The sequence below is a fragment of the Roseococcus thiosulfatophilus genome, assembly GCF_017311575.1.
Classification (GTDB): Bacteria; Pseudomonadota; Alphaproteobacteria; order Acetobacterales; family Acetobacteraceae; genus Roseococcus; species Roseococcus thiosulfatophilus.
In genome coordinates this window covers 56,314-249,377 of sequence record NZ_JAFFQY010000044.1, presented here as the reverse complement: position 1 = coordinate 249,377, position 193,064 = coordinate 56,314, and the positions used below count along the sequence as shown (strand labels likewise).

Annotated in this window: 185 protein-coding genes, 1 tRNA gene and 1 pseudogene (1 of these 187 running past the window's edge); 73 read left to right on the top strand and 114 right to left on the bottom strand. The window is 71.4% G+C overall.

Annotated elements, in window-relative coordinates; translation table 11 throughout:
* Positions 1-339, top strand: a 339-nt coding sequence (locus JTN19_RS14475) for a transposase (RefSeq protein WP_206934056.1), incomplete at its 5' end; no start/stop codon positions are given.
* 246 nt (positions 340-585) lie between these two features.
* Here the strand turns inward: JTN19_RS14475 and JTN19_RS14470 are convergent.
* The 16 genes from JTN19_RS14470 to JTN19_RS14395 form a co-directional block, all read right to left on the bottom strand.
* Positions 586-9,426 carry a GH36-type glycosyl hydrolase domain-containing protein gene (locus JTN19_RS14470; protein ID WP_242531151.1) on the bottom strand — a complete coding sequence of 2,947 codons (8,841 nt, stop codon included), beginning with the start codon at positions 9,424-9,426 and terminating at the stop codon, positions 586-588.
* Between the two features lie 275 nt (positions 9,427-9,701).
* The gene (locus JTN19_RS14465) at positions 9,702-10,166 is read right to left on the bottom strand and encodes a TspO/MBR family protein (RefSeq protein ID WP_206934054.1); all 465 of its coding nucleotides are present in this window, start codon (positions 10,164-10,166) and stop codon (positions 9,702-9,704) included.
* Positions 10,163-11,167 (bottom strand): dihydropteroate synthase, encoded by a 1,005-nt coding sequence (folP, locus tag JTN19_RS14460; protein WP_206934052.1) that lies wholly within the window; start codon positions 11,165-11,167, stop codon positions 10,163-10,165. The genes JTN19_RS14465 and folP overlap by 4 nt, the downstream gene beginning before the upstream one ends.
* 1 nt (position 11,168) lies before the next feature.
* Positions 11,169-13,097, bottom strand: a complete 1,929-nt coding sequence (gene ftsH, locus JTN19_RS14455; RefSeq protein WP_340643334.1) for an ATP-dependent zinc metalloprotease FtsH — start codon at positions 13,095-13,097, stop codon at positions 11,169-11,171.
* An 89-nt stretch (positions 13,098-13,186) separates the two neighbouring features.
* Entirely contained in the window at positions 13,187-14,338 is a 1,152-nt protein-coding gene (gene tilS / locus JTN19_RS14450; protein WP_206934048.1) for a tRNA lysidine(34) synthetase TilS, read from the bottom strand.
* A 44-nt stretch (positions 14,339-14,382) separates the two neighbouring features.
* Complete coding sequence (locus JTN19_RS14445; RefSeq protein WP_206934046.1) at positions 14,383-15,222, bottom strand: tetratricopeptide repeat protein; 840 nt, start codon at positions 15,220-15,222, stop codon at positions 14,383-14,385.
* A gap of 2 nt (positions 15,223-15,224) precedes the next feature.
* A complete protein-coding gene (pal, locus tag JTN19_RS14440) occupies positions 15,225-15,707 on the bottom strand; it encodes a peptidoglycan-associated lipoprotein Pal (RefSeq protein WP_223880834.1) in 483 nt (160 codons plus the stop codon).
* 167 nt (positions 15,708-15,874) lie between these two features.
* Entirely contained in the window at positions 15,875-17,242 is a 1,368-nt protein-coding gene (gene tolB, locus JTN19_RS14435; RefSeq protein WP_340643333.1) for a Tol-Pal system beta propeller repeat protein TolB, read from the bottom strand.
* A 112-nt stretch (positions 17,243-17,354) separates the two neighbouring features.
* Positions 17,355-18,518 (bottom strand): cell envelope integrity protein TolA, encoded by a 1,164-nt coding sequence (locus JTN19_RS14430; protein WP_206934042.1) that lies wholly within the window; start codon positions 18,516-18,518, stop codon positions 17,355-17,357.
* 2 nt (positions 18,519-18,520) lie between these two features.
* Entirely contained in the window at positions 18,521-18,982 is a 462-nt protein-coding gene (gene tolR / locus JTN19_RS14425) for a protein TolR (RefSeq protein WP_191085219.1), read from the bottom strand.
* A 4-nt stretch (positions 18,983-18,986) separates the two neighbouring features.
* Positions 18,987-19,679: a protein TolQ gene (tolQ, locus tag JTN19_RS14420; protein ID WP_206934091.1), complete on the bottom strand. Its 693-nt coding sequence runs from the start codon at positions 19,677-19,679 to the stop codon at positions 18,987-18,989.
* 38 nt (positions 19,680-19,717) lie between these two features.
* Positions 19,718-20,158 carry a tol-pal system-associated acyl-CoA thioesterase gene (gene ybgC, locus JTN19_RS14415; RefSeq protein ID WP_206934040.1) on the bottom strand — a complete coding sequence of 147 codons (441 nt, stop codon included), beginning with the start codon at positions 20,156-20,158 and terminating at the stop codon, positions 19,718-19,720.
* Positions 20,151-21,176 carry a Holliday junction branch migration DNA helicase RuvB gene (ruvB, locus tag JTN19_RS14410; protein ID WP_206934038.1) on the bottom strand — a complete coding sequence of 342 codons (1,026 nt, stop codon included), beginning with the start codon at positions 21,174-21,176 and terminating at the stop codon, positions 20,151-20,153. Before ruvB ends, ybgC begins: the two co-directional genes overlap by 8 nt.
* Positions 21,177-21,231: 55 nt before the next feature.
* The gene (ruvA, locus tag JTN19_RS14405) at positions 21,232-21,852 is read right to left on the bottom strand and encodes a Holliday junction branch migration protein RuvA (protein WP_206934036.1); all 621 of its coding nucleotides are present in this window, start codon (positions 21,850-21,852) and stop codon (positions 21,232-21,234) included.
* Positions 21,849-22,361, bottom strand: a complete 513-nt coding sequence (gene ruvC / locus JTN19_RS14400; protein WP_206934089.1) for a crossover junction endodeoxyribonuclease RuvC — start codon at positions 22,359-22,361, stop codon at positions 21,849-21,851. Before ruvC ends, ruvA begins: the two co-directional genes overlap by 4 nt.
* Before the next feature lie 3 nt (positions 22,362-22,364).
* Entirely contained in the window at positions 22,365-23,111 is a 747-nt protein-coding gene (locus tag JTN19_RS14395; RefSeq protein ID WP_206934087.1) for a YebC/PmpR family DNA-binding transcriptional regulator, read from the bottom strand.
* A 69-nt stretch (positions 23,112-23,180) separates the two neighbouring features.
* On the opposite strand from JTN19_RS14395, the gene JTN19_RS14390 reads away from it, so the two are divergent.
* A complete protein-coding gene (locus JTN19_RS14390; RefSeq protein ID WP_206934034.1) occupies positions 23,181-23,807 on the top strand; it encodes an MSMEG_1061 family FMN-dependent PPOX-type flavoprotein in 627 nt (208 codons plus the stop codon).
* On the opposite strand, the gene JTN19_RS14385 is transcribed toward JTN19_RS14390, so the two are convergent.
* The 6 genes from JTN19_RS14385 to JTN19_RS14360 form a co-directional block, all read right to left on the bottom strand.
* Positions 23,804-24,994, bottom strand: coding sequence for an MFS transporter (locus tag JTN19_RS14385; protein ID WP_206934032.1), 1,191 nt, complete (start codon positions 24,992-24,994; stop codon positions 23,804-23,806). The two genes, JTN19_RS14390 and JTN19_RS14385, sit on opposite strands and share 4 nt — an antisense overlap.
* The gene (locus JTN19_RS14380; protein ID WP_206934030.1) at positions 24,991-25,683 is read right to left on the bottom strand and encodes an ArsR/SmtB family transcription factor; all 693 of its coding nucleotides are present in this window, start codon (positions 25,681-25,683) and stop codon (positions 24,991-24,993) included. The genes JTN19_RS14385 and JTN19_RS14380 overlap by 4 nt, the downstream gene beginning before the upstream one ends.
* Before the next feature lie 52 nt (positions 25,684-25,735).
* Positions 25,736-26,254, bottom strand: a complete 519-nt coding sequence (locus tag JTN19_RS14375) for a GNAT family N-acetyltransferase (protein WP_206934028.1) — start codon at positions 26,252-26,254, stop codon at positions 25,736-25,738.
* A gap of 158 nt (positions 26,255-26,412) precedes the next feature.
* Positions 26,413-28,092: an energy-dependent translational throttle protein EttA gene (gene ettA, locus JTN19_RS14370; protein WP_206934026.1), complete on the bottom strand. Its 1,680-nt coding sequence runs from the start codon at positions 28,090-28,092 to the stop codon at positions 26,413-26,415.
* A 63-nt stretch (positions 28,093-28,155) separates the two neighbouring features.
* Complete coding sequence (locus JTN19_RS14365) at positions 28,156-28,659, bottom strand: nucleoside deaminase (protein WP_242531150.1); 504 nt, start codon at positions 28,657-28,659, stop codon at positions 28,156-28,158.
* Positions 28,660-28,687: 28 nt separating this feature from the next.
* Positions 28,688-29,545, bottom strand: a complete 858-nt coding sequence (locus JTN19_RS14360; protein ID WP_206934024.1) for an NmrA family NAD(P)-binding protein — start codon at positions 29,543-29,545, stop codon at positions 28,688-28,690.
* A 78-nt stretch (positions 29,546-29,623) separates the two neighbouring features.
* Between JTN19_RS14360 and JTN19_RS14355 the strand changes: the two genes are divergently transcribed.
* Complete coding sequence (locus JTN19_RS14355; RefSeq protein WP_206934022.1) at positions 29,624-30,553, top strand: LysR family transcriptional regulator; 930 nt, start codon at positions 29,624-29,626, stop codon at positions 30,551-30,553.
* Positions 30,554-30,566: 13 nt separating this feature from the next.
* On the opposite strand, the gene JTN19_RS14350 is transcribed toward JTN19_RS14355, so the two are convergent.
* Positions 30,567-30,640 (bottom strand) — tRNA-Ile (locus JTN19_RS14350).
* A gap of 49 nt (positions 30,641-30,689) precedes the next feature.
* Positions 30,690-31,256 (bottom strand): inorganic diphosphatase, encoded by a 567-nt coding sequence (gene ppa / locus JTN19_RS14345; RefSeq protein ID WP_206934020.1) that lies wholly within the window; start codon positions 31,254-31,256, stop codon positions 30,690-30,692.
* 218 nt (positions 31,257-31,474) lie between these two features.
* Here ppa and JTN19_RS14340 point away from each other — a divergent pair, with 218 nt between their 5' ends.
* From JTN19_RS14340 to JTN19_RS14325, 4 genes are all read left to right on the top strand, one after another.
* Complete coding sequence (locus JTN19_RS14340) at positions 31,475-33,592, top strand: sodium-translocating pyrophosphatase (protein WP_206934018.1); 2,118 nt, start codon at positions 31,475-31,477, stop codon at positions 33,590-33,592.
* Positions 33,593-33,802: 210 nt separating this feature from the next.
* Positions 33,803-35,860, top strand: a complete 2,058-nt coding sequence (locus JTN19_RS20425; RefSeq protein ID WP_278008545.1) for a protein-disulfide reductase DsbD family protein — start codon at positions 33,803-33,805, stop codon at positions 35,858-35,860.
* 19 nt (positions 35,861-35,879) lie between these two features.
* Positions 35,880-36,425: a DUF4269 domain-containing protein gene (locus JTN19_RS14330; protein WP_206934013.1), complete on the top strand. Its 546-nt coding sequence runs from the start codon at positions 35,880-35,882 to the stop codon at positions 36,423-36,425.
* Positions 36,426-36,638: 213 nt separating this feature from the next.
* Positions 36,639-36,935 (top strand): hypothetical protein, encoded by a 297-nt coding sequence (locus JTN19_RS14325; protein WP_206934011.1) that lies wholly within the window; start codon positions 36,639-36,641, stop codon positions 36,933-36,935.
* Here JTN19_RS14325 and JTN19_RS14320 read toward each other — a convergent pair whose 3' ends face one another.
* From JTN19_RS14320 to JTN19_RS14300, 5 genes are all read right to left on the bottom strand, one after another.
* Complete coding sequence (locus tag JTN19_RS14320; RefSeq protein WP_206934009.1) at positions 36,936-37,505, bottom strand: GNAT family N-acetyltransferase; 570 nt, start codon at positions 37,503-37,505, stop codon at positions 36,936-36,938. It lies immediately after the preceding gene.
* A gap of 9 nt (positions 37,506-37,514) precedes the next feature.
* Positions 37,515-39,422 carry an RNA polymerase sigma factor RpoD gene (gene rpoD, locus JTN19_RS14315; protein WP_206934007.1) on the bottom strand — a complete coding sequence of 636 codons (1,908 nt, stop codon included), beginning with the start codon at positions 39,420-39,422 and terminating at the stop codon, positions 37,515-37,517.
* A 53-nt stretch (positions 39,423-39,475) separates the two neighbouring features.
* Positions 39,476-41,257 (bottom strand): DNA primase, encoded by a 1,782-nt coding sequence (dnaG, locus tag JTN19_RS14310; RefSeq protein ID WP_206934005.1) that lies wholly within the window; start codon positions 41,255-41,257, stop codon positions 39,476-39,478.
* Positions 41,258-41,317: 60 nt separating this feature from the next.
* Positions 41,318-42,001: a C40 family peptidase gene (locus tag JTN19_RS14305; RefSeq protein WP_206934002.1), complete on the bottom strand. Its 684-nt coding sequence runs from the start codon at positions 41,999-42,001 to the stop codon at positions 41,318-41,320.
* A 130-nt stretch (positions 42,002-42,131) separates the two neighbouring features.
* On the bottom strand, positions 42,132-44,099 hold the full coding sequence (locus tag JTN19_RS14300; protein ID WP_206934000.1) for a vWA domain-containing protein: 1,968 nt from the start codon (positions 44,097-44,099) through the stop codon (positions 42,132-42,134).
* An 85-nt stretch (positions 44,100-44,184) separates the two neighbouring features.
* Between JTN19_RS14300 and JTN19_RS14295 the strand changes: the two genes are divergently transcribed.
* The 9 genes from JTN19_RS14295 to JTN19_RS14255 all read left to right on the top strand — a co-directional run bounded on the left by JTN19_RS14295 (position 44,185) and on the right by JTN19_RS14255 (position 52,816).
* Positions 44,185-44,889: a helix-turn-helix transcriptional regulator gene (locus JTN19_RS14295; protein WP_206933998.1), complete on the top strand. Its 705-nt coding sequence runs from the start codon at positions 44,185-44,187 to the stop codon at positions 44,887-44,889.
* 154 nt (positions 44,890-45,043) lie between these two features.
* Positions 45,044-45,808 (top strand): alpha/beta fold hydrolase, encoded by a 765-nt coding sequence (locus JTN19_RS14290; RefSeq protein WP_206933996.1) that lies wholly within the window; start codon positions 45,044-45,046, stop codon positions 45,806-45,808.
* A gap of 250 nt (positions 45,809-46,058) precedes the next feature.
* The gene (locus JTN19_RS14285) at positions 46,059-46,637 is read left to right on the top strand and encodes a GbsR/MarR family transcriptional regulator (RefSeq protein ID WP_206933994.1); all 579 of its coding nucleotides are present in this window, start codon (positions 46,059-46,061) and stop codon (positions 46,635-46,637) included.
* A gap of 6 nt (positions 46,638-46,643) precedes the next feature.
* A complete protein-coding gene (locus tag JTN19_RS14280) occupies positions 46,644-48,002 on the top strand; it encodes a cytochrome ubiquinol oxidase subunit I (RefSeq protein ID WP_242531149.1) in 1,359 nt (452 codons plus the stop codon).
* A 5-nt stretch (positions 48,003-48,007) separates the two neighbouring features.
* Positions 48,008-49,018, top strand: a complete 1,011-nt coding sequence (locus JTN19_RS14275; protein ID WP_206933992.1) for a cytochrome d ubiquinol oxidase subunit II — start codon at positions 48,008-48,010, stop codon at positions 49,016-49,018.
* Between the two features lie 221 nt (positions 49,019-49,239).
* Positions 49,240-50,220, top strand: coding sequence for a CobW family GTP-binding protein (locus tag JTN19_RS14270; protein WP_206933990.1), 981 nt, complete (start codon positions 49,240-49,242; stop codon positions 50,218-50,220).
* Positions 50,220-51,245: a WD40 repeat domain-containing protein gene (locus tag JTN19_RS14265; protein ID WP_206933988.1), complete on the top strand. Its 1,026-nt coding sequence runs from the start codon at positions 50,220-50,222 to the stop codon at positions 51,243-51,245. The genes JTN19_RS14270 and JTN19_RS14265 overlap by 1 nt, the downstream gene beginning before the upstream one ends.
* Positions 51,246-51,304: 59 nt before the next feature.
* Positions 51,305-52,135, top strand: a complete 831-nt coding sequence (locus tag JTN19_RS14260) for an aldo/keto reductase (RefSeq protein ID WP_206933986.1) — start codon at positions 51,305-51,307, stop codon at positions 52,133-52,135.
* Between the two features lie 267 nt (positions 52,136-52,402).
* Positions 52,403-52,816, top strand: coding sequence for a DUF3775 domain-containing protein (locus JTN19_RS14255; protein WP_206933984.1), 414 nt, complete (start codon positions 52,403-52,405; stop codon positions 52,814-52,816).
* A gap of 12 nt (positions 52,817-52,828) precedes the next feature.
* Here JTN19_RS14255 and JTN19_RS14250 read toward each other — a convergent pair whose 3' ends face one another.
* The 4 genes from JTN19_RS14250 to JTN19_RS14235 form a co-directional block, all read right to left on the bottom strand.
* Positions 52,829-55,630 carry a hybrid sensor histidine kinase/response regulator gene (locus JTN19_RS14250; protein WP_206933982.1) on the bottom strand — a complete coding sequence of 934 codons (2,802 nt, stop codon included), beginning with the start codon at positions 55,628-55,630 and terminating at the stop codon, positions 52,829-52,831.
* Positions 55,631-56,710, bottom strand: coding sequence for a TRAP transporter substrate-binding protein (locus JTN19_RS14245; protein WP_206933980.1), 1,080 nt, complete (start codon positions 56,708-56,710; stop codon positions 55,631-55,633). It abuts the gene before it with no gap.
* Positions 56,711-56,866: 156 nt separating this feature from the next.
* On the bottom strand, positions 56,867-60,364 hold the full coding sequence (gene metH / locus JTN19_RS14240; RefSeq protein WP_206933978.1) for a methionine synthase: 3,498 nt from the start codon (positions 60,362-60,364) through the stop codon (positions 56,867-56,869).
* A gap of 32 nt (positions 60,365-60,396) precedes the next feature.
* Positions 60,397-61,335, bottom strand: coding sequence for an ArsR/SmtB family transcription factor (locus tag JTN19_RS14235; protein WP_206933976.1), 939 nt, complete (start codon positions 61,333-61,335; stop codon positions 60,397-60,399).
* A gap of 40 nt (positions 61,336-61,375) precedes the next feature.
* On the opposite strand from JTN19_RS14235, the gene JTN19_RS14230 reads away from it, so the two are divergent.
* The gene (locus JTN19_RS14230) at positions 61,376-61,732 is read left to right on the top strand and encodes a hypothetical protein (RefSeq protein ID WP_206933974.1); all 357 of its coding nucleotides are present in this window, start codon (positions 61,376-61,378) and stop codon (positions 61,730-61,732) included.
* On the opposite strand, the gene JTN19_RS14225 is transcribed toward JTN19_RS14230, so the two are convergent.
* Positions 61,729-62,187 (bottom strand): MarR family winged helix-turn-helix transcriptional regulator, encoded by a 459-nt coding sequence (locus JTN19_RS14225; RefSeq protein WP_242531148.1) that lies wholly within the window; start codon positions 62,185-62,187, stop codon positions 61,729-61,731. The genes JTN19_RS14230 and JTN19_RS14225 overlap by 4 nt on opposite strands.
* A gap of 54 nt (positions 62,188-62,241) precedes the next feature.
* On the opposite strand from JTN19_RS14225, the gene JTN19_RS14220 reads away from it, so the two are divergent.
* From JTN19_RS14220 to JTN19_RS14200, 5 genes are read left to right on the top strand one after another with little or no spacing between them, the layout of a single operon-like run.
* Positions 62,242-63,390 (top strand): homogentisate 1,2-dioxygenase, encoded by a 1,149-nt coding sequence (locus tag JTN19_RS14220; RefSeq protein ID WP_206933969.1) that lies wholly within the window; start codon positions 62,242-62,244, stop codon positions 63,388-63,390.
* A 10-nt stretch (positions 63,391-63,400) separates the two neighbouring features.
* The gene (locus tag JTN19_RS14215; protein WP_206933967.1) at positions 63,401-64,378 is read left to right on the top strand and encodes an MBL fold metallo-hydrolase; all 978 of its coding nucleotides are present in this window, start codon (positions 63,401-63,403) and stop codon (positions 64,376-64,378) included.
* A 1-nt stretch (position 64,379) separates the two neighbouring features.
* The gene (locus tag JTN19_RS14210) at positions 64,380-65,903 is read left to right on the top strand and encodes an FAD-dependent oxidoreductase (protein ID WP_206933965.1); all 1,524 of its coding nucleotides are present in this window, start codon (positions 64,380-64,382) and stop codon (positions 65,901-65,903) included.
* On the top strand, positions 65,900-66,106 hold the full coding sequence (locus JTN19_RS14205; protein ID WP_206933963.1) for a DUF2783 domain-containing protein: 207 nt from the start codon (positions 65,900-65,902) through the stop codon (positions 66,104-66,106). The genes JTN19_RS14210 and JTN19_RS14205 overlap by 4 nt, the downstream gene beginning before the upstream one ends.
* Positions 66,103-67,263: a M20 aminoacylase family protein gene (locus JTN19_RS14200; RefSeq protein WP_206933961.1), complete on the top strand. Its 1,161-nt coding sequence runs from the start codon at positions 66,103-66,105 to the stop codon at positions 67,261-67,263. Before JTN19_RS14205 ends, JTN19_RS14200 begins: the two co-directional genes overlap by 4 nt.
* Positions 67,264-67,457: 194 nt before the next feature.
* Here the strand turns inward: JTN19_RS14200 and JTN19_RS14195 are convergent, their stop codons facing one another.
* A complete protein-coding gene (locus JTN19_RS14195; RefSeq protein WP_206933959.1) occupies positions 67,458-68,123 on the bottom strand; it encodes a dienelactone hydrolase family protein in 666 nt (221 codons plus the stop codon).
* A gap of 51 nt (positions 68,124-68,174) precedes the next feature.
* Between JTN19_RS14195 and JTN19_RS14190 the strand changes: the two genes are divergently transcribed.
* The 4 genes from JTN19_RS14190 to JTN19_RS14175 all read left to right on the top strand — a co-directional run bounded on the left by JTN19_RS14190 (position 68,175) and on the right by JTN19_RS14175 (position 72,944).
* Entirely contained in the window at positions 68,175-68,366 is a 192-nt protein-coding gene (locus JTN19_RS14190) for a DUF4169 family protein (protein WP_206933957.1), read from the top strand.
* A gap of 35 nt (positions 68,367-68,401) precedes the next feature.
* Positions 68,402-69,136 carry a VIT1/CCC1 transporter family protein gene (locus JTN19_RS14185; RefSeq protein ID WP_206933955.1) on the top strand — a complete coding sequence of 245 codons (735 nt, stop codon included), beginning with the start codon at positions 68,402-68,404 and terminating at the stop codon, positions 69,134-69,136.
* Positions 69,137-69,207: 71 nt separating this feature from the next.
* Positions 69,208-71,430: a putative bifunctional diguanylate cyclase/phosphodiesterase gene (locus JTN19_RS14180; protein ID WP_206933954.1), complete on the top strand. Its 2,223-nt coding sequence runs from the start codon at positions 69,208-69,210 to the stop codon at positions 71,428-71,430.
* Between the two features lie 119 nt (positions 71,431-71,549).
* Complete coding sequence (locus JTN19_RS14175; RefSeq protein WP_206933952.1) at positions 71,550-72,944, top strand: M23 family metallopeptidase; 1,395 nt, start codon at positions 71,550-71,552, stop codon at positions 72,942-72,944.
* A gap of 253 nt (positions 72,945-73,197) precedes the next feature.
* On the opposite strand, the gene JTN19_RS14170 is transcribed toward JTN19_RS14175, so the two are convergent.
* Entirely contained in the window at positions 73,198-74,439 is a 1,242-nt protein-coding gene (locus JTN19_RS14170) for a Zn-dependent hydrolase (protein WP_206933950.1), read from the bottom strand.
* Positions 74,440-74,528: 89 nt separating this feature from the next.
* On the opposite strand from JTN19_RS14170, the gene JTN19_RS14165 reads away from it, so the two are divergent.
* Positions 74,529-75,311, top strand: coding sequence for an aldolase (locus tag JTN19_RS14165; protein WP_206933948.1), 783 nt, complete (start codon positions 74,529-74,531; stop codon positions 75,309-75,311).
* 8 nt (positions 75,312-75,319) lie between these two features.
* On the opposite strand, the gene JTN19_RS14160 is transcribed toward JTN19_RS14165, so the two are convergent.
* The 6 genes from JTN19_RS14160 to JTN19_RS14135 all read right to left on the bottom strand — a co-directional run bounded on the left by JTN19_RS14160 (position 75,320) and on the right by JTN19_RS14135 (position 83,424).
* Positions 75,320-75,520 carry a DUF4170 domain-containing protein gene (locus JTN19_RS14160; protein ID WP_191085264.1) on the bottom strand — a complete coding sequence of 67 codons (201 nt, stop codon included), beginning with the start codon at positions 75,518-75,520 and terminating at the stop codon, positions 75,320-75,322.
* Positions 75,521-75,736: 216 nt separating this feature from the next.
* A complete protein-coding gene (locus JTN19_RS14155) occupies positions 75,737-76,141 on the bottom strand; it encodes a VOC family protein (protein ID WP_206933946.1) in 405 nt (134 codons plus the stop codon).
* A complete protein-coding gene (locus JTN19_RS14150; protein WP_206933943.1) occupies positions 76,138-80,442 on the bottom strand; it encodes a DUF4011 domain-containing protein in 4,305 nt (1,434 codons plus the stop codon). Before JTN19_RS14150 ends, JTN19_RS14155 begins: the two co-directional genes overlap by 4 nt.
* A gap of 15 nt (positions 80,443-80,457) precedes the next feature.
* On the bottom strand, positions 80,458-82,008 hold the full coding sequence (locus tag JTN19_RS14145; protein ID WP_206933941.1) for a Na+/H+ antiporter: 1,551 nt from the start codon (positions 82,006-82,008) through the stop codon (positions 80,458-80,460).
* Between the two features lie 25 nt (positions 82,009-82,033).
* Positions 82,034-82,654, bottom strand: coding sequence for an MlaC/ttg2D family ABC transporter substrate-binding protein (locus JTN19_RS14140; RefSeq protein ID WP_340643332.1), 621 nt, complete (start codon positions 82,652-82,654; stop codon positions 82,034-82,036).
* Positions 82,651-83,424, bottom strand: coding sequence for an MlaA family lipoprotein (locus JTN19_RS14135; protein WP_242531147.1), 774 nt, complete (start codon positions 83,422-83,424; stop codon positions 82,651-82,653). Before JTN19_RS14135 ends, JTN19_RS14140 begins: the two co-directional genes overlap by 4 nt.
* Positions 83,425-83,611: 187 nt before the next feature.
* Here JTN19_RS14135 and metF point away from each other — a divergent pair, with 187 nt between their 5' ends.
* The 3 genes from metF (at position 83,612) to JTN19_RS14120 (ending at position 86,524) form a co-directional block, all read left to right on the top strand.
* Complete coding sequence (metF, locus tag JTN19_RS14130; RefSeq protein ID WP_206933940.1) at positions 83,612-84,556, top strand: methylenetetrahydrofolate reductase [NAD(P)H]; 945 nt, start codon at positions 83,612-83,614, stop codon at positions 84,554-84,556.
* A gap of 129 nt (positions 84,557-84,685) precedes the next feature.
* Complete coding sequence (locus JTN19_RS14125) at positions 84,686-85,633, top strand: tripartite tricarboxylate transporter substrate binding protein (protein WP_206933938.1); 948 nt, start codon at positions 84,686-84,688, stop codon at positions 85,631-85,633.
* Between the two features lie 3 nt (positions 85,634-85,636).
* The gene (locus tag JTN19_RS14120; RefSeq protein WP_206933936.1) at positions 85,637-86,524 is read left to right on the top strand and encodes an ABC transporter substrate-binding protein; all 888 of its coding nucleotides are present in this window, start codon (positions 85,637-85,639) and stop codon (positions 86,522-86,524) included.
* A gap of 12 nt (positions 86,525-86,536) precedes the next feature.
* Here the strand turns inward: JTN19_RS14120 and JTN19_RS14115 are convergent, their stop codons facing one another.
* The 3 genes from JTN19_RS14115 to JTN19_RS14105 all read right to left on the bottom strand — a co-directional run bounded on the left by JTN19_RS14115 (position 86,537) and on the right by JTN19_RS14105 (position 88,923).
* A complete protein-coding gene (locus JTN19_RS14115; protein WP_184383410.1) occupies positions 86,537-86,926 on the bottom strand; it encodes a RidA family protein in 390 nt (129 codons plus the stop codon).
* Between the two features lie 14 nt (positions 86,927-86,940).
* Positions 86,941-87,906 (bottom strand): Bug family tripartite tricarboxylate transporter substrate binding protein, encoded by a 966-nt coding sequence (locus tag JTN19_RS14110; protein WP_206933934.1) that lies wholly within the window; start codon positions 87,904-87,906, stop codon positions 86,941-86,943.
* Between the two features lie 63 nt (positions 87,907-87,969).
* Positions 87,970-88,923 carry a hypothetical protein gene (locus tag JTN19_RS14105; protein WP_206933932.1) on the bottom strand — a complete coding sequence of 318 codons (954 nt, stop codon included), beginning with the start codon at positions 88,921-88,923 and terminating at the stop codon, positions 87,970-87,972.
* 43 nt (positions 88,924-88,966) lie between these two features.
* On the opposite strand from JTN19_RS14105, the gene JTN19_RS14100 reads away from it, so the two are divergent.
* Positions 88,967-91,165: an ATP-dependent helicase gene (locus tag JTN19_RS14100; RefSeq protein WP_340643331.1), complete on the top strand. Its 2,199-nt coding sequence runs from the start codon at positions 88,967-88,969 to the stop codon at positions 91,163-91,165.
* Entirely contained in the window at positions 91,162-92,049 is an 888-nt protein-coding gene (locus JTN19_RS14095) for a 50S ribosomal protein L11 methyltransferase (RefSeq protein WP_206933929.1), read from the top strand. The genes JTN19_RS14100 and JTN19_RS14095 overlap by 4 nt, the downstream gene beginning before the upstream one ends.
* Positions 92,050-92,305: 256 nt before the next feature.
* On the opposite strand, the gene JTN19_RS14090 is transcribed toward JTN19_RS14095, so the two are convergent.
* Positions 92,306-93,304 carry an Acg family FMN-binding oxidoreductase gene (locus JTN19_RS14090; RefSeq protein ID WP_206933927.1) on the bottom strand — a complete coding sequence of 333 codons (999 nt, stop codon included), beginning with the start codon at positions 93,302-93,304 and terminating at the stop codon, positions 92,306-92,308.
* Positions 93,305-93,374: 70 nt separating this feature from the next.
* On the opposite strand from JTN19_RS14090, the gene JTN19_RS14085 reads away from it, so the two are divergent.
* From JTN19_RS14085 to JTN19_RS14035, 11 genes are all read left to right on the top strand, one after another.
* Positions 93,375-94,169, top strand: coding sequence for a dienelactone hydrolase family protein (locus tag JTN19_RS14085; RefSeq protein WP_206933925.1), 795 nt, complete (start codon positions 93,375-93,377; stop codon positions 94,167-94,169).
* Between the two features lie 99 nt (positions 94,170-94,268).
* The gene (gene rpiB, locus JTN19_RS14080; protein ID WP_206933923.1) at positions 94,269-94,703 is read left to right on the top strand and encodes a ribose 5-phosphate isomerase B; all 435 of its coding nucleotides are present in this window, start codon (positions 94,269-94,271) and stop codon (positions 94,701-94,703) included.
* A 77-nt stretch (positions 94,704-94,780) separates the two neighbouring features.
* Positions 94,781-96,079, top strand: a complete 1,299-nt coding sequence (gene glyA / locus JTN19_RS14075) for a serine hydroxymethyltransferase (protein WP_206933921.1) — start codon at positions 94,781-94,783, stop codon at positions 96,077-96,079.
* Positions 96,080-96,233: 154 nt separating this feature from the next.
* Positions 96,234-96,686 carry a transcriptional regulator NrdR gene (gene nrdR / locus JTN19_RS14070; RefSeq protein WP_206933919.1) on the top strand — a complete coding sequence of 151 codons (453 nt, stop codon included), beginning with the start codon at positions 96,234-96,236 and terminating at the stop codon, positions 96,684-96,686.
* 1 nt (position 96,687) lies between these two features.
* A complete protein-coding gene (gene ribD / locus JTN19_RS14065) occupies positions 96,688-97,794 on the top strand; it encodes a bifunctional diaminohydroxyphosphoribosylaminopyrimidine deaminase/5-amino-6-(5-phosphoribosylamino)uracil reductase RibD (protein WP_340643330.1) in 1,107 nt (368 codons plus the stop codon).
* Positions 97,794-98,396, top strand: a complete 603-nt coding sequence (locus JTN19_RS14060; protein WP_206933917.1) for a riboflavin synthase — start codon at positions 97,794-97,796, stop codon at positions 98,394-98,396. Before ribD ends, JTN19_RS14060 begins: the two co-directional genes overlap by 1 nt.
* Positions 98,393-99,520 (top strand): 3,4-dihydroxy-2-butanone-4-phosphate synthase, encoded by a 1,128-nt coding sequence (gene ribB, locus JTN19_RS14055; protein ID WP_206933915.1) that lies wholly within the window; start codon positions 98,393-98,395, stop codon positions 99,518-99,520. The genes JTN19_RS14060 and ribB overlap by 4 nt, the downstream gene beginning before the upstream one ends.
* A 46-nt stretch (positions 99,521-99,566) precedes the next feature.
* On the top strand, positions 99,567-100,061 hold the full coding sequence (gene ribH, locus JTN19_RS14050; RefSeq protein WP_206933913.1) for a 6,7-dimethyl-8-ribityllumazine synthase: 495 nt from the start codon (positions 99,567-99,569) through the stop codon (positions 100,059-100,061).
* Positions 100,058-100,552: a transcription antitermination factor NusB gene (gene nusB / locus JTN19_RS14045; protein WP_206933911.1), complete on the top strand. Its 495-nt coding sequence runs from the start codon at positions 100,058-100,060 to the stop codon at positions 100,550-100,552. Before ribH ends, nusB begins: the two co-directional genes overlap by 4 nt.
* Positions 100,549-101,490, top strand: a complete 942-nt coding sequence (gene thiL / locus JTN19_RS14040; protein ID WP_206933909.1) for a thiamine-phosphate kinase — start codon at positions 100,549-100,551, stop codon at positions 101,488-101,490. The genes nusB and thiL overlap by 4 nt, the downstream gene beginning before the upstream one ends.
* Positions 101,487-102,677 carry an MFS transporter gene (locus JTN19_RS14035; RefSeq protein WP_340643329.1) on the top strand — a complete coding sequence of 397 codons (1,191 nt, stop codon included), beginning with the start codon at positions 101,487-101,489 and terminating at the stop codon, positions 102,675-102,677. Before thiL ends, JTN19_RS14035 begins: the two co-directional genes overlap by 4 nt.
* Here JTN19_RS14035 and JTN19_RS14030 read toward each other — a convergent pair.
* The 10 genes from JTN19_RS14030 to secB form a co-directional block, all read right to left on the bottom strand.
* Entirely contained in the window at positions 102,674-103,723 is a 1,050-nt protein-coding gene (locus tag JTN19_RS14030) for a methylated-DNA--[protein]-cysteine S-methyltransferase (RefSeq protein ID WP_206933907.1), read from the bottom strand. The genes JTN19_RS14035 and JTN19_RS14030 overlap by 4 nt on opposite strands.
* A 68-nt stretch (positions 103,724-103,791) precedes the next feature.
* Positions 103,792-105,447, bottom strand: a complete 1,656-nt coding sequence (locus tag JTN19_RS14025; protein ID WP_206933905.1) for an EAL domain-containing protein — start codon at positions 105,445-105,447, stop codon at positions 103,792-103,794.
* Positions 105,448-105,493: 46 nt separating this feature from the next.
* Entirely contained in the window at positions 105,494-106,024 is a 531-nt protein-coding gene (locus JTN19_RS14020) for a carboxymuconolactone decarboxylase family protein (protein WP_206933903.1), read from the bottom strand.
* Between the two features lie 157 nt (positions 106,025-106,181).
* Positions 106,182-106,757 (bottom strand): peroxiredoxin, encoded by a 576-nt coding sequence (locus JTN19_RS14015; protein ID WP_191085289.1) that lies wholly within the window; start codon positions 106,755-106,757, stop codon positions 106,182-106,184.
* Positions 106,758-106,895: 138 nt separating this feature from the next.
* On the bottom strand, positions 106,896-108,044 hold the full coding sequence (locus JTN19_RS14010; protein ID WP_408901881.1) for a DegT/DnrJ/EryC1/StrS family aminotransferase: 1,149 nt from the start codon (positions 108,042-108,044) through the stop codon (positions 106,896-106,898).
* A 114-nt stretch (positions 108,045-108,158) separates the two neighbouring features.
* Positions 108,159-110,093: a polysaccharide biosynthesis protein gene (locus JTN19_RS14005; RefSeq protein ID WP_206933899.1), complete on the bottom strand. Its 1,935-nt coding sequence runs from the start codon at positions 110,091-110,093 to the stop codon at positions 108,159-108,161.
* 23 nt (positions 110,094-110,116) lie between these two features.
* A complete protein-coding gene (locus JTN19_RS14000) occupies positions 110,117-111,223 on the bottom strand; it encodes a glycosyltransferase (RefSeq protein ID WP_206933897.1) in 1,107 nt (368 codons plus the stop codon).
* Positions 111,220-112,425, bottom strand: coding sequence for a glycosyltransferase family 4 protein (locus JTN19_RS13995; RefSeq protein WP_206933895.1), 1,206 nt, complete (start codon positions 112,423-112,425; stop codon positions 111,220-111,222). The genes JTN19_RS14000 and JTN19_RS13995 overlap by 4 nt, the downstream gene beginning before the upstream one ends.
* 6 nt (positions 112,426-112,431) lie before the next feature.
* Entirely contained in the window at positions 112,432-113,613 is a 1,182-nt protein-coding gene (locus JTN19_RS13990) for a DegT/DnrJ/EryC1/StrS family aminotransferase (protein ID WP_242531145.1), read from the bottom strand.
* Between the two features lie 340 nt (positions 113,614-113,953).
* Positions 113,954-114,454 (bottom strand): protein-export chaperone SecB, encoded by a 501-nt coding sequence (gene secB, locus JTN19_RS13985; protein WP_206933891.1) that lies wholly within the window; start codon positions 114,452-114,454, stop codon positions 113,954-113,956.
* 213 nt (positions 114,455-114,667) lie between these two features.
* Between secB and JTN19_RS13980 the strand changes: the two genes are divergently transcribed.
* Entirely contained in the window at positions 114,668-115,258 is a 591-nt protein-coding gene (locus tag JTN19_RS13980; RefSeq protein WP_206933889.1) for a DUF2889 domain-containing protein, read from the top strand.
* Between the two features lie 110 nt (positions 115,259-115,368).
* Here JTN19_RS13980 and JTN19_RS13975 read toward each other — a convergent pair whose 3' ends face one another.
* Entirely contained in the window at positions 115,369-115,644 is a 276-nt protein-coding gene (locus tag JTN19_RS13975; protein ID WP_206933887.1) for a BolA family protein, read from the bottom strand.
* Between the two features lie 64 nt (positions 115,645-115,708).
* On the opposite strand from JTN19_RS13975, the gene JTN19_RS13970 reads away from it, so the two are divergent.
* The 6 genes from JTN19_RS13970 to JTN19_RS13945 all read left to right on the top strand — a co-directional run bounded on the left by JTN19_RS13970 (position 115,709) and on the right by JTN19_RS13945 (position 121,375).
* A complete protein-coding gene (locus tag JTN19_RS13970; protein WP_206933885.1) occupies positions 115,709-116,293 on the top strand; it encodes a J domain-containing protein in 585 nt (194 codons plus the stop codon).
* A complete protein-coding gene (locus tag JTN19_RS13965) occupies positions 116,293-116,976 on the top strand; it encodes a DUF2459 domain-containing protein (RefSeq protein ID WP_206933883.1) in 684 nt (227 codons plus the stop codon). The genes JTN19_RS13970 and JTN19_RS13965 overlap by 1 nt, the downstream gene beginning before the upstream one ends.
* Before the next feature lie 61 nt (positions 116,977-117,037).
* Positions 117,038-118,039 (top strand): cobaltochelatase subunit CobS, encoded by a 1,002-nt coding sequence (gene cobS, locus JTN19_RS13960; protein ID WP_206933880.1) that lies wholly within the window; start codon positions 117,038-117,040, stop codon positions 118,037-118,039.
* A 7-nt stretch (positions 118,040-118,046) separates the two neighbouring features.
* On the top strand, positions 118,047-118,364 hold the full coding sequence (locus JTN19_RS13955; RefSeq protein ID WP_206933879.1) for a hypothetical protein: 318 nt from the start codon (positions 118,047-118,049) through the stop codon (positions 118,362-118,364).
* Position 118,365: 1 nt separating this feature from the next.
* A complete protein-coding gene (gene cobT / locus JTN19_RS13950; protein WP_206933876.1) occupies positions 118,366-120,231 on the top strand; it encodes a cobaltochelatase subunit CobT in 1,866 nt (621 codons plus the stop codon).
* A gap of 94 nt (positions 120,232-120,325) precedes the next feature.
* Positions 120,326-121,375 (top strand): esterase-like activity of phytase family protein, encoded by a 1,050-nt coding sequence (locus JTN19_RS13945; RefSeq protein WP_206933874.1) that lies wholly within the window; start codon positions 120,326-120,328, stop codon positions 121,373-121,375.
* A 9-nt stretch (positions 121,376-121,384) separates the two neighbouring features.
* Here the strand turns inward: JTN19_RS13945 and JTN19_RS13940 are convergent, their stop codons facing one another.
* From JTN19_RS13940 to JTN19_RS13925, 4 genes are all read right to left on the bottom strand, one after another.
* Positions 121,385-122,155 (bottom strand): sensor histidine kinase, encoded by a 771-nt coding sequence (locus JTN19_RS13940; protein ID WP_206933872.1) that lies wholly within the window; start codon positions 122,153-122,155, stop codon positions 121,385-121,387.
* A 134-nt stretch (positions 122,156-122,289) separates the two neighbouring features.
* Positions 122,290-122,586 carry a 50S ribosomal protein L28 gene (rpmB, locus tag JTN19_RS13935; protein ID WP_206933870.1) on the bottom strand — a complete coding sequence of 99 codons (297 nt, stop codon included), beginning with the start codon at positions 122,584-122,586 and terminating at the stop codon, positions 122,290-122,292.
* 122 nt (positions 122,587-122,708) lie between these two features.
* Complete coding sequence (locus tag JTN19_RS13930; protein WP_184383447.1) at positions 122,709-122,951, bottom strand: hypothetical protein; 243 nt, start codon at positions 122,949-122,951, stop codon at positions 122,709-122,711.
* Between the two features lie 285 nt (positions 122,952-123,236).
* On the bottom strand, positions 123,237-125,111 hold the full coding sequence (locus tag JTN19_RS13925; RefSeq protein ID WP_206933868.1) for an ABCB family ABC transporter ATP-binding protein/permease: 1,875 nt from the start codon (positions 125,109-125,111) through the stop codon (positions 123,237-123,239).
* A 62-nt stretch (positions 125,112-125,173) separates the two neighbouring features.
* Here JTN19_RS13925 and JTN19_RS13920 point away from each other — a divergent pair, with 62 nt between their 5' ends.
* Together JTN19_RS13920 and JTN19_RS13915 are read left to right on the top strand one after the other, a co-directional pair.
* On the top strand, positions 125,174-126,025 hold the full coding sequence (locus JTN19_RS13920; protein ID WP_242531144.1) for an NUDIX hydrolase: 852 nt from the start codon (positions 125,174-125,176) through the stop codon (positions 126,023-126,025).
* 91 nt (positions 126,026-126,116) lie between these two features.
* The gene (locus tag JTN19_RS13915; RefSeq protein ID WP_206933866.1) at positions 126,117-126,902 is read left to right on the top strand and encodes a nitrilase-related carbon-nitrogen hydrolase; all 786 of its coding nucleotides are present in this window, start codon (positions 126,117-126,119) and stop codon (positions 126,900-126,902) included.
* A gap of 3 nt (positions 126,903-126,905) precedes the next feature.
* Here the strand turns inward: JTN19_RS13915 and JTN19_RS13910 are convergent, their stop codons facing one another.
* Together JTN19_RS13910 and purD are read right to left on the bottom strand one after the other, a co-directional pair.
* On the bottom strand, positions 126,906-127,115 hold the full coding sequence (locus JTN19_RS13910; RefSeq protein ID WP_206933864.1) for a hypothetical protein: 210 nt from the start codon (positions 127,113-127,115) through the stop codon (positions 126,906-126,908).
* 77 nt (positions 127,116-127,192) lie between these two features.
* Complete coding sequence (purD, locus tag JTN19_RS13905) at positions 127,193-128,461, bottom strand: phosphoribosylamine--glycine ligase (RefSeq protein ID WP_206933862.1); 1,269 nt, start codon at positions 128,459-128,461, stop codon at positions 127,193-127,195.
* Positions 128,462-128,505: 44 nt separating this feature from the next.
* On the opposite strand from purD, the gene xseA reads away from it, so the two are divergent.
* Both xseA and JTN19_RS13895 read left to right on the top strand, forming a co-directional pair.
* Positions 128,506-129,939, top strand: a complete 1,434-nt coding sequence (gene xseA / locus JTN19_RS13900) for an exodeoxyribonuclease VII large subunit (RefSeq protein WP_206933860.1) — start codon at positions 128,506-128,508, stop codon at positions 129,937-129,939.
* Positions 129,936-130,721 carry a M23 family metallopeptidase gene (locus tag JTN19_RS13895; RefSeq protein ID WP_206933858.1) on the top strand — a complete coding sequence of 262 codons (786 nt, stop codon included), beginning with the start codon at positions 129,936-129,938 and terminating at the stop codon, positions 130,719-130,721. The genes xseA and JTN19_RS13895 overlap by 4 nt, the downstream gene beginning before the upstream one ends.
* Here JTN19_RS13895 and JTN19_RS13890 read toward each other — a convergent pair.
* The 13 genes from JTN19_RS13890 to hpnI all read right to left on the bottom strand — a co-directional run bounded on the left by JTN19_RS13890 (position 130,666) and on the right by hpnI (position 142,358).
* A complete protein-coding gene (locus JTN19_RS13890; RefSeq protein WP_242531143.1) occupies positions 130,666-132,072 on the bottom strand; it encodes a hypothetical protein in 1,407 nt (468 codons plus the stop codon). The two genes, JTN19_RS13895 and JTN19_RS13890, sit on opposite strands and share 56 nt — an antisense overlap.
* Positions 132,066-132,509, bottom strand: a complete 444-nt coding sequence (locus JTN19_RS13885) for a molybdenum cofactor biosynthesis protein MoaE (RefSeq protein ID WP_206933856.1) — start codon at positions 132,507-132,509, stop codon at positions 132,066-132,068. Before JTN19_RS13885 ends, JTN19_RS13890 begins: the two co-directional genes overlap by 7 nt.
* Positions 132,510-132,513: 4 nt before the next feature.
* The gene (gene moaD / locus JTN19_RS13880) at positions 132,514-132,765 is read right to left on the bottom strand and encodes a molybdopterin converting factor subunit 1 (protein ID WP_206933854.1); all 252 of its coding nucleotides are present in this window, start codon (positions 132,763-132,765) and stop codon (positions 132,514-132,516) included.
* Positions 132,766-132,770: 5 nt separating this feature from the next.
* Positions 132,771-133,373, bottom strand: coding sequence for a hypothetical protein (locus JTN19_RS13875; RefSeq protein ID WP_206933852.1), 603 nt, complete (start codon positions 133,371-133,373; stop codon positions 132,771-132,773).
* On the bottom strand, positions 133,370-133,972 hold the full coding sequence (gene pgsA / locus JTN19_RS13870) for a CDP-diacylglycerol--glycerol-3-phosphate 3-phosphatidyltransferase (protein WP_206933850.1): 603 nt from the start codon (positions 133,970-133,972) through the stop codon (positions 133,370-133,372). Before pgsA ends, JTN19_RS13875 begins: the two co-directional genes overlap by 4 nt.
* Before the next feature lie 5 nt (positions 133,973-133,977).
* The gene (gene uvrC, locus JTN19_RS13865; protein WP_206933848.1) at positions 133,978-135,873 is read right to left on the bottom strand and encodes an excinuclease ABC subunit UvrC; all 1,896 of its coding nucleotides are present in this window, start codon (positions 135,871-135,873) and stop codon (positions 133,978-133,980) included.
* Between the two features lie 427 nt (positions 135,874-136,300).
* The gene (gene folB / locus JTN19_RS13860; protein ID WP_206933846.1) at positions 136,301-136,684 is read right to left on the bottom strand and encodes a dihydroneopterin aldolase; all 384 of its coding nucleotides are present in this window, start codon (positions 136,682-136,684) and stop codon (positions 136,301-136,303) included.
* 31 nt (positions 136,685-136,715) lie between these two features.
* Positions 136,716-137,501, bottom strand: a complete 786-nt coding sequence (locus JTN19_RS13855) for an SDR family oxidoreductase (RefSeq protein ID WP_206933844.1) — start codon at positions 137,499-137,501, stop codon at positions 136,716-136,718.
* A 40-nt stretch (positions 137,502-137,541) separates the two neighbouring features.
* The gene (locus JTN19_RS13850) at positions 137,542-138,510 is read right to left on the bottom strand and encodes a lysylphosphatidylglycerol synthase domain-containing protein (RefSeq protein WP_206933842.1); all 969 of its coding nucleotides are present in this window, start codon (positions 138,508-138,510) and stop codon (positions 137,542-137,544) included.
* Positions 138,507-139,364, bottom strand: coding sequence for a hopanoid biosynthesis-associated protein HpnK (gene hpnK, locus JTN19_RS13845; protein ID WP_206933840.1), 858 nt, complete (start codon positions 139,362-139,364; stop codon positions 138,507-138,509). Before hpnK ends, JTN19_RS13850 begins: the two co-directional genes overlap by 4 nt.
* 13 nt (positions 139,365-139,377) lie before the next feature.
* Positions 139,378-139,710, bottom strand: a complete 333-nt coding sequence (locus JTN19_RS13840) for a hypothetical protein (protein WP_206933838.1) — start codon at positions 139,708-139,710, stop codon at positions 139,378-139,380.
* Positions 139,711-139,768: 58 nt separating this feature from the next.
* Entirely contained in the window at positions 139,769-141,202 is a 1,434-nt protein-coding gene (gene hpnJ / locus JTN19_RS13835; RefSeq protein WP_206933836.1) for a hopanoid biosynthesis associated radical SAM protein HpnJ, read from the bottom strand.
* Position 141,203: 1 nt separating this feature from the next.
* Positions 141,204-142,358: a bacteriohopanetetrol glucosamine biosynthesis glycosyltransferase HpnI gene (hpnI, locus tag JTN19_RS13830; RefSeq protein ID WP_206933833.1), complete on the bottom strand. Its 1,155-nt coding sequence runs from the start codon at positions 142,356-142,358 to the stop codon at positions 141,204-141,206.
* A gap of 51 nt (positions 142,359-142,409) precedes the next feature.
* On the opposite strand from hpnI, the gene JTN19_RS13825 reads away from it, so the two are divergent.
* Complete coding sequence (locus JTN19_RS13825; RefSeq protein ID WP_206933832.1) at positions 142,410-143,135, top strand: MlaA family lipoprotein; 726 nt, start codon at positions 142,410-142,412, stop codon at positions 143,133-143,135.
* A gap of 39 nt (positions 143,136-143,174) precedes the next feature.
* Here JTN19_RS13825 and JTN19_RS13820 read toward each other — a convergent pair whose 3' ends face one another.
* Complete coding sequence (locus JTN19_RS13820) at positions 143,175-143,765, bottom strand: ABC transporter substrate-binding protein (RefSeq protein WP_206933830.1); 591 nt, start codon at positions 143,763-143,765, stop codon at positions 143,175-143,177.
* A gap of 62 nt (positions 143,766-143,827) precedes the next feature.
* Between JTN19_RS13820 and hpnA the strand changes: the two genes are divergently transcribed.
* The 4 genes from hpnA to JTN19_RS13800 all read left to right on the top strand — a co-directional run bounded on the left by hpnA (position 143,828) and on the right by JTN19_RS13800 (position 149,017).
* The gene (gene hpnA, locus JTN19_RS13815; RefSeq protein ID WP_206933828.1) at positions 143,828-144,820 is read left to right on the top strand and encodes a hopanoid-associated sugar epimerase; all 993 of its coding nucleotides are present in this window, start codon (positions 143,828-143,830) and stop codon (positions 144,818-144,820) included.
* Complete coding sequence (locus tag JTN19_RS13810; RefSeq protein WP_206933826.1) at positions 144,817-145,938, top strand: glycosyltransferase; 1,122 nt, start codon at positions 144,817-144,819, stop codon at positions 145,936-145,938. Before hpnA ends, JTN19_RS13810 begins: the two co-directional genes overlap by 4 nt.
* A gap of 97 nt (positions 145,939-146,035) precedes the next feature.
* Positions 146,036-148,039, top strand: a complete 2,004-nt coding sequence (gene shc / locus JTN19_RS13805) for a squalene--hopene cyclase (RefSeq protein WP_456315800.1) — start codon at positions 146,036-146,038, stop codon at positions 148,037-148,039.
* A 69-nt stretch (positions 148,040-148,108) separates the two neighbouring features.
* On the top strand, positions 148,109-149,017 hold the full coding sequence (locus JTN19_RS13800) for a DUF808 domain-containing protein (RefSeq protein WP_206933824.1): 909 nt from the start codon (positions 148,109-148,111) through the stop codon (positions 149,015-149,017).
* 33 nt (positions 149,018-149,050) lie between these two features.
* Here JTN19_RS13800 and hisS read toward each other — a convergent pair whose 3' ends face one another.
* The 6 genes from hisS to JTN19_RS13770 all read right to left on the bottom strand — a co-directional run bounded on the left by hisS (position 149,051) and on the right by JTN19_RS13770 (position 155,632).
* On the bottom strand, positions 149,051-150,301 hold the full coding sequence (gene hisS / locus JTN19_RS13795; protein ID WP_206933823.1) for a histidine--tRNA ligase: 1,251 nt from the start codon (positions 150,299-150,301) through the stop codon (positions 149,051-149,053).
* 45 nt (positions 150,302-150,346) lie between these two features.
* Positions 150,347-150,994, bottom strand: coding sequence for a molybdate ABC transporter substrate-binding protein (locus JTN19_RS13790; RefSeq protein WP_206933821.1), 648 nt, complete (start codon positions 150,992-150,994; stop codon positions 150,347-150,349).
* A 4-nt stretch (positions 150,995-150,998) separates the two neighbouring features.
* Positions 150,999-152,138, bottom strand: a complete 1,140-nt coding sequence (gene ispG, locus JTN19_RS13785) for a flavodoxin-dependent (E)-4-hydroxy-3-methylbut-2-enyl-diphosphate synthase (protein ID WP_206933819.1) — start codon at positions 152,136-152,138, stop codon at positions 150,999-151,001.
* A 70-nt stretch (positions 152,139-152,208) separates the two neighbouring features.
* Positions 152,209-153,183: a RodZ domain-containing protein gene (locus JTN19_RS13780; RefSeq protein WP_206933816.1), complete on the bottom strand. Its 975-nt coding sequence runs from the start codon at positions 153,181-153,183 to the stop codon at positions 152,209-152,211.
* 63 nt (positions 153,184-153,246) lie between these two features.
* Entirely contained in the window at positions 153,247-154,287 is a 1,041-nt protein-coding gene (locus JTN19_RS13775) for an NAD(P)H-dependent flavin oxidoreductase (RefSeq protein WP_242531142.1), read from the bottom strand.
* Between the two features lie 127 nt (positions 154,288-154,414).
* Positions 154,415-155,632, bottom strand: coding sequence for an aspartate kinase (locus JTN19_RS13770; protein WP_206933814.1), 1,218 nt, complete (start codon positions 155,630-155,632; stop codon positions 154,415-154,417).
* A gap of 69 nt (positions 155,633-155,701) precedes the next feature.
* Between JTN19_RS13770 and ubiG the strand changes: the two genes are divergently transcribed.
* Positions 155,702-156,430, top strand: coding sequence for a bifunctional 2-polyprenyl-6-hydroxyphenol methylase/3-demethylubiquinol 3-O-methyltransferase UbiG (gene ubiG, locus JTN19_RS13765; RefSeq protein ID WP_206933812.1), 729 nt, complete (start codon positions 155,702-155,704; stop codon positions 156,428-156,430).
* 169 nt (positions 156,431-156,599) lie between these two features.
* On the opposite strand, the gene JTN19_RS13760 is transcribed toward ubiG, so the two are convergent.
* From JTN19_RS13760 to JTN19_RS13750, 3 genes are all read right to left on the bottom strand, one after another.
* The gene (locus tag JTN19_RS13760; protein WP_206933810.1) at positions 156,600-157,088 is read right to left on the bottom strand and encodes a DUF1178 family protein; all 489 of its coding nucleotides are present in this window, start codon (positions 157,086-157,088) and stop codon (positions 156,600-156,602) included.
* Between the two features lie 69 nt (positions 157,089-157,157).
* Positions 157,158-157,415 carry a glutaredoxin 3 gene (gene grxC, locus JTN19_RS13755; RefSeq protein WP_206933808.1) on the bottom strand — a complete coding sequence of 86 codons (258 nt, stop codon included), beginning with the start codon at positions 157,413-157,415 and terminating at the stop codon, positions 157,158-157,160.
* A 33-nt stretch (positions 157,416-157,448) separates the two neighbouring features.
* Positions 157,449-157,679 (bottom strand): hypothetical protein, encoded by a 231-nt coding sequence (locus JTN19_RS13750; protein WP_206933806.1) that lies wholly within the window; start codon positions 157,677-157,679, stop codon positions 157,449-157,451.
* Positions 157,680-157,890: 211 nt separating this feature from the next.
* On the opposite strand from JTN19_RS13750, the gene rpsD reads away from it, so the two are divergent.
* Positions 157,891-158,532 (top strand): 30S ribosomal protein S4, encoded by a 642-nt coding sequence (gene rpsD / locus JTN19_RS13745; protein WP_184383668.1) that lies wholly within the window; start codon positions 157,891-157,893, stop codon positions 158,530-158,532.
* A gap of 87 nt (positions 158,533-158,619) precedes the next feature.
* Complete coding sequence (locus JTN19_RS13740; RefSeq protein WP_206933804.1) at positions 158,620-159,534, top strand: DUF1796 family putative cysteine peptidase; 915 nt, start codon at positions 158,620-158,622, stop codon at positions 159,532-159,534.
* Positions 159,535-159,584: 50 nt separating this feature from the next.
* Here the strand turns inward: JTN19_RS13740 and JTN19_RS13735 are convergent, their stop codons facing one another.
* The 18 genes from JTN19_RS13735 to JTN19_RS13650 all read right to left on the bottom strand — a co-directional run bounded on the left by JTN19_RS13735 (position 159,585) and on the right by JTN19_RS13650 (position 172,216).
* Complete coding sequence (locus JTN19_RS13735; RefSeq protein WP_206933802.1) at positions 159,585-160,391, bottom strand: sulfotransferase family 2 domain-containing protein; 807 nt, start codon at positions 160,389-160,391, stop codon at positions 159,585-159,587.
* A 132-nt stretch (positions 160,392-160,523) separates the two neighbouring features.
* A complete protein-coding gene (gene grxD / locus JTN19_RS13730) occupies positions 160,524-160,859 on the bottom strand; it encodes a Grx4 family monothiol glutaredoxin (protein ID WP_206933800.1) in 336 nt (111 codons plus the stop codon).
* 28 nt (positions 160,860-160,887) lie between these two features.
* On the bottom strand, positions 160,888-161,121 hold the full coding sequence (locus JTN19_RS13725; RefSeq protein WP_191085337.1) for a BolA family protein: 234 nt from the start codon (positions 161,119-161,121) through the stop codon (positions 160,888-160,890).
* A 4-nt stretch (positions 161,122-161,125) separates the two neighbouring features.
* Positions 161,126-163,318 (bottom strand): phosphoribosylformylglycinamidine synthase subunit PurL, encoded by a 2,193-nt coding sequence (gene purL / locus JTN19_RS13720; protein ID WP_206933798.1) that lies wholly within the window; start codon positions 163,316-163,318, stop codon positions 161,126-161,128.
* 77 nt (positions 163,319-163,395) lie between these two features.
* Positions 163,396-163,947: a transposase gene (locus JTN19_RS13715; protein ID WP_206933796.1), complete on the bottom strand. Its 552-nt coding sequence runs from the start codon at positions 163,945-163,947 to the stop codon at positions 163,396-163,398.
* 182 nt (positions 163,948-164,129) lie between these two features.
* Positions 164,130-164,510, bottom strand: a complete 381-nt coding sequence (locus JTN19_RS13710) for a hypothetical protein (protein ID WP_206933794.1) — start codon at positions 164,508-164,510, stop codon at positions 164,130-164,132.
* 136 nt (positions 164,511-164,646) lie between these two features.
* Positions 164,647-165,318, bottom strand: coding sequence for a phosphoribosylformylglycinamidine synthase subunit PurQ (gene purQ, locus JTN19_RS13705; RefSeq protein WP_206933792.1), 672 nt, complete (start codon positions 165,316-165,318; stop codon positions 164,647-164,649).
* 7 nt (positions 165,319-165,325) lie between these two features.
* Positions 165,326-165,553 carry a hypothetical protein gene (locus tag JTN19_RS13700; protein ID WP_206933790.1) on the bottom strand — a complete coding sequence of 76 codons (228 nt, stop codon included), beginning with the start codon at positions 165,551-165,553 and terminating at the stop codon, positions 165,326-165,328.
* Positions 165,547-165,804 carry a hypothetical protein gene (locus tag JTN19_RS13695; RefSeq protein ID WP_206933788.1) on the bottom strand — a complete coding sequence of 86 codons (258 nt, stop codon included), beginning with the start codon at positions 165,802-165,804 and terminating at the stop codon, positions 165,547-165,549. Before JTN19_RS13695 ends, JTN19_RS13700 begins: the two co-directional genes overlap by 7 nt.
* Positions 165,801-166,043, bottom strand: a complete 243-nt coding sequence (purS, locus tag JTN19_RS13690) for a phosphoribosylformylglycinamidine synthase subunit PurS (RefSeq protein WP_206933763.1) — start codon at positions 166,041-166,043, stop codon at positions 165,801-165,803. The genes JTN19_RS13695 and purS overlap by 4 nt, the downstream gene beginning before the upstream one ends.
* Before the next feature lie 158 nt (positions 166,044-166,201).
* Positions 166,202-166,966 carry a phosphoribosylaminoimidazolesuccinocarboxamide synthase gene (purC, locus tag JTN19_RS13685; RefSeq protein WP_191085345.1) on the bottom strand — a complete coding sequence of 255 codons (765 nt, stop codon included), beginning with the start codon at positions 166,964-166,966 and terminating at the stop codon, positions 166,202-166,204.
* A 47-nt stretch (positions 166,967-167,013) separates the two neighbouring features.
* The gene (locus JTN19_RS13680) at positions 167,014-167,754 is read right to left on the bottom strand and encodes an NRDE family protein (protein WP_206933755.1); all 741 of its coding nucleotides are present in this window, start codon (positions 167,752-167,754) and stop codon (positions 167,014-167,016) included.
* A 45-nt stretch (positions 167,755-167,799) separates the two neighbouring features.
* Complete coding sequence (locus JTN19_RS13675) at positions 167,800-168,084, bottom strand: hypothetical protein (RefSeq protein ID WP_206933743.1); 285 nt, start codon at positions 168,082-168,084, stop codon at positions 167,800-167,802.
* Between the two features lie 74 nt (positions 168,085-168,158).
* Positions 168,159-168,461, bottom strand: a complete 303-nt coding sequence (locus tag JTN19_RS13670) for a hypothetical protein (protein ID WP_206933741.1) — start codon at positions 168,459-168,461, stop codon at positions 168,159-168,161.
* Positions 168,462-168,492: 31 nt separating this feature from the next.
* On the bottom strand, positions 168,493-169,299 hold the full coding sequence (locus tag JTN19_RS13665; protein ID WP_206933739.1) for an ABC transporter substrate-binding protein: 807 nt from the start codon (positions 169,297-169,299) through the stop codon (positions 168,493-168,495).
* A 76-nt stretch (positions 169,300-169,375) separates the two neighbouring features.
* Positions 169,376-169,705, bottom strand: a complete 330-nt coding sequence (locus JTN19_RS13660; RefSeq protein ID WP_206933738.1) for a hypothetical protein — start codon at positions 169,703-169,705, stop codon at positions 169,376-169,378.
* A 115-nt stretch (positions 169,706-169,820) separates the two neighbouring features.
* A complete protein-coding gene (gene purB / locus JTN19_RS13655; RefSeq protein WP_206933737.1) occupies positions 169,821-171,158 on the bottom strand; it encodes an adenylosuccinate lyase in 1,338 nt (445 codons plus the stop codon).
* 65 nt (positions 171,159-171,223) lie between these two features.
* The gene (locus tag JTN19_RS13650; protein WP_206933736.1) at positions 171,224-172,216 is read right to left on the bottom strand and encodes a dienelactone hydrolase family protein; all 993 of its coding nucleotides are present in this window, start codon (positions 172,214-172,216) and stop codon (positions 171,224-171,226) included.
* Positions 172,217-172,309: 93 nt separating this feature from the next.
* On the opposite strand from JTN19_RS13650, the pseudogene JTN19_RS13645 reads away from it, so the two are divergent.
* The 3 genes and pseudogenes from JTN19_RS13645 to JTN19_RS13635 form a co-directional block, all read left to right on the top strand.
* A pseudogene (locus JTN19_RS13645) lies at positions 172,310-172,900 on the top strand (TerC family protein); the annotation flags it as partial.
* Between the two features lie 249 nt (positions 172,901-173,149).
* Positions 173,150-173,749: a hypothetical protein gene (locus JTN19_RS13640; RefSeq protein WP_206933734.1), complete on the top strand. Its 600-nt coding sequence runs from the start codon at positions 173,150-173,152 to the stop codon at positions 173,747-173,749.
* A gap of 86 nt (positions 173,750-173,835) precedes the next feature.
* Positions 173,836-175,239 (top strand): amidase, encoded by a 1,404-nt coding sequence (locus JTN19_RS13635; protein ID WP_206933733.1) that lies wholly within the window; start codon positions 173,836-173,838, stop codon positions 175,237-175,239.
* Positions 175,240-175,367: 128 nt separating this feature from the next.
* On the opposite strand, the gene radC is transcribed toward JTN19_RS13635, so the two are convergent.
* From radC to JTN19_RS13610, 5 genes are all read right to left on the bottom strand, one after another.
* Complete coding sequence (gene radC / locus JTN19_RS13630) at positions 175,368-176,084, bottom strand: RadC family protein (protein ID WP_242531141.1); 717 nt, start codon at positions 176,082-176,084, stop codon at positions 175,368-175,370.
* Positions 176,085-176,119: 35 nt separating this feature from the next.
* Entirely contained in the window at positions 176,120-176,929 is an 810-nt protein-coding gene (gene map / locus JTN19_RS13625) for a type I methionyl aminopeptidase (RefSeq protein WP_206933730.1), read from the bottom strand.
* Between the two features lie 64 nt (positions 176,930-176,993).
* Positions 176,994-177,182: a hypothetical protein gene (locus JTN19_RS13620; protein WP_206933722.1), complete on the bottom strand. Its 189-nt coding sequence runs from the start codon at positions 177,180-177,182 to the stop codon at positions 176,994-176,996.
* A 33-nt stretch (positions 177,183-177,215) separates the two neighbouring features.
* Entirely contained in the window at positions 177,216-178,244 is a 1,029-nt protein-coding gene (locus tag JTN19_RS13615; protein WP_206933720.1) for a YeiH family protein, read from the bottom strand.
* 80 nt (positions 178,245-178,324) lie between these two features.
* Complete coding sequence (locus JTN19_RS13610) at positions 178,325-179,353, bottom strand: LLM class flavin-dependent oxidoreductase (RefSeq protein WP_206933718.1); 1,029 nt, start codon at positions 179,351-179,353, stop codon at positions 178,325-178,327.
* Between the two features lie 30 nt (positions 179,354-179,383).
* Between JTN19_RS13610 and JTN19_RS13605 the strand changes: the two genes are divergently transcribed.
* Positions 179,384-179,848, top strand: coding sequence for a nucleoside deaminase (locus JTN19_RS13605; RefSeq protein ID WP_242531140.1), 465 nt, complete (start codon positions 179,384-179,386; stop codon positions 179,846-179,848).
* A 4-nt stretch (positions 179,849-179,852) separates the two neighbouring features.
* Here JTN19_RS13605 and JTN19_RS13600 read toward each other — a convergent pair whose 3' ends face one another.
* Positions 179,853-181,847 (bottom strand): methyl-accepting chemotaxis protein, encoded by a 1,995-nt coding sequence (locus JTN19_RS13600; RefSeq protein ID WP_206933716.1) that lies wholly within the window; start codon positions 181,845-181,847, stop codon positions 179,853-179,855.
* Positions 181,848-181,967: 120 nt separating this feature from the next.
* Between JTN19_RS13600 and JTN19_RS20550 the strand changes: the two genes are divergently transcribed.
* On the top strand, positions 181,968-183,074 hold the full coding sequence (locus JTN19_RS20550; RefSeq protein WP_206933714.1) for a glycosyltransferase: 1,107 nt from the start codon (positions 181,968-181,970) through the stop codon (positions 183,072-183,074).
* Between the two features lie 51 nt (positions 183,075-183,125).
* Here the strand turns inward: JTN19_RS20550 and JTN19_RS13590 are convergent, their stop codons facing one another.
* The 4 genes from JTN19_RS13590 to JTN19_RS13575 all read right to left on the bottom strand — a co-directional run bounded on the left by JTN19_RS13590 (position 183,126) and on the right by JTN19_RS13575 (position 187,300).
* Positions 183,126-183,788, bottom strand: coding sequence for a hypothetical protein (locus JTN19_RS13590; RefSeq protein ID WP_206933713.1), 663 nt, complete (start codon positions 183,786-183,788; stop codon positions 183,126-183,128).
* Between the two features lie 496 nt (positions 183,789-184,284).
* On the bottom strand, positions 184,285-185,418 hold the full coding sequence (locus JTN19_RS13585; protein ID WP_206933711.1) for a bifunctional 2-methylcitrate synthase/citrate synthase: 1,134 nt from the start codon (positions 185,416-185,418) through the stop codon (positions 184,285-184,287).
* A gap of 147 nt (positions 185,419-185,565) precedes the next feature.
* Positions 185,566-186,531, bottom strand: a complete 966-nt coding sequence (locus JTN19_RS13580; RefSeq protein WP_340643328.1) for an L-threonylcarbamoyladenylate synthase — start codon at positions 186,529-186,531, stop codon at positions 185,566-185,568.
* Between the two features lie 4 nt (positions 186,532-186,535).
* Entirely contained in the window at positions 186,536-187,300 is a 765-nt protein-coding gene (locus tag JTN19_RS13575) for a 3'(2'),5'-bisphosphate nucleotidase CysQ family protein (protein WP_242531139.1), read from the bottom strand.
* Positions 187,301-187,387: 87 nt separating this feature from the next.
* Here JTN19_RS13575 and JTN19_RS13570 point away from each other — a divergent pair, with 87 nt between their 5' ends.
* The 6 genes from JTN19_RS13570 to JTN19_RS13545 all read left to right on the top strand — a co-directional run.
* The gene (locus JTN19_RS13570; RefSeq protein WP_206933699.1) at positions 187,388-188,860 is read left to right on the top strand and encodes a leucyl aminopeptidase; all 1,473 of its coding nucleotides are present in this window, start codon (positions 187,388-187,390) and stop codon (positions 188,858-188,860) included.
* 5 nt (positions 188,861-188,865) lie between these two features.
* Positions 188,866-190,251, top strand: coding sequence for a leucyl aminopeptidase family protein (locus JTN19_RS13565; protein WP_206933697.1), 1,386 nt, complete (start codon positions 188,866-188,868; stop codon positions 190,249-190,251).
* A gap of 16 nt (positions 190,252-190,267) precedes the next feature.
* A complete protein-coding gene (locus tag JTN19_RS13560) occupies positions 190,268-191,248 on the top strand; it encodes an NADPH:quinone reductase (RefSeq protein WP_206933695.1) in 981 nt (326 codons plus the stop codon).
* 110 nt (positions 191,249-191,358) lie between these two features.
* Positions 191,359-191,799, top strand: a complete 441-nt coding sequence (locus JTN19_RS13555; RefSeq protein WP_206933693.1) for a DNA polymerase III subunit chi — start codon at positions 191,359-191,361, stop codon at positions 191,797-191,799.
* An 87-nt stretch (positions 191,800-191,886) separates the two neighbouring features.
* The gene (locus JTN19_RS13550) at positions 191,887-192,648 is read left to right on the top strand and encodes a TerB family tellurite resistance protein (RefSeq protein ID WP_206934062.1); all 762 of its coding nucleotides are present in this window, start codon (positions 191,887-191,889) and stop codon (positions 192,646-192,648) included.
* 280 nt (positions 192,649-192,928) lie between these two features.
* Positions 192,929-193,064: the beginning of a flavin-containing monooxygenase gene (locus JTN19_RS13545; RefSeq protein ID WP_206933691.1), read on the top strand. 1,370 nt of this gene lie beyond the right edge of the window; the window shows 136 of its 1,506 coding nt (coding positions 1-136); the start codon lies at positions 192,929-192,931; the stop codon falls past the right edge of the window.

Here is a 193,064-nt window from a genome sequence, read left to right as displayed (position 1 = left end):
CCACCCGCCAACGTCCAGGACCGCGACGGCGCGCCGCCACTCATGCGCATCTCGCGCGGCCGCTGGCCCTTCGTGCAACTCGCCTTCATGGATAGCGGCTACACAGGGGACCGCGTCGCCCGTGCCACCGCGATCCGCGTCGAGATCGTGCGCAAGCCGAAGGATCAAGTCGGCTTCGCCGTTCATGCCCGCCGCTGGGTGGTCGAACGCTTCTTTGCCTGGATCGGCCGCAACCGACGTCTCGCCAAGGACTTCGAGGCCACCATCGCCTCCGCCAACGCCTTCCTCTACGCCGCCTCCGTCATCATCCTGCTACGCCGTATCGCACGTTCCGCATGAGATTCGAGACAGACTCTTAGAGAAGCTTATGTCGCGAACGCCAAGGAGGTGTTGCGGGGCGCAACGCCACTGTACCGTCACGGAAAGTCGCGCCGGGGGAGACGTGGCTGAATTCACAGGCTCTGCGCGGCGCCGCCCGCACCATCACCCCTGCCGAAACCGAACCGTGCCACCGGGATCAGAGCGATGCGCCGGACATGGTCGCGCTCCCTCGGAACCCCATACGCTCCAGGAATACTGAAGCGGTCACGACCTCCCCTCGGGCTTCAGATGCTTCTGCGATCCCAGGCGCACGGCCACCAGGTGGTAGGCGCCATCATCTTCCAGGTGCAGGCGCAAGGGTCCGCTGCCGAGAGGCACGCCATCGAGGCTGGCTTGAGCGATGCCACGCTCGAAGCCTTCGGGGTTCTCCACGCGAATCTCGTAGCTGGCCGCGCCATGCCGCAACGTCACCTCGAAGCCCGGCCACTCCGCCGGGATGCAGGGATCGAACAGCAGCGTCCCCGCCTGCAGGCGCAGGCCGATGATGCTCTCCATGCCGGCACGCTGCATCCAACCGGATGAACCGGTGTACCAGCTCCAGCCGCCACGCCCCGCATGCGGTGGCTTGGCGCTGATGTCGGCCGCCACGACATAGGGTTCCACCTTGTAGCGCAGCACGTCGTAGCGTGTGCGCGCGTGGTTGATCGGGTTCAGCATCGCGAAGAGTCGCCCGGCCTTGCCGCCTTCACCCAGCGCGGCGAAGGCCATCACCAGCCACAGCCCCGCATGGGTGTATTGGCCGCCATTCTCGCGCACGCCAGGCGGATAGGCCTTGATGTAGCCGGGGTCCTGCGCGGTCTTGTCGAAAGGGGGGGTGAAGAGCAGCGCCAGGCGCTCCGCCGGGCGGATCAGTTCCCGCTCGGCCGAGGCCATTGCATGGGCGGCGCGCACAGGGTCGCCCGCACCGGACAGCACCGCCCAGGACTGGGCAATGGAATCGATGCGGCATTCCTCGGCCGAGGCCGTGCCGAGTGGCGTGCCGTCATCGTAGAAGCCGCGCCGGTACCAGTCGCCGTCCCATGCCCTGTGTTCCAGTGCGGACCGCAGGGCGGCGGCGTGAGCCTGCCAGGTGGTGGCGCGCCCCGCCTCGCCGCGCAGCGCCGCGCGGGGGTGGAAGGCGGTGAAGGCGCCGTACAGCATCCAGCCGAGCCATACGCTCTCGCCCTCGCCCTTCTCGCCTACGCGGTTCATGCCGTCGTTCCAGTCACCCGTGCCCATCAGCGGCAGGCCGTGCCGGCCGGCCTGCATGCTGGCGTCCAGCGCCCGGGCACAATGCTCGAACAGCGTCGCGGTGGTGGGTGAGGTCTCCGGCTGGAAGAAGCGCTCATGCTCGCCAGGGACGAGGGGTGCTGCGTCCAGGAAGGGCACCTGCTCGTCCAGGACGCCGGCATCGCCGGTGGCGGTGACGTAGTGGTCCACCGCCAAAGCCAGCCAGCCGCGATCGTCGGAAATGCGCGTGCGCACGCCCTGGCCGGAATGCGGCAGCCACCAGTGCTGCACGTCGCCCTCCAGGAACTGGCGCGATGCGGCGCGCAACAGGTGCGCGCGGGTTTCCATGGGGCGGGAGGCGACCAGCGCCATGCCGTCCTGCAACTGGTCGCGGAAGCCATAGGCGCCGCTGGCCTGGTAGAACCCGGCCCGCGCCCACACGCGGCAGGCCAGCGCCTGGTAGAGCAGCCAGCCATTCAGCATGATGTCCATCGGCCGGTCTGGTGTGCGAACCTGGATGCGGCCGAGCACGTCGTTCCAATGCGCCGCGACCTCGGCGGCCACGGCATCGAGGTCCGCCGCGCGATACCGCGTGACCAACGCGCGCGCGGAGATGGCGTCGTCGGCCTGGCCCAGGAAACACACGATTTCCACCCTGCCGTGCGCCGGCAAGGTGACCCGTCGGCGCATGGCGCCGCAGGGATCGAGCCCGCCGCCCACCGTCTTGGAAAGAGGCGCCGCGCCAAGCACTCCGGCCGGCGCCGTCAGCGCGCCGTTGCGACCGAGGAACTCCCGCCGATCGCCCGTCCACTCCGTCTGCTCGCCTGCCAGGTCCAGGAAGGCCACGCGGGAACCGAAGGGGATGTTCCACGGGTTGCGCGCGAACATGGCGCCGGTCTCGGCATCGATCGCCGTGGTCACGAAGGGCAGCGTGGCCGACCGAGACGGGCCGAGCACCCATTCGACATAGGCCGTCACGCTTAACTGCCGCACGCGGCCAGAGAGATTGGTCAGCACGAGGCGCGAGATCTTGAGGCTGTCGCCGAGCGGCACGGACTGCGCGAGCTCCGCGCGGATGTCCTGCGCCTCATGCTCGAAGCGGCTGTAGCCTTGGCCATGCCGCGCCACATAGGTGAGCCCCGCGTCGCGGATGGGCAGCGCGGTGGGGGTCCAGACCGCCCCCGTCTCCTCGTCGCGCAGATAGAAGGCCTCCCCCGGACGATTGGCGACGGGGTCGTTCGACCAGGGCGTCACCTGGTTCTCGCGGCTGTTGACCGCCCAGGTGAACCCGCCGCCCTCCGTCGGCACATGGAAGCCGAAGGCCGGGTTGGCCACGACGTTGATCCAGGGCGCAGGGGTCGATTGGCCGGGACCCAGGATGGTCACGTATTCCCGGCCATCCTTGTCGAACCCCCCCAGCCCGTTGAACAGTTCGAGCGCCGGCGCGGTCCGCGTCCGCAGCGGCGGCGGGGAGGGACTTGCCGGGCCGGCTGGCGATGGCTGCGGCGACGGCATGGTGGCGGCCCTCGCGAAGGTCGAGACACGGTTTATCTGGTCGGCAAGGCTGCCGCGCCGCGCCAGCAGGACCACCCGCGCCGCGGCCATCAGCTGCGCGCGGGCCTCGGTCGAGACGAGGTCGGCCCGGAGGACGTGGATGCGGCCAAGCCTGGGGTCGGCGCTCTGCTGCATGCGGCTGGGCCGCACCAGAGCCTCCAGCGCGTCCTGCAGGTCCTGGACATAGGAGGAATGCCGGTCGTTCAGGAACACGATGTCCACGGCAAGCTGCTTCGCACGCCAATACTCGAAGGCCCGGAGCAGTTCCCGCGCCACGCCCAGGTGATCGGTCTCGCCGATCCGCAGCACCAGGATCGGTAGATCGCCCGAGATGGCCATGGGCCAAAGCCCCGATTGCGCGCCCCCGCCGCGGCAGATCACCTCCGAACTCGCCCGCATGGCCTGCGTGGCATGGACCAGATGCCCGGCCAGGCGCTGGAACAGCGCGGCATGCCCGGGGAGGATGCCCAGGTGGTGCATCTGCACCTGCGCCTGCGTCCAGGCCAGCGTCGCGGCACGCGCGAAGGCGCCGGCGTCTCGTTGCTTGTCCACGGTGTCGAGCAGCGCCTCGCGCGTTGCCGCCGCCATCGTCCAGAAGGCGACGCGCACGACCGCGCCGGGCGCGACGCGGATCCGCCGGCGCAGCGCGAAGATCGGGTCCAGCACGGTGCCCACGGTGCCGGACAGCCTCCGGCCGCGCCCCATCGCGGCCGGCCCGTGCACGTCATGGCCGCGGCCAAGGAAGCGGGCGCGGTCGGTCTCGAACTGAGGCACGATGTCCGCCTCGCCTTCCACCACGCTCAGATGCGCCGCCCAGATGCCGGGATCGTCCGGCCCCCTCTTGCGCCGCGTGGCCAGCAGCGCCCCGAGTTCAGGAAGGTACTCCGTCTCGACGAACAGCTTGGAGAATGCCGGGTGCGCGATGTCGTCCGCCTGCCGGGCCAAGGCCAGTTCAGCGTAGGACGTGACCTCGATCTCGCGGGGGGTCGCGCCGGCATTCGTCACCGAGACGCGCCGCACCTCGGCATCATGCTCGGAGGAGACGATCACCTCGAGCGTGGTGGTCAGCGTGCCATCGGCACGGCTGAATTCGGCGCGGTCCTCGTGGAAGGTCACGCCGTATTGGTCGGGTTTCGCACCCATGGGCTGTGCTGTCGCCGACCACAGCTCGTCAGAGCCGAGGTCGCGCAGGTAGACATACAACCCGGCATCGTCGCAGGTCGCATCCTCCCGCCAACGCGTGATGGCGAGGTTTCCCCACCGCGTGCTGCCGGACCCGGCGGCCGTCAGCATGGTGGACAAGCGACCATTCGACAGCAGGTGGGTGGCCGGCACGGCCTGCTGGGCCGAGGTGAAATGACGGGCGCCCAGGATATCCGGCGCCGTGGGGCGGTCGGCGGATTTCACCTCCACGGCAAATGGCCTGACAACCGCGACCTCGCGTGGCATGCGCTCCTGAAGAAGCAGTTCGGTGGCCTGCACCATGGGCTCCGCATGGAAGCGCCGTCGCATCGCGCCGCCATCCATGGCGGTCGCCAGCGCCACGATCGTCATTCCCTGATGGTGCGCCATGTAGGCGCGGACCAATGCGCTGCCCGCGCCCTTGGGCAAGCGTGTCCTCGTATAGTCCACCGCCTCGTAGAAGCCGAAGCGGCCGCGCGCGGCCCCCTGTGCCAGCACGGCGAGGTTGGCGCAGGCCGCCGCGGGGTCGATCATCGCGGCAAGCGCGGTGGCGTAGGGGGCGATGACCTGGTTTGCGCTCAGCCCGCGCTTCAGCCCGAGGTTCGGTACGCCGAAATTCGAATACTGATAGGTCAGCTCCAGGTCGCGCGCATTGTAGGCGGATTCGGAAATCCCCCATGGGATGCGCAGCGCCGCCGCGTACTCGATCTGCCGGCGCACCACCAGGCGGTTGGTCTGCTCCAACAGGCTGCCATCGGGCGCGCGCATCACCAGCGAGGGCATCAGGTATTCGAACATCGAGCCGGACCACGACACCAGGGCCGCGCTGTGGGCCACGGGCACCATGCCACGGCCCAACCGGAACCAGTGCCGCGCCGGCACATCGCCCTTGGCGATGGCGAAGAAGCTGGCCAGCCGTGCCTCGGAGGCGAGCAGGTCGTAGCAGCTCGAATCCAGGACGCCCTCCGGAACCAGGTAGCCGATCGACAGCAGCGTGCGCTCGGGGTCGAGCAGGAAGCCGAACTCCATCGCCATCGCCATGCCGCGTGCGGCCTCCGCGACGGCGTCAAGTCGCATGGCGAGCGCGGCCCGCGCCGCCTCGTCCAGTTCATGGTCGCGGCGGTGGCTGCGGATCGCCGTGCGGCATGCTTGTGCCCAGAACAGCAGGTCGTCGCCCGCGCCGTTGCCCCGTTCGAACGCCAGGGCCCGGGCGATGTCGAGGACCGTGTCCGCCTGGACGATGGCCGCGGCATGGTCCGGGCTTGCCGGTGCGGTTGCCGCTGCCCCGAGTGCCAGCAGCGCGGCATCGAGCTCCTGCCAGGTGGTTGTCTGGGTCTGGTAGCCATCGTTCAGCCGCGCGGCTTCCTCCCGCGCGAGATCGATCGCATCCATGATCCCTCTCGGGGAGGGCGGCGGCGCCTTTGCGAACTCCTTGCAGGCATTCGCGAGCGCGATGAGATGCCCGGCGAGATTGCCGCTATCCACGGAGGAGATATACCGGGGCGCCAGTGGGCGCAGCGTGCCTGTATCATACCAGTTGAAGAAATGGCCGCGGCAGCGCTCCATCCGCGCCATGGTGGCCAACGTCGCCTCCAGTCGCTCGGCCCCCTCGACGCTGCCGATCCAGCCGAAATCGCGTGCGCTGACGACGGAGAGAAGGTAGAGGCCGATATTCGTCGGGGAGGTGCGCCGCGCCAACACCGGAGCCGGGTCTTCCTGGAAATTGTCCGGCGGCAGCATGTGGTCAGCCTCGGTCACGAATGCCTCGAAGAACCGCCATGTCCGCCGGGCCGTCAGGCGCAGCGCATCGCGTTCGGATGGCGAGATCGCAAGCCGAGCCGCCGTGCGCGGTGCGGAACTCGCCCAGCGCGCCACCGCGGGTGACGCACACCAGAGCAGGGCGAAGCCGCCAGCCAGGAGCCAGTGCTGCGACAGAAGCGCGACGAGGCCGGCCACCGCACCGATGAACACCCCGCCGCTCATCATGCGGAGCAGACCGCCCAGGCCGGGCTTGCGGCGGCGTGCGGCCTCCGCCGCCGGAACCCACTGCAACAGGTGCCGGCGCGAGGCGAGGAGCCGCCAGAGAGTGCGCAGGATCGCATCGCCCATGAGCCAGGCCTGATGCGCAAGGAAGGTGACCAGCAGGCCCGACAGGGCGAGCGCGGTCCCCAGGTCGCGCGCCAGGGCACGGCCGTGGCTGGCGAGGGTCACGCCGCTTCGCCACGGCGCGATGGCGGCGACGACCGGCACCAGCGTAGGCAGGCAGATCGTCGCGAGGATGAAGATGGTCCAGACCATCGCGGCGGCCGGGAGCGGGAGCATCCAGCCGACCAGCAGCGCCACAACCGCCAGCGGCGCGGAGAGCGAGCGGCGAAGGTTGTCGATCATCTTCCAGCGGCCGATCGCCGGCATGGCGAAACGGTCGCCCGCGAGGGCGGGCAGCTGGCGACCCAGGATCCAGGGGAGCAGCTGCCAGTCGCCGCGCGCCCATCGGTGATGGCGCTGCGCGCCCACATCGTATCGCGAGGGAAACTCCTCGACGAGCTCGACATCGGAAGCGAGACCCGACCGGGCGTACACGCCCTCGAACAGGTCGTGGCTCAGCATGGTGGAATCGGGAATCCGCCCCGACAGCGATGCCTCGAAGGCATCGACGTCATAGATGCCCTTGCCGCTGTAGGATCCCTCGCCGAACAGGTCCTGGTAGACGTCGGACACCACCAGCGCGTAGGGATCTATGCCGCCGAGGCTCGAGAAGATGCGCTGAAACACCGACCCCTCGCTGCCGATAGGCTGGGACGGCGTGACGCGCGGTTGCAGCACGGCGTAGCCTTCGACCACCCGGCCGCGCGCGGCATCCATGCGCGGGGCATTGAGGGGATGGGCCATCTTTCCGACCAGCCGGGCCACCGTGTCGCGCGGTAGCCTCGTATCGGCGTCGAGCGTGATGACATAGCGCACGCCTGAAGGCAGGCGCGGCAGGGCGCCGGCGGGGGCGATGAAAGTGGTGTCGCGCGCGCCGCGCAGCAGCCTGTTCAGCTCATGCAGCTTGCCGCGCTTGCGTTCCCAGCCCATCCAGCAGGCCTCGCCGGCGTTCCAGACGCGACGGCGATGCAGCAGGAAGAAGCGGTCGCCATCGGGGCCGGGACCGACACGGCGGTTCAGCTCCGCGATGCCCGCCGCGGCGGTCGCGAGCAGGGTCTCGTCATCGGCCGCGTGCTCGCCCGGCGCATCCGTCCAATCGGTCAGCAGCGCGAAGTGGACGCAGCCCGCAGCGCTGGCCAGGTAATGCACCTCCAGCCGCTCGACCAGTTCGGCGATGGCGGAGCTGGATGTCAGCAAGGTCGGCACCACGACCATGGTCCGAAGCCCGGACGGCACGCCATCCAGCAGTTCCAGCCCCGGGAGAAGTCGCGCGCCGAAGCCGGTCGTGACGGCACGATTGACCAGGGATACGGCCAGGTCCAGGGCCGGGATGGCACCAAGCGCGGCGAGGACCAGCAGCCAAGCCCATCCCAGCCCCGTCGCCGCCATCGCGAGCAGCGCAAGCGTGAGCAGCAGGACCGTCGTGAACGCCACGACGGTGGCATATCCGCCAATGCCCAGGGCACGGCCGAGGCGTGCGAGGCGGGCGTGCAGAGGCGGGCGAAAGCCCAGGGTGATCTCGAACTCACGACGGCCGCCGGCCAGCAGGTGATAGCCGGGATCGGATTTGCGCGGATCGTCGGGCGAGCGCCGCGCCGCGGCCAGGGCGTGGCGCGCCACGTCCAGCTCACTGCTGGTGCATCGCGCGGACAGTTCCTCGATGGCGCCGCGGTAGAGGTTTCGCGTGGCAAAGTCCATGCTGGCGAAGGCGGTGCCGTCCGCCAGGATCTTGTCGACGAGGCTGACGCTCTCGAACATGTCGTTCCAGTTCACGTCGGCGATCAGGCGCATGCTGGTGATGATGTTGCGCACGGTGACGTTCGCGGCGCCTTCGGTCCGGTGCATGTCCTGCACCATCGTCTCGGGGTTCAGGCCCTGCCCTTGCAGGCGCGCATCCAGCCAAGCCAGGGCGGGCATGACCGAGGGGTCCTGATCGCGCAGCCGATGCAGCAACTGCACGGCGAAGGCCTCCGGAAGCGGTCCAGCCCCGACCTCCGCCAATGCGGTGGACGATGGCTCACCAGGCTGTCCGTGCAAACCGAGTAGCCGGTCGGCGATGCGATCGGCTTCCCGTTCGGCGCGCCGCTTGGCGAGCATCCGCTCGGCCAGTCGCCGCAGGTTCTCGATCAGTACGATACGCAGCGTGAGGGAACTGGCCCACAACTCGCCGATGGTGAGGGGCTGCACGCCTTGGTAAGCATTGAGGTAGCGGGTGAACCCGGCAGTCTTGAAGCTGCTGTCGGTATGGGCGACGTAACCCCACGCCACGCCGAAGATGCGAGGGTAGCCTGAGAAAGGGCCGTTGGCGAGCTTCGGCAGCTTACGGTAGAACGTCGGTGGCAGATGAAGCTGCACCTCACGGATCTGTCGTTCGACGAGGTGAAAGTTATCAATCAGCCACTCAGCCGCCGGGGTTATGTAGGAGCCCTGGTCAACTGCTTTTGCAATGACCTTATAACATTCAAGTAACTGGATGGCGTTTTCGGCCAGACGCTTGCCAAGCGGGTCGTAGCGGCCGGTAAGTTTCGTTATGGCCTGTGTGGCCGCCAGGCTTCGTCCATGCGCTTCTAGGCGTTCAATACCGAAAGTTTCCGCTCGCACTGGGTTACCGTCATCCCAGACAGACGCTGAGGCGGGCATCATCCATTCGCGGAGCATGAGCGGGTTGCTCCAATCACCAATGTTCCAGAGGGTAACTCGGTCGGCATGGCTGAGTTGCACGATCGAAACATTTCGGCGAAGCGTGTGTTGACCTTCTCGTTTGAAGAACGTCAGGTCGCGCGGACAAACCGCACTCGTGGCGGCTGTCGGCTTGTCCACGCGGCTGCAGTTGACCCGCTTGCGGGCGATGGCCGCGCGCTCGGCCTCCACGCGTGGCTCGCCGGAGGTGCCTTGCGAAAAAGCGGCGTGGATCGTGTGGATCCTGCGGCAACAGGGCCGCGTCGGTCGCGGCATGGGCCGAAGCTGGACGGCCGCGTCATACCTAGTGGCCGGACACCGGGACGCCGAGGACGCGGGCGCCGGCCATGGTGGCGGTGGGATGTCAGGCCTGGTGCGCGCTCATGAGCTCGAAGACCCGCGGGCGGTCCTCCCTCCCTACGAAGCAGGCCGCCGCCTTTGCCAGAATGTCGCGCTCCGGGCGCAGGTGACGTTTCCGAGCCCGGAGCTTCGCCAGCTTCTCTCACCCGGGGCTGGTCACGCCGCCGTCCTTGCGACCCGCGCCGTCGCGCTCAGGCCGGGCGTGGGCCGTTCAGCCGCCACATGGTCAGGTTTAGCACACCCGCGAAGCTCACCCAGGCCAGGTAGGGCACGAAGAGCCAGGCAGCGGCGGCGCTGACGGGCGCGAAGAGGGCGATACAGGCGGCGATGCTCACCCACAGGGCACAAAGCTCCCAGAAGGCGAGGTCCGGACGGCGCAACCCGAAGAACAGCCAGGACCAGGCGAAGTTCAGAACGAGCTGGATGCCATAGACCGCCAGCGCCAACCCAAAGCCCACCTCGCGCCAGACCAGCCAGCCCGCGACCGCGATGCAGCAGAACAGCACACCCCAGGCCGGCCCGAAGAGCCAGTTGGGCGGGCGCCACCAGGGCTTGCGCAACCCGTCATACCAGGCGCCGGGCGTGAATATGGCGCCCGACGCCGCAGTGGCGAAGCAGGCGGCGAAGAAGCCCAGCAGAGGAAGCCAATCGCTCATTCCGTCCAGCCCATGGTCACGGCCTCCTGGATTTTCAGCGCCTCGACGGTGGCGCCCACATCATGCACCCGCAGGATATGGGCCCCGCGCCGCGCCGCCTCCAGGGCCAGGGCGACACTTCCCGCAACCCGACGCGAAGGCTCGGCCACGCCCGTGATACGCCCGATGAAGCCCTTTCGCGATGCCCCCACCAGGATCGTGCAGCCCAGCCCCGCCAGCAGCGGCAGCCGCGCCACAAGGTCCAGGTTGTCCTGCACCCGCTTGCCGAAGCCGATGCCGGGGTCCACCGCGATGCGCGCGCGGGGAATGCCTGCTTCCTCGCAGGCGGCGACGCGGCGGGCAAGGTGCCCCGCCACCTCGCGCGGGGCATCCGTGTAGGCGACGCCCTGCTGCATGGTGCGCGGATCGAGGGTCCGCATGTGCATCAGCACGACCGGGCAGCCGGCGGCGGCGACGGTGGCGAGGCTCTCCGGATCATGCGCCAGCGCGCTGACATCGTTCACGATGCCGGCCCCCGCGGCAAGCGCTGCGCGCATCGTGGCGGCGTGGCGGGTGTCCACGCTGACAGGGCCCCCCAGGGCCAGCGCCGCGATGACGGGCAGGATGCGCGCCTGCTCCTCCTCGGGCAGGACGGGGGCGGCGCCGGGGCGGGTGCTTTCGCCACCCACATCCAGGATGTCCGCGCCCTCGGCGCGCAGCGCGTGGCCATGGGCGATGGCGGCCTCATGGGCCGCACGTCCATCGCCCGAGAAACTGTCCGGCGTGCAGTTGACGATGCCCATGACCAACGGCCGGAAGCCGTGGCGCGCAATGCCGGCGAAGGCGGGCGGCGGCGTGGTCAGCGCGGCGGGCGCGGCGGCAAGCGGCAGGGGCGCGCCGGCATGGTCGCGCAGCCCCATGAAGGCAAAGGGCCCGCCCTGCAATGGCAGGGCGAGCCCCTTACGGATCGCCTCCTGCGCCGCCGGCCCGTCAAGCAGGCCGTGCGGCTCGATCAGCGTCAACTCAGCCCGCGGGCTGGGGCGAGAGCCCGCCCCCCGTGTCCGGCCGCGGCGTGCGCCCGCCGCCCGAGCTGGGAACGCTGCCACGCCCCGCGCTGGTGGGCTCGTCGGGGCGCACGCGCACCACCGGCTCGCCCCGCAACACCTGGCGGATTTCGTCGCCCGAGAGGGTCTCGTATTCCAGCAGCCCCTTGGCCAGCCGCTCCAGCTCCTCCCGGTTCTCGGTCAGGACCTGCTTGGCACGGGCATAGGCGCTGTCGATGATGCCCCGGATTTCGCTGTCGATGATCCGCGCGGTTTCCTCCGAGAGGTTCTTCGACTGCGTGACGGAGTGGCCAAGGAAGACCTCCTGGCTGTTCTCGCCATAGGCCACCATGCCGATCTTGTCGGACATGCCCCACTCGGTGACCATCATCCGGGCCATGTTGGTGGCCATCTTGATGTCACCCGAGGCGCCGTTGGACACCTTGTCGGAGCCGAAGACGACCTCCTCCGCGACGCGGCCGCCCATCGCCATCGCAAGCTCGGCCTTCATCTTGGACTTGTGCTTGCTGTAGCGGTCACCCGCCGGCAGCGACATGACGAGGCCGAGCGCCCGGCCGCGCGGAATGATCGTGGCCTTGTGCACCGGGTCGCACTCCGGCTCATGCATGGCGACGAGGGCGTGGCCGGCCTCGTGATAGGCCGTCATCCGCTTCTCGTCCTCGGACATGACGAGGCTGCGGCGTTCCGAGCCCATCATCACCTTGTCCTTGGCGGCCTCGAACTCCGCCATGCCCACGGTGCGGCGCCCGGTGCGCGCGGCCAGCAGCGCCGCCTCGTTCACCAGGTTGGCGAGGTCCGCGCCCGAGAAGCCCGGGGTGCCGCGCGCGATCGTCTTGGGGTCCACGTCGGAGGCGAGCGGCACCTTGCGCATGTGCACGCGCAGGATCTTCTCGCGCCCGTTCACGTCGGGGTTGGGCACCACCACCTGGCGGTCGAAGCGGCCGGGGCGCAGCAGCGCGGGGTCCAGCACGTCCGGCCGGTTGGTGGCCGCGATGATGATGACGCCCTCATTGCTCTCGAAGCCGTCCATCTCGACGAGCATCTGGTTCAGCGTCTGCTCGCGCTCGTCATTGCCGCCGCCCAGGCCCGCGCCACGGTGGCGGCCCACGGCATCAATTTCGTCAATGAAGATCAGGCAGGGGGCGTTCTTCTTGCCCTGCTCGAACATGTCACGCACGCGGCTCGCGCCCACGCCCACGAACATCTCCACGAAGTCGGAGCCCGAGATGGTGAAGAAGGGCACGTTCGCCTCGCCGGCGATGGAGCGCGCCAGCAGCGTCTTGCCGGTGCCCGGCGGGCCGACCAGCAGCACGCCCTTGGGGATCTTGCCGCCCAGGCGCTGGAACTTCTGGGGGTCGCGGAGGAAGTCCACGATCTCCTCCAGCTCCGCCTTGGCCTCGTCGATGCCGGCGACGTCCTCGAAGGTCACGCGGCCATGCTTCTCGGTCAGCAGCTTGGCCTTGGACTTGCCGAAACCCATGGCCCGCCCGCCGCCGCCCTGCATCTGGCGCATAAAGAAGATCCAGACGCCGATCAGCAGCAGCATCGGGAACCAGGAGATGAGGATCTGGAAGAGCGGGTTCACGTCGCTCTCCTCCGGGCGCGCCACCACGCGCACGCCGCGCTCGGTCAGGCGCGAGACGAGCTGCGGGTCCTCCGGGGTGAAGGTGGTGAAGCTCCGCCCATCGGTGAGCTGGCCCGACACGGTGCGGCCCTGGATGACGACGTCGCGCACCTGGCCCTGGTTCACCTCGTTCAGGAAGTCGCTGTAGGCCACCTGGAGTTGGGTGCGGTTCTGTCCGCCCGAAGGCTGGAACAGGTTGAACAGCGCCACCAGCAGCAGCGCCACGATCACCCACAAGGCCAGGTTCCGGCCGAAATTGCTCACGATCCGCATTCCCCTTCACCGGCGACCTTGGCCGGCTGGTCCTTGAGATAGTATCTACGCCCGGTTCGGAAATGGCCGCCGGGAAAAACTCAACCCGCGAGCGGCCCGCCGATGGGCATGAAGCGCGCGGCGGACAAACCCGCGCGCAACGTCTCACGGTAGGGGAGATGGGCGGCCTTGGCCAGCATTGCATCCCCCCCGCGCATGGCCGGAAGCGCGGCGAGCGCAAGGCTCGGCAGATGGCGGTGGCGGGCGCGCAGCCGCGCCGCCGCGGCGGCTCCCAGCGCGGCCACCTGCCCAGCTTCGGCTGGCATGTCGCGGGGCAGGCGGAACCTTCCATCCCACAGCGCGCCGGGCTGGGCGGGGATGGATGGGCCGCCCACCTCGCGCGCCAGCCAGCCGGCCCGCCAGACGGCCCCGCCCAGGCTGCCCTGCCCCGCTGCCAGCAGCCGCGCCACGGCGGCGGCGGCGGGCGCGTGCGGCCGGCCACCCACCATCCGCACCAGTGCGGCCAGCAGGGCGCGGGCGGTGGCGTCCCGGCCCAGGCTCGGGCGGTCGAGGAAGGCACAGCCCTCCGGCAGCAGACGCAGGCAGGTCACGGCGCGCGCCAGCACCGCCGCCTCCTCCCTCTCGCGCCGGGCGGCGAAGGCGGGTGCGGCGGCCAGCACAGCCTCCAGCCCGTCCACCTGGCGCAGCCGGGCACGGGCGAAGCGCGGGTCGGTGTTGGAGGGGTCCGTCACCGGGCGCAGCCCCGCCGCCGCGCAGGTGGCGGCCAGGCGCGATGCCGGCATGTCCAGCAGGGGGCGCAGCAGCAGCGCCTCGGCCGCCACGGACAGCGGCGCCATGCCAGCGAGCCCCCGCGCGCCACTGCCGCGCAGGGCACGGAAAATGATGGTCTCGGCCTGGTCGCGCGCATGGTGGCCCAGCAACAGATGCACGGCGCCCGCCATGTGGGAGGCCTCCAGCAGCGCGGCCCGCCGCGCGGCCCGGGCGCGCGCCTGCAAGCCCGCGCCGCCCGGCAGGCGCAGCGTCAGCACCCGCGCCGCGATGCCGTGTGCGGAAAGTTGGGCCGCGACACCGGCCGCCTCGTCAGCGCTCTCGTCCCGCAGCCCATGGTCCACGATGAACGCGATCGCCCGCCCGCCGGCCCAGCGATGGGCCAGCCAGGTGAGCGCCAGCGAATCCGGCCCGCCCGAGCAGGCGATGGCGATGGGGAAGACGAAGGGGCCGAGCGGCGCCATCCGCGCGGCGAATTCCGCCGCGCCGATGGGCTCGGCCGGCGTGGTCAGCGGCAGCCGGCCCGCTGGCGCGCCGCCGCGGCCTGCTCGGAGAGCGGCGGGCGCAGGTTGGGGAACTGGCTGCGCAGGTCGTTCAGCGTGTCGCAGGCCTCGCGCCGGCTGTTCAGCGAGGTGAAGGAATTGGCGAGGCCGATCAGCGCCTCGGGCGCACGCGGCCCGGTGCGGGCGCGCACATAGGCCTCATTATAGGCGATGGCCGCATTGGCGTGGTCGCGCCGCCCGGACAGGGCATCGGCCAGCAGCAGCTGGGCGGACACCTGCTGGGGCGCCGCGCGGCTCGCGATCACTTCGCGCGCGGCCGCCTCGGCCGTCTGGAAGTCACGCCGGGCCAGCGCGGTCTGGCCTTCCTGCAGGGCACGCTCCGGCGTGCGGGGCGGACGGGCGGCGGGCTCGGCGGCGGCGGGTGCCGGCGCGGAGGGGCGGGCGGGTGCGGCTGCCGGCGGGGCGGCGGCCGGCGCGCCCTGCTGGCTGAAGCGGAACTCCATGTCGCCCTGGAGCTTTTCCAGGTCCTCGCGCAGGCGGGTGTTCTGGTTTTCCAGCACGTCGGTGCGGCCGCGCAGGCGGCGCACCTCCTCCTCCAGCACATTCACCCGGTCGAGCAGCCGGGCCACGAGGTCATTGGCGGAGCCCGTCATGGGCGGGGCCATGGAGGGCCCGGCCATCGGCGGGGCCGCCCCACGGCCGCGAAGGGCCTGCTCCATCTCCTGCCGCAACTGCAGGATCTGGTTTTGCAGCGCGATGCCCTCGCGGCTTTCCATCTGCGCGGCCGCCGGCCCGGCCAGGAGGGTGAACCCCAGGAAGAAGGTGGCGGCCACGCGCATGGTCATGCTCAGCGCACCACGGTCACGGCGCGGCGGTTCTGCGCCCAGGCGTCCTCGTTGGAGCCCAGCGCCTCCGGACGGTCCTTGCCGTAGCTGATGGTCTGGATGCGCGCGGGGGCGACGCCGCCGGCCACCAGCACGTCACGCGCGGAATTGGCGCGGCGCTGGCCCAGCGCCAGGTTGTATTCGCGCGTCCCGCGCTCATCCGCATGGCCTTCGACCGTCACCTGCACGGCGGCGTTCTGCTGCATCCAGGCCGCCTGGCGGTCCAGCACGGTGCGCTGGTCGGCGCGGATGGTGCTGCGGTCGGTGTCGAAGAACACGCGGTCGCCGACATTGGCGACGAGATCCTCCTGGCTGCCCGGGCGAATCTGGCCGGCGCCGCCGGCTCCCGCACCGGCGGTCACGGCGGCCTGTTCGGTGTTCGAACAGGCCACCAGCAGGCCGGTCGCGGCCATCAGGGAGAGAAGGGTCTTGGCGGTGGACATCATGGACTCCTGTCTAGCAGCGCGGGGCTGCGCCGCGCACCCCCGGACCATCCCGGGGGCGGCGGCAGAAATGCGCGGCAACCTCTAATCAATCGTGGCCACTGGTGCGCGGGCATGGCGCAAACATGGCGGGAAGACGGCGGCGTGCCGCGATTGTGTAACCATCGGTGTCAGCTCAGCAGCGGCGACCAGGAGGGGTCGGTCGCGTCATTGGGCGTCACCACCTGGCGCTCATTGAAACCGGCGATATCAATGGACGAGATCCGCGCCGAGAAGCCCGCGCCACGGGCATCCCGCGCCGGGGTCTCGCGGTAGAACATCAGCACGCGGCCATTGGGGGCGAAGGTGGGGCTTTCCATGGCCCAGCCCTCACTCAGGATACGCTCGCCGGAGCCGTCGGGGCGCATCACGCCGATGGCGAACTGCCCGCGCCCGATGCGCGTGAAGGCGATCAGGTCCCCGCGCGGCGACCACACGGGCGTCGCATAGCGGCCATTGCCGAAGCTGATGCGCCGCACCCCGCCGCCATTGGCGTCCATGACGTAGAGCTGCTGGTCCCCGCCGCGATCCGAGTTGAACACGATCTGCTGCCCATCCGGCGAGAAGCAGGGGGACACGTCGAGGCCCGCCGCATTGGTCAGCTGCCGCTCCCGCCGCGAGGCCAGGTCCACCACGAAGATCGAGGCATCGCCGCCGCGGATGGCCGACAGGATCACGGACCGCCCATCGGGAGAGAAGCGCGGGCTCAGCGTCATGCCGCCGAAATTGCCCAGCACCTCCTGACGGCCGGTCTGGAGGTTGAACAGATAGACCCGCGGCTCGTTCCGCAGGTAGGACATGAAGGCGATCTGGGTGGCGTTCGGGTGGAAGCGCGGCGTCAGGGCCTGGAACTGGCCATCCGTCAGGAAGCGGTGGTTCTCGCCATCCTGGTCCATGATGGCGAGGCGCCGGGTGCGGCGGTCGCGCGGGCCGCTCTCGCTGACATAGGCGACGCGGGTGTTGAAGTAGCCATCCTCGCCCAGCAGGCGCTTGTAGATGTCATCCGAGATGATGTGCGCGATCTGCCGCCAGTTCGAGGCGGTGGCGTTGTAGGCGGTGCCCAGCGCCTGCTGCTCCGGCAGGATGTCCCACAGGCGGAACTCCACCCGCAGCCGGTCACCGGACAGCTCCACCCGGCCCGTGGTCAACGCCACGGCGCCCAGCACGCGCCAGTCCTGGAAGCGCGGCGCCTGCGCGGCGGCCTCGGGCGTCTGGATGAAGGCCGCGCGCTCGATCGGCCGGAACAGGCCGGAGCTGCGCAAATTGTTCACGATGACGCGGGCGATGTTCTGCCCCATGCGCTGCGCGTCCGGCCCCGCCCCCGCCATGTCCGGCACGGCGATGGGGATGGGCTCGGTCCGGGCGCGCGTGATGTCGATCACGGTGCCGCCCGTTCCCTGCGCCGCGGCGGGGAGTGGCGTGGACCAGATGCCAGGGGCCACCAATGTGGCGGCCGCGCCGGCGAACAGGGCACGGCGATGGATGGCGGGTGTATTCACCGGGACGGAACTCCAACCACGTTCACTCTCCGCCCGCAATTCGGCCGCTCCTGGGCGTGGGTCAAGGGGCGTGTCTGTAACGCTTTCGCTCCGCCCGCGTTGCAGCCCGCCTTCAGCGCATTCCCACATCGCGCGGGTTGAAGCGGAAGACAGCGTCGCGCAGCGCGGCCAGGCGGTCGGGCGGGAGGGGCATGGGGTTGCAGCGCGGGTCGAGCAGGGCGCGGCGGGCGGCCTCGAAGACCATGCGGGCGCGCGGGTCGGAGGGGATGGCGCCGTTGGGCGTCACCACGCGCACGATGCCCTGCGCGTCCACCTGCACGCGCAGTTCCACCACGATGTCGCGCAGGTTGGGCGCGCCCGCATCCACCACCCAGCATTCCGCGATGCGGTCGGCGATGCCCGTGCGCTCGCCCGCCGTGAGCGGCGCGGAGCCGGTCGGCGCGCCACCACCACGCTGCGGGGCGCCCTGGGGCGGGCTCGGCCGGGCGCGGGGCGGTTCCTGCTGCTGCTGTTGCTGGCGCAGGCGTTCGAGGGTGTTCAGCACGCTCTGGCTTCGTTCCTCCGGCCGCGCCACGGGCGGCGTGCGGCCGGTGCCCGGCGTCTGGGCCGGCTGGGGCGGCGGCGGGGTGGGCGGCGGCGGCGTGGGCAGCGGCGGTGCCGGCGTGGGGCGCGCGGCGGCCGGCGGCGGCGGCGGGGTGGCCGGGCGCGGCGGCGTGGGCGTGGGGGTGGGCGGCGTGGGCTCCGGGCGCGGCGGCGTGGGCGCGGGCGGGGCCGGCGCGGGCGGCGGCGGCATGGGCAGCGCCTCCGCCACCTGGGCGGGCGCGGGGGCCGGGGTGGGCGGCGTGGGGGTCGCGGGCGTGGGCGGCGTCGCGGCCGGGGCGGGCGGCGTGGGCGTGGGCGGCGGCGGGGCCGGCAGCGCCACCGTCGGCGCGGGGGGCGTGGGCGCGGGCGGCGCGGCCGAGGCGGCGGGGGCAGGCGGCGGCGGGGGCGGAGGCGGCGGCGGGCTCGGGGTCGCCTGGGTCACCTCGGGCGCGGGCGGCTCCGGCGTGGGGGGCTGCGGGACGTTCTGCGGGGGTGCCGGGCTGGGCGGGGGCTCATCGCCCTGCGCCACCTGGGCGGGGGCGATGAGCTCCACCGCGATCGCCGTCTCGCGCGGCTCCTCCAGCCGGCGCGAATCGAACTGGACCAAGGCGAGGCCAAGCAGCGCCAGGTGCAGGGCGAGCGACGCCCCGACCCACAGGCGAAACCGCCCTTCCTCCGTGGTCCCGAACGGCATGATCAGCGGCGCGGCGCCGGCGCGGCCTGCTGCTGCTCGGCCAGCAGCGCCACGCGGCTGAACCCGCCCGCGCTGATCGTGCCCATCACCTCCATGACGCGGCCATAGGAGATGGCACGGTCACCGCGGACGAAGATGCGCGGCTCCGGCGTGCCCTCCGGCCGCGCCTGGGCGATGGCCTGCAGTCGCGCCACGAGGCCATCCAGCGGCACCTCGGTTTCCTGGAGATAGATGGCGCCCTCGCTGTTGACCGAGATGGTCAGCGGCTCCTGCTCCTGGTTCAGCGGTTGGGCGGCCGTGCGCGGCAGGTCCACGGGCACGCCCGTGGTCATCATAGGCGCGGCCACCATGAAGATGATCAGCAGCACCAGCATGACGTCCACGAAGGGCGTCACGTTGATGTCCGACATGGGGCGGTAGCGGGAGCGGCCACCGCCGCCGCGCTTCATCAGGGGGCCCGCCATGGCGTTAGTCCGCCGCGGCCCGGGGCGCCTGGGCGGCGGCCTCGGTCTGGCGGGCCAGGATGGCGCCGAATTCGGCCGCGAAACCCTCCAGCCGCCCGGCGAACTTGGCCGATTCGGAGGAGAGGCTGTTGTAGAGGATCACGGCCGGGATGGCGGCCACCAGGCCGATCGCGGTGGCCAGCAGCGCCTCCGCGATGCCGGGCGCCACCACGGCCAGGTTCGTGCTCTGCATGCCCGCGATGGCGGTGAAGCTGTTCATGATGCCCCAGACCGTGCCGAACAGCCCGACGAAGGGCGCGGCGGAACCGGTGGAGGCCAGGAAGGTCATGCGCTTCTCGATCCGCTCCATCTCGCGCTGGATGGTGACGGACATGGCGCGCTCCACCCGCTCCTTCGTGCCGACCACGAGGAAGGGGCTGGTGCCGGCCTCGGTGCTGCGCCGCCATTCGCCCATGCCGGCCGAGAAGACGGCGGCGAGCGGATGGGTCGGCGCCTCGCCGTGGCGCTTGTAGAGCTCATCCACGCTGCCGCCCTTCCAGAACTCGTCCTCGAAGGTGTCGGCATCGCGCTTGGCGCGGCGAAGCTGGCCGTATTTGTCGAAGGCGATGGCCCAGACGATGATGGACGCCAGCAGCAGCCCGATCATGACCGACTTCACGACCCAGTCGGCCATCATGAAGAGGCCCAGCACCGACATGTCGTGCGTGGCGCCGAGCGCTGCGGTGGTCACGTTGTTCACGGCGCGAGGCCTCCTTCGGCGGAACAGTCGGATATGCGGGCGCGGAGCGCGCCCAGCCAGGGTTCGGGCAGCCGGCGCGCGGACAAGGTGGCCTGGTCCACGCAGGCCAGCTTCACCTCGATGCGCACCAGCCTCTCCTCCCCCCGCCAGGCCTGCTGGTCGAGCAGGAGCGAGGCGGCCGCGCGGCGGATTCGGGTGATGATCACCAGCGAATCGTCGAGCCGCGCGGGCCGCTCATACTCCAGCGCGGCCCGTTTCACCACCAGGAAGCAGCCATGTTCTTCCTGCATCCGCGAATGCGGCAGGCCGATGTCACGCAGGGCCTCGGTTCGCGCCCGTTCGGCGAACCGGAGGTAGGCGGCGTGATAGACGATGCCGCCCGCATCCGTGTCCTCGTAATAGACGCGGAGCGCGTGGCGATGGGCGAAGTCACTCATCGAGCAGGTCCGGCTGGATGGTGGTGCCGGCGGGTGGGGTCAGGCCCAGATGCCGCCAGCCAGGCTCGCCCAGCATGCGGCCGCGAGGGGTGCGCAGGACGAAACCCTCCTGGATCAGGAAGGGTTCGATCACATCCTCCAGCGTGTCGCGGCTTTCGGACAGCGCGGCGGCGAGCGTCTCGACGCCCACCGGCCCGCCATTGTGGTGCTCCGCGATGCGGCGGAGGTAGCGGCGGTCCATCGCGTCCAGCCCCTTGGCGTCCACCTCCAGCCGGTCCAGCGCCATGTCCACCAGCGCGCGGTCGGCCACGCGCCCGCCCACGGCCGCGAAGTCCCGCACGCGCCGCAACAGCCGCCCCGCGATGCGCGGGGTGCCGCGCGAGCGGGTGGAGATCTCGCGCGCGCCCTCCTCGCTCAGCGCGAAGCCGAGTTTCACGGCGCCGCGTTGCAGGATGCCGAACAGCTCCTCCGGCGCGTAGAGGTTCAGCCGCAGCGGAATGCCGAAACGGTCGCGCAGCGGGGTGGAGAGCAGGCCCGAGCGCGTGGTGGCCCCCACCAGGGTGAAGGGCGGCAGATCAATGCGCACGGTGCGCGCGGCTGGCCCCTCGCCGATGATGAGGTCGAGCTGGAAATCCTCCATGGCCGGGTAGAGGGTTTCCTCGATGACCGGTTGCAGGCGATGGATCTCGTCCACGAAGAGCACGTCGCGCGGCTGCAAATTGGTCAGGATGGCCGCCAGGTCGCCCGCGCGCTGCAGCACGGGGCCGGAGGTGGCGCGGAACCCCACCCCCATCTCCCGCGCCACGATCTGCGCGAGCGTGGTCTTGCCGAGGCCAGGCGGCCCGTGCAGCAGGACATGGTCCAGCGCCTCGCCGCGCGTTGAGGCGGCCTGGATGTAGACGGAGAGGTTCTCGCGCAGCCGCTGCTGGCCGGTGAATTCGGAGAGGCGCTGCGGGCGCAGCGAGGCCTCGCCCGCGTCCTCATCCTGGCGTGTGCCGGAGGTGAGGCGTTCGTTCATGCTCGCCTCCGATGCGCGGAGGCGCGAAGCGGCCGGAGCGCTGAATCGGTGGCGCTCATCTTGCGCTCTCCCGGAGCGCCAGGGTGATCAGCGCGTTCAGCTCAACCCCCTCCCCCAGCAGCGCCTTGGCCCGCGCCACCGCGCGCTCCGCCTCGGGCCGCTTGAGGCCCAAGTTGGACAGCGCGCTGACCGCATCCGCCTCTACGCCCTGCGCCGGCAGGGGCGCGGCCAGCGCGGCCTCGCCCCCCTCCTCCGGCGTCGCGCGGCCCACGGCCCATTTCTGCATGGCGGGCTCGTCAATGATGCGGTTGGCGGTGGTCGGCCCCACGCCCTTGGCGGCCGAGAGTGCCTTGCGGTCCTTGGCCGCGATCACCCGCGCCAATTGCTCGGGCGAAAGGGTGGACAGGACCGCCAGCGCCGTCTTGGCGGCCACGTTCTTCACCTCGTTCAGGGCGCGGAAGGCCTCGCGCTCGGCGGCGTCGAGGAAGCCATAGAGGGTGAGGCCCGTCTCGGCGGCGAAGCGCGCCTCCACCAGCAGGCGCTGCGTGCCCTCGCGCGCCGTCAGCCTATCCAGCGTCTTGCGCGAGCAGGCGACGAGATAGCCCACGCCGCCCACCTCCAGCACGCATTGCCCCTCGCCCGTGGACTGCACCGTGCCGGTCAGCGAGGCGATCATGACAGCGCTGCCATCCGTGCCAGCGCCGCGCGCGTGCCACGGTGATGCGCGTGGCAGATGGCAATGGCCAGCGCATCGGCGGCATCGGCGCGCTTCAGCACCGCGCCCGGCAGCAGGCGCTTCACCATGTCCTGCACCTGCACCTTGTCGGCATGGCCCGTGCCCACCACGGCGCGCTTCACCTCCATGGCCTGGTATTCCGCGACGGGCAGCCCCGCCAGCGCGGGGGCCAGCAGCACCACGCCCCGCGCCTGGCCGAGCTTCAGCGCGGCGGCGGGGTTCTTGTTCACATAGGTGTGTTCCACCGCCGCCTCATCGGGCGTCCATTCGCCGATCAGCGCCGCCAGTGCGCGATGCAGCACCACCAGCCGCGCGGAGAGCTCCTCCCCCGCGCTGGTGCTGATGGCGCCGGCCGCGATGAAGCGCAGATGCGAACCGGCACTCTCCACCACGCCCCAGCCCGTATGGGTGAGGCCAGGGTCCAGCCCCAGGATGCGGACGGGCGGCAGCGGTCAGCCTTCGGAGAGCTTGGCCAGCACGGCGTCGCTCACCTCGAAATTGGCGTAGACGTTCTGCACGTCGTCATGGTCGTCCAGCGCCTCGATCAGCTTGAAGACGGCGGCCGCACCTTCCTCGTCCAGCGGGACGGTCAGGTTCGGGCGCCAGTCGAGCCGGGCCGAGAGCGCCTCGCCGAAGCGGGCCTCCAGCGCGTCGCGCACCGTGTTGAGGTCTTCGGGGGCGGAGAGGATTTCATGCGCCTCCTCCCCGCTGATCACATCCTGCGCGCCGGCCTCGATGGCCGCTTCCAGCACCGTGTCGGCATCGGCCACGCTGGCGGGGTAGCGAACGACGCCCAGCCGGTCGAACTGGAAGGCCACCGTCTCGCCCAGCGCGCCGCCATGCTTGCTGAACATGGAGCGCACGTCGCTCGCCGTGCGGTTGCGGTTGTCGGTCAAGCCCTCGACGATCAACGCCACGCCGGCCGGGCCGCGGCCCTCGTAGCGGACCTCGGTGTAGTCCTCGCCCTGGCCCGCGCCGGTGGCCTTCTTGATGGCACGCTCCACCGCGTCCTTGGTCATGTTCGCCTGGCGGGCGGCGATCAGCGCCGCGCGCAGGCGCGGGTTGAAGGCGGGGTCGGGCTGACCCATCCGGGCGGCGACCGTGATCTCGCGCCCCAGCTTGGAGAAGATGCGGGCGCGCTTCGCGTCCTGCGCCCCCTTGCGGTGCATGATGTTCTTGAATTGCGAATGGCCGGCCATGGCAAACTTCAGATATTGGTGGAAGAGATTGATATAGCGGCCCCGGCCCCATTGCGCCACCATGCGCCCATGGACGCGCACATCCCCGACCCGCACCGCATCTCCACCCTGGCCGAGCTGGAGGCGCTCTACGGCCCCGTCTCCGAGATCGCGCAGAACAAGGTGACGGACCGGGTGGATGCCAAGACCGCCGCCTTCATCGCCGCCAGCCCCTTCATGCTGCTGGGCACCAGCGGGGCGCGCGGCCTGCACATCACCCCGCGCGGCGACGCGCCGGGCTTCGTGACCGTGGCGGACCCGCACACCCTCATCCTGCCCGACCGGCGCGGCAACAACCGCATTGATGCCCTGCGGGACCTGATGGAGGACAACCGCGTCTCCCTGCTGTTCCTCGTGCCGGGCGTGCCCGAGACGCTGCGCGTGCACGGCACCGCCCATATCACCACCGACCCCGCCCTGCGCGCCTCCCATATGGCCCAGGGGAAGGAGCCGGCCACGCTGCTCGTGATCGCCGTGCAGGACCTCTTCATGCAATGCGCCAAGGCGCTGATGCGCTCGAAGCTGTGGGATGGGCGCAAGCGGCCGGAGGGCGTGCCGACCATGGGGCAGTTGCTCGCCAGCCAGATGGCCGGGCGTGTGGCGGCGGATGAGGTGGACGCCAGCTATCCGGAGCGCATCCGCACCACCATGTACTAGGCGCGCGGCAGGAAGCGATACCCCGCCATGCCCGCCGCCAGCGCCGCCCCCAGGAGCAGGAAACCCGCCTGATAGCCCGCCGGCGTCAGGCCGAACCCGTCCAGCGCCATCCCCACCACCACCGGCAGCAGCGCCGAGCCCAGCACCTGCGCCAGGTTGACCGTGGTGACGCCCCGCCCCACCCGGTGCTCCGGGAAGAGCCCCCTGCCCTGCGTCACCAGCAGGATGGGATAGGCCGAGAAGAAGCAGACCCCCACCAGCAGCGCCGCCGCTGGCCAGAGCGCCAGGCCCGGCCAAGCCAGGCCCAGCAGCGCCGCAAGGGCCAGGCCCGCCATGGACAGCACGGTCCGTTCCCGCCCCAGCCGCCGCTCGATCATGGGCAGCGCGAGCTGCCCCGCCGGCACCGCGATGCCCATGGCCAGCAGCACCGCCCCCCGCGCGGCGGGGTCCAGCCCATGCACGTCATTCAGATAGGGCCCTGCCCACAGCGCCAGCAGCGTCGCCATCACGCCATAGCCCACCATGTGCAGGGCGAGGATGCGCGGCAGGCCCGGCGTGGCCCAGACCTGGAACTGCCCGGCCAGCACCTCGCCCAGCGTCTCGCGCGGCGGGGTGCGGGGCGCGGCGCCCGGCGGGTCATCGGCCGCGAAGCGCCACCAGAGCAGCCCCAGCAGCAGCGTGACGCCCGCCGACGCCGCATAGGCCCCGCGCCAGCCGATCACACCCGAGACCACGGCCAGCGGCGCCCCCGCGGCCAGGATGCCGAGCTGGCTCCAGGCGAAGATGCGCGCCACCGCCCCCGTCATGGCCGGACCCTGGTGCCAGCGCCCGGCCAGCACCACCACCGACATGAAGCTCGCCGCGCAGCCCAGCCCTAGCAGGAAGCGCGCCGCCAGGAATTGCGCGCCATCCTGCGCCAGCGCCTGCAGCAGCGCGGCCGGCACGGCCAGCGCCGTCAGCCACAGCACCAGCCGCCGCGGCCCCAGCCGGTCCAGCGCCACGCCCACGGGAATCTGCGCCAGCAGCAGCGCGCCGAAGAAGGCGGTGTTGGCCGCGCCCAGCGCGCCCGGCCCCATGCCGAGATCGGCCGCCAGTTCCGGCGCCACCACCCCCACCGCCGCGCGGTGGAATTGCGACACCACCGTCATGCCCGCGAGCGCCACGCCCAGCCGCGCCGAAGGACTCACGCCGCCAGCCCGAATTCGGCGGCGAGCGCCCGCCGCCCCTCGGGCGTGCATTCCAGGCGGCGGCGGCGCAGGGCCTCGTCCGACCGGGGCTCGATGCGGTTCAGCCAGCGCCGGCGCAGCAGCAGGGCCGTGATCTCCCGGCCCAGCCCGCCCGAAAGGTGCGGCCGGCGTTCCGACCAGTCCATGCAGTCACAGGCGAAGCGCGGCGCGGCGCGGGCGGCGGCGAGGTCCACGCCGAGTTCCGTGAAGCGCGCCTCGCCCCGCGGGGTGGTGGCCCAGCCGCCGGGGGCCGGTTCCAGCCAGCCATCCCCGGTCAGCCGCACGTGCAGCGCGACGCCCAGCCGTCCCGCCAGATGGTGCCAGCATAGGCGCCCGGTGCGGAAGGCCTCGCCATGCGGCCAGGGGGGCCGCACCGAAACGGCCGGGCGGGCCAGGCAAAGCAGGGTCTCCAGCGCCGCCGCCACCTCTTCCCCACCCAGGGCGAAGTAACGGTGACGGCCCTGGGCATGGACGCGCAACAGCCCCGCCTCGACCAGCGCCTTGAGGTGCGAGGAGGCCGCCGGCGCGCCGATACCGGCCACGCGGGCGAGTTCGCCCGCGGTCAGCGCCTCGCCCGGCAGCAGGGCCTGGAGCATGGCGGCGCGGGAGGGGTCGCCGATCAGGGCGGCGATGGCGGCGAGGCTGGACATGTGCGGAGCATAGGATGCGCCCCACGCGCCTGTTTCGGCCAGCCCCGAAGCCTCAGGCGAGGCTTTCGTAGACCAGCATGTTGTGGCCGCGATGCGGGAATTCGGCGCAGAGCACCATCCCGCAATCGCTCAGGACGGCGCGGGAGGCAAGGTTCGTCTCGCGCGCCACGCCGATGATGCGCGCCAGCCCCGCCGCATGGCCGAAATCCAGCGCCGCGCGGGCCGCCTCGCGCGCATAGCCCTTGCCGCGGCAATGCGGCCAGAGGGCGAAGCGCACGGCCACGCCACGCCCATCGGGCCGTTCCATAAGGCCCGTGATGCCGAGGAACTCGCCCGTGCCGCGTTCGAAGACCGACCAAGTGCCGTAGCCGCGCACCTGCCAGAAATCCATGTCGTCCTCGAGTTCCTCGCGCGTTCGCTCGGCCGTGCGGGTGCCGTGCAGCATGTAGCCGAAAACGGCCTCATCGGCCTTGAGGCGGATGAGATCCGGCAGATGCTCCGGCCCCGGCGGCAGCAGGGACAGGCGCGGCGTCGTGACCGTGCGCGGCGCACGGAAAAGCTGGTGCGTCATGACGTCCCCAGAGGAACAGAAAAGAACAGGCGGGCCCCACCCACGCGCCCGCGGCGGAAGGCGGCGCGGCTTCGCCGCGCCAACTGGTGCGCCTGAGCATGAAAGGCGCCAAACCGGGGCCCCCGCGAAAGCGCCAAAGGCGATTTCGCGGGGAGCGCTTAGCGCTCCAGGGGCCGGTACTTGATGCGGTGCGGCTGGTCCGCATCCTTGCCCAGGCGCCGCTTCTTGTCCGCCTCATAGGCCTGGAAGTTGCCCTCGAACCATTCGACATGGCTGTCGCCCTCGAAGGCCAGGATGTGGGTGGCCAGGCGGTCCAGGAACCAGCGGTCGTGGCTGATGACGACCACGCAGCCCGCGAACTCCATCAGCGCCTCTTCCAGCGCGCGCAGCGTGTCCACGTCGAGGTCGTTGGTCGGCTCGTCGAGCAGCAGCACGTTGTGCGGCGTGCGCAGCATCTTGGCGAGATGCACCCGGTTGCGCTCACCGCCCGAGAGAACGCCCACGCGCTTCTGCTGGTCCGCGCCCTTGAAGTTGAAGGCGGCGGTGTAGGCGCGCGACGGAATGGAGCGCTTGCCGATGTTGATCACATCATCGCCGCCCGAGATTTCCTGCCAGACCGACTTCTTGTCATCCAGGCTGTCGCGCGACTGGTCCACATAGCCCAGCTGCACCGTCTCGCCGATGCGCAGCGTTCCGGCATCGGGCTGCTCATTGCCCGTGATCATGCGGAACAGCGTGGTCTTGCCCGCGCCGTTCGGCCCGATCACGCCCACGATGCCGCCGGGCGGCAGCTTGAAGGAGAGGTCGTCGATCAGCAGGCGGTTGCCATAGGCCTTCCGCAGCCCCTCGGCCTCAATGACCGTGTTGCCCAGGCGCGGCGGCGGCGAGATGAGGATTTCGAGTTCCCCGGGCCCACGCTCCTGGCTCTTTTCCAGCAGCTCCTCATAGCGCTGGATGCGCGCCTTGCTCTTCGCCTGGCGGGCCGAGGGCGAGCGGCCGATCCACTCCTGCTCCTGCGCCAGCGCGCGGATGCGGGCCTGGTCCTCGCGGTTCTCCTGCTCCAGCCGCTTGCGCTTCTGGTCGAGATAGGCGGAGTAGTTGCCCTGGTAGGGGAAGCCGCGGCCGCGATCCACTTCCAGGATCCAGTTCGTCACATTGTCCAGGAAGTAGCGGTCATGGGTGACCACCAGCACCGCGCCCTGGTATTCGCGCAGGGTCGTTTCCAGCCAGGAGACGCTCTCCGCGTCCAGGTGGTTGGTGGGCTCGTCCAGCAGCAGCAGGTCGGGCTTCTCCAGCAGCAGGCGGCACAGCGCCACGCGCCGGCGCTCGCCGCCCGAGAGGTTGGTCACGGCACTCTCGGCCGGCGGGCAGCGCAGCGCGTCGAGCGCGATGTCCACGCGGCGGTCGAGGTCCCAGCCATCGGCGGCGTCGATCGCCTCCTGCAGGCGGCCCTGCTCGGCGAGGAGGTCGTTCATCTCGTCCTCCTCCATCGGCTCCGCGAATTTCTCGCTGATCTCGTTGAAGCGCTTGAGCTGGGCTTCAAGCTCGGTGAAGGCGGCACGCACGTTTTCGCCCACGGTCTTGTCGGGGTCGAGCTGCGGCTCCTGCGACAGATAGCCCACGCGCGCGCCATCGGCCGCCCAGGCCTCGCCGCCATAATCCTTGTCCATGCCCGCCATGATCCGCATCAGCGTGGACTTGCCGGCGCCGTTCGGCCCCAGCACGCCGATCTTGGCGTCGGGCAGGAAGGAAAGGGTGATGCCTTTGAACACCTCGCGCCCACCCGGATAGGACTTGGTGAGATCCTTCATCACGTAGACATACTGGTAGGCGGGCATGGCAATTCCTGTCGGCGCGAAGGGGGGGTAAGCGCCGTTAGATACAGGCCAGGGGGATGGGCTTCAATGGGAGCCGGGTGGCCGCTCCCAGACCCCATCATGCAGGGCGGCCGCCTCGGGGTCGTCCTCCAGCAGCGGGCCGATCACCTCCACCGGGCGCTGGCCGGAGGCGAGCACCACGCGGCAGGGCAGGTCCAGCGTCAGATTGTCGGGGTGCGGGCCGATGATGCGCTTCAGCTTCTCCTCGCTCATCGCGTAGACGAGGCGGCCGATGCCGGCCCAGTAGAGGGAGCCCGCGCACATGGCGCAGGGCTCGGCGCTCACATACATCGTGGCGCGCGCCAACTCCTCGGCGCTGAAGGCGGCGCAGGCGCGGCGGGACAGCACCGTCTCGGCATGGCCGGTGCGGCCCTCGGTGTCGAAGGCATTCTCCTGCTCCATCAGCACCGTCCCGTTTTCGTCCACCAGGGTGGCGCCGAAGGGGTGCTTGCCATTCGCCCGCGCGCGGCGGGCGACGGTGAAGGCGTGGCGGAGATGGGCGATGTGGTGGGCGTCCGGCATGGCCATGAGGCTGCCATGCCGGTGCCGTGCGCCGCTACACCCAGCCCCGCATGGTCTCGGCCAGGTTGGTGGGGCCAGTGCGCAGCGGCGCGGCACCGCTGAAGCCCAACTGCCCGGAATTGATGCCGTCATAGAGGCCGATCAGCAGCCGGGTGTAGTTGGCGCCCATTCCGGCGCCGCGCAGGATGCCCTCCCAGGCCTCGCGCGGCGGACGCACCACCTGGACTTGCCGGCCCAGCACCTCGCCGGCCGCGGCGGCGGCATCGGCGTCCGTGGCCTGGATGGCGCTGGTGAATTCCACCACGGGGGGCGGGGCGGCTTCGGTCAGCAGCCGCGCGGCCTCGGCGCCGATGTCGCGCGTCGCGACCATGCCGCGCGGCGGCGCCTGCGGCGGGTGGAAGGAGGGCAGCACCCCCTCGTGCCGAGCCGCGTCGAACACGCCGCGCCAATTCTCCTGGAAATAGGAGGGACGGAGGAAGGTGACGCTGGGCGCCGCGTCGGCCAGCAGGGCCTCGGCCACGTGCAGGGCGCGCACCGCGCCGGTGCCCGAGGCCAGGTGCGCGCCCTCGGAGGAGAGGAACACCAGGCGCGGCAGCCCCGCCGCGCGGGCGGCGGCGCGGATGCTGGTCGCGGTCTCGATGTAGTCGCCGATGACATCATCGGACTGGACGGGGGCCGCGATCAGCAGGTAGGCGCCGGCCACGCCGCGCAGCGCCTGGGTCAGCGCGGCCGTGTCGCGCAGGTCGGCCGTGGCGAGCTCGACGCCTTGCCGCGCCCAATCCTCGGCGCGCGACGGGTCGCGGACCAGGCCGCGGATGCGCTGGCCCGATTCCAGCAGGGTGCGGGCGGCGGCGGCGCCCGTGTTTCCGGTGAGTCCGGCGATGAGGAACATGGCTTGGGTTCTCCTGTGCTGACGCCAGGAATGCCGAAAGGCTGGACATGTTTCCAATGCATGTTCGTTAATAAGAACATGCACGAAGTGAAACTCCGCGGCGTGGACCTGAACCTCCTGACGGTGCTGGGCGCCCTGCTGCGCCACGCCTCCGTCACCCGCGCCGCCGAGGAGCTGGGCATGAGCCAGCCCGCCGTCTCCCGCGCGCTGGGGCGGCTGCGGGCGCTGCTGGGCGATGCGCTGCTGGTGCGCGGGCCCACGGGCGCCCTCATCCCCACGCCGCGCGCCCAGGCCCTGGCCCCACGCCTGGAGGCCCTGTTGGCCGAGACGGCCGAGCTCGTCTCGCGCGAGGGCTTCGACCCCGCGCGGCTGCAGGCCGTGATGCGGCTTGCCGCCACCGACCATGACACGTTGATGCTGCTGCCCCGCCTGGTGCCGCTGCTGGCCGCGGAGGCGCCAGGCCTCGCCCTGCGCGTGCTGCCCATCACGGGCACCACGGTGGAGGAATTGGCGGCGGGGCGGCTCGACCTGGCCTTCTCCGTCCTGGGCACCCCCCTGCCGGCCAGCCTGCGGCAATTGTCCCTCTATCACGACCGGCTCGTGACGGTGCTGCGGGCCGGCCACCCGGCCCTGGCCGGCTGGTCGCTCGATGGCTTCTGCGCGCTGGACCACATCCTCGTCTCCATCACCGGGCGCGGCACGGGGGCGGTGGATGACGCGCTGGCGGGGCTCGGGCGGCGCCGGCGGGTGGCGCTCTGGCTGCCGCATTTCCACGCGGCGCTGCGGATGGTGGCGCAGACGGAGATGGCCGTGACCCTGCCACGCAGCCTGGCCCTTGAACACGGGCCGGCGCTGGGGCTGGAGGTGCGCGAGGCGCCCCTGCCCCTGACAGGCTTTACCGCGACCGCGATCTGGCCCGAGGTGCTGGGCGGCGCCCCCGCCCATCGCTGGCTGCGCGGGCGGGTGGTGGCGGCGGCGCGCGGCCTGCCGCATGTCGCACCGCCATAGAAGAGAAATGACTTGCGCCCGGCAGGACTTGAACCCGCAACCAAGCCGTTATGAGCGGCCCGCTCTAACCAATTGAGCTACGGGCGCATGGGGGCGCGAAGATGCAGAGAGCCGCGCGCCCCGTCCAGTGCGCGCGTCAGGGCGTGGGCTTGCGCCGCTCATGCATGGGCCAGGACACTTCCTTGCCGCGCTCGATGGATTCGAGGATGTAGCGCTTGGCTTCGTCCGCATCGCCCCAGCCGGTGATCTTCACCCACTTGCCGGGCTCGAGGTCCTTGTAGTGCTCAAAGAAGTGCCGGATCTGCTCGATCGTGATCTTGGGCAGGTCCGTGTAGTTGAACACGTTCTCGTAGCGCTTGGTCAGCTTGGGCGAGGGCACGGCGATGATCTTCTCGTCCATGCCGCCATCATCTTCCATCTTCAACACGCCCACGGGGCGGACATTGATGACGGCGCCGGGCGCGATGGGGCGGGTATTGGCGACCAGCACGTCCAGCGGGTCGCCATCGCCGCACATGGTGTGGGGCACGAAGCCGTAATTCCCGGGGTAGCGCATGGGCGTGTAGAGGAAGCGGTCCACGAAGAGCGTGCCGGCGTCCTTGTCCAGCTCATACTTCACCGGCTCCCCGCCCACGCCCACCTCGATGATGACGTTCAGGTCCTCGGGCGGGTTCTTGCCGATGGGGATGGCGTCGATGCGCATGGGCTCTGGGCTCCGGTTTGGGAAGGCCCGGCTTTCCACCACAAAATCCGGGCCGGCGCGAGGGGGGATGCGCGCGGCCCGCTCCCATCCCCCGGGAAAATAGCGCGAAACCCGCCTCATGGGGCTTGCACGCCCGTGGACGCTGCCCGTGCGATAGTTCTAGGCTTTCAAAACGATCGCCGATTACCGCGACGGAACAATAAACATGGGAGAGCAAAGTGATCACAGCGACGTTGCTGCTGGTCATCCTGCTGGGCGCGACTTCCATCGCCTATGGCTGGATCACGACCAAGGAAATCATGGCGAAACCCGCGGGCGACGCCCGCATGCAGGAGATCGCCCGCGCCATCCAGGAAGGGGCCTCGGCCTATCTCCGTCGGCAATACATCACCATCGGGGGCGTGGGCGTCGTGCTCATGGCGCTGGTGTGGGTGCTGCTGGGCGGGCCCGTCGCCATCGGCTTCCTGATCGGCGCGGTGCTGTCGGGGGCGGCGGGCTTCATCGGGATGAACGTCTCGGTGCGCGCCAATGTCCGCACGGCGGAAGCGAGCCGCCAGGGCCTGGCCGCGGGGCTGGACCTCGCCTTCAAGTCGGGCGCCATCACCGGCATGCTGGTGGCGGGCCTGGCCCTGATGGGGGTCGCGGTCTACTTCTTCATCCTGGTCGTCATCGGCGGGCACCCCATCAACTCCCGCATCGTGATCGACAGCCTGGTGGCGCTGGGCTTCGGCGCCAGCCTCATCTCGATCTTCGCCCGCCTGGGCGGCGGCATCTTCACCAAGGGCGCCGATGTGGGCGGCGACATGGTGGGCAAGGTCGAGGCCGGCATCCCCGAGGACGACCCCCGCAACCCCGCCACCATCGCCGACAATGTGGGCGACAACGTGGGCGACTGCGCCGGCATGGCGGCCGACCTCTTCGAGACCTATGCCGTCACCGCCGTCGCCACCATGGTGCTGGCCGCCATCAGCTTCACCGATGCGGGCCGCGCCTCGGGCATGCTGTTCCCGCTGGCCATCGGCGCGGTCTGCGTCATCACCTCCATCATCGGCACCTATTACGTGAAGCTGCCGGCCAACAACTCCATCATGGGGGCCATGTATCGCGGCCTGATGGTGACGGGAGCGCTGTCGCTGGTCGCGATCCTGCCGCTGGCCTTCATCTTCTTCGGCTTCTCGGGGGTCGAGGCGGGCGGGCGCACCATCGGCGCCTTCAGCCTCTGGCTCTGCGCCGCCATGGGGCTGGCCGTCACGGCCGCCATCGTCTGGGTGACGGAATACTACACGGGCACGGGCTTCCGCCCGGTGCGCTCCATCGCCGAGGCCTCGCAGACCGGCCATGGCACCAACGTGATCCGCGGCCTCGCGGTCAGCATGGAGAGCACGGCGCTGCCCGCGCTCATCATCATCGCGGGTGTCATCACCACCCATGCGCTGGCGGGCCTCTATGGCATCGCCATCGCCACCACCACCATGCTGGCGCTGGCCGGCATGATCGTGGCGCTGGATGCCTTCGGCCCCGTCACCGACAATGCCGGCGGCATCGCGGAAATGGCGGGCCTGCCGGCCGAGACGCGCGTGACCACCGACGCGCTGGACGCGGTGGGCAACACCACCAAGGCCGTGACGAAGGGCTATGCCATCGGCTCGGCCGGCCTGGGTGCCCTGGTGCTGTTCGCGGCCTACACGCAGGACCTGAACTACTTCATCGCCCGGCCCGAGGCCTATCCGTACTTCGCGGGCCTGGGGGCGATCGATTTCAGCCTGGCCAACCCCTATGTCGTGGTGGGCCTGCTGTTCGGCGGCCTGCTGCCCTACCTGTTCGGCGGCATGGCGATGACGGCGGTGGGGCGCGCGGCGCAGTCCGTCGTCGAGGAGGTCCGCCGCCAGTTCCGCGAGAAGCCCGGCATCATGGCCGGCACCGAGAAGCCCGATTACGGCCGGGCGGTGGACATGCTGACCAAGTCCGCCATCCGGGAAATGATCCTGCCGTCGCTGCTGCCGGTGCTCAGCCCCGTGGTCTGCTACTTCGTGGTGCTGATGATCGCGGGCAAGGCCGCGGCCTTCTCCGCGCTGGGGGCGATGCTGCTGGGCGTCATCGTCACGGGCTTCTTCGTGGCCGTCTCCATGACCACGGGCGGCGGCGCCTGGGACAACGCCAAGAAGTACATCGAGGAGGGCCATTACGGCGGCAAGGGCAGCGATGCCCACAAGGCCGCCGTGACGGGCGACACGGTGGGCGACCCTTACAAGGACACCTCCGGGCCGGCCGTGAACCCGATGATCAAGATCACCAACATCGTCGCACTTCTGCTTCTGGCGATCCTGGCGGCATAACTCATTCCCCACGAAATCGCCTTTGGCGCTTTCGTGGGGGCCCCGATCAATCCCCATGAAGCTGCGCTTCATGGGGGCCCCGGTTTGGTGCCCATCCTCTCGGGTGGGCACCGCCTGCCGTGGCAAAGCCACGGCAGGGCACCGGGGGGCCACCCTTCCATGCACGCTTTGCCCTTGTCGCGCGGACGGTTTGGGGCCTTTTATCCCCGCATGGCCCGCCTGTTCTTCGTTCTGCTGCTGACATTCTTCGCCCTGCCGGCACGGGCCGCCGATTCCGTGCCCGTCGTGTCACCCCGCGCCACCGTCACCCTCCACGCCGACCGCGCCGCCATCGCCCCGGGGGAGGAATTCCGCGCGCTGCTTCGCATCCGCCTCGCACCAGGCTGGCACACCTACTGGTCCAATGCGGGCGATGCCGGCGCGCCGCCCGAACTCGACCTGGCCCTTCCGGAGGGCTGGCAGTCCGGGCCGCTGCAATTCCCCGCCCCCAGCCGCATCCCCTTCGGCCCGCTGATGAATTTCGGCTATCTGGGCGAGGCCGCCTTCCCCTTCACCCTCACCGCGCCCACCACCCTGCGCCCCGGCGACACCGTCACCCTGGACGCCACCGGCATCTGGCTCGCCTGCGCCGATGTCTGCATCCCGGAGGATGGCGCCTTCCGCCTCACCCTGCCCGTGGAGGCGAGCCCCCGCCCGGCCAACCTGCCCCTCTTCCTCGCGGCCGAGGCCGCCCTGCCCCGCCCCGCCCCCTTCACCGCCCGCTTCGCCCGCGAGGGCGGCCGCGCCGCGCTGACCGTGGAGGGCGAGGGGCTGAACCCCACGAGCCTGCGCGAGGCCGTCTTCTTCCCCTTCGCCCAGAACCTGATCGAGAACGCCCCCGCCCAGCCGCTGACGGTGCGCGAGGGCGCCCTGACCCTGGCGCTGCCCCCCGCCGAAGCCCCCTGGCCCACGCGGTTGGACGGCGTGCTGACCCTGACCGATGCGGCCGGCGTCCGCGGCGCCTACCTCATCTCCGCCGAGCCCGGCGGCGCCCTGCCTGCCCTGGGCCTGCCGCTGTGGCAGGTGCTGGGCCTCGCCCTGTTGGGCGGGCTGATCCTGAACCTGATGCCCTGCGTCTTCCCCGTGCTGGCCATGAAGGCCATGGCGCTGGCGCGGCTGGGCGGCGCGGCCCGCGGCGCCATCCGGGCCGAGGCCGCGGGCTATACGGCCGGCGTGCTGGTGACGTTCCTCGCCATCGGCGGGCTGATGCTGGGGCTGCGCGCGGCAGGGCTCGCCGCCGGCTGGGGCTTCCAGTTCACCTGGGCGCCCTTCGTGGCCGGCATGGCCTGGCTGATGCTGGCGGTGGGGCTGAACCTCTCGGGCGTCTTCGCCGTGCGGGGGCCGGTGCTGTCGGGCCATGCGGGCGGCAGCTTCGGCACGGGCGTGCTGGCCGTGCTGGTGGCCACCCCCTGCACGGCGCCCTTCATGGCAACGGCCATCGGCGCCTCGCTCACCCTGCCCGCGCCGGCCACGCTGGGTGTCTTCGCCGCACTCGGCCTGGGGCTGGCCCTGCCCTATGCGCTGCTGGGGGTCTTCCCCGGCCTGGCCCGCGCCCTGCCACGCCCCGGCCCCTGGATGGAGCGGCTGCGGCAATTCCTAGCCTTCCCCATGTATGGCGCGGCCGCGTGGCTGGTCTGGGTGCTGGCCCAGCAGGCGGGGCCCGATGGCGTGCTGATGGTGCTGGTGGGCGGTGTGCTGGTGGGGCTCGCCGCCTGGGCCTTCGGCACGGCGCAGGCCAGCGGCGGCACAGGGCGGCTGGGCCGGACCACCGCTGCGGTCGCGGTGATCGCCGCCCTCGCCCTGCTCCCCCTGCTCTCGACCGCGCCCACGGCCAGCGCCGCCGTCTCCGGGAACGCCGAGCCCTGGTCCGCCGCGCGCGTCGCCGAACTGCGCGCCGAGGGCCGCCCCATCTTCGTGAACCTGACGGCGGCGTGGTGCATCTCCTGCAAGGTGAATGAGCGCATCGCCATCCACACGGAGGCGACGCAGCGCGCGATGGGCGAGGCGGGCATGGTGCAGCTCACCGGAGACTGGACGCGCGGCGATACCGCCATCACCGCGCTGCTGCGCGCACATGGGCGCGACGGCGTGCCGCTCTACCTGCTTTATCCCGCCGGCGGCGGCGCGCCCCTGATCCTGCCGCAAATCCTGACGGAGGGAATGCTGCGGGAGGCGATCAGCCAGGGGACGGGCCGCGCGACGCCGGGGGCCATCGCCTCGCCTGGCTGACCGCCGCCGGGGCCACGGCATGAAGATGGACCATGACGCCGCCGTGCGGGCGATCGGCATCCTGCATGTCCTGCGGGAGTTCGACGCGCGCCTCGCGGGCACCCCCCCGCTCGACCTCGACCTCCCGGGGAGCGACATCGATGTGCTGTGCCACGCCCCGGACCCCATCCGCTTCGCCGCCATCCTGTGGCGCGAATGGAGCCTCTGCCCCGGCTTCTCCCTGCACCAGTGGACGAGCGCTGGGCGGCCGGTCGTCGCGCGTTTCCATGCCCATGGCTGGGAGTTCGAGGTTTTCGGCCAGGCCGTCCCGGTGGACGGGCAGATGGGCTGGCGGCACTTCGTCGTCGAGCGGCGCCTGCTGGAACGGGGCAGCCCCGCCCTGCGCGCGGCCGTGATGGCGCGGCGCCGGTCCGGCGCGAAGACCGAGGCCGCTTTCGCGCAGGTGCTTCGCCTCGACGGCGATCCTTTCGAGGCGATCGCGGCACTGGCCCTCGCACCCGATGAGGAGATTGATCGCCACCTCGCGAGGGCCGGCTACGCGCCGGGCGCCGCCCCGTCCCCGTGAGCCTCAACGCGGCCAGGTGCATCTCCCGCGAGGAGGGTTACCACCACTTGAAGCGCGGCCGTGGCGGAACCATTCCTGCTGTCGTGGTTCGGGCCCCTCTGGCGCCGGCATCCCGTGTCCGGGGGCCGGCGCGATGTCGAACCCTCCGACACGGAATGAGGGAATCGACATGACACCGCCCATCACCACCCCGCGCCCGCGCGAGGCTGCCCCATGCTGAACGACCTTCTGGCCTTCCTGCTCAGCATCTTCCTCATCGCGCCGCTGCAATCGGAATTCGCCTCGCGCCTCGAGAACGCGCCGCGCCAAGTGGTGACCGATGTCACGGCCTGCGTCACGCAGGCCACGCCCGCCCTGCTCGCCCGCGCCAGCCAGGACCCGTGGTGGGCGATCAGCACCGGGATCGGGATCTGGATCGGCCGCCTGCCGGCGGAGGCCACGCTGCGCGACGCCGCCTCCGGCTGCGGGCCGGCACTGAACGCGGCCCGGCCCTTCCTGAACCAGGGCTGATCAGGCCCGAAGCCGCTCCGGGATGGGCAGGCCCAGCCGGTCGGGAATGGGCCACTCCTCCCGAACGGTCCGCAGCACCCGGAAGCCCGCCTTCACATAGTTGGGCAGGGCGCGCGGGTGGTCGGCCGTGCAGGTGTTGACCGTGAGCGCGCTGCACCCCTCGGCCCAGGCGGTGCGGATGGCGTGGTGCAGGAAGGCGATGCCCACCCCGCGCCCGATCGCCGCCGGCATCAGCCCGAAATAGGCCAGGTTGATGTGCGGCCAGTTGCGCCGGTCCAGCTCGTAGAAGCCCAGCTCCTCGCCCTGGTCGTGCAGCAGGTGGACGCTGATGGCGCGGTCACCCAGCACGGCGTCCAGTTCGGCATCCGACAGAGTGCGGCGCAGCCACCACAGATAGTCATGGCCCACGCCGTCATAGAGGCGGCGATACTGCGCCACCTCGCAGCGCGGCCGCAGCCACTCGACGGCCAGGGGGGCCGGCAGGGCGGGCCCCGGGTCGGCCGGGGCGCGGTCCATCCGCAGGAAGGTGACATCCACCGTGACCAGGGTGGATGGCTCCTTGGTCCACATCGCCGGCCGTCAGGTTTCGAGGAAGCTGCGCAGCTTGCGCGACCGGCTGGGGTGCTTGAGCTTTCGCAGGGCCTTGGCCTCGATCTGCCGGATGCGCTCGCGCGTCACGTTGAACTGCTGGCCGACCTCTTCCAGCGTGTGGTCGGTGTTCATCCCGATGCCGAAGCGCATGCGCAGCACACGCTCCTCGCGCGGCGTCAGGCTGCCCAGCACCCGCGTGGTGGCCTCGCGCAGGTTCGACTGGATGGCCGCGTCCAGCGGGATGATGGCGTTCTTGTCCTCGATGAAGTCGCCGAGGTGGCTGTCCTCCTCGTCGCCGATGGGCGTTTCGAGGGAGATCGGCTCCTTCGCGATCTTCAGCACCTTCCGCACCTTCTCGAGCGGCATGCCGAGCTTCTCGGCCAGCTCCTCGGGCTGCGGCTCGCGGCCAATCTCGTGCAGCATCTGGCGGCTGGTGCGGACCAGCTTGTTGATCGTCTCGATCATGTGCACCGGGATGCGGATGGTCCGCGCCTGGTCCGCGATCGAGCGGGTGATGGCTTGGCGGATCCACCAGGTCGCGTAGGTGCTGAACTTGTAGCCGCGGCGATACTCGAACTTGTCCACCGCCTTCATCAGGCCGATGTTGCCCTCCTGGATCAAATCCAGGAACTGCAGGCCGCGGTTCGTGTACTTCTTGGCGATAGAGATCACGAGGCGGAGATTGGCCTCGATCATCTCCTTCTTCGCCTGGTTCATGTCGCGCTCGCCGCGGCTGACCGTGGCGTAGACGCGGCGGAACTCGCTCACCGGCAGGCCCGTGGCACCCGCCACGGCCGAGATTTCCACCCGGATGCGCTCCAGGTCCTCACGCGACTTGGACGAGAAATTCTGCCAGGCCTTGCCCTTCATCAGGGCCGCGCGGTCCATGAAGGCCTGGTCCAGCTCGGACCCCTTCCACAGCGGCAGGAAGTCCTCGCGCCGCACCTTGTGGCTTTCCGCGAGGCGCAGCACCTGCCCGTCCAGCGCGTTCAGCTTGCGGTTCAGCTGCTTGAGCTGGTCCACCAGCTCCTCGATGCGGTTGTTGTGGAGGTGCACCTTCTCCACCAGCGCCACCAGCTCCTGGCGCTGCTTCTCGTAGTTCTTCTCGCTGCGCCCCGCGAAGTCGCCGCCCGAGGTGTAGGCGTCCATCCGCTTGGACGAGATCTTGTTCAGCTTGGAGTAGATGCCCTCGATGGCCTCGAAATTGGCCAGCACCTCGGGCTTCAGCTTCTCCTCAAGCGCCGAGAGCGACAGGCCGGCACCTTCGCCTTCCTCGCCCTCCTCGAATTCCTCGGGCTCGGCCGGGGCGCCATCGGGGTTGTCGGCGTTGTTGGTGGCCTCGAGGTCGATCACGTCGCGCAGCAGCATGCGGCCTTCGCGCACGGCGTCATGCCAGGCGACGATGGCCTTGAAGGTCAGCGGGCTTTCGCACAGCCCGCCGATCATCATGTCGCGGCCGGCCTCGATGCGCTTGGCGATCGCGATCTCGCCCTCGCGCGAGAGCAGCTCAACGCTGCCCATCTCGCGCAGATACATCCGCACGGGGTCGTCGGTGCGGCCGAGGCTTTCCTCGTCCACATTGCCGCCGCTCTCCTCGTCCTCCTCCTCGCCCTCGGCCTTGGCGGGCTTGGGCGTGCCGTCCTCCTCGGTCTCCTCGGCCTCGACGACGTTGATGCCGGCTTCGGACAGCGAGGAGAGGGTGTCCTCCATGAATTCGGGCGAGACCTGGCCCTCGGGCATGGCGGCGTTCACCTCGTCGAAGGTGACGTAGCCACGCTCCTTGCCGCGGGCGATGAGCTTCTTCACGGCCGCAGAGGTGATGTCGAGCAAGGCGCCCTCCACCGCTTCCTCGCGCGCCTCGGCCGTCTCGCCCGCCGCTGCCGTTTTGCTCGCCATGCCTCACTCCATGCTTGCGGGGAGAAAAACCCCCCTACCCTATGCCACCGCCCTCAGGCGGGGGAGAATTCATCCTCGACCTCGCCCCGGCGCAGCGCGTCCAGCGCGGCGCGGAGGCGGATCAGCCGCGCCTGGGCGGCCGGGTCGTTCGACCCCGCGAAGGCGACCTCCGCCGCCCGCGCATCCTCTGCCAGTTCCGCCTCGCCGCGGAGAAAGCCGAATATCTGCCAGAAGGCGTCCAGCGCCTCCTTCGGTTGGGCCCCGGAACGGGCTTCCATGGGCAGCCCCGCGGGGCGGAGCACCCAGGCGCTGGCGGCCGAGACGGGACTCTGTGCGAGGTGGGCGATCAACTCCACGGAGTCAAGGCGTTCGGCCCGGGGAATCCAGGCCAGCAGGGCATCCCTGACCTGCTTCGCCGGACCATCCGGCAGATCCAGCAAGGCAAGCGGCTCCTCAACCTCGCGTAGCAGGTCGGGGTGATGCAGGCATATCGCGAGGATAATCCGCGCCCGCTGCGCCTGGATGGACGCCGCATCCGGCACCGGGCGCGGGTGGCGGGGGGCCGTGCGGGCACCCGGGCGTCGGGACTGCGCGAAGAAGCGGTTGAACAGCGCGCCCCGGAACTCCGCCGCCAAGGCCTTGTCCGGAATGGCGGCCGCGGCGGCGGCCAGGCGGTTGCGGATGGCGGCCCGCGCCTCCGGCCCCTCGGGCAGTTTCGGCCCGGCGATCAGGCCGAACAGGGCATCGGCCAGGGGCTGGGCGTCATCCAGCACGCCCTGCATCCTGCCCGGGCCGGATTTGCGGATCAGCGTGTCCGGGTCATCGCCCGCGGGCAGGGTGGCGAAGCGCAGGGTGCGCTCGGGCGCCAGCAGGGGCAGCGCCACCTCGGCCGCGCGGCCGGCGGCGCGGCTGCCGGCGGCATCGCCGTCGAAGCAGAGCACGGGTTCGGGGCTGACGCGCCACAGCGCCTCCAGCTGTTCGGGCGTCAGCGCGGTGCCGAGCGGGGCCACCGCCCCCGTGAAGCCCGCCTGGTGCAGGGCGATCGCGTCCATATAGCCCTCGGCCACGATGAGGGTGGCGCCGCGAAACACGCCCTCCCGCGCCAAATCCAGGCCATAGAGGTTGCGGCGCTTGGAAAACAGCGTCGTCTCCGGCCCGTTCACATATTTGGGCTGGCCCTCGCCCAGCATGCGGCCGCCGAAGCTGATGGTGCGGCCGCGCCGGTCGCGGATGGGGAACATGACGCGGTTGAAGAAGAGGTCGGAGGCGCCGCCCTCCTCGCGCGGCTGCATCAGCCCGGCCTCGATGAGTTGCGCGGGCGTGATGCCGAGCTCCCGCAATTCCGCCGCCAGCGCCCCGCGCCCGCCGCCCGACCAGCCCAGGCCGAAGCGGGCGATCGTCTCGTCGGTCAGGCCGCGCTTTCGCAGATAGGCCAGGCCCTCGGCGCCCTCGGCGCTGTGCAGGCGGCGGCGATAGGCGGCCTCGGCCGCTTCCAGCACGCCGTGCAGGTCGCGGGCGCGGGCCTCGCGCGCCGCGGCCTCGGGGGTGGATTTGGGGACCTCGAGCCCAGCCTCGCCCGAGAGGCGCTCCACCGCCTCCATGAAGCCCAGCCCCTCGGCGCGCATGACGAAGGCGAAGGCATCCCCATGCGCGCCGCAGCCGAAGCAATGGAAACTGTCCTCATAGACGTAGAAGGACGGGGATTTCTCATTGTGGAAGGGGCACAGCCCCTTCCAGTTCCGCCCCGACTTGGCCAGCCGCACCCGGCGCCCCACCAGCGAGGGCATGGGGGTGCGGGCGCGGAGTTCGTCGAGGAAGGACGGAGGCAGGGCCATGGGCGGGCGCACACTAGCCGAGGACCCGCGCGACCGCATCGCCCTCCATGGGCCAATGCCTCAGGAGTACTCCGCCGGGTCCATGACGCCCACGAGATCAAGCGTGATGTCCCGCGCCCCGGGCCGCTGGCGCGCCGCGGTCACGGCCAGGGCCCAGAGATCCCGCGCGCTCGCGACCGACCTCATGGTGGCGGGGTCCGCGCAGAGCGCGATGTCCCCCGGGGACATGTTGTGCGGGTCATCCCGGCTGAGCGGCAGGCCGACCGAAGCCCAGGCCGCCGCGCAGAAGGAACTGCAGACGACCATGCCCTGCACCTCCTCCTGGCGCAGCCGCGCGTTCAGCCGGTTGAGGCCCATCCAGACCGAGACGACATAGTGGACGTCCACCGGCCGAAAGCCCTGCACCATCTTCCGGGCATTGATCAGCACCTGTGGCCGGTTCTTGCCGTTGGAACCGCGCCGGCGAAACACATGGGCCACCGCCGGCAGGTCCCGCCCCCCATCCGTGAGCGCATCGCGGAGGGACTTCTCCTTCATGGTCTTGCGGAACTCGATGACGCGCCCCGTCTCGGCGGCCAGGATGGCGTGCGAATAGGCCGACACGGTCGCGACATTGATGAAGTTGTTCTCGATCGCGGGGGCCAGGGCGGACTGGAACGAATCGCCCGACCCCAGCCGGGTCCGCATCGAGGTGAGGATGATGTCGCCGCGATAGAGATCGGGCGCGCGCAGATTGGAAACCATGGCCAGGCTTGCCTCCTCTTTCGGGTGGTGGATGCGGTCGGCGGGGCGCGGCGTTCCGCCGCCGCCAGGGCAGGCTTTGTCGAAGGCCGGAGGCAGCGTGTTCGGTGAATCCACCTCGACGTATCCGGCGCTAGGGGCGTGGCCCGTGCAGCGCCTCCCGCAGCGGGTCCAGCGCCGGCAGCGGGAGGTCCGCGGGCCAGAGGGCGGACCGCGCGCCCTGCCTTCCCGCCGAGAAGGACCCGGCGAAGCCCACGCCATAGGGCCGCATGGAAATGACGAATTCGTCCGGCACGCCCTCGCAGGGGCAGAAGGTCAGCCGCAACGGGCCGTCCGCCTCCAGCCTCGCGGTGGTGAACGGGCCGGTCAGGCCCGCGCGTTGCGCGCCGAGCAGCGCCGGCAGCGCGGTGAAGCCGCCCGTGATGGGGCCGGACATGCCCTCCCGCCGCAGGCTGATGTCCAGCATGGGGATGGAAGGCGTCGGATTGCCGTGCGGCGGGATCATGAAGAGGCGCCAGTTGCCGTTCAGCGGCGACTCATGCCGGACCTCCTCGGGCACCGGCACCATTTGCACCGTGAAGACATTCTCCTGCCCGGGGAGGATTTCGACATCGGCGGTGAACTCCACCTCGCCGGGGGCGATGGCCGTCACGCGGTAGCGGCCGGGGGCGAAGCGTCCCTCACCCACCACGCTCGCATCCTGCGGGGCCCAGGCCTCGGGCGGCAGGTCGGGGTCGAGCGGCACGGCCGACCAGGTGACGGGGCCAGGCGGAACACCCTCCGGCAGGCGGAAGCGGGCCTCCACCTCGGGCAGGTTGTCCTGCTCGGGGGCGGCCCTGGTCGCGGCGGCGGCCTGCGCGGCGAGGGCCGCCACATTGGTGGCATCGGCATCTTCGAAGGGCACGCCCACGCCGAAGCGGCGCGCGAACATCACCTCGGTGCGGTTGGCATTCAGGTAGCGCACCTCATACTCGCCCGGCTCGGTGGGGACGCGCAGCCTGGCCCGCCCCCTGGCGGTGAGGGCGAAGCTCCAGCTCGGGCCGTATTGGGCCGGCGGATCATCCGGACGGGCGATCACCACTCGCTCACTGGCCTGGTCGGGCCCGCGATAGACGAAGGCCACCTGGCTGCCCGGCGCCACGGAGCCCACCGGGTCGAACCCCATGCTGGACGCCACCACCTCCACCGCCTGGCGGGCGATGATGCCGCCGGACGCGGCGCGGATGATGAGGTCATATTCGCCCGGCTGCGCCGGCGCCCGACGGCTGGCCGGGTTGTTGGGCCGCTGCGAGCTGCCGCCGATGGTGGTGAAGCTCGGGCTGGAGGGCGCGCCATTCGCGCCGCGCGGCACGAAGCCCATGTAGTCCACGAAGCGCGCCTCCCCCCGCCAGCGGATGCGATAGGTGAAGCCGGCCTCGGCCCTGGCGTCGAGGTCGAAGGCCGCCTCGCGTTCCGGCGGCGGCGGCGGAGGGGGCGCCACGGCGGCGCTCACCTCGCGCAGCGCCTCGGCCAGTTCCGCGCCGGAATTGGTCTCGAACAGCCGCCCGCCGGTCTGCTCCGTGATGCAGGACAGCGCCTGCACCTCCGTCCGGCTCAGCCCGAAGCCCACGACATGGGCGCGGATGTTGATGCCCTCGGCGGCGAATTCGGCCGCCAGGGCGCAGGGGTCGCCCTGGCAGGTCTCGAGCCCGTCGGTGACCAGGATGATGTCGGCGCTCTCCGCCGTGGCCGGGATCTGCGCGCGGGCCTGGCGCAGGCTCTCGGTCAGCGGCGTCATCCCGCGCGGCGTCAGCGCGCGCAGCCGTTGCGCCAGCGTGGCGCCCGCGGCGCGGCCCATGGGCGCGATCACCTCGATGTCGCGGCAGTCGCCCCGCCGGTTGTGGCCGTAGGCGATGACCGCGAGCGGCACCGACGCATCCCGGCCGGTGAAGTATTCGCCCACCACGTCGCGCGCCACCTCGATGCGGGTCCGGTTGCCCTCGACCTGGTTCCACATCGAGCCGGAGGCGTCGAACACGAGCACCCCCACGCGCTCGGCCATCGCCGGGGAAATGGCACCGAACGCCAGCGTGGCGCCGAGAAGAAGGGCATGGGGTTTCAAGCGACGTGCTCCGTGGTCGGGCACTGATCGTGACAACCCCAAAGATCAGGTGACAATCTATGGAAAACCATAGTCTCGTGCAGGGATGCTTGACCTCGTCCACCTGATGGAAGTGTTGACCCCGGATGACGCCGGCACCGCCTGGACGCGCTTCAGCAACTACGCGGCCAATTTTGGCCTGGACTGTCTCATTCTTTATGACTTGCGGGGCGACAAGCCCGAAATTCTCACCAGCATGCGCGAGGACTGGACGGCGCATTATCGCGCGCAGGGCTATGCGGACATTGACCCCTTCTTCGAGCATTGCCTGACCCCGGGCCTCTCCGTCGCGACCGGGGCGGCCCACCTGTCACGGCTGCGCCACCTTGGCGCCGCGCAGCGGCGCCTGATCCATGAGGCGGGCGAGGCCGGCTTCCGCTCGGGCTTCTCGCTGGTGCTGCCGGGCCAGCCCGGCTTCGCCTGGAATCTCGGCTCCGGCCTGCCGCCGGTCGCGCTGGCGCGGTTGCGGCGCGCGCTGGGCGAGCGGCTGCCCCTGGCCCTGCGCCTGATGCAGATGCGCCTCGCCGCCCCGCCGCCCCTCTCGGCGCGGGAGGTGGAGGTGCTGGAGTGGCTGGCCGAAGGCCTGCGGACCAAGGAGATCGCGCACCGGATGTCCGTCACCTCCGTGACCGTGGAACTGCATCTGCGCTCCGCCCGCGCCAAGCTGGGGGCGCGCACCCGGGACCAGGCGTTGTTGCAGGCGGTGCTGCGGGGCGCGGTGCGGCTGCCGGGCCGGGTCAGCGGCCGGTAGGGGCGAAGGGGTCCCTCAGGGCGCCCACAGGCGCCGCGCGCAACTCCCTGGTTGACTCCCGCCGCGTTTCCAGGGACGCATCGGGCGTGGGATCGGGGCAGAACGCATGAGCGCGAAGGCAACGAATGTGGGTCGGGGCACCCTCCAGGTTGTCATGGAGGATGACGATCTGCGGATCACCCACAGCCCTTCCGATGGGCCCTTCCATGTGGTGGCGTTCGGGGGGGTGGGCGAAGGTCTCGGGACCATTCAGGTCGAGGAGTTCCGCAAATCCCTCGAAGACGCCACGCCGCGTGCCGTCACTTATGTCATTGAGAAGCGTCGAAGCTGGTTCAACGTCACGCAGGATCGTGTGGTGGATCAGGTGTCGCGCCTGATCCGACCCGGCCAGACAACGATCACGCTTGGCAACAGCATGGGCGGGTTCGGTGCCCTGTATTTCGCGTCGGCACTTCCCCGCTGCACTCGTGCCATCGCCTTTGCCCCGCAGTTTTCCGTCCACCCGCTTCATATCTCGCGGGCGGACAACCGATGGGCGGAGTTCCGCAACGCCATTCCGACGCACCATATCGAGCACGCCCTGGACCGGGCCTCGCCGGATGTGGACTACATCGCCCTCTTCGGGGGCGAGAAGAAGCTCGACATGCTGCATGCCCGCCGGATGGCGGCTGTGGCGACCCCGCGAACCCACATCATCCTGGTCAATGACGCGGACCACGGCGTGGCACGGCACATCAAGGGCAAGGGTGGCCTGAAGCCCGTCCTTGGCTTCCTGCTGGGTCACGAAAAACTGGATCCAGTCCAGCTGGTGCGCCTCCTCCGCAACCAGGGGGTCCGCGCGGCCCGGTTCCGGGCCAGGCTTGCCGAAGCCGCCGCCCGGCCCGCGGAGAGTGCCGAAGTGTCGCTTCCCGCGGCCTAGCGCGCCCCGGCGGCCGCCCCGGGCGGCCCAGCCTTTCGCCTCGCCCGCACAAGGCCCCTGCGCCGATCCTCCTGGACGCGGGTTCCGCGCGAACACGCCTGCCCCGCGGGCCGGGTGACGAAGGCCGGGCCCTGGCCGAAGGGTGCCGGGCCGGGGCCAATTCATGGCCGAAAGGCGCCGGACGCGCGCACCGCAAAATTCCAATCTGACACGCTTGTCATTTCAGAAATTCCTGAACATATCGTCCTCCATGGACCTGCCCCCCTCCACCGCCGCCTTCGTTCTCCATTTCGGCGAGATGGGCTCGCGGTGGGGCATCAACCGCACCGTGGGGCAGATCTATGCCCTGCTCTTCCTCTCCGACCGCCCGCTTCCGGCGGATGAGATCGCGCAATCCTTGGGCTTCTCCCGCTCCAACGTCTCCATGGGGCTGAAGGAGCTGGAGAACTGGCGCCTCATCAAGCTCCAGCACCTCCCCGGCGACCGGCGCGAGCATTTCACGACGCCCGATGACGTCTGGGCCATCGTCCGGACGCTGGCGGAGGAGCGCCGCAAGCGCGAGGTGGACCCCACGCTGACCCTGCTGCGCGACACGCTGATGCAGACGCCCCGCAGCGACGCCGAGAAACACGCGCATAAACGCATGGAAAGCCTGCACGAGGTCATCTCCCTGCTCACCGGCTGGATGGATGACGTGCAGAAGCTGCCGGATGAACGGCTGGTGGCGCTGCTCAAGCTCGGCGGGCGCGTGGCCCGCGTGCTGGAGGCCACGGACCGCTTCCACGAGATCGTCACCCGCAAGCCCCGCCGGAAGGCGCAAGAAGGCTGAGCCGCCATGGACCTGGACCCCATCCTCCTCGCCCGCATCCAGTTCGCGGCGAACATCTCCTTCCACATCCTCTTCCCCACCATCACCATCGCGCTGGGCTGGGTGCTGCTGTTCTTCAAGCTGCGCTTCAACGCGACGGGTGATGCGGCCTGGATGGACGCCTACAAGTTCTGGGTGAAGGTCTTTGCCCTCAGCTTCGCGCTGGGCGTGGTGTCGGGCGTGGTGATGTCCTTCCAGTTCGGCACCAACTGGCCGGGCTTCATGGAGCGCGTGGGCAATGTGGCGGGCCCGCTGCTGGCCTATGAGGTCATCACGGCCTTCTTCCTGGAGGCGAGCTTCCTCGCCATCATGCTGTTCGGCTTTGGGCGCGTCTCCAACCGCATCCACACGCTCGCCACCGTGCTGGTGGCGGGCGGCACCACGCTCTCCGCCTTCTGGATCCTGGTGCTGAATTCCTGGATGCACACGCCGGCGGGCCATGAGATCCGCGACGGCATCGTGCACGCGGTGGATTGGTGGGCCATCGTCTTCAACCCCTCCATGCCCTATCGCCTGGCGCATATGCTGCTGGCCTCGGGGCTGACGGTGGCCTTCCTGGTGGCGGGGCTTTCCGCCTGGCGCTGGCTGCGCGGCGACCGCGCGCCGGGCGTGCTCAAGGCGCTGCGGACGGGCGTGGTGATGGGCGCGGTGCTGATTCCCTGCCAGATCCTGGCCGGCGACCTTCACGGGCTGAACACGCTGCAGCACCAGCCCGCCAAGGTCGCCGCCATGGAGGGCATCTGGGAGACCGAGCAGGGCGCCGCGCTGCGCCTCTTCGCCATCCCGGACGAGGCCAACCGCACCAACCGCATGGAAATCGCGATCCCGGGCGTGGCCTCCTTCATCCTGACCCATGACTGGCAGGGCGAGGTGCGCGGCCTGAACGAATTCATCGGCGAACACCCGCCCGTGGCCCCGGTCTTCTATGCCTTCCGCGTGATGGTGGGCATCGGCATGCTGATGCTCGTGGTCTCCTGGTGGGGCGCCTGGGTGCTGTGGCGCCGCGGGGTCACGCCCTGGCTGGCCCGCGCCCTGGTGGGCATGACCTTCTCGGGCTGGGTGGCGACGCTGGCCGGCTGGTACGTGACGGAAATCGGCCGCCAGCCCTGGCTCGTCACCGGCATCCTGCGCACGGGCGAGGCGGCGGGGCCGGTCGCGGCCACCACCATCATGGGCTCCCTGCTCATGTACCTGCTGATCTATGTGGTGCTGCTGGCCGCCTATATCGGCACGCTGATGCACCTGGCCCGCCGCCCCACCGCGCCGGAGCCCGAGGAACTCGGCCCGCGCGACCCCATGCGACCCAGCATGGCCCCGGCGGAGTGACGGCGATGGAAACCCTGCCCGACGGCGCCTGGCTGCCCATCACCTTCGCGGTGCTGATGGCCTTCTCCATGCTGCTCTACGCCATCCTGGACGGCTATGACCTCGGCGTGGGCGTGCTGTTGCGCGCCACCGGCGAGGAGGCGCAGCGCGACCGGATGATCGCCTCCATCGGCCCCTTCTGGGACGCGAACGAGACCTGGCTGGTGCTGGGCGTGGGGCTGCTGCTGGTGGCCTTCCCCATCGCGCATGGGGTGATCCTGACGGCGCTCTATGTCCCCGTGGCGCTGATGCTGGCGGGGCTGATCCTGCGCGGGGTCGCCTTCGAATTCCGCGCCAAGGCGCCGGAGCCGCAAAAGCCCAAATGGGACGTGGCCTTCCAGATGGGCTCCATCCTGGCCGCCTTCAGCCAGGGCTGGATGCTGGGCAGCTACATCCTGGGCTTCGACCCCTCCTGGGGTGCCTTCGCCTTCTCCCTGCTGGTGGGGGTGTTCACGGTGGCGGGCTACACGCTGGTCGGCGCCTGCTGGCTGGTCTGGCGGGCCGAGGGCGAGTTGCAGCTGCGCGCCGCCCGCTGGGCGCGCCAGGCGCTCTACGTCACCTGGGCGGGCGTGCTGGTGGTGAGCGCCGCCACGCCGCTGGCCGCGCCGCGCATCTTCGAGCGCTGGTTCTCCCTGCCCGAGGCGCTGATGCTGGCGCCCATCCCGCTGGCCACCGGGGCGCTGTTCCTCGTGCTGCACATCTTCCTTCGCCGCTTTCCGCGCGTGGACCACAGCCTGGACTGGGTGCCCTTCGCCGCCACCGCCGCCATCTTCGTGCTGTGCTTCCAGGGGCTGGCCTATTCCTTCTGGCCCTATGTGGTGCCCGAGCAGATCACGATCTTCGAGGCGGCTTCCGCGCCGGAATCCCTGCTGATCATCCTGTTCGGCGCGGCGGCGGTGCTGCCGATGATCTTCCTCTACACCTTCTTCGTCTGGCGGGTGTTCGGGGGGAAGGCGCGGGACCTGAAGTATTATTAGAGCCCTCAAGCGCCGGGCGCGCGCTCCGCGCGCTTGGCTACGCCGCGCGCCGGTTCCGCCCGGCGGCCATGTGGAGTGGGCGGCGCCGGCCGCTTCGCGGCCGGATCCTGTGAAGGAGGCGCAAGCTTCTCCAAGGCGCAGCTCGACCCCTGGGGGGTTTTCACCGCCCCCCGCCCGGTCCATCTCTTGGGACAACGATTTCCGTCCCTGGAGGACCCCTCATGAGCGAAGCCACCCGCGCGCCCGTCCCCGTCACCGTGCTGACCGGCTATCTTGGCGCCGGCAAGACCACCCTGCTGAACCGCATCCTCACCGAGAACCACGGCAAGAAGTTCGCCGTCATCATCAACGAGTTCGGGGAGCTGGGGGTGGACAACGACCTCGTCGTGGATGCCGACGAGGAAGTGTTCGAGATGAACAATGGCTGCATCTGCTGCACCGTCCGCGGCGACATGATCCGCATCCTCTCGGGCCTGATGAAGCGACGCGACAAGTTCGACGGCATCATCCTCGAGACCACGGGCTTGGCCGACCCCGCCCCCGTCGCCCAGACCTTCTTCGTGGACGAAGATGTGAAGAAGGCCACGCGCCTGGATTCCATCGTGACCGTGGTGGACGCGAAGCACCTCTCCGCCCGCCTGAACGACAGCAAGGAGGCCGAGGAGCAGATCGCCTTCGCCGACCTCATCCTGCTGAACAAGATGGACCTCGTCACCGAGGAGGAGGCGCAGGCGGTCGAGGCGAAGATCCGCGCCATCAACCCGATGGCCGAGGTGATCCGTAGCACCAAGTCCAACGTGGACATCGGCAGCGTCATCGGCCGCGACGCCTTCAACCTGGAACGCATCCTGGCCCGCGAGCCGGACTTCCTCTCGGGCGAGGACGACCACGAGCATGACAGCGAGGTGAACTCCGTCAGCTTCGAGGTGGAGCGCCCCATTGACCCCGAGAAGTTCAACGCCTGGATGACGGACCTTCTCGCCGCCAAGGGCCAGGACCTGCTGCGGACCAAGGGCATCCTGGCCTATCCCGGCGAGGACCGCCGCTTCGCCTTCCAGGCCGTGCACATGATCGCGGATGGCGACTACATCTCGCCCTGGAAGGAAGGCGACCCGCGCCGTTCCAAGATCGTCTTCATCGGGCGTGACCTGAACCGGCCCCAGCTGCGCCGCGGCTTCGAGGCCTGCCAGGTTCCGGCCTGATGCAGGACGAGGATATCGCCTACCTGCTGGATTCCCGCGGCGTCTCGCGCGACCTCGGCGCCTGGGTGGTCGGCATCGCCTTCGGACGCGAGGGCCGCAGCCTGGCCTTCGGGCTGGGCGATGGCAGCGTCCACATGACGACCGCCGCCGGCGCCGAATGGCGGCGGGCGGAAGTCCATGACGGCGCCTGCCTCGACCTCTGCGCCGATATCCGCGAGGGCGTGCTGACCGGCGGCGATGATGGCCGGCTGATGCAGGTCGCCCCCGACGGCACCGCCACCGAACTCACCCGCTATGGCCGCAAATGGGTGGAGCATGTGGCCGCGCATGAGGGCGGCTTCCGCGCCGCCTCCGTCGCCAAGGCCGTGCATGTGCTGGACGCGAAGGGCCAGGCGGTGAAGTCGCTGGCCCACCCCTCCACGGTGGGCGGGCTCTGCTTCGACGCCAAGGGCAAGCGCCTCGCCGTCAGCCACTACAACGGCGCCTCGCTCTGGTTCGTGAACGCGAAGGAGGACAAGCCGCGCGTGCTCGAATGGAAGGGCAGCCACCACGCCATCGCCTTCAGCCCCGACGGCACGCATGTGGTCACCGCCATGCAGGAGATGTCGCTGCATGGCTGGCGCCTCGCGGACGGCCAGCACATGCGCATGTCGGGCTACCCCACCAAGACGCACAGCCTGAGCTTCAGCGCCAAGGGCAAGTGGCTCGCCACCAGCGGGGCCGAGGCGGTGGTGCTCTGGCCCTTCTTCGGCGGCGGGCCCATGGGCAAGGCACCCACCGAACTCGCCGGCGGCGACCAGGTGATGTGCACCCGCGTGGCCTGCCACCCGCAGCATGAGATGGTGGCGGCGGGCTTCGAGGATGGCCTCGTCCTGCTGGCCGAGGTCACCTCCGGCCGCGTGCTGCCGCTGGCCCCGCCCGGGCAGGGCGGCGTCTCGGCCATGGCCTGGAACGCGACCGGCACCCACCTCGCCTTCGGCACCGAGACGGGCTTCGCGGGCCTGATTGACCTCTCCAAGCGCTAGACTTCCCCTCCCCGCCTGATTCGCCGCTGCCGATCACGCTTCACCAGGAGCCACGCCGCATGGGCCAGAGCCCCGTCATCACCACGCCCCACATGTCCATGCCGCGCATCGGCCTCGGCACCTGGCCACTGAAGGGCCCGGACGGCCAGGCGGCGGTGGAGTCGGCGCTCGGTTTCGGCTACCGGCACGTGGACACGGCCGAGATGTATGGCAACGAGGTGGAGGTGGGCGCCGCCCTGCGCGCGAGCGGCGTGGCCCGCGGGGATATCTTCCTCACCACCAAGGTCTGGTTCGACAAGCCCGACGGTCCGCGCTTCCGCGACGCGGCCCTGGCCTGCCTCGACCGCCTCGCCACCCCCTATGTGGACCTGCTGCTGGTCCATTGGCCCTCGCCGCAGCTGGACCTGCCATCGGTGCTGGAGGCGCTGGAGGTGCTGCGCCAGGAAGGCCGGGCGCGCGCGGTGGGCGTTTCCAACTTCCCGCCCGGCCTGCTGCGCCAGGCGCTGAACCTCAAGATCACGCCGCTCGCCTGTCTGCAGGTGGAGCACCACCTCCTGCTCGACCAATCGGCGCTTCTCGGCATCACCGGGCCGGCGGGCATGGTGCTGACCAGCTACACCCCCCTCGGCAAGGGCGCGGTGGCCGAGGGGCCGGTGGTGGGCGGCATCGCGGCGCGGCTGGGCGCGACACCCGCGCAGGTGGCGCTGGCCTATCTTTTGGCCAAGGGGAATGTCTCCGTGATCCCCAAGGCCGCCAGCCCCGCGCGGCAAAAGGAAAATCTGGGCGCGCTGGGTGTGACGCTGACGGCGGCCGACATCGCGGCGCTCGATGCCCTGCCCAAAGGGCGGCGGTTCGTGAACCCGGATTTCGCGCCCGACTGGGCCGCCTGAGCCCGCGGGCCGCGCGCGTCGAACGACCTCCGCACCGGCGGCATCCCGCCCTTGGGGCGGGCGGGATTCCGCGTTTTCAGTGATTCCACCTCGACGCATCCCGCCCTAGAATGACGCGGTAGGCCCAGACGACGACATGCGCCGGAATCTCGGGGCCAGGGGTGGCGGACATGCACGCCACCCTCCCTGGGGGAACCGGCCGCGTGGCCCCCTGGGTGGCACACCGGGCACGGAAGAAGCCCGCAACGCGAACGAGGAAGACTTGGCATGGCAGGCGAAGAGAACGAGGACGGCGAGGTGGACCTGGGCATCAGCCTCGAGGTGGTGGCCACGGTGGTGGACCTGGCTCGCGCGGTCCAGGAAGCCGAGGAAGCCGAGGCCGGCCGCGCCGATGACGACGAGGAACTCGACGACGATCTCGACGACGAGATCACCGAGGAGATGCTGACCGACTACCTCGACGAGTTGAACGAGGAGCAGCAGGTGGCGCTGATCGCGCTCGCCTGGGTGGGCCGCGGTGACCACGAGCCGGAGGAGTGGGCCGAGGCGCTGAAGCTCGCGACCGAGCGCAACGCGGCCGGCCCGGCCAGCGCCTATCTGGCCGGCATGGAAGGCCTGGGTGACCTGCTGGCCGAGGGCGTGGCCGCCTTCGGGCTGAGCGTGGAGGAAGTGGACCGGTAGCGGCCGGCCCCTCTATTTCACCACCGCGGCCGGCCCCAGCGTCCTCTCCAGCGCGGCGCGCAGCCGTGGCAGCTCGGCGCGCAGGGCGGGAAGCAGCCCTTCCAGCACGGCGGGGGCCGACTCGCCCTCGCGCAGGCGGCGCTGGGCGACCTCGAGCGCGGCGATCACGGGCCGGTCCCCCAGGCTGGCGGCGGCGCCCAGGCCGCGATGGATGAGCGCGTTCAGGATCTGGCCCGACACGCCCGGCACCTGCAGCGCGGCCGACACCTTGTCCAGTTCGTCCATGAAGCCGTGCAGGAGGGGAAGCGCCGCCTCGCCCAGCTCGGCCCGCAGCGCGGCCACGGGGTCGGGCGGGGCGGGCTCGGCGGGCGGGGCCTCGGACGCGGTGGTGAGGCGCGCCAGCAATTCCAGCAGCGCGGCGCGGTCCACGGGCTTGGCCACATGCGTGTCCATGCCCGCGGCGCGGCATTCCGCGATCTCCTCCGGCAGGGCCGAGGCCGTCACGGCGATCACGGGCAGGCGCGCTTCCGGGCCCGGCAGGGCGCGCAGGCGCCGCGTGGCCTCCAGCCCGTCCATGCCCGGCATTCGGACATCCATCAGCACCGCGTCGAAGGGCTGGGACTGGATGGCGGCCAGCGCCTCGGCGCCATCCGTCACCACCGTCACCTCATGGCCCGCCGCGCCCAGCAGGGCGCGCATCAGCAGGCGGTTGGGCGCGATGTCGTCCGCCACCAGCAGCCGCAGCGGCCGCACGGAGCCGCCGGCCATGCCGGGCTGCGCGGGCTCGCGCGGGGGGGTCGCCTCGGCGAGCGGCACCTCCACCCAGAACATCGCCCCCTGGCCCAGTTCGCTTTCCACGCCGATCCTCCCCTGCATCAGCGCCACCAGCCGCGCGGTGATGGCAAGGCCCAGGCCCGTGCCCGGGCTTTCGGGGTCGCCCAGCTCGCCCAGCTGGGTGAAATCCTGGAACAGCAGGTGGCGCTTCTCGCGCGGCACGCCCGGCCCGCTGTCCTGCACCTCGACGCGGATGCCGCCCGAGATGGGGCGCACCCGCAGCTCCACCCGCCCGCCCACCGGCGTGAACTTCACCGCGTTGGACAGCAGGTTCAGGATCATCTGGCGCAGCCGCGTCGCATCGCCCAGCACGCCGGCCGGCAGGCCCGGATCGGCCACCACGCGCAGCGTGATCTGCTTGCGCCGCGCATCGGGGCTGAGGAAGCCCAGGCAGCCCTCCAGAAGCGGCGTGAGCGCGAGCGGCGCCTGCTCCAGCTCGAGCTTGCCGGCATTGATCTTGGCGAGGTCGAGCAGCCCGTTCACCAGCTCCCGCACATGGGACCCCGCCTCGTGCAGCAGGCGCAGCTGCTCATAGTGGGCGGGCGCCATGCTGCGGTCGGACAGCAGCAGCCCCGCGAAGCCCAGGATGGCGTTCAGCGGCGTGCGAAGCTCATGCGACATGCGGGCCAGGAACATGCTCTTGGCCTCGGCCGCGGCCTCCACCTCGCGCACGGCCTCCTTCAGCGCGGTGATGTCGGTGCGGATGCCCACCGTGCCGCCGTCCGGGGTGGGCCGTTCCGTGATGAGGATCCAGCGGCCATCGGGTAGCAGCCGCTCGATCGGCGCGCCGCCCGATCGGCGCCAGACCTTCAGCTCGGCGATGAAGGCGTCCACGTCGCCCTCGAACTGCGGGTATTGCCCATTGGCGATGCCGCCGCGGAGGATGTCGTCGAAGAAGGCGCCCTCCTCGATGAAGGGCGCGCTCTCGGCGTAGATCTCGCGGTAGCGCTGGTTGCAGATGACCAGGCGGTCCTCGGCGTCGAACATCACGAAGCCGTCCGTCATGCTCTCCAGCGCGTTTTCCAGCGTGCGGCGCCAGCGCAGCCGCTCCTCGTCCACCCGCGCGCGCTGGCGCAGCGCCACCAGCATGGCGGCCACCACCGCCAGCACCAGCAGCGTCAAGGCGGTCGCCACCACCATCGCCTGGTCGCGCTGGGCCCGCCAGGCGGCGAGCGCCACGTCACGGTCGAGCGTGACGCTGATGGCGAGCGAGGGGTAGAGCGTGGGCCGCTCGGTCCCGATCACCGGCGCGCCGCCGAGGCGCGAGACGCCGACCGGCCCCTGCCCCACGGCACGGTCCAGGCGCTGGCCCATGCGCGCCTCGTCGGGCGGAAGGGTGGCCAGCAAGGTGCCGTCGCGCATCTCGAGGCTGACGCGCAGCCCCTCGGGCTCCCCGCCCGCGCCCAGCAGGCCGGTGACGACGGCGACGGGCGTCTCGGCCACGGCCATCACCGACCCCAGGCCCTGGATGGTGAGGCTGCGCGCGAAGAAGAGCGACCATTCGCCGGTGGCGGGGTTCCGCACCGGCCCGGCCAATTGCAGCCCCGCGCCCGGAAGCCCGGCGGGGCGTAGGTCCTCCGCCAGGTCAAAGGGCAGGGCGCGCCGGCGCGAGACGGTCAGGCCCGACACCTCCGGCCCGCCCGGCCCGACCAGCAGGATGTCGCGCACGGAGAGGTTCTGGTTGTTCAATTCCCGCAGCAGCCGCCCCGCCGCGGCGCGGTCGAAGGTGCCACCTGGCCCCCAGCCCTCGAAGGGCCCGAGCAGCGTGGGCAGGCCGAGCAGAAGGCTGTCCACCTGCAGGAAGGTGCGGTTCATCGTCGCCTCGACGGAGCGCGCCACGCGGCTCACCGTCTCCTCGGCGGTGTCGAGCGCGCTGCGGTAGGCACGCTCGGTCAGCAGCAGGTTGGCCGCGATCTGGGCCAGCAGGATGACGAAGCCCGCCGCGACGACCGCGGCGCGCAGAAGGCGGCCGGTCTGCATTCAGTCGCCCACGGCGCGGAAGCCGGTCACGGGCGCGAGGTGGCGGTTCCACACCTCGGCGCAGTCATCGCCGCAGCGGCTGATCCAGCGCGGCACCACCGTCTCGCGCAGCAGGCGGTCGCGCAGCGCCGTGTCCGCGGGCGAGACGGGGACGATCTGCATGCGGCCGGGGGTGCCGCGCTCGCAGCCCGGCCGGCCGGCATTGCAGGCCAGGCCCTCGCCCGTCTCGCGGTCGGCGCCCTCCCAGATGTCGCGCTCCAGCCCCGCCACCGCGTCGCGCAGCAGCGCCTGGATGTCGGGCGGCAGGGCGGCCCAGGCCCCGCGCGAAGCGCCGAAGGCCGAGAGCCCCCAGGAGATGGCCATGGCATGGACATGCCCCGTCACCTCGTGCAGCCCGATGGCGTTGCCTGACAGCGTGCCCGTGATGGCGCATTCCACCAGGTTGTTGCGGACCGCGGTGACAATCTCCGCGAAGGGGACCACCACGGGGGTGGCGCCCAGCGCCTCCACCAGTTCCGACTGCGCGACGCCCGAGGTGCGGATGCGCCGCCCCCGCAGGTCACCCAGCCCGTTGAAGGGGCGGCGGCAGAACAGCACCTGGGCGGGATAGGTGTAGAGGCCCAGGACCTCCACATTGTGCCGGTCACGCAGGAGGGCTTCCACATAGGGCCGCACCCGCGCCACGTTGCGGCGCAGCGTGGCGAAGTCGGGGCTCAGCGCCGGCAGGTCCAGCACGTTGAATTCCGGCTCATCCGCCGCGGCGGAGCCCAGCAGCACCGTGCCGAAGGGCACGACGCCGAGCCGCATCATGGCCAGCACCTCGGGCGCGCGCAGCCCGCTCTCGTCGAAGGGAACGATCTGCGCGGTGATCCGCCCGCCCGAAAGCGCCTGGATGCGCTGTTCCCAGAAGGGTCTCTCGAAGCGGACGAACTGGCTGATGCTGGCGAGCCCGCCCACCACGCGCAGATGCACGGTGCCGGGTGTGGACGCCGCGCCGGCCGGCTGCGCCGCGGCGGGAGATACGGCGGCGACGATGGCGACGCCCAGCGAAACCAGGACGGCCAGGGCCGCCATTCGCATCCGTTTCCCCATTCCACCGCCCTCTCTCATCGCCCGAACGCAACCCCAGGTCACCGTCGCGCGTGCCCGAAGGGGCGCGGTGCAACCGCGCGACAATGCCCCAGCCAGGGGTTCCGGGCCAAGGGGCATGATGCACGCCCCTGGCCGGGGCTGCCATCACACCGTGAAATACTTGGCGCGCGGATGGTGGAGCACAATGGCGCTGGTGCTCTGCTCGGGGTGGAGCTGCCACTCGTCGCTGATCTCGACGCCGATGCGCTCGGCCTGGAGCAGCTTCAGCAGCGGCACCTGGTCCTCAAGCCGCGGGCAGGCCGGGTAGCCGAAGGAATAGCGCCCGCCGCGATAGCCCTGGCTGAGCATCTTCTCCATGTCCCGCGCATCCTCGCCGGCGAAGCCCAGCTCGGCGCGGATGCGCTTGTGGACGTACTCCGCCAGCGCCTCGGCCATCTCGACCGAGAGCCCGTGCAGGTAGAGGTAGTCCTGGTAGCGGTTCCCGTCGAACCATTCCCGCGCCATGTCGGAGGCCTTCTGGCCCACCGTCACCACCTGCAGGCCGATCACGTCGCGCTCGGCATCGTCCACGTCGCGCACGAAGTCGGCGATGCAGTCGCCGTCATCCTTGGGTTGGCGCGGCAGGTGGAAGCGGGCGGCCTCGGTGGTGCCGTCCTCCTCGAACAGGATCAGCTCATTGCCCTGGCCCGCGCATTTCCAATAGCCGTAGATCGCCTGCGGCTTGAGGATGTCCTGCTCCTGCGCCAGCGCCAGCATGCGCTTGAGCACGGGGCGCAGTTCCTGCTTCGCCCAGCCCAGGAAATCCTCCAGGCTGCGGCCGGCTTTCCGGAAGCCCCACTGGAACTGGTACAGGCTGCGCTCATTGATGAAGGGGACCAGCGCCTTGGGGTCCGCCTCCATGAGGCGCGAGCCCCAGAAGGGCGGCGTGGGCACGGGCAGCCCCTTCGTTTCGCGCCGGCGGCGCGCCTGGGCATAGGCCAGGTCCACGGGGGCGAAGCCGCGCGGATCGGCGGTGCCCAGCGTGCGCTTCTCGTTCTTCGACTTGCCGGAGCGCTTCTGCTGGATGGCGCCCAGATAGCCGTCGAAGTCATTGCCCATCACCTTGTCCATCAGGTGCAGGCCGTCGAAGGCATCGCGCGCATAGACCACGCGGCCGCAGGCATAGGCCTGCACGCAGTCTTCTTCCACGTAGTTGCGTGTCAGCGCGGCACCGCCCAGCAGCACGGGAATGTCCACGCCCTGGCGGGACATCTCCTCCAGGTTCTCGCGCATCACGACGGTGGACTTCACCAGCAGGCCGGACATGCCGATGGCATGCGCCTTGTGCTCCCGCGCCGCGTCCACGATCTGCTGCAGGGGCACCTTGATGCCGAGGTTCACCACCTTGTAGCCGTTGTTGGTGAGGATGATGTCCACCAGGTTCTTGCCGATGTCGTGCACGTCGCCGCGCACGGTGCCCAGCACGATGATGCCCTTCTCCTGGCCCTCCACCCGCTCCATGTGCGGCTCCAGGTAGGCGACCGCGGCCTTCATCGTCTCCGCGGACTGGAGCACGAAGGGCAGCTGCATCTTGCCGGCGCCGAACAGCTCGCCCACCACCTTCATGCCGTCCAGCAGCACGTCGTTGATGATGGCGAGCGGCGTCATGCCCTCCGCCATGGCGTCGGCCAGCTCCGTCTCCAGCCCCTTGCGGTCGCCATCCACGATGCGGTCCTTGAGGCGCCCCTGCACGGTGGCGGCCTTCACCTTGGCCACATTGTCCGCGGCCTTGCGGCCCGAGAACATCTCCAGGACCTTCTGCAAGGGGTCATAGCCCTCGGCGCGCCGGTCGTAGATCAGGTCCTCCATCACCTGCACCTCCTCGGGCGGGATCTGGTGCAGCGGCTTGATCTTGGAGACATGCACGATGGCGCCCGTCATGCCGGCCTTCACGGCATGGTCGAGGAAGACGCTGTTCAACACGTGCCGCGCGGCCGGGTTCAGGCCGAAGGAGATGTTGGACAGGCCCAGGATGATCTGGATGTCCGGGAACTTTTCCCGGATGGCGCGGATGCCCTCCAGCGTCCACAGCCCCAGCTTACGGTCATCCTCGTTGCCGGTCGCGATGGTGAAGGTGAGCGGGTCGATCATCAGGTCGGATTGCGGCAGGCCGTATTGCGTGCAGGCGAAATCCACCAGCCGCTCGGCGATGCGCAGCTTGTCCTCCGCCGTCTTGGCCATGCCCACCTCGTCAATGGTGAGCGCGATGACGGCGGCGCCGAACTTCTTGGCGAGCTTCATGCGGTCATGCGCCGCGCCCTCGCCTTCCTCGAAGTTGATCGAGTTGATGATGGGCTTGCCGCCATGCAGCTTCAGCGAGGCCTCGATGACGTTGGTCTCGGTGCTGTCGATGACCAGCGGCGCGTTCACGCTGGAGGTGAAGCGGGTGATGACCTCGCTCATCTCCGCCATCTCGTCGCGGCCCACGAAGGCGGTGCAGATGTCGAGGCTGTTGGAACCCTCCGCCACCTGCTCGCGCCCGATCGCCAGGCACCCGTCCCAGTCATGCGCCGCCTGGCGCTCGCGCCAGGCTTTGGAACCATTGGCGTTGCAGCGCTCGCCGATGGAGAAGTAGCTGTTCTCCTGCCGCAGCGCGACCGACGAGTAGAGCGAGGCCACGCTCGGCACCCAGTGATACTTCCGCTTCACGGGTGCGGGACGGTGCTTGTCCCCGCCCAGCCGGCGCAGCATCGCATCCTGCGCCGCGATGTGCGGCGTGGAGGTGCCGCAGCAGCCGCCGATGAGGTTGAAGCCGTCCTCGACGACGAAGCGCTCCATCCAGGTCGCCATCTCCTCGGCGCCCAGGGGGTAGTGCGTCTTGCCGTCCACGAGTTCGGGCAGGCCGGCATTGGGCTGCACGCTGAGCAGGCCGGGCCAGTTCTGCGACAGCCAGCGCACATGCTCCGCCATCTCCTGCGGGCCGGTCGCGCAGTTCAGGCCGATGAGCGGCACGTCCAGCGAATGGATCACGGCGGCGGCGGCGGCGATGTCGGGGCCCACCAGCAGCGTGCCCGTCGTCTCCACCGTCACCTGCACGAAGATGGGGATGTCGGACTTCGTGCGCGCCTTCGCGATCTTGGCGGCGTTCACGGCGGCCTTGATGTAGAGCGTGTCCTGGTTCGTCTCGGTCAGCAGCGCATCCGCCCCGCCGGCAATCAGGCCCAGGCACTGCTCGGTCAGCGCGGCTTCCAGCGCGTCATAGGTGACGTGGCCGAGGCTCGGCAGCTTCGTGCCGGGCCCGATATCGCCCACCACCCAGCGGTGGCGGCCATCGGCGAAGCTCTCCGCCGCCTCGCGCGCCAGTTCCACGCCGACCTTGTTGATCTCGAAGGCGCGGTCGCCGAGCTCGAATTCCTCCAGCGTGATGGGGCTGCCGCCGAAGGTGTTGGTCAGCACCATGTCCGCGCCGGCCTCGTAGTAGCCGCGATGGATCTCGCGGATGAGCTCGGGCCGCGAGAGGGAGAGCACCTCCGTGCAGTTCTCCTTGTCCCAGAAGTCCTTCACGATATCGAGCGTCAGCGCCTGCACGCGGCTGCCCATGCCGCCATCGCAGAGCAGGACGCGGTCGCGCAGGGCATCGAGGAGGTGCGGTCTGGAGGCCATGTGTCAGAGTTCTCTGGTGTCGGTGTGAAGATTCAGGCAACGGCGAGGGCATGGGCCGGCAGGCGCGTCGCGCACCACAGCCGCACCTCGAGCGGACCCGGGAGTTGGGCGGTGCCGGCCAGCGCGCAACCCGCGCCGCCCAGCCAGCCGGCCATGGCGGCATCATCGAACCCAGGCCAGCGATGCGCGAAGCGTTCCAGCACATCGGCGCGGCCATGCGGGGCCAGGTCCAGCACCAGCAGGCTGCCCCCCGGCGCCAGCACGCGCGCGGCCTCGGCCAGGGCGGCTGCGGGGTCCTCCGCGTAGTGCAGCACCATCTGCAGCGTCACCACGTCGAAGCGGGCATCGGCCAGCGGCAGGCGGTACATGTCCGCCAGGCGCACGGAGCAGCGCTCGGCCAGGCCGCGTTCGGAAAGCCGCGCGCGGGCCAGCGCCAGCATCTCGCGGCTGGCATCCACGCCGAGCGCGCGGCGCACGCGGTCGGCCAGCAATTCCAGCAGCCGGCCCGTGCCGGTGCCGATGTCGAGCAGATGCTCCACGCTGGGCGGCAGGGCGTCGAGCAGCGCCGCCTCGATAGCGCCGGCATCGAGACCCAGCGCGCGGATTTCATCCCAATCCATGCCGTCGCGGCGGAAGGCCTCGGAGGCCGCACGCGCCCGCTCGGCCGCGATGCGGGCGGCCTGGCGACGGTCGGCCTGGAGCACGGGCTCATCTTCCGGCAGGCGGGCGAGGATCAGGCGGGCCAGGTCGGCGCCGGCGGGCAGCTGGAAATAGACATGCGGGCCCTCGGGCAGGCGTTCCAGCAAATTCGCCTCGGCCAGCAGCTTCAGGTGGCGCGAGAGGCGCGGCTGGGACTGGCCCAGCACGGCGCAGAGTTCGGACACGTTGAAGGCCCCCCGTGCGCAGAGGGCCAGCAGCCGCAGCCGCGTGGGCTCGGCCGCGGCGCGCAATTGCGTGAGGAGGTCTTCCATGGGCTTGCAAATGGCATAAACATATCCTTATGTCCAGCGCATGACGTGGTCCATTGATGCGCGCATCCCGGTCTACCTGCTGGCGAATGAGGACAACCTCGCGCTCGCCCTCTCGCGCGGGAAACCCGCCGCCGTGCTGACGGTGGGGGGCGAGGCCGCGCCCGATGGCGCGGTCGCCATCACCGCCTTCAAGCCCGGCGAGGCGCCCCACGCCGCCGCCTGCGGCTGCTGCCTGGGCCGGGGCGAGGCCGCCAAGGCGCTGGACATGCTCTTCCAGGGGCGCGTGCGCGGCACCGTGCCCTGGTTCGACCGCGTGCTGGCGCTGGACCCGCATGGCGATGTGGCGGCCGCGCTGCGCGAGGATGCGGTGACGGCGGCGCGTTTCAGAAGAGCCTAGTCAACGCCTTCGCCGGGAAACCGCTCCGCGATCCGCCCCAGCGCGGCGTGCAGCAGCGCCAGTTCCTCGGCGGTCAGGCCCTGCACCACCTCCGCCTCCATCTCCCGCGCCATGGGCACGATGGCCGCATGGGCCCCCTGCCCGGCCTCGGACAGCGCCAGCCAGTGCAGCCGCGCATCCGCCGCATCGGCCGCGCGCTCCAGGAAGCCGCGCCCTTCCAGCTGCCGCACGGCGCGGCTCACCTTCACCTTGTCCATGGCCGTGCGCGCCGTGATCTCACGCGCCGGCAGCCGGCCGAAGCGGCCCAGCACCGCCATGACGCGCCATTCCGGAATGGAAAGCCCGAAGGCCGCGCCATAGCGGTCCGCGAAGCGGCGCGAGACGCGGTTGGCCGCCACCGAAAGCCGGTAGGGCAGGAAGTCCTCCAGGCGGAATTCGGGCGCTTCACTTGACATCAGTTGCATTTGAAACTACCTGGACGGCAATCGCAAGGCAGGGGAAACGCGTCCATGGCCAGCAAGCAATACATCGCCTTCCCGCGCAGCGAGGGCCTGTCCTCGCGCCAGGCCCATGCCGACCTGCCCCAGGGCACCTATGAGCGTGAGATGGGCAAGGAGGGCTTCTTCGGCCCCGCCACCCACATGTACCACGCGAACCCGCCCACCGGCTGGACACGTTGGGAAGGCCCGCTGCGCCCCCGGGCCTTCGACCTCGCGCGCATCAATGCCGAGCAGCCGAGCCCCTGGGATGCCGCGGACATCCTGCACAACGCCCATTGCCGCCTGCGCTTCTGGCGCGCGCCGGCCGCCATGGACCACCTGGCGCGCAACGCCGATGGCGATGAGCTTCTGTTCATCCATACAGGGGCTGGCCGCCTTTTCTGCGACTACGGCCACATGCCCTTCCGCGCCGGCGACTACATCCTGCTGCCGCGCAGCACCATGTGGCGCATCGAGTGCGACGCGCCCGTCGCCGCCCTGCTCATCGAGGCCACCGGCAGCACCTACCAGCTCCCCGACCGCGGAATCCTGGGCAAGCACGCGCAGTTCGACCCGGCGGTGCTGGCCACGCCGGCCATTGACGACGCCTTCCGCGCCCAGCAAGGCGCCCGCGAAACCCGCGTGGTCATCAAGCGGCGCGACGCGCTCTCCACCGTCACCTACCCCTTCAACCCGCTCGACGCGGTGGGCTGGCATGGGGACCTCGCGCCGGTGAAGCTGAACGTGGAGGACATCCGCCCGCTGATGTCCCATCGCTACCACCTGCCGCCCAGCGCCCACACCACCTTCGTGGCGAACCGCTTCGTGGTCTGCACCTTCACCCCCCGCCCCTTCGAGACGGACCCGGGCGCGCTGAAGGTCCCCTTCTTCCACAACAATGACGACTACGACGAGGTGCTGTTCTACCACGCGGGCGACTTCTTCAGCCGCGACAACATCCATGCCGGCATGATGACGCTGCACCCCTGCGGCTTCACCCACGGCCCCCACCCCAAGGCGCTGAACAACGCCTTCACGCCCAAGAAGCCAGCCACCGACGAATACGCCGTGATGCTCGACACGCGCGACGCGCTGGAGATGGGGGAGGCGGCGCGCCAGGTGGAGTGGGAGGACTACGCCTATTCCTGGGGCGTGAAGCCCGCCCAGGCCGCCGAATAGGGCGCGGCGCATGGCCAATTTCGCCTCCAGCCAGGACCTGGCCGACAAGGTCGTGTCCTTCGACGAGCTCGGCCCCGGCCTCTACGCCTACACCGCCGAGGGCGACCCGAACTCGGGCGTGATCGTGGGCGACCAGGGCGTGGTGGTGGTGGACGCCCAGGCCACGCCGCTGCTGGCCCGCTCGGTCCAGGTACGCATCGCGGAGGTCACGCCGCTCCCCGTCACCCAGGTGGTGCTGACGCATTACCACGCGGTGCGGGTGCTGGGCGCCTCGGGCTACCCGGCGCGCGACATCCTCGCCTCCGACGCCACGCGCGACCTGATCGTGGAGCGCGGGCAGCAGGACATGGACAGCGAGATCGGCCGCTTCCCCCGCCTCTTCCGCGGGCGGGAGGAGGTGCCGGGCCTCACCTGGCCCACCCAGACCTTCGCTAACCGCATGTCCCTCTGGCATGGCGCGCGCGAGGCGCGGATCATCCAGATCGGCCGCAGCCACACCGCGGGCGACACGGTGGTCTGGCTGCCCAAGGACCGCGTGCTCTTTGCCGGCGACGCGGTGGAGGCCGGCGCCACCCCCTATTGCGGCGACGCCTATTTCACGGACTGGCCCGCGACGTTGGCCGCCATCCGCGCGCTGAACCCCGAGAAGATGGTCCCCGGCCGCGGCCGCGCTTTGCTCAGCCGCGCCGATGTGAACCAGGCGCTGGACGAGACCGAGGCCTTCGTCACCGACCTCTTCGCCCATGCGCGCCGCGCGGTGGCGCGCGGCGCCACGCTCAAGCAGTTCTATGACGAGGCCATGGCCGCCATGCGCCCCACCTACGGCGCCTGGGCCATCTTCGAGCACTGCATGCCCTTCAACGCCTCGCGCGCCTATGACGAGGCGTCCGGCCTCACCCACCCGCGCATCTGGACCGCCGAGCGCGATCGGGAGATGTGGCGCGCCCTCGAACAGGACGCCCCGCCCAAGCCCGCCGACGCGCCCTGACATGCGCTTCCCCGCCGCGCCCCCCGGCCCGCCCGGCGAGGCCGCCCCCGTGGTGGTGGCGGGCGGCGGGCTGGTGGGGCTGACCGCCGCGCTCGACCTCGCGCGCCGCGGCGTTCGCGTCGTGCTGCTGGACGAGGACGACCAGGTGAGCGAGGGCAGCCGCGCCATCTGCTTCGCCAAGCGCACGCTGGAGATCTATGGCCGCCTCGGCCTCGGCCAGCGCTTCCTGGAAAAGGGCATCACCTGGAGCCGCGGCCGCGTCTTCCGCCAGGACCGGGAGGCCTACAGCTTCGACCTGCTGCCCGAGCAGGGCCACGAATACCCCGCCTTCGTGAACCTGCAGCAGTATTACGCGGAACAATGGCTGGTGGAGGCCTGCGAGGCCACGGGCCTCGTGGACCTGCGCTGGCGCCACCGCGTGACGGGCATCGAGAACGGGCCGGACGGCGCGCGTCTGTCCGTCGAGACACCCGACGGCGATTACACCCTGCACGCCCATTGGCTGCTGGCCTGCGACGGGGCGCGCAGCTTCATCCGCCGCGCCATGGACCTGCCCTTCGAGGGCCAGGTCTTCCGCGACCGCTTCCTCATCGCCGACGTCACCATGCGGGCGAATTTCCCGACCGAACGCTGGTTCTGGTTCGACCCGCCCTTCCACCCGGGCCAATCCGTCCTGCTGCACCGCCAGCCCGACGATGTGTGGCGGATAGACTTCCAGCTCGGCTGGGACGCGGACCCTGAGGCGGAGCGCGAGCCCGAACGCGTGCGTGCGCGCGTCGCCGCCATGCTGGGGCCCGAGGTGCCCTTCGAAATCGAATGGATCAGCGTCTACACCTTCCGCTGCCGGCGCCTCGAACGCTTCCGCCACAGCCGCACCCTCTTCCTGGGCGATGCGGCGCACCAGGTCTCACCCTTCGGCGCGCGCGGCGGCAATGGGGGCGTGCAGGATGCGGACAACCTCTGCTGGCGCCTCGCCGCCGTGCTGGCGGGCGAGGCGCCCGAGACATTGCTCGATGGCTATGACGCCGAGCGCATCCCGGCGGCGGAGGAGAATATCCTCCACTCCACCCGCGCCACCGACTTCATCACCCCAAAGAACGCCGCCGCCCTGGCCTGGCGCGACGCCGTGCTGGAACTGGCGGAGGGCCACGCCTTCGCCCGCCCCTTCGTGAACTCCGGCCGCCTCTCCCGCCCCTGGTCCGGGCAGGAGGTGGCGCCGGATGCGCCGGTGCTGCGCGACAACATGCCGGACTGGCTGCTGCGCCACATTGGCGCCGACGGAAGCTTCACCCTGGTGGCGCGCGAGGAGGAGCCCCCCGCCCTGCCGGGAATCACGAACATCCTTCTGGCCGACAGCCCGCGCCTCGGCGCCCTGCTGGACCATTCGGGCCTGGCCTGCGCGCGCCTCGGCCTCGCACCCGGCGAGGCCGCGCTGTTCCGCCCCGATCAGATGCTGGCCGCGCGGCTGCCGGCGAGCGCGGCAGCCGCCATCCTCGCCGCGCGCGACGCGGCACTCGCCCGATGAAGCACCTCCGCACCGAACCGCGCCTCGCGGACCCCGACGCGCTCTATGCCCTGTTGATGGAGGCGCATCGGGGCCTGGACGACGCCGCCTCGCGCCGGCTGGATGCCAAGCTCGTGCTGATCCTGGCCAACCACATCGGCGATGCGGAAGTGCTGCGGGAGGCCATTGCCTTGGCCACGCAGCGGCGCAACTCTGGGGCATGAGCACCCCAGTCGAACAGATCGCCACCTGGCAGGATGAGTTCACCGCCATCCGCCGCGACATCCACGCCCACCCGGAACTCGGGCTGGAGGAACACCGCACCGCCGCCCTCGTCGCCGCCAAGCTGCGCGAATGGGGCATCGAGGTGCATGAGGGCGTGGGCCAGACCGGCGTGGTCGGCGTCATCCGCAACGGCAACGGCCCCGCCATCGGCCTGCGCGCCGACATGGACGCGCTGGCCATGACCGAAGCGAACGGCTTCGCCCATGCCAGCACCATCCCGGGCCGGATGCATGCCTGCGGCCATGACGGCCACACCACCATGCTGCTGGCCGCCGCCAAATACCTGGCGGCCACCAAGAGCTTCAACGGCACCGTGAACCTGATCTTCCAGCCCGGCGAGGAAGGGGCCGGCGGCGCGCTGGCCATGCTGGAGGACGGCCTCTTCACCCGCTTCCCCTGCGATGCGGTCTACGGAATCCACAATCGGCCCGGCATGCCGCTCGGCGAATTCGGCCTGCGCGCGGGCCCGATGATGGCGGGTGTGGCCTTCTACGACATGGTCATCACCGGCAAGGGCGGCCATGGCGCGCGGCCCGAAACCACGCACGACCCCGTGGTGATGGGCGCGGCGGTCGTGCAGGCGCTGCAATCCGTCGTCGCACGCAACGTGCCGGCGGCCGAGCGCGCGGTGCTGTCGGTCACGCGCTTCGACGCCGGCCAGGCCTATAACGTGATCCCGAACGAGGTGCGCCTGGGCGGCACCGTCCGCGCCTTTTCCAACGAGATCATGGGCCTCGTCGAAAGCCGCATGCGCGCCATCGGCGAGGGCATCGCGGCGGGCCTCGGCGGTTCGGCCGTTCTCGATTTCCGCGTCATCACCACGCCGCTGGTGAACGACGCGGCCGAGGCCGAGGCGCTGGGCGACGCCGCCGCCGCCCTGGTGGGCGAGGGCCGGCTGAAGCGCGAATTCCCCGCCGTGATGGGCGGCGAGGATTTCGCCTTCATGCTGGAGAAGTGCCCCGGCGCCTACATCGTCTGCGGCAATGGCGACAGCGCCGAGGTCCACAATCCCCGCTTCGACTTCAACGACGAAGCGATTCCCTATGGCGCGGGCGTGCTCGCGGCCGTGGTGGAGCGGAAGCTGAAGGGCATGTAGCCGGCCGATTCACGCCGCCGGAAAACCGGCGGCGATCGGACGTGATCCACCCGGCCGATTCACGCCGCCGGAAAAACGGCGGCGATCGGACGTGATCCACCCGGCCGATTCACGCCGCCGGAAAAACGGCGGCGATCGGACGGGAACCGCCCGGCCGATTCACGCCGCCGGAAGGCCGGCGGCGATCGGACGGGTTACCCCCCCAGATGCCGCGCGAAGAATTCCAGCGTGCGGCGCCGCGCCACCTCGGCATCGCCCTCGACATAGCTGCCGCGCTCCTCGCAGCCGAAGCCGTGGCCGGCGCCCTTGTAGACGAAGACCTCCACCTCCGGCCGCGCCTGCTCGATGGCATGGACGTCGGCCATGGGGATGGAGGCGTCCACCTCGCCGAAATGCAGCTGCACCGGGCATCGCGGCGCCTCGTCCTTCGCCGCGGCGATGCCGCCGCCATACCAGCCCACCGCGGCCTGGAAGGCGCTGCTGCGCGTCGCGCCATGCCAGGCGACGGTGCCGCCCCAGCAATAGCCCACGATGCCGCGCGCGGCGCCGGCCGGCAGCGCGCCGGCCGCGGCCAGGATGTCCAGCAGCGTCTTGTGCTCGTCAATCTGGCCGCGCAACGCGCGCCCGCGCGCCACATCCTCGCCGGTGTAGCCCAACTCCACGCCGCGCTCCGTGCGGTCGAACAGCGCCGGCACCACCACCGCATAGCCCTCGGCCGCGAAGCTGTCGGCCACGCGGCGCATGTGGCGGTTCACGCCGAAGATCTCCTGCACGATGACCAAAGCGCGGGTCGCATCCTCGGGGCCGGCCTTGTAGGCGGCGAGGCGGTGGCCGTCGGCGGCGGTGAGCGCGATGTTCATGGGCAGGGCCTTTCCTGGACGGGTCGCGGGCGTTTCCTGTAGCCTCGCAGCATGGCCGAGGTCGTGAACCTGCGAAAGTGGCGCGCTGGCAAGGCGAAGGCGGAGGCCGAAGCCCAGGCAGCCGCCAACCGCGTGGCCTTCGGCCGCACCAAGGGCCAGAAGGCGCGCGATGCCGCGGACGAAGCCCGCCGCCGCGCCCTGCTCGACCAGGCCCGGCGCGAGGACGACCCGCCAAGCGCATAGCGCGCGCGGCCCGCGAAACCGCTATGCTGCGCGGCATGGACCAGCCCGCCCCCCACCCCTATCGCGACGGCCTGCCGCCGGCCCCGCCCGGCCCGCCCGAGGGCGAGCAGCACGCCCTGCCGCGCGCCGCCCAGGTGCCGCTGCTGGCGGGCTTGGCGCAGGGGCCGATGCTGCCGGTGGCGCTGGTGGTGGCGCTGCTGGCCGCCGGGACGACCAGCACGGCGGCCGTGGCGGGCGGGCTCGCGGCCCTGGCCGCGGGCGCCATCCTGGCCGGGCTTGGCCGCTACTTCGCCGTGCTGGGCGCCGCCGAGCGCTACGCCGCCGAACGCCGCCGCGAGGAGGAGGAGACCCACCTCTACCCCGAGCGCGAGCGCTGGGAGGTGGCGGCCATCCTCCACCGCTACGGGCTGCGCGGCGACACCCTGGCCCGCGCGGTGGAGGGCATCGCCGCCGACCGCCGCCGCTGGGTGGACTTCATGATGCGATTCGAGCTGGACCTCATCGAACCCCAGCCGGCCCATGCGGCGCGCGAGGCGCTGCTGCTGGTGCTGGGTTTCGTGGGCGGCGGGCTGCTGGCGCTGCTGCCGCTCTGGCTCGCACCAGGCCTGGGCTGGCCGGGCCCCGTGGCGCTGGGCGCCGTGGTCATGCTGGGCGCGGGCTGGGGCCTGGCCGCGGCCGAGGGCCAGGTGCGCGCGGGGGGTGCGGCGCGCGCGCTGGCGCTGGGTGTCGCGGCCGCGCTGGCCGCCCTGCTGGCCAGCGCCCTGGCCTGAGCCCGGTCTCGCCTGAACAAGGTCAGGCTTCGTTAAGCCTCGGCGGCGCATCACGGGCGGTGGAGACCCCCATGCGCCCAAGTCGCCATCGCCTCGTCCCGCTGCCCTGGCCCTTGCCCGAGTTTCTTTCGGCGCCTTCCCCGGCCCTGTCCGCGCCGCGCGGCCGCTTCGCCTTCCTCCTGACGGCGGGCTTCGTGACGGGGCTGCTGCTCGGCGCGCTGATGGGCTGGCCCTGGCGGGGCATGGTGGCATCGGGGCTGCTGGGCAGCCTCCTCGCCTGGGTCGCCCTGCGCGAGATCGCCCTGCGCGACGCTCTGGCCGTGCTGCGCGCCATGCCCTGCCATGCCCTGGTGGTGGGGCCGGACCGCCGGCCGCTCTGGCAGGCGGGCAGCGGCCTGGGCTTCGCCGCGGCGGACACCACGGGCCGCGAGGAGGACCGCCTCAGGACCGCGCATGGCCACCTGCCGCCCCATGCGCGCGAGGCCATGGTCAATGCCGGCCTCGACGCGCATCTGCGCGCCGATGGCACGCCGCAGCGGGTGCAGGACGCGCAGGGGCGCTGGTTCGAGCTTCGGCAATTCCGCCTGCCGGGCGGGAGCATCGTGCGCTTCTCGGCCGAGATCACGCAGGCGCGGCAGCGCGAGCAATCCCTCGCCAGCTCGGAGGCCCGGCTTCTGGCCCTGCTGGAGCACGCCCCGGTCGGGCTGTGGAAGCTGGACGCGGAGGGCCGCACACGCTTCGCCAACGCGCGGCTGCGCCGCCTCTTCCAGGGCGAGGTCCCGCCCCGCTTCCCCGGCGCCGCGCTGCCCCAGCCCACGCCCACCGAGGGCACCGAGACCCTGCTGCGTCTCCCCGACGGCACCGAGCGCCCGGTGCTGCTGGGCGTCGTCCCCTGGGACCCCCCCGGGGGGGCGCCGCAGGGGCGGCTGCTCTCCGTGCTCGACCTCGGCGCGCTGCGCCATGCCCAGGCGCGGCTCGACCACCTCGCGGAGCATGACCCGCTGACGGGCCTCGCCAACCGCGCGACCTTCCAGGCCGCCCTCGCCGCCATGGCCGAGGACCCACGGGGCGGGGTGGTGATGCTCGTGGACCTCGACGCCTTCGCCCAGCACAATGACCGCCACGGCCATGCGGTGGGCGATGCGCTGCTGCGCGAGGCGGCGCACCGGCTGCGCGGCGCCCTCTGCCCCTCGGACCTGGTGTGCCGGACGCGCGGCGACGAGTTCGCGGTGCTGGCCTTCGAGGCCGGGGCCCATGCGGCGCCAGCCCTGGCGGGGCGGGTGCGGGCCGCGTTGCGCGCGCCCCTGCGGGCCGAGGGAAGGGAGGTGCCGGTCACCGCCTCCATCGGCCTCGCCGTGGCGCCGCAGCACGGCGGCGACCCGGCCACGCTGCTGCGCGCCGCCGCGCTGGCCGTCATCGAGGCCAAGGAGATGGGCGGCGACACCGTCAGCCTCTTCACCCCCGCCCTGCGCGAAAGGGACGAGCGGCGGGCGCGGCTGCGCGAGGCCTTCACCGCCGCGTTGGAGGCGGACGAGATGGAGCTGCACCTCCAGCCGCAGCGGAACCTGGAGGAGGGAAGCCTCGCCGGGGTGGAGGCCTTGCTGCGCTGGAACAGCCGCCGCCTCGGCCGCTGGGTGCCGCCCGCCGAAATCCTGTCCGCCGCGGCCGAGCTGGGGCTGCTGGCGCGGCTGGACCGCCAGGTGCTGCGCCGCGCCGTCACGCTGCTGGCCGGCTGGCCGGGGCCCGCGCCCTGCCTCGCCATCAACATCTCCGTCGCCACGCTGCAGGACCAGGGCTTCGCCGGGGAGGTCCGGGAGGCCTTGCACGCGGCCGGCGTGGCACCCGAACGGCTCGAGATCGAAATCCCCGAGGACCTGGCCGTGCGCGACCTGCCCGCCGTCCATCAGACGCTGACCGCGCTGCGTGAGGTGGGGGTGGCGCTCGCCCTCGACGATTTCGGCAGCGGCCATTCGGGCCTGCCCCATGTGGTGCGGCTGCCGGTGCAGCGCCTCAAGCTCGACCGCTCCATCGTCGCGCAACTGCCCGAGGATCCGAAGGCCATGGCCGTGCTGCGCGCCACCGTGGCGCTGGCGCGGGGCATGGGAATCGAGGTGGTGGGCGAAGGGGTGGAGACCGAGGCCCAGGCGGCGTCCCTGCGCGCGGCCGGCTGCCATGTCATCCAGGGTTGGCTTGTGGCGCGGCCCATGCCGGCGGAGGCCTTCCTGGCCTCGCTGCCATCGCCCCTGCTGCTGCCCGCGCCCACGCCCAAGGCGCGCGCCGGCACCGGAATGTAACGGGAAATCCTTGGTTGTTCCATGACATAGGCAGCAATATTCGCCTTGCGGCGCCGCGCCGTGATGGTTAGGCAAGGGGCCCATGGCCCGTCGGAAGGCCGTGGGGAAATACACACCGCATGATGAAGTTGCGCCGCGCGACAAGCTTGCTGCTGCCCGCCCTCCTGTTGCTGCCCGCCCTGCATTTCGCATGGCCGACAGCGGAGCAGGTGACCGTGGAAGCCGCCGCCTTACCCGACGCGGCGCGGGCCCCGGCGGACCCTGCCCCCTTCCCCGAAGAGGCGGCCATCGAGGAACTGGCCGAGGCGCCCCTCACCCTGGACGCGCCCCAGGCCGCGATGGTCGAGGCCGTGCCCTATGCGCCGCCCGGCACCCCAAGCCCGGAGCCTGAGCCCGCCTTCACCGAACAGACCGTCACCGTCGCGTCCGGCGACACCCTGCTCGGCCTGCTCACCGAGGCCGGCGTGCCCGCCGCCGACGCCCATGCGGCGCTGGCCGAGCTGCTGCCCCTCTTCCCCGCCCATCGCCTCCGCCCGGGGCAGGAACTGCTGCTGCGCTTCGACACCGACGACGAGACGCGCCTCATGGCGCTGGAGATCAACCCCGGACCCGGCCACACGGTTGCGGTGGAGCGGCAGGGCGACGGCTGGCTGGCCGACGAAGCCCGCCTGCCCGAGCACCCCCACCTGGCCCAGGTGGACGCCGTGGTGACGGGCGGCGTCTTCCCCGCGCTGGTGAATGCGGGCCTGCCGGCCAACCTCGCCTATTCCATCGTGCGCGCCTTCTCGCACCGCGTGGACTTCCAGCGCGACCTGCGCGCGGGTGACCGCGTGGCCGTCGCCTTCGAACGCATGCGCAGCGAGGATGGCACGCTGCTGCGGCACGGGCGCGTGCTCTACGCCGCCCTCACCCTCTCGGGCCAGACGCAGGAAATCTGGCGCCATGAAGGCCCGGATGGCGAGGTGGGCTGGTATGACGCCGCCGGGCGGCCGCTCGCCGGCGGCTTTCTCCGCACGCCGTTGAACGGCGCGCGCATGTCCTCGGGCTATGGCATGCGGCGGCACCCCATCCTGGGCTACAACCGCATGCACCGCGGCGTGGATTTCGCGGCCCCCACCGGCACGCCCATCTACGCGGCCTCCGACGGCGTGGTGCATTCGGTGCGGCGTGAGCGCGGCTATGGCAATGTCATCCGCATCCGCCACCCGAACAATGTGCTGACGCTCTACGCCCACCTCTCGCGCTTCGCGCCGGGCATGGCGGCCGGCACCCGCGTCCGCCAGGGGCAGATCATCGGCCGCGTGGGCTCCACCGGCATGTCCACGGGCCCGCACCTGCACTACGAGCTGCATGTGAACGGCCAGGCGGTGAACCCGGCCACCAGCCGCCTGCCCGCCCCGCCCGCCCTGGCCGGCCGCGCGCTGCTGCAATACCAGACCGCCCGCACCGACCTGAACCGCCAGCGCGCCCGCCTGGCCCGCGGCCTGACCGAAGTCGCCCTGGCGCCGCAATAGGGCGAGGGTGCGCCCCGGGGAGGACGCGGTCCTCCCCGGACCCCTCCTGCCGAGGGCCTAGGCCCTCGGAACCCTTTGACTTAATGGGTATTCGGAGGGAGGGGCATGTCGTGCCCCGGATCAAGCGCGCGCCCTTGACGCCCCTCCCTCCGAATACCCACTGAATCGAACGGGGTCAGGGGCCCATGGCCCCTGGCGGGGGCGCGGGGGCGGCAGCCCCCGCCGGGGCCGCACCCCCTGCTCCATCGCGGCCTCAGGGCCGCCGGTTGGCGCGGGCCAGGATGGCTTCGAAAAGCACCTGGCAGCCGGCCTCGGCCTCCTCGGGCAGGATGCTTTCGGCTTCGTTGTGGCTGAGGCCGTCCTTGCATGGCGTGAAGATCATGGCGGCCGGGATGCGCCGGGCGGCATAGACGGCGTCATGCCCGGCGCCCGAAACCATGTCCCGCGCCTTGTAGCCCAGGCGGGCGGCAGCCTCGCGCACCAGGGCGACGCAGCTTGGGTCGAAGGGCTGGTGCGGGATGCGGAAGAGTTCCGTCAGTTCCAGCCGGCAGCCCGTTTCCGCGACAAGGGCCGCGGCTTCTTCCGGGAAGCTGGCGGCGATGGCCTCCATCTCCTCGGTGCGCGGGTGGCGGAATTCGACCGAGAAGCGCACCTCGCCCGGCACCACGTTGCGGCTGTTCGGCAGGACGGTGAGCTGTCCCACCGTGCCGCGGCCATCGGCGCCGCGGGCGCGCATGGTGGCGTCCACATGGGTGATGACGCGGGCCGCGGCCACCAGGGCGTCGCGCCGGTTGGCGGGCGGCGTGGTGCCGGCATGGCTGTCCTGGCCGGTGATGACGGCGTCATACCACACCTGCGCCTGGGCGCCGGTGACGACGCCGATCATCTTGCCCTCGGCCTCCAGGATGGGGCCCTGCTCGATGTGCATCTCGAAATAGGCGTCGGCGGGGAAGGGCCTGGCGGGGTGGGGACCGCGGGCGCCGATGGCGTCCAGCGCCTCGCCCACCGTGACGCCGTCCAGGTCGCGCAGCGCCTCGGCCTTCTCCAGTTCATAGACGCCCGACCAGACGCCGCTGCCCATCAGGGAGTGGCCGAAGCGGCTGCCTTCCTCATCGGTCCAGTTCACGAGTTCAATGGGCGCCTCGGTCTCGATGCCGAGATCGTTCAGTGTGCGGATCACCTCCAGGCCGGCGATGACGCCCAGCGCCCCGTCGAACTTGCCGCCCGTGGGCTGGCTGTCGAGGTGGCTGCCCATCAGCACCGGCGGGCGGGCGGGGTCGCGCCCCTCGCGGCGGGCGAACATGTTGCCGATGGCGTCCACGCGGACCTTGAGCCCCTGTGCTTGGCACCATTCGGTGAAGCGGGCGCGGCCCTGGCGGTCCACCTCGGTCAGCGTCAGGCGCTTCACGCCGCCCTTGGGCGTGGCGCCGATCTCGGCCATGGCCATCAGGCTGTCCCACAGCCGCTTGCCGTCAATGCGCTGGTTGGTGGCCATGGGCCGCGGTCCCCTTCCTGTTCCTGCGCGGCACCATAAGGGGTTGGGCGATGATTGGCAGGGGCGGCCCGGCGCGGCATGCTGCGCCCATGGCCCATGCGTTGAACACCGCCCCCGCCCTGCTCCGCAACAGCGACCTCGACCGGCCGGAGGTGCGCCAGGCGCGCCTTGATCTCGCCGCCTGTTTCCGCATGGCGGCGAAGCTCGGTCTCAGCGAGGGCATCTGCAACCACTTCAGCTTCGTCGTGCCCGGGCGCGACGACCTGATGCTGGTGAACCCCTATGGGTATTCCTTCGCGGAGGTGACGGCCTCCAACCTCGTCATCTGCGACTTCCAGGGCCGCGTGGTGGCGGGCAACGGCGTGCCGGAGGCGACGGCCTTCTACATCCACGCGCGGCTGCACATGAAGCACCCGCGCGCCAAGGCCGCCTTCCACACCCACATGCCCAACGCCACTGCGTTGTCCATGCTGGAAGGCCCGCCGCTGGTCTGGGCCGGGCAGACGGCGCTGAAATTCTACGGCCGCACCCTGGTGGACGAGCACTACAACGGCCTGGCGCTCGACGAGGCCGAGGGCGACCGCATCGCCGACAGCCTGGGCGACGCCGACATCGTCTTCATGAAGAACCACGGCGTGATGGTGGTGGGCCCGACCATCGCCGAGGCCTGGGACGACCTCTACTACCTCGAGCGCGCGGCCGAAGTGCAGCGCCTGGCCATGGCGACGGGCCGCACGTTGAAGCCCGTCTCGCCCGAACTGGCCCAGGCCACCTATGCCCAAATGCGCGAGGGCGACCGCGAAAGCGCCCGCCTGCACCTGGAGAGCGTCAAGCGCATCCTGCTCAAGGAACAGCCGGATTTCGCCGACTGAGTGCTGCGCTACCCCTGCCGGGCGCGCAGCACGAAGAGCCGGTGGCTCGCGATATCCACGAAGCGGGCCATGCCCTCGCGCCAGCGGCGAATGGCCGATTCCTCGTCGTGGAAGGGGCCGTAGAACTCTTCCTTGCCCTGTTCCAGCGTGGTGAAGGTCATGTCGGTGAAGACGCCGCCCCACACGACCCAGATCTGCGGTTCCGCCATGCTTTACCTCTTCCTCAACACCGTCATGTTGCGGTGCGGCATGGGTGTGCCGCAAACCGCGCGCGGGCGCTACCGCATGATCAAGTTTCGCCGATCATGCTTTCGAGATTGTTGAGCGGCCGGTTCACGGCGCCTCGGCTCCGAAGCCGATCAGGCGCCAGCATCCATGATCGCCGGAGGGCAAGCCGAAGACGTGAATCACGGCGCCAGGCAATTTCAGACCTCCGGCCAGTCCTCGCGCTCGAACCGCTGGAATTCGATGGTGTAGCCGGCCGGGTCGGTCACGAAGAAATGCGTGACGCGATAGGCCTCGGAATATTCCGGCTTGGGCGGCAGCGCCACGCCGCGCGCCTTCAGGAATTCATGCCAGCCCTCGACATCCGGCGTCACGAAGGTGAACACCACGCCGCCCACCACGCGCGGGTTGTCCGAGGCGCGGGACGCGCGGGCGCGGCACACACCCAGGAAGGCGCGGTCGCCCTGCGCGGCGGCATAGATGCGGCAGGTGCCCTGGTCCTGCACCAGGGGCAGTTCCAGGGTCTCCTCATAGAAGCGCCAGGAGGCTTCGGTGTCCTCGGCGTAGAGGAAGGTCACCTGCTGGGCGAGATCGGGGCGTGTCATGCCCCCGATCCTGCCACGAGCCTGCCCGAGGCGGAAAGCAGGGCAATGCGCGCCAGCAAGGCCGTGCTGGCCGACGCCTCCAGCCCCAGCATCCGCGCCACGCCGGCGGCCAGCTCCGCCTCGGTCGCGCGGGGCTGCAGGCCGAGCAGCAGGCGGGCGGCGGCCTCGATCTCGGCGGGCGGGACCATGGCCGCGCGGCGCAGATGGGGGCTGGCGGCGCGGCGGTCACGGGGCGTGGGCGGCGGCGTGTCCTCCAGCACCAGGAACCCGCCCGATTCGCGGGCGCCATGCAGCAATTCGGCCTCGCGCAGCGCGGCGGCCGTCTCGCGCGCGTCGAAGCCCTCGCCCAGCAGCAGGCGCGCGCGTTCCATCAGCGCGTCGCGGTGGATGGGCGCCTCGATGCGCAGGATGGCGACGACCAGATCGGTCAGCTCCGCGCGGTTGGCGGGCGCGCGTTCCAGCACCGCCTCGCCATAGGGCTCGGCCAGCGCGGCCCCCACGGGCGCGACAGGGGCGGCCGCGGCTGGTGCCTCCAGCCCCAGCGCCGCGCGCATGCGTGCCCGCGCCGCCTCGGGCTGGTTCAGCCAGTCGAGCGACCACGCGCGTGCCAGCCGCCAGCCCATCATCTCCAGCGCCATCTGCCGGCCCCGGTCGCGGTCGCGCGCGCAGCGCAGCCCGGCCCAGTCGGCGGCGTCGAGTTCCACGCCGAGGTCGAAGCCTTCCGGCCCGCGCGCCGCCACGTCGAGGAACAGCCCCGAAAGGCCCACGCGCGGCACCGCCTCCTGCCCCGCCTCCGCCATCACCTGGCCGATCAGCGCCGCGATGGGCGAGGCCTCGCCCGCCACGACCTCGCGCACGCCGCCATTGGCCGCGAAGCCCAGGAAGGTTTTGAGCGCCGCCACGCCGCGGCCCTTGGCGCGTTCCGTGTCCACCTCCTCCGCGCCGATGCCCGAGAAGACGATGCAGCGCTTCTTGGCCCGCGTGATGAGCACGTTCAGCCGCCGCTCGCCGCCGTCATTGGACAAAGGCCCGAAGCGCATGGCGAGCCTGCCATTGGCGTCCCGCCCGTAACCCACGCTGATCAGGATGGCGTCGCGCTCATCACCCTGCACGTTCTCCAGGTTCTTGATGAAGAAGGGCTCGTCGGGATAGGCGTTGAAGAAGGGTTCCGTCTCAGGGCTGTCGCGCCGCAGCTTCTCCACCGCGTCCATGATCGCATCGCGCTGCGTGACGGAGAAGGCGGCGACGCCCAGCGTATCCCCCGGCGTCTCGCGCGCGTGGCGCAGCACGGCTTGCGCCACGGCTTCCGCCTCGGCGGCATTGCCGCTCGCCACGAAGCGCCCCTCCACCCGCACCAGCGACAAGCCGAGTGCCGCGCTGCGCGGGCGCGGCGAGGGCAGCACCAGCAGCCGGTTCTCGTAGAACTCCGCGTTGCTGGTCGCGATCAGGCTTTCGTGCCGGCTGCGGTAGTGCCAGCGCAGCATCATGCGCGGGATGCCGCGCGCATTGGCGAGGCCCAGGATGCTCTCGACATCGCGCGTGGCCAGCGCCGCGTCCTCATCCGGCACGGCCTCCTCGTCATCCTCCGTCATGCGCTGGAAGAAGCGAGTGGGCGGCATCTGCCGGTCATCCCCCACCACCACCACCTGGCGCGCGCGGGCGATGGCGCCCAGCGCGTCCACGGGCTCGATCTGGCTCGCCTCGTCCATCACCAGCAGGTCGAATTCCGGAAAGCCCGGCAAGGTCGCGTGGTGCGGGTTGCCGAGGAACTGCGCGACCGAGAGCGGGCTCATCATCAGGATGGGCTTGGCCTGGCGGATCAGCGGCGCGGCGCGCGACAGCACCACGCGCACCGGCGCATGGCCGCGCTTCCTTTCGAACTCGCCGCGCAGGAAGGCCAGCGCGGCGGGTTCGGCGCCCTGGCGCAGTTCGGCCACACGGGCGGCATGGGTGGCGGCGGCCTCATGGCGCGCGAGGCGCACCCGCGCCGCATCGGCGTGGCGGAAATCGGCCACCAGGCGGTCCGCGCCCTCGCCGTCGAAACCGGCCAGCGCCGGGTGCTGGCGCAGCGCCACCCCACGCAGGCATTCCATCAGCGCGAATTCGAAGGCCTCGCCCGCCGCTTCGGGCAGCAGCGCGCCGCCCTCCAGCGCCGCCGCCAAGGGCCCCAGTTCGGGCGCCGCCGCCACGGCGCGCGCCCAGCCCTGCCAGGCGGCCAGCCCCTCGCGCTCGGCGGCCCAGAGGGCCAGCGTCTCCGCCAGCGCGGCGAAGCTGGGCGGCGTGGCGATCCCGGTGGCGGCGTGCAGCGCCTGCCATTCCTCCAGCGCCGCACGCTGCGCCTCGCTCGGCCCGGGCAGCGCCAGCCGCTGGGCATGGGCCTCCATCCAGCCGATCTCGCGTGCCAGGGAAGCGGCGGCCAGCCCGGCCGAATCCGGCCCATGGCGCAGCCGCGCCGCCGCCGCCTGCGCCGCCAGCAGCGCCTCCAGCGCCGCGCCATCCTCCGGGTCGCGCAGGGCCGCGGCGAGAACCGCCCTGGCCTCGCGCCGCGCGCTGTTCAGAAAGCCCAGCATGCCGCCGGGCTGCGCGAGCGTGGCGCGCGCCGCCTCCAGCCCCGAGGCCCCCAGCGCGCCCGAGAGGAAACGCGGGTCGCGCCCTGCCGCATCCAGCAATTGCAGGTCGGCGAGGCGCGCGCGGGCGGCGGGCAGCGCCTCCAGGGCCATGGGCGCTTCACCGCGCAACGCCTCGGCCTCGGCCGCCGCCCGCGCCTCGGCCACGCCGCCCGGGCAGGCGGCGAAGGCGCGCAGCAGGCGCGGCAGGTCGCCCAGAAGGCGTTCGGCGGCCAGGCTGTCGAATTCGGGCCGCACGCCGCGCCAGGGGCTGCGCGCGCCGGGCAGCCGCGCCACCAGTTCCTCCACCGCGCCGCGCAGGGCGGTGATGCGCGCGGCATCCCAGCCCGAGGCGTCCAGCGTGAAGCGAGGCGGGGTGGCGCCGCGCGCCCGCAACGCCGCCAGCCGCGCGATCACCTCCTGCACCACCATCCCGCTGCGCCCCACCGGGGCGCGCATGGCGGCGGCATGGCGGTTCAGCCGGCCGCGCAGTTCACCCAGGCGCTGGATGGCCTCCTCGCGCGCACGGGCCGGCACGGGGGGCAGGGCCAGGGTCGCGCGCAGCTCATCCAGCACGGCGCGCTTGCTGGGCTTGCCGCTGTGCAGCTCCAGCACCGCGGCGCCCAGGCCCAGCGCGTCCATCCGCCGCTTCACCACCTCCAGCGCCGCGGCCTTCTCCGCAACGAAGAGCACGCTGCGCCCGTCCAGCACCGCCTGGGCCAGGATGTTCACGATGGTCTGGCTCTTGCCGGTGCCGGGCGGGCCCTGGACCACGAGCGAATGCCCGCGCCGCACCGCCTCGGCCGCCAGCGCCTGGCTGCCGTCCATCTCCTGCACATGATCGAGCTTCTCGACGGGGATTTCCGCGTCCACATCGGCATCGTCCGGGAAGGGCACGGGCTCGGGCGGCGGCGGCGCGGGGTCGAGCAGGCGGCGAAGCAGGGGGTGATCCAGCAGGCCCGGATGGATCTCGGGGTCCAGGTCCCGCCACATCAGGAACTTCGTGAAGGCGAAGAGGCCGAGCGCCATGGCATCCGCCTCCACCGACCAGCCCTCGCGCCCCGTGGCGGCGGCGGCCACGGCGGCGGCCCAGGCCTCGGGGTCGTAGTCGCCGAACTCGGGCAGGGTGATCTGGAACTCTGCGGCGAGCTTCTCGCGCAGCGAGAGGTTCTCCACCACCTCCTCCGGGTTGGCGCGCAGGCGGAAGCGGCTGGTGGCGCCCTCGCGCTCCAGCGTGGCCGGGATCAGCGCCAAAGGGGCCAGGCGTGGCGTCGCCGGCGTGCCCGGGTCGCGCCAATGCAGCCCGCCCACCGCCAGGAACAGGCTCGGCACGCCGCTTTCCTCCCGTGTGGTGCGGGCATCGGTCAGGATGTCGCGCAGGCGGCGGGCCAGATCCTCGGGCGAGGCGACGACGCGCAGATGGTCATCCCCCTGCCACTCGGCCTCGGTGGCGGTGGCGCTGGCGGCGCGCACGCCCTCCGACTTGCGGCGGCCGCGCGCCTCGCTGGCCTCGGTGGCCTCGAAGCCGAAGGCGCGGCCGGCGGCCAGGCGCTCCACCACGAAGGGCGCGCGTTCGCCCTCGATCCGCAGCACCCCGCGCGCGCGGGCCGTGGCGGGCAGGGCCAGCAGGCGGTTGCGGGTGGAGAGGTCCAGCAGGGCGCGGCGGGCGTCCTGGAGCGTGGCGGCGAGGGTCATGGCGCCGATATAGGGTCAGCCCAGGGCGCGCCGCAGCCGATTCTCCTCATAGTCCAGCTCCTCGCCGAGCTTGGTCAGGATGTCCTCGGGCACATCGCCCCGCGCATGGTGCTCGCGCAGCACGGCGCGGGCGGCCTCCAGCCCCTCCAGGCGCAGCGCCCGGCGGGCCGCGCGCTCCGCCGCCGCGGCGCCGCCCCCGCGCGAGACGCGCTCCAGATGCGCCGCGCGGTCGCGATGCTCCGCCAGCAGGTCCTGCGCCATGGGGCCGTAGAGCAGGTCGGTGGAGCGCTTCTCAATGGCGCCCAGCATGGCGCGCGCCGCCTGGTGGCGCAGCGCGGCCTCCTGCGGGTTGATGCCGTCCATGGGTGGCGGTTGGATCAGGCCCAGGCGGCGGATCAGCCAGCCCAGCGTCGTTCCCTGCAGCACCAGCGTGGCCAGGATGGCGCAGAAGGCGAGGAAGATGATCAGCTCCCGCTCCGGGAAGTCGAGCGGCAGGGCAATGGCGGCCGCCAGCGAGACCACCCCGCGCATCCCCGCCCAGGACAGCACGGTGAGCTGCGTGAGCGGCATCCGGTCGCCCAGCAGCGCCTGCGCGCCGCCCGCGACGAACACCCACAGGAAGCGCGAGGCGATGAGGCCGGCCGAGACGGCGAAGGCGAGCCAGGCCAGCTCCCACGCGCCGCGCCCGGCGAGCCCCTCCAGCACCCCGCGCAATTGCAGCCCGATCAGGATGAACACCAGCGAGGTGAGGACGAATTCGACGAACTGCCACACCACCCGCGTCTCGATGCGCGTGCGCGCCGACAGCACGCGGTATTGCGCGCGGGAGAGCATGATGCCCGTGGTCACCACCGCCAGCACGCCCGAGGTCTGGATGCCCTCCGCCGCCAGGAAGGCGCCGTAGCACGCGAGGAAGGACAGCGCCGTCTCCAGCAGCGTGTCGTTCAGCCGCGCCAGCGCCCAGAGCGTGGCGCGCGCCACCAGCCAGCCCACCAGCACACCCCCCGCCGCCACCAGGAGGAAGCTGAGGGCGGCCGCGTGCGGCGCCACGCTCCCCACCGCCGCCGCCGCGATGGCGAAGCGGTAGAGCACCAGCGCCGTGGCGTCGTTCATCAGGCTCTCGCCCTCCAGCAGGGTGACGAGGCGGCGGGGCAAATTGAGGCGTTGCAGCACGGCGGCCGCGGCCACCGCGTCGGGCGGGGCGAGGATCGCGCCCAGGGCCAGCGCGGCCGCCCAGGGCATCCCGGGCACCAGCGCGCGGGCCAGCGCGCCCATGAGGAAGGCGGTGAAGAGCACCGCGCCCACCGCCAGCAGCAGGATGGGCCGCAGGTCGCGCCGGAAGGCCTTCCAGTCGGTGCGGTAGGCGCTTCCCTGCAGCAGCGGTGGCAGGAAGAAGGCCAGGGCCAGCGCGGGGTCCAGTGTCACCACCGGCACGCCGGGGATGAAGGCCAGCACCATGCCGGCCAGGATCAGTACCACGGCGTAGGGAAGTTGCAGCCGCCGCGCCAGCAGGGCCAGCAGCACGCAGGCCCCCATCAGGGCCAGGACGAGCTGCACGACCTCCATGGGCGCGGCGCGGCAGGCTGGGCGTTCAGCCCATCCGTTCGATCTGGCCGCGCATGGCGTCCAGCAGGGCGGCGACGCGGTTGCCGCTGCGGGTGATCACGGCGCTGTATTCGCTGCGCTGCGTGAGCCGGAGCGAGGCGCCCTCGGCCACCAGGTCCACGATGCGCGGCTGCCCGCCCACCTCGGCCACGCGCCAGTCAAGCGTGACGGCCGGCGCGTTCGGGCGCTCGACCACCGTGGTCACCAGCACGTCCTCCTCGCTGCGGGTCTGGCTGCGGCCCACACTGAAGCGCACGCCCTGGAACTCGCCGAAGCGGGAGGCCAGGTTGCGGATCAGCGTCTCCTCGAAGAGGCGCAGGTATTCGCGCTGCTCCTCCGGCGTCGCCACGCGCCACCAGCGGCCCAGGATGAAGCGGCCCGTGCCCTCGATGTCCACGGCGCGGCGCAGGATGGTGGCCACGCGTTCGCGGCGCTGCTCCACGGGGGCGTCGCTGTTCAGCACGGCCACCAGCTCCTCGCCGGTGGTGGTGATGAAGCCCGCGGCGCGGCCCGGGTCCATGGTCTGGCCCTGGGCGGGGAAGGCGATGGGGGCCAGGGCCGGCAGGGCCAGCAGCCCGAGCGCCAGGCGGCGCGTCACGGCACTCACGGCGTGAGCCCCGTGCGGCGGCCGGCGGGCACCAGCTCGTTGCGGATCTCAGCCTCACGCCGCTGACGGTAGCCGCTGCGAATGGTGGTGTAGGGGTCGAGGGAGGTGCGGTTGATGTCGTCCAAGGTATCGATCACCCCTTCGCGCGTGTCCACGATGGTGGCGCCGGTGCGCGAGTACCGCAGCGCCTCCACGGCGGCGCCCTGCCCCACCCAGAACCAGGGGCTGGCCACCGCGTCCACCCCAAACCCGAAAAGGTCGCGCGGGTTGCTGGGGCCGAGGCCGGGGACGAAGAGGTAGGGCCCGCCCTGCACGCCCCAGGCGGCCAGGGTCTGGCCGAAATCCTCGTTGTGGCCGCGGATGCCGAAGCCGCGGTCGGCCACGTCGATGATGCCGCCGAGGCCCAGCGTGGAGTTGATCACGAAGCGCGACGCGGTGCGGCCCGCGCGCTCGGTCTGGCCTTGCAGCAGGTCGTTGGCGAGCACGGTGGGCGCGCGCAGATTGGTCAGGACGTTCCGGACGCCGAGCCGCACCTCATAGGGCAGGAAGAAGCGGTAGATCTCGGCCGCCGGGCGCAGCACCAGCGTGTCCAGGCCCTCGTTCACCTGGTACATGGTGCGGTTGAGCGGCTCGAGCGGGTCGTTGGCCGCCTGGAACTCCGCCAATGCCTCCGGCTCGCTGGCCGGGGGGCGGGTGGCGCAGGCGCTGAGGCCCGTCACCAGGGCGGCCATGGCGAGGAGGCGGGGAGCGAAGCAGCGGGAGAGGCGCATGGCCGGGTGGAAACCTTTCCGGGCGCTGGGCCCATGGGACATCAGGCCGAGGCGCGGCTGACGATTGAAGAAAACACACACCCCTCCCCAAGGCAAGTATCGCGGGCAGGCAGGGTCGCCCCGACATTGTATCAGCCGCCCCGAAGAACCCCTTGCGCAAAGTCCGGCAAGCCCCCATTCCGACCGCATGGACACCGCGCCCCCGAATACGCTGGAACGCTGGCTCACCGGGCCGCGCATCGGCACCCTGCCCGCCCCCGCCGCCCTGCCGGCCCCCAAGCTCTCCTTCGAGTTCTTCCCGCCGAAGAACGACAAGCTGGAGGCCGACCTCTGGGCCTGCATCCGGCGGCTGGAACCGCTCGGGCCGCGCTTCGTCTCCGTCACCTATGGCGCGGGCGGCTCCACCCGCAGCCGCACCCATGACACGGTGGCGCGCCTGGCCCGCGAAACCTCCCTGACGCCCGCCGCGCATCTCACCTGCGTGGGCGCCACGCAGGACGAGGTGAACGAGGTGGCCCGGGAATACCTGGCGGCGGGCGTCCGCCACATCGTGGCGCTCCGCGGCGACCCGCCGGCCGGGGCCTCGCGCTACGAACCCCATCCGGGCGGCTATGCCCAGGCCGAGGATTTGGTGCGCGGCCTGCGCCGAATCGGGGATTTCGACATCAGCGTGGGCGCCTATCCGGAGACGCACCCGGCCGCGCTGAATGCCGATGCGGATCTGGACTTCCTGAAGCGCAAGATCGACGCCGGCGCCAACCGCGCCATCACCCAGTATTTCTTCGACACGGATGTCTATCTGCGCTTCCTCGACCGCTGCCACGCGCGGGGCATCACGGTGCCGATCGTCCCCGGGATCATGCCGGTGACCAACTTCGCCAGCGTGAAGCGGTTCTCGGCCATGTGCGGCGCCTCGGTGCCGGATTGGCTGGGCAAGCTGTTCGAGGGCCTGGACGAGGATGAGAGCACCCGCCGCATGGTGGCCGCCACCGTGGCCGCCGAACAGGTCCGCATCCTGCAGGCCAATGGCGTGGACGAGTTCCATTTCTACACGCTGAACCGGCCCGACCTGACCTATGCCATCGCGCATATCCTGGGCGCGCGCCCGGCCGGGGTCAGCGCCTCCGCCTGAGTAGCTTCTGGGCAAACATGCGGATTCAGCCGTTCAATTCGGCATGTTTGCCCACTTTTTCGCCGCCCCGCTTTTGACAAGCCGGGGCGGAGGCGGTCTCCTCCGCGCGACATCCGCCGGAGACACGCCATGGCCAGCCGCCGTTCCCTCCTCGCCGCCCCGCTTCTGCTGCCCGCGGCCGCCCTCGCCCAGCCGCGCTGGCCCGAACGCCCGGTGCGCGTCATCGTCCCCTTCAATGCGGGCGGGCTGATTGACGTGACGGCCCGGCTGATCACGGAACCCCTGGGGGCCGAGCTGGGCCAGACCTTCGTCGTGGAAAACCTGGGCGGCGCCGGCACCACCATCGGCGCGCGCCAGGTGGCCCGCGCCACGCCCGACGGCCACACCATCATGGTCACCGGCGCGGCGCACAGCGTGATCCCGGCGCTGTTCCCCGATGCGGGCTTCGACAATGTCGCGGATTTCGCGCCCGTCTCGCTGATCTCCGAACAGCCCTTCGTGCTCTGCGTCCATCCGGGCGTGCCGGCCAGCACCCTGCCCGAGCTGCTGGCCTGGCTGCGGACGCGCGGGGGGGACGCGACCTTCTCCACCACCGGCATCGGCGCGGCCTCGCACCTGGCGGGGGAACTGCTGAAGAGCATGGCCGGGGTGAACTTCACCTTCGTCTCCTACCGCGGCACGCCGGCCGCCGTGACAGACTTCCTGGCCGGCCGCGTGGACATGATGATCGACAGCCAGACCCTGCTGGCGCCCATGATCCGCGACGGGCGGGTGAAGGGCATCGCGGTGACGACCGCGCGGCGCTCGGCCATGCTGCCCGACCTGCCGACCATCGCGGAGGCCGGCGTGGCGGGCTACCAGACCTCCTCGCTGCAGATGATGCTGGCGCCGGCGGCGACCCCCGCGCCCATCCTGGCCACGCTGGGCGCCGCCATGAAGAAGGTGCTGGACGACCCCGCCGTGCGCGCCCGCTTCAGCGACCGCGGCATCGAAGTGATCAACGGCGATGCCGCCGCCCTGGCCCGCACCATCCGCGAAGAGGGCGCGCGCTGGCTGCCCATCCTGCGGAGGGCCTGAGCCATGGCGCAGCTTCTGCTGATGGAGCCCTTCCGGGCCGTCTTCTACACCCCCTACTACGTAGCGCTGGACCGTGGCCTCTTCGCCGCGCATGGCGCCGACATCCGCATCGAGACGGCCGGCACGCCCGATGCGGCCGCGCTGCGCCTGCTGGATGGCAGCGCGGATCTGGCCTGGTCCGGCCCCATGCGCCCCATGCTGGAGCGCAGCCGCAACGAGGCGAGCCCGCTGCGCAGCTTCGGCGCCGCCATCATGCGCGACCCCTTCCTGCTGATGGGCATGGGCGCGCGGCCGGGCTTCGCTATGGCGGAACTCGGCAACATGCGCGTCGCCATCCCCTCCGAGGTGCCCACCCCCTGGTGGTGCCTGCAACAGGATCTGCGCGACGCGGGCGTGGACCCCGCCGCCATGCCCGGCATTCGCTTCATGCCCATGGGGGACGGCGCCAAGGCCCTGCTGGCGGGCGAGGTGGACGCGGTGCTGCTGTTCGAGCCCTTCGCCTCGGCGCTGGAGGAACAGGGCGCCGCGCTGTGGTATGCGGCGGCCAGCCGCGGGCCCACGGCCTATAGCGCGCTCTATGCCGTGACACCGCGCATCGCGGAGAAGGAGGCGGCCTTCCGTGGCGCCGTCGCGGCCCTGGGCGAGGCGCTGGAATGGATCGCCGCCAGCACGCCCGAGACCATTGCGGAACTGCTGGCGCCGCGCTTCGCGGACACCAAGCCTGCCCACCTGCTGGCGGCCGTGCGGCGCTACAAGGCGCTGGGGCTGTGGGAGGGCACCACGCGCCTGCCGGAAGCGGCGCTGGACCGGCTGGCGGTGTCCATGATCGGCGCCGGGGCGATGAGCCACCACCCCGGCTATGCTTTCTGCATCGACAGCCGTTTTGATTGAAGGGCTGGAGGGTCAGTCCAGCACCGCGGTGCACTCGATCTCCAGCAGGAAGTTCGGGCGCGGCAGGGAATAGACGATGCAGGTGGTCCGGGCAGGGTATTTCCCGTCCGGGAAATGCGCCGCATAGATGCGGTTCATCTCCTCGAAATCCTCGCGCCGGGTGAGGAAGACGTTCACCTTCACCACCCGGTCCCAGCCCGCGCCGGCCTCCTTCAGGATCTTGGTGATGATGGCCATCACCTGGTTCATCTGCGCGGTGAAGTCACCCACCGCGAGCTTGCCCTCCGCATCATAGGCCGGGATGCCCGAGATCCAGAGCTGGTTGCCGCAGCGCACGGCGGGCGAAAGCGGGGCCGAGACCTTGAACTCGCCCTCGGGGAAAATGTGTTCCAGCGGCGTCATGTGGCGTTCCTTCCTCAGTTCACGGTGATGTTGTTGGCGCGGATCACCTGCGCATAGGTCTCGGCATAGCGGCGGATTTCCGTGCCGAACTGGTCGGCGGGCCGCGCCAGCACGGTGAAGCCCTGTTCCTCCAGCCGCGCCTTCACCTCGGGCCTGGCCAGGGCGGCCGTCCAGGCGGCCTCCAGCCGGGCGCGGGCGGGGGCGGGCACCTCCGCGCGGGTGATGAGGCCGAACCAGGAATCCGACAGCACCAGCGGAAAGCCCAGCTCCGCCATGGTGGGCACGTCAGGGAGTTCGCGCGCGCGGGTCTCGTTGGAAATGCCCACCGCCACCACCCGCCCCGACTGCACCAGCGGGATCATGTCCGGCAGGTTCGCGAACATGAATTGCAGCCGCCCGCCGATGAGGTCCGTATTGGCCTGGCTGGAGCCGCTATAGGGCACATGGGTGGCGTTGAGCCCCGCCAGCTCGCGGAACTGCTCGCCGCCCAGGTGGTTGGAGGTGCCGATGCCGTAGGAGCCGAAGCTCATCCCCTGCCCCGGCCGGCGCGCGGCCTCCAGGAAGCCCGCGAAGTCGCGCGCCACCGAGGGGTGCACGGCCAGGACATGCGGCACCACCGTCGCCATCACCAGCGGCGCGAAGTCGCGCAACCCGTTGTAGGGGGTGTTGGGCCGCAGGGTGACATTCGCGGAGAAGCTGTTCGCGATCATCAGCATGGTGTGGCCATCGGCGGGTGCGCGCTGCAATTCGATGGTCCCGACCACGGTGGCCCCGCCCGGCCGGTGCTCCACCACCACCGGCCGGCCCAGATCGGCCGCCAGGATGTCCTGCGCGAGGCGCACCACGGGGTCCATGGTGCCGCCCGGCGGGAAGGGGATGATGACGCGCAGCGGCTGGGTCGGCGCCCATCCTTGGGCGCTGGCCAGGCCCGGCAGGAGGAAGGGGGAGGCCAGCAGACCGGCCCGGCGGGAGAAACGCATGCCCGAAATCCCTCGATGGAGATGCCAAGCCTGTGGGCACCCTGCCAGGGCGTCAAGCAGACCTCAGGTGACAATCGCCCCTTTGCCCAAGAGGCGTGCATAAATGGGCCGCAGCAGGAAGGGGCTGAGAAACAGCGGGAACTGGCACAGCACGAGGAACAGCAGCACCAGCGGGTCCGTCGCCGCCGGCAGCACGGCCAGGTAGAGCGCCATGTTCCGGTTCCCCGAGAGCAGCCCCGCTGACAGCCCGAGCCGGAGCCCCGCCCCCCGGAAGGCCAGCGCCGTGATCAGGTTCAGCCCCAGCATCCCCGCGAAGGCCAGCGCGATGCCGCCCAGCACCAAGGCGGGGTCGGCCAGCAGCAGGGCCAGCACGCCATCCATCACGCCAAAGCCGTAGAACACCACCAGCAGCACCACGGCGCCGTCCACCGAACGCCCCCAATAGCCCAGCCGCTCCGGCCCCATCAGCCGCCGGAGAATGATGGAGATCACCAGCGGCAACCCCACCAGCAGGGCCAGGCGCAGCATCAGCCCCTGCAAGGAGATGGCGAGGTCTATGCCCATCAGCCCCAGCGCCAGCGGTGGCGCGGTGAAGGGCACCAGCAGGGTGGACAGCAGCGAGACCACCAGCGCGATCTCGCCATCCAGCCCGACCAGCCGCGCGAAGGCGGGGGAGGATGTGGCGGCACAGCCTGTCGCCACCACGACCAGCCCCGCGGCCAGCCCGCCGCTGAAGCCCATGGCGCTCACCACCGCCCAGGCCAGCACGGGGCAGGCCACCAGCAGGAAGAGCAACATGGCGCCCACCAGCACGGGCCGGCGCAGATAGGCCAGCACCTGCGCCGGGTCCACGCGCAGCAGCACCAGCACCATCAGGAAGAAGACGACGGCCGTGATCGCGTCGCGGAACAGGGCGGCCAGCGGGGGCACGAAGAGGCCCACGAAAATGGCCGCGGCCAGAAGCTGCGCGCCGCGCATGGCGCAGCCTTCAAGGAAGGTCCGGATCAGGGCGTTCATCCGCGCGGTTGGTGGGCCAGGGGCAGTGTTCTATACCCCCCCGGTGTCCGCAACACCGCCCCCCTCCGAATACCTGTCCCGCCTGAACCCCGAGCAGCGCGCGGCCGTCGAAACCCTCGACGGCCCGCTGCTGGTGCTGGCCGGCGCCGGCACGGGCAAGACCCGCGTGCTGACCACGCGCTTCGCCCATCTGCTGATGACGGGCCGCGCCCAGCCCCACCAGGTGCTGGCCGTCACCTTCACCAACAAGGCGGCGCGCGAGATGCGCGAACGCGTGGGTGCCATCATCGGCCGGCCGGTGGAGGGGCTCTGGCTCGGCACCTTCCATGCGCTCGCCGCCCGCATGCTGCGCCGCCACGCGGAGCTGGTGGGGCTGAAATCCGACTTCACCATCCTCGACCCCGACGACCAGACGCGGCTGCTCAAGCAGGTGATGGAGGCGGGCGGCGTGGACATGAAGCGCTGGCCGGTGGCCGGCCTCATGGGCATCATCCAGCGCTGGAAGGACCGGGGGCTGACGCCGGGCCGCATTCCCGTGGCGGAAAGCTCGGACTACGCGAACAACCGCGCGGAAGCCCTCTATGCCGCCTACCAGGCGCGGCTGGTCGCGCTCAACGCCGCCGATTTCGGCGACCTGCTGCTGCACGTGACGGAAATCCTCCGCACCAACCCCGAGGTGCTGGAACGCTACCACCGCCTGTTCCGCTACATCCTCGTGGACGAATACCAGGACACGAACCTGGTCCAGTATCTCTGGCTGCGGCTGCTGGCCCAGGGGCACAGGAACATCTGCTGCGTGGGCGATGACGACCAGTCCATCTATTCCTGGCGCGGTGCGGAGATCGAGAACATCCTGCGCTTCGAGAAGGATTTTCCGGGCGCCGTCATCGTGCGGCTGGAATCCAACTATCGCTCCTCGCGGCCCATCCTTGCCGCCGCCTCGGGCTTGATCGCGAAGAACGAAGGCCGGCTCGGCAAGACTTTGCGCCCCGGCCGCGCCGATGCCTCGGGCGAGAAGGTCCGCGTCGTCTCGCTGTGGGACAGCGAGGAGGAGGCCCGCATGGTGGGCGGCCGCATCGAGGAGGCGCAGCGCGCCGGCCAGGACCTCAGCGAAATCGCCATCCTCGTGCGCGCGGGCTTCCAGACGCGCAGCTTCGAGGAACGCCTCGTCACGCAGGGCATTCCCTATCGCGTCTATGGCGGCGCGAAGTTCTACGAACGCCAGGAAATCCGCGACGCCATCGCCTATTTCCGCGCCATGGTGAACCCGGCCGACGATCTGGCCTTCGAGCGCATCGTGAACACCCCGAAGCGCGGCCTGGGCGACACGGCGCTGGCCACGCTCCACCGCGCCGCGCGCGAACAGGGCGTGCCGCTGCGCATCGCCGCCGGCCAACTCATCCAGACCGACGCGCTCCGCCCCCGCCCCCGCGCCGCGCTCCGCGACCTGCTGGAGGGCTTCGCGCGCTGGCATGCGGGGCTGGAAGCGCTCGGCCACATCGTCGTCGCCTCCCAGGTGCTGGAGGAGAGCGGCTATATCGAGATGTGGAAGCAGGACCGCACGCCGGAGGCGCCGGGCCGCCTCGACAACCTCAAGGAGCTGCTCCGCGCCATGGGGGATTTCGGCACCATGGCCGCCTTCCTAGAACACATCGCCCTCGTCATGGAGAATGACCAGAACGCGGAGGGCGCCCGCGTCTCGCTCATGACGCTGCACGCGGCCAAGGGGCTGGAATTCGACATGGTCTTCCTGCCGGGCTGGGAGGAAGGCCTCTTCCCCAGCCAGCGCAGCCTGGACGAGGGCGGCAACAAGAGCCTGGAGGAGGAACGCCGCCTCGCCTATGTCGGCATCACCCGCGCGCGGCGCCACTGCATCATCAGCCATGCCGCCAACCGCCGCATCTACGGCAACTGGACCAGCACCATCCCCTCACGCTTCCTCGACGAATTGCCGGCGGAGGAGGTGGTGCGCGAGGGCGCGGAACCCGTCCGCCACGTCCCGAGTTCCGTCTTCGGCGCGGGCCCGCTCTCCAGCCAGCGCCGCCCGCGGCTGATCGAGGCCGGCGCCTGGGAGGTGCCCGCCCGCCCCGCGCGCGAGGGCAGCTTCGCCCCCGGCCAGCGCGTCTTCCACCAGAAATTCGGCTATGGCCGCGTCACCGCCGTCGAGGACGACAAGCTCGACATCGCATTCGAGAAGGCGGGCACCAAGCGCGTCCTCGACCGCTTCGTGGACCCCGCATGAAACGCCACATCCAACCCCTCGAAACCCTCATCCTGGACCAGCTCCCGGACGAGGCCGTGCCCGCCTACGAGGCCGCGCTCATCGCCGTCAGCGCCACCGTGGCCCTGTTCCGCGACGAGGCCACCGACACCTGGCGCATCGAGGCGGTGCGCGAGGCGACGGCCGACCCGGACGCGCTCTCGGCTGCCCTCGCCCTGGCCGCCGGCCTCACCGGCCATGACGCGACGCTCGCCCGGAACCCCACCGAGGCCGAGGGCTGGCTCGCCCGCACCGTCGAGGCCTTTCCCGAACAGCCCATCGCGACGCGCTTCCTGGTCCGCCCCTCCCATGCCGAGCAGCGGCGCGTCTGGGGCCGCCACGTCCTGACCCTCGACGCCGGCCTGGCTTTCGGTTCGGGCGAACATTCCTCCACCCGCGGCTGCCTCACGGCGCTCGAAGCCCTGCGCCTGCCGCCCAATGCCCGCGTGCTGGACCTCGGCGCGGGCAGCGGCATCCTCGCCATGGGAGCGGCCAAGCTCGCCCATGTGCGCGTGCTGGCCAGCGACCTCGACCCCTGGTCGGTGCGCGTGGCCGAGGAGAACGCCGTCGCCAACGGGCTGCGCGGGCGCATCCGTGCCGTGCTGGCACTCGGCTGGAACCACCGCGAAATCCACGCCCGCGCGCCCTATGACCTCGTCTTCGCCAACATCCTGGCCCGGCCCCTCTGCGCCATGGCCAAGGACCTGGCCCAGCACCTGGCGCCAGGCGGCCGCGCCATCCTGGCCGGGCTGCTCGACAGCCAAGTCCAGATGGTCCTCGCCGCCCACCGCCGCCAAGGCCTGGTGCTGGAACGCCGGATCTCGCTGACCCCCTGGAGCACCCTGGTGCTGCGGCGGAGGGGCTAGGGCGCCGCTGGGGAAAGCACTGCCCTCCCCAGACCCCTCCCGCCGAGGGCCCAGGCCCTCGGAACCCTTTGACTTAATGGGTATTCGGAGGGAGGGGCATGTCATGCCCCGGATCAAGCGCACGCCCGTGACGCCCCTCCCTCCGAATACCCACTGAATCGAATGGGGTCAGGGGCCCATGGCCCCTGGCGGGGGACCGGGGGCGGCAGCCCCCGCCAGCGCCGCCCTCCCCTTCGCCGCGATGCCGGGGCGGCGCTCAGCCCTCGACCAGCACCTCCTCCAGCGGGCGGCGGACGGAGGGGGCGATCTCCGGCCCATGCCCGGCGCGCAGCAGGATTTGCGGGAATTCGCGCGTGCCCAGCAGCGCGGCCAGCTTCGGGCGCAGCGCCGGCACCTCGATGGGCTGGTTCAGGTAGGAATGCTTCAGCCCGGCGGCGGTGAGCGCCAGGGTGGCGCGGCTCAGCGCCTCACCGGCCCGCAGCCAGTCGAGCGGCGTGTCGCCCGGCGTGGTCAGGACGCCCAGCGCGGGAGAATTCTCGGCCAGCGCCCTGTCATGCGCGGCCTGCCCCGCGCCCATGTCGAAGCGCCGGATGGCCATGGCGCCCACGAAGCTGAGCAGGTCGGGCATGCCGAAGGCGGCACCCGACATGCCATCGCGCGAGGCCGCGTGGCGGGACCGCACCCAGGCGGCGAGCTCGCCCCGGAAGCCAGGGTCGGCCATCTGCGCGCGATCCCCTTCCGCCACGAGTTCCGCGATGGCGTGGCGCTCGGCCGGCGCGGTTCGCCAATGCAGGGTGACGCCTTCCACCTCGGCCACGGGCATCGGCTGCGCCAGGGGTTCTGTGGTGAAGGCGGCGCGGGTGGTGCGGCGGGCGTGGATGGCGGCGAGCAACTCAGGCCGATGCGGCGCGCAGGCGGGGCCGGGCAGGATGCGCGCCAACAGGTCCGGTGCCGCCGGCTCGGGCATCAGGGTGACCTCCAGCCCCTGCCCCAGCGCCTCCGCCGCCACGCGCAGGTGGCCGAGGGCCGCGCCGCAGGAGATGACCAGCGCCCGGTCCTCGGGGTCCACCACCGGCAGGGCGCGGCTGCGGTCGGCCAGAAGGTCCAGCCGATCGGCGCTCAGGCGGAACCGCCAGGGCTGGGTGTTGTGCGAGGAGGGGGCCAGGATGGCATGGCCCGCCAGCACGCGCAGCCGCGCCCCTAGCGTGGCGAGGCCGGCGAAGCCTTCGGTGGTGATCGTCCAGGGGTCGTCCATGCCCGGCAGTATGGAACATGTGCCGGCGCATACCCTTGCGCCGGCGCAAGCCCTGCGGGAGGCTGCCGCCATGCGACGCCTGGCCGCCCTTCTCCTTCTGCTCGCGCTGCCCGCGCGGGCCGAGATCATCGCCCTTCCCGGCCCCGAGGGGGTCACGCTGCGCGCCGTGCTGGAACGCCCGGCCGAGCCGACGCGCCCCACCATCATCGCCCTGCATGGCTGCGGCGGGCTGGGGGGTGCGGCGCGCCTGCCCCGGCTTTCGGCGCGGGAGCGCGAATGGGTGGCGCTGCTGGTGGCGGCGGGGCATCCGGTGCTCTTCCCCGACAGCTTCGGCAGCCGCGACCTCGGCCCCGCCTGCGGCCGGTCCGACCACCCCGCCCCGCCCGCCTTGCGCGCCGGCGATGCCCTGGCCGCGCGCGACTGGGCGGCGGCGCAGCCCTGGAATCGCGGCGCGCCGGTGCTGCTGGGCTGGTCGCATGGCGGCAGCACCACCTTGCACGCCTGGGCGCGGGCCGAAGCCGGTACCCTGAGTGCCGCCATCGCCTTCTACCCCGGCTGCGGCCCCGTCCCGATGGGGCGCGGCTGGCGGCCAAGCGGCACCGCGCCGCTGCTGATGCAGCTGGGCGACGCCGATGACTGGACGCCCGCCTTCCGCTGCGTGGAGCTGGCGAGCCGCGCCGAGGGACGCATGGCCTATGACCTCTACCCCGGCGCGCACCACGCCTTCGACGCCCCGGACACGGTGGCGCTGCGCCGCGTCAACCTGCCCAACGGCCGGCAGGTGACGGCCGGCCCCAACCCGGCCGCGAGGGTGGCCGCGCGCGCGGCGGTGATGGAGTTTCTCGCGCGGAACGCGCGGCCATAGACGCCCGCGGAAAGTGCCGCCCTAACCCGCTTCCGGCGCGAATGCGCCATGTCGCTTGCGCGCTTCATATGGGGCGCGTGACTTGGTAAGCGCAGCCGCATGATCATCGCCCTCGGCTCCGACCATGCCGGCCTGCCGCTGAAGCAGGCCCTCAAGACCGCGCTGGAGACCCAGGGCCATTCGGTGCTGGATGCCGGCACCCATGGCCCCGACAGCGTGGACTATCCGGACTTCGCCCACACGGTGTCGGGCCAGGTGGCGGCGGGCTGCGCGCGCTTTGGCGTGCTGGTCTGCGGCAGCGGCATCGGCATGGCCATCGCCGCCAACCGCCACCCCGGCATCCGCGCCGCCGTCCTGCACGATGCCACCGAGGCGCGCCTCACCCGGGCCCACAACGACGCGAACATCGCCTGCTTCGGCGCCCGCACCACGGGGGTGGAGGTGGCGCTGGACGCGCTCTCGGCCTTCCTGGCCACTGCCTATGAGGGCGGGCGGCACGACCAGCGCCTGGCCAAGCTGGCCCCGGCTGGCTGAGCGCCCATATCCCACCTGTCACCCCCTGTGGTAATGCCGGGGCTGGCGACGATTCCGCCCGAGAAAAGGCCAGGCCGATGAACGAGAGCACCGCCCGCTTCCTCCCCGCCCGCTTCTTCCAGGCGCCCGTCGCCGAGAGCGACCCCGAGATCGCGGCCGCCATTGGCCAGGAATTGACGCGCCAGCAGGACGGCATCGAACTCATCGCCTCCGAGAACATCGTGAGCCGCGCCGTGCTGGAAGCGCAGGGCTCGGTGCTGACCAACAAGTACGCGGAGGGCTATCCCGGCCGCCGCTACTATGGCGGCTGCGAATATGTGGACGTGGCCGAGACGCTGGCCATCGAGCGCGCGAAGCAGCTCTTCGGCGCGCAATTCGCGAATGTGCAGCCGCACAGCGGCGCCAGCGCGAACCTGGCCGTGTTCTTCGCCCTGCTCCAGCCGGGTGACAGCTTCCTGGCGATGGACCTGGCGGCGGGCGGGCACCTGACCCATGGCGCGCCGGTGAACTTCTCCGGCAAGTGGTTCAAGCCCATCGCCTATGGCGTGCGCGAGGCCGATGGCCTGCTGGACTATGAGACGATGGAGCGCCTGGCGCGCGAGCACCGGCCCAAGCTGATCATCGCCGGTGGCTCCGCCTATTCGCGCGAGATTGATTTCGCCCGCTTCCGCGCCGTGGCCGATGAGGTGGGCGCCATCCTGATGGTGGACATGGCGCATTACGCCGGGCTGGTGGCCGCCGGCGCCTACCCCTCGCCCGTGCCGCACGCGCATGTGACGACCACCACCACGCACAAGACCCTGCGCGGCCCGCGCGGCGGCCTGGTGCTGACCAATGACGAGGCCATCGCGAAGAAGATCAATTCCGCGATGTTCCCGGGCCTGCAGGGCGGGCCGCTGATGCATGTCATCGCCGCCAAGGCCGTGGCCTTCGGCGAGGCGCTGCGCCCCGAATTCCGCGCCTATGCGAAGCAGGTGGTGGCCAATGCCCGCGCGCTGGCCGATGAGCTGGTGGAGGGGGGGCTCGCCATCGTCTCGGGCGGGACGGACAGCCACCTGATGCTGGTGGATTTGCGGCCGAAGAACCTGACGGGCAAGGCGGCGGAAGCGGCACTCGGCCGCGCGCACCTCACCTGCAACAAGAACGCCATCCCCTTCGACCCGGCCAAGCCCATGGTGACGAGCGGCATCCGCCTCGGCACGCCCGCCGGCACCACGCGCGGCTTCACGGAGACGGAGTTCCGCGAGGTGGGCCGCATGATCGTGCGCGTGCTGGACGGGCTGGCCCAGGCGAACGACCCCGAGGCGAACAGCGCGGTGGAGCAGGCGGTGGCCAAGGATGTGAAGGCGCTCTGCCAGCGCTTCCCGATCTACTGAGCAAATGGCGCCACGCCGCAAAACCAGCGGTCCTTCCCCACGCTCCGGCCGCAACGCGGCCGGCGCCGCCCAACTGACCGCGCAGCTTGGCGCACCCGCAGCGCGGCGAAGCCCAGCGCGCGAAGCGCGCGCCCGGCGCTTGAGGGCATAAACAATGCGCTGCCCTTATTGTGGGAATGACGACACCCAGGTGAAGGACAGCCGCCCCTCCGAGGACGGCTCCTCCATCCGTCGCCGCCGCTTCTGCCCCGCCTGCGGCAACCGCTTCACCACCTTCGAGCGCGTGCAGCTCAAGGAACTCGTCGTGCTCAAGACCGATGGCCGGCGCGTGCCCTTCGACCGCGACAAGATGGCCAAGTCCATCCGCATCGCCTGCCGCAAGCGCCCCGTGGATGATGAGCGGATCGAGCGCGTGGTGAACGGCATCCAGCGCCGCCTGGAGATGGAGACCGAAGCCGAGATCCCCTCCCGCCGCATCGGCGAGATGGTGATGGAGGCGCTGCGCGGCGTGGACGAGGTGGCCTATGTGCGCTTCGCCTCCGTCTACCAGAATTTCTCCGAGGCCAAGGATTTCGGCGCCTTCCTCAGCGACCTCGAGAAGCCCTGACGTGGCGGGCGAGGACGAGGCCCATATGCGCGCCGCACTCCGGCTCGCGGCGCGGGGCCTTGGCAACACCTGGCCCAACCCGGCGGTCGGCTGCGTGCTGGTCAAGGACGGCCAGGTGGTGGGCCGCGGCTGGACCCAGCCCGGCGGCCGCCCCCATGCCGAGGTGGAGGCCCTCACCCGCGCCGGAGAGGCCGCGCGCGGCGCCACCGCCTATGTCACGCTGGAGCCCTGCTCCCATTACGGCCGCACGCCGCCCTGCTGCGATGCGCTGATCCGCGCCGGCGTCTCCCGCGTGGTCGTCGCCATGCGCGACCCCGATGCGCGGGTGGATGGGCGCGGCTTCGTGCGGCTCCGCCAGGCCGGCATCGCGGTGGAGGAAGGCCTGTTCGGCGCCGAAGCCGCCCGCCTCAACGCGGGCTTCGTGAACCGCATCACCCAGGGCCGGCCACTGGTCACGCTGAAGCTCGCCGCCACGCTGGACGGGCGCATCGCCACGGCCACGGGCGAAAGCCGCTGGATCACGGGCGCCGAGGCCCGCCGCGCCGTCCATGCGCTCCGGGCGCGCCATGATGCGGTGATGGTGGGCAGCGGCACCGTGGTGGCGGATGACCCGGACCTCACCTGCCGCATCGCGGGGCTCGACCCCGTGCCCATGCTGCGCGTGGTGGCCGATGCGCGGCTGCGCACGCCCCCCGGCGCGCGCCTGGTGCGCGACGCCCCCGCCCACCCCACATGGCTGCTGACGGGTTCGGGGCATCGCCCTTCCGTGCTTTCGCCCTATATCCGCGCGGGCGTGCAGGTCATCACCATCCGGCGTGCGCCCGGCGGGGGGCTGTTGCCAAAAGCCATGCTGGCGGCGCTGGGCACGCGGGGCGTGACGCGGGTGCTGGTGGAGGGTGGCGCGGGGCTTGCCGCCGGGCTGTTGGCCGCGGGGCTGGTGGACCGGCTGGTCTGGTTCCACGCTCCGGGGGTGATGGGGGAAGAGGGGTGGCCCAGCGCCGGCCCCTTGCACGTCGCGCCGCTGGCGCGCATGCCCCGTTTCCGCCGCGTGTCGGTGGCCGCGGTGGGCGAGGATGTGATGACCGAGTTCGAGAAGGAGCCTGGCTGATGTTCACGGGGATCGTCACGGCGCTGGGCAGCCTGCGCGAGGTGCAGCCCATCGGCGACGGGCACGACATGCGCCTGGTCATCGGGGTGGAGCCGGAATTCCTGAAGGGCGCGGTGGTGGGCTGTTCCATCGCCTGCTCGGGCGCCTGCCTCACGGCGGTGGACCTCTACGCCGACAGCTTTTCGGCCAATGCCAGCGCGGAGACACTGTCCAAGACCACGCTCGGCGCCTGGAAGCCCGGCCGGCGCATCAACCTGGAGCGCAGCCTCAAGCTCGGCGACGAGCTGGGCGGCCACCTGATGTCCGGCCATGTGGACGGGGTGGGCGAAGTGCTGTCGGCCACGCCGGAGAACGCCTCGGTCCGCTGGCGCTTCCGCGCGCCGCCCCATGTGGCGCCGCACATCGCGGTGAAGGGCAGCATCGCCATTGATGGCGTCTCGCTGACGGTGAACGAGGTTGACGGGGCGGAATTCGGGGTGAACATCATCCCCCACACCGCCGCCGTGACCAGCTTCGGCACGCTGCAGCCCGGCGATGCGGTGAACCTCGAAATCGACACGCTGGCGCGCTACGTGGCCCGCCTGATGGAGTTCCGCGCGTGAGCGTCCCGACCACCACCACCAGCCTCCATGAGTTCATCACCCCCACCGAGGAATTGCTGGAGGAAGCCCGCCGCGGCCGCATGTTCATCCTGGTGGATGACGAGGACCGCGAGAACGAGGGCGACCTCGTCATCCCCGCGCAGTTCGCGACCCCGGACGCCATCAACTTCATGGCCCGCCACGCGCGCGGGCTGATCTGCCTCGCCATGACACGGCAGCGGGTGGAGCAGCTGGGCCTGCCGCTGATGGCGCAGTCCAACGGCACGCGGCACCAGACGGCCTTCACCGTCTCCATCGAGGCGCGCGACGGCGTGACCACGGGCATCAGCGCCGCCGACCGCGCGCGCACCGTGGCCGTCGCGATCAACCCGGAGCTGGGGCGCGAGCACATCGTCACCCCCGGCCATGTCTTCCCGCTCGTGGCGCGCGAGGGCGGCACGCTGGTCCGCGCCGGCCACACCGAGGCGGCGGTGGATTTCGCGCGGCTGGCGGGGCTGAACCCCTCGGGCGTGATCTGCGAGATCATGAACGATGACGGCACCATGGCCCGCCTGCCGGACCTCGTGGCCTTCGCGCAGCACCATGGCCTGAAGCTCGGCACCATCGCGGACCTGATCGCCCATCGCCGCCGCACCGAGCGCATGGCCAAGCGCGTGGAGGAGGGCACCATCCGCAACGCCATCGGCGGCGAGTGGAAGCTCTATGTCTATGAATCCGGCCTGGAGCGGGGCGAGCATATCGCCCTGGTGAAGGGCGACATCACCGGGCCGGAGCCGGTCCTGGCCCGGATGCACGCCGGCAACCTGCTGAACGACATGGTGGTGGGGCGCTCGATCTTCGAGCTGCACGCGGCCATGGAGGCCATCGCGGCCGAGGGGCGCGGCGTGGTCGTCATCCTGCGCGACTGGCGGCGCGACGGGCTGTCCAGCCAGCTCCGCGCCGAGCGCCTGCCCTCGGGCCAGCCCATGCTGCGCGACTATGGCATTGGCGCGCAGATCCTGGCCGATCTGGGCGTCACCGACATCATCCGCCTCTCCAACCACCCGCGCCCGCTGGTGGGGCTGGAGGGCTGGGGGCTGCGCGTGGTGGAAACCCGTCCGCTGGCCGGGGAGAAGCAACGGTGAGCCATCTCCCCACGAACCCGCTTCGCAGCTTCGCGGGGGCCCCGGCATGAGCACCGCCGACGCCCCCGCCCGCGAGACCATTCGCCTCGATGGCCCCGCCCCCCGCCTGCTGCTGATCCAGGCCCCCTACTACGCCGAGATCGTGGGCGGCATGCGCGCCGGCGTGGAGCGCGTGGCCGCCGAGGCCGGCGCCACCCTGGAGGTGGTGGACGTGGCCGGCGCCTATGAACTGCCGGCCACCCTCCGCATGGCGCTGAACGCGCCCCCCAACCCCGCCCCCCGCTGGGATGCCTTCGTTCTCCTGGGCTGCGTCATCCGCGGCGAGACGGACCATTACGACCACATCTGCCGCGAGGCGATGTCGGGCGTGATGCAGATCTCCGCCGAAACCGGGGCCGCCATTGGCTGCGGCCTGCTGACCGTCCACACCGAGGCCCAGGCCATCGCCCGCTCGCGCGACGACCACCACAACAAGGGGGCCGAGGCCGCGCAGGCGGCGCTGATGCAGCTCGACCTGCGGCGCCGTTGGGGGCTGGCGTGAAGGCCCGCCCCCCGCAGAATCCCGCCCGCCCCCGCACGGGTGCCCGCGTGGCCGCCGTCCAGGCGCTGTTCCAGGCCGAGCAGTCGGGCGAGAGCGTGGAAACGGTGCTGGACCAGTTCGTCCGCCACCGCCTGGGCTCCATCCCCGGCCAGCAGGGCTTCGAGGATGGGCGCGTCGAGGCCGCCGATGTCTCCCTCTTCGCCCGCGTGCTGCGCGGGGCCGCCACCAACCCCGATGACCTCGACCAGGTCATCACCCAGCACCTGGCCCAGGGCTGGGCGCTGAACCGGCTCGACCCCGTGCTGCGCGCCATCCTGCGCGCCGCCGGCGGCGAGATGCGGGACATGGGCGGCCCGCCCGCCCGCGTCGTCATCAAGGAGTACATGGACATCGCCCATGGCTTCTTCGGCGGCGAGGAACCGCGCTTCTGCAACGGCGTGCTGGACGCCATGGCCCGCAGCTTCCGCGCGGAGGAGTTCGCGCGGCAGTGAGCCTGCCCCCGGAATTCTCCCTCATCGGCCGTCACTTCCGGCCGCTGGCGGGGGAAGGGGCGCTGGACCTCGCCGATGACGCGGCGCTGCTGACCCCGCCCGCCGGCCAGGAACTGGTGCTGGCGGCCGATGCCATGGTGGCCGGCGTGCATTTCCTACCCGATGACCCGGCCGAGACCATCGGGCGCAAGCTGCTGCGCGTGAACCTCTCCGACCTCGCCGCCATGGGTGCCGACCCGCTGGGCTATCTCATGACGGTGGCCCTGCCGCGCGGCACGCCGGATGAATGGGTGGCGGGTTTCGCGGCGGGGCTCCTGGAGGACCAGCGGGCATTCGGCCTGCACGTGCTGGGCGGCGACACCGTCTCCACGCCCGGGCCGCTCACGCTCTCCCTCACCATCCTGGGCACCATCCCGCGCGGCCAGGCGCTGCGGCGGGAGGGCGCGCTGGCGGGCGATGACATCTGGGTCAGTGGCCGCATCGGCGATGGCTGGCTCGGCCTGCGCGCGGCGCGGGGCGAGCGTCCTGACCCCGATGGCGCCCTGGCCCGCCGCTACCGCCTGCCGGAGCCGCGCCTCGCCCTCGGGCGCGCGCTGCGGGGCCTGGCCCATGCCGCCATGGATGTCTCGGACGGGCTGTTGCAGGATTTGTCGCATCTCTGCCGCGCGGGCGGCGTGGCGGCGGAGGTGGAGGGGCCGCGCGTGCCCGTCTCCGACCCCACCGCCCCCATCGCCGCCCTGGTCACGGGCGGCGATGATTATGAACTCCTCTTCGCCGCCGCCGCCGAGGACCGCGCCCGCATCGAGGCCGCCGCCGCCGCCGCCCGCACCCCGGTCATGCGCCTGGGTCGCTTCACCCAAGGCGAACCCCGTGTGACGCTGCGCGACGCGGCGGGCCAGGACGCAACACCCGCGACGCTGGGCTGGAGCCATGTGTGAGCGACACTGACGACAGGGCCATGAAGGCCACCGTGTGGCGGCTCTTCTTCTGCCAGGCGCTGATGAACGCCACCATGATCGGCCAGGTGGCCATGGGCGCGCTGATCGGCCACTCCCTCTCCGGCGACTCCGCCCTCGCCACCCTGCCCATGGCGGTGCAGATGACGGCGGTGATGGCCATCTCCATCCCGGCCTCCTTCGTCTTCAGCCGCTATGGGCGCCGCACGGGCTTCTTCCTGGGCGCGGTGCTGTCCATCCTGGGCTCGCTCACCTTCGCGACCGGGCTGCTGGTGCAGGATTTCCTGGTCTATTGCGCGGGGGCGGTCTTCGCGGGCGCCGGCTTCGGCATCGCCCAGCACTACCGCTTCGCCGCGGCCGAGGCCGCCACCCCCGCCTACCGCCCCCGCGCCATCGCCCTCGTCATGGCGGGGCCCGTGCTCTCCGCGATCTTCGGCCCCGAGATCGTGAAGCACACGAACCAGCTCTTCCTGCCCTACCTGTTCCTCGGCACCTACATGGTCATGGCCCTGCTGCCCGTGGCCTGCATGGCGCTGCTGCTGGGGCTGCGCCTGCCGCCGCCGCCGCCCAAGCCCAAGGTGGCGACCCCGGTGGGCGAGATCATCCGCCGGCCCGCCTTCGTGGCGGCCGCCGTGGCGGGCCTCGTCGCTTACGGCACCATGAACCTCGCCATGACGGCGACGCCGCTGGAGATGATGCTCTGCGGCTTCTCGGTCAGCGCCTCGGCCACCGTCATCCAGGCCCATGCGGTGGCGATGTTCGCGCCGGGCTTCGTCACCGGCCATCTCATCACGCGCTTCGGCGTCATGCGGATCATCACGATCGGCGCGGGGCTGACGGCGGCCAGCGTGGCCGTGGCGCTGACGGGGCAGAGCTTCTGGCATTTCTCCTCCGGCCTCGCCCTGCTGGGCGTGGGGTGGAACTTCATGTTCGTGGGCGCGACCACCCTGCTCGCCACCAGCTATTCGCCGCAGGAGCGGGTGCGGGCCCAGGCGGCGAATGACTTCATCGTCTTCGGCACGGTGGCCTGCACGGCCTTCCTCTCGGGCTTCATCCATGCCCGCTTCGGCTGGTCGGTGCTGAACCTGACCCTGCTGCCGCCGCTGGTGGCCGCGCTCGCCCTGCTCGCCTGGCAGAGGGTGCGGGCGCGGCGGGTGGCCCCGGTCTAGCCCACCCCTTCCCCGGCCAGCAGCCTCTTCTTCGCCGCCAACCCCCAGCGATAGCCCGTCAGGTTGCCATCCTTCGCCACCACCCGGTGGCAGGGAATGATGGGCGCCAAGGGGTTCTGCGCGCAGGCCCGCGCCACGGCGCGCGTGGCCGCCGGCGCGCCCATCTCTGCCGCCAGCCCCGCATAGCTGCGCGTCTCGCCGGAAGGGATGGCCTGCAACGCCTCCCACACCCGGCGTTGGAAGGCGGTGCCGCGAATGTCGAGCGGAAGGTGCAGCGCCGCCGCAGGTTCGCGCAGATGCGCCGCGATGGCGGCCACCGTCTCCGCCAGCGCCGGGTCCTCCTGCAAGGTCGCGTGGGGGAAGCGACGGCGCAAGTCACCCTCCAGCGCCTCCAAGGGCTCCGCGAAGCCGATGAAGCAGACGCCCCGCGCCGTGGCCCCCACCAGCAGGGGGCCCATCACGGACTCCGCGCGGGCCATGGAAATCACCTCCCCCCGCGCGCCCCGCCGCGCGGCACCGGGCGTCATGCCCAGCGCGGGCCGCCCGTAGACGCGGCTTTCGCTGCCGAACCCGGCTTCGGCCACCGCATCGGCCACCCTGGCCCCCCCGGCCAGCGCAGCCTGCAGCCGCCGCCCGCGCACGGATTCGGCGAAGGAACGCGGCGTGACGCCCGTCACCTCGCGGAACATCCGCAGGAAATGGTGGCGCGCATAGCCGGCGCGGGCGGCGAGCGCCGCGAGGCTCGGGATCGTCTCGCTGGCCTCGATCAGCGCGCAGGCGGCGGTAACGGCGTCACGGTGCAGGGAAGCGCGCTCGCCCTTCGGGTCGCAGCGCTTGCAGGCGCGAAAGCCCGCGGCCTCAGCCGTGGCGACGCAGGCGAAGAAGCGGGTGTTGCGGCGCAGGGGCGGCCGCGCCGGGCAACCCGGCCGGCAAAAGACGCCCTGGGTGGTCACGGCGTAGAGGAACGACCCGCAGGCGGGCGCGGCCTCCCGCCCCAGCACCGCCTGCCAGCGGAGATCGTCGAGGGTGGGGGCGATGCTGTCCATGCGGCGCAGTCTGGCGCGGCGGCCCCCCGCGCGCCATCCGCGCGTTGCCCCGCTACAGGGGGGGGCCGCTACAGCGGCCCCGCCTTCCCGAACAGCCAGCCCTGGCCGAACTTCACGCCCAGTTCCTGCATCAGGGCGGCGCATTCCTCCGTTTCGATATGCTCGGCCACCACGGCCGCGCCCACCGCCTGTGAGAGGTCCACCATGGCCTGCACGAAGCTCCGGTCCCGCTCACTGGTCAGGGCGGCGACGACATAGCTGCCATCCACTTTCACGTAATCCACCGGTAAGGCGCGCAGATAGCGGAAGGAGGCGGCCCCCGCGCCGAAATCGTCGAGGCAGACCCGCACCCCCCGCTCCCGCAGCTCGGACAGGGTGAGGGCGGCGCTGGCTTGGTTCTCGATCTCGGCGCTCTCGGTCAGCTCCACCATCAGCCGGGCGGCGGCGCGGCGGTCACGGTCAATCAGCGCCAGCAGCCGCGTGCGGAAGGATTTGGACTGCGCCGAAAGCCCCGAGATGTTGAAGGCCAGATGCCGGCCCGGCGGCAGGGCGGGAATGGAGGCGATGGCGAGCGAGGCCACGGCCATGTCCAGCTCCTCCGTCAGGCCCACCGTCTCGGCCAGGGTGATGAAGTCCTGCGGGCCCTCGCCGGGCCTCAGCACCTCGGGGTGCGGGCGCAGCAACGCCTCGTAATGATGGATCTGGCGGGTGGCGAGCGTCGCGATGGGCTGGAATTCCAGCCGGAAGCGCCGCTCGGCCACCGCCAGGCGCAGCGCCCCCGCGCGGGCGGCGATGCGCGAGACGATGCCCTCCAGCCCGTTCTCGAAGCCGGCCTCCTTCAGCCCCTCCGCCCCCAGCCGGGCGAAGACCGCGAGCCCGTGCCGCAGCGCGCGCGCGGCCTGGATGGGCGAGAGCGCGCCGGGCGCCAGGTCAATTTGCGCGGCGAGGTTCACCGAGACCTCCGCCTGGTCGCCCAGCACCGCCTCGACCGCGCGGGCGATGGCGGCGAGGTCGGGCGTGGCGTCGGGTTCCTGCAGCACCCCGTAGCGGCCCGGGGCCAGGCGCGCGACCAGGGCGCCGCCCGTCTCCCGCGTCAGGATGTTGCGGAGCGATTCCATCTCCGGCAGGCGCGCGCGGATGGGGTGGTCGGGGCCCGCGCCCGGCGCCGTGGGGTCATGGCAGAAGGACAGCCCGCCCCCCCGGCCGGACGCCAGCATCCCGCGGAGCGCATCGGCCTCGGCCTCCGGCACGCCCGCCACCTCGATGAGGGCAAGGCGCGCCCTCTCCCCCTCCCGCAGGCGCTGTTCGGCCGCGCGGGTCAGCAGGCTGGGGCTGGTCTTGGTGGCGGCGTGCGCGCTGCCCTGGGGCAGCGGCGCGAAGGTCAGGCAGAAGCGGGAGGTGCCGCAGGCATGGGGCATGGACAGGCCGGCCACGGCGAAGGGCGTGCGCTCGCCATCGTTCAGCGCATAGGCGCTGGGCGGCAGGCGGCCGCGGGTGGGCAGCAGGGCCATGGCGGCCGCGAAGGCGTCACGGTCCTCGGGCGCGAGGATTTCGCTGGGCAGGCGCCCCACCAGGCTTTCGGGCTCACGCCCCAGGCGCTGGCGGAAGGCGCCGGCGGCAAAGACGATCCGGCCATCCGCCCCCACCTCCACCAGAAGCTCGGCGGCGGCGAAGGCGAAGGCGATGAAACGCTCACGGTCGGCCTGAGGGCGCGGGGAGTCCATGCGCCCATTGGCGCATGGGGCAGTTAACGGCGGGTGAAGACCCGTCTCAGGCGGCGAGCGCCGCCTCGGCATCCAGCGTGGCGGCGGTGGCATGGACCACGGCGGCGATGCGGACCGCGGCCTGCACCTGTTCCTTGGTCACGCCGTGCTGGAGCAGCACTTTCTCATGGCTTTCCATGCACATGCCGCAGCCATTGATGGCCGAGACCGCGAGCGACCACAGCTCGAAATCCACCTTCTCCACGCCGGGCCTGGCCATGATGTTCATCCGCAGCTTGGCCGGCATGGTCGCATAGTCGCCATGCACCAGGTGCGTGAAGCGATAGTAGATGTTGTTCATGCCCATGATGGAGGCGGCGGCCTTGGCGGCGTTCAGCGCCTCGACGGAGAGCTGGGGGCCGAACTCCGCGACGATGTGCTTCGACACCACGGCGTTGCGGCTGGCCAGCGCCGAGACGATGAAGCAGCCCGCGCGCTGCTGCTGGTTCAGCGAAGGCTCGGTGGACAGCGAACCCAGGTTCAGCTTCTGGTCCTTGGCGTATTCGGGCAGGGCATTGCGCAGCGCTTCCAGCGACATGGCGGGCTCCAACAACAGATGACAAGGGGAACACACCAACCTTTCGGCCGCGCATGCGGCCGAAAGCGGGGGGTCTAAGGGGGGCTGACTGCCCCCCTTTCGCCGGCGGCGGTAGGGTTGGTGTGGCGGCTACCGCTGCCGGCGACAAAGGCGGCCTTTAGGCCGCCTTTTCGAACAGTTCCTGCGGCTTCAGGGCCTCTTCGCCCTTCGTCCAGTTGCAGGGGCACAGCTCGTCGGTCTGCAGCGCGTCGAGCACGCGCAGCGTCTCCTGCGGGTTGCGGCCCACGTTCAGCCCGTTCACCGTCACGTGCTGGATGGTGTTGTCCGGGTCCACGATGAACGTCACGCGCAGGGGCACGCCGGCCTCCTTGTCCAGCACGCCCAGCGCCGTGGACAGCTCGCGCTTCACATCCGCCAGCATGGGGAAGGGCAGCGTCTTGATGTCCTCGTTGTAGACGCGCCAGTTCAGGTGGACGAACTCGCTGTCGGTGGACACGCCATAGACCACGGCGTCACGGTCGGCGAACTCGGTGTTGAGCTTGCCGAAGGCCGCGATTTCGGTCGGGCAGATGAAGGTGAAGTCCTTCGGCCAGAAAAAGACGATCTTCCACTTGCCGGGGTTGCTGTCGGAGGTGATCTCCTCGAAGGACTTGCCGGGGCCGCCCAGGCCCTCGGGGCCACCCTTGACGGCGGTGAGCTTGAAGGCGGGGAACTTGTCGCCAACGGTCAGCATGCGGCTTCTCCTGTGGCGCCGCGGCAGGGGCGGCGCCGGTTCAGACGTGCCGGATTGTTCCGGCCGTGCGGGGACTTACCGCGGTGCAGCATGATTTGGCCAATGAAGAGTTTTCAACGGCCTGATCGAGATTCCCGATCAAAGCCCCGCGCTGACGGCGGCGCAGACGCGCTCCACCTCCGCCTCGGTCAGATAGGGGTGCATGGGCAGCGACAGCACCTGGTCGCACAGGCTTTCACTGACGGGCAAAGCGGGCGGCGTGCCCGCGAAACCCGCCGCGTGGGCGGCCTGGTAGGCCGGCTGGTGGTGCAGCGGCTTGGGGTAGTAGACGCCGAAGGGAATGCCCTCGGCCTTCAGCGAGGCCTGCACCCGCGCCCGCTCGGCCGCATCGGCGCAGCGGATGGTGTAGAGGCCCCAGGCGCTTTCGCAGCCGGCGGGCCGGGCCTGCAGCGCCACCTGACCGGTCAGCCGCTCCTGATACCAGCCGGCCACGCGGGCGCGGGCCGCGATCTCGCCGGGGAAGAGCGTCATCTTGCACAGCAGGATGGCGGCCTGGAGCGTGTCCAGCCGCCCGTTCATGCCCGTCCGCAGCACCTCGTAGCGCGACCCGCCCTCGCCATGGGTGCGGAGCGAACGATACAGCTCCGCCCGTTCGGCCGAGTTGGTCAGCAGCGCGCCGCCATCGCCGTAGCAGCCCAGCGTCTTGGTCGGATAGAAGCTCAGCGCCGTCGCCTCGGCATGGCCGCCCAACGGGCTGCCATGCAGCTTTGCCCCGAAGGCCTGGGCCGCGTCGTCCAACGTGAACATGCCATGCCGCGCGCAGAGGCCGCGGATGGCGGGCCAGTCCGCCGGCAGGCCGAACAGGTCCACACCCACCACGGCGCGGGGCCTGAGGCGCCCCTCGCGCGCCACCTGCTCCACACGGGAAGCGAGGTCCGCCATGTCCATGTTGAAGGTCTCGCGGTCCACATCCACGAAGATGGGGGTGGCGCCCAGCACCAGCGGCACCTCGGCGGTGGCGGTGTAGGTGAAGGCGGGCAGGAAGACCGCGTCGCCCCGGCCGATCCCCTCGGCCATCATGGCGATCTGCAGCGCATCCGTGCCGGAGGAGACGCCGACGGCGTGGGCCACCCCCGCGAAGGTGGCGAGCTGCGCCTCCAGCTCCGCCACCTCGGGCCCGTTGATGAAGCGGCCGGAGGAGAGGACCGAGGCGATGCGCGCATCCAGCGCCTCGCGGATCAGCGCCTGCTGCGCCTGCATGTCGAAGAGGGCGATGGGCTTTGGCATGACGTTCATGATGGCCTCGTCCAACGCCGTGCGGGAAGGATCAAGCCCCCTCCCCCCCTTCGGCCGGTCCCGTTTCATGTCCCCATGTGACAAACCAGGGGTGACGGGCCAGGTTCAGCCCGCGGCGCTCCCGCTTCGGCCAGCGCTCGTCTCATGCTCGAACTCCGGCACCAGCCGCGAAAGCTGCGCCAGCGCCAGCCGCGCCTGCCCCGCCCGCGCCGTGGCCGCGATCTCCTCCAGCGCCCGGCCGACCAGCGCGGGGTCGGCGGTGCGCGGCGTCGCCACCAGCAGGCCCGGGAAGCGCGTGGGCCGGGGCGGCTCCTGCCCGTGGAACATCTCCTCGAACAGCTTCTCGCCGGGGCGCAGGCCGGTGAAGCGGATTTCCACATCCTCGTCCGGGCGCAGGCCGGCCAGGCGGATCATCCGCCGCGCCAGGTCCACGATCTTCACGGGGTTGCCCATGTCGAGCACGAAGATGCCGCCATCGCGCAGCTCGGGCGGCGTGTCCTCGCGGTCGGCGGCGCCCACCACGGCCGCCTGGAGCACGAGGCCCACCGCCTCGCGCACCGTCATGAAATAGCGGCGCATGTCGGGGTGGGTCACGGTCAGCGGGCCGCCACGCTCCAGCTGCCGGCGGAACAGCGGCACCACGCTGCCCGTGCTGCCCAGCACATTGCCGAAGCGCACCGTGATGCAGCGCATCTGGCCGTCCCCCGCCCGCGCCTGCTTGTCCAGCGCCTGGCAGAACATCTCGGCCAGGCGCTTGGTGGCGCCCATCACGCTGGTCGGGTTCACCGCCTTGTCGGTCGAGATGAACACCATCAGCCCGCAGCCCGCGGCCCGCGCGGCCTCCGCCACCACGCGGGTGCCATGGGCGTTGGTCAGCATGCCCTCCAGCGGGTCGTTCTCGACCATGGGCACGTGCTTCAGCGCGGCGGCGTGGAACAGCAGCTCGGGCCGCGCCTCCTCCATGATGCGGCGCAGCCGCGCCTCGTCGCGGATATCGGCCAGGATGGCGCGGCGCGGCACGCCCGGATGGTGCTCGCTCAGTTCGAGGTTGATCTCGTAGAGCGCGTATTCGCCGTGATCGAGCAGCGTCAGCATGGCGGGGCCCAAGGCCGCCACCTGCCGCGCCAGCTCGCCGCCGATGGTGCCGCCCGCGCCCGTGACCAGCACGCGCCGCCCCTGCACGAGGCGCGCCATCCCCTCGCGGTCCAGCGGCACCTGGGGGCGGTCGAGCAACTCCTCGATGGAGACGGGGCGAAGGTCCATGCGCGGCCCCTCGCCCAAGGACGGGGCATGGCTCAGCGCCGTGGGCAGGGGGGCGGCGCGCACCGGGATGCCGTGGCGATCGGCGGCGTCGAGCAGCGTCTCCAGCGCCGGCCCGCGCGTCTCGGGCGAGGCCAGCACCAGCAGGGCGGGAAGCCGGCCCTCGGCGCGCAGGCGGTCCAGCACCGCCTCCGCCTCCTCGATGGCGCCCAGGATGGGCTGGCCGTGCAGGCGCCTTCCCGTCTGGCGCGTGCGGCGCGTCAGCACGCCCTGGACGCGGTAGCTGGGGCGCTTCTCCCGCGCCAGGGCATGGATGAAGAGGTCCACCTGGTCGGCCGAGCCCACCACCAGGATGGGCGGCAGGCCCTGCTGTTCCCAGACGCGGCGCAACGCCTGCAGCCGGCTGACCAACCGCGGCACCCCCAGCAGGCCGGCCAGCACCATGGCATGCAGCACCGGGAAGGCGGGGTTGGCGGGCCGCCAGGCCCCCAGGGCCGCGTTCGCCAGCCAGAAGATCAGCGCGGCCATGAGGGCGGCGGCCATGACCGCCAGCAGGTCGCGCAGCCCGGCGAAGCGCCAATACTGGTTGTGCAGCCCGAAGGCCCAGGCCGGCACCAGCACCGTCAGCGCCGCCAGGACGCCGCCCATGGCCCACCAGCCGGGGTCGGGCGGCCAGCTTCCCGGCCCCGCCAGCCAGAGCGCCAGGGGAAGGGCCAGCACCGCCAGCACCGCGTCCAGCGCGAAGTTCAGCAGGACGCGGGCCGAAGCAAGCTTGTTCATGGCGCCCTCCTTAACTCAGAGGTTCAAGCGACTCCACCCAAGAGCACACGATACAACCCCACGAGGCGAGAGGCCTCCGCCGGCCAACCCCAGCGTGTGGCGGCCGCCTCGCGCCCGGCCGCCCCCATTCCCGCCCGCCGGGCGGGGTCGGCCAGTTCGGCCACGGCCCCCGCGATGGCCTCAGGCCGCGTCACATCCACGAGCAAGCCGCAGCCGGTGTCCTCCACTATGGCGGCCACCGGCTCCGCGAAGCCAGGGGCAATGACGGGCAGGCCCAGCGCCATGCCGTCGAACAGCTTGTGCGGCAGGGCGAGGCGGTGATTTTCCTCGCCGGGCTGGAAGAGGATGAGGTTCACATCCGCCTCCGCCGCCGCGCGCGCCAGCGCCGCCTCAGCCGGCATCCAGCCGGCCAGCGTGACGCGCGGCGTGAGGCCGAGCGCCTCGGCCCGCGCGCGGAAGGCGTCCTCGCTGCCATCGGTGAAGCGGCCGATCACGAGCAGCCGCGTCTCGGGCGGGGTGAGCGCCAGCGCGTCCAGCATCTGCGGCCAGCCCCGCGCGACGCCGATGGCGCCCAGGTGCAGCAGGGTGAGCGGCCCCGGCCCATGGCAGCGGGGCGCGAGGCCCTCAGGCGCCAGGGCATGGTTGCGGACCTCCACCGCGCGGGGTGCCGCGGGGTAGTCGGCCGCCAGCCCCTCCTTGGCCAGCACCACCGCGTCGGAGCCACGCGCCAGGCCTCCCAGCACCCGGCGCAGCAGCGCGCGGGCCGGCGGGCGCAGGGGCGCGGGCAGGCGCGTATCGAGGCGCGAGGGGTAATGCTCGTGCACGTCCAGCACCACCGGGCAGCCCAGCCGCGCGCCGGCCAGCCGTGCGATGGCCCAGGCATCGGGCTCGGAGGCATGGATGGCGCGCGGCCGAAGGGCCATGGCGCGGCGGTACAGCGCCGGCAGGCGGGAGAGGCGCCCCCGCCCGGCCACCGTCTCGATCGCGACCCCCGCCACCGGGGGCAGCGCGCCGCCCGGCCCAGGGCAGAGATGCGTGACCGCCCAGCCCGCCTCGACCAGCGCGGCGCCCTCCTTGCGGACCACGCGCATGTCATCGGCCGGATGGGCGGCGGAGAGCATCAGGATCATGGCAGGCAGGCCTCCACCTCGGCCACGAAGCGGGCCGTCAGCAGGCGCCGGTCGAAGCGGCGCATCGCCAGGGCACGGGCGGCCTCGCCCATGGCGCGGCGACGGGCGGGGTCATCGGCCAGGCGCGTCAGCGCATCCGCAAGGGCCGCCGCGTCGCGCGCGCCCACCGTCTGGCCCGCGCCATGGGTGGACAGCAGCTCGGCCGTCTCACCGGGCAGGTTGGACAGCACGGGCAATCCGGCCGCCAGCACGTCCACCAGCTTGTTGGGCGCCACCTGCCCCGCGAATTCCGGCACGGGGGCGAGGCAGAGCAGCCCCACCTGCGCGCCCGCCAGCAGCCCGGCCACCTGGCACTTGGGCATGGGGTCCAGGAAGGTGAGGTTGGGCAGGCCCGCCGCCTGCGCGACCAGGGCAGGCTTCTCACCCCCCTCGCCCACCAGCACCAGCCGCACCCGCCGCTCGTCCCGCGCGGCCAGCAGGCGCGCGGCCTCCAGCAGCAGGCCGAGTCCGTTGGCCGCCCCATGCGCCCCGGCATAGACGGCCAGGATCTCGTGGCTCCCCACCCCCTCGGGCCGCCAGGGCGCCACCTGCGGGCCGAAGAGGTCGAGGTCGGCGCCCTGGGGAATGACCGCCACCTCCGCCGCACCGCGACCGCGGGCGATGGCCGCCATGCCCTCGCTCAGCGCCACCACGCGCCGCGCGCGGCGGCAGGCGGCATCGGCCAGCGCGCCCATCGCCGCCAGCACGGGCCGGGCGCGCAGGCCCAATGCGGCGGGCAGTTCGGGCCAGGGGTCGCGCATCTCGAACAGGAAGGGCGTGCCATGCCGCCGCCGCGCCTCCAGCGCCGGCAGCACCACCGTCAGCGGGGTGGAGGAGGCGATCACCACATCCCAGCGCTCCGACACCGCCAGCCGCGTGGCGCGCGCCGCGTAGCGCAGGAAGGCCAGGCTGCGCGCGGCAAGCCCCATCGCGTTGCCGTAGGGGATGTCGAACTCCACCACGCGGATGCCATCCACCCTCCCCTCGCGCCGTCCGCGCCGGAAGGGGGTGTCGAGGCCCGTCACCGCGCCCTCGAAGCGGCCGGTCACCAGCGTCACCGCATGGCCCGCCCGCACCAGCGCGCGCGCCTGGGCATGGCTGCGCGTGGCGGTGCTGCCGGCGGGCGTGGAGAAGTGCTGGTGGAGGTAGAGAAGGCGCGCCATCCGCCCTCAGCCCCGCCGCGCGACCCCCAGGATCGCGTCAATGACGCGGCCTTGCTCGGCCGCGCCGAGGCCGCTGCCGGAGGGCAGGCAGAGCCCGTCCTCGAACAGCCCCGTCGCGAAGGCGCCGCCCGAGCGCGGCGCGTCGCGGAAGGCAGGCTGCAGGTGCATCGGCTTCCAGACCGGGCGGCTCTCGATGCCCTGGGCGGCCAGCGCCATGCGGATCATCTCGCGGTCGGCGCCGAAGCGCTGCGGGTCCACCAGCATGGCGGTGAGCCAGCGCGAGGAACGCGCCCAGCCCGGCTCCGGCATGAAGGTGATGCCGGGCAGGTGGCCCAGCGCCTCCTGGTAGCGGCGGAAGATGGCGCGGCGCGCGGCGACCCGGCGCTCCAGCTCCGGCAACTGCGCGAGGCCGATGGCGGCGGTGACGCTGCCCATGGCGTAGTTGTGGCCGGTCGTCTCGTGCTGGTAGTGCGCCGCGGCCTCGCGCGCCTGGTGCGCCAGGTGGCGGGCGCGGGCCAGCAGGGTGGGGTCCCCCAGCAGGGCGCCGCCCCCCCCGGTGGTGATGATCTTGTTGCCGTTGAAGCTGACCACCGACAGGTCCGCCCCCGCGCCGGCGGGCCGGCCGTGCTGGAGCCCGCCCATGGCGCAGGCGCTGTCCGACAGCACGGGCACGCCCCAGCGCGCGCAGGCGGCGCGGATGGCGGGCATGTCGGAGGGCTGGCCGAAGAGGTCCGCCGGCACCACCACGCGGGGCAGCCGGCCGCGCCGCGCCGCGGCCGCGAGTTCACGCCGCAGCCGCGCGGGGTCGAGCGTCCAGCTCTGTGGGCAGACGTCGAGGAAGCGCGGGGTGGCGCCCATCTGCACGGCGGGGGCGATGGTGGCGATGAAGGTGAGCGTGGTGGTCCAGACCTCGTCGCCGGGTGCGACGCCCAGCACGCGATAGGCCAGGTGCAGCGCCGCCGTGCCCGAGTTCAGCGCGATCGCCTCGGGCGCCTGCATGCTCTCGGCCACGGCGCGCTCGAAGGCCGCCAGGGTGGGGCCGGCGGGGGCGAGCCAGCCGCTGCGAAGGGTCTGCGCCACCTCGTCCAGCTCATTGCCCGAGAGCTCGGGCGGGGAGAGGAGAATGGGGCGCGGCGCGATTCGCGCTTCGCGGGGGAAGGGAAGGATCGCGGCGGCGGACGGGGTCAATATTGAGTTAAGTTGCACTTTTTGTGACAACCTTGCATGAATTAATTTACCTAGAGCGAAACTCCACCTGCATGCAATCAGGGAAAGCATAAATTAATAGTTAATTTTGATGAAAGAAATTGACATCACGGCGACGCGCCCCGCCGTCGCACCCATCGGATAGGTTGCACGAAGCCCCCCAAACACTCGTCCAACGGGATGATGGCCGAGGCTTTATCCCTCGACAAGCACCTATAGCGAAAGAAAAAACCGGGCGGCGAAGGCCTGCCCGGTCAGGTCGCCGGGCCTTGGCCCGGACGGCGGAGGGGTGGGGGAATCGGGCGCTCGGCCCGGCCCCGATTCAGGCGTGGCCGACGGAAGACGAGGCACCCGCCTGCTGCTGGCGCTTGGCATGCAGAAGCTGGGCCACGTCAATCGGCGGCAGCATGAGCGCCGGGAAGCCGCCCTGCCCGCTGAGGTCGGACACCACCGCGCGCGCATAGGGGTATAGCAGCCGCGGGCAGTCCACGTGCAGCACCTGGTCCGCGTGCTCGGCCGGCAGGTTCAGCGTGAAGACGCCGCAATAGGTGACCTCGACGATGTAGCACACCGCCTCCTGCGCGCGGGCCTCCACGCGCAGCATCAGCGCCACCTCGAAGACCGGGGCGCCTTCCTGGAGCTGCTTCACCTCCAGGTCCGCGTCCAGGTTCACCTGGGGCTGGGCGCGGAGCGTGGTGAAGATGGCGGGCGCGCCGGGCACCTCGAAGGAGATGTCCTTCGCATACTGGATCTCGACGATGAGCGGCGGCGGCGGGTTGCCGTTGGCGTCGCCGTTCTGGGTGGGGTTGGGCTGGTCGGACATCGGGGGCGGCCCCTTCTCTGGCTCTGGAACAGGTGGGGCGCGCTACCACGCCCCCCGCCGGGCCGGAAGCCCGCGCCGCTTTTGGGGCCATCGACCCGCGCCTTTGCGGCGCCTCCCCCCGCGCCGCTTTGCGGCGACACTCCCCGCGCCGCTTTGCGGCGCTTCTCCCCGCGCCGCTTTGCGGCGACGCAGCATTCCGCCTATTGTCCGGACATGCCCCTCCCCGCCCCCGCCCCCCGCAAGCTCGAACACCTGCGCGACATCTCGCTGCGCGGCTACCTGCGCGAGGATGGGCTGGTGGACGTGGAGGCCCACCTCACCGACACCAAGACCTACGGCTTCCCCTCCGAGCACCGCGGCCAGGTGAATCCCGGCGACCCCATCCATGGCATGTGGATCCGCCTCACGGTGAACGAGGACATGGTCATCACCGCCTGCGAGGCCGCCTCCGACCACACGCCCTTCGCCGTCTGCCCCGGCGCCACCTCCAACTTCGCGCGGCTCGCGGGCCTTTCCATCGGCCCCGGCTTCAACCGCGCGGTGAATGAGCGCGTGGGCGGCGTCGAGGGCTGCACCCATCTGCGCGAACTGCTGGCGCAGATGGCCACCGTCGCCTTCCAGACCATGTGGCCCATCCGCAGCCGCCGCCAGGCCGCCCAGCGCGCGGCCGAGGCGAAGGGCGCGCCCCGCAAGCGCCCCGCGCTGCTCGGCACCTGCCACGCCTATGCGCCCTCGAGCCCGGTCGTCCGGAAGAAATGGCCGGAATGGAGCGACCAGCCGCCCGAACCCGCCAAGGCCGAATAGCGCCTGATCCGCGGAGGCGGAATCGCCGGAGCGGCGAATCAGTCGCGCGATAACACCTGATCCGCGGAGGCGAAATCGCCGAAGCGGTGAATCAGTCGCTCAGCAAGGCTTCAGCCCAGTTCCTCCGGCGCGCGCAGCGTCAGCGCCAGGGCGTGCAGCCCGTTGGCGAATTCCGCCGCCAGCGCGGCGTGCACCGCGCGCGAACGGTTCACGCGCGACATGCCCGAGAAGCTCGGGCTGACCAGCAGCACGCTGTAATGTGTCTCGCCCTCCGGCCGCGCGCCGGCGTGGCCGGCATGCATGTGGCTGTCATCCACCACTTCGAGGCGAAGCGGCTGGAATTGCGCGTCAAGCGCGGTGCGGATGCGGGTGGCGCGATCGGACATGCCGTCGAAACTTGCCCAACCCCGCGATGTTGCCAAGCCCGCACCGCAAACCCATAACCGACCGATGGCCCGGCGCACGAGCTTCCAGCCCCAGACCGACCCGAAGGCGCCACCGCGGGGCTGCGCCGCCCCCGGCTGCCCGGAGCCCGGCGAGTTCCGCGCGCCCAAGGACCGCAGCCTCAGCGAATATCTCTGGTTCTGCCTGGAGCATGTGCGCGAATACAACAAGGGCTGGGATTTCTACCGCGGCATGGGGCCGAACGACATCGAGCACGCCATCCGCTCCGACACCGGCTGGCAGCGCCCCACCTGGCCGCTGGGCCGGCTCGGCGCGCGGCTCGACCCCGAGCGCGTGGCGGACCCGCTCGGCATCCTGCGCGACACCGCCCTGCACGAGAAACGCCGCCCCGAGCCCAAGCGCGAGGCGCCGCCCGAGCTGCGCGCCGCCCTCGGCCTGCTGGAACTCTCCTGGCCACTCGACGCCGCCGCGCTCAAGGCGCGCTACAAGGAACTGGCCAAGCGCTACCACCCGGACGCGAATGGCGGCGACCGCAGCGCGGAGGAGCGGCTGAAGGACATCAACCGCGCCTATTCCCTGCTGCGCCGCCGCGTGGGCGCGAATGCCGAGCCCGCGGCCGCGGCGGGCTGATGGCGGGTTTCGCCCGCCGGTCCCTGCTGGCCGCGGCCTGCCTGCCGGGCTGCGCCAGCCTGCACCAGCCGCAAGTGACCTCCTGCGCGCTCGATCCGGGCGGGCTGCCCGCCTGGCTCGTTGCCATCTCCTGGCACAGCGACGTGGCATTGCCGCGGGACGCGCTGCAAGGCCCCGTGCTGGGCGCGCTGGCTGCCCGCCTGCCGGGCGCGCACACGGTCATGTTCGGCTTCGGCAAGCGCAGCTTCATCACCGCGCCCGAGCCCTCGCTGGGGGAATGGCTGCGCGGCCCCCTGCCCGGCCCCGCCGCCCTGCAGGTGACGCCGCTGCGCGCGGCGCCGGAACAGGCCGTGCCGGGGCGCGAGATCGCCCCCCTGCCCATGGCGCCCGCCACCCGCGCGCGTTTGGCCGCCTTCATCGCGCACGCCTTCGCGGGCGAGGCGCCCATTCCCATCCGCGTGGACGCGATCCCGCACGCGCTCTTCTTCGAGGCGCGCGAGACCTATACGCTCGAGAACAACTGCAACGCCTGGACGGCGCGGGCGCTGGCCAGCGCGGGCCTTCCCTTCAGCCCCACGGGCGTGACCTGGCCCGACGCGGTGATGCGCCATGCGGCCGCGCTGGGCGCCGCCTGTGGCCTCGCGCCGCGCAACCTTGCCTCCATCGGCCATCGCCCCGGGTAGCCGCCCGGGAACGACTGCCCTAACATCGGGAAACTCTCCCTTGCAGCGAAGCGGAAGCGTGATGAACCAAGTGGCCCCGATCGGTGAAGTGCGCCCGACCAGCGCGATCAACATGCCGGATGTGACGGTGAACGCGCGCGAGGTCTTCGGCCTCGATATCGACATGGAAGTGCCGGCCTTCTCCGTCCGCACCGAGCACGTGCCGGAGCCCGACGCCGCCTACCGCTTCGACCGCGAGACGACGCTCGCCATCCTGGCCGGCTTCGCGCACAACCGCCGCGTGATGATCCAGGGCTACCACGGCACGGGCAAGTCCACCCATGTCGAGCAGGTGGCCGCCCGCCTCAACTGGCCCTGCATCCGCGTCAACCTCGACAGCCACATCAGCCGCATTGACCTCATCGGCAAGGACGCCATCGTCCTGAAGGACGGCAAGCAGGTCACGGAGTTCCGCGAGGGCATCCTCCCCTGGGCGCTGCAGCACCCCTGCGCCCTGGTGTTCGACGAGTATGACGCAGGCCGGCCGGACGTGATGTTCGTGATCCAGCGCGTGCTGGAGGTCGAGGGCAAGCTGACCCTGCTCGACCAGAACCGCGTGATCCGCCCGCACCCGATGTTCCGGCTGTTCGCCACCGCCAACACGGTGGGCCTCGGCGACACGACCGGCCTCTATCACGGCACGCAGCAGATCAACCAGGGCCAGATGGACCGCTGGAACATCGTGGCCACGCTGAACTACCTGCCGCACCAGCAGGAAACGGAAATCGTCCTCGCCAAGATCGGCAGCAGCGACCCCAAGATGAAGAAGCAGGTCGAGGCCATGGTGGCGCTGGCCGACCTGACGCGCGCGGGCTTCATCGCGGGCGACATCAGCACCGTCATGTCGCCGCGCACGGTCATCACCTGGGCGGACAACGCGCGCATCTTCGGCGATGTGGGCTTCGCGTTCCGCCTGACCTTCCTCAACAAGTGCGACGAGGCCGAGCGCAGCACGGTGGCCGAATACTACCAGCGCTGCTTCAACGAGGAGATCGCGACCGGCCTCTACAAGAAGGCGGGCTGAGGACAGGGTGGGGCGCAGGGCGGCACAGGCCATTCCACGCAGCGCCCGGCAACGGCTGGGGCCGCGCCGTCGCGCGCCCAAGGCGCAGGCCGCCGCGGCCCAGCCCCGCCCCGTCCAGACCCCCGCGCAGGAGCGCGCCGCCACCTTCACCCGCTGGACGGTGGCGGGCGCGCTGGCCGGCCTCATCCTCTCGCTGACCCAGGCGTCCAACCCCTGGGTCGGCGCGGGCGTCACTTCCAATCTCGTCCAGGCGCTGGGCGCCTCGATCGCCACCGGCCTGCTCGCGCGCGGCGCGTGCTGGATCTGGCTCGCAAGGCAGGCATGACATGAGCAAACAGGACCTCACGCGGCAGGAAGAGTTCAAGCGGGCCACGGCCGGCGCCGTGCGCGCCATCGCGCAGCAGACGGAAGTCCAGGTCGCCTTCCAGCCCGGCCCCGCCGGCGTCTCGGGCAAGCGCGCCCGCCTGCCGCTGCCCACCCGCAGCCTTCCCGCCGCCGAGATGGCCAAGCTGCGCGGGGCCGCCGATGCCGTGGCGCTGAAGCTGCGCCACCACGACGAAGCGACCCACGCCGCCCGCGCCCCCGCCCGCAAGGAGGCGCGCGAGGTCTTCGACGCGCTGGAAGACGTGCGCGTGCAGACGGTGGGCAGCCGCCACATGGCCGGCGTGGCCGCCAACCTCCGCGCCCGCCTCTCCGAGGAGTGCGAGGCGGAGGGCTATGACCGCATGACGCGCAAGGACCAGCTGCCGCTGCATTCGGCCCTGGCCCTGATGGCGCGCGAACGCATCTCGGGTGAGCCCGTGCCCCCCGCCGCCCAGCGCGTGCTCGACATGTGGCGCGACAGCCTGGACGAGAAGGCGAGTGCCGCGATGGACGAGCTCTGCTCGGCCACCGATGACCAGGAGGGCTTCGCCCGCGCCGCCCGCAAGCTGCTCGCCGCCATGGACCTGGCCGAGGCCGAGCTGGAAAGCGAGGCGAACGAGGACCAGGAGGGCGACGAAGGCGCCGAGGAAGCCAGCCAGCAGGACCAGTCCTCGGCCGGCGAGGCGCAGTCCCAGGACCAGGAATCCATGCAGGGCGCCGAGCCCGAGACCATGGAGGGCGACGCCGCCGACGAGGAGGCGCAGGAATCCGAGGAGGAAGGCGCCGCCGCCGAGGGCGATGAGAAGCCCGGCGGCCCGCAGGCCCGCCGCGAGGTCCCCGTCACCGACGACGCCAGCCGCTACCGCGCCTTCTCCACCCAGTTCGACGAGGTGGTGGAGGCCGATGACCTCTGCGACCCCGACGAACTCACGCGCCTGCGCCAGCAGCTCGACCAGCAGCTGCAGCACCTGCAGGGCGTGGTTTCCAAGCTCGCCAACCGGCTCCAGCGGCGCCTCATGGCGCAGCAGCAGCGCGCCTGGGATTTCGACCTGGAGGAGGGCATCCTGGACGTCGCGCGCCTCGCGCGCGTGGTCGCCAACCCGACCCTGGCGCTGTCCTACAAGCGCGAGCGCGACGCCGACTTCCGCGACACGGTCGTGACCCTGCTGATCGACAATTCCGGCTCCATGCGCGGCCGGCCCATCACCGTCGCCGCCATGTGCGCCGACATCCTGGCCCGCACGCTGGAACGCTGCGCGGTCAAGACCGAGATCCTGGGCTTCACCACCCGCGCCTGGAAGGGCGGCCAGAGCCGCGAGCGCTGGGTGCAGGAGGGCAAGCCGCGCAACCCCGGCCGCCTGAACGACCTGCGGCACATCGTCTACAAGGCCGCCGACGCGCCCTGGCGCCGTTCGCGCCGGGCCATCGGCCTCATGCTGCGCGAGGGGCTGCTGAAGGAGAACATTGACGGCGAGGCGCTGGACTGGGCCTACAAGCGCCTGCTGACCCGCAGCGAGCACCGCCGCATCCTGATGGTGATCAGCGATGGCGCGCCGGTGGATGACAGCACGCTCTCGGTGAACCCGGGCAACTACCTCGAGCGCCACCTGCGCGACGTCATCAAGACTATCGAGACGCGCAACCAGGTGGAGCTGATCGCCATCGGCATCGGCCATGACGTGACGCGCTACTACCGCCGTGCCGTGACCATCGTGGACGCCGAGGAGTTGGGCGGCACCATGATGAAGAAGCTGGCCGAGCTGTTCGACGAGGATGCCGCGGAAGCGTGGCAGCGGGCCGCCTCTGAGCGCGCGCCCGCCGTCATCTGATGCGAGGCAGCCCGCTGCCACGCTTGATCCTTCGCGCGCCGAAAAGCGCGACATCGCTCCGCACGCCTCGCGGCGCGACATCGCCCCGCGCGCCTTGCGGCGCGACATCGCCCCGCGCGCCTTGCGGCGCGACATCGCCCCGCGCGCCTTGCGGCGCGACGCAGCGGGCCGCCACCGAACGCGCGCCGGCGGTGATCTGACTTCAAGGCGCGCCTGCCTCGCCCTCCCCCTCGCCCTGACCGCCTGTGCGGCGCAGGGCGATACCCTGCCGCGCGCCGGCCCCTTCCCCCTGCCCGAGCCCCGCACGCCGGGGCTGCGCCCCCGGGGCGGGCTGGTGCTGGACACCAGCGCCTGGGGTTTCGGCGGCTTCTCCGGCCTGCACCTGGCGTCCGACCTGACCCTGACCGCGGTCAGCGACCGCGGCCGCTGGTGGCGGGCAAGGCTGGAACTGGACGCCGCGGGCGCGCCCCGCGCCGTCTCGGGTGTGCGGCACGGTCCGCTCCGCGATGCCGCCGGGGCGCCCCTGCGCGGCATCACCCATGGCGATGCGGAAGCCCTCACCCGCCTGCCCGATGGCGACTGGCTGGTGGGCTTCGAGCGCCGCCACCGCCTCCAGCGCCACCGCCTGCTGGAGGGCCCTGGCGCCCCCTTCCCCAGCCCGCCGGGCCTGACGGACGCGCCCTCCAATGGGGGGCTGGAGGGGCTGACCCTGCTGGCCGATGGCCGGCTGCTGGCCCTGGCCGAACAGCTGCGCGGCACCGCGCCCGGCACCACCCGCGCCTGGCTCGGCACCATCGCGGGCCGCCGCGTGGCCTGGACCCCGCGCGACTACGTCCCCGCCACACCCATGGTGCCCACCGGCGCCGCCGGCCTGCCCGATGGCGGCGCGCTGGTGGTCGAACGGGATTTCTCGCTGTTTGGCGGGTTCCGGTGCCGCTTGGCGCACCTCCCGCCCCAGGCCTTCGCAGGCAGCGGGCCGCTGCGGGGCGAGACGCTGCTGCACCTGCCCGGCGATGGCCCCGCCGACAATTGGGAAGGCGTGGCCGTGGCCCGCCACGCCGGGCGCACGCTGGTGGCCCTCATCTCTGACGACAATGAACGCGCGGCCCAGCGCAGCATGGTCCTGCTCTACGACATGCCCTGACGGGGCGCGTCAGCCGGTCACCACGCGATTCGCCGGCAGGGAGAGGAAGGCGCGGGCGCCGACGCCGGGCGCGGCCTCCATCACCAGCTCCCCGCCATGGGCGCGCAGCAGCGCGCGCGCCAGCGAAAGGCCCAGCACCAGGCCGCGCGTGCGCGGTTCCTCGCTCCCGTGCGGGGCGGGCGAGAGGTCGTCCACGGCGAGACCCAGCCCCTCATCCTCCACCACGATGGTGACGCCCTGGGGTGTCTGCACCGCGCGGATGTCAATGAAATCGCCCTCGCAGGTCGCGCGGGCGGCGCGGCAGAGCACCTGCACCAGCGCGCCGCGCAACGCCCGGGCATCGGCCCGCACCACCATCGATTCGAGCACGGGGTCCAGCCGCCAATGGCGCAGCCCGGGGCCGAGCTGCCGGCGCGCGGCCTCCACCGAATCCGCCAGGACGGGGCCCAGGGCGAAGCGCTCATCGCGCAGGGCACGCGCGGCGCTGACCACGCCATGGGCCTCCACCACCGCATCCGCGAGGGAGAGGATGCGGCGGGCCTCGGCCTCGAAGCCCGCCCCGGCCTCGCCGCCGAGCACCTGGGCCCGGCCGAGCAGGCCCAGCCCCAGCCCATGCACCTCCCGCGCCATGAGGTCGAGGGCACGGCCGCCGCGTGTGGCGCGCGCTTCGGCGGCGGCCAGGCGCGCCGTCAGTTGGCGCAGCCGGAAGAGGGCCGCCACGGCCAGCCCCGCCACGAGGACGAGAAGGGAAAGACTGAAGAGAAGGGAGCCGCTCGACATGACGCCGAAGATAGGCGGCCAGGGTTAAGAAACCCTGGACCGTCTCATCGAATGAGATTCAGCGCCGGAAACGAAAAACGCGCCGGCCCTTGCGGGCACGGCGCGTTTCATGGGGCTTGCGCCCGTCCGTGGTGTCAGGCCGCGGCCTTCTTCGCCTGGGCGCGCTCGACGCGGCGCTTCAGGGTGATGGCCTCGGCGGGCAGGCGCCGGTCCGGCGTGGTGAGCAGGAAGGCATCCAGGCCGCCATTGTGCTCGATGGTGCGGATGCCATGCGTCGTCAGGCGGATCTGGACCGAGGTGCCCAGCACGTCCGACCAGAAGGACTGGTGCTGCAGGTTGGGCAGGAAGCGCCGGCGCGTCTTGTTGTTCGCGTGGCTGACATTGTTGCCAGACTGAACCGTCTTGCCGGTGATGCCGCAGCGGCGAGCCATGATCGTGATCCCAAACGAAAATCGCGCGCGGCATACCGCGCGCGGTGTCAATGCGTGGGGTTGTTTGCGTCAGCCGGCGCGCGAAGTCAAGCGCGTGGCCGAATCCACCCCATGCCGAAGCGTCAGCGCGGCAAGGTGGGAAGCTGCCGCAGCTCCCCCGCCTCGACGCTCGCCAAGGCCTGGCGCAGCACGCCCGCGATGGAGCGGTCATCCATGCTGCGCGAGAGCAGCCCCAGCGCCCCGCCCAGCAGGGCCGAGGCCGCCGAGACCGGGGCGATGTTCTGCTCCAGCATGTATTCGATCGCCTTGTCCACGACCGAGCCCGCGTGGCTCAGATCCTCGGGCGTCTGTTGCTCCATGCTCATTCTTTCCCGGTTACAAACCCTGGTCCCGACATGGGGCAGACACAGGCGTGACGAAAGGGGGGAAAGCTTACGGCTACGTCATGTCGCGCGGCTGATTCACCGCGCGGGCGATGCCGCCTGCGCGGATCAGGCGCTGGCTGGGCGACTGATTCACCGCTCCGGCGTTCCGCCTGCGCGGATCAGGCGCTGGCTGGGCGGCTGATTCACCGCTCCGGCGTTCCGCCTGCGCGGATCAGGCGCTGGCTGGGCGGCTGATTCACCGCTCCGGCGTTCCGCCTCCGCGGATCAGGCGCCGGGGGGCTGCTCGCCCTGCCGCCGCGCGCTGAGCCCTTCGCCAAATCGCGCCTCGGCCTCCGCCCGTGCCGCCGCCTCGGCCGCCGCCACCGCATCGGCCTGGCGCTGCCACATCTGGGCGTAAAGCCCCCCCTCCGCGATCAGCCCCGCATGGGTGCCGCGTTCGGCGATGCGCCCTTCCTGCAGCACGATGATCTCATCCGCCTCCACCACCGTGGAGAGCCGGTGCGCGATGACCAGCGTGGTGCGCCCCGTCGCCACCTGGCGGAGGGCGGCCTGGATGTCCTGTTCCGTCGCGGTGTCGAGCGCGCTGGTCGCCTCGTCCAGGATCAGCACGCGCGGGTTCTTCAGGATGGTGCGCGCGATGGCGACGCGCTGCTTCTCGCCACCCGAGAGCTTCAGCCCACGCTCACCCACCCGCGTCCGGTAGCCCTCGGGCAGCTTCATCACGAAGTCATGCACCTGGGCGAGCTTGGCGGCCTCGATGATCTCGTCCTCCGTGACCCCCGGCCGCCCATAACCGATGTTGTAGGCGATGGTGTCGTTGAACAGCACCGTGTCCTGCGGCACCACGCCGATGGCGTGGCGCAGGCTGTCCTGCGTCACCCCGCGCACATCCTGCCCATCCACCAGCACGCGTCCGCCCGTCGCGTCATAGAAGCGGAAGAGCAGCCGCGAGATGGTGGATTTCCCCGCCCCCGTGGGCCCCACGATGGCCAGCATCCGCCCCGGCGGCACCTCGAAGCTGACGCCCTTCAGGATTTCGCGGTCGGGGCGGTAGTGGAAGCGCACATCCTCGAACACGACGCGCCCCTCCGGCACGCTCAGCGCGGGGGCTCCGGGCGCGTCCTCGACCTCCCGCGGGACATCGAGCAGGGAAAACATCTGCTCCATGTCCGTCAGCCCCTGTCGGATCTCGCGATAGGCGAAGCCCAGGATGTTCAGCGGCAGGTAGAGCTGGATGAGGTAGGTGTTCACCATCACGAAGTCGCCCACGCTCATCGTGCCGTTCGCGATGCCGCCACTCGCCAGCAGCATCACCACCGTCAGCCCCGCCGACATGATCAGCGCCTGGCCGGCGTTCAGCACGTTCAGCGTCACCTCGCTGCGGGTGTAGGCGCGTTCGTAGCGCTGCAGGCTTTCGTCGTAGCGGTTGGCCTCGTGGCGTTCGTTGTTGAAGTACTTCACCGTCTCGTAGTTCAGCAGGCTGTCGATGGCCTTGGTGTTCGCCTCCTCGTCCATCGCGTTCATCGCGCGGCGGAAGCGCAGCCGCCAGTTGGTGAAGATCAGCGTGAAGGCGATGTAGGCCGTGATGGTGATGACGACGGTCAGCGCGAAGCTTACGTCGAACAGCCACCACAGGATGCCCGCCACCAGGAAGATTTCCACGATGGTCGGGATGATGTTGAACAGCAGGAAGTTCAGCGCGATGGCGATGCCGCGCGTGCCGCGCTCGATGACCCGCGAAAGCCCGCCCGTCGCCCGGTCCATGTGGAAGCGCATGGACAGCGCGTGCAGGTGGCGGAAGACGCGCAGCGCCACCCAGCGCGCGGCCCGCGCCTGCACCTTGGCGAAGACCGCGTTGCGAAGCTCGGCCAGACCCGCGCTCACCACCCGCAGCAGCCCGTAGCCCAGGATGAGGGCGATGGGGATGGCCAGCATGGCCCCCACCCCCTCGCGCGGGGCCAGCGCGTCCACCGCCCGCGCATAGGCGATGGGCACCAGCACGTTCGCGGCCTTGGCGAGGATGAGGCAGATCACCGAGACCACCACCCGCAGTTTCATCTCCGTCTCGCCGCGCGGCCAGAGATAGGGGAGGATGGAGATCAGGGCGCTGCGGTGGTTTCCGGGGGGCTTCGGTTGCATCGCAGCCACATGGCGCGGAACGCGCAGGTTGGAAAGCGCGGGCCCGGTGTTAGATGGATGACATGTCCTCCACGCTGATGCGCCACATCCTGGCCTGCAACAACACGCCCTCCCCCGCGCACCTCCTGCCCTTCCGCTTCGGCGGGCCCCAGGTGGGCTGGGTGTCGAAGGAACTGGCCCAGGCGCTGACCTTCCTGCCGCAGAGCTTCCATTTCGACGCGGACGGGGTCGCCATGGCGGGCCGGCTCCGCAGCCCCGGCGCGCGCTCCGACGCGCTGGCCGCCGCCTGCCGGGACCTGGCCAAGCAGGGGTATCTCCGCACCCGCGGCGAGAATTTCGACATCCGCGCGGGATTCGAGGGGCCGGTGCTGGGCACGCTCGACCGCGGGGCCATCCCGGCCTTCGGCATCATCGGCCATGGCGTCCACCTCAACGGGCTGGTGCGCCGCGCGGACGGGCTGCATGTCTGGGTGGGGGTGCGCGCGCGCGACAAGGCGGCGGCCCCGGGGCAGCTCGACAACCTGGTGGGGGGCGGCGTGCCCGCGGGCCTCACGCCGGCCGAGACGCTGGTGAAGGAAGCCGCCGAGGAAGCCTCCATCCCGCCCGAGTTGGTGGCGGGCGCCCGCCCCGCCGGCCGCGTCTCCTACATCCTGACGCTGCCCGAGGGTCTGCGGCGCGACGTGCTGCACGTCTATGACCTGGAGCTGCCCGAGGATTTCACCCCCACCCCCAACGACGACGAGGTGGAGCGCTTCGAGCTCTGGCCCGCCACCCGCCTGCTGGAGGCGGTGCGCGAGACGGACAGCGTGAAATTCAACGTGAACCTGGTGCTGATCCACCTCTTCCTGCGCGAGGGCCTGCTGCCCGAGGCGGAGGCCGCGACCCTCGCGCCCCTGCTCGACCAGGGGGCCTGACCGGGCCGGAATGGCCTTGCAACTCAGGGCCGTATCTGGAACCGTTGCGCGCAACCGGGCCGCTTCATGGGCCGCAGGGGAGTGACGCGCCATGCCCTATCTCGCCCTTGGCATGCTCAAGGTGGACAAGAACGGCTTCGGGGCAAACCCCGCGAACCGTGCCGCCGAGTTCGACATGACGGTCCAACAGGCGAACGCGATCCTGAAGACCAAGCAGAGCGGCAGGCCTGGCGCGCGGATGCTGGTGGCGCCCGAGTATTTCTGGTCCGGCTACGGGCAGATCGGCAAGGTCGTGGCGCAGCACGGCCCGCTGGCGATGGGGCGCGACGACAAGCACGCGATCTACTCGGCGCTGAAATCCACCTCCAAGAAGGCCGGTTCGCTCGTGCTGGTGGCGGGCTCGATCTTCTACCACAAGCCGCAGGGGACGAATGACGCCGCCTACAATGTCTGCCCCGTGCTGCGGAACGGCAGCTTCCTGCTGAAGGCCTACAAGGAGTTCGACGACGGCGCCGCGAGCAAGAACCCCGGCACGCTCGACTACGTCACCAAGGACAGCGACCCCTACTTCAAGGTGGAGGGCATCGGCTTCGGCCTCGAGGTCTGCGGCGAGCATGGGCGCCTGGCCAGCTGGAACGCCACCGCCGGCAAGACCATCCACGTGCAGATCCTGGTGTCGGACAGCATGTCCATCCGCGCGCCCGTGGTCGTCGCCACGCGCTATGTCGCGCAATGCGATATCGGCGGCAGCGCCATGGCGGTCGCGGTCTACCCCGCGGCGGGCCCCTTCGGCACGGCCACCGCCCTCCCGGTCGAGGGGATTTCCACGGCCCAGGTCAATGGCGGCACCGTCCATTACTGGGGCCTGGACGTCTGAGGCTCAGGGCGAGCGTTGGAAGTCCCGCCAGATGTTCTGCGCGGCCTGCACCTCGCGCGCCGAGGCGTTTCGCTCCGTCTCGAGATAGGCGCGCAGTTCCTCCCAGGAGCCCGCGCCATGGATCCGCCCATCGGCCAGGGCCGCCTGGACGAAATCGGCCTCGGGTGAATCCTGGAACCTGCACATTTCCAGATAGCCTTTGAACGACACCATTTCGCGAACTCCTTCCGCCACCACAGGGAAGGAACGCGAGGGGTGCGGGGTGGCTGCACGCGCGCCGCCAGGCGGCGTCAAAGCCCCCGCGTGCCGATGTCCCGCCGGCAGAAGCCGCCTGGCCAGTCCACCCGGTCCACCGCGGCATAGGCCGCGCTGCGCGCCTCGCGCAGGCTGGCCCCCACCGCCGCCACCCCCAGCACGCGCCCGCCGGCGGCGACCAGCGCGCCATCCTCGCGCCGCGCCGTGCCGGCGTGAAAGATGGTCACGTCCGGCACCTGCGCCGCCGCCTCCAGGGCGCGGATCTCGCTGCCCGTCACGGGTGCCACCGGATAACCCTCGGCGGCCATGACCACCACGATGGAGGACAGCGCCTCCCACCGCAGGTCGAAATGGGCGAGTTCGCCCTGGGTCGCGGCCAGCAGGGCGGGCAGCAGGTCGCTCTTCAGGCGCAGCATCAGCGCCTGGCATTCGGGGTCGCCGAAGCGGGTGTTGAATTCCAGCAGCTTGGGGCCGGCCTCCGTCAGCATCAGCCCGGCGAAGAGCACGCCCCGGAAGGGCGCGCCGCGCCGCGCCATCTCGGCCAGCACGGGGCGGATACAGGTGGCCATCACCTCCTCCTGCAGCGCGGGGGTGAAGGCGGGCGGGGGCGTATAGGCGCCCATGCCGCCGGTGTTGGGGCCCTGGTCGCCGTCATGGGCGCGCTTGTGGTCCTGCGCGGCGCCGAAGGGAATTGTAGAGACACCGTCACAAAGTGCGAAGAAGCTGATCTCCTCGCCCACCAGGCATTCCTCGATGACGACGCGCGCGCCGGCCGCGCCATGGATGCCCGCCTCCATCATGTCGGTGACGGCTTCCAGCGCCTCGGCCTCCGTCGTGGCGACCACCACGCCCTTGCCGGCGGCCAGCCCATCGGCCTTCACCACGATAGGCGCGCCGCGGCTGCGGATATGGGCGCGCGCGGCCTCGGCCTCGGTGAAGACGGCGTAGTGCGCGGTGGGGGCCCCGGCGGCCACCGCCACCTCCTTGAAGAAGGCCTTGCTGCCCTCGAGTCGCGCTGCCGCCGCACTTGGCCCGAAGCAGGCGATGCCCGCCGCCGCGCAGGCATCGGCGAGGCCCAAGGTCAGCGGGGCCTCCGGGCCAACCACCACGAGGTCCACGCGTTCAGACTTCGCAAACCCCACCAGCGCTTCGATGTCCGTGGCGCCCACGCCCACGCATTCCGCCACCTCCGCGATGCCCGGGTTGCCCGGCGCACACCACAGCTTCGTCAGCAAGGGTGAAACCGCGATGGACCAGCACAGCGCGTGTTCCCGTCCGCCACCGCCCACCACGAGAACCCGCATCACACTGCCTCCGCAAAACCCGAAACGATCCGTATAAGGTGCCGATGGACGGAACCATCTCCAACATCCCGGAATACGGTGTCGGCGAATTGGCGGGCGCCATCAAGCGCACCCTGGAAGGGAGCTTCGCGCGCATCCGCGTGCGCGGCGAGTTGACGGAGGTGAAGCCCTACCCCTCCGGCCACATCTACCTCTCGCTCAAGGACCAGGACGCCAAGATCGAGAGCGTGGTGTGGAAGAGCGCCGTGCGGAACCTCGGCCTCAAGCCCGAGAACGGCGTGGAGGTGATCGCGACCGGCCGCGTCTCCACCTATGGCGACCGTTCCAAATACCAGCTCATCATCGACAAGCTGGAATATGCGGGCGAGGGCGCGCTGCTGGCGCGCATCGAGCGGCTGCGCGTGGCGCTGCTGAAGGAAGGCCTGTTCGAGCGCAAGCGCCCTTTGCCCCTGCTGCCGCGCGTCATCGGTGTGGTGACGAGCGAGCGCGGGGCCGTCATCCAGGACATCCGCACCACCCTGGCCCGCCGCTTTCCGCGCCACGTCATCCTCTGGCCCGTGGCGGTGCAGGGCGAGGGCGCGGCCGCGCAGATCGCCGCCGCCATCAACGGCTTCTCGGCACTGCCGGAGGGCGGGCCCATCCCGCGCCCCGACGTCATCATCGTGGCGCGCGGCGGCGGTTCCCTCGAAGACCTCATGGCCTTCAACGAGGAGGAGGTGGTCCGCGCCGCCGCCACCTGCACCATCCCGGTGATCAGCGCCGTGGGGCATGAAACCGACACCACCCTGATCGACTTCGCCTCCGACCGCCGGGCGCCCACGCCCACGGCAGCGGCGGAACTCGCCGTGCCCTCGCGCGTCGAGATCGCGGCCGACATCGCGCAGAAGTCCGCGCGGCTGGACCAGGCGGTGCAGGCCCGGTTGCGCGCCGTCCACCTGAACCTGACCCGCGCCGAGCGCTTCCTGCCCGACGCCCCCGCTTTGCTGGCCCAGGCCCGGCAGCGCCTGGACGACCGCGGCGAAAGGCTTGCCGGCGCCCTGCCCGCCCTGGTCCAAGTGAAGCGCGGGCAATTGGTGCGTGCCGAGGCGAGGCTGCGCCACCCGCGCGAGGCCATGGCCGCCGCCCGCGCGGGGCTTGCCTCCCTGGCCCAGCGCGCCGATGCGGCCTGGGCGCGCTGCCAGCAGCGCCGCTCGGCGGCACCGGCGCTGAGCCGCCTCTCCTCCGCCCCCGTCGCCGCGCTAATCCGTGAGCGCACCGCCCAGTTGGCCGGGCTGTCGGCGCGGCTGGAGGCCGTCAGCTACCACGCGGTCCTGGCGCGCGGCTTCGCCCTGGTGCAGGACGCCAAGGGGGCGGCCGTCATCACCGCCGCCGCCGTGCGGCCGGGCCAAAGGCTGCGCCTCACCTTCCAGGATGGCGGCGTGGAGGCCCAGGCCGCCCGCGCCCCGGCCGCCACGGACAAGCAAGGGACGCTGCTATGATCGCCCGCCGCCTCGCCCTCGCCCTGCCCGCGCTGGCCCTGGCCCGGCCCGCCGCCGCCTTCACCTTGGAAGGCCGCGCCGAGCAGGGCGGGCTGCTGCGTGGCGCGGGCGCCGCCGGCCGCGCCGTCACCCTCGACGGGCGCGCCGTGCGCGTCTCGCCCGAGGGCCGCTTCGCGCTGGGCTTCGGCCGCGACCACGCCCCCCGCGCCACCCTGCGCGTGGGCCAGGAGACGCGCGTGCTGGAGGTCGCCCCGCGCGACTGGCGCATCCAGCACATCACCGGCCTGCCCCCCGCCCAGGTGACGCCCGATGCCGAGGCGCTGCGCCGCATCGGGGCGGAGCGCACGCGCCTGGCCCAGGCGCGCGCCACGGACACGCCGCGTACGGATTTCACGGGCAACCTCGCCTGGCCCGCGCGCGGGCGCATCAGCGGCGTCTTTGGCAGCCAGCGCGTGCTGAACGGCCAGCCCCGTGCGCCGCATTATGGCCTGGACATCGCGGGCCCCACGGGCACGCCCATCGCCGCCACCCTGCCCGGCCGCGTGACGCTGGCCGCGGAGTTCTTCTTCTTCGGCAAGCTGGTGGTGCTGGACCATGGCCATGGGGTGCACAGCCTCTACGCCCACCTGAACGACATCCATGTGGCCGAGGGGGCGGAGGTGAACCAGGGCGCCCGCATCGCCGACATGGGAGCCACGGGCCGCGTCACCGGCCCGCACCTCCATTTCAGCCTGGGCTGGTATGCGACCTGGCTGGATCCGGAGCCGTTGCTGCCGGGATGACCTCCGGCCGCGGGCGCCAGAAGACCACCGCCGCCAAGGGCAGGAACCAGGCGATGCGCGCCTGGTAGCGCGGATGCGGCCCCGACAGCGCGCCCGCCGCCAGCCCATTGCCCGTCATGCCCACCAGAAGGGCCAGCAGCAGTCCCAGCGCCCGCGCATCCCGCGCCGCATGGGCCCGCGCCCAGGCCAGCAGCGCGAAGGGGGCGGCCAGGATCAGCACCAGCGGGAAGATCCGCGCCACGGCCAGGGCCCAGGCGTTCAACTCGTCGCGCTGCTGCAGCGCGGCCTGGAAGCGGGCCACCTCAGCCGCCGGGAAGCCGTTGCGAAGGTGCGGGATGACGCCATAGCCCACATCCCGCTGGCGCGTGGTGTCGCCAAGGCCCGAGCGCGTCATCTGCGTCAGGAAATTGCCCAGCCCCAGCATCACCACCGTGCCGGGCTCTCGCCGCAGCGTTTCCATCACGATCTCGCGCGCCTCGGGCGCGATTTCCCGCCCGCCCAGGAAGATGGGCGTGCCGTCCGGCCGGCGGTTCATGGCGCTGGTGCGGTTCCAGAGGAACTCATCCGCATCATCCGGCAATTGCCCCACGAAGGCGCAGAGATACCAGCCCCGCTCCGGGCAGAGGGCCGCGATGGTGCGCTGCGCCGGCCCATCCGCAGTCAGCCGCGCGAGCAGGAAGGTGCTGCCATAGGGCGAGATGGAGAGGCGCCCATGCCCCACCACATTGGTCACCAGCAGCAGGGCGATGGCCCCCACCAGCGGCACCGCCGCGCGCAGCGCCACCCCCCAGCCGGCGCGCAGCAGCACGGCCAGCACCAGCACCGCGAAGATCACGGGCAGGTTCGACAGGTGCGAGGCGACGGCGATGGGCGTCAGCAGCAGCAGCCAGGCGCGCTCGGCCCGGCTCAGCGCCGGCCAGCCCCAGCCCAGCAGCGCGGTGCCCAGCACGGCCACCGGCGTCAGCACATCGGGCATGACGATGGAGACGGACCAGGGCAGCGCCGTCAGCGCCGCGAGCCCGAGGCAAAGCGCCACATGCCGGCGCGGCGAGCCCCAGCCCGCCACCCGCCCCAGCAGCCACACCATGTGCGAGACGATGAGCGCATGGGCGATGATGGTGAACCACAGCGAGACATGCTGGTGGAACAGCCAGGCGAAGGGCCCGTAGATCCAGGGCTTGTCCCAGATCATCAGCGGGACGACGGTCTGGGAGATGAAGGCCCCCGTGTCGCTGAAGATGACCGGATAGCCGTTCAGCACCGCGGGCCAGAGCAGCAGCAGCGCCCCGCCCAGGATGGCCACCAGCGCCGCGGCGCGTCGGGCGGGGACGGGCTTCGGCGGGGCTACCAACGGGCAGCCGCCGCGTCATCCTCGGCGCGGGCCTCGACCCAGCGCGGCGCGCCCTCGCGCGGTTCCTCGCGCTTCCAGAAAGGCGCCTTGGTCTTGAGCCAGTCCATGAGGAAGGCGCAGGCCTCCAGCGCCGCGGCCCGGTGGGCGCTGGCGGCCAGCACCAGCACGATCGGCTCGCCGGGCGTGAGGCGCCCGACGCGATGGATGACGGTGCAGCCCGTCAGCGGCCAGCGTCGCATGGCGTCCTCCGCGATGCGCGTGAGCGCGCGTTCGGTCATGGCGGGGTAGTGCTCCAGCACCATGGCGGCCAGGCCGTCATCGGCGCGGCAAATCCCCGTGAAGCTGGCCAACGCGCCGATGTCGTCGCGGGATGCGGTGAGGCGTGCCATTTCGGCCGCCACGTCGAAGGGGGCTTCCTGGACCAGGACACGAAGCATCGGGTCAGCCCCCCGTGACGGGGGGGAAGAAGGCCACCTCATCGCCGGGGCGCACGGGGTCATCGGGGGTGGCGAAGTCGAGGTTCACGGCGCAGCGCACGCCCTTGCCGGCGGCGAAGGCCTCCGCATGGGCGGGGCTGCGCGCGGCCATGTGCGCGATGAGGTCGCGGACGGTGGCCACGCCCGGGGGCGGCATGATCTCTTCCTCGGCCACGCCGAGGCGTTCGCGCAGCCAGGCGAAATACAGGATCTTCATGCGGTTCAGCGCGGCGCGGGCACGAGTCGGGGCGGCGTGCCGGGCTCGATGATGGTGACATTCCCGCCATCGCGAATCGCCACACCCGAGCCGCGGGGCGAAAGCGTGCCCTGCACCCGGTCATTGCCGCCCGTGGTCACGGCGGCGCCGTCGGGCGTGTTGATGATGCGCCCATCGGCGCGGGGCGCGATGCGCTGCATGGGCGGCTGGCGGGGCGCGTCGGGGAAGGTGGCGCGCGGCAGGCCGCGCAGGGCGGCGTCGGGGTCCGCCAGGGTGGCGCGCTGGCCTTCCTGCTCGGGCCAGACATTGCCCGGCTCGACCGTCAGCACGGGGGCATCGGCCACGGGGCCGGTGCGGAGGCGCTGGATGGTCAGGCTGTCCGTTGGGAAATCCACCCGGCCGGCCGAGAAGGAGGGCGACAGCCCAGGCACTTGCACCCCGCCCGCGCCCCCGCAGGCCGACAGCAGCAGCCCGGCCAGGGCGAGGGCGGCGAAGTTTCCACCGGGGATCACAGGCTTGGCCACGTCCAGCACCTTTCCTATCGCGGCGCGTCCCGCGCCGGGTCCTATCGCGGCGCGCGGGGCGCCGGGCAGGGATTGTTCGGTCATCGGCGGTCGGCCTCGGGGGCCGCGCCGGGCGGTCGGGCGGCATGGCGCAGCCCGGCCACCCAGTAGTCCCACCCCGTCATGAGGGTCAGCGCGGCCGCCGTCCAGAGCATGGCCTCGCCGATGATGGCGACGGGCAGGAAGCCGAGGCCGATCACCGCCGCCCCCGTATCCCCCGCCAGCAGCACGCCCAGCGCGCCCATCTGGAAGCCCGTCTTCCACTTGGCGAGCTTCGTCACCGGCAGTCCCACCTTCAGCCCCGCCAGATATTCACGCAGGCCAGAGACCAGGATCTCGCGCAGCAGGATGACAATGGCCGGCAGCAGGCCGAATTCGCCCAGCCGGTCGAAGCCCGCCAGCAGCATCAGCGCGGCGCCGACCAGCAGCTTGTCGGCGATGGGGTCCAGCATGCGGCCGAAATCGGAGGTGATCTGCCAGTCGCGCGCCAGCTTCCCGTCGAAATAGTCGGTGATGGCGGCGGCGGAAAACACCGCGCAGGCCGCCATGTCCGCCCAGGGCGCCTGGATGGCGACCAGCAGCACCATCACCGGGATGGCGAGGATGCGGGAGATGGTGAGCAGGTTGGGAAGATCGGTGGGCACTTCCGCTATGTAGCTTGCCCAAGGCCCGGGTGGAAATGCTGATGAATGCGTTTCGCCAGGGACGGCCCCACCCCGGGGCAGTTGGCCAGGTCCGTCTCCCCCGCCTGCTTCACCCCCCGCGCCGACCCGAAATGGTTCAGCAAGCGCCGCTTTACCGCCGGCCCCACGCCCGGAATGTCGTCCAATTCGGATTTCGTCAGCGCCTTCGCGCGCCCCGCGCGGTGGCTGCCGATGACGAAGCGGTGCGCCTCGTCGCGCAGACGTTGCAGATAATACAGGACGGGGTCACGTGGCGGCAGCTGGAAGGGCTCGCGCCCGGCCATGAAGAACCATTCGCGGCCGGCGTCGCGGTCGGGCCCCTTGGCCATGGCCAGCAGCGGGATGTCGTGCAGGCCCAATTCCTCCATGACCGCCGCGGCCGCCGAGAGCTGCCCCTGCCCGCCATCAATCACCACCAGGTCCGGCCAGCCCTCGCCGGTGCGGGAGGGGTCCTCCTTCAGCGCGCGGCCGAAGCGGCGTTCGAGCATCTCGCGCATCATGCCGAAATCGTCGCCGGCCTTCGCTTCCTTGATGCCGAACTTCCGATAGGCGGATTTCAGGAAGCCCGAGGGCCCGCCCACGATCATGGCGCCGTAGGCGTTGGTGCCCATGATATGGCTGTTGTCATAGACCTCGATCCGCTCCGGCCGGTCGGGCAGGTCGAGCAGCCTTTGCACCCCCTCCAGCAACTGCCCCTGGGCGGTGGATTCCGCGAGGCGCCGCTCCAGCGCCTCGCGTGCATTGGTCTCGGCGTGCTCCACCACGGCGCGCTTGTCGCCGCGCTGGGGGCGGTGCAGTTCCACGCGGCGGCCGGCCTTCAGCGCCAGCGCCTCGGCCACCAGCGCGGCCTCGGGCACCTCATGGCTGGTCAGCACCAGGGGCGGCGGCGGCAGGTCGTCATAGAGCTGGGCCAGGAAGCTCCCCATCACCTCCTCAGGCGTGATGTCGGCCTTGGAGTGCGTCAGGAAATAGGGGCGGTTGCCGTTGTTCCGCCCGCCCCGGAAGAAGAAGACCTGCACGCAGGATTGGCCGGCCGCCATGTGCAGCGCCACCACATCGGCATCGCCCACCCCGTCCAGGTTGATGCGGCTGCTGCCCTGCACATGCGTGAGCCCCCGGATACGGTCGCGCAGGCTGGCGGCGCGCTCGAACTCCAGGGCCTCGGCCGCGGCCTCCATCTCGGCGGCCAGGCGCTTCTGGATGGTCGGCACCTCGCCCGCCAGGAACTGCTTGGCCTCGGCCACCAGGCCCGCATAGTCCTCGCGGCTGATCCGGTCCACGCAGGGGGCAGAGCAGCGCTTGATCTGATAGAGCAGGCAGGGCCGGTCGCGCGTCTCGAACACGGTGTCCCGGCAGGTCCGCAGCAGGAACACCCGCTGCAGGGCCGTGATGGTCTGGTTCACCGCCCAGACGCTGGCGAAGGGGCCGTAATAGCTGGCGCCCTTCCGCCGCTCCCCCCGGTGCTTCGCGATCTGCGGGTGGGAATGGTCGTCGCTGACCATCAGCCAGGGATAGGATTTGTCGTCCCGCAGGACGATGTTGAAGCGCGGCCGCAGCTTCTTGATGAGGTTGGCTTCCAGCAGCAGCGCCTCGGCCTCGGACGCGGTGGTGATGACCTCCACCCGCCGCGTCTCGAACACCATGCGCCGCAGCCGCTCCGGCAGGCGGGCGGTCTGGGTGTATTGCGCGACCCGTTTGCGGATGGCCCGCGCCTTGCCGACGTAGAGCACATCCCCCTTGCCATCGAGCATCCGATAGACGCCCGGCGAGAGCGGCAGGCCGGGCAGCGCGGCCTCCAGCACCGCCAGGCCGGAGGGCGTCGGCGCGTCTGGAACGGGCCCGGGAACTTGGTCAGTGGACATAACGCTTTGGCAACCTGTGGCTGTGCCGGCCCCGTCGCGGGACACCGGATGGAAACGCGCGGGCCGTTTTCCAGCCTTCGGAGCGCCTTCGCAAACTATCCCCGGAAGCTGTGGATAACCCTGTGAGCGACACAGGGCCCGCATTCCTGTGTTCGGCCTTTGGACTGGACTTGCAAGAGATTGCCCAGAAACTCGGCAAAATACTAAGATACTGTTTTATAAAGATATTAACGCGAAGAGGTTAAGGCTTGTTGCAGCGCAGTGACGCATATGTGGTGCTTTGCGAAACCCTTGCGGGGCAGGTCGGGCCGGTGGATGAAATCCACGTCCCTCCCATTTTGGCGCCATTTTGGGGATTGACTTGGCCCTTCCTCTGGCCTCCCGGAGCGGTCAACCCCACCCCGACCGCGCACGCGAAGGTAGCGCATCAGCCGGCGCGGGCGCGCTCCACCGTCACGCCCACCGCCGCCACGTCCGAGAAGGCGTCCGGCTTCTCGATGGAAACCCGGGCGCGCAGCACCCGCGCATCGCGCAGCGCCAGCGCGGCCATCTGCTCGGCCAGCGTCTCCACCAGCAGCACATGCCCGCCCGTGACCGCCTGGCGGGCGGCGATCACCACCTGCTCATAGTCCACGACACGCGCCAGGTCATCGGCGCCCACATCCGGCCCGTCATCCCGCACGTCGAGTTCGACATGCACCACGATCCGCTGCGGCCCCACCTTCTCATGGGCATGGACGCCGAGCCGCGCCTGCAATTCCAGGCCGCGGATGAAGACGCGGCGCAGGCGCGGCGAAATGTTCTCAGGCATCGGCGCCGCTTAGCACGGGACGCGCCGCCGGTCATTCCTCCGGGGCCGCGGCCGGACCCACCGGCGCCCATTGCAGATGCTGGCCGCCATCTAGGCACATCACCTGCCCCGTGAAGCTCGGCATGGCCAGGATGGCGAGCAAAGCGTGCCCCACCTCCTCCGGGCTGGTGCCCCGGCGCAGGGGCACGGAGGCGCATTGCCGGTCGAACTGCGCCTGGCTCTGGCGGGGGCTGGGCAGCGCCGGCCCCGGCCCGATGGCCGCCACCCGGATTCGGGGCGCCAGGGCGAGTGCCATCTGCTGCGTCAGCGCCCAGAGCCCGGCCTTGGAGACGGTGTAGGAGACGAAATGCGGCGTCAGCGACAGCACGCGCTGGTCCAGCATGTTCACCACCACGCCCTCCGCCCCGGCGGGAAGCTGGCGGGCGAAATCCTGGGTGAGCTTGAAGGGGGCGCGCAGGTTCGGCTCCAGATGCGCGTCCCAGCTTTCGCGGGTGGCGTCCTCCCATTCGTCGCGCTCGAAGACGCTGGCATTGTTCACCAGCACGCCGAGCGGCCCGAGTGCCGCCGTGGCGTCCGGCGCCAGCTGCGCCACCTCGGCCTCGCGCGCCAGGTCGGCCTGGAGCACATGGGCGAGGCGGCCCATGGCGCGAATCTCATCCGCCAGCGCCTCGGCCTCGGCCCGGGACTGGTTCGCGTGCAGCGTCACGTCGAAGCCCGCGCCCGCCAGCGCCCGCGCCATGGCCGCGCCCAGCCGCTTCGCCCCCCCGGTGACGAGGGCATGGCGGGGAATGGCGGGGGTGATGGGAAAGCCGGTCACGGAAGCTCCTTGGCTGTCATGGCCGCGCTCAAGTGGGGCGTCAGGCCGGGCGCGCAACCGGGGGTCTTCGCTCCACCCAGGCCCAGGCGGCGAGGCCGGGCAGGTACAGCACCACCTCGCGGAAACGGCGCATCAGGGCGAGCGCCACGCTGGTGGTGGCGTCCAGCCCCATCAGCGCGCCCACACCGATGAAGCCCGCCTCCAGCACGCCCAGGCCGCCCGGCACGGCGAAGCCGAAGGCGACGACGGCCTGGACCAGCGCCTCGATGATGACGGCCTCCAGGAAGGTGATGGGCATGCCCATCAGCCACAGCGCCACCCAGATCTGCAGCGCGCCCAGGATGTTGGCGAAAAGCTGCCAGGCGAAACACCACAGCAGCAGCTTCGGCAGCCGCCAGGCGCGGCGGAGGAAGGCGTCAATGCGGCGGCTCTCCTCGGCCAGCCCCTCGATCTTCCCCGCCGTGATGCGGTTCAGCCAGGCCGAGACCCGCCCGAACACCCGCGCGTTCTGGATGGCGATGAAGGGGGCCGCCAGCACGATGCCCCCCAGGGTCACGCCCAGGATGACGGCCAGCCCCACCTCCTGCCCGCTGGCCAGCAGCAAAGCGAGGCCCAGCAGCGCGAAGGCCATCTGCGACAGGACGGAGAGGCCCATGTCCATCAGCAGCCCCCCCGCCGCGGCGCCCGAGCCCACCCCCTGCCGCCGCATCAGCCGGTAGCAGGCGAGTTCGCCGCCCACCCGGCCCACCGGCAGCAGGGTGTTGATGCTCTCGCGGATCCAGATGAGCTCCATCATGGCCACGGCATTGGGCCGCTGGTAGCGCGGCATCAGCATCGCCCAGGCCCAGGCATTGGCCGCCATGAAGGGCAGATGCGCCGGCAGCAGCAGCAGCAGCCCCAGGCCCGCCGTGGCGAAAAGCCCGGCCAGCGCGTCGAGATCCTGCATGGCGATGAGCCACACGCCCACCACCAGGCCCAGCAGGGCCAGGACAAGCCCGATCCGGTTCACGGGAACAGCATCGGCGTGTAGCCGCCGCGCGGCAGGCCCGCCACGGCTTCGATCACGGCCGGGTCGGTCAGCGCCGCCAGCTCCGCCTCGTGCCGATAGCCTGGGCCGCCGCGGCCGAAGCCATCGCGCGCGGCGGGGTGGAAGTAGAGTTCGGCCACCCCCTCCGGCAGCAGGGGCAGCACGGCACGCAGCCGGGCCGGGGTGAAATGGCCGGACCAGGAATGGCCCACCATGACATCGGGCGCGCGCAGGCCGCGCCGGGCCGCGCGCCAACGCAGCACGCGGCCGGCCGGGCGCAGCGCCCATTCGCCCACATCATCGCCCCTGCCCTCGCCGCTCACGGCCTCGGCGGCGCGGACCAGGCGCTGGGGTTCCCAGGGCACGCGGATGGCGCGCACCCCCGCTTCCGCCGCCGCGCGGATCATGGCCCCCGCGATCCAGGGGTGGTTGTGGAAATGCTTGTGGGCGTTGACGTGGTCGCAAACGAGGCCCGTCTCGCGGAAGCGGGCCATCTGCGCCGCCACCTCCGCCGCCAGCTCCGCCTGGGCGGCGCGGGAGGTGGCGATGCGCGCGCCGAGCCTCTCCATGTCGTCGCGGAAGAGGCCATTGGCCTGCGTCAGGCTCGGGATTTGCGCCGGCGGCAGCACGGGGCGGCCATCGGTCAGCGTGACATGCAGCCCGACCGCGAGGCCCGGATTGGCGCGGGCGATGCGAACACCTTCCTCGAAGCCCGGCTCCCCCACCATGAGGCTGGCCGCGGTCAGCACGCCCTCGCGATGGGCGCGCTCGATGCCCTCGTTCACGGCGGCATGCAGGCCGAGGTCGTCGGCGTTGAAAATGATGCGGCGCGTCATGCGCCTGCTTGTGTCAGGCGGGGGCGTGTTCGGCAATCACGGCCGAGGCCCCGGTGTTGTCCACCGAGACGGGGGTGTCGAAGAAGCGCACCTCGGGCGGGGCGCCATACTTGGCGGTGACGCGGGCCAGCCACTCGGCGCCATGCCCGGATTCGGCCGCCGCGCGGGTGTCCCAGGTGTAGGCGCCGCCCGCCTCCACATGGGTTTCCAGCGCGCGGTAGAGATACTGCTTGCGGACCAGCCCGGGCAGCTTGGCGTAGAGGGGGGCCGTCTGCCGGAACATGGCGGCGGCGTCCTCACGGGTGGTGGACGCCGGCAGCTTGAAGGTGACGACCGCCAGAATCATCGCTTGCGCGGCCGATTCACGCTGCGCGGCGCTTCGCACCGCTCCGCGATCGGGCGCGTCACGCCGCCCGCGCCTTCGCCCGCTCGCGCAGAAAGCCGAAGAACTCCACGCCCTCGCGCAGGCGCCGCACCAGCATCTGCCGGTCCCGGATCATCTCGCCGCAGATGGAGGCGATCTTGGGCGCGCGGAAATAGAAGCGCCTGTAGAAGGTCTCGACGCTGTTGAAGATTTCCGTGTGGCTCAGATGCTCATAGGCCAGCGGGGCGATCTGCACGCCATGCGCGTCCACGTAGTCGGTGTTCGCCGTGTCCAGCCAACCTTCGCGCGCCGCCTGCTCATACAGGAAGGTGCCGGGATAGGGCGCGGCCAGGCTCACCTGCAGGGTGTGCGGGTTGGTCTCGATGGCGAAGCGGATCGTCTCCTCGATCGTCTCCTTCGTCTCCCCGGGCAGGCCCAGGATGAAGGTGCCATGGATGGCGATGCCGAGCTCGTGGCAGTCCTTGGTGAACTGCTTCGCGACCTCGATCCGCATGCCCTTCTTGATGTTGTGGAGGATCTGCTGGTTGCCGCTCTCATAGCCCACCAGCAGCAGCCGCAGACCATTGTCGCGCATGATCTTCAGGCTGTCGCGCGGCACATTGGCCTTGGCATTGCAGGACCACGTGACCCCCATCCGGCCCAGGCCGCGCGCGATCTCCTCCGCGCGGGGCAGGTTGTCGGTGAAGGTGTCGTCGTCGAAGAAGATCTCCTTCACGTCAGGGTAGGCCTGCTTGATGAAGGCGATCTCCTCCAGCACATGGCCCACGCTGCGCGTGCGGTAGCGGTGCCCGCCCACGGTCTGCGGCCAGAGGCAGAAGGTGCAGCGGCTCTTGCAGCCGCGGCCCGTGTAGAAGCTGATGTAGGGGTGCTTCAGATAGCCGATGAAGTACTTCTTGTGGTCGAGGTCGCGCTTGTAGACCTCGCTCACGAAGGGCAGGTCGTCCATGTTCTCCAGCATCGGCCGGTCGTCATTGTGGACGATCACGCCCTCGCTGTTGCGGAAGCTGAGCCCCTTGATGGAGGACAGGTCCCGCCCCTCGGCGGCCTCCTTCACCGTGAAGTCGAATTCGTTGCGGGCCACCCAGTCCACCACGGGCGCGTCGCGCAGGCTCTCATGCGCCTGCACCGCCACCTTGGCGCCGATCAGCCCGATCTTCATCGCGGGGTTCGCGGCCTTCAGTGCCTCCGCCACCTTCACGTCCGACGCGAAGGAGGGGGTGGAGGTGTGCATCACGCACAGGTCGAAGTCGCGGGCCATGTTGGTGACATCGGCCAGCGTCTGGTTGTGCGGCGGCGCGTCCACCAGCTTGGAGCCGGGCACCAGGGCCGCCGGCTGCGCCAGCCAGGTGGGGAACCAGTAGCTCTTGATCTCGCGCCGCGCCTGGTAGCGGGCGCCGGCGCCGCCGTCGAACCCGTCGAAGGAGGGAGCCTGGAGGAACAGGGTGCGCATCATCTCAGGAAACGGCCTCTCGGGTGGGTTCGGGCGCCTCGGCCATGCGTCCGCCGGCGCCGAGGGTGAAGCGCCTCCCCTGCCAGGTGACGCGGCCCTTGTGGAGAGCCGTGGCCCAGACCGCGAAGGAAAGCAAGTCCCGAATAGGGAGCCACAGCATGCGGCGCCAGCGGGGCCGCCCCGTCAGCACATCCGCCCGCCGCGCCAGCGCCCCGCGCGCCAGCAGCACGGCCCCCAGCAGCGCCAGCGTCCAGGCCCCCGGGGCCAGCGCCAGGGCCCCCAGTGCGAAGGGCAGCGGGTGGGTGAAGACAAGCCCCACATGCCCCCAGGGGTGCACCAGCCGCGTGGTCCGCGCCCAGCGCAACTCATGCGCCCAGAGGGCCTGGAAGCTCGGCTCGTGCATCACATGGCCGGGCAGGATGGGCGGCACCACCACCTTCAGCCCCAGTTCGCGCACCGCCTCGCCCAGCGCATGGTCATCCGCCAGAAGGGGCAGCAGGCGTTCATAGCCGCCGATGCGCGCCAGCGTGTCGGCCCGCAAAGCCAGCGTCGCGCCATAGGCGCCATTCGCCGCGCCCAGGCTCTCGCCCAGGGCCGCATTGGGCAGGAAGTGCCAGTTGATGGAAAGCGCGGCCAGTTCCGACCACGGCCCGTCATCGGCCGGCAGCCCGGCATAGAGGCAGGTGACGAGGCCCACCTCCGGGTCCGAAAGCGGCGCCGTCACCGTCGTAAGCCAATGGGGCGGGCACGCCATGTCGGAATCGGCCGCCACCAGCACGGGGTATTTCGCCACGCGGGCCATGTGGACCTGCTGGCTCACCTTGCGGTTGGCGCCCAGCACCTCGCCGCCGGCCAGCAGGCGCGACGGCGTGGCGCTGCGCGCCATGGCGGCCTCGGCCACCGCGCGGGCGGGGTCGGCGGGGTTGGCCACGGCGAAGAGCACTTCGTATGGCGCCGCATGTTGCTGCGCCAAAGCTTGGGAAAGATGGAATTCCAGCCCGGGCTCGTTCCCGTGCAGCGGCTTCAGCACGCTGGCCGGCAGGGCCGGCCCCGCCGGCGGCACGCGGCCGAACATGCGGCCCAAGGCCCGTCGCGCGGCCAGCGCCTGCACCAGGCCCGCCACCGCCAGAAGCCCCAGGATCATCGCCGCAAGGTTCATCGCCCTTGCCCCATCGCACAGCCGCGCGGGCTGCGATAGAGTGGGGAAGTGATGCGCGCCCTTGCCCTTTCGACATGCCTCCTGCTCGGCGCCTGCGCCACCGCGGACAATCGCGACCCCTTCGAGCGCATCAACCGCCACATCTTCGAATTCAACGACGCGATGGATGCCGGCATCATCCGGCCCGCCGCCGAATCCTGGCGGGCCACGGTGCCGGAACCCGCGCGGCGGAGCATCCGCAACGCCCTGAACAACCTTCAGGAACCGGTCGTCTTCATCAACAACATGCTGCAGTTCCGCCTGGCCGATGCCGGCACCACCCTGCTGCGCTTCTCGATGAACACCACGGTGGGCGTGCTGGGCGTGATGGACGTGGCCACCCCCGCCGGCCACCCGCAGCGCCTGGGCGATTTCGGGCAGACCCTCTACGCGGCCGGGTTTGGCGACGGGCCCTTCCTCATGCTGCCCCTGCTCGGCCCCTCCAACGTGCGGGACGCCATCGGCGGCGGGGTCGATTCGTTCATTGACCCGGTGGGCTACGCCATCGGGTATGCCGTGCCCCGCACCGCCGCCACCGGCGTGGGCATCGGCCGCGGCGTCATCCAGGGCATAGATCTCCGCGCCGAGAACATCGAGAACCTCGACGCCCTGCGCGCGGACAGCCTCGACTACTACGCCCGCCTGCGCTCCATCATGCAGCAGCGCCGCGACGCCCAGCTCGGCCGCACGACCGAGGGCGGCGAAGGGCTGATGACCCTGGACGACCCCGGGGGGTGAGGGGCGGCCCCGGGGAGGACGCTGTCCTTTCCGGACCCCTCAGGCCCGCAGCAGCCGGTCCGTGCGCGCCTCCAGCTCGCGCGTCACGCGGCCGGCGCCGCCCTCGCGGATCAGGCTCGTGAACTCCGCGCGGCGCGAGGCCAATTCGCTGATGGTCCCGGTCAGGTAGATGTCCACCACGCGCGGCGGGTTGCCGCGCAGCAGGTAGGAGAGCAGCACGGGCCCCTCCCCCCCGGTGCGGTTGAGCTGGGTGCGGACCAGGGTGCCGTTGGTCACGGCCTGGCTGCCGAGGGTCTGGAAGGTTTCACCGGAATAGCCGTCGAAGCGGTTGGCGTAGGTGGCGATGGACCAGCGGGTGAAGGCGGTGGTGAGTGCCGCCTGGTCTTCCGGGGAGAAGCCGGTCCAGGGCGGGCCGACGGCGATGCGCGTCATGGCCGGCAAGTCGAAGACGCGGCCCATCACGGGTTCGAGCTGGGCGTAGCGCCCCCGCACGCCAAGCTGGCGGGCCTGGCGCATCAGGTTGATCAGCGTGGCGTGGAAGCCTTCGATGACCTGGGCCGGATCGGACTGGGCCAGTGCCGGCAGGGGGGCCAGGGCTGGCAGGGCAAGGAGAAGCTGGCGACGTGTCATGCCCGCAATATAGCGCCGGATGCCCGCTGGACCATGGCCCCCGAACCCGGCAGAACCGCGCCATGCCCCCCACGACCATCCTGCTGACCGGCGCCAACGGCTTCCTGGGCGCCTCCCTGGCGCGGGTGCTGCTGGCCCGGGGCCATGCGGTGCGAGCCTTCGTGCGGCCCCATTCCGTCCGCCACACGCTGGACGGGCTGCCGGTCGAGGTGGCCCTGGGCGACCTGACCGACGCGCAGAGCCTGCGCTACGCCATGGCGGGCGTGGGCGCCGTGATCCATGCCGCGGCCGATTACCGCATCTTCGTGCCCGACCCGGCGCGCATGTTCGAGGTGAACGTGGGCGGCACCGGGCATGTGATGGCCACCGCGCTGGAGGCGGGGGTGCCGCGCATCGTCCATGTCTCCTCCGTGGCGACGCTCAAGCCCCGCAAGGGCGGCGTGGCGACCGAGGCGGACGCGGCCGCCCCGGAAGAGGCCATCGGCCCCTACAAGCAGAGCAAAACGGCGGCGGAACGGCTGGTGGAGGAGATGGTCCGCACCCACGCCCTGCCCGCCGTCATCGTGAACCCCTCGACGCCCATCGGCCCGCGCGACAGCCGGCCCACCCCCACGGGCCGCGTCATCCTGGAGGCCGCACGGGGCAAGATGCCCGCCTATGTCGAGACCGGGCTGAACCTCGTGCATGTCGAGGATTGCGCGGCGGGGGTGGTGGCCGCGCTGGACCATGGCACCCCCGGCGAGCGGCACATATTGGGCGGCCAGGACGTGACCCTGGCCGAGATGCTGGGCTTCATCGCCGCCGAATGCGGCCACCGCCCGCCCTTCCGCCTGCCCCGCGCCCCCCTGGTGCCGATGGCGCATGTGTCGGAGGCCATTGCGCGCTTCACCAGGAAGGAGCCGATGCTGACGCGCGACGGGCTCCGGATGGCGGCGCAGACCATGTTCTTCTCCTCCGACAAGGCCGCCCGCGTGCTGGGCCACCAGGCCCGCCCCTGGCAGGAGGGGGTGCGGGACGCCATCGCCTGGTTCCGGGCGGAGGGCATGCTGCGATGATCTGGATTGCCGCCGCCGCGGCCATCGCCTGGCTGGTGCTGCTGCTCGGCCGCGGCTTCTTCTGGCGCGCCGACGTGACGGACGAGGACGCCGACACCCTGCCCGACCCCGCCGAATGGCCCGAGGTCGCCATCCTCATCCCCGCCCGGAACGAGGCCGAGACCATCGGCCAGGTGGTGGCGGCCCTGCGCGCCCAGGACTACCCGGGCCGCTTCACCATCGCCGTGGTGGATGACCGCAGCACGGACGGCACGGGCGAGATCGCCCGCGCGGCCGGGGCGCAAGTGGTCACGGGCGGCACCCGCCCCCCCGGCTGGTCGGGCAAGCTGAACGCGCTGCGCCAGGGGCTGGAGGCGCTCGCCCCCGGCAGCCACACCCATATCCTGCTGACCGACGCCGACATCGCCCACACGCCCGACAGCCTGCGCCGCCTGGTGCAGCGGGCCTGCGCGGGGAATTACGCGCTCGTCTCGCTCATGGCGCGGCTGCGCTGCCAGAGCCGGGCCGAGCGCTGGCTGATCCCGGCCTTCGTCTTCTTCTTCATGATGCTCTACCCCTTCGCCTGGTCGAACGACCCCCGCGCTCGCACCGCCGCCGCGGCCGGCGGCTGCGTGCTGCTGCGCCGGCGGGATTTCGAGGCGGTGGGCGGCCTCGCCCCCATCCATGACCGCATCATTGACGATTGCGCGCTGGCGGGCCTGGTGAAGGGGCCGGGCCGCGCCACCTGGGTGGGGCTGACCGGCCGCGTCGTGTCGCTGCGCGCATACCCAGGCGTGGCCGAGATCCGCGCGATGGTGGCCCGCACCGCCTACGCCCAGCTTCGCTACAACCCCCTGCTGCTGCTGGGCATGGTGGCGGCGCTGGCGCTGGTCTTCCTGGCCCCGCCTTTGCTCGCGCTGCTGGCGCCCGGCCCCGCGGGCTGGCTCGGCGCCTTCGCCTGGGCGGCCATGGTGGTGGCCTATGCGCCCATGCTGCGCTTCTACGGGCTCTCGGCCTGGCGGGGCTTCGCGCTACCGCTGGTGGCGGCGGCCTATCTGCTGTTCACCCTGGATTCCGCGCGGGCCGAGTGGCAGGGCCGTGGCGGGTTGTGGAAAGGCGAATCCCTATCGCGCAAGTAATTCGCAACTTCCCGGCCACACCCTTCCGGAATCAGCCCTTTCCGTCTTATGCACCTTGGTTGACACAAGGTGCGGCATTCTTCGAGGAATTCCTGGTTTGAACGTCCTGCGGCAACCCATCGGCCCGGCCCTTCCCCAGCATAGCGACCCTTCCGCCCTCGACCACGCGGTGGAGAGCGCGGCCGCGCATCTCCTCGCCCGCCAGCGCCCCGATGGCCATTGGGTCTTCGAGCTGGAGGCGGATGCCACCATTCCGGCCGAATACCTGATGCTGAAGCATTTCTTCGGCCAGATCGAACCCGAGCGCGAGGCGCGCATCGGCCGCTACCTCCGCCGCGTCCAGGCCGAACAGGCCGGCAACACGGGCGGCGGCTGGCCGCTCTTCCATGGCGGGCCGCTCGACATCTCGTGCTCGGTCAAGGCCTATCTCGCCCTGCGCCTGATCGGCGACGCGGCGGACGCGCCGCACATGGTCAAGGCGCGCGACGCCATCCTGGCCGCCGGCGGGGCCGAGCGCAGCAACGTCTTCACCCGCTCCTCGCTCGCGCTCTATGGCATCGTGCCCTGGCGGGCCGTGCCGGTGATGCCGCCCGAGATCATGCTGCTGCCGCGCTGGTTCCCCTTCCACATCAGCAAGATCAGCTATTGGGCGCGCACCGTGCTGGTGCCGCTGACCGTGGTGATGGAACGCCGCCCCCAGGCCGCCAACCCGCGCGGCGTCACCATCAACGAACTCTTCCGCACCCCGCCCGAGCAGGTGCGCGAATGGCCCGGCGGCGCCCACCAGGCCGAGCCCTGGTCCAGCCTGTTCAAGGGCCTGGACGGCGCCCTGCACCGCGCACGAAAAATCTTCCCCAGCAGCCACCGCAGCCGCGCCGAGGCCGCCTGCGAACGCTTCGTCACCGAACGGCTGAATGGCGAGGACGGGTTGGGCGCCATCTACCCCGCCATGGCCAATGCCATCCTGATGTATCACTGCCTGGGCGTGCCCGCGGATGACCCGCGCGTGGTCACCGCCTGGTCGGCCGTCGAGAAGCTGGTCGAGGACAGGGAGGACGAGACCTATGTCCAGCCCTGCCTCTCCCCCATCTGGGACACGGCGCTCGTCTCCCACGCTTTGCTCGAAGCGGGCGGCGAGGCGCAGGTGCGGGCCGCCGGCCAGGGGCTGCGCTGGCTGGTGGGCCGCGAAATCCGCGACGTGCGGGGCGACTGGGCCTGGCAGCGCCCGCACCTCAAGCCGGGCGGCTGGGCCTTCCAATACGCCAACGCCCATTACCCCGACGTGGACGACACCGCCGTGGTCGTGCTGGCGATGGACCGCTGGCGCGGCGTGACGGGGACGGCCGATGCCGAGATGGACGGCGCCATCCAGCGCGCCACCGACTGGACGGTGGGCATGCAGTCGCGTGGGGGTGGCTGGGGCGCCTTCGACGCCGACAACACCTTCCACTACCTGAACCACATCCCCTTCGCCGACCACGGCGCGCTGCTGGACCCGCCCACGGTGGATGTTTCGGGCCGCTGCCTCGCCATGATGGCGCAGCTCGGCCGGGGCGATGAGGCCGCCGCCAAATCCGCCATCGAATACCTGCTGCGCGAGCAGGAGGCCGATGGCTCCTGGTATGGCCGCTGGGGCGTGAACTACGTCTATGGCACTTGGTCGGCGCTGACGGCGCTGAACGCGGCCGGCCTGCCCCACAGCCACCCCGCCATGCGCCGCGCGGTCGGCTGGCTGCTGGAGCGGCAGAACGAGGATGGCGGCTGGGGCGAGGACGGCATGTCCTACCCCGCCCGCGGCGGCACCCGCCCCGATGCGCGCGAGGCCGCCCCCTCCTCCGCCAGCCAGACGGCCTGGGGCATGCTGGCGCTGATGGCGGCCGGCGAGGCCGGGCACCCCGCCGTGCAGCGCGCCGCCGAATGGCTGATGGAACACCAGACGGAAGATGGCGACTGGCCGGAGGACGACTACACCGGCACCGGTTTCCCGCGCGTCTTCTACCTGCGCTATCACGGCTACCGGCGCATTTTTCCTCTGTGGGCGCTGGCGCGGCTGCGGAATTTGCGCGCCAGCAACACCAAGCGCGTCGCCTTCGGCCTGTAGGGCCAAGCGCGCGCTTGCCGGCCCCCTCCTCCCGGCACACAGTTCCCGGGCGGTGATGGAGCGCGCCCGATGAGTTCTGGCCTGCTGGCCCTGCTGGACGATGTCGCGGGGCTGGCGAAGCTCGCCGCCGCCTCGCTGGACGACATCGCGGCCAAGGCCGCAAAGGCCGGTGCCAAGGCGGCCGGCGTCGCCATTGACGACGCCGCCGTCACCCCCCGCTACATGGTGGGCTTCGCCGCCAGCCGCGAACTCCCCATGATCTGGCGCATCGCCCGCGGCTCGCTGCGCAACAAGCTGCTCTTTCTCCTGCCGGCGGCCCTGGCGCTGAGCGCGCTCGCCCCCTTCCTCATCACGCCGCTGCTCATGCTGGGCGGGGCCTGGCTTTGCTATGAGGGGGCCGAGAAGGTGCTGGAGGCGCTGGGCCTCGCGCATGGGCATGTCACCCCCGTCATGGTCGCGGAGGACCCGGCGGCCGAGGAGGCGCGGCGCGTGGCCGGGGCCATCCGCACGGATTTCATCCTCTCGGCCGAGATCATGGCGCTGGCCCTTTCCACCCTCCCCGCCGGCAGCCTGGTGGAACAGGCGGTGGTGCTGGCCGTGGTGGCGATCGGCATCACGGTGGTGATCTATGGCGCGGTGGCCCTGATCGTGAAGGCCGATGACGCGGGCGTGGCGCTGGCCGCGGGCGGGCGGCCCGTGCTGGCGCCGCTGGGGCGCGCCCTGGTGCGTGGCATGCCGGGCGTGCTGAAGGCCCTGTCGGTGGTGGGCACGCTGGCCATGCTCTGGGTGGGCGGTGGCATCCTGCTGCACGGGCTGGAGGAATTCGGCCTGGCCGCCCCCGCCCATCTGCTGCATGGCGCGGCCCTGGCCATCGGCGGCGGCGTCCAGGGCTGGCTGCTGGAAGCCACGGGCGCGGGCGTTCTGGGCCTGGCGCTGGGGGCGGCGGTGCTGGGCGGGATGCGCGCGGCGGGGCGGTAGCCGCCCGACCCGCCGGCGCGGCCCCGGCTGCGGTCAGCCCAGGCGCGCCACCACCTCGGCCAGCGGCACCTCCGCCTGGGTGCCGGCATCGAGGTCGCGCAGCTGGGCCACGCCGCGCGCCACCTCGGCCTCGCCCAGGATCAGCGCGGCACGGGCGCCCTGCTTGTTGGCGCGCTCCATCCGGCGCTTGAGGTTGCCGCGATAGCCCATCTCCGCCGCCACACCGGCCGCGCGGAGCGATTGCAGCAGGGCGAGCGCCGCCCCCTCCTCCGCCTCGCCCACCGGGATGACGACCACAAGGCGCGGCGCGGAAGGCGTCAGCCCGCCGCGCTCCAGCAGCATGGACAGGCGCTCCACCCCCGCCGCCCAGCCGACGCTGGGGGTGGCGGGCCCGCCCATCTCCTCCACCAGCCCGTCATAGCGCCCGCCGCCCATGACCGTGCCCTGGGCGCCCAGGCGGTCGGTCACGAATTCGAAGGCGGTGTGGCTGTAGTAGTCGAGGCCGCGGACGATGCGCGGGTTCTCCCGCCAGGGCAGGCCGAAGGCGTCCAGGTGGCGGCGCAGCGCGTCCCAATGGGCGCGGGCGCCTTGGGTCAGGAAGCCCTCGATGGTGGGCGCGTCGGCGACAAGGGCGCGGTCCTGCGCCTCCTTGCTGTCGATGATCCGCAGCGGGTTCTTCTCCAGCCGGCGCTGGCTGTCCTCGCTCAGCTTGTCGCGGTTGGCGGAGAAATGCGCGATCAGCGCGGCGCGATAGGCGTCACGGCTTTCGGCGTCGCCCAGGGTGTTCACCTCCAGCACCACGCCCTCGTCGAGGCCCAGTTCGCGGATGATGTGGTGGCCGCAGGCGATCACCTCGGCATCGGCCAGCGGTTCGGCCGCGCCCAGGATTTCGGCGCCGATCTGGTGGAATTGCCGGTAGCGCCCGGCCTGGGGCCGCTCGTAGCGGAACATGGGGCCGGCGTAGAAGACCTTGCGCGGGAGGGACTGCGTCAGCCCGCCCGACACCAGCGCGCGGCACACGCCCGCCGTGTTCTCCGGCCGCAGCGTGACCGATTCGCCGCCGCGATCCTCGAAGACATACATCTCCTTGCTGACCACGTCCGAGGTCTCGCCCAGGCCGCGGGCGAAGACACGGGTGTCCTCGAAGATGGGGGTGGCCCATTCCTCGAAGCCATAAAGGCTGGCCACGCGCCGGGCCATCTCGATGACGTGGTGGTGCCGACGGAATTCCTCGCCAATGAGGTCACGGGTTCCGCGGGGCGGTTGCAGCTTGATGTGGGCCATGATGTTGCGGCGGTAGCGCCGTAGGGCGCGCGCGGCAAGGGTGCCTCAGGCGGGGTCGAGCCCACCCGCGCGCAGGGCTTCGGGCGTCATGGCCGCCGCGATGGAATCCAGCAGCGCCGCCGCGCCGGGTTCGGCGCCCACGAACAACGCCCCTGAGAACACCGCGCAGGTATTGGCGCCCTCCGGCAGCTTGCCCAGCACCTCCACACCCTCGACCGCCATGAGTTCGCTCACCTGCTGGATGGCCAGCGCCACCTCGCCCCGCGCCGCGAGTTCCGCCGTGAAGCCGTGCGGGATGATGGTGGCCTTGGCGTTGACCTCGGCGGCGATGCCCTGCGCTTCCAGCCATTCCGCGAAGAAGATGCCGCTGGCCCCCGCGCGCGAATAGGCGAGGCTGGGCGCGGCCAGCAGCGTCTCGCGCCATTCCTCCACCGTGCCGAAGCGCGGATGCGGCGCGCCGGGCGGCACGGCCAGGCCCACATAGGAATGCGCCAGATCCCGCCGCGTGCCGGCGGCCAGGATGCCCTGCGCCGTCAGCGCCTCGACGCCCGCATCGGTCAGGATGGCGATGTCCGCCCGCGCGCCCTCCGCAATGGCGGCCAGCAGCCGCGCGGTTGGGTCGAAGCGGATCTCGGCCGGCAGGTCGAGGTGCCGCAAAACCGTGGCGACGCCCAGCGTGGAGAAGATGCGCAAGCGCCTACTCCGCGGCGACCTTCGCCTCGGCTTCCTTCTTGGCCCGCGCCTCGGCCTCCAGCGCCGCCGCCCGCGCCTCCACCAGGCCCACCAGGTGGTTGATCATGGCCTCGGTGTCGGTGGTGTGGTCCTGCTTGCCGGCCGAATAGACCATGTGCCGCCCCGCGCCGCCGCCGGTGAGGCCGATATCGGTCATCAGCGCCTCGCCCGGCCCGTTCACCACGCAGCCGATGATGGAGAGGCTGATGGGCTGCGTCACATGCGCGAGCCTTTCCTCCAGCTTCTCGACCGTGCGGATCACGTCGAAGCCCTGCCGCGCGCAGGAGGGGCAGGAGATGATCTTCACGCCCCGGTGCCGCAGGTGCAGGGACTTCAGGATGTCCCAGGCGACGGCCACCTCCTCCTCCGGCTCCGCGCTGAGGGAGACGCGCATCGTGTCGCCGATGCCGGCCCAGAGCAGGTTGCCGAGGCCGATGGCGCTCTTCACCGTGCCCGCGCGCTTGCCGCCCGCTTCCGTGATGCCGATGTGCAGCGGGTGGTCGCAGGCCTCCGCTAGCTGCGTGTAGGCGGCGACGGCCATAAAGACGTCGCTCGCCTTCACGCTGATCTTGAATTCATGAAAATCGTTCTGGAGCAGGTGGTCGGCGTGCCAGAGGGCGCTCTCGACCAGCGCCTCCGGGTTGGGCTCCCCGTATTTCTCCAGCAGGTGCTTTTCCAGCGAACCCGCATTCACCCCGATGCGGATGGCGCAGCCATGATCCCGCGCCGCCTTCACCACCTCCTTCACCCGCTCCGCGCTGCCGATATTGCCGGGGTTGATCCGCAGGCAGGCGGCGCCCGCCTGGGCGGCCTCGATGGCGCGGCGGTAGTGGAAGTGGATGTCGGCCACGATGGGCACGTTCACCTCGCGCACGATCTCCGCGAGTGCCGCCGTGCTCTCCTCGTCCGGGCAGGAGACGCGGACGATGTCCACCCCCGCCACCTCCGACTTGCGGATCTGCGCGATGGTCGCCGCGGCGTCGCTGGTCAGCGTGTTGGTCATGGTCTGCACGCTGATGGGCGCGTCGCCGCCGACCAGCACCTTCCCCACCCTGATCTGGCGGGACTTGCGGCGGGTGATCTGCTGGTAGGGCCGGTAGCTCATGCTTGTCCTCGGGCGACGCGGTGTGTCGCGAATATAGGGCAGCGCCCCCGCCCCCGCGAGGGCCAAGGCGCTACTGCGCGGGCAGCGCCATCAGGGCACGGGGTTCGAGCGGGATGTTGCGCCGCACCCCGCGCAGGTCGGTGGAGAAGGGCACAACCTGCCCGCCCACCAGGATTTCCATGTTCTGCCCGGCGCCGGTGGCGAGCGTCAGCCCCGTCTGGCCGGCCGGCACCTCCCAGCTCTCGCCCGCGCGCATGATGCGCGAGAGCAGCACGCGGTTGCCCGGCGCGCGCACCTCGGTCCAGGCATCGCCGCGGAAGCGCAGCACGATGGGCGCATTGGCGGCGGGTGGCGGGGGCGTGGCGGGCGCCTGCGCGGCGGGGGCGGGCGGCGGCGGGGGCACCTGCACCGGCACGGGGGTCGGCACCGGCAGGGGCGGCAGGCCAGGACCGGGCTGCGCCCCGGAGGGGTTGGCGGGCGCCGGGGATGGGCTGGGTGCGGGGGCCGGCGCGGGTGCGGGCGCGGGCGCCTGGGCCACGCGCGGCGGGCGCAGCGCCTCGCCATCGCGCACGGCGGGGTCGAGCCGCGCGGGCACGGGCGGCACCGCATCCACCACCCGCTCGCCCGAACCGCTCCAGTTGTACCAGGCGACGTAGCTGCCCACCGCGATCACGGCGCCCAGCAGCAGGACCACCCCGGTGGGGAAGCCGCGCTCGGGCACCGGCTCGGGGAAGACGAGGTCGCTGCGCTTGGCCACCACGCCGGTCGCCGCGTCACGGAAGCGGCGGACGATGTCGTTGGAATCGAGGCCCAGCAGCGCCGCATAGTTGCGGATGAAGCCGATGGCATAGGCGGGCGAGGGCAGATCCCCGATCCGCCCCTCCTCCAGCGCCACCAGGTAGACGCGGCGGATTCGCAGCTGCGTCGCCACGTCCTGGATGTCCCAGCCCAGCGCCAGCCGCGCGTCGCGCAGCTCCTCGCCCACCCGGGTGGCGTCCACCGCATTGGCCTCGGAAGGCCGGAAGCGCTTCATGTCGTTGAACACGGGGCTATGGTTACCGCCAACCGCGCCCCGCGCCCAGCGCGGATCTGTTGCAGCGCGACGACATCACGCCCCGCGCGCCGCCAGGGCCGCGGCGGCCTGGGCGATCAGCTCGGCCACGATCTCGGCGGCCGGCTGCTCGCGCGTCACCATCCCGACCGACTGCCCGGCCATCAGGCTGCCATTCTCCACATCGCCATCAATGACCGCGCGGCGCAGTGCGCCGGCCCAGAAATGCTCGATGTCGAGCTGCGCTTCCTCCTTCGTCAGCTCGCCCGACTGGAAGCGGGCCAGCACCTTGGCCTGGTGCTCCATGAAGCGCTTGGTGCCCTCGTTCTGCAGCGCCCGCACCGGGATCACGGGGAAGCGTTCGTCCAGCTGCACCGTGGGCAGGGCGTCGCGCGCCGCACCGCGGATGAAGGCGCGCTTGAAGTTCGGGTGGGCGATGCATTCGCTGGCGCAGACGAAGCGCGTGCCGAGCTGCGCGCCCGCCGCGCCCATCTCGAGGTAGGAGAGGATCGCCTCCCCCCGCCCGATGCCGCCGGCGACGAAGACCGGCACCTCCGGCCCCATCACGGGCAGGATTTCCTGCGCCAGCACGTTCAGGCTGACCGGGCCGATATGCCCGCCCGCCTCGCTGCCCTCGATGACCAGCGCATCGGCGCCGCTTCGCACCAGCTTCTTCGCCAGCGCCAGGGCGGGCGCGAAGCACACCACCTTGGCCCCGCCCTCCTTGGCCCGCTTCAGCGCCGATCCGGGCGGAATGCCGCCCGCGAAGACGATATGCGTGACCTTGTGGGCCAGGCAGGTGTCCACCAGCTGCTCCAGCCGCGGGTGCATGGTGATGAGGTTCACGCCGAAGGGCTTGTCCGTCAGCGCCTTCGTGCCCGCGATCTCGGCATCGAGGTGGTGCGGCTCCATCGCCCCGCAGGCGATGACCCCGAAGGCGCCCGCATTCGACAGCGCGGCGACCAGGTTGCGCTCGCTCACCCAGGACATCGCGCCGCCCAGCAGCGCGTAGCGCGAGCCGAAGAAGGCGGCGCCCCGGGCCATCAGCCGGTCCACCGCCGCGAAACCCGCGGGCGAGACGGGGGTGTTCATATCCATGCGTCTTCCCCTGCTGCTGCCATCACGGGAGTTTGGCCGCGACGGCGCGCGGCCCCAAGTCTTTTCGCCAGCCTTGTCCGAGCGACTGATTCACCGCTGCGGCGATTCCGCCTTCGCGAATCAGGCGCTAGGCATCCAGCCCATAGGCCGTGTGCAAGGCGCGCACCGCCAATTCGGTGTACTCGGAGGCCACCAGCACGCTCACCTTGATCTCGCTGGTCGAGATCACCTGGATGTTGATGCCCTTCTCCGCCAGCGCCTTGAACATGGTGGAGGCCACACCCGCATGGGTCCGCATGCCGATGCCGACCACGCTGATCTTGGCGACCTCGGGGTCCGCCACCATCGCCTCGAAGCCCAGCTCCTCCTTGGCCTTGTTGAGAATATCCTGCGCGCGCGGCAGATCGGCGCGGCCGACCGTGAAGGTCATGTCCGTACTGCCATCGGCGCCGATGTTCTGCACGATCATGTCCACGTTCACGTTGGACGCGGACAGCGGGCCGAAGACCCGGGCGGCGACACCCGGCCGGTCCGGCAGGCGGCGCAGCGTCACCTTCGCCTCATCGCGCGAATAGGCGATGCCCGACACGATGGGCTTTTCCATGATCTCGTCCTCATCCACCACCAATGAGCCGGGCTTGTCCTCGAAGCTGGACAGCACCTGCACCCGCACGCCTTCCTTCATCGCCAGCTCGACCGAGCGGGTCTGGAGAACCTTGGCCCCCACGCTCGCCAGTTCCAGCATCTCTTCATAGGAAATGCGTTCGAGCTTCTTCGCGCGGGGCACGATGCGCGGGTCGGTCGTATAGACCCCGTCCACATCGGTATAGATGTCGCACCGATCGGCCTTCAGCGCCGCCGCCAGCGCCACCGCCGAGAGGTCCGAGCCGCCGCGCCCCAGCGTGGTGACGCGGTTGCGCGCGGTCTCGATGCCCTGGAAGCCGGCGACGACGGGCACCTGGCCCTCCTCCATCCGGCGGATCAGCTCGGCGCCCTCGATGGATTCGACGCGCGCCTTGCCATGCGCGTTGTCGGTGACGATGGGCACCTGCCAGCCCTGCCAGGAGCGCGCCTCGACGCCGATGGCCTGCAGCGCGATGGCGACCAGGCCGATCGTCACCTGCTCACCGGTGGCCACCACCACATCGTATTCCCGCGCGTCGTGCAGGGGCGAGAGGTCCTGGCACCATTTCACCAGCTGGTTCGTGGTGCCCGCCATGGCGGAGACCACCACGGCCACCTGGTTTCCGGCCTCGACCTCGCGCTTCACGCGGGCGGCCACGTTGCGGATCCGGTCGAGGTCACCGACCGAGGTTCCGCCGAACTTCATCACGATACGTGCCATGGGAATTCCCGGCCCCAATCCATACAACCAGGCCTTGCGGGGGCCTCAAGCGCGCGTCAGATACCGGGCATGGACCCGACCGGCAACAGGGGCAGCCCTGCAAATCCCTCCAGCGCCGATGCTCGGGAGGTGGCAAAGTTCGACGCCCTGGCCGATCAGTGGTGGAACCCGCGCGGCCCCATGGCGCCACTGCACGCCATGAACCCCGCCCGCATGGGCTGGATCGCGGGGCTGCTGGGGGATGTGGCCGGCCAGCGCGTGCTGGATGTGGGCTGCGGGGCGGGGCTCGCTTCCGAATGGCTGGCCCGGCGCGGGGCGCATGTGGTCGGGCTGGACGCCGCCGGCGCCGCGCTGGACGCCGCCCGCGCCCATGCGGCGGCCGAGGGGGTGGCGGTGGATTACCGCACGGGCACCCCCGAGACGCTGGAGGAGACGGGTTTCGATGCGGTGCTGGCGCTAGAGGTCATCGAGCATGTGCCGCCGGAGGAACGTGCGGGCTTCCTCGCCGCCCTCGCCCGCGCCGTGAAGCCGGGCGGCTGGGTGATGCTGTCCACGCTGAACCGCACGCCGCGCGCCTATGCTGTGGCCAAGCTCGGCGCGGAATACCTGCTGCGCTGGCTGCCGGTGGGCACGCATGACTGGAAGCTGTTCCTGCGCCCCGCCGAACTCGGTGTCCTGATGCGCGGCGCGGGGCTGGCGGTGACGGAGGTGGCGGGGCTGACGCCCAGCCTGCGCCAGGGCTTCCGCGTGAGCCGGGATGTGGGGGTGAACTACATCATGGCGGGGCGTCGGGTCTAAACCGACCGCCGGCCTTGGTCCGGCCGCACAGCGGCCGGCGCGCCCAGGCCTACCGCGCCGTCAGCGCACCCGTGGCGGCGCGGAAGCCCAGCCACCGGAGGCTGCGCCGGGCGCCCGAGGGCGGAAAAATCCGCCGGAGGCGGCGCCCGGCGCTTGAGGGCAAGAAACTTCAACCATCGCTGGGCGGCACCCAGGGCAGGCGGGCCACCTCGATGCCCTCCTCGCGCAGGGCCTCGGTTTCCTCCTCGGTCGCCTCGCCATAGATGCCGCGGGCCTCGGCCTCGCCCTGGTGGATGCGGCGCGCCTCCTCCGCGAAGTCGGGGCCGACATAGTCGCAGTTCTTCTCGACCTCGGCGCGCATGCGCTGCAGCAGGGCCAGCATCTGGGCGGGCAAGGCGCCCGTGGCGACGCGCCCGGCCGGGGCCGCCGGGGGGGCGGGCTGCGGCTTGGCCGGCACGGCGGCGGGCGCCTCCGCCCTGCCCTTCACGCCCGGCGCCTTGCGGATGGCCGGCGCCATCAGCGCCTTGGTCACATGCGTGTCGCCGCAGACGGGGCATTCCACGAGCCCCGCGGCCGACATGCGGTCGAACGCCGCGCTGTCCTTGAACCAGCTTTCGAATTCATGCGCCTCGGCGCAGCGAAGCGAGAAACGGATCATCCCGGTCTATCCAAGCCGGTCCATCCCGGCCGCATGACATATGTAAGGCATTCGCCCCGCTTGCGAAGGTCAGCCCGCCAGCAGCGCGTCCAGCTTGCCCGCGCGCTCCAGCGCCGCCAGGTCATCGGAGCCGCCGACGGGTTCACCATTGATGAAGATCTGCGGCACCGTGGTCCGCCCACCCGAGCGCGCGATGGCATCCTTGCGGGCCTGGCTGCCATTGGGCGCGTCAATCTCGGTGAAGTCGGCGCCCTTGCGCGTCAGCAGGCCCACGGCGCGCGCGCAATAGGGGCAGAAGGGCTGGGTGTAGATTTCGACTTTTGCCATGGCGGAATAGAAGGGGCGCACCCCCCCGCTGCGTCAAGGGGCGGGGGCGCCACCTTGGGTTGGTTCCAGCTTGCGGGCCAGCTTGCGCGCCAGCACATAGCCGAGCATCCCGGCCACCGGCGCGGAGGGCAGCACCAGCAGCCAGCCGATATGCGCGCTCTGCACCACCAGGCCCATGCCGATGCCGAACATCATGCCGCCCACCAGGCAGCCGACCACGCCCGCCGTGAGGCCAAGCACCAGGATATCCGCGCGCGTTACCATGGGTGGGGAGTAAGGGTGGCGCGCCCGGTTTGACAAGGCCCACGCCACCCCCTAAGCCCACGCCATTCCTGGGAACGAGGACACGCCTTCGGGGCGTGCGCCCGCGCCTGCCATCCGGCAGGAGCCTACCGGGACAATCCAGCGGACCATGCCCCGCACGGGTGTCCGCGAGAAGAAGGCCCATCCCCGCAAGGGCGATGGGGTGCCGCGCATGACGAAGCGCCTTGCCAGCAAGTACAAGATCAATCGCCGCCTGGGTGAGAACCTGTGGGGCCGGGCGAAGTCGCCGGTCTCCAAGCCGCGCAAGGGCGAACAGGGTGCCCGCACCTATGGTCCCGGCCAGCACGGCCAGCGCCGCAAGCAGAAGCCGACCGACTTCGGCGTGCAGCTCATGGCGAAGCAAAAGCTGAAGGGCTACTACGGCAACATCGGCGAGAAGCAGTTCCGCAAGTATTACGAGGAAGCCGTCCGCCGGAAGGGCGACACCTCCGAGAACCTGATCGACCTGCTGGAGCGCCGGCTGGACACCATCATCTACCGCATGAAGTTCGCCGTGACGCCCTTCGCGGCGCGCCAGTTCGTGAACCATGGCCATGTGACGGTGAACGGCAAGCGGCTGAACATCCCCTCCTACAGCGTCCGCGACACGGACGTGATCGAGGTGAAGGAAAAGTCCAAGCAGCTGACCATGGTGCTGGACGCCACCCATGAGGCCGGCCGCGACGTGCCGGAATACATCGAGGTGGACCACCGCGCGATGAAGGGCCGCATCCTGCGCACCCCGAAGTTCGCGGACGTTCCCTACCCGGTGCAGATGGAACCGAACCTGGTGGTCGAGTTCTACTCGCGCTGATGATACCGCCGCCCCGGCCCTCGCGCCGGGGCGGCCACGCATCTCACCCTCCGTTGACGCCGGGCTCACCGCGCGCGACACAGGGCCATGCCCGTCCCCGATCCGACTCCGCTCCGCGATGTGGTGGAAGCCATCATCCGCGGCTCCCATCTCGCGCTCCTGAAGCGGGATGTGGACCCGAAGTGGCTGGCGAAGTTCTCGCAGGAGTTGGAGAAGCGCCTGCGGGACCGCAGCCTGGCGGATGTCACCAGCGACTTCATCCGCATGATCGCGAACACTGAGGAAGCGCAGAAGAAGCAGCTGACCTCCGGCATCGGCAAGCCCACCGAATATGTGATGACGCCCGCCATGGACTCGCGCCCCGCCGCGCTGTCCTGCATCGCCGTCGGCTGCGAGCCTCCCGTGGCCGGGATGCTGCGTCGGGCCGGGCTGCGGCGCTGGGCTAATCCCTTCGACTGGATGACCATCCCGCCCGAGGCCGTGCGCGACTGCCTGGTGGATGATTTCAGCCTGCTTCTCGCCCCGGATGAGCACGAGCACATTCCGGCCTCGGTGCGCCCCCCGGGCTCCAACGGGCATCTCTGCCGGCACACGCGCTTCTCGGAGCTGTATGGGTCCACCATCTTCCACGTGAAGGACCCGACCACGAAGGAAGGCTATGCCGCGCTCGAGCGCGGCGTCATCCGCATGCGCGAGGCGCTGCGTGGCCTGCATGGCAAGCTGCTGCTCCAGGTCACGGAGGAGTTCGAGAACACCCGCGACGTCTTCGCGGAAACGGCCGAGTTCCTGGACCGCTCCGCGCGCGGTGTCACCCTGGTCACCATCGCCCTGGTGGAGGGGCCGCCCGAGGGCCCCTTCCCCGAGATGGAACTGGCCGAAAGCTTCGGCCCCCACCGCCTGCTGCGCTGCCGCCCGCTGGCCGGCGCACAGGGCATCGCCTATCTGGACCCGTTGGACGAGGTGGTGATGCTGCGCGGCGCGCTCGGCAGCCTGGCGTTGTAGACCCGATATCGGCGCGACCCCCGGCTTCCGCGAAGCGGGCCGCGCCGGCCTCATCCCGGGTCTTGCGACTGGCGCCGCAACACATCCGCCCGCCGCACCCTGGCCAGGCTGTAGATGATGCGGTCCAGGTCCGTATTGCGCTTCAGCAGGCGGATGTGGTCATCATCCAACGCCTCCTCCCGCACCGTCTCGAGGTCCGGTCGAACCTCGTCGCGCGTGTTCTTCCTGGGAAACTTCGGCACCGGGTCCATGCCCAGCATCTTGCACAGGACCGGAAAGTCACGGTCCAGGGTTTCCACGAAGAAGACGAAATCCAGCTGGTTCAGAGTGGCCGTGGCCCGCCTGATGATTTCGAACTTCTCGATGGGAATTCGCTTCCCATCCTTCAATTCGAAATAAGTGTCATCCTTTTCGGTGAAGACGTCACCGGCCAATACCCTGGTCATTTCATTCTTGATGTAGTTCCTCGGAATGGGTAGATCGGTAGACAAAAATTCCTTCACATTGACTTGGCGTGCTAGGCGCGGCCCGGCCAGATTGTTCGCCTGGATCACCGCATCGCGATGCCGCCGCCAGAAATAATAGAGCGACATGATGCGCTCATACGGATGACGCAGGATCGTGAAGGCAAACTTCCGGCCCGGCACCTTCGCGATCGATTCCGCGGTGAAGTGCCCCGAAAAGAACCGATAGGGCTCGAAGTATTCCGGCGGCTTATGGGACAGGTCACGCCGCCGCTCGGGGCAGATTTCTTCCTTACGGAAGTATCCCGTCAGGACATCATGCAGCGAAGTACCGGCCGTCTTGGGAATGTGCAGGAAGATCAGCCGCCCGTGGTCAATGAAGGCGTCAGACATTCCACACGACCCGGCTGGAGGGCGCGACCGGACTCAAACTCGGGGACCACACCCCGCACCCCTCACCCGGCATGGAGTGGGCCGGGCAGAGGAGGTACGTCGTGCCGCGGGACAATTCAGGCCCCGCCGCCGTCACGCCTGTTCCGTGGTCGGCAGGCCCTTTTCCTTCAGCATGGCCTGCAGCTCACCGGACTGGAACATCTCCATCACGATGTCGCAGCCGCCCACGAACTCGCCCTGGACATAGAGCTGCGGGATGGTCGGCCAGTTCGTGTAGGCCTTGATGCCCTCGCGGATCTCCATGTCCTCCAGCACGTTCACGCCCTTGAAGGGGACGCCCACGTGGCTCAGGATCTGCACGACGCGGGCCGAGAAGCCGCACTGCGGAAACACGGGCGTGCCCTTCATGTAGAGCACCACGGGGTTGGCCTTCAGCTCGGCCTCGATACGCTCGTTCACGTCGCTCATGGGCGGGTTCCTTGGAAAAGGTGGCGGATCATTCGGGCGCGCTCGTCTGCAGGGCAAGGGCATGCAGCACGCCCCCCATCCGCCCTTGCAGCGCGGCATAGACAAGCTGGTGCTGCTTCACGCGGGACAGGCCCCGGAAACTCTCCGAGACGACCTTGGCCGCGTAGTGGTCCCCGTCGCCCGCCAGGTCCTCGATGGTGACCTGGGCGTCGGGCAGGGCCGATTTGATCAGGGCCTCGATCTCGACGGGTTGCATCGGCATGTGGTCAGACCCCCTGCATCAGCGCCGGCAGCGTCGCCTCATGCGCCGCCGCCAGCCTTGATATATCTATGGCATCCGCCCCGGGCATAACCAAGGTGCGGCCTGAGGATTGTCCCAATCGTTCCGCGGGCACACCGGCCGCCCGCGCGGCTTCCAGCAGTGCCGCGCCATCCTCCACGGCCAGGAGGTAGCGGCCCTGGTCCTCGCCGAACCAGAAGGCATGGTCGCCCCGGCGCGTGATGTCGGCGCCGACCCCGGAGGCCATGCACATCTCGGCCAGCGCCACCAGCAGCCCGCCATCCGCGGCGTCGTGGCAGGCGCGGACGCGGCCCGCCAGGATCTCGCCCCGCACGAAATCCCCGTTCCGGCGCTCGGCCGCCAGGTCCACCGGCGGCGGCGCCCCCTCCTCCCGGCCCGCGATCTCGCGCAGCCAGAGCGACTGGCCGAGCCAGCCCTGGGTCTCACCCACCACCACGATCTCGCAGCCGGCGGGGAGTGCGAGGCCCACCGCCTGCGCCACATCCTCCAGCACGCCCACGCCCCCGATGGCGGGGGTGGGCAGGATCGCCCGGCCCTCCGTCTCGTTGTAAAGGCTCACATTCCCGCTGATCACCGGGAAATCCAGCGCCGTGCAGGCCGCGGCCATCCCGCGCACGGCACCGGCGAACTGGCCCATGATGCGGGGCTTTTCCGGGTTGCCGAAATTCATGTTGTCGGTGATGGCCCGCGGCAGCGCCCCCACCGCCGTCAGGTTCCGCCAGGCCTCGGCGACCGCCTGCTTGCCGCCCTCCTCGGGGTCCGCCAGGACGTAGCGGGGGGTGCAGTCGGTGGTCATGGCCAGCGCCAGCTTGTGGTCCTCGACGCGGACCACCGCCGCATCGGCCTGGCCGGGGCGCTTGCTGGTCTGCCCGCCCACCTGGGCGTCATACTGGTCCCAGATCCAGCGGCGGCTGCAGAGGTCGGGGCTCGCCACCAGCTTCTCCAGCGCGGCCGTGATCCCCACCGGGTCCGCCACCGGGCCCAGCACCGGCTGCTTCGGCGTCTCCTCCGTGGGGCGGTGGTAGAGGGGCGCCTCGCTTTCCAGGGGCGCCAGCGGGATGTCGGCTTCCAGCACCCCGTGGTGGCGGATCTCGATGCGGCCCGTGTCGGTCAGGTGGCCGATCACCGCGAAGTCCAGCTCCCATTTGTGGAAGATGTCCTCCGCCACCTTCTCGCGGCCGGGCTTGAGGACCATGAGCATGCGCTCCTGGCTCTCGCTCAGCATCATCTCATAGGCGGTCATGCCCGTCTCGCGCTGGGGCACCTTCTCCATGTCCAGCACGATGCCCATGCCGCCCTTGCCGGCCATCTCGACGCTGGAACTGGTCAGCCCCGCCGCCCCCATGTCCTGGATGGCGACGATGGCATCCGTCTCCATGAGTTCCAGGCAGGCCTCGATCAGCAGCTTTTCCGCGAAGGGGTCGCCGATCTGGACGGTGGGGCGCTTTTCCTCGGCATCGGCGTTGAACTCGGCGCTGGACATGGTGGCGCCATGGATGCCGTCGCGCCCGGTCTTGGACCCCACATAGACCACCGGGTTGCCCACCCCCGTCGCGGCCGCGGTGAAGATGCGGTCCGCCTTGAGAATGCCCACCGTCATGGCGTTCACCAGCGGGTTGCCGTTGTAGGCCGGGTGGAAATTCACCTCGCCGCCCACGGTGGGCACGCCCACGCAATTGCCGTAGCCGCCGATGCCGCGCACCACCCCGTCCAGGATGCGCTTCGTGCGGGGATGCGCGGGGTCGCCGAAGCGCAGCGCGTTGAGGTTCGCGATGGGCCTGGCACCCATGGTGAAGACGTCACGCAGGATGCCGCCCACGCCGGTGGCCGCGCCGTTGTAGGGCTCGATGAAGCTCGGGTGGTTGTGGCTTTCCATCTTGAAGACGGCGGCGAGCCCCTGGCCGATGGCGATGACGCCCGCATTCTCGCCGGGGCCGACCAGCACCCAGGGCGCCTTGGTGGGGAGTTGCTTGAGCCAGACGCGGGAGGATTTGTAGGAGCAATGCTCGCTCCACATCACGGAAAAAATGCCTAGCTCCGTGAGGCTGGGGGTGCGGCCGAGGATGGCCAGCGCCCTCTCGTATTCATCGGGCTTGAGGCCGAATTCGGCGCCGAGCTGGCGGGCGCGCGCGGGGTCGAGGGGCGTGACGTGGCTCATGCCCGGTTTGTCGGGCGGGGCGTGGCGCTTGTCCAGACCGGGCTTCGCGGGGCTGGGGCGCGGCACGCCCAGGCCCCTCACACCCAGGCCCGCCGCACGGCGCGGGGGATGGATCGTCGCCCGACCAGCGCCTTCAGCACGCGCAGCCAGGGTTTCCGCAGATGCGGCGCGGGCGGGCCGGCTTCGAGCAGGCTTTCGGACAAATCGGGGTGGGGCAGCAGCCAGGGCGGGCCGTTCAGGGCGCGGCGGAAGCCCAGGCGCCGGGCCAGCACCAGCAGGCGCAGCCCGCGCAGCCGGTGCGCGCGGCGGGCGGCGCGGCAGATCAGCGCCTCGATGGCCCGCAGCGGGTGGCTTGGCGCGGCATCGTGCAGGGCCTGCAGCAGCCGCTCCCACAGCCCCGCATGGGTGAGGCGGCGGTAGTAGCGGGCCAGGCTGTCGGCGGTGATTCGCGGGGCCTCGCCATGCTTCCAGGGCGCATCGGTGGCGGTGAGGCGGAAGATGGCGTTCATCCGTGCGCGAAGGTCGCCGATCTGGCGGCCCTGGGGGGAGCGGCGGAGGACGTAGGGGAGAAGGGCGTGCCACTCCAGGTCGGTCAGGGGGCGGATGGGGATGCGGGGCGCGTAGGACATTTTTCCTGTATAGCCACGCGGCTGATGCGGTGGCAAGGAAAACCGTGGCGCTCAGGAAAGGTCGGGATGTGGTCGAGGAAACGGTGGAAGAGCGGTGGGGCGGCAAGTTGGCCGGGATATGGGGCTTCCTGCTCTCCCTGTTCTGAGAAGGTGGGCGCGGCTTCCGCCGCGCCCGGCCCCCGTCAGCGGCACACCCGCCGCGCTTCCGTGCGCCAGGCCGGGCGGCCAAAGCGGTCCGTGTAGCGGACGCGGACATTCTCGATCCAGCAGCGCTGGCGGCGGCGGCGCGGCGGGGGGCCGCGGCGGGGCGGCGGGCCCGGGCGGTAGGGCGGCGGGCCGCGATGCGGACCGGCCCAGGGCGGCGGCCCCTGCACCTCCTGCAGCAGCGCGTCGAACTCGGCCACGTCCTCGGCCGGCAGGTCCAGGGTCTGCGGGGTGGTGGGGCCCTCAGGGATGGCGGGGGCCACGGGGCGGGGCAGCGCGGCCTCGGCCTCGGGCACGCCCGCGGCCAGGCCGCCCATGGCGGCGGCGGCACCCAGGAACAGGAAATTTCGGCGGTTCATGCAAACGCCTCCCTCTCTCGCATCGGCCCGGGGACGTCCCCGGGGCTTGATGGAGATGTAACGTTCACATCCGGTCCAGGATGCGTTGGGAAGGTGGCGAGCAAGGGGCGGAGGGTATCGCCCGGTGACCGAGGTATCAGGCTGCCACATGCTCCGCGATGGAGGTGAAGATCGGCAGGCCTTCCGTGCCGCCCACCAGCGGGTCCACGCAATTTTCCGGGTGGGGCATCAGCCCCAGCACGCGGCCATTTTCCGAGCAGATGCCGGCGATGGCGTTGATACTGCCATTGCGGTTCTCACCCTCGTAGCGGAAGACGACGCGCCCCTCCCCTTCCAGGGTGGCCAGCGTCTCGGCGTCACAGAAATAGTTGCCGTCGCCATGGGCCATGGTGGCGCGGAAGGTGGCGCCGCGCTGGAAATGGGCGGTGTAGGGGGTGTCCGCGCGCTCCACCCGCATCACGCAATCCATGGCGAGGAAGCGCAAGGACGCGTTCCGCAGCAGCGCGCCGGGCAGCAGCCCCGCCTCGGTCAGCATCTGGAAGCCGTTGCAGACGCCGAGCACATGGCCGCCGCGCGCCGCGAAGTCCCGCACGGCCGCCATGATGGGCGATTGCGCGGCCATCGCACCGCAGCGCAGGTAGTCGCCATAGGAGAAGCCGCCGGGCAGCACGACCAGATCGAGGCCCGGGGGCAGCGCCGTCTCGCGGTGCCAGAGCATGGTGGGCTTGCGGCCGGTGGCGGCGCGCAGGGCCAGCGCCATGTCGCGCTCGCGGTTGGTGCCGGGGAAGGTGATGATGGCGGCGTTCATGTGTGCCCTATCCCTGCGCCACGCGCAGCCAGTGGATGCCGCCCAGGATCAGCATGGTGCCGATGGCCGCGATGGCCGCGGCGGCGAAGACGCGGTTGATGAAGTTCTTCTTGCGGGCGAACCAGCCCAGGCGGGGCTGTGCCTGCCCGGCCGAGAGGCGCTGTTCCCGCCAGCCCAGCAGCATCGTGATCAGCACCGTCAGCACGATGAGGATCAGGATGGAGGTCTTCACCACGGGTAGAAGATCCAGCCCAGCGGGTTGCGCCAGCCCTCGATGGCGAGGCTGATGGGCCAGAACAGCCCGCCCAGGAAGGCCTTGGAGAGCAGGAAGAAGGCCTCGGTCAGCGGCAAATCCCCCGGCAGCGGCGGGCCGAAGGCGAGGTAGGCGAGAGCGAGCAGCACGCGCCAGGCCGCGAAGCCGAAGGAGACGGCCACGAAGACGCGCAGCGAGCGTTCGCGCGCGGTCAGGGCCGCGGCCTGCGTCATGCGGGCTCCACGGTGAAGCTTTCGATGACGGTGTTGGCGAGCAGCTTGCGGGCCATCTCCTCGCCCTGGGCGCGGGCGCGCGCGGGGTCGGTCTCGGCGACCTCCACGATCATGACCTTGCCCACGCGCACCTCGCCCACGCCCGCGAAGCCGAGGCCCGAGAGCGCGCGCTCGATGGCCTTGCCCTGGGGGTCCAGCACGCCCGCCTTGGGGAACACCGTCACCTTCAACTTGGTCATTGAGCGACCCTTCCCAATACGAATGGCCCCCCGGTGCCCTCGGCGGGCTTTGCCGGGTGTCCTCGGCGGGCTTTGCCCGACGAGGCGGAGCCGTCCCAACAGAATGCAGCGCCCCGAACGGGGTCCTCATGAAAGCGCCGAAGGCGATTTCATGGGGGTCATTGCATGACTTCGGGACCCTTCATGTCCCGCACACCCGCTTCCGGCAGGATGCCGAGGCGGCGGGCGACCTCCTGGTAGCCCTCCTCGACCTTGCCGAGGTCGCGGCGGAAGCGGTCCTTGTCCATCTTCTCGCCGGTCTTGGCGTCCCAGAGGCGGCAATTGTCGGGGCTGATCTCGTCGGCCAGGACGATGCGCATCTCGTCATTCTCGTAGAGGCGGCCGAATTCCAGCTTGAAGTCCACCAGCGTGATGCCGACGCCCAGCAGCAGGCCGGTCAGGAAGTCGTTCACCCGCAGGGTGAGCTGGACGATGTCGTCCAGGTCATGCGTGGAGGCCCAGCCGAAGGCGGTGATGTGCTCCTCGCTCACCATCGGGTCCTGCAGCGCGTCGTTCTTGTAGTAGTATTCGATGATGGAGCGCGGCAGGCGCGTGCCTTCCTGGATGCCCAGGCGCGAGGCCAGGGAGCCGGCGGCGACGTTGCGGACCACGATCTCGAGCGGGATGATCTCCACCTCGCGCACCAGCTGCTCACGCATGTTCAGGCGGCGGATGAAATGGGTGGGGATGCCGATCTCGCCCAGGCGCTGCATCAGGTATTCGCTGATGCGGTTGTTCAGCACGCCCTTGCCGGTGATGGTGCCCTTCTTCTGGGCGTTGAAGGCGGTGGCGTCATCCTTGAAGTATTGGACGAGGGTGCCGGGCTCGGGCCCCTCGAACAGGATCTTGGCCTTGCCTTCGTAAAGTTGGCGGCGGCGAGCCATGGCATGCAGTCCTTCTGGCGAATCAGCGCCCGTATAGCAGCAAAGGATTATCGTGCCACACGGGCGGGCGCGGGCTTGACCGGCGCGAAGGGCGTGCGGTCGGGCGGGCCAGGCGCGAAGAGCCATTGCCGCGCGCCCCCCGGCCCCAGCGCCAGCAGCGAACTGCACAGCGTGCCAAAGCCGCCGAGGGGCGGAATGTTCAGCATTTCCGCCGCTTCCCCCTCGGAATCCGCGAGCAAAGCGGGCCAGCTGCCCCAGTCGGGCAAGGCGGGCCGGGGCGCGGCCTGGAAGCGCGGCAGGTGGCGCGCGGTGCGGGGGCTGGACGGATCATTGGGCGGATGGGCCGTGACCATGTGCAGGCCGGGCGGCAGGGCTGTGGCTGTCGCATGGCCTTCACCGAGCCCGGCCACGAACCAGGCCGAATCCGCGTCGGCGACCACGGCGTTGAAGGGCCGCCAGGCGCCGGCATCGACGCGGCACAAGGCCTGAGCGGCGCCCGCGGCCGCTTCAGCCTCCAGCGCCAGCAAGGGCAACTCTCCGCGCGAGCGTTTGCCCTCGGCCGGGCCCAGGCTGCCCGGGCGGTTCAGGACGGTGGCGACGACGCCCGCCCTGTTCACCGCCATCCAGCTGCCGCCGCCGGTGCGATCACGGCCGCCCACCACGCCCGGGGCCTCGGGCCAATGCGCCCCGGGCGGGTCCCAGGGGCGGTCCAGGCGTTCATCGCGATTGGCGGCCAGCAGCAGCGGCCAGGCGGCGCCGGGCTGGCGCGAGAGGATCACGGTGCACATCGGGGCCCATCTGGCCCCGATGCGGCGCCGCGAACAAGGCGGCCCCTACCAGTGGCGGTGGCGCGGATGGTGCCAGTGCCGCGGCGGCGGGCCGTAGTAGCGGGGCGGCGGCACATACACGACCGGCGGCGGCGGGTAGTAGTAGCGCGGCGGCGGCACGTAGTAGCGCGGCCGCGGGGGCGGCGCGTAATAGACGGGCGGCGGCGGGCGCCAGCCCCGGCGGTCCCAGCCCACTTGCAGCTCGAACACCGGCTGGGCGACGGCCGGCGCGGGGGCGGCGATGCCGAGGCCCAGCAGGCCCAGGACGGCGCCGAAGATCAGCTTTCGCATCGCGCGGAACTCCCTTTCCAATTCCGCAATTCCACGCGCCCCGCATGGCCAAAGCGTGGCGCGATTGCGCCGCTTCAGTGCCGCCGATGCCCGTGGTGCCGCCGATGCGAATGGTGGTGCCGCGGCCCGTGCCAGCCGCGGTGATGGTGGGCGTGCGGGTACCGGCGCGGCGGGTGGTACACATGCGGCCGCCGCACCGGCGCCACATAGACCGCGCGCGGCGGCGGCCGCCAGGCCGGCGCCACATAGACGGGCGGCGGCGGGCGATAGACGGGCACCGCGTGGACGGGGCCATGCCAATGGCCATGATGGACACGGCCATCGGCCACGCAGCCGGCGAGGAAGAGGCCCATCAGGCCCAGCAGCAGCACACGCATCCTCGTTTCCTCCTTCAAGCCCGCCCCTGGTTCATGAGGCGGGGGGCGCCACCTCGGCGGTGGTCTGGCCGGTCGCCGCCAGGCCACGGGCCACGAAGCCCGAGGCCTTCATCTCCTCCACGAAGGCGCGCAGCCAGGGCATCGCGGCCTCACGGTCTTGTGGGATTCCGACGGCCTGCTCGATCACCATGAAGCGGCCGGGCAGCACGCGCACATCGGGGTTCGCCGCCGCGTAGGCCACCAGCGGCTGCTTGACGTTGGCCGCGACCTCCAGGTTCTCGGCGCGGAACTGCTCCAGCGAGGCGGGCGAGGTCGGCGCGCGCACCAGCGTGGCGTGGCGCAGCTCGCGCGTCAGGAAGAGGTCATAGGCGCTGCCACGGCCGACGGCCACGCGGATGCCGGGGCGGTCCACCTCGGCATTGTCGCGGATCGGGCTGTCCTGCCGCACCAGATAGGCGCCCTCGATCACCACATAGGGCGCGGTGAAGGTGATGCCGCGCGCGCGCACCGGGTCGATCGCCAGGAAGCAGAGGTCCCACGCCCCCTCGCGCAGCGCCTCGGTCACGCGGCCGGCGGCGGGATAGGTGATCATCTCGATGGGCAGGTTGAGGCGGCGGCCGATCTCCTGGGCCAGTTCCACCGAAAGGCCGCGCGGCGCGCCGCCCGCGGGGTCACGCTGGGCCAGGACCGGATTGCCGAAGTTGATGGCGACGCGAAGCGTGCCGGACGGCGCCATGACGCGCGCCACCTGGGCCGCGTCGAGGGGGGACTGGGCGCGGAGCGGCGCGGCGGCGAGCAGGACGGGGGCGGCCAGCAGGCCACGGCGAAGAAGGCGCATCGTGTTTCTTCCCTTTTCGTAACCTGCCCAGGATGCCGCCACGCCTCCGCCCGGGCAACGCGCCCCTTCCTCCGGTTCAGCGGTTGCGGTTCAGCAGGTTCTGGAAGGCGTCGCCCGAATTGCCGCGGCGCCGCTCGGGCGGCGGGCCCTGCCGCTGCGGCGGGGGGCCGGAGCTGTGCGCGCGCCGGTCGTCAGGCCGGTGGTCGCGCCCGCCCCAGTCGCGGCGCGGCGGGGGCGCGTAGTAGGCGGCGCCGCGATAGACCGGCGCACGGTAGGCCGGGCCGCGATAGACCGGCCCGGACGCATAGCCGCCGCGGTAGTAGCCACCGCCGCCGCCGCGATACCCGTCATCCACGCAGCCGGCCAGGAACAGTCCCATTCCCGCCAGCAGTCCGAGCCTTGTCATGTTCCGCATCATCATCCTCCCGCAACGCGTGGGGGGCGGAGTGGTTGACCCCGCCGCCGCCACCGCTGTCAGAGGTGAGATGTGACCATTTGGTCATGGCGCAAAGGCGGCAACATCAAGTCGGGCCGAAGACCCGCGCGAAAATCGTCTCGACGTGGCGGAAATCGCGCATGGGGTCCATGGCGGCATCCAGTGCCGCGGCATCCATCAGCGGCGCCACCTCGGGGTCGGCCAGCAGGTTGTCGCGGAAATTGCGCCCCTCCGCTTTCCCGAGCTTCGTCCAGGTCGCCATGGCGGCGCGCTGCACGGCGGCATAGGCCCCTTCCCGGCTCAGCCCCGCCTGGGTCAATGCCAGCAGCACCTTCTGGCTGTGCACCACGCCGCCCAGGCTCTCCAAATTCTCGGTCATGCGCTCGGGGTAGATGGTCAGCTTCTCCATCATCCCGGCCAGCCGCATCAGCGCGAAGTCCAGCGCGATGGTGGCGTCGGGCGCGATCACGCGTTCCACGCTGGAATGGCTGATGTCGCGCTCATGCCACAGCGTGATGTTCTCCAAGGCCGGCATGGCATAGCCGCGCACCAGGCGGGCGAGGCCCGTCAGGTTCTCGCTCAGCACCGGGTTGCGCTTGTGGGGCATGGCGCTGCTGCCCTTCTGGCCGGCGTGGAAGAACTCCTCCGCCTCGCGCACTTCGCTCCGTTGCAGGTGGCGCACCTCGGTGGCCAGCCGCTCCACGCCGCCCGCCACGACGGCGAGTGCCGCGAAGAAGGCCGCGTGCCGGTCGCGCGGGATGACCTGGGTGGAGACGGGCTCCACCGCGAGGCCCAGATGCTTGGCCACATGCGTCTCGATGGCCGGGTCCACGGAGGCGAAGGTGCCCACGGGGCCGGAGATGGCGCAGGTGGCCACCTCCTCCCGCGCCGCTACCAGCCGGGCGCGGTTGCGGGCGAACTCGGCGTAGTGGCCCGCGAGCTTGAGGCCGAAGGTGGTGGGTTCGGCATGGATGCCGTGGCTGCGGCCGATGCTGGGGGTGTGCTTGTGCTCGATCGCGCGGGCCTTCAGCGCGGCCAGCACGGCGTCCACATCGGCGATCAGCAGGTCGGCCGCGCGGGTCATCTGCACGGCCAGCGTGGTGTCGAGCACGTCGCTGCTGGTCATGCCCTGGTGCATGAAGCGGGCATCCTCGCCCATGCCCTCGCCCAGCCATGTGAGGAAGGCGATGACGTCATGGCGCGTCACGCGCTCGATCTCGTCAATGCGCTCCACATCGGCGGCGCTGATATTGGCGACGCGGGCCGCGCCCTTCTCGCGGATGGTGCGGGCGGCTTCGGCGGGAATGGTGCCCTGGGCCGCCATGGCCTCGGCGGCCAGCGCCTCGATCTCGAACCAGATGCGGTAGCGGGCCTCGGGCGACCAGATCTCGGCCATCTGCGGGCGGGAATAGCGGGGGACCATGGGCAACCATCCTGCAAGCGTGCGTCGGCCAAGGGTTTCGCGCAGCGGGGCCGGATGGGCAAGCGTCACCCGCCGCGCAGCCGCCGCGCCGCCAGCTCCACCTCGCGGATGGCGTGCGCCAGCGCGGCCGGATCGCCGCCGAAGGTGCCGCCGCGCCGCATGCAGCCGCGCAGATGGGCGCCGATCGCCTCGCCGGCCAGCACGCGCCCGTCATGCCACAGCCGCGCCTCGATGGGCTCGAGGCTGATGTCCAGGCCGCAGTCGCGGGCGCTTTGCACGCGCGGCAGGAAGCGCGGCGCGTCGGGCGTGTCGAAGCCGTGATGCGCGCCCTCCAGCACCAGCATCCGCAGCTGCGCGCCGCGCGCGCGCAGCCATTCGGCGTAGCGCGCGCAATGCGCGGCGGGGGTGTAGTCATCGGCGCCGCCCAGCAGCATCAGCACCGGGGCGTTGCTCACCGGCTCCCCGAGATAGGGGATGGAGCAGGAGGCGTAGAGCGCCACATGCAGCGCGAAGCGCGGCCCGCCCTCGCCCAGCGCCGCGCGGCGGAAGGGCTCCAGCAGGGTGTAGAGCGCGACCTGCCCGCCCTTGGAAAAGCCCATGATGCCGATGCGCGCGGGGTCCACGCGCGGATGCGCGGCCAGGACGCGCAGGGCGTGCAGCGCATCGGCGACGCTGGCGGCCAGCGACAGGCGGGACTGGTCCGCGCCGGTGGAGGCGATGCCGCGCGGGGTGAAGCTGTCCAAGATGAACGTGGCGAAACCCAGGCGCCGCAGCCGCGCGGCCCAGGCATCCTCCCGCCCCGGCAGGATGCCGCCGCTGCCGTGGGAAAGAATGATGGCGGGCAGCCGCGCCGCCCCCATCCCCTCCGGGAAGGCCAGGCTGCCATGGATCTCGGTGGCGGGCGCGGTGCCGGCCAGGAACTCGGCCGGGCCGCTGGGCGTGACGGAGGTGAAGACCAGGCGCTCCGCCGCCGCCGGGGTGGCGATGCCCAGCAGCCAGACCGCCGCCAGAAGGCCCCGGCACCCCGCCCACACCCGTGAAAAAGCCGCATCCGTCATTCGCAAACCCCCATGGCAGAGGCCCAAAATATCGCCTAGAAATGCACGCGGAGCCCCCTTCCGCGATGACAGAAAAGCAAGGTTGAGGCTTCCATGCCCGAATGGGTTGTCCCGCTCCTCCAAGTACTCGCGATCGACATCGTCCTCGCGGGTGACAACGCGATCGTCGTCGGCATGGCGGCCGCCGGCCTGCCGGCCGCGCAGCGCCGCACCGCCATCTTCTGGGGCATCGTCGCCGCCACCGTGATGCGCATCGCCTTCGCGAGCATCACCGTGCAGCTGCTGGCCATCGTGGGCCTGACGCTGGCCGGCGGCGTGCTGCTGCTCTGGGTCTGCTGGAAGATGTACCGGGAGCTGCGCGACGGCGGCCACAGCGAGGTGGTGAACGAGGATGGCTCGGTCACGGTGAACGAGCCGCCGCGCAAGACCATGCGCCAGGCCATCACCCAGATCCTGATCGCCGACATCTCCATGAGCCTCGACAACGTGCTGGCCGTGGCCGGGGCGGCGAAGGACCATCCCTATGTGCTGATCGTGGGCCTGGCCATCTCGGTTGTGCTGATGGGTGTCGCGGCCACCTTCATCGCGAACCTGCTGAACAAGCACCGCTGGATCGCGTGGGTGGGGCTTCTCATCATCCTGTACGTGGCGGGCAGCATGATCTTCACCGGCACCAACGAGGTGGCGGAGGTCGTCCCTGGCTCCTACGCCTTCCTCATGCTGCCGCTGGGCTACCTGGCGCTGCCGGGGGTGTTTCCCGCCTGGCTCTGGGCGGGGGCGACCCTGCTGCAGGTGCTGGTGCTGACGGCCGTGGTGGTGCTGATGGCCGATGCGGTGCTGCGGGCGCGGCGCCGGGCGGACCGGCAGCACGGACCGGCCGAGTGAGGCGGGGGCGCTTCCCCTGGCGGCGCGATCTGCTCTAGACCACCGCGCATGTTGAACGGGAAGCGCCACGACACCCCTCGCCTCGCCCTCATGGGGGCGGGGCTTCTTCTCCTGCTGGCGGGCTGCGAGGCGCCGCGACAGGCGGGCCAGGCCCCCGCCCCCGCCGCGGTGCGCGCCGGCCCCGTCACGCCCGAGGCCCTGGCCGCCGCCCTGCCCGCCAGCGCCGACAGCTTCACCCGTGGCGCCACCGTGCCGGTGCGGCAGCCCATGGAGGGGCTGGAGGTGAACTACGCCACCCCCAACCGCCGCGGGGCCGCCTTCGTGCAGGTGGTGCGCCCGGCGCAGGGCGAGGCCACGGCGGCGGCGGCCGGCGAATACACGCGCTGGCTGGACGAGGTCTCGACCGGCGCGCGGCCGGGGCGGCGGCTGAACGTGGTGCAGGAATTCACCGAACCCGCCGGCCCCGGGCTGCGCTGCGCCGCGCTGGAGGGCAGCTACGGCCGCCAGCCGGTGCTGAGCACCTTCTGCGTGGGCACGGCCGGCGGGCATGTGCTGCGCCTGCGCGTGACCATGATGCGCGACCCGGCCCCGGTGGCCGATGCGCGGGCCTTCCTGCTGGAAGTGGCGCGCTCCCTTCCGGCGGGCTGAACGCGCCCCTGGCGCGGGGGGGCGAGGTTCCCCTCCCCGGCGAAGCGGCGTTACGCTCTCCCTTCACGCGAGAGGGAGAGCGCGCCATGGACCAGCAGGCCCACACCTACCACCCCGCCCATTTCCGCGGATTGAGCTGGCTGGACGCCCTGCCCGCCTTCGCCAACGGGTCCGACACGCCGCGCGCCTATCTCGAACGCTGCCTGGAGGTGATGGCCGCGCGGGAGCCCGTGGTGCGCGCCTTCGTCACCGTCAACGAGGCGGGGGCGCGGGCGGCCGCGGATGCGAGCACGGCACGCTGGAAGGCGGGCCAGGCGCTCTCGCCGCTCGATGGCATGCCCATCGGCATCAAGGACCTGCTGGAAACCCGCGACATGCCGACCGAGATGGGCTGCGAGGCCTATCGCGGGAGCCACACCGGCCGCGACAACGCCGCCGTCTGGGCGCTGCGGGAGGCGGGGGCCGTCATCCTGGGCAAGACCGTGACGGCGGAACTGGGCGGGGCCAACCCGGGCCCCACCACCAACCCCTTCGACCCGGGGCGGACGCCGGGCGGTTCCTCCTCGGGATCGGCGGCGGCGGTGGGGGCGCGGATGGTGCCGGCGGCGATCGGCACGCAGGTGGGCGGCTCCATCATCCGGCCCGCCAGCTTTTGCGGCAATTTCGCCCTGAAGCCGACCCAGGGCGCCATCACCCGCGGCGAGCGCCAGGCGACCAGCCAGAGCACCAGCGGCCCCCATGCCGCGACCCTGGAGGATTGCTGGCAGGTCGCCATCGAGATCACGAAGCGCGCGGGCGGCGACCCGGGCCAGCCCGGCCTGATGGGCCCCGACACCTGCCCCGAGGCGCGCCGCCCCGGCCGACTGGTGGTGCTGGAGACCGAGGGCTGGGCGCGGCTGGATGACGCGAGCCGCACCGCCTTCGAGATGCTGCTGGAGCAGATGGCGGCCGCCGGCATCACCCTGCTGCGCCGGCGCGACCACGCCTGGATCGAGACGCTGGAGCGGCGGGTGGACGGCGCCTCGGCCTATGGCAACGCCATCACCCGCTGGGAGAACCGCATGGCGCAGCGGGCGCTTGTGGAAAAGAACCCCGATGGCGTGAGCCAGCGCGCCAAGAATGTGCTGGCCGCGGCCGAGGCCATGCGCGTGGCCGACTACCAGGCCGCGCTGCGCGAACGCGCCGAGGCCCAGGCCGCCTATGCCGCGGTGATGACCATGGCGGATGCGGTGGTGACGCTTTCCTCGGTCGGGCCCGCGCCGGTGTGGACGGGCGATGTGCCCGGCCAGCCGCTGAACCCGCGCCCGACCGGCGACATCGCCTTCAACGCGCCGGCCAGCGCCATCTTCTGCCCGGCGGTGACGCTGCCGCTGATGGGGGTGGGCGGGCTGCCGGTGGGCCTGCAGGTGATGGGCCTGCCGCACCGCGACGCCGATGCGGTGGGTGTGGCGCGGTGGCTGATGGGGAACCTGGCACCCGTGGCGGTGTGAGCTTTTTGCGCGGCCGATTCACGCCCCCGGCTGCGCCGGGGACGATCGGACGCGATCCCGCGCGGCCGATTCACGCCCCCGGCTGCGCCGGGGACGATCGGACGCGATCCCACGCGGCCGGGGCGGCGCTACAGCAGCCCCTCCCGCCGGAAGGACAGGATCACCCCCCGCCCCACGATCAGGTGGTCATGCACCGTGATGCCCATCACGGCGGCGGCGCCTTTCACTTCCGCCGTCATCTCGATGTCGGCGCGGGAGGGGGTGGGGTCGCCGGAGGGGTGGTTGTGCACCAGGATCAGCGCGGTCGCGTGCAGTTCCAGCGCCCGCTTCACCACCTCGCGCGGATAGACGGGCGTGTGGTTCACCGTGCCGCGCGCCTGCGCCTCGTCCGCGATCAGCCGGTTCTTGCTGTCCAGGAACAGGATGCGGAACTGCTCGATCGGCTCCCGCGCCAGGACGATGGTGAGGTATTCCTCCAGCCGCGACCAGTTGTTCAGCAGCGGCATGTCCCGCACCTCGGCCGCGGCCAGGCGCGTGGCGCCTGCCTGCACGATGCGCAGCGCCGCGATGCCCGCCTCGCCCAGCCCCTCCACCTGGCGCAATTCCACCACCGGGGCGGTCACCGCATTGGCGAAGCTGCCGAAACGCGCCAGCAGCGCGCGGGCGATGGGCTTGGTGTCCCGGCGCGGCAGGGCCAGGAACAGGATCATCTCGATCAGTTCATGGTCGAGCAGCGCGGAGGGCCCGGCCTCGATCAGCTTCTGGCGCATGCGGGCGCGGTGGCCCTCCGCGCCGGGCACGGCCACGCTGGACTGGACCGGGACGGGCGGAAGCGACGGGAACATGCCCCCCGCCTCCTCCATGCCCCGGCGCCGCGCCATCAGCCCGCCTGGAAGACGGGCTTGTGCAGGCCGCCGGGCGAGAGGGTGAAGATCTCGCAGCCCGTCTCGGTGATGCCCACCATATGCTCGAACTGGGCGGAGAGGCTGCGGTCGCGCGTCACGGCCGTCCAGCCATCATCCAGGATCTTCACCTCGGGGCGGCCGGCATTCACCATGGGCTCGATGGTGAAGAACATGCCCGGCGCCAGCCGCGCGCCTTCGCCCGGGCGGCCGAAATGCAGCACGTTCGGCGGCTCATGGAACTGCCGGCCGATGCCATGGCCGCAGAAATCCCGCACGATCGAGAAACGATGCTTCTCGGCATAGGACTGGATGGCGTGGCCGATGTCGCCGAAGGTGTTGCCGGGGCGCGCGGCCGCGATGCCGCGCATCATGGCCTCGTGCGTCACCTCCATCAGCAGCCGCGCCTTGGTGCTGACCTGGCCCACCGCATACATGCGGCTGCTGTCGCCATGCCAGCCATCAAGCAGCGCGGTCACGTCAATGTTGAGGATGTCGCCCTCGGCCAGCACCCGCTCGCCCGGAATGCCGTGGCAGACCACATGGTTGATGGAGATGCAGGAGGAATGGGCATAGCCGCGGTAGCCCAGCGTGGCCGGCACGGCGCCGCGCTCCAGCAGGAAGTCATGGCAGAGCCGGTCCAGCTCCCCGGTCGTCACCCCTGGCCGCACATGCGCGCCGATCATGTCGAGGCACTCCGCCGCCAACCGCCCGGCCCGACGCGCGCCGTCGAAATCCTGCGGAGCGTGGAGAGTGATCCGGCGAGCCTCGCCGCGCTGCTTGTCCATACCTGGTCCCGACCAAACCCATTCCATGACCCAGCGCCCAACATGCGCGCGCGGCGCCACGGCTTCAACCCGAATTCGTCGAAGCCCTGGGCGCCGCTGGGGGCATGGAAGGACGCGACCCGATCAGCGGCTGATTCACGGCCTCGGCGATCCCGCCGAAGCCGATCAGACGCCAGCCGATCCGCGGCTGATTCACGGCCTCGGCGATCCCGCCGAAGCCGATCAGACGCCAGCCGATCCGCGGCTGATTCACGGCCTCGGCGATCCCGCCGAAGCCGATCAGACGCTACCCGATCAGCAGCACCCCCAGCAGGGCGAGCAGGGTGATGAACAGGGTGCTGGCGATGCCCAGCAGCAGGGGGGCGGCGCCGCGGGCGTGCAGGGCGCGCAGGTCGGTCTGCAGGCCCAGCGCGGCCACGCTGGCGGCCAGCATCAGCGGCACCAGGAAGCGGCTGGCGTCCACGGCGAATTGCGGCACCAGGCCCGTGCTGCCGAGCGCCACCAGCGCCAGGAAGCCGAAGGCGAACCAGGGCACGGGCGCCTTCACCTTGGCGGCGTCCGCGTGCTGGCGGCTGGCCGCCCACCAGCCGAGTGCGAGGACGGCCGGCGCCAGCAGGAAGACGCGGGCCAGCTTCATCACGGTGCCGCTTTGCGAGGCCACCTCGCCGCCGGCGGCCGCGGCGCCCACGGCCTGCACCACCTCATGGATGGCCGCCCCCGCCCAGAGGCCATAGACGCGCGCCGAAAGCCCCAGCAGTTCCGCCAGGTAGGGGAACACCACCAGCGCCACGGTGCCGCAGAGGGTGATGACGGCCAGCGAATAGGTCACGTCCTCCTCGCGCCCGCGCACCACCTGGTTGGCGGCGACGATGGCGGACGCCCCGCAGATGGCCGTGCCGGTGCCGATCAGCATGGAAAGCCCCGGGTCCACCCCCATGACGCGGCCGAGCCAGATGGTGAAGGGCAGGGTCGCGGCCACCACCACCAGCGCCAGCACCAGCGCCCCCGGCCCCAGCGCCCAAAGCATGCCCAGCGTCAGTTGCAGGCCCAGCAGCACGATGGCCGCGCGCAGCACCGGCCGCACCGCGTAGGCGATGCCCGGCTTGAGGCTGGCCGGCCGGCCGATGACGGCACCCACCCCCACGCCCAGCACCAGCGCCACGACCACGGCATTGAGTGCCGCCACCCCCGTCATGTTCCGCAGCATGATGGCGATGATGGCGATGCCGAAGCAGACGGCGAGGCCAGGGGCGAGGCTGCGAAGCTTGTCCGGGAAGGATTGCCCGGTGGGGGCCGCGGTGGTGGGGGCTGCCATCAGTCTGAATTCGCCTGGAACGTTTGGTGCGCGGCACGGTCCACCCGTGGGCCCGGTGCGTCAACCCGGGCCGGCCGCGCCTATTCCGCGGCGAGCGGGAGGCTGGGTTGCAGCCCGAAGGCCTCGGCCAGCAGGGTGACGCTGCGGGCGCGGGCCGCCTTGTCGTGGCAGGGGGTCAGCACCGCCACCTCCTGCACGCCCAGTTCGGCGGCCATGGCGGCCAGGCGGTCGCGCACCTCGGCGCCGGTGCCGATGATGGCGCGTTCGCGCATGCGGTCCACGCGGGCGCGCTCGGCCTCGGTGTAGGGGTGGGCCTCGGCCTCCTCGGCCGTCGGGAAGGGCGGGAAATTGCCGCGGTCGCGGAAGAGGCGCCACAGGGCGCGGGGCGCGAAGAGGCGCTCGGCCTCGGCGCGGCTGTCGGCCGCCAGCGCATAGACGGCGACGGCGGCGTTGGGCGTGGTGCCGCGCGTGGCCTGGAAGGTCTCGCGGTAGAGGGAGAGCGCCTGCTCCGCCCCCTGCCCGTCCGTGATGAAGCTCGCGAAGCAATAGGGCAGGCCGAAGAAGCCCGCGACCTGCGCGCCATAGTCGCTGCTGCCCAGCACCCAGAGCTCGGGGCGGGTGGGCACTTCCGGCGAGGCGCGGACCATGCGGAAGGGGTGGTTCTCCGGCAGGCCCTCGCCCAGCCAGCCCAGCAGGTCGCGGATCTGGGCGGGGAAATTGTCGGCGGCCTGGGCGGCGTTGGGGTTGAGCGCGAAGGCGGTGCGCCCGTCGCTGCCCGGCGCGCGTCCCACGCCCAGGTCAATGCGGCCGGGTGCCACGGCCTCCAGCGCGCGGAACTGCTCGGCCACCTTCAGCGCGGAATAGTGCGGCAGCATGACGCCCGCGCTTCCCACGCGGATGCGCCTGGTAGTGGCGGCGATGGCGCTGATCAGGATTTCGGGCGCGCTGCCGGCATGGCTCTGGCTGTTGTGGTGCTCGGCCAGCCAATAGCGCGCATAGCCGAGGCGATCCGCGAGGCGGGCCGTGGCCAGCGTCTCCTGGATCGCGTCCGCGGCGTCGCGGCCGGAGACGATGGTGGACTGGTCGAGGATGGAGAGCGCGGGCAACATCGGCGCATCCTACAGAGCCCGGGAGCCCCCATGGAAGAGAGCTTCATGCGCCGCGCCCTCGACCTCGCCGCCGAAGGGGTGGCCGCGGGCGGCGGCCCCTTCGGCGCGGTGGTGGTGCGCGAGGGGCGCATCCTCGGCGAGGGCCGCAACAACGTGGTGCCGGGCCGCGACCCGACCCAGCACGCCGAGGTGGTGGCCATCCGCGCCGCCTGCGCGGCGGTGGGCAGCCATGACCTGTCGGGTGCCACCATCTACACGAGCTGCGAGCCCTGCCCGATGTGCCTCGGCGCCATCTGGTGGTCGCGCATCGGCGCCATCGTCTATGGCAATGACCGCGCGGATGCGGCGGCGATCGGCTTCGACGATGACGCGCTCTATCAGGAGGTGGCGCGGCCCCTGGAGAGCCGCGCCCTGCCCTTGCGCCGCCTGATGGCGGCGGAGGCGCGCGAGGCCTTCCGCCTGTGGGCGGACAAGCCCGACCGCGTGCCCTACTGACCCCTCACGCCGCGCGAACGCCCTGCGCCAGGTAGGCGAGGCCCGCGCGGTCGCCCCGCGCATGGCGCAGCTCGACCTCGACGGCGCCCTTCTGCGGCATGTGCAGGGTGCCGCGCTGGCCGGGCCGCAGCCCCTCCGGCACGCCCGCCACGCCCACGCCGCCTGACGAGGTGTCCAGCAACCGCACCTCGAAGGACTGCCCGCCCAGCATCAGCCGCGCCTGGCCATGGGCGGGCTGGCGCGGCTCGCGCCGGCGATCCACCTCGGGCACCGCGCCGCGGACGATGCTCACCACCTGGTGCGTCAGCTCCGCGGCGCGGGCGGCGAGGTCGGCGGTGTCGGCCTGCATGCGCTCGGTGCGGGTGCCGTTCTCCTCCGCGTCGTCGCGCACGTCCGAAATCCGTGCCGCGCCGGCGCGCGTCGCCTGGGTGGCCTCGGTGATGCTGCGCGCGATCTCGCGCGTGGCACTGTCCTGCCGGTCCACCGCCTCGGCCAGGCTGGCCGCCAGCTGGTCAATGCGCGTGACGGAGCGGGCGATGCGCCGCACCGTCTCCACCGCGGCCTCGGTGCGGCGGCTGACGGCGTCAATGTGCTGGCTGATCTCCTGCGTGGCGCGGGCGGTCTGGGAGGCGAGCTCCTTCACCTCGCCCGCCACCACGGCGAAGCCCTTGCCGGCATCCCCGGCGCGCGCGGCCTCGATGGTCGCGTTCAGCGCCAGCAGGTTGGTCTTGCCCGCGATCTCGCTGATGAGGCGCGTCACATCGCCGATCTGCCCCACCGCGCCGGAGAGGGAGACGATGGCCTCCTCCGTCCGGCTGCTGTCGGCCGCGGTCTCGCGGCTGACATTGGCGGCCTCGCGCACCTCCTGGGTGATGGCGCGGATGGCGGCGGAGAGCTGCTCGGCCGCCGCGGCCACCGTCTCGGACATGGCGAGCGATTCGCGCGCCGCCTCGCCCGCCGCGCCGGCATTGCCGCTGACGCGGCCGGCGGTCGCGGCCATCTCCTCCGCGCCGGTGGCGAGCGTTTGCGCCTGGTCGGCGATGCGGGTCATGGCGGCCAGGGTCTCGCCCTCCACGCGGTCGGCCATGTGGCGCAGCGCCTGGACCTGCGCCGCCTGGGCGGCGGCGCGCTCCTCCTCCTGGCGGGCGCGGGCGGCGCGGGCCTCCTCGCCCTGGGTGCGGAAGACGGCGACGGCGGCGGCCATCTGCCCCACCTCGTCGCGCCTGCCCTGGCCGGGGATCTCCACCGAGAGGTCGCCCTCCGCCATCCGCAGCATGGTGTGGGAGAGCGCGCGCAGCGGCCGCGCCGCGGCGGTGGCCCAGAGCGCGATGCCCAGGCCCAGCGCCAGCCCAAGCCCCAGCATGACCAGCATGAGGGTCTGGAAGCCCTCGGCCACCGCCCGCGTCTCGCGCGCCACGACGCCATTCTTCTCCTCCTGCAGGTCAATGAACTGGTTGATGCGCGCCAGCCACTCGACGAAGGCGGGGCGGGCCTGCTCCATCAGCAGGGCATGCGCCTGCGCCGCCTCGCCCGCCGCGCGCGCGGCGATGACGGCGCGGACCATGGGCATGGTGCGCGCCTCGGTCTCCTGGATGGAGGCGAGGATGCGGCGTTCGTCCGGCGTGACGCCGGCGCCCGTCGCCATCATCGCGTCCAGCGAGGTGGCGCTGCGGGTATAGAATTCCTCCAGCCGCGTGATCTCGCGCAGGGCTTCGGCGCGCTCGTTCTCATTCGTGACGAGCACCACGTCGCGCAGGCTGATGGCGCGGTCATGGACGCTGCCGCGGAAATTGATGGCGTAGCGCTGCTTCACCCCGTTCACGTCATTCACCACCGCGAGGCTTTCGCTGATGGAGTTCACCTGGTGGGCCGCGATGGCGGCCAGCGCCACGAGCAGCGCGAGCACGGCGCCGAAGCCTAGCATCAGACGGCGGCCGATGCTGGCGCGCGGGCGCGCGGCATCGGCACCGGTGGAGGGTGCGGTGAGGGTCAAGGCCATGCGGGAAGGAGCTCCGGGAAGAATGTCGGGCGCGTCTCATGTCGCCGTCATAATGAAGATCGGGTTAGCAAACGCCGGCGCCGCCTGTAGAAAACGAGGCGTCAGCCATGCAGGTTCTCCGTGACGAAGCCGCCCGCCCCGCATCTTCTCCAGGCCGTGGCCTGCGGCGGACGACGCGACGCGATTGACGAGGTGGCGCTGTCCCACGCGCGTGGCCTCATGGAGGCGGGGGCGCGCGTCACCACGCTCGCCAAGCTGCCGGCGCCGCGCATGGCGGCGCACCGCGAAAGCGGCGCCAGGGTGGAGCATGTGGGGATGCTCGATACCACGCTCTCGGCCGCGAACCCCTGTCTCGTGCTGCGCCTGGCCTGGCGGATGCGGCGCGAGGGGGTGCAGGGCGTGCTCATCCACACCGGCAAGGCCTATCCGCTGCTGCGCCTGGCGGCGCCGCGCGGCGTGCCGCTGATCTCGGTCTGCCATGGGCCCAATTTCGGGCTGCGGCTGGGCGCGGACATCATCCTCTGCCTCAACGCGGAACAGGAGGCGCGGGTGCGCGCGGCCCTCGGCCGCCGCGCGGCGAACAAGCGCATCCTGGTGCTGCCCAACCCCTCGGTGCTGCCCGACATGGACCCCCTGCCCGCCCCCGCGCTGCGGCTGATGGGTGCCACGGCGCGGGGCGAGGTGGTGGTGGGCTTCCTCGGCCAGCTGCGCGCGGTGAAGGGGCTGGACCTGCTGGTGGAGGCCGTGGCGTCGCTGGTGGAGCAGGGTGTGCCGCTGCGCCTTCGCATCGGCGGCACGGGCGAGGCACGGGCGGCGATGGAAGCCGAGGCCGCGCGGCGCGGCCTGCTGGAGCGTGTGGAGTTCCTGGGCTGGGTGGAGGACCGCGTCGCCTTCTTCGCGGGCGTGGACATCTTCGCCTGCCCCTCGCGCGAGGAACCCTTCGGCCTGGTGGCGGCGCAGGCCATGCTGCTGGGCGTGCCGGTGGTGGCGTCCGATGCGGCGGGGTTTCGCGCGCAGATCACGCCGGGTGCGACGGGCACCCTGGTCCCGCGGGGCGATGCGGCCGCGTTGGCGGCGGCGATCCGTGCGGTGATGGAGGCGCCCATGGTGGCGCGGGACATGGCGGCGGCGGCGCAGCGCCAGGCCAGCCAGCAAGGGGACCGAAGGCGGATCGCGGAACGGATCCTGGCCGAGATCGAGGCGTGGCGCGCGGGGCGCGCGCGCTAGGCGGGATCCGCCCCGGCGCGCGCGGCACCGGGGCGGACCATTCACGCGGCCTCAGCTCGCCGGCGTGTCGCCGGTGGCTTCCGGCGCGGGGGCGGCGGGGGCCTCGGCCTGGCTGGCCTTGCGCGCGGCGCGCGTGGCGGCGGCCTTGCGGGCGGCCTCGACGCGCTTCGGGTCAGGCCCGGCGGCGGGCTTCGCGGCCTTCTTCGCCGCGGGCTTGGCGGCGGCCTTCTTCGCGGGCGCGGCCTTCTTCGCGGCGGCCTTCTTCACGGGCGCGGCCTTCTTCGCGGCGGGCTTGGCCGCGGCCTTCTTCGCGGGGGCCGCCTTCTTCGCGGCAGGCTTCGCGGCCGCCTTCTTCGCGGGCGCGGCCTTCTTCGCCGGGGCCGCCTTCTTGGCCGCGGCCTTCTTGGCGGGCGCGGCCTTCTTCGCGGCGGCCTTCTTCACGGGCGCGGCCTTCTTGGCGGCGGCCTTCTTGGCGGGCGCGGCCTTCTTCGCGGCCGGCTTGGCGGCGGCCTTCTTCGCGGGGGCGGCCTTCTTGGCAGCAGGCTTCTTCGCGGGCGCCGCCTTCTTGGCGGGCGCGGCCTTCTTCGCGGCCGGCTTCTTGGCCGCGACGCGCGCGCGCGCGCTGGCGGGCTTGGCGCTGCGGCGGCCGCCGGGCGCCACGGCCATCGCCATCGCGCGTGGGGTGCTGTCGCTGGTCTCGTTGCTGTCGGTCACTGTGGCATCTCCTTCGCGCGGGGCGCGCGTTTTCCTTTGAGGGGCAAATCAACGGGAATGGGCAAGGCCCGCGCGGCACACGCCGCGAGAGGCCAGGCCCGGCACGCAGGCAGGGCGATGCGGAAACGGCGCCACGGATGCGCCGCGCGGAGAGCCGCGGCACCATGCCGCCTGCCCTTGCGCCTCTTCCTTCGGGAGATGTCCCGCGGGGGAGTCCGAACCACGAATCACGAATGATTCCTCTGCACGACGCCCGCGCTGTCCAGCGATTCCAGGCATCCGATCCTGGCTCTCGCGCCGCGCGCGGATGAGCGTTGGAAGGGACGAATCGCGCGTCAATGCGTGCGTGTTGAACGCTATCGGAACGCGCATGATGCGTGTCAAATATTATCTGCTTTTTCGCGCGCAAAATCCTTTTCCGCGCGCGTGCAACCCATCTCGAAAAGCATCGTGGGCATGATGCGCGGCGCGACGTGAACGTCGCGCCGCGATGTCGTCAGCCGCGCTGCGCGATGGGCGTGACGGGCCGCTGCTCCAGCCCGTTGTAGAGCGACAGCGGGCGGATGAGGCGGTTGTCGGCCGCCTGCTCCAGCACATGCGCGGCCCAGCCGGTGATGCGGCTGCACACGAAGATGGGCGTGAACATCGGGATGTCGAAACCCATCAGGTAGTAGGCGGGGCCGGCCGGGAAATCGAGGTTGGGGTGGATGCGCTTCTCCTCCAGCATCACCTTCGCGAGCACGGCGGAGGTGTTCATCCACCGCTTGTCGCCCACCACCTCCGCCATGATCTCGGCGTATTTCTTCATGGTCGGCACGCGGCTGTCGCCGTTCTTGTAGACGCGGTGGCCAAAGCCCATCACCAGCGCCTTGTGGTCGAAGCGCTCGCGCAGCCAGGCTTCCGCGGCCTCGGGCGAGGGGATCTCCTTCAGCATGTGCATCACCGCCTCATTGGCGCCGCCATGCAGCGGCCCCTTGAGGGCCGCGATGCCCGCCGTGATGGCGCCGTGCATGTCGGCCATGGTGGAGGTGACGACACGGGCGGCGAAGGTGGAGGCGTTGAAGGTGTGCTCGGCGTAGAGGATCATGCTGACGTCGAAGGCCTTGATGACCTCCTTCGCCGGCACGCGGCCGAAGACCATGTGGAAGAAGTTCTCGCAGAAGGGCAGCGAGGCATCGGGCGCGATGGGCTCGAGCCCCTTGCTCAGGCGGTTGGTGGCCGCCACCGCCGTCGGGATGCGCGCCAGGAGCCGCACCGCCTTGCGGCGCTGCGCGGCGTCGCTGATGTCGGCGCATTCGGGGTCCTCCATGCCCATGAAGGAGACGGCGGTGCGGATGGCGTCCATCGGGTGCGCGTCGCGCGGGAAGTCGCGCAGCACGCGCAGCAGGGCGGGGCTGAGGGCGCGCTCGGCCTTCTCGGCCGCCTGGAAGTCACGGAGCTGGGCCGCGGTGGGCAGCTCGCCATTCCACAGCAGGTAGGCGACCTCGTCGAAGCTCGCCTCCTCGCAGAGGTCCTGCACGGCATAGCCGCGATAGGTGAGGCTGTTGGTCTCCGGCATCACCTTGGAGACGCTGGACTCGTCGGCATAGACGCCGACCAGGCCCTTACGGACTTCGATGGCTTCGGACATGGCGTGTCTTCCTCTCGCTTGTTGCACCGCAGCTTAAGCGCGCATGGCGACGAAACAAGCGGGGGGCGCCCGCGGCGTGAATCGGCCGCGTGGCGTCCTGCGTCCGATCGATGCGGGCAGCGCCCGCGGCGTGAATCGGCCGCGTGGCTAACCCCTCGGCGCGGCCGCCCGTGCCAGGCGGTCGCGGATGGCCGGCGCCAGGCCCTCGCCCGGCACCGGCATGGCGGCGATGCCACGAAGGCCGAGGCGCTGCCCCTCCGCGTCCAGCCGCCGCAGCGCGCCGAAGAGGTTCCGCGCGGCCTCCGTCGCATCCCGCGCCTCGGAAAGCTGCGCGACCAGCGCGGCACCCGGCAGCGGCGGGCCGAAGGCCAGCAGCGCCTCATCCGCCGCGACTTCGGTGGCGTCGAGGCGCAGCGGCAGCGTGGGCGCGTAGTGCGACAGCAGCAGCCCGGGGCTTCGCAGCGTGGGCGCGGGGCCCGCGCCCGGCGGGATGGGCCGGCCCACCGGGCCGATGATGGCCTCGATGGCCTCCACCGGCACGCCGCCCGGGCGCAGCAGCACGGCCTTGCCGCCCGAGAGGTCCAGCACGGTGGATTCGACGCCCACCGCGCATTCCCCGCCATCGAGGATGGCGGCGATGCGGCCTTCCAGCTCCTCCATCACATGGGCGGGCGTGGTGGGGCTGACGCGGCCGGAGCGGTTGGCGGAGGGTGCGGCCACGGGCGTTCCCGCCGCGCGCAGCACGGCCAGGGCCAGCGCGTGGTCCGGCACGCGCACGGCGAGCGTGTCGAGGCCCGCGCCCGCCAGCAGGTCCACGCGGCAATCGGCGCGGCGCGGCAGCACCAGCGTCAGCGGGCCTGGCCAGAAGGCGGCGGCCAGGGCGCGGGCGCGATCATCGGCGCGAACTTCCGCGAAGGCCGCCTCGGCATCCGGGAAGTGGCAGATCAGCGGGTTGAAGTGCGGGCGGCCCTTCGCCTCGAAGATGGCGGCGACGGCGGCGCCGTTCCGCGCATCGGCGCCGAGGCCATAGACGGTCTCGGTGGGGAAGGCGACGAGGGCGCCGGCGCGCAGCAGGGCGGCCGCGTCCAGCGCATCGTCCAGCAGCGCCGTCACCGCGTTATTCGGCGCCCCAGGCGATGAAGCCCTCGTTGCGGTAATTGGCCTTGCCGTAGAGCAGCGTCTTGCCGTGCGGGTCGTGCATGCGCCCGCCGGCGGCCTCCAGCACCGCCTGCGCGGCCGCCGTGTCCCATTCCATGGTGCGGCCATCGAGGCGCGGGGAGACATCGGCGATGCCCTCCGCGATGCGCGCGTATTTCAGCGCGGAGCCCATGGGGATGGTCTCGACCACCGGCACGGGCGGCGTGAAGCCGGCCTCGCCCGTGTCCTTGCGGTGGCTGCGGCTGGCCATCAGCACCAGGCCCGTGGCGGGCATGGGGCGTGCCTTGATGGGCGTGCGGACGCCGCCACGTTCCACCCAGGCGCCCTGGCCCAGGATGCCGGCATAGAGGGCGGGCTCGGCCGGGGCGCCAAGGACGCCCAGCACGGCGCGGCCATTCTCGATCAGCGCGATGCAGGTGCAGTATTCGGGCAGGCCGGCCGCGAATTCCTTGGTGCCGTCCAGCGGGTCCACCAGCCAGAAGCGCGGGGCCACGGGCGGGATCACGCCGTCGGACATCGCCTCCTCGGCGATGATGGGGATGTCGGGGGTGGCCGCGCGCAGCCCCTCGGTGATGATGCCCTCGCTGATGCGGTCGGCGGCGGTGACGGGGCTGGCATCGCCCTTCCGCTCGACTTCAAATCCGGCGCGGCGGATGGCTTCGATGGCCTGCCCCGCGTCATGCGCGAGGCGGGCGGCGAGTTCGAGAAGGGCGGAATGATCCATGTCCTTCCGTGTATCCCCGCGCGATGGGCTGACGCAATCGGCGCCAGGGCCTATCTTCCAGCCTTCATGTCCCAGCCAGGAGCCCCCATGCTCGACATCGCCTTCGCCAAGCCCGCCCTGCCCAAGGCGGGCGGCCTCGTCCTGCTGCTGGCCGAGGAGGCGGCACCCACGGGCCTCGCGGCCACGCTGGATGCCGCGATGGAGGGGGGCCTCGTCCGCGCGCTGGAGGCCGCGGGCTTCAAGGGCCGCAAGGGGCAGAGCACGACGCTCTGGGCGCCCGCCCCGGGCATCGGCAAGCTGCTGGTGCTGGGCATGGGCAAGGAAGGGGGTGCCGCCGCCGCCGAGAAGCTGGGTGGCGCCGCCGCCGCCGCCATGGCGAGCGAGGTCACGGCCATGATCGCCGCCGATGGGCTGCCGGCGGCCGAGGCGGCCTCGGTGGCGATGGGCGCCGCGCTGCGCCACTACCGCTTCGACCGCTACCGCACCACGGAGAAGGCCGAGGACAAGCCGAAGCTGTCCAAGCTGACGGTCGCCACCGGCGAGGGCACGGCGGCCAAGGCGGCCTGGGCGCCGATGAAGGCCGTGGTGGAGGGTGTGTTCCTGGCGCGCGACCTCGTCTCCGAGCCGCCCAATGTGCTGAACCCCGTCGAGTTCGCCAAACGTTGCGAGGCGCTGTCCTCCCTCGGCCTGGAGGTGGACGTGCTGGGCGTGAAGGAGATGCGGAAGCTCGGCATGGGGGCGCTGCTGGGCGTGGCGCAGGGCTCCATCAATGAACCGCGCCTGGTGGTGATGCGGTGGAACGGGCTCTCCAAGGGCAAGAAGGCCAGCAACCCGGTCTGCTTCATCGGCAAGGGCGTGACCTTCGACACGGGCGGCATCTCCATCAAGCCCGCGGGCGGCATGGAGGACATGAAGTGGGACATGGCCGGCGCCGGCACCGTGGCGGGGCTGATGGCGGCACTCGCCGGCCGCAAGGCCAAGGTGGACGCGGTGGGCTTGCTGGGCTTGGTCGAGAACATGCCGGGCCACAACGCGCAGCGGCCGGGTGACGTGGTGACCAGCGCCTCGGGCCAGACCATCGAGGTGATCAACACCGACGCGGAAGGCCGCCTCGTGCTGGCGGATGTGATCCACTACGCGATCGAGAAGTACGATCCGAAGTTCATGGTGGACCTCGCGACCCTGACGGGCGCCATCATCGTCGCGCTTGGCCATGAGCATGCCGGCCTCTTCGCCAATGACGACGAACTCGCCGCGCGGATCGTGGCGGCGGGCCAGGCCACGGGCGAGGCCTGCTGGCGCATGCCGCTGGGCGATGCCTATGACAAGCAGATCAAGTCCGACATCGCCGACATGAAGAATGTGGGCGGCGGGCGCGCCGGCGGCTCCATCACGGCCGCGCAGTTCATCCAGCGCTTCGTGCAGAAGAAGCCCTGGGCGCATCTGGACATCGCCGGCACCGCCTGGTCGTCCAAGGACGCGCCCACCACGCCCAAGGGCGCCACGGCCTTCGGCGTGCGGCTGCTCGACCGCATGGTGGCCGAGCACTACGAGGGCTGAGCCGGGTGCTGCGCCTCCGCGCGGAGGCCCCGCCCGGCGCGCTGGTGCTGCGGCCCGTGCTGGAGGGGGGCGAGCCGCACCCCTCGGGCTTCGAGGGGCGGCCGGGCCAGGTGCTGGAGCTGCACCCGAAGCTGCGCTGGGTGGGGGCGGATGGCGCCTCCAACGCCCCGCAATGGGAGGCGGTGGGGGCGGCCTGCATCCGCGCGGCGGGCGAGGCGGCGCGCGTCGCCATTGACGCGCGCGGCCTGCCCGATGCGGTGGCGGTGGCGCTGGGTGCGGGCGCGGTGCTGCGCGCCTGGCGCTTCGAGGCGCTGCAACCCCGCCGCACGCCGGGGCCGCGGCGCCTGTCGCTGCTGGTGGATGATCCCGACCGTGCCGCCCCCCTCTGGGCGCGTGCGAAGGCGGGGCTGGATGGGGCGCTCCTCGCCCGCGAATTGGTGGCGGAACCCGCGAACCGCCTGCACCCGCGCGAATTCGCCCGCCGCCTGAAGGCGCTGGAGGCCGAGGGGCTGGAGGTGGAGGTGCTGAAGCCCGCCCAGCTTCGCAAGCTCGGCGCGGGCGGGTTGCTCGCCGTGGGCCAGGGGGCGGCGGAGGGGCCGCGCCTCGTCATCCTCCGCTGGAAGGGCGCCTTCGCGGCACCGCCCGTGGCCTTCGTGGGCAAGGGCATCTGCTTCGACACGGGCGGCATTTCCATCAAGCCCGCGCAGGGCATGGAGAAGATGCGGGGCGACATGGCGGGGGCCGCCGCCTGCGCGGGGGCGATGCTGGCGCTGGCCCGCCGCAACTCGCCCTGCCCCGCCGTGGCCGTGCTGGCGCTGGCCGAGAACGCCACCAGCGGCCACGCCTACCGGCCAGGCGATGTGCTGCGCATGCTCTCCGGCCGGACGGTGGAGATCATTGATACCGACGCCGAAGGCCGCCTGGTGCTGGCCGATGCGCTGCACTACGCCGCCATGCGCTTCAAGCCACAGGCCATCCTGGACCTCGCCACGCTGACGGGCAGCGTGGTGACGGCACTCGGCACGCACCGCGCGGGGCTCTATGGCAATGAGGCCGCGCTGGGGGCCGCCGTGGCCGCGGCGGGCGAGGCGGTGGGCGAGCGCCTCTGGCCCCTGCCCATCGGCGAGGCGCATCGGCGCGACCTGGACAGCCCCATCGCCGATCTGCGGCAATGCGCCCCCGCCGGCCCGCTGCTGCCCGATGCCTGCCACGCCGCCGCCTTCCTGCGGGAATTCGTGGGGCTGCTGCCCTGGGCGCATCTGGACATCGCGGGGGTCTCGGAGGAAGCGGGCGAGGAGGGGCTCGCCCCGCGCCATGGCCCCACGGGCTTCGGCGCGCGGCTGCTCGACGCGCTGGTGGAACGCCATTTCGAGGACCCCCACCGGGTCTGACCAGGGAGGACATGCCATGAAGGCCGTCTGGTACGAACGCACCGGCCCCGCGCGCGAGGTGCTGGTCTTTGGCGACATGCCGACCCCCATCCCCGGCCCGGGCGAGGTGCTGGTGCGGCTCGCGGCCTCCGGCGTGAACCCCTCCGACTGGAAGGCGCGCGGCGGCAGCCGGCCCATGCTCGCCCCGCGCATCATCCCGCACAGCGATGGCGCGGGCATCATCGAGGCGGTGGGGCTGGGGGTGGAGCCCAGCCGCATCGGCCAGCGCGTCTGGGTGTGGAACGGGCAGTGGAAGCGCGCCCATGGCACCGCCGCGCAGTGCATCGCCATCCCCGAGGCGCAGGCCGTGCCGCTGCCGGCGGGCACCAGCTTCGAGGCGGGGGCGTGCCTGGGCATTCCCGCACTCACCGCGCTGCGCGCCTGCCTGACCGATGGCGGCGTGGCGGGGCAATCCGTGCTGGTGGCGGGCGGCGCGGGGGCGGTGGGGCACTACGCCATCCAGTTCGCGCGGCTGCTCGGCGCGCGCAGCATCATCGCCACCGTCAGCAGCCCGCAGAAGGCGGCGCACGCCATGGCGGCCGGCGCCGATGCCTGCGTGGACTATCGGCGCGAGGACGCCGGCGCCCGCGTGCGCGAACTGACGGACGGGCGCGGCGTGGACCGCGTCATCGAGGTGGACATCGCGGCCAACGCGAAGCTGCTGCCGCAGGTGCTGGCGCAGGATGGGCTGTGCGTCGTCTATGGCTCGGGCGCGGCCGAGTTCACCCTGCCCTTCTTCCCCATGATCCTGGGCGGCATCGGGCTGCGCTGCTTCATCGTCTATGAACTCTCCGCCGCCGCGCGGGCGGAGTGCGAGGGGCTGCTGACGCGCTTCCTGGCGGAGGGCCGGTTGCAGCACGCCATCGCGGGCACGCTGCCGCTGGCCGAATGCGCGGCGGCGCATGAGATCGTGCAGGCGGGGGATGCGATGGGCAACATCGTCCTGAGCATGTCTTGACCGGGCCGATTCACGTGGCCGGCGCTGAGCACCAGCCACGATCGGCACCTTGCTCGGCCGGGCCGATTCACGCGGCCGACGCTGCGCACCGGCCACGATCGGACCGGTAGATGGCCGAGATAGGCTTCTACCACCTGACACGCTCCAGCCTGGAGCAGGCCCTGCCCCGGCTGCTGGGCCGCGTGCTGGCGCTGCCGGCGCGGGCGCTGGTGCTCTGCGCGGGGCCGGAGCGGCTGACCTCGCTCGACGACGCGCTCTGGACCTGCATCGAGCCCGACTGGCTGCCGCATGGCACGCGGGATGCCGAACTCCAGCCCATCTTCCTCACCACCGAGGACGGGCCGCCGGCCAATGGCGCCCGGCACCTCTTCCTGACCGATGGGGCGGAAAGCGCCTGCCTCGACCTCTATGAGCGCGTCTTCGACCTCTTCGACGGGGGCGACGAGGCGGCGGTCGCGGCCGCGCGGCGGCGCTGGGCGGCGGCGAAGGCGGCCGGCCACACCCTCGCCTACTGGCAGCAGACGCCATCGGGCTGGGAGCGCAAGGCCTGAGGGTCTGCAAATCCCCGGCCCCCATGCTATCTTACGGCACGGACACACACGCCCCCGCCGCCGGGGCGGCAAGGGTTGGATCGGATTTTGGGGTTCTGGGGCAAGATCATCGGCGGCATCGCCGGCTTCGCGACCGGCGGGCCGCTCGGCGCCGTGCTGGGCGCGGCCGCGGGCCATGCGGCCGATGCGGGCGGGCTGCGGCGGCGCCTGGGGCCCGATGCGGCCAGCCTCGCCTCCCTGCTCGGCTCCAAGGAGCAGTTGTTCGCCATCTGCGTGGTGGTGCTCTCGGCCAAGCTCGCGAAATGCGACGGGCCGGTGGTACGGGCGGAGATTGACGCCTTCAAGCGCCTGTTCCGCATCCCGCCGCAGAACATGAAGGATGTGGCGCGCCTGTTTGACGAGGCGCGCGACAGCGCCGACGAGTTCGAACCCTTCGCCGACCGCCTGGGCCAGGCCTTCGCCGACAACCGCACCATCCTGGAGGATGTGCTGGCGGCCCTCTTCCAGATCGCCCGCGCGGACGGGCCGCTGACGCGGGGCGAGGTGCGCTTCCTCCAGCGCGTGCAGACGGGCTTCGGCCTCGATGCGCGCAGCTGGGAACGCGCCCGCGACGGCCAGGCGCGGATGGATGGCGGGCAGCCCGGCTTCGACCCCTATGCCGTGCTGGGCATCCCGGCCAACGCCTCGGACGAGGATGTGCGCGCGGCCTGGAAGCGGCTGATGCGCGAGAACCACCCGGATGCGCTGGCCTCGCGCGGGGTGCCGGCGGAATTCATCCAGCGCGCCACGGGGAAGGTGGCCGAGATCAACGCGGCCTGGGACCGGATCAAGCGCGACAGGAAACTTTAACCCCACGAAATCGCTTCGCGCTTTCGCGGGGGCCCCGCAACCACCCCACGAAATCGCTTCGCGCTTTCGCGGGGGCCCCGCAACCACCCCACGAAATCGCTTCGCGCTTTCGCGGGGGCCCCGGTTTGGCGCCTCTCCTGGCCGGTGCCGCCGTTGGCCCGGCAAAGCCGCGCCGCCGACCAGAGGGGGCGGGTTGCGAGGACACCCTGCCTTCCGCCGCGCTTCCCCTGCCGGTCAGGCCGCTGTTAGCATCGGACAAACCCGCGCCGCGGAGACGTCCATGCCCGACACCGGCCTGCACCCCGAAGCAACCCACACCGCCGCCACCGAGCATTTCGACGTGCTCATCGTGGGCGCCGGCATTTCCGGGGTGGGGGCGGCCTATCACCTCACCACGCAGCGGCCGGGCACCAGCT

Excerpts from the sequence above, each read along its gene's own strand:
- JTN19_RS14395 (WP_206934087.1), bottom strand. The coding sequence starts at position 23,111 with ATGGCCGGCCATTCGCAATTCAAGAACATCATGCACCGCAAGGGGGCG.
- JTN19_RS14175 (WP_206933952.1), top strand. The coding sequence starts at position 71,550 with ATGATGAAGTTGCGCCGCGCGACAAGCTTGCTGCTGCCCGCCCTCCTG.
- JTN19_RS14235 (WP_206933976.1), bottom strand. The coding sequence starts at position 61,335 with ATGGAAGACCTCCTCACGCAATTGCGCGCCGCGGCCGAGCCCACGCGG.
- grxD (WP_206933800.1), bottom strand. The coding sequence starts at position 160,859 with ATGAGCGACGTGAACGAGCGTATCGAGGCCGAGCTGAAGGCCAACCCC.
- JTN19_RS14060 (WP_206933917.1), top strand. The coding sequence starts at position 97,794 with ATGTTCACGGGGATCGTCACGGCGCTGGGCAGCCTGCGCGAGGTGCAG.
- moaD (WP_206933854.1), bottom strand. The coding sequence starts at position 132,765 with ATGAAGATCCTGTATTTCGCCTGGCTGCGCGAACGCCTCGGCGTGGCC.
- JTN19_RS13965 (WP_206933883.1), top strand. The coding sequence starts at position 116,293 with ATGGCGGGTTTCGCCCGCCGGTCCCTGCTGGCCGCGGCCTGCCTGCCG.
- rpoD (WP_206934007.1), bottom strand. The coding sequence starts at position 39,422 with ATGGCGAGCAAAACGGCAGCGGCGGGCGAGACGGCCGAGGCGCGCGAG.
- metH (WP_206933978.1), bottom strand. The coding sequence starts at position 60,364 with ATGGCCTCCAGACCGCACCTCCTCGATGCCCTGCGCGACCGCGTCCTG.
- JTN19_RS14360 (WP_206934024.1), bottom strand. The coding sequence starts at position 29,545 with ATGTTCCTCATCGCCGGACTCACCGGAAACACGGGCGCCGCCGCCGCC.
- JTN19_RS13925 (WP_206933868.1), bottom strand. The coding sequence starts at position 125,111 with ATGCAACCGAAGCCCCCCGGAAACCACCGCAGCGCCCTGATCTCCATC.
- JTN19_RS13820 (WP_206933830.1), bottom strand. The coding sequence starts at position 143,765 with ATGACACGTCGCCAGCTTCTCCTTGCCCTGCCAGCCCTGGCCCCCCTG.
- JTN19_RS13605 (WP_242531140.1), top strand. The coding sequence starts at position 179,384 with ATGGAAGAGAGCTTCATGCGCCGCGCCCTCGACCTCGCCGCCGAAGGG.
- JTN19_RS14195 (WP_206933959.1), bottom strand. The coding sequence starts at position 68,123 with ATGAACATCGCGCTCACCGCCGCCGACGGCCACCGCCTCGCCGCCTAC.
- ruvA (WP_206934036.1), bottom strand. The coding sequence starts at position 21,852 with ATGATCGCCTCGCTGACCGGCACGGTGCAGTCCACGGGCGAGGGGCAA.
- JTN19_RS14200 (WP_206933961.1), top strand. The coding sequence starts at position 66,103 with ATGAGCACCCCAGTCGAACAGATCGCCACCTGGCAGGATGAGTTCACC.
- JTN19_RS14170 (WP_206933950.1), bottom strand. The coding sequence starts at position 74,439 with ATGGCCACCAACCAGCGCATTGACGGCAAGCGGCTGTGGGACAGCCTG.
- JTN19_RS13570 (WP_206933699.1), top strand. The coding sequence starts at position 187,388 with ATGCTCGACATCGCCTTCGCCAAGCCCGCCCTGCCCAAGGCGGGCGGC.
- JTN19_RS13825 (WP_206933832.1), top strand. The coding sequence starts at position 142,410 with ATGCGCGCCCTTGCCCTTTCGACATGCCTCCTGCTCGGCGCCTGCGCC.
- JTN19_RS13635 (WP_206933733.1), top strand. The coding sequence starts at position 173,836 with ATGGACCAGCAGGCCCACACCTACCACCCCGCCCATTTCCGCGGATTG.
- JTN19_RS13660 (WP_206933738.1), bottom strand. The coding sequence starts at position 169,705 with ATGACAAGGCTCGGACTGCTGGCGGGAATGGGACTGTTCCTGGCCGGC.
- JTN19_RS14180 (WP_206933954.1), top strand. The coding sequence starts at position 69,208 with ATGCGCCCAAGTCGCCATCGCCTCGTCCCGCTGCCCTGGCCCTTGCCC.
- JTN19_RS14375 (WP_206934028.1), bottom strand. The coding sequence starts at position 26,254 with ATGACGCACCAGCTTTTCCGTGCGCCGCGCACGGTCACGACGCCGCGC.
- JTN19_RS13885 (WP_206933856.1), bottom strand. The coding sequence starts at position 132,509 with ATGCTTCGTGTCCTGGTCCAGGAAGCCCCCTTCGACGTGGCGGCCGAA.
- JTN19_RS14015 (WP_191085289.1), bottom strand. The coding sequence starts at position 106,757 with ATGCTGACCGTTGGCGACAAGTTCCCCGCCTTCAAGCTCACCGCCGTC.
- metF (WP_206933940.1), top strand. The coding sequence starts at position 83,612 with ATGGACACCGCGCCCCCGAATACGCTGGAACGCTGGCTCACCGGGCCG.
- map (WP_206933730.1), bottom strand. The coding sequence starts at position 176,929 with ATGGACAAGCAGCGCGGCGAGGCTCGCCGGATCACTCTCCACGCTCCG.
- JTN19_RS13875 (WP_206933852.1), bottom strand. The coding sequence starts at position 133,373 with ATGACCGAACAATCCCTGCCCGGCGCCCCGCGCGCCGCGATAGGACCC.
- JTN19_RS13980 (WP_206933889.1), top strand. The coding sequence starts at position 114,668 with ATGCCCCTCCCCGCCCCCGCCCCCCGCAAGCTCGAACACCTGCGCGAC.
- JTN19_RS14230 (WP_206933974.1), top strand. The coding sequence starts at position 61,376 with ATGACGTGGTCCATTGATGCGCGCATCCCGGTCTACCTGCTGGCGAAT.
- JTN19_RS14465 (WP_206934054.1), bottom strand. The coding sequence starts at position 10,166 with ATGAGCGATTGGCTTCCTCTGCTGGGCTTCTTCGCCGCCTGCTTCGCC.
- JTN19_RS14220 (WP_206933969.1), top strand. The coding sequence starts at position 62,242 with ATGGCCAGCAAGCAATACATCGCCTTCCCGCGCAGCGAGGGCCTGTCC.
- folB (WP_206933846.1), bottom strand. The coding sequence starts at position 136,684 with ATGCCTGAGAACATTTCGCCGCGCCTGCGCCGCGTCTTCATCCGCGGC.
- JTN19_RS14275 (WP_206933992.1), top strand. The coding sequence starts at position 48,008 with ATGGAAACCCTGCCCGACGGCGCCTGGCTGCCCATCACCTTCGCGGTG.
- JTN19_RS14025 (WP_206933905.1), bottom strand. The coding sequence starts at position 105,447 with ATGGACTCCCCGCGCCCTCAGGCCGACCGTGAGCGTTTCATCGCCTTC.
- JTN19_RS13675 (WP_206933743.1), bottom strand. The coding sequence starts at position 168,084 with ATGCGAAAGCTGATCTTCGGCGCCGTCCTGGGCCTGCTGGGCCTCGGC.
- JTN19_RS14470 (WP_242531151.1), bottom strand. The coding sequence starts at position 9,426 with ATGCCGCGACCGACGCGGCCCTGTTGCCGCAGGATCCACACGATCCAC.
- JTN19_RS14090 (WP_206933927.1), bottom strand. The coding sequence starts at position 93,304 with ATGGACGACCCCTGGACGATCACCACCGAAGGCTTCGCCGGCCTCGCC.
- nrdR (WP_206933919.1), top strand. The coding sequence starts at position 96,234 with ATGCGCTGCCCTTATTGTGGGAATGACGACACCCAGGTGAAGGACAGC.
- tolQ (WP_206934091.1), bottom strand. The coding sequence starts at position 19,679 with ATGTCGGTGCTGGGCCTCTTCATGATGGCCGACTGGGTCGTGAAGTCG.
- JTN19_RS14390 (WP_206934034.1), top strand. The coding sequence starts at position 23,181 with ATGGACGCGCACATCCCCGACCCGCACCGCATCTCCACCCTGGCCGAG.
- JTN19_RS13775 (WP_242531142.1), bottom strand. The coding sequence starts at position 154,287 with ATGGATATGAACACCCCCGTCTCGCCCGCGGGTTTCGCGGCGGTGGAC.
- JTN19_RS14295 (WP_206933998.1), top strand. The coding sequence starts at position 44,185 with ATGCTTGACCTCGTCCACCTGATGGAAGTGTTGACCCCGGATGACGCC.
- hpnI (WP_206933833.1), bottom strand. The coding sequence starts at position 142,358 with ATGAACCTTGCGGCGATGATCCTGGGGCTTCTGGCGGTGGCGGGCCTG.
- JTN19_RS13920 (WP_242531144.1), top strand. The coding sequence starts at position 125,174 with ATGTCCTCCACGCTGATGCGCCACATCCTGGCCTGCAACAACACGCCC.
- purD (WP_206933862.1), bottom strand. The coding sequence starts at position 128,461 with ATGCGGGTTCTCGTGGTGGGCGGTGGCGGACGGGAACACGCGCTGTGC.
- JTN19_RS14305 (WP_206934002.1), bottom strand. The coding sequence starts at position 42,001 with ATGGTTTCCAATCTGCGCGCGCCCGATCTCTATCGCGGCGACATCATC.
- JTN19_RS14270 (WP_206933990.1), top strand. The coding sequence starts at position 49,240 with ATGAGCGAAGCCACCCGCGCGCCCGTCCCCGTCACCGTGCTGACCGGC.
- JTN19_RS13680 (WP_206933755.1), bottom strand. The coding sequence starts at position 167,754 with ATGTGCACCGTGATCCTCTCGCGCCAGCCCGGCGCCGCCTGGCCGCTG.
- dnaG (WP_206934005.1), bottom strand. The coding sequence starts at position 41,257 with ATGGCCCTGCCTCCGTCCTTCCTCGACGAACTCCGCGCCCGCACCCCC.
- JTN19_RS14005 (WP_206933899.1), bottom strand. The coding sequence starts at position 110,093 with ATGAACAAGCTTGCTTCGGCCCGCGTCCTGCTGAACTTCGCGCTGGAC.
- JTN19_RS13695 (WP_206933788.1), bottom strand. The coding sequence starts at position 165,804 with ATGACGCAGGCCGCGGCCCTGACCGCGCGCGAACGCTCGCTGCGCGTC.
- JTN19_RS13665 (WP_206933739.1), bottom strand. The coding sequence starts at position 169,299 with ATGCGCCTTCTTCGCCGTGGCCTGCTGGCCGCCCCCGTCCTGCTCGCC.
- purL (WP_206933798.1), bottom strand. The coding sequence starts at position 163,318 with ATGAGCCACGTCACGCCCCTCGACCCCGCGCGCGCCCGCCAGCTCGGC.
- JTN19_RS14290 (WP_206933996.1), top strand. The coding sequence starts at position 45,044 with ATGGAGGATGACGATCTGCGGATCACCCACAGCCCTTCCGATGGGCCC.
- ispG (WP_206933819.1), bottom strand. The coding sequence starts at position 152,138 with ATGAGCTACCGGCCCTACCAGCAGATCACCCGCCGCAAGTCCCGCCAG.
- JTN19_RS14155 (WP_206933946.1), bottom strand. The coding sequence starts at position 76,141 with ATGACACGCCCCGATCTCGCCCAGCAGGTGACCTTCCTCTACGCCGAG.
- JTN19_RS13840 (WP_206933838.1), bottom strand. The coding sequence starts at position 139,710 with ATGATTCTGGCGGTCGTCACCTTCAAGCTGCCGGCGTCCACCACCCGT.
- JTN19_RS13915 (WP_206933866.1), top strand. The coding sequence starts at position 126,117 with ATGCCCTATCTCGCCCTTGGCATGCTCAAGGTGGACAAGAACGGCTTC.
- JTN19_RS14030 (WP_206933907.1), bottom strand. The coding sequence starts at position 103,723 with ATGGACAGCATCGCCCCCACCCTCGACGATCTCCGCTGGCAGGCGGTG.
- JTN19_RS14245 (WP_206933980.1), bottom strand. The coding sequence starts at position 56,710 with ATGCGAATGGCGGCCCTGGCCGTCCTGGTTTCGCTGGGCGTCGCCATC.
- JTN19_RS13735 (WP_206933802.1), bottom strand. The coding sequence starts at position 160,391 with ATGTCTGACGCCTTCATTGACCACGGGCGGCTGATCTTCCTGCACATT.
- hpnK (WP_206933840.1), bottom strand. The coding sequence starts at position 139,364 with ATGACGCGCCGCATCATTTTCAACGCCGACGACCTCGGCCTGCATGCC.
- JTN19_RS13995 (WP_206933895.1), bottom strand. The coding sequence starts at position 112,425 with ATGGCGCGCCTTCTCTACCTCCACCAGCACTTCTCCACGCCCGCCGGC.
- JTN19_RS13615 (WP_206933720.1), bottom strand. The coding sequence starts at position 178,244 with ATGGCAGCCCCCACCACCGCGGCCCCCACCGGGCAATCCTTCCCGGAC.
- JTN19_RS14145 (WP_206933941.1), bottom strand. The coding sequence starts at position 82,008 with ATGGAGGTCGTGCAGCTCGTCCTGGCCCTGATGGGGGCCTGCGTGCTG.
- JTN19_RS14330 (WP_206934013.1), top strand. The coding sequence starts at position 35,880 with ATGAAGATGGACCATGACGCCGCCGTGCGGGCGATCGGCATCCTGCAT.
- tolR (WP_191085219.1), bottom strand. The coding sequence starts at position 18,982 with ATGGCGGGCCCCCTGATGAAGCGCGGCGGCGGTGGCCGCTCCCGCTAC.
- grxC (WP_206933808.1), bottom strand. The coding sequence starts at position 157,415 with ATGGCAAAAGTCGAAATCTACACCCAGCCCTTCTGCCCCTATTGCGCG.
- JTN19_RS14215 (WP_206933967.1), top strand. The coding sequence starts at position 63,401 with ATGGCCAATTTCGCCTCCAGCCAGGACCTGGCCGACAAGGTCGTGTCC.
- hpnA (WP_206933828.1), top strand. The coding sequence starts at position 143,828 with ATGCCCCCCACGACCATCCTGCTGACCGGCGCCAACGGCTTCCTGGGC.
- JTN19_RS13930 (WP_184383447.1), bottom strand. The coding sequence starts at position 122,951 with ATGAGCATGGAGCAACAGACGCCCGAGGATCTGAGCCACGCGGGCTCG.
- xseA (WP_206933860.1), top strand. The coding sequence starts at position 128,506 with ATGGACGGAACCATCTCCAACATCCCGGAATACGGTGTCGGCGAATTG.
- JTN19_RS14085 (WP_206933925.1), top strand. The coding sequence starts at position 93,375 with ATGCGACGCCTGGCCGCCCTTCTCCTTCTGCTCGCGCTGCCCGCGCGG.
- secB (WP_206933891.1), bottom strand. The coding sequence starts at position 114,454 with ATGTCCGACCAGCCCAACCCCACCCAGAACGGCGACGCCAACGGCAAC.
- JTN19_RS13770 (WP_206933814.1), bottom strand. The coding sequence starts at position 155,632 with ATGGCACGTATCGTGATGAAGTTCGGCGGAACCTCGGTCGGTGACCTC.
- JTN19_RS14160 (WP_191085264.1), bottom strand. The coding sequence starts at position 75,520 with ATGGCGGAACCGCAGATCTGGGTCGTGTGGGGCGGCGTCTTCACCGAC.
- radC (WP_242531141.1), bottom strand. The coding sequence starts at position 176,084 with ATGTTCCCGTCGCTTCCGCCCGTCCCGGTCCAGTCCAGCGTGGCCGTG.
- JTN19_RS14365 (WP_242531150.1), bottom strand. The coding sequence starts at position 28,659 with ATGGCCATGCCGGACGCCCACCACATCGCCCATCTCCGCCACGCCTTC.
- JTN19_RS14250 (WP_206933982.1), bottom strand. The coding sequence starts at position 55,630 with ATGCAGACCGGCCGCCTTCTGCGCGCCGCGGTCGTCGCGGCGGGCTTC.
- hisS (WP_206933823.1), bottom strand. The coding sequence starts at position 150,301 with ATGGCCCACATCAAGCTGCAACCGCCCCGCGGAACCCGTGACCTCATT.
- JTN19_RS13610 (WP_206933718.1), bottom strand. The coding sequence starts at position 179,353 with ATGTTGCCCGCGCTCTCCATCCTCGACCAGTCCACCATCGTCTCCGGC.
- JTN19_RS14210 (WP_206933965.1), top strand. The coding sequence starts at position 64,380 with ATGCGCTTCCCCGCCGCGCCCCCCGGCCCGCCCGGCGAGGCCGCCCCC.
- JTN19_RS14190 (WP_206933957.1), top strand. The coding sequence starts at position 68,175 with ATGGCCGAGGTCGTGAACCTGCGAAAGTGGCGCGCTGGCAAGGCGAAG.
- JTN19_RS14110 (WP_206933934.1), bottom strand. The coding sequence starts at position 87,906 with ATGCGTTTCTCCCGCCGGGCCGGTCTGCTGGCCTCCCCCTTCCTCCTG.
- JTN19_RS13575 (WP_242531139.1), bottom strand. The coding sequence starts at position 187,300 with ATGGATCATTCCGCCCTTCTCGAACTCGCCGCCCGCCTCGCGCATGAC.
- rpmB (WP_206933870.1), bottom strand. The coding sequence starts at position 122,586 with ATGGCTCGCCGCTGCGGCATCACCGGCAAGACGGTTCAGTCTGGCAAC.
- JTN19_RS14325 (WP_206934011.1), top strand. The coding sequence starts at position 36,639 with ATGCTGAACGACCTTCTGGCCTTCCTGCTCAGCATCTTCCTCATCGCG.
- JTN19_RS13670 (WP_206933741.1), bottom strand. The coding sequence starts at position 168,461 with ATGCGTGTGCTGCTGCTGGGCCTGATGGGCCTCTTCCTCGCCGGCTGC.
- purB (WP_206933737.1), bottom strand. The coding sequence starts at position 171,158 with ATGGTCCCCCGCTATTCCCGCCCGCAGATGGCCGAGATCTGGTCGCCC.
- JTN19_RS14185 (WP_206933955.1), top strand. The coding sequence starts at position 68,402 with ATGGACCAGCCCGCCCCCCACCCCTATCGCGACGGCCTGCCGCCGGCC.
- ribH (WP_206933913.1), top strand. The coding sequence starts at position 99,567 with ATGAGCACCGCCGACGCCCCCGCCCGCGAGACCATTCGCCTCGATGGC.
- JTN19_RS13710 (WP_206933794.1), bottom strand. The coding sequence starts at position 164,510 with ATGAACCGCCGAAATTTCCTGTTCCTGGGTGCCGCCGCCGCCATGGGC.
- JTN19_RS13560 (WP_206933695.1), top strand. The coding sequence starts at position 190,268 with ATGAAGGCCGTCTGGTACGAACGCACCGGCCCCGCGCGCGAGGTGCTG.
- JTN19_RS14260 (WP_206933986.1), top strand. The coding sequence starts at position 51,305 with ATGGGCCAGAGCCCCGTCATCACCACGCCCCACATGTCCATGCCGCGC.
- rpsD (WP_184383668.1), top strand. The coding sequence starts at position 157,891 with ATGACGAAGCGCCTTGCCAGCAAGTACAAGATCAATCGCCGCCTGGGT.
- JTN19_RS14125 (WP_206933938.1), top strand. The coding sequence starts at position 84,686 with ATGGCCAGCCGCCGTTCCCTCCTCGCCGCCCCGCTTCTGCTGCCCGCG.
- purS (WP_206933763.1), bottom strand. The coding sequence starts at position 166,043 with ATGACCAAGTTGAAGGTGACGGTGTTCCCCAAGGCGGGCGTGCTGGAC.
- JTN19_RS14120 (WP_206933936.1), top strand. The coding sequence starts at position 85,637 with ATGGCGCAGCTTCTGCTGATGGAGCCCTTCCGGGCCGTCTTCTACACC.
- tilS (WP_206934048.1), bottom strand. The coding sequence starts at position 14,338 with ATGGCGCCGCTCGGCCCCTTCGTCTTCCCCATCGCCATCGCCTGCTCG.
- ppa (WP_206934020.1), bottom strand. The coding sequence starts at position 31,256 with ATGCGCATCGACGCCATCCCCATCGGCAAGAACCCGCCCGAGGACCTG.
- JTN19_RS14000 (WP_206933897.1), bottom strand. The coding sequence starts at position 111,223 with ATGATCCTGATGCTCTCCGCCGCCCATCCGGCCGATGACATGCGCGTG.
- JTN19_RS13975 (WP_206933887.1), bottom strand. The coding sequence starts at position 115,644 with ATGTCCGATCGCGCCACCCGCATCCGCACCGCGCTTGACGCGCAATTC.
- JTN19_RS14135 (WP_242531147.1), bottom strand. The coding sequence starts at position 83,424 with ATGCGCCTCTCCCGCTGCTTCGCTCCCCGCCTCCTCGCCATGGCCGCC.
- JTN19_RS14205 (WP_206933963.1), top strand. The coding sequence starts at position 65,900 with ATGAAGCACCTCCGCACCGAACCGCGCCTCGCGGACCCCGACGCGCTC.
- JTN19_RS13810 (WP_206933826.1), top strand. The coding sequence starts at position 144,817 with ATGATCTGGATTGCCGCCGCCGCGGCCATCGCCTGGCTGGTGCTGCTG.
- JTN19_RS14355 (WP_206934022.1), top strand. The coding sequence starts at position 29,624 with ATGCACGAAGTGAAACTCCGCGGCGTGGACCTGAACCTCCTGACGGTG.
- JTN19_RS14320 (WP_206934009.1), bottom strand. The coding sequence starts at position 37,505 with ATGTGGACCAAGGAGCCATCCACCCTGGTCACGGTGGATGTCACCTTC.
- ettA (WP_206934026.1), bottom strand. The coding sequence starts at position 28,092 with ATGCCCGCCTACCAGTATGTCTACGTGATGAAGGATCTCACCAAGTCC.
- JTN19_RS13715 (WP_206933796.1), bottom strand. The coding sequence starts at position 163,947 with ATGTCCTACGCGCCCCGCATCCCCATCCGCCCCCTGACCGACCTGGAG.
- JTN19_RS14150 (WP_206933943.1), bottom strand. The coding sequence starts at position 80,442 with ATGACCCTCGCCGCCACGCTCCAGGACGCCCGCCGCGCCCTGCTGGAC.
- JTN19_RS14380 (WP_206934030.1), bottom strand. The coding sequence starts at position 25,683 with ATGTCCAGCCTCGCCGCCATCGCCGCCCTGATCGGCGACCCCTCCCGC.
- JTN19_RS14430 (WP_206934042.1), bottom strand. The coding sequence starts at position 18,518 with ATGCCGTTCGGGACCACGGAGGAAGGGCGGTTTCGCCTGTGGGTCGGG.
- cobT (WP_206933876.1), top strand. The coding sequence starts at position 118,366 with ATGAGCAAACAGGACCTCACGCGGCAGGAAGAGTTCAAGCGGGCCACG.
- JTN19_RS13970 (WP_206933885.1), top strand. The coding sequence starts at position 115,709 with ATGGCCCGGCGCACGAGCTTCCAGCCCCAGACCGACCCGAAGGCGCCA.
- JTN19_RS14445 (WP_206934046.1), bottom strand. The coding sequence starts at position 15,222 with ATGACCATGCGCGTGGCCGCCACCTTCTTCCTGGGGTTCACCCTCCTG.
- JTN19_RS13640 (WP_206933734.1), top strand. The coding sequence starts at position 173,150 with ATGTTGAACGGGAAGCGCCACGACACCCCTCGCCTCGCCCTCATGGGG.
- glyA (WP_206933921.1), top strand. The coding sequence starts at position 94,781 with ATGAACGAGAGCACCGCCCGCTTCCTCCCCGCCCGCTTCTTCCAGGCG.
- JTN19_RS13760 (WP_206933810.1), bottom strand. The coding sequence starts at position 157,088 with ATGATCCGTTTCTCGCTTCGCTGCGCCGAGGCGCATGAATTCGAAAGC.
- JTN19_RS14115 (WP_184383410.1), bottom strand. The coding sequence starts at position 86,926 with ATGACGCCGCTGGAACACATTTTCCCCGAGGGCGAGTTCAAGGTCTCG.
- JTN19_RS13750 (WP_206933806.1), bottom strand. The coding sequence starts at position 157,679 with ATGGTAACGCGCGCGGATATCCTGGTGCTTGGCCTCACGGCGGGCGTG.
- JTN19_RS13650 (WP_206933736.1), bottom strand. The coding sequence starts at position 172,216 with ATGACGGATGCGGCTTTTTCACGGGTGTGGGCGGGGTGCCGGGGCCTT.
- JTN19_RS13910 (WP_206933864.1), bottom strand. The coding sequence starts at position 127,115 with ATGGTGTCGTTCAAAGGCTATCTGGAAATGTGCAGGTTCCAGGATTCA.
- JTN19_RS13555 (WP_206933693.1), top strand. The coding sequence starts at position 191,359 with ATGGCCGAGATAGGCTTCTACCACCTGACACGCTCCAGCCTGGAGCAG.
- JTN19_RS14010 (WP_408901881.1), bottom strand. The coding sequence starts at position 108,044 with ATGCCAAAGCCCATCGCCCTCTTCGACATGCAGGCGCAGCAGGCGCTG.
- JTN19_RS13740 (WP_206933804.1), top strand. The coding sequence starts at position 158,620 with ATGCCCGTCCCCGATCCGACTCCGCTCCGCGATGTGGTGGAAGCCATC.
- JTN19_RS14280 (WP_242531149.1), top strand. The coding sequence starts at position 46,644 with ATGGACCTGGACCCCATCCTCCTCGCCCGCATCCAGTTCGCGGCGAAC.
- ybgC (WP_206934040.1), bottom strand. The coding sequence starts at position 20,158 with ATGAGTGACTTCGCCCATCGCCACGCGCTCCGCGTCTATTACGAGGAC.
- purC (WP_191085345.1), bottom strand. The coding sequence starts at position 166,966 with ATGGCTCGCCGCCGCCAACTTTACGAAGGCAAGGCCAAGATCCTGTTC.
- JTN19_RS14165 (WP_206933948.1), top strand. The coding sequence starts at position 74,529 with ATGGCCCATGCGTTGAACACCGCCCCCGCCCTGCTCCGCAACAGCGAC.
- JTN19_RS13940 (WP_206933872.1), bottom strand. The coding sequence starts at position 122,155 with ATGTCGAGCGGCTCCCTTCTCTTCAGTCTTTCCCTTCTCGTCCTCGTG.
- hpnJ (WP_206933836.1), bottom strand. The coding sequence starts at position 141,202 with ATGATGCGCACCCTGTTCCTCCAGGCTCCCTCCTTCGACGGGTTCGAC.
- ruvB (WP_206934038.1), bottom strand. The coding sequence starts at position 21,176 with ATGAACGAACGCCTCACCTCCGGCACACGCCAGGATGAGGACGCGGGC.
- JTN19_RS14105 (WP_206933932.1), bottom strand. The coding sequence starts at position 88,923 with ATGAACGCCCTGATCCGGACCTTCCTTGAAGGCTGCGCCATGCGCGGC.
- cobS (WP_206933880.1), top strand. The coding sequence starts at position 117,038 with ATGAACCAAGTGGCCCCGATCGGTGAAGTGCGCCCGACCAGCGCGATC.
- JTN19_RS14285 (WP_206933994.1), top strand. The coding sequence starts at position 46,059 with ATGGACCTGCCCCCCTCCACCGCCGCCTTCGTTCTCCATTTCGGCGAG.
- JTN19_RS13895 (WP_206933858.1), top strand. The coding sequence starts at position 129,936 with ATGATCGCCCGCCGCCTCGCCCTCGCCCTGCCCGCGCTGGCCCTGGCC.
- JTN19_RS13800 (WP_206933824.1), top strand. The coding sequence starts at position 148,109 with ATGAGTTCTGGCCTGCTGGCCCTGCTGGACGATGTCGCGGGGCTGGCG.
- JTN19_RS14225 (WP_242531148.1), bottom strand. The coding sequence starts at position 62,187 with ATGTCAAGTGAAGCGCCCGAATTCCGCCTGGAGGACTTCCTGCCCTAC.
- uvrC (WP_206933848.1), bottom strand. The coding sequence starts at position 135,873 with ATGTCCACTGACCAAGTTCCCGGGCCCGTTCCAGACGCGCCGACGCCC.
- JTN19_RS13585 (WP_206933711.1), bottom strand. The coding sequence starts at position 185,418 with ATGTCCGAAGCCATCGAAGTCCGTAAGGGCCTGGTCGGCGTCTATGCC.
- purQ (WP_206933792.1), bottom strand. The coding sequence starts at position 165,318 with ATGAACGCCGCCATCATCACCTTCCCCGGCACCAACCGCGAGCGCGAC.
- ubiG (WP_206933812.1), top strand. The coding sequence starts at position 155,702 with ATGGACCCGACCGGCAACAGGGGCAGCCCTGCAAATCCCTCCAGCGCC.
- JTN19_RS14020 (WP_206933903.1), bottom strand. The coding sequence starts at position 106,024 with ATGTCGCTGGAAGCGCTGCGCAATGCCCTGCCCGAATACGCCAAGGAC.
- rpiB (WP_206933923.1), top strand. The coding sequence starts at position 94,269 with ATGATCATCGCCCTCGGCTCCGACCATGCCGGCCTGCCGCTGAAGCAG.
- JTN19_RS14265 (WP_206933988.1), top strand. The coding sequence starts at position 50,220 with ATGCAGGACGAGGATATCGCCTACCTGCTGGATTCCCGCGGCGTCTCG.
- JTN19_RS13600 (WP_206933716.1), bottom strand. The coding sequence starts at position 181,847 with ATGGCCTTGACCCTCACCGCACCCTCCACCGGTGCCGATGCCGCGCGC.
- JTN19_RS20425 (WP_278008545.1), top strand. The coding sequence starts at position 33,803 with ATGGCCCGCCTGTTCTTCGTTCTGCTGCTGACATTCTTCGCCCTGCCG.
- JTN19_RS14255 (WP_206933984.1), top strand. The coding sequence starts at position 52,403 with ATGGCAGGCGAAGAGAACGAGGACGGCGAGGTGGACCTGGGCATCAGC.
- JTN19_RS13725 (WP_191085337.1), bottom strand. The coding sequence starts at position 161,121 with ATGCCGATGCAACCCGTCGAGATCGAGGCCCTGATCAAATCGGCCCTG.
- JTN19_RS14095 (WP_206933929.1), top strand. The coding sequence starts at position 91,162 with ATGAAACGCCACATCCAACCCCTCGAAACCCTCATCCTGGACCAGCTC.
- pal (WP_223880834.1), bottom strand. The coding sequence starts at position 15,707 with ATGATGTCCACCGCCAAGACCCTTCTCTCCCTGATGGCCGCGACCGGC.